This window comes from Colwellia echini, from assembly GCF_002843355.2.
Lineage (GTDB): Bacteria > Pseudomonadota > Gammaproteobacteria > Enterobacterales > Alteromonadaceae > Colwellia > Colwellia echini.
The window spans coordinates 1-230,686 of record NZ_PJAI02000003.1; the positions used below are offsets into that span (position 1 = coordinate 1).

Sequence of the window (230,686 nt, forward strand, 5' to 3'; positions counted from 1 at the left end):
CGAGTAGATAACTTAGTAAAACAAGCTCTTGATGATTCATTTTGCGTGAACCCCTTGGAACTGGAGCGCATTGTAGAGAGTTTTTGATAGAGCACAAGCACTAATTTAACTTATTCAACCAAGTGTTTTAATATTGACCAATATGGGTTTTATTCCTACAAAAAAAGGAGGCTTTTAAATTAAAGGTCTAATATAATGTGTTTAATTGCATAATTTTTGCTCTTGCTAGTTGCACATTATAAAAAGCTGCGTAACATAGAATTGCAATCTGCATTTATTTAAACAATTACTTTTACTTTATCAAAATAATAATTAGGTATCTTTATATATGAAGTCTCCAACCTCACAAACAGTCATTGTTGCTGTTGTTTTTGCTCTTATCGCTTACGCTATTACTTATATTGTCCCTGTTAGTGCTGTTCTTTTTGCTGGCCTGGTATTTATAGCTGCTTTTCTTGCCCCGTTAGTTGCATGTAAAACATCAACTAATTCTTGTTCTTCTGGATCATCTACTAATGAAGCTATTTCAGATGAAGATGTTAGAACACTTTATGTTGGTAATTTACCTTACAGAGCAAATGAAACAGCAGTACGTGAACTTTTTTCAACTCACGGTTCAGTTCATTCAGTTCGTTTAATGAAAGATAAGCATACAGGTAAACGTCGCGGTTTCGGTTTTGTTGAAATGGCATCAGATGATTTAGATGGAGCAATAGCTGCTTTAAATGATACTGAATTTCAACAACGTACATTAAAAGTTAGAGAAGCTAAAGAACGCCCTGATCGTAATGAAGATCATAACGAAGACTAACTCAGTACAATGTTATAAATTACTAGGCCGCTAACTTAAATTAGCGGCTTTTTTATATCTGCAGTTATCAAATTTGTATTATACCAATTCCAACAATCCAATAAACCATTTACCTAATTGAACAGGTAGAACTTACCATCATTCCTCGAGAACCAACATTTAACTTATGTATCTGGCTTTAAAGTTGCCACTGTGAATGAAACTTTATCTATTAATTTTACTCGTTTATTTAGTTACTAATTGGATTAAGGGGTAGACAAAAGTTAGGTGGGTAGTAAAATTCGCGCTGATATTATTATATCGCTTTCTTTACTCTAGCTTCTTACTTACAAGGCATTACTATGTTTAGTCACATTCATCCTGATAATTACGATACACAGTTATCAACAAAACAACAAAATATGGCTAAATTATTTAGTGATTTCAACCTTCCTCCTGCGGATTTATATCCATCGGTACCGTTAAATTTTCGTCAAAGAGCCGAATTTAGAGTTTGGCATGAAGGTGATGATCTTTATTACATTATGTTTGATAGTAAAACCAAACAAAAATTTAGAGTAGATGACTTTCCTGTTGCTAGTGAATTAATTAATAAAGCAATGAAAGCTTTGATAGCTGCAATTAAAGATCACCGTGAATTACGCTTTAAACTTTTCCAAGTTGATTTTTTATCAACCTTAAGTGGTGAATTATTAATTAGCATGCTTTATCACAAACAATTAGCAGAAAGCTGGCAAACTGAAGCTGTAAAATTAAAAGCGCAACTTTCGAGGATTGCCCCTGTAGATATTATTGGCAGAGCCAAGAAGCAAAAAATTATTCTTGATAAAGATTATGTTATGGAGTCTTTAAATGTTGGCGGCAAAAGATATGTCTATCAGCAAGTTGAAAATAGTTTTACGCAACCAAATGCCGGTGTAAACGAGCAAATGCTATTATGGGCACAACAAGCAACAAAGAATGCTGGTGGTGATTTAATTGAGCTTTATTGTGGTAATGGTAACTTTAGTATTGCCCTCGCCGAAAATTTTGATCGTGTATTAGGTACTGAAATATCTAAAACATCAGTTCGCTCTGCACAAATAAATATCAGCGAGAACAATATTAAGAATATCGACATTGTTCGTATGTCGAGTGAAGAGTTTAGCCAAGCGATGAATGGCGAGCGTAAGTTTAGACGTTTAGAAGACTTTGATTTAACCGCTTATAACTACGACACTGTATTGGTAGATCCACCGCGAGCAGGTTTAGATGTCGATAGCGTAGAGTTAGTACGTCGTTTTAATAAAATTATCTATATTTCTTGTAACCCTGAAACTCTAAAAGAAAATTTAGCGCTACTAGTTGATACACATAATATAGACAACTTTGCGTTATTCGATCAATTTCCTTACACCGATCATGTTGAAGCTGGTGTTATCTTAACGAGAAAGTAGACCGATTTAAAAAACAGTTATCGAGTTTTTCTAGCTCTTTTACGGCGATCACTCAGTTCAAGTGCACCACGAGCTATAAAACGTAACTGTTGTATCGTTTGCTGCGCTAAATGATTTCGATCTGCTTTATCTGCTATATCAAGTGCATCAGAGCCCGCACTGAAAACAATAGTAACCGCCGCATTAGCCTGCATATAAGCAACCTCAGCATCAAGTTGATTTGCTTTTTGCAGGTAGTCGCAAAGCTCCATGGTAAAATAACGAATTTCTCTGATTACCGCTGCTCTAAATGCCGCAGATGTACCTGAGCGCTCACGTAATAACAGTCTAAAAATATTACCATTGCTTTCTATCAGTTCCATAAATGTTTGCACTGATATTTGGATAACAGAACCACCCTTAGCGATACGTTGTCGAGCTTGACGCATTAATTGACGTAGAGTTAAACCCGCTTCATCAACTAAGGTTAATCCTAGCTCATCCATATCAGAAAAATGTCGATAAAATGAAGTAGGCGCTAGTCCTGCTTCTTTCGCAACTTCACGTAAACTTAAACTTGAAAAACTTCGTTCAGCACTCAGTTGATTGAGTGCAGCATTGATTATTTGGCGGCGGGTTTTTTCTTTTTGTTGTGCACGTACACCACTCATTTATTGAACTCTTTATGACTATAACTATCAGTTATTCTCATAATACTGAATTAACACAATATTGTCAGTTTTAGTTCTGTTAAAATGAGCTATTATATTCCCATTACATTATTTGAGGACTTACCGTGACTAAATCAAAAACAAGTAAAACTGAAGTTAAAGACTTTGATTACGATGTCATTATCATAGGCACAGGCCCTGGTGGTGAAGGCGCAGCAATGAAACTTGCTAAGCTGCAAAAGAAAGTCGCTGTAATTGAACGTTATCATCAAGTTGGCGGTGGCTGTACTCATTGGGGAACAATTCCATCAAAAGCATTACGCCAATCAGTAAGTCGCTTGATTGAATACAATTCAAATCCATTGTTTAGTCAAAATAAACAAGCAAAGCAACTTACTTTTCAAGACATATTAAGTCACGCTTCAGCTGTTATTCAAAAGCAAGTAAGCTTACGCAGTGGTTTTTATGATCGTAATCGCGTTGATAACATTCAAGGTGATGCCTCGTTTGTAGATGCAAATACGATAAAAATAGCGTATCCAGATGGTACCACTGAAAATAAAACAGCTAAACAAGTGGTTATCGCTACGGGCTCAAGACCTTACCAACCAGAAAATGTCGATTTTACTCATCCACGTGTTTATGATTCTGACAGCATTTTAAGCCTTAACCATGCTCCACAACACGTTATCATTTATGGTGCCGGGGTTATTGGTAGTGAGTATGCCTCAATATTCAGAGGACTTAGTGTTAAGGTTGACTTAATTAATACCCGTGATCGACTACTATCTTTCTTAGATACCGAAATGTCAGATTCATTAAGTTATCACCTTTGGAATAATGGTGTGGTTATTCGTCACGGTGAAGAATTCGAACGTGTTGAAGCTACTGACGATGCGGTTGTTGTGCATTTAAAATCTGGTAAAAAAATGCGTGCTGATTGTTTACTGTACGCTAACGGTAGAACAGGTAATACAGCCGATTTAAATTTAGCTGCTGCAGGTTTAAAAGCCGATGGCCGAGGTCAGTTAAAAGTAAATGAACATTATCAAACTGATGTTGAAAATATCTTTGCTGTGGGTGATGTTATTGGTTACCCAAGTTTGGCAAGTGCCGCTTTTGACCAAGGTAGGATTGCTGCATCTTCTATGGTAGATAAGACCTGCAAGAAAAAGTTAATTGTTGATATCCCAACAGGAATTTACACTATTCCTGAAATAAGCTCAGTAGGGAGAACAGAGTTAGAGCTTACCGAAGCTAAAATACCTTATGAAGTAGGTCGTGCACAATTCAAACATCTCGCTCGCGCACAAATATCTAATAATTTAGTGGGCTCTTTGAAAATTCTTTTTCATCGTGAAACTAAAGAAATTTTAGGTATTCATTGTTTTGGCGAGAATGCTGCAGAGATCATTCATATTGGACAAGCAATTATGCAGCAGAAAAATGGCGGCAATACTATTGAGTATTTTGTTGAAACAACATTCAACTACCCAACAATGGCAGAAGCATTTCGCGTTGCTGCTTTGAATGGTTTGAATAGATTGTTTTAATAAGTGATAAAATATGAGTAAGGTGATAGTTAACCCTCACCTTACTCATGCTCTTTACATATGCTCTTAACCCTGCATATAAAAACAGATCATTAAAAGCTATGACATGTAGTTTTAGCCGATTGACATAGCATCACCGAACCTACCTCCTGTTTGTACTAAATCCCTAATAACTATTCAATATAACCTTACTCACTGGCTTAAAATCATATAGCACCAAACAAATTAAATTATGCTTTTAAAATGCTAATCAGTTATGTTTAATCATTTTAAAACTCACTAACCCGAGTTAATAGCTACTAAATTTAGAATAAAAAAAATCCAGCACATGGCTGGATTTGATTAACAATTACACATCTAACTAAGAAGCTAAAAAAGTAGCTCTTATAAGAATGGGTTTACTTTAATAATTGTTTCAACACGATCTGGGCCTGTAGAGATAATATCTACTGGTACGCCGGTGATTTCTTCAATACGCTTGATATAAGCAATTGCATTCGCAGGTAAAGCATCTACTGATGTCGCACCAACGGTACATTCAGTCCAGCCTGGCATTTCTTCATATACAGGTGTGATTTTTTCATAACCTTCAGCAGCCGTAGGTGGCACAGTGATAATATCACCTGCTTCAGTTTTATAACCTGTACAGATTTTTAATGTTTTTAAGCCATCAAGTACATCAAGTTTAGTTAAACAGAAACCTGTTACACTATTTACTTGAATTGCACGATGCATTGCAACTGCATCAAACCAGCCACAACGACGTTCACGACCAGTAGTTGCACCAAATTCATGGCCAACAGTACCTAAATGGTTACCAATTTCATCTTTTAATTCTGTAGGGAAAGGACCCGAGCCAACACGTGTAGTGTAAGCTTTAGTAATACCTAAGATATAATCAAGATGACGAGGACCAAAACCACAGCCTGTAGCAACACCACCAGCAGTAGTATTAGACGAAGTTACGTATGGGTAAGTACCATGATCAATATCAAGTAAGGTACCTTGCGCGCCTTCAAACATAATTGAATCGCCAGCAATGCGCGCTTGATCTAAGATTTCTGAAATATCAGCAGTCATCTTTTTAATAGTATCAGCAATAGCTAATGCGTCAGCAAGTACTTCTTCATAGCTTACTGGCTCAACTTTATAGTAGTTAACTAATGAGAAGTTATGGTATTCCATAATTTCTTTTAATTTAGCTGCAAAAGTCTCTGCACAGAATAAATCACCAACACGTAAGCCACGTCGAGCAACTTTGTCTTCATATGCTGGACCAATACCACGACCTGTAGTACCAATTGGCTTACTACCACGTGCAGTTTCACGTGCAGCGTCTAACGCGTTATGGTATGGAAGAATTAAAGGACATGCATCACTAATTAGTAAACGTTCGCGAACTGGAACGCCCTTAGCTTCTAACATGGTAATTTCGGTCATTAACGCTTTAGGACATAAAACTACACCGTTACCAATTAAGCATTTTACGTTTTCACGTAATACGCCTGATGGAATAAGATGTAAAACGGTTTTTTCACCGTCGATCACTAAAGTGTGACCAGCATTGTGACCGCCTTGATATCGAACTACATATTTCGCTTTATCAGTTAGTAAGTCTACGATCTTACCTTTACCTTCGTCACCCCATTGAGTGCCGAGAACTACTACATTTTTGCCCATGTTTTTGACTATTTCATAAGAAAATTAGGCGGAGATTTTACCAAAAAAGGAATAGTAGTCCAAGTTAAAAAGTAATATTTTAGGTTAATGACTCAATTAAATAAAAAATAACCAATAAAGTTAGTCATTTAGCTCCAAAAATATTAGTAATTCCTTAAGGTTTTGATAGTTATCAAAACCTAGTATTTTGAATAGTTCACTAACTATAAAACAAATAGCTTCAATTTTTGTTCTTATTAACGGATCTATTAATTAGGTGTTCTACTTTATACGTAGGAAGAATGGCCAAATACAAGCTGTTGTTTATAACTAGTTGTTCTAATTATTAAATAAATAACGAAGTAGTTGGGTGATTTAACAGGTATAAATGATCACATGTTTAATGGGATTAGTATTAAAGGGAAGACAAATATAAGACATAAAAAAAGCCAGCAACAACGCTGGCTTAGGCAATAAATATAATAAGTAGCCCTAAATGAAAGGCTACCAACTAATTATTGTATTATTTGTCTTCACCGTCACCATTTAAGAAACGGAAGAATTCACCATCAGGTTTAACAACCATGATGTCGTTTTTACTGTTGAAGCTATTTTTATAAGCTTCAAGACTACGGTAAAAACTATAAAACTCTGCGTCTTTATTATAAGCATCAGAATAAACTTTTGCTGCTAAAGCATCACCTTCACCACGTACGGTAAAAGAATTCTTTTGTGCTTCAGCTAACATGATAGTCACTTTAGCATCAATAGTAGCGCGAATGATCTCGGCTTGCTCTTGACCCTGTGATCTATGCTCTTTAGCAACAGCAGTACGTTCAGCACGCATACGGTCATAAATAGACTGACTGATCTCATCAGGTAAATTAATCGCTTTAATACGTACATCAACTACTTCAATACCTAAATCTTCACGACTGCTTTTTGCACTTTCTAACGCTTTAGCCATAATGGTGTCACGATCACCTGAAACGATTTCTTTAATCGTTCGGTTACCAAACTCAGTACGTAAACCATTGTTAATTTTCTGCTTAAGTAACGCACGAGCATTATCAACTGATCCTGATGTACGTAAATAATATGTAGAGAAATCAACAATGCGCCATTTAGCAAAAGAATCAACAATTAAATCTTTTTTCTCAGACGTAACAAAACGGTCTGCTGGCTCATCTAAAGTTTGAATACGCGCATCTAATTTACGTACGGTTTCAATCAATGGAATTTTGAAATGTAATCCTGGTTCAAATACCATCATTTGATCGGTAGCACTATCACGTTTAATTTTTGAAAATTGAAATACTATACCGCGTTGGCCTTCGTAAATAACAAAAACTGACGAGACAGAGAGAATGACAATTAACGCGATTATCGCAATGAAAAAATTCTTCATTAGTTACTTCTCCCGTTACTAAATCTATCAGAACGATCTGATGATTGAGTAGGTGCCGAATTCACACTTTGTGTTTCAACTGGTGCGTAATTAGTTCTATTAGAATTATTACTACCGTTATTACTGTTGCCGCTATTGTGTTGTTGAATAATTTTGTCTAAAGGTAAGTACATCATATTATTACCACCATCAACATCAACCATCACTTTACTAGTATTGCTATATACTTGCTCCATTGTAGCTATGTATAAACGCTCACGAGTTACTTTTGGTGCTGCTTGATATTCTGGTAATATTTTCTCGAAACGAGCAACTTCACCTTGTGCATCTAACACAACTTGACTCTTGTAACCAATTGCTTCTTGTTCCATACGCTTAGCACGACCACGAGCACGGGGTTCAATACCGCGAGCATAAGCTTCAGCTTCACGTAAAAAACGTACTTCATCTTCTTGTGCAGAAATAGCATCATCAAAAGCATCTTTTACTTCATTCGGTGGGCGGGCATCTTTAAAGTTAACATCAACAATAAGTAAACCTAAGTCATAAGGTTTAATAATGTTATCTAGCTCTTCCCATACTGCTTGACGAATCTCTTCACGACCGCTTGTTAAAATAGCATCCATTTTCGAATGACCAACAACATAACGAATGGCACTATCAAGCGCTTGTTTTAAACTATCATCAGCGTTAGTAACGCTAAAGATATAATTACGAGGGTTAATAACACGGTATTGAATTTGCATCTCTACACGTACTACGTTTTCATCTTTAGTAAGCATGAAACCTTCTGCTGGCATAGCTCGAGTACTTTGCATATCAACAGGGATGATGCGATCAACAAACGTCCATTTCCAGTTAATACCTGGGTCAACCGTGCCGGCATATTCGCCAAATCTTAAAACAATACCCTGCTCAGCTTCTTTAATAGTGTAAAAACCACTAAAACCATAAACAAGAGAAGCGACAACAAGAAGAATAGATATGCCTATACTAGAAAAGCTTTTACCAGATCCTGAGCCACCTTTAGTTGTTTTACCACCAAAGATTCCAGTAACTTTTTTACCGAGATCATTAAGTAGTTCATCTAAATCTGGTGGACCTTGATTCTTGCCACCTTTGTTTTTCCAGGGGTCTTTATCATCATTCCCCGGTTCGTTCCAAGCCATGTTACTCTCCACTAAAATTGACGACAGTATAAGAATACCTATCGCCTATAAATTAAAATTTTTACACTAGGGTCTGTTGATCTTTCGAGATTACTTTTACAGCAACTTGTTTGAAAACGCAGTATAAATTTCAACCTGAAAGTTCAACAGCTCCTACTATTCGATATAATCAGCTAATTCACTATATTTAGTAGCAATTAACCGTTCCCACTCTCGCGACGGCAAGTTTACATCAAGATGACAATTACCTTCATCATCATAATTTTCATTAGTCACGCAATTTAATTTGTATAATTCCCCCCTTAATTTCCCTTCTTTTGCAGGTATATTAAGGCGATGATTAATCACTTGAATATCCAAGCGCTCAGCCAGAGCTTGAAATAACAGTTCGGTACCAATATTTGCTTGAGCTGAGAGCCAAACCCGAATTGGCATACCGTCAGCATCTCTATCTATACGCGGTTCAATGTCATCGAGATTATCGATTTTATTACAAATGATTAATTGTGGAACATCGTGCGCTTCTATCTCTCTAAGTACATATTCTACTTGTTCAATATTTTCACTACGTCTGTCATCTGATATATCAACCACGTGTAATAACAATTCTGCTTCACGGGTTTCAGTTAAGGTTGCTTTAAATGCAGCAACTAAATCATGGGGTAGATGACGAATAAAGCCAACGGTATCCGCCAAAATAACACGACCGACATCAGCTAAATCAATTTTTCTTAAGGTGGGGTCTAAAGTAGCAAAAAGTTGATCAGCAGCATACACTTCTGCTTGAGTTAAGGTATTAAACAGGGTTGATTTACCCGCATTGGTGTACCCAACTAACGAAAGTGTTGGTAACTCTGCACGCGTTCTTTGTCTTCGGCCTTGTTGTCTTTGTACTTCAACCTTTTCAAGACGTTTACGAATACTTACCATGCGCTCGCGCAGTAATCGCCTATCCGTTTCAAGTTGAGTTTCTCCAGGCCCTCGAAGGCCAATACCACCCTTTTGTCTTTCTAAATGAGTCCAACCGCGAATTAATCGGCTACTCATATGGCGTAATTGGGCTAACTCAACCTGTAATTTACCTTCGTGTGTTCTTGCACGTTGGGCAAAAATATCGAGAATCAAAGTTGTACGATCAACTACTCGACATTCACACAACGCTTCAATATTTTTTTCTTGTGATGGTGTTAAACTATGATTAAACAGAACTACATTAGCCCCGACTAAATTCACTGCATCACGTATTTCTTCTGCTTTACCTGAACCTACAAAAAACCGAGGATGAGGCGTATTACGCTTACCGGTAACAACCGTTAATGCGTCCACACCCGCAGAGGACACTAACATTTTAAATTCGTTAAGGTCTTCTTTACTGCTTTCATCAGGAAAGTCTAAATGAACAAGTACAGCTTGTTCACCTGCTTGATAACGTTCAAACAATAGCGCTAAATCCTAGTACCGTTATTTATAGTACTCAAAAAAAGATAAACAGCTTTACTCATCTGAAGAATTATCATCCAGGTTTGGTACTGGCGTTGTATTAACAGCACGAGATGGTACAACAGTAGAAATAGCGTGCTTATATACCATTTGGCTAACAGTATTTTTTAACAAAATAACAAATTGATCGAAAGATTCGACTTGTCCTTGTAATTTAATACCGTTAACTAAGTAAATTGCAACTGGAATGCGATCACGACGTAATGCATTTAAAAATGGGTCTTGTAAAGACTGGCCTTTTGCCATTAGATGGTCCCTTTTATTATTATAAAACATTACTGAAATATTTATAAATACAGTAATAAATTGTCTGAAAAATAACTATAAAACACAACAAAAGAGCGTTGTAAAAATAGCTAACGAATTAATTATACATCAATTTTAAACTATTGCTTTAAAATTGCTTACCCTTTACGCCTTTAACTCTAACAGTGATAAAACTTGTGCTAAATTGGTATTATCGTCGGTTGTTAACCAATGTAAATCAGGCCAATTTCTTAACCAGGTAAGCTGTCTTTTAGCTAATTGTCTGGTTGCACATATTCCACGAAAGATCATTTCGTCGTGGTCAAATTCACCCTCTAAATATTGCCACATTTGCCTGTAGCCTACACAGCGAATTGATGGTAAATTTTCATTTAAATCACCGCGCTCTTTTAGCTTAACAACTTCTTGTTCAAAACCTTGATCAATCATTTGCTGATAACGTAGAGCGATTCGATCATGAAGCGTACTGCGCTCTTTAGGTGTTATTGCTAATTGTAAAACATTGCCGTCGAGCTTAGCACCTTTAATTTGTGTTAATTGTGTCAAAGTGTTGCAGGTTAATCTATACACTTCTAGCGCTCGCGTAATACGTTGCGGATCATTGGGGTGAATACGCTCAGCTGATATAGGGTCAATTTCTGCAAGTTGGTCATGCATGGCTTGCCAACCTTGTGTTGATGCTTCTTTCTCAATAGCTTCACGTATTTCAGGGTCAGCGGTTGGTAGTGGCGAAATACCTTCAATTAAACTTTTAAAGTACATCATAGTACCGCCAACTAATAACGGAATACGATTATTACTTCTGATCTCAGCAATTTCTGCTAATGCATCACGACAAAAATCTGCTGCAGAATAACTTTCCGTTGGGTCACGTAGATCAATCAATCTGTGTGGATATAATGCCAATTCTTTTTTAGTTGGTTTAGCTGTACCAATATCCATTTCTCGATATATAAGTGCCGAGTCAACACTTACAATATCGCAAGGTAATGCTTCTTGTAGCGCCATTGCCAACGCAGTTTTACCTGATGCGGTTGGGCCCATCAAACAAATGACTGGCGGTTGATTCTGCTCTGTAATGGTTTGATGAACTGACACTAAGGCTTAACTCTTTATTTGGGTTAGTTCTCTATATGATAAAAGCTAACTAAAGTAACTGCTTAATATGTGATGTGAGGTCAAGGGGAATAGAATTCAAGAGCAATTGTTGACTAAGTTGCTCATTGAATATTTTTTGAGCCTGTTTTAATAAAATTCCAGCTTGAATTTCATCATATTCAGTCAAAACCATAGCAAGACCAATACTTCGTTGGCAATCTTTCTCAGTTAATTTTTCTGATTCATCATTATAAGTATTTTGTAGTACGTCGAGCAGATCATCAAGAATAATGATTAACGCATTACCAACATCTTGCTCACGTAATAGTGCAGGAAATTGTCTAATTTGTATTTTATTTTTACTGTGCTCAACAAAAATTATACCAGCTGTAGCAAATATATTTTGCATTGCTAAAGCAATGTTTAGTTGCTTATCAGAAAGACTCAACATTACAGGTAATAACAAAGGTTGACTGACTAAGCCTTGAGTTTTGTCATCATTATTTGTTTGCTGCCAACGTTGAGTAACAAGCTTATGATAAACATTATTCGCTAAAGTAAATAATGATAAAACCCTCATGCCACTTTGAGCTTTGTACAGCGCATAACCTGGCTTCTCTATGCTTAACAATATTTCTTGATTAACTTTATTAGTTGTATGCGATATAGCTTTAGCACTAACCCGCTCAGAGTTTATTAATGATAAATCTGAATGTTTATGGTGGGGTGTCATTAAGGCTTGATAGTTATTCGCTGCAGTAGAAACTGAGTTACCGCTATATGATGAGTTATTGCCATATGAATTATTGCTAGATTGTTGAGCCTGACTATTATAACTAGGCTTAGAGTGAGAATTACTGGCCTCACGAACATGTTGTAATGGTGTAATATAATCAGGACGAGAATAATCCGCACTAGGGGAGTCTACATGAGATTGTATTAACGAAGAATGGCTTCCTACAGCTGTACTCTTTTCAGTGTTAACTGAAGAGTTTTCTATAGAATATGATTGCTCAGGCTTAAGTGCCATTGCATGACTTTCTTCATTAAATAAATCTTCTCCAGCTAAAGCAGAGGTTAACGCTTTATGACAAACAGAATAAATAAAGTCATGTACATACCTACTTTGATGAAATCGAACTTCATGCTTAGCCGGGTGCACATTTACATCAACTTCACGATGGTCAAGCGTGAGAAAGAGCACAAACGCAGGGTATGTATCCGCAGGTAATAAGTCAGCATAGGCTTGACGAATAGCATGATTAATTAACTTATCACGCATCATTCTGCCGTTGACATAACTATAACTTAAATCATTTTGACTACGAGCAAAACTAGGTTTTGCTAACCAGCCTGACAGTGACATATTATCATGCGGACAATCAATCTCTAACGCATGTTCAATAAATTTAGGTCCTAATACCCCTGCCACTCGTTTAGTGCACTGTGCATGCGTGCTCGCTGTTCGATATTGGCGTACAATATTGCCGTTGTGCGTTAAAGTAAAACTTACCTCAAAATGTGCTAATGCAATACGGCGAACAACTTCGTCGATATGATTAAACTCTGTTTTTTCAGTGCGTAAAAACTTTCGTCTTGCGGGAGTATTAAAAAACAGATCGAGTACTTCAATACTTGTTCCATCGGGGTGCGCTGCTGGCTTTATTTCGACCTGCATATCTCGCCCCTCAGCAACCGCTTGCCATGCAGTAGCTTGATTTTGCGGCTTAGAGGTAAGTGTTAGACGGGCAACCGAGCTAATACTTGCTAGTGCTTCACCACGAAAACCTAAGCTGTTAATTGCTTCAAGGTCATTTAAGTCTTTAATTTTACTGGTGGCGTGACGACTTAACGCTAGGGTCAATTCATCTTTAATAATACCGTGGCCATTATCAGTAATTTTAATTTTTTTAATACCACCTTTATCCACATCTATATGAATAATGGTAGCGCCGGCATCTATACTATTTTCGATTAATTCTTTAATTACAGAGGCGGGACGTTCAACCACTTCACCTGCAGCAATTTGGTTTGCCAAGCGCGCAGGTAATATAGCAATAGTCATATCTGGTTATCCGGTACGGGGAATTTTTAACGTTTGACCAATTCTTAATGAATCAGTTTTCAAGTTATTAAGAGCTTTAAGCTCACTCATCGATATATTATAACGCTCGGCTAACACCGAAAGTGATTCTCCACTACGGACTTTATGTTTTTTATAGCCCACTGATGCGAAATAAGACCCGGTTAATGGGTGATCCATAAAATGACGTTTAATCCCCTGATGTATCGCATCGGCCAATCGTTGTTGATGGGTAGACCAAGTTAAGTTTTTTTCTTCAGCGTGATTAGATATAAAGCCCGTTTCAACTAGTATTGATGGAATATCAGAAGACTTTAATACGGCAAAGTTACCATTTTGTGGCGTCTTTTTATGCATTTTAGTGATTTTTCTTAATTCGCTAATAACATTGTTTGCCACGCCAAAACTAACACCAAGCGAATGCTCTTTACTCATATCAGCCAAGGTAAGGGCTAAATTACTATCTGCCGTGTTTTTGATAACACCACCACCACCGCCAAGTAACTCTGATTTTTCTTCTCTATTAACTAACCATTTTGCTAACTCAGATTCTGCACGACTCTTTTTAACGACCCAAACTGAAGCACCGCTTGGCTCTGGGGTATGAAAAGCATCTGCATGAATAGACACTAAAAAATCAACATTTTTTTCACGCGCCAAACTCGTACGTCGGTTTAAATTAACATAATAATCACCGGTACGGATCATTACCGCTTTCATACCCTTTTCATTATTAATTAATGTTTGTAATTTTTTTGCGATTGCCAAGGTAACATGCTTTTCATAAGTACCTTTATTACCTATTGAACCAGGATCTTCACCACCGTGCCCCGCGACAACACCAATAATAATGTCACCAACATTATTCTGTGGCGGTGGGGTTACTTTCTGGCTTCTTTCTTTATCGTAAAGATCGATAACTAATCTATTTCCATATTGGCCTGCAGGTGCAAGAGGAAATACCGTTAATTGATAAGATTGGGATAGCTCTAAGACTAAACGGGTTTTATCAGCACTTTCACTGGAGCGAAAACGCTTAACCCTAGGATCTCCATCAGCAAGACGTTGTAGAGACACAGTATTTTTCGTTTTTGTAAAATCAATAACCAAACGTTCAGGGTTACTCAAAGTAAAATATTTGTAATCTGCTTGGTTTTTGACATCAAAGACTATACGGGTATTTTCTGGTGCTGGCCACACACGAATACCGTCAATACTATTTGCAGCAAAGACGCTAACCGAAAATATACTCGATAATATAAAAATACAATGCAACATTATTAGCTGTATTTTTACGCTAGTTAAAAAGCCTCTTTGATACATTTATCTACCCCAAAAAATAATCAAACTTCTGGCAAGTCTATGAGACTTTACCTAAACCTTAGCTAAAATTTAACCACAATGTAGCTACAATTTACCTAAGGTTCAATAACCTATAACTTTATAATATCAGCAAGCGCTGTAATAACCTGTTGGCCACGTTCAGACTCGGCTTGCAAATTGATGACTCTTTGTTCATCTTGATAAGCTATAGTAATAACTAAATCGGCTTTAGCCAATAGCCCTTTGCCTTTTTCTGGCCATTCAATAAAGCAACAGCAATCATCGTTAAAATAATCCCTAATGCCCATATATTCTAATTCTTCAGGATCAGCAAGACGATATAAGTCAAAGTGAAATACTCGCCAGTTAGCTAATTCGTAGGGCTCAACAATAGTGTATGTTGGACTTTTTACATTTCCTGTATGTCCCATGCCACGAACAAAACCGCGAGTTAACGTAGTTTTACCGGCACCTAAATCACCATTAAGATAAACCACTAAAGCTTGCTGAACTACAGAGTTTTTGAGTACTGTTGCTAGGCCCGAGCCAATAGCAACAGTTGCATCTTCATCAGCTAAAAAATATTCTAATTGTTTCATTTTTCTTTTCTATGTTTATGATAGTTACTACTAGGGTCTGTTGTTCTTTCGAGACTACTTTTACAGCAAATTATTTAGCATTTAAACAAGGCAGAGCATGTGACGTGCAGCTGTCTGCACGAACAGGCGAAAACGCAGTAAAAATTTCAAACAAGTGCTGCCTTTAGGTTCATTTAAAACGAATTTACTCTTTGTTGCTCGATTTTTAAATAGAATGACTAGCGTTCAATAAAGATAAGCAAAGCTCGCGCCGCGATTAAATACGTTTTAAATTGAATAAATTTTAAGCCTGAAAGATCAACAGACCCTAGGCAAATAATTTAATATTTCACTCTTGTACAATTATTATCATGATAAGTTATTCACAGCGATTCTGCACTGATATTCTAACTGAGTATAATAACAGCTGAACAGCTCTGAATATATGCTCGCACTTAAAAAGCGCTAAGATCACTAATAACTTTTATGCTAAGCTTAGTCTAACACTACGCTTTAAACGTATTTACCGCATCAATAATTAAGCTAAAATCCATATTATCCGTATGACAATACCCCCTACTAATAACGAAGCAATAATCGAAAAGGTTAAAAGCCCTTCAGCAATAGTCAAATTTCAAGACCTAGCAAATAAAATTCAACGCTGGGCAAAAGAGCTTGGCTTCTCAGATATTGGTATCAGCGATATTGACTTATCTGCCCATGAACCGGTACTTGAACGATGGCTAGCTAACGGCTATCACGGTAATATGGATTACATGGCGCGTCATGGTTTAATGCGAGCAAGACCTGCGGAGCTAGTACCAGGGACTGTGAGAGTGATCAGTGTGCGTTTAGACTACCTACCTCATAATGCTAAATTTTCCAACATTCTTAAAGATAAACAAAAAGCTTATATTAGTCGTTATGCATTAGGTCGTGACTACCACAAATTAATGCGTAAACGATTACAGCAATTAGGTAAAAAAATAGCTGATCATTGCCCTGATTTTAATTGCCGACCTTTTGTTGACTCAGCCCCCGTAATGGAAAGACCTTTAGCCGAAAAAGCAGGACTAGGTTGGGCGGGTAAACATACTTTATTAATTAACAAAGAGGCGGGTTCATGGTTTTTTCTTGGTGAATTATTTGTTGATATTCCGCTACCAATTACCGTCAATGAATACAGTGATCGCGCCAACAAACTATCAGAAACTGTAGAGGTTACAGCATCTAAAATTAATGACTGTGGAAGCTGTGTTGCCTGTATTAAAATTTGCCCAACAAATGCCATTGTAGAGCCATATACGGTTGATGCTAGGCGTTGTATTTCTTATTTCACTATAGAATCAGCCGAGGCAATTCCTGAAGAGTTAAGGCCATTAATGGGAAACAGAATCTACGGCTGTGATGATTGCCAATTAATTTGTCCGTGGAATAAGTATGCAAAAATAGGTCTTGTTGATGATTTTCAAGCAAGAAATAATTTAGACGATGTAAGCTTATTAGAGTTATTCTCGTGGTCTGAAGAATACTTTCTAAATACACTTGAAGGCTCACCCATTAGGCGAATAGGCTTTCAAAGTTGGATGCGAAATATTGCCGTAGCGTTAGGTAATGCGCCATACAAAGAAGCTATAGTAACGGCACTGACAGATAAAATAACGTTAAGTAGTGAACTGGTACAAGAGCATATTCAATGGGCATTGAACCAACAAAACTTGAAAATGAATATGGTTGATAAAGCCGCTATCGAACTTGATAAAAACCATCGCTTAACACTTAGGTTAACGCGCTCTATTGAAAAAGGCCTGCCACGAGACGCCTAATATTGAGCTATTTTGCCGATAGCTGTTGAGATTTAGTCAATACTGCAATATCTGCATTGGCTTCATCAAGCTCATTTTGCAAACTTAATAACTTTTTAAGCGTGTCGTTTTTGTCTTTAATGGCGTCTTTTTCTCGCTCTTTTGCCTCAACTAACTGTTGTTTTGTTTTAGTTAACGCATCCATTAAATTTGCTATATCACTGTTCTTAGCAAACTTTTGATCTTCTCTTATATTTTCAAAAGTATCTTCCGCTGAATTTAACAACTCTCTTGAACGAAAACTAAAGTAGTTAAAAGCTAGGCGCCCTAAAAAAATGATACAAGTAAAAAACAGTACAAGTATAAATTGATTTTCGCCCATTTCCGAAAATGCAGTAGACATTCGCGTTAGAAAATCACCTTCTGCGCTAATAAAGTGACTAAATAATTGGTTATGCCAAGCACACCAAGTAAGAATATAGATGAGGATAAAGCTAGGAGCTTGATTTTGCTCCTCGGTAAAATCGAGAATAGATTTAAGTGTTTTCTTATCAATCACAAAGAGTCCTTCGTATTCAGATAAATATAACAGTAATGTTGAATTGCTATTTGGATGCGGTCAAATTTTACAAAATAACGGCTTAAATAACAATACGAGAAAATGAACACACGTTGAGTTTCGCGCGTTAACTTGACATGTTAAATTTCCGATTTTCTATCAGAACTTCGTTGCTGGCATTTTTTCATAATATTCTGTTTTTCTGCACTAGAGCAATCTCGCCACGCAAGTATTTCATCAAGGTGACGAAAACAGCCGAGACAAATATCTGCTTCATCTAAGCAACAGTTTCTGACACAAGGCGTATCACTTAACTTTATCTTGACGGGTTTACTCAAGGTACTCCTCATAATGCCTAACTCGCATTATTACGACAAAAAAATTATACTTCCAACATATATGCTAAATGCCAAATTTTACATATATAAGCTATCTATATAAATAGCAAGCTAAGTTACCATTATAAAACGCTGACAATATTATAAAAACTATACTTAAACCTATATTAAGCAATCGAAACGGCATGTTCACTAATAGCTTGTACTGCTGCTTTAGTGTTATTCAAAAGCATAATTTGCATTTCATCTAAGTTGTTCAAAGCTTGATTAGCTAACAACGTTTGCCATTGCTGACACAGTGATAATAAATAATCAGCGGCGAGTATCTTACTATTATCCAGTAGTGCTTGAATAATGCGCCCCGCTTTTTCAGTTTCATTATTGAGAAATACTTGGTGTAAATCCGTTATCAAATCACCGTTTTCCGTTGTGTATTCATCTAACATAAAAAGCGCTAATTCAGCAGAGCCTTGATGTTTTAAGTACCTATTAAAATCAAAACTAGCAATTTGTTTTAAAGGTGTTGGATTATCAAGTTTTATAAAACCCTGTGTTTGAGCTGACTCAAGTTCAGTTACTCTATTAGTTGTTGCACTCAATCTCTGTAGTGTTGTTATCCAAGGTTCCATTGTAGTTATTACCTCATCGATACTACTACCAACGCTAAGCTCCCCTGTGAACCAATGACTATAAGATGGATTTTGTGACTTATCTTCTAGCTTAATGCTTAAACGGTTTAAACTAAATACTCCTCGGCTTACATCAATACTTTTATTACTTTGTTCTTGCATCGGATCATCTATTAAAAATGTCGTAAATGGCTTACATGGTAATTCTGTTATTAGCACGGCAAAGCGACCGCTCTGCCAATATTTTTGTAACAGATATTCATTGTTAACAAAGCAAGTTTGTAGCCCTAAGCTTTGTAAACTGTATTGTAAAGCTTGATATTTTTCAGGTGACTTAACCGCTAATAATACCTCTATAGGCATAGTTAAGTATTTACAGCCGAATGTTGAAAACGTTTGGCTAATTTCAGGAAAACTAGCAGGAAACGATAAATCAAATTGACTATGAGTAAATTGTTCATCGGTTACAGCTAGAGGTAATGAGAAAGAAAATTGATAGAATTCATCTGTTGACGTAGCCATCGCAACATCACCGTGTTGATAACTTAATAAGGTAGAAAAATAACGCCCTAATTCTTGTATCTCAACCTTCAACTCTTGTTCATTTACTTCATTGCTTATTTCACTGCTAAAACTCTGAAGTGCTTTTGGTAATTGAGATTTGTTATTTCCATTTACTTGCAATTGACCAACAAATTCTATTTTTTGTTGGCCATTGTTTTTATCAACCAAGCTTAACCTTATCATTAAATGTTTATTGGTTTGTTCAGTTAATAATAAACAAATGAAAGCATTAAACAATTCTGCAAAAAATTCAACATCAAGAGTTACCCCAAGATTAATTTTGTTATCAAAATCAATCGATACAGTATTATTACTCGTCAATAAAGTGTTTTGTAAATTCAACAACACAACATTAATTTCAGCAATAATATTTACATTATTTAATGTTAATACTGCGCCGTCACTCAGTAAGTAATTATAATAAGCTGCACGCTTTAATTGTTTAGCTAAATCTCGACCTTGTATGTATGCCTCAAACAAATAATTATTCTGCGTTTGTATGTTTTTATTATTACTAAGATTTAAATTAGCTGATATTGAGCTTTCTCCCAACAACACAAGTTGTTTAATTGTAGCTGTATACAATGTGATAAATCGTTGATACTCAAATGAAGATGCCGTTTTAGCATCAATTAAACAATCCGACTCAAACACTGGTGTTTTGTCTGTTAGTTCATCTGCTTTTACATTAACTTTGGCAAGTTGCTCTGTCAGACGATTATTTTTTTCCGACAGTGCAAGGTACATAGATTCAGTATATTTACCGGTATTAACCTGCTCAATACTTTTAATTAATTCTTCTGTTTCAGCACAAAAATAAGGAGTGACTTCGTTTTGTATCAACGTGTTATTCCCTTTGGTTAATAACGATCTTTTTTCACTTTGAATAGCGCGTTCAATTAAATTGATGTTCACTTTATTAACTGTTTTTAATCGAGCGCGTACAACAAAAAGTAGTCCTATAATACAGCACAAGATAACAGTATAAAAAATCCAAATAGGTGGCGGAATTAATTGAACGGCTTCCTTGATTAACTTTATGTTAATTGCAAAATTAGCTTCATCATCACTCACTTTGGGTACAGACTTTCCCTCTAAGTTAGTCTTTACAATACTTGCAAGAATATGCTTAACTTGCTGTTCCTGTAAATGTAATTGCTTTTGATAATCAGCCATTAAGCTCAATTGAGCTTGCCATTTTAACAACAAACCATGTTTTAAAATAAGATCTTCAAAACGAATAAAATCTCTAACAATATCGCTCACACTTTGATTGTCTGTCTGTTGGTTTGCTAATTGTCTAGCGTAATCTTCGACAAACATTTCATCTATTTGATGACTTAATGATTCAATGACAGTAACTGGTGTTAGTAAACTTAAACTTTTAAGTGTGATAACTATATTTGAAAGTTGATTTTTTACTTTGTTTAGTAATTTTTCTTGATTGGCTGAAACCTGTTCGCCACCTAGCTCAATATTGATTGCATCAAGCAGAGTATCAAGCTGAATTAATGAATTATTTTTTAGTAACTCATGTCTCGAATAATTGTCTGCGATACCTATTACAAGGTTAACAGCCTTGTCATTGTTATTAAACCATTGTTGATAATCACTTTTATACTTTGATTTTAAAAGTGATAGTTTTTTACTTTGTAGAGTAAGTGCCTGTTGCAGTTTCACAATATCACTAGGATTATCGGTATGCAGCAGCTCTCTGAGTAGCTCATTTAAATTAATGAGATAGGTTTGTTGTAATAACTGTGATTTTAAAGCAGGTAATTGTTCTGTTGTTAACGTTTGCGTATGCTTTAATTGTTGAGTTAACAGCCATAAAGAAGAAGATAGCAACACAGCAACGACTAAAAATATACTAAATAATGGTAAGGTAAAAAATTGATGGAATAACTTTTTACTATAACTTGATTCAATTTGCTGTTCAGTTACTTGCTTATCAGAAGGTGCTTCAGGTAAATCATCTATTAATTGATTAGCGTTTTCTTCAGCTTTCCTTGCACTTTTTTTTACACTCATTTCAATCTACTTTTTTATTTTTCTTTTGGTCGATATTTTATACTATTTAGCCTAGCAAAACATTAGTCTTAAGCTTTTTACTTGCCGTATTATTAATGTTAATTTGCTTCTGAAATCTTGAACAAATACTACAGCTGTATAATCACATAAGCTTGTTTAAATTAAACAACTATTAAACAACCTGAGCACTTGATAAGCAATGTTACGCACTTATTTTTCAGTTAAGACCGTTTATTTATAGCTGTATAAAGTAGATTTAAACATTCAGTAGCTGCGCTATCTTGACCTTCAATCCAACAAGACTGACTGTAAAAATCAAAATTCAACACAAAATAGTTTTCGTTCCAATTAAAACGAATATCTTCTCTGTCAGCACCAAAATTTTGCTCTTTAATTATCACTGGTTCTACAGGTAAAAAAACCAACTTACTTAGCTCAGTAATATCTTCTTGATACCAATTTTGTGCAAACAATATGTTCAAGTGGTCTTGTTGATAGGTAATCGATTCAATACCTTGTTTAGGGGTTAGTTGCTGCATAATATGTTACTGTCATTTTTAAGAATTAGTTTGCAATTATACTGTTAAAGTTTATCGCTAATCAGTAATTTTGATAAAAAATCAACGACAAGTTAACTTATATTTCATATACTCAAACTACTATTTTATCTTTGTAGCTTAACTATATACATGAACTGCCATGTATTATAATGAGTTACAAATACTTAAATCTAAAGAGAGTGAAACTATGAATAAATTTCTACTTGCTGTTACAGCAGCAACAGTAATGATTATATCTCCTGTATTTGCAGCAGGTGATGCTGAAGCGGGTAAAGGAAAATCAGCAATGTGTGCCGCTTGTCATGGTGCCGCGGGTATTTCCGCTATTCCAATGTACCCTAACTTAGCAGGTCAAAAAGAAGCTTATCTTGTTAAGCAACTTAAAGACTTTAAATCAGGAACACGTAACGATCCAACTATGAAAGGTATGGTTATGGCTCTTTCTGAAACAGATATGAATGACTTAGCTGCTTACTTTGCTAATTTAAAATAAACTTTATTAAGTTAGCCTGAGTTCAGGTCAACTTAATAAAAAAACACCGTTTAAGTTTACTTAAACGGTGTTTTTTTATGTATAAATTTTATGCGTTAAAAATTTAGTTACTCAATACCTGAAGCTAAAAATGTTTAGATAACCTGAGTTCTGGATAAGAAAAATACTACAACAGCCTTATTTATCCGTATTTTATTATATTTAGCTGCGTTTAAGAGCTACCGATTAGCCATCATTGGCGTTACTATCTCGCCTTTAGCTTGAACTAAAACTAGAATATTTATTCTCTTTGAGTTTTGATCTATCTTTAATTTATTTGATATGGCAAATCCACAATTCTTTATAAGGTAGGCATCCTAAACTTAGCACTAAAGAAAGTTACAACTATGATATTTTAGGTATAAAAAAACCTCCCGAAGGAGGTTTTTTTGTAAACTTTAATGATTATTACATCAATTAAAGTTTAGTCATTAAGCAAATTATGCTTTACGACGTGCAGCAGCTAGACCTAAAAGACCTAAGCCAAAGATAGCTAAAGTAGTTGGAGCTGGAACTGAGTTAGATTTAAATTGACCACCACCATGATATTCATTAAGTGCAATATCGAAAGTATTATTAGCAGATATTAATGAAACATCAGCGTTATGTGCTTGTGAGTTAGTGTCAAAGTTTTTCCAAGCTGTACCAGCTATTTCATTTACATCAAAATATGAAGTAAATGACGATGAAGTTGCTGTAGAACTCTGGGTAGCAAAGATAGAAGTTAATGATAACCAAAGAGTATCAGCCGCAAGAGGATCAGCATGTTCAACCCAAAAATCTAAGGTTCCGCCCGTAACATTACCAGCTGTATCGATGTTAAAACCATCAAAAGTATAAGTAAGTGCACAACCGGCAACCACACAAAAAGTTGTTGGTGCTGTACCGTTTAAAACGCCTACTCTACCACTACCTGAAATTTCAGTAGCTGTTCTAGCTTCCACGAAAGAAGCATTAGCGATAAAGTCATTAAATGGGCTAAAGCCAAGATCATACTCTGAATCCCAAGTAATACCAGCTACTGAAAGTTGCTCAGCATTAACGCTGAAGCTTGAAACTGCAATCGCAGACACTACTGCTATAGTTTTTAAAAAGTTCATGTCATCTTCCTTATATGTTTACAAAGTTGTTTGTGATACCTACCTGTAATATGCAGAAGCTATGCCAACACATAAAAATATTTTTTTTACCATATAAAACATAATGATACATGAACATGTAATATTATAATAATTAACCTAAAAAACTATTGTAAAAATTACTGACACTCTTCTCACTTTAATAAACTAACCTATTCAGTTACATTATTATCCATAGAAACTAATTGCTTTAATTGTGCTATTCGTTGGTTAACTTCACTTTTATGCGCACTTAAATCCGTTAATAATATTTTGGCTTTTTCGAATTGTTCAGTTGCTATATATGCTTCTGCTAATGCAACTTTTGCCGTAACATCTACTGAGCCTTTATCTTGTATAGCGGTTAATACCTTTATAGCCTGAGGAAGCTGTTTATTAGCAACCAAAATAACGCCGTAGCTTTCTTGTAGCATTAAAGCATCAGGCTCAATGGCTATAGCTTGTTCAATATGTTGCTGCGCGTTAACAAGATCATTAGTTAGATATTCTTGCCACGCAAGGTTATTCAAGGCTATAACATTGTCTGGCTGAAAAAATATAGCCTCTTTATAGGTGTTAATAATTTTAGTTGACTTATCTCCATTACTATCGTTTTTCTGATACAACTCAGCAAGTAACATCCTTACTCGGTTATCGTCATTATTCTCTTTTAAATAATTTTCTATTACTTGTTCTGCTTGAACACCTTGATTAGAGAACTGCAATGCCCTTGATAAATTTATGATATTCAATGCAGTAGGAGATTTTTGATAAATACTATTATATAGGCTAATAGCTTGTTGATAGTCTTTATCTATCATCGCAACTTTAGCCGTTAGATCAACCGTTAAGTCGTTGCTAAACCCTTCTTTTTTAATAGCTGCCAACTGCTTTTTAGCTGCTTTTATATCGTTAGTAGCGAGCTCTAAATACGCTAGTATTGACATGAAGTTTTCATCTTGAGGGAAGTCTATATTGGCTTGTTTTACAGCTATTAAAGCTTCAGGGAGCTCATTGTTACGTGCCAATGCCGCGATATAAGCTGCTCGTAATATATAGCTATTAATATTAAGCCTGACACCCTCAGCCAAAGTAGCTGATGCCTTATCAAATTGCTTCGTTAATGCATAGGTATTTGCCAAAGTTGACCAGTAGCTAGTCGGTAAATTGTTCTCACCTTTTAAGCTTTCTAATAAAACAATAGCGTCAGTTAGCTGTTGGCTTCTGATTAAATTTAATGCAATACCTACGACTAGGTTTTTATGAATATAGCCATTAAGCTTATTTGCTTCATATAATGCATTTAAAAAAGAAATAGCAGAAGCTGTATCTCCCTGCATTGCTTGTAATGAGTTATATCGACTAATTGCTTCGTAGTGGTTGGGGTTTAACTCCAACACTTTTTCATAACCTAATATTGCCTCCGCGGTTTGCTTTTTATAGCCATATACCGAGGCTAAACCGTAAAGTGCAGTGACATTATTGCTTTCTAATGATAAAGCTCTATTAAAGTAAGCTTCCGCTTCTGACGCTTTTTCTTCTCGCAGAGAAATAAGACCTAACAACAGGTTTCCTGATACTTGGTATTGCTCACTAGCGAGCCACTTTTCAGCAATCGCTTGTGCTTTATTTATTTCATTATTTTGAATATATTGACTTCCTAAAGCAAATTCAGTCTCATGCAAAGTTGGGTCAAGTGTTAAGGCTTGTTCTAATGATTCAATGCCAGATAAGTCGCCTTGACTAAGTAACAAAGCCCCTTGTTGTCTTTTGATTTGTGCACTATTAGGTGCAATTTGTGCCGCTTTATTTATTAAAGTCTGGGCGTTAGCAAAGTCACCCGTATTCATTAACTCTAAACTAGTTACTTGTAATAAATCGGTATTACTTTCGCTATTTTGTAGCGCTTCAAGCCTAGCTACTGATGTTGCTAAATCATCGGTGTAGCCTAGTTTTATTTTTATTGATAATAAGATCACATTGATAGGGTGTTTTGCAGGTAACATATCTTCAAAGCCAATTAACGCATCATACGCTTGCTCTAACTCATTAAGTTTGTAGGAGCTAACACCTGCAATCATTTTTGCTGTAAACAAATTTTCATCATAACCAAGCGCTTGATTTGCAAATTCTTTTGCCTCAAGGTAATTCTCTTCTTGAAATTTTAATTGTGCTTTATATTGCAGTGGAATTGGTGATTTTTTAAATGTACTTAAAAGGGAGTTGGTAAGCTTATTCGCTTGTTCATACTTAGCCGCTTTGATTAAGGTATTGGCTTGCAAAAATTGAACATTATAATCCTGTGGGTAATTAGATATAAAACGGTCAAAAGACTCACTTGCCTGATCAAATTTTTCTAAAGCAAAGTACAAATAACCTTGTAACAATATCGCCTCTGAAAAATCATTATTCGTTACTAATAAGTTATTTATACTTTCAAGCGCCCCTGTAAAATTTTTATCACTATAGAGTAAGTAGGCGTTTGCCAGTTTACTAAAGTCAGCTTCTCTATTAATTAAGGCCGCTTGAGATAAGTAATCTTGTGCTTTTTGGGCTTGCCCATTAGCAAGCGCACTAATTCCTGCATAAGTTAAAATAACCACGTAGTCGGTATCGTTAAAATCATCACTTGCTTCAACTAATTTTTCGACGTCATCAAATTTGTTAAGTCTTGTTTTTACTTGTGCAAGTAACGGAGCTGATTGCGTAAAACTAGCACCAAGCTCAACCGCTCTTTCTAACTCTTTTTCAGCGCTAATATAGTCACCTTGATTAAGATAAGCGTTACCTAAACCTAAACGTGCATCAGCATTTTGAGGAGATAAACGAACTGCATTCTTATAATCAATAATTGCTGTAGCAAACTCACCTTTTTTAATATTCTCCTGTGCGCTGACCAGTAACTGCTCGGTATTTTGTGGTTCACTACAAGCTCCTACACTTAAAGCTAGGGCAATTGCTGAGCTTATTAATAATTTATTCATACTAATTCCTTGTTAAATATCAGCCTTATTAAGTGCTTATAAGTTGTAGCTGACACACAAATAATACAGTTAACTGTATCACTAGAGCTAAACCCAAATAAAATGATTACCCTGTAATAATTTTAAATCGACTCGATTTCATCACAGCTGCGTAATTAATTTTTCTTTCTTCTGTTTTTGTACATCTGTTGTGGTTGTTATTTGGCTTAATATATCTTTTGCTTCATTTGAGCGACTATTAGCGATCAAGGCTTCAGCATAATTAAGTTGAATATCAACATCTTGCCCCTTAGTTATTTCAACCGCTTGACTCGCATATTTCAGCGCTGCTCGGTTATCACCCGTAGCTAATAAGACTTGAGCATAAGTATCAACAACATTGGCTATTTGTGGCGCTAATTTAAAAGCTTGCTCTGCGTGCTGTAATGCTTGTTCTGTTTTGCCTTGCTCTAAATATAACCAAGCTAAGTTATTATGTGCAATAACATTTTTCGGTTGATTATTAACAACGTCCTCATAGACACCTATCGCTTTAGTGGTATCATCTTCAAGATAAATACCCGCTAACATGGTTTTAATACGACCTTCATTTGGATCAATAACTAGATAATTTTCTAATACTTCAACCGCTTTAGAATCTTGTTTATCTCCTAAATAAGCGCGCGCCAAATACATTGCATTTTGACTACTAGGATAAACCTCGTAAAGTGTTAAAAGCTTAGGAATAGCTTGTTCATAACTTTCTTCTAGTAATAAAATTTGACCAAGGAACCCTTGTTTTAATGCATCATTAAAATCCGCAGTCGCTAATGTTTCGTATAGTACTTTAGATTCAGCAATTTGCTTACTGTTCAGTAAAATTTGCATTTGTATTAGCTGCAGTACTAAATTATCTTTATGGTAATCTAGTCCGCGTTTTATAACGCTTAACGCGCGTGAATTATCACCAAGGCTCGCATGTAAGTCTGCCAATAAAATAACAGGTTCAATATGGTAAGGACTCGCTTTTGACCATTGCTCTAATGTTGATTGCACTTTCGCAACGTCATTTTGCTGTTTATAGCTGAACAACACTAATTGCCAATATCTTTTAGGTAGATTATCAGTTGTTGCAATACTTGATAATAATGTTTCTGCTTCTTTATATTTTTCTAAACTCATCATAGCTTCAGCAACTAATAGTGCTTTATCCGTTTCTACTTTATTTGCTTGGTAAGCTTGTTGTAGTTTTTCTAAAGCCATTTCATTTTGATAAACACCAAAGTATTGTCTTAATACTTTATTATTATTCGGTGCTAGGTTAATTAAGTAATCCGCTCGTTGTTTACTTAATGAGTCATTGTTTTGTTGACGAGCTGATCTAAGTTGCTCTAATAACCCGAAGATATTATCTGGTTCTAACGCTAAGCTCTGCTTTAAAGCGGCTTCCGCTTCGATATATTTTTGTTCTTTAATTGCAATACTTGCCATCAGATTATAACCACCTGATTTTTCAGGGTAGTCTTTCTGCCATTTAGTCGCAATTGATGTGGCTTTTTCAATATCATTGTTTTGCAATGCGGCGTAAGCTAATGCTAATTCAGCTTCAATAAACCCGGGGTCTAACGCGATAGCTTCTTCTAAATTTTGAATGCCTGAAGGGTCATTCATCATTAATTTTAAAATCCCCTGCCTGGCACTATCACCCGCGTTAGTCGTTGCTCGCTCATTTTGGGCGAGTAGCTTTTTAGCTTCGTCGGTTGCACCTAACTCTAATAATTTATAACTCATTGAAGATAAAAATTGTGCATCTGCCTCAGTTTCACCATTAAAATCGCCAATGGTTGCATTTATTTCATCAAGTAAGCCTAATTCAAGCTGCGTAACCGCTAACATTCGTCTCGCTTGATGGTCTTGAGGTAAATATTCAACGACTGTATTTAAATGATAATGGCTTCGCTCCCAATTTTTTAAATAAAAGGCACTCGCACCCGCAACTAGCTTTAAATTAAATTGATTAAAGTTTGACGATAACGCAAGCTCAGCGTGCTCACTAGCCTTATCAAATTCTTTACGGTTAAAGGCAACCATGGCTTTAATATAATGAGCGAAAGGTTGGTTCTCAACTTGAGCTAATATTTTATCTGCGTATTTCTCAGCTTCATCATCTTGTCCCGATTTAAGCAAAGCGTCAGCTAACAATAATTGCACAATGCCTGAGCGAGGTTGTAAGTTGAGGAATTCTTTAAAACTAATAGCCGCTTGTTGATAATCTTTAGTTGCCATTGATACTTGCCCTTGCAGCATGAGGGCATCAACTTGTTTAGCGTCTATAGATAATATTTTTGCAAGTAAGGCTGTTGTTTCATCATAATTTTCCTCTGAAAGCTGTAAATACGCCAAAGCAAGCATGCTGTATTTATTTTCCTCTCCCAACGACTGCGCTAAATCTACGCTTTCTTTAGCAACTTCTACTTGTTCGCTGCGCAATGCGGATAAGGTTTTATAAGCTAAATAGTGACTTTGTTCATCACTAGCCAGTACGGAAGCTGCTTCACTTAACGCTAAGACATCTGCATCACTTTCTGTTAATACATAAGCTCGGGCGAGTAACGGCAACACCTTGTTTGCCATATAATTATATTGTTGTGCGCGTTCAAGCTCTTTTAACGCCGCAGCACCGTCACCTAAATTTAAATATATTTGACCTAATAAAAAACGTGCTTCGGCATTTTTGTTATCTACTCGAATAGCATTTTTTAATTCAATAATACTTTCATTAGTTTTATTTTGGCTCAGGTAGCTTTTTGCACTTTTTAAATGGGATTCAACAGAGGCAGGTTCACTACAGGCTGTAATTGCCAGTGCGACACTTAAACATAGAGAGGCTTTTACAAATTTCATGCTGAATTTCCTTTAATGCATTATTATTTTAAATATATTTTTATACGAATACTTAGTATCAATACTTATACCAATATCACTCACTTTATACAAACTCAGATTTGAGTGAATAAAAAATAAAGCCCATTAACAACAAAGTTAACAGGCCTTATATTCTATAGGTTTTCAGTTTAGCAATAAGTTGCGAAACTTTAGTGACATTAAACAACCTAACTCGCTGAAATTTTTTCTTCTAACTCCGCTAGCTTAGCTTCAAGTTCAGTTATTTTTGCGCGAGTTTTGATCAGTACTTGAGTTTGTATATCAAACTCTTCACGGGTTACTACATCAAGCTGCGATAACTTACTCTGTAATACAGATTTTGCTTTGTCTTCAAAGTCATTCGCCATATTTTTTAAGCTAGGCGGAATAGAATCCGTTACTTGTTTCGCTATTTCTTCAATCTTTTTTGCATTGATCATAATTATTTCCTTCAATTGATGCTTGTTCGCATTGTAACTGTTTTGCCGAAGACTAAAAACAGGTAAAATCTCTACCACTAAAAATATTTACATAGAAAGTAATTTAAAGTCGATGAAACTCAATCCTGGACAAAATGAAGCGGTAAAATTTGTCAGTGGCCCATGCTTAGTATTAGCTGGTGCTGGCTCAGGTAAAACTGGTGTTATTTGTCAAAAGATAGCCTACCTCATTCAAAAGTGTGATTACAAAGCACGCAACATTGCAGCGGTAACATTTACCAATAAGGCTGCGCGTGAAATGAAAGAGCGTATTCAAAAAATGTTGGGACGTGAGCTTACTCGTGGATTAACCGTTTCTACCTTTCATTCTCTTGGTCTTGATATTGTTCGTCGTGAAATTAAAACGTTAGGTTACAAACCGGGCTTTACTTTGTTTGATGATCAAGATTCTTTAGCTTTACTTAAAGAGTTAACCATTGATGAACTTGATGGTGACAAAGATTTACTAAGTCAATTACAGAGCAAAATATCAAACTGGAAAAACGATTTATTCCTACCTGATGACGCATTAAAAGCAGCTAATGACGCACAAAGTAGCGAGTACGCTGAGTTTTATCAACGTTACCACATTCATATGAAAGCTTATAACGCTTTAGATTTTGATGATTTGATCCTTATACCAACACTGTTAATGAAAAACTACCCGGAAGTACGTGAACGCTGGCAAAACAAAATTCGCTACTTATTGGTAGATGAATACCAAGATACTAACGCCAGTCAATATGAGCTTGTAAAACATATTACTGGTGAGCGCGGCCGATTAACCGTAGTAGGTGATGACGATCAATCTATATATTCATGGCGCGGTGCTAAACCTGAAAACTTGATATTACTTGGTAAAGATTTTCCTTCACTAAAGTTGATTAAACTAGAGCAAAATTATCGTTCAAGTGGACGTATTTTAAAATGTGCCAACGTACTTATTGCCAATAACCCACATGTTTACGATAAAGCTTTGTTCAGTGAACTTGCTTATGGTGTTGAGTTACGAGTTATCCAAGCGAAGAATGAAGAAAATGAAATAGAACGTGTTATTGGTGAATTAATTGGTCATCGCTTTATGAATCGCAGCCAATACAAAGATTATGCCGTTCTTTACCGTGGTAACCATCAATCTCGCTTGCTTGAAAAAGCTCTAATGCAAAACCGTATTCCATACAAAATCAGTGGTGGTACATCATTCTTCTCGCGTTCTGAAATTAAAGATGTGATGGCTTATTTGCGTGTACTTGTAAATCCTGATGACGACAATGCTTTTTTACGCATTGTTAATGTGCCAAAACGTGAATTAGGTCCCGCAACCTTAGAAAAGCTTGGCACTTACGCCAACATGCGCCAAATAAGTATGTTTGCAGCAAGTTTCGAATTGGGGCTAGAGCAAACCTTAACTGGTCGCAGCTTAATGAAAATGCAAGCATTCACCCAATGGGTTGTTGATATTGCTGATGAAGCTGAGCGCGGCGACACTGCTGCGGTATTGCGTTCTATGATCCGTCAAATCAATTACGAAGATTATCTATACGATACTTCACCTAGTGCAAAAGCCGCCGAAATGCGTATGAAAAACGTAACAGAGTTATTTAGTTGGGTAACGCAAATGCTAGAAGGTAGTGAAGACGAAGAGCCGATGACCTTACCACAAATTGTTACGCGTTTAACCTTACGAGACATGATGGAACGCAACGAGGAAGAAGACAGTAACGATCAAGTACAGTTAATGACCTTACACGCTTCTAAAGGTTTAGAATTTCCTTACGTATTTTTAATTGGCATGGAAGAAGGTTTACTGCCACATCAAACCAGTATTGATGAAGGCAGTGTAGAAGAAGAGCGTCGCCTCGCATACGTTGGTATAACGCGCGCACAGCGTGAGTTAATATTTACTTACGCGAGAGAGCGTAGACAATTTGGTGAAGTTTCTCGCACCGAAGCTAGCCGTTTTCTACATGAATTACCGCAAGATGATTTAAATTGGGAACTTGGTGCAGCGCAAAAGAAAACTGCCGAACATGTTGAGCAATCAAATAAACAAGGTATAGCCGATATCAGAGCAAGGTTAGCCAAAGCCAAAGAAGCTAATAAATAAAAGAACAGAAGCGCTTTAGCTGTATTTGTTAAAGACTTGAACTACCTTGATAAAAAATGTGCCTTGAATTGATATCGCTTTGAAATATGCATTTTTATTAGTAGCAAGTATTCGGGTAATAAAATAGTAAAGTTATAAAGTAACGCTTTTACATTGTGATTTAAAACTAACAGCTCTTTTACAAATTTTTACCTATCTGTGATGCGCTATATAGCACACCACCGCCATTTTCGATAAGACGATTAACAGACATTTCAGCAACCGACAGGTTATTCAATTCTTGATCTGAATTATCACTTTGCTCGGGATTCTCGCCAGCAATAGTTAACACTAGATCTCCCTGTTCGGTAGATCTCACTAAACGCATTGGACTTTTTATTTTTGGATAATAATTAATAAGATCTAATCGACCATCGGTATATAATATTGATAACTCGTTATTTTCAGATAATAATAATACTGCGTCTTTATCCGCATACCAACTCATAGATAACACTTTGAAAGGTAACGGCCAACGGCTAATAACTTGTTGCTGTTCATCTAAAAAAAGTAAATATCCTCCGCTCTCGCCCAAATCAGAGCTTGAGCCAGAACCTACACTTAAAATCGCTGCTTTTTTATTATTAACAGCCACTAATTGTAAGTCTTCTTCTGTAATAGCTTCAATTGTATCTTCTGTTAAATATTGAGTAAGATTACTTAAATTTTGCTCCGCAATACCATAACCATATAATTCGTTTGGAAAGTTTTTACTTTCAGATCCCGTGAAGATTAGCGTACCTTCGTCCCACCAGGAAACACTACTAACATTACCTTGCCAATGACTGAGTAAGTTTTTTTCTATTATTTTTTCAGCTTTAAAATCTAGCGTATAAATATGAAAACTATAATAGTTGGCTTTATCTTGCTGCTCTGCTATTACATTATTTTTATGATGCGCATCAACCGCAACTAAGTTTCGACCACTAGGAGACCAAGCTAGGGCAATAAAATTTCCCCTTGCTGTCCCTATTTGCCACTGGGTACCTTTAGTACCTTGAATAAATAACTGGCTTTGCCTTTCTTTATTCTCATCGAGTTCTGCATCACGTACAAAAGCGACACGTTCACTATAAACATGGGGCTCAATCAAACGCTCTCGACCTGTATTCGATACAAAAGGCTTTACTTGGCTAAACACTGTCTGAGATATTTCCGTTTTTAAGATATCCATCGTTGCGGGAGAATAGAGCATATAAAAAGCCATACTCATCGCAAGTACTGATAGAACTAAAGCTACGCCTATAACAGTAAACTTGTTACCACTAGTAGTTACAACACTATTATTCACAGCACTATCGTTACTACTTCTGGAATTTTTATCTACAATGACGCTAGGCACAACTAATTGATAGCCTTGTTTTGAAAAGTAAACTATATATTCTTTATCACTATCGAGTTCAGCAAACGCAGAGCGCAAAGCATTCATAGATTTTTGTATAGAATTATAGGTTACAACACGACCTTGCCAGATTTGTTCCAGTAATTCTTCATTATTTATGACACGTGTTTGATGTTTCGCCAGGTAATCTAATACCGCCATTGCTTTGGGTTGCAAACGGCAAGTATGTTCACCCAGCGTCATTGTGTTGTGCTGTGGTGAAATAAGAATACTGCCCACCATAAAATCGTCGTTCGTTGCTTCCGTCATCAAGGTTATATTCCTAGCTTTTTATTATTTATACTTATTACTTTAGATTATATTAGGTGGATAATTCAACTTACCACTAAAAAAGACACCTCTGTAACCAATTGTTATAAAAGTATTTTTTAATGGTAAGGAAAAGGTAAGTCTATATTCATGGTTGGGTTAGTCTTAAAAAACAAAGTTAATATACAGTAATAACTGATTACAAAAACAACTTACAGCAAAACCACGACTAAAGAATGGAGTTACTTATGAACATATTATTATCACTTACAGTAATTAATCTTTGGGCAATAGCACTCATTACCCAAGCGAATGCATCAGAAGCTGATGTGTATATTAATCAAAATATAGGTTTTAACGTTGAAGGCTATAATTACAATCAACCTGCCCTACCATGTGATATTGATAAAAGTTTAGTAGAACTTATTATCAAAAAAAGTAAACAGCAAAATATTGAGATAGAAGCCGTTACCACTACTGAAAAAATTCATAATGGTAAAATACCGGTGGTGAGTATTGATATTGAACAATTAGTGCTAAGTAAAGATCATATTTACGGTAAAATAACCGACTTTAACTTACCTAAACTTCAAATAACCGCAGGTATTATCAAGGGTGAAGATATACAAACAGCGAAACATACTTGTGCAGTTGCGTCTACTTCAAGTGAACATATCAAGCCTACAGATGTAGTAAAATATAATCAGCCCGGTGTATCTATTTGTGGGGAAGCACAGAAGTGTTTAGAAGATTTAAGCAAAGATGTTGTGCAGTGGTTAAAACCTCAGCTTTAGTATTATTTATCCGCTGACAGTATTTATCCAGGGTAATATTTATCCTAAGATAGTATTTTTATACTGCTAAAGATAAAACATTAATGAATAGTCCTTTTTATAACTTTATAAAAGGGACTCTTTTATTCCGCTATTTTGTATTCAACTTTCTCTCCTGCATTACTACCCAACTCTATCTACCCGGAACTGTCTATCCCGCACTAGTCATTGTTAAAGTTTAAATAAGTTATTGATTTACGGGTAGACACCCTACTGCTCACTTAGTAAAGTAAGAAGGATTCAAATTATTTACAATCAAGGGATAAAGGATTTTATGATTAACATGTTTAAAAAGTTAGGAACCGCCATTGTATTAATGGTTACGATGATTATCGTTTCAGGTAATGTACAAGCTGCCGCCAAAAAAGATGTACTCGCTGAAATTATCAATAGCGGTATTTTAAAAGTTGCTATGTCTGGCGATCAACCACCTTACAATATGAAAGACCGTAAAAAAAGCTTAATGGGTTTTGATGTTGATTTAGCTCGCGCTTTCGCTAGTGCAATGCATGTAGAGCTTGAAATAGTAGAAGTGCCTTTTGGTGACCTATTACCAACGTTGAACAGCGGTAAAGCAGATATGATTATTTCTGGCATGGCCATTACAGCAAACCGTTCACAGCAAGCAACTTTTGTTGGTCCTTACAATGTTTCTGGTAAATCGATGCTAAGCACTCGTGAAGTAATGGAAAGAGTAACAAAAGACGGCTTCGATAATGCAAACACTCGTATCATTGCGTTAGAAAATTCAACTAGCCAAATATTTGTTAAAGAGAATATTCCACAAGCAACGTTATCAACCATTAGTAATTATGAAGACGGTGTTGAAATGTTATTAAAAGGCAAAGCAGATATATTAGTTGCAGATATGGCTATTTGTAAGCTGTCAGTTTTACGCAACCCAGGGAATGGGCTTGTAACGTCTAAACAACCATTATCTATTGAACCTATTGGCATTGCTTTGCCTACAAATAACCCTAAACTTGAAAACTTTGTACGTAACTACCTAAATACTTATGAAAACATGGGTATGATAGATGCATTACAAAAGAAATGGTTTGAAAACAGCAGCTGGATAGTTGCACTACCTTAAATTACAGGTTGAATTAAAAGCTAAGTTTCAATCCTAAATATTAAGTAAAAGATTAACGATAACTTAATTATCCGGAACTCTGGTTAATTAGAAAGAATTTTTAAAGCTCTGTTTATCAGAGCTTTTTTATTTCTATTTTTTAGTATTTTAAAAAATATAATTCAGCAACTTATACTTGTTTAAATGGTTAGTGGCTAATGGCTCAGCAGAATAGCAGCTGCAACAATAATGGCTGCAATTATAATGCTATAAATAACACGAGTGTTTTGTTTATTTTGCGCAAGTAGCATAGTTTGCATTAATTGCGTTTGTTGGCTTTGATTGGTACGACTTGTTTTTAAATAGTCGTAAATCAAATCAGGCATTTCAGGAAGTTTTTCATTCCAAAAAGGTAGGTTAGCTTTAATTTTACTAAAAACAGCTTTAACACCCATTTGCTCTTTTACCCAATTTTCTAAAAACGGTTTCGCCGTTTGCCATAAATCTAATTGTGGGTATAACTGACGACCTAAACCCTCAATATAAAGTAAGGTTTTTTGTAGTAAAACTAATTGGGGCTGCACTTCCATATTAAAACGACGAGCAGTATTAAATAGATTAACTAACACTTGCCCGAAAGATATTTCAGACAATGGTTTATTAAATATTGGTTCACAAACAGTTCGAATAGCAAATTCAAAGTCATCAACACTGGTGCCCGCTGGCACCCAACCAGAATCAACATGTAGCTGTGCAACTTTTTGATAATCACGATTAAAAAAGGCGACAAAATTTTCGGCTAAATAGCGCTTATCTTCTTGATTTAACGTACCAACAATACCGCAATCAATGGCTATCCAAGTAGGGTCAGCTGGGTTACTAGTATTAACAAATACATTTCCTGGGTGCATATCTGCGTGGAAAAAACTATCACGGAACACTTGGGTAAAAAATACCTCAACACCACGTTCAGCTAATAACTTCATATTCACGCCAAGCTGATTTAAGGTGTCTACTTCACCAACACCTATACCGTAAATACGCTCCATCACTAATACGTTTTTAAAGCTGTATTCACTATGTATTTCAGGTACGTAAAGGGCTTTATCAAATTCACTACCCTGTTCAAAATTACGCTTTAATTGGATAGCATTTGCAGCTTCTCGGTTTAAATCGAGTTCGTCTAAAATAGTTTTACGATATTCTTCTACTACTTCTTTAGGGCGTAAACGTTTTCCATCAGGCATCCATCGCGCAACAATCCCAGCAAATAAGGACATAACCTTAATATCGGCTAAAATCGTTTTACTAATATTCGGCCGTAAAACCTTGATAACAATATTTTGCTCAACATTGTCGTTGATTAGGGTAGCGGTATGTACTTGCGCAATTGAAGCAGAGGCAAGTGGAATTAAATCAAAACCTTTAAAGTGCTGCTCAAAAACCTCTTCTCCCATTGCAGCAATAATAATAGTTTTAGCTTGCTCTCCATCAAAAGGGGTAACTTGATCTTGTAATACAGCAAGCTCATCAGCTAGCTCTGGGGGTAACAAGTCACGCCTTGTTGACAACATTTGACCGAACTTAATAAACACTGGGCCTAACGATTCTATCGCTAAACGAAAACGCTGTTCAGGCGTTTTATCTTTGTGCTTATTTCCAAGCCAAAATAAACAAGCTCTACCAGCTTTGGCGTACCAAGGTAAATAACCTGCCGGTATCATTTTGTCTAAACCAAAATTTAAGAAAGTTTTAACTATTTGATAAAGACGTTGACTACTCACGACAGTATTTCCTATGCGTTAGTTGGAGGGGTGTTTTTAGTGTGAATAACATGATTTAAAGCAGTACGCTTGTCGATTTGTATTGCCAAGTTGTTAATGCGAGTAGACAAGTCATCAACTTGATTAGCAACATCTTTAGTTTGCTGATTAAAAGCTGTTATTTGACTGTTAGTAACAATTAGGCGTTTTTCGTGCACTAAGTATTCTCCCACATCGGCCTCAAACTGTTTACCTTTAGCACGAACTGATTGGCTGATTTTATTGCTAAATTGTAATAATTTATGGGTTGGCACATCACCAAGGTGTTTTGCTAACTCAGATTGCCAATCAACCTCTAACGATTGAGCAATACTAGCAAATTGCTGCGCGACTTTAATATCACCGATAACATCTAACTCGCCTTGTTTAATAAGCGTTGTTAATGATTCTTCTGCTTTGATTTTTTTAAGCGTTTGTAAACTGGTTTGAATAGTACAGTCACTTGCTTCAGCTTGTGACCTAACAATAATTTCAGTCGAGTTAGCTACATTTTTTACAGTAAAGCACAATGAAAAAGGTAATTCTGTTAACGTCAGCACTAATGTTTTTTGCGCTAATGCAGTAAATGAAATTGATTTATTATTTAAACTGAGTGCTTTATTGATAACAAACTCAATGGTTGCTGTTGCCATTTGTGGTAATAAAATGCTATTACTCACTTTATCGCTTAGCGTTAAAGGCTTCTCATCTGTCATCGACATGATTAGAATTTATAACCTTTATGTAAAGCCACAACCCCGCCTGTTAAGTTTTTGAAGGTGGTTTGTTCAAAGCCCGCATTTTCCATCATAGCCTTTAAGGTTTCTTGATCAGGGTGCATACGAATAGATTCAGCTAAATATTGGTAACTATCACCGTCTTTAGCAACTAATTCACCCATTTTAGGTAAGATGTTAAACGAATAAAAATCATAAGCTTTATTTAATAGTTCATGCTCAGGTTTTGAAAACTCTAATACTAGTAAACGACCGCCTGGTTTTAATACCGAATAAATAGAGCGCAGCGCTTTGTCTTTATCGGTTACGTTACGTAAACCAAAAGCTATGGTCACAATATCAAAGGTATTTTCTTCAAACGGTAAGTATTCTGCATTCGCCTGCACGTATTCAATATTTTGCACTAATCCTTTATCACGTAATTTGTCACGACCTACATTAAGCATTGAACTATTGATGTCTGCCAGAACAACCTGACCTTCACGACCAACAAGTTTCGAAAATTTAGCCGTTAAATCACCGGTACCACCAGCTAAGTCTAACACCTTATTGCCAGGACGTACGCCACTTGCATCAATAGTAAAACGTTTCCATAAACGATGAATACCAAATGACATTAAATCATTCATTACATCATATTGCTTAGCTACAGAATGAAAAACCCCCGCAACCATAGAAATTTTATCGTCTTTTTCTATCGTTTTATAACCAAAGTGTGTGGTATTGCTTTCTTCTGAATTACTCTCGGTTTTAACATTTGTGTCAGCTAAAACTTGCTGATTGATTGAAGAGTCATTTTCTTGAGAATTTTGTTCGGTAGCTGACATGATATTTTCACTTAAACAAGATTAAAACGATAATTACCGATAGTTTACTGTATGCGTGCTAAATCACCAAATACCCAGGTTAATTTTTATTAATTACAGCTTATATTGTACTAAAACAAAATTTTTAGAATAAAAGTACAATTTTTACTTGTCCGACTAGAGCATATACTCTATACTCAGTTTTGTTCCTCGTGCGAACACTTGTTGTAATTATTGTATATTCTAGCTTTCCTCATAAGCTAATCACCGATAGCCCCTGCTATCGGTTTTTTTTGTCTAAAATTTGACATTATACCTCTACACATTCTGTCTCTACATAAATCTGATATAAAGATTAACGCTTTAAATTATTGTTCAACTATAGCTATTAAATAACTTATTTTTCTATTGCATCAATCAAGCACCTTATTATCTACGCCCACCCCACTTAAAGATGATTGATTTATTCTTTCAATCGGTATTACACCGTTCAGCACTTAACATCGTGTTTAATGCTATCCAGGCAAACAATAACCTTGTGCCATTGTTTGCTGACTGTTAACGAGGTAAAATGTTGTTTCTCTATAGTTGATTTATATAGCTGATTTATCTAATCATTTAAAATTCCGATTAAAATAACCTTTTAATTCAACTAATCTACCTATACAACTTAACGCAGGTTTTTATGTCAATCAGCAGCGAACAACTCAATATCATTGAACAATATGATGAAGAAAAACGCTTAAACTATTTACTGCAACAAGTTATTAGTAATAAAGAAATATGGATCTTAGCTGACGAACACGGCTGTGTAATGCTAAATACCGATGATGAAGATTGCGTACCAGTTTGGCCAAATGAAGAGTTTGCTTTACGTTGGGCAACTGATGAATGGCAAGAGTGTAAAGCGCAAGCAATATCATTAAACAAGTGGTATAGCCGCTGGAGTAATGGACTAGCTGATGATGAATTAGCTTTAGTAACATTTCCTAATCAAGATAATGAAGGGTTAGTTTTGTTTCCTGAAGAATTTGAAGAAGCACTATTAAAAGAAACTAAAAAACAAAACCGCAAGTAAGCAACCTAGATAATGATGCCTCCATTCATAGCGTTCAATGATAATAAACTAATTAAATTAGCATAGAATTAAGTATCTCCCCTCCCTCCATATAACCAAATTGAATGGTTATTTCGATCTGCGGTTATTTAACCTTAATGATCAATAACCTCAGCTCAATCAATCATTGAACCTTAGTCATAGTTTGTCTATATTGTATTTAGTAATAAATACAATATGCACTGAAAAACAGTGCGCAAGGAAACAATGTCAGATCTTAGCCTTCAAAAAACTACTCAATTATTTGAACTTCAGCCAGGTAAAAACTTGGATCTGCAAATAAGTAATCCGTTATCCGTTCGTTTAAAGGTACCGTTAATTGGTTTTGAGTTAGGTAATTACATTATCTTAAAATACCCAAAAGTTGCTAATAAACTAGAATATAAAGATGTATTAGTAGAAGGTAACGTTGTTATTGTGCGTTATTTAATGGAAGGTAATAAAGGCGAATGTTTTGCTTTTCGCTCGACTATAAAAAACATTACGCAATACCCAGAAAAATTTATATTTCTTGAATACCCAAAAAACATTGAAAATAGACAGTTACGCCTACAGCAAAGAGCCAGCATTCATTTACCGGCTACAATCATGATGGAAGATAGTACAAGTAAAAAATCTACCCAAATCACTGGTGTTATTGGCGATATTTCAGCTAAAGGTTGTGGCTTTTCTTTTAAAACAGAGAGCCTTAACGCCAAAGTGAATAAACGTGATATTTTTGTTTGCTTACAAAGCCCTGCAGATGGCGAAGTGAAAATTCCGGCAAGGGTATGTAACAGTCGAAATGAAAATGGCACGGTAAGTGTTGGTATACAATTTATAGATGAAGGTACTATTGTACCTAAACTACTAACTCAACTGTTTATTGAAAATACCCTCAGCTAGTTAACGATAAATATTGAGCAACCTATTAGTATTAATTGATATAGCTATTAACTACTATTAATTACTATTAACTACTTAGCGATTTAGAAACTTCCAATGAAAGCGTAAATGCTCTTCAATAAAGCTACTTATAAAGTAATAACTATGGTCATAACCTTGATGAATAGTTAGTTCAAGCGGATAATTACTCTGCTCTGCCGCTAACATTAATGACTCAGGTTTTAATTGCTCGGTGATAAAATTATCGCCTCCACCTTGATCAACCTTTGCCGCGACAAAATCTATGCTAGTTGCCATTAATTTACTGGCGTCATATTCAGACCAGGTTGCTGTGTCGTTTCCTAAATAAGCAGTAAATGCTTTTTGTCCCCAAGGACAATTAATAGGATTACTAATAGGACTAAAAGCAGAAACTGAACAGTAAAATTCGGGATTCTTAAGAGCTATGATTAACGCACCATGCCCCCCCATTGAATGTCCTGAAATGGCTCTTTTATTATTTACTGGGAAAGTATTCTCGATCAGTTCTGGTAGTTCATCAACGATATAGTCGTACATTTGATAATGACTTTTCCATGGCGCTTGCGTTGCGTTTACATAAAAACCTGCACCTTGCCCTAAATCATAGCCTTCATCATCAGCAACGTCTTCTCCTCTTGGGCTAGTATCAGGTGCAACAATGGCAATACCTAACTCAGCGGCAACACGTTGTATGCCTGATTTTTGCATAACATTTTCATCACTACAAGTTAACCCAGACAACCAATAAAGTACCGGAACTTTGTGAGTATTAGATGCTTGTGGTGGCAGGTAAATAGCAAAACGCATAGTACAATTTAACGCGCGAGATTGATGGCTATATTGCTTATGCCAGCCACCAAAAAGTTTATTACTACTGATATTTTCAATTGTCATTTGTAGAACCTTTTCATACTTTTATATAGATAACAGCTTAAGGCTGTTATTGTCGTTCAAAATATCGACAACAACAGTCTATTTATAGCGTGAATTAATATAACTAACAGCTACTTATCAAAATGAATAACGGTGCGAATACTTTCACCTTTATGCATCAAATCGAACGCGTCATTAATACTTTCTAAGCTCATAGTATGGGTTATAAAATCGCTTAATTTGAACTCGCCTGCTAAATAACGCTCTACATATTCTGGTAACTCAGTGCGACCTTTAACCCCACCAAAAGCAGAGCCGCGCCATACTCGACCGGTTACTAATTGAAATGGGCGGGTTGAAATTTCTTGTCCGGCGCCAGCAACACCAATAATGACTGACTCCCCCCAACCTTTATGGCAACACTCTAATGCTGATCGCATCAAGTTAACGTTACCAACACATTCAAATGAGTAATCAACACCACCATCAGTTAATTCTACAATCACATCTTGAATGGGTTTATCGAAGTTTTTCGGATTAATACAGTCAGTTGCACCTAGTTTTTTAGCCAGTTCAAATTTGCTTTCGTTAATATCAATCGCGATAATGCGCGACGCTTTTGCCATAACAGCGCCAATAACCGCAGAAAGACCAATGCCACCAAGGCCGAAAATAGCAACCGTATCCCCCGCTTCTACTTTCGCTGTATTCATTACCGCGCCAATACCTGTGGTAACGCCACAACCTAATAAGCAAACTTCCTCTAAAGCTGCTTTTTTATTTACTTTAGCTAACGATATTTCAGGTAAAACTGTGTACTCAGAAAAAGTAGAGCAGCCCATATAATGAAAAATTGGCTGACCGTCTTTATAAAAACGCGTAGTGCCATCTGGCATTAACCCTTTACCTTGGGTTTCTCTAATTTTTTGACATAGGTTAGTTTTGCCCGATAAACAGAATTTACATTCACCACATTCAGGAGTGTAAAGTGGAATAACATGATCGCCCACTTGTACAGAGGTGACACCCTCACCAACTTGTTCAACAATACCGCCGCCTTCATGCCCCAAAATTACCGGAAAAATACCTTCTGGATCTTCACCTGACAAGGTAAAAGCATCGGTATGACATACGCCAGAAGCGATAACTCTAATTAATACTTCACCTTTTTTAGGCAACATAACATCCACTTCTTCAACTACCAGTGGTTGTTTCGGTCCCCAGGCAATTGCCGCTTTAGATTTAATAAATTTAGTTGGATCAAATGTTAGGTTACTTGCTGTAGTTTCAGACATAAAGGCTCTCGTAATGTGTAGATAAATTTGATTTCAAGTGTAGTTCGTTCAAACAGAATTTAACCAGAGTTTAGCAATAAAAGCCGTTTATCTTTTCACGACTTTTAATGATCACTTAACTCATTCCTATGATATGAAGTATAATTGTTTACATAAAAATGATAATAGTAAATTTATCAATTAACTTTTACACACGGGTAATAATAAATGCAGTGGCAAGGTATTAGTGAATTTGTTGGTGTTGCCGAGACTGAAAGCTTTACCCTAGCAGCAAAAAATCTTGCGCTTTCAACCGCCCAAGTCAGTCGGCAAATTACTGCATTAGAAAAGCGCTTACAGGTAAAGTTACTTTATCGTACTACCCGTAAAGTAACTTTAACCCAAGAGGGAAGTTTATTTTATCAACATTGCCGTGCAATACTCGATGGTCTAGCGCTCGCAGAAACAACAGTCACTAATTTACAATCAATTCCACAAGGCATAATAAAGCTGACAGCTTCAGTTACCTATGGTGAACAACAAATATTGCCATTGATTAATGACTTTCTTCTACAATACCCCGATATTCAAGTATCTGCGTATTTAACAAATCAAAAAATTGATTTAGTCGAAAGGGGGTATGACTTAGCTATTAGGCTAGGAAAGCTCCATGACTCAACTTTAATGGCAAAAAAATTAGCGCAAAGAACTAATTATGTTTGCGCCTCTCCTGCTTATATTAATAAGTATGGAACACCACATACCTTATCAGAATTAAGTAAACATGATTGTTTACTTGGCACTATGGACTATTGGCGTTTTTTAGAAAATAACAAAGAAAAAAATATACGGGTTAGCGGCAGCATGCGTGTTAATAGTGGCTATGGATTAATGGACGCTGCATTAAAAGGTGTTGGCATAGTACAGTTACCCGACTATTACGTTAAGCACTATATAGAAACCGGTCATTTAATTACTGTACTTGACCACTACCGTGAGCCTGATGAAGGTATTTGGGCGGTTTACCCTAATAATAGACAGCTTTCGACTAAAATAAGATTATTAGTTGACTACCTTACTAAGCATCTCAGTTAATACTTAATTTGAGCACTTAACTCTTTACGTAACTCTTCACATAACTCACTGTTATTTAGCTATATGTTTACACCATACAATAGCATTTCTTGTAATGCCTTTGTCATTTTAACTAAACAAAAAGTGAGTTAAGATATCCTTCCTTAAACTTGGTAAGTTTTTGGAAAATTCTTAGCAAGTTTTTAGTAAGTAAACACTTACCCGCTACACAACTAATCAATTGACAAAAAACGATAAAGGAACATCATGAATATAACAAAATGGCTTATAGTGATCATTATTTTAGCACTCACTATTTTTGGTTTGTATAGCTATAAATCGTCTCTACAACAAGCTGCCCATGAGCAAGCCGCAATGATGCCAGAGCCTGCAGCGACAGTAACCGCAATAAACGTTACTGACATGCTTTATCAAAAAATGATTAAAGTCAGCGGTGAAGTTCAAGCGTTTAAATTTTTAATTCTAAATAATGAACTTGCTGGTGAAATTACTCGTTTAAATGCTCCATCTGGCGCTACAGTTAAAAAAGGTCAGGTATTACTCACGCTTGATCACCGTGACGAAGATGCGCAACTATTAGCAGCTAAAGCAACCTTATTACTGCGCCAACAGACCCTAGACCGTAATATTGCTTTGCAAAAAAACCGTGGTATTAGTGAAGATAAAGTTGATGAAGCCCGTGCTGCGGTACAAATAGCCCAAGCAGACATTAGTATTATTGAAACAGCTATTGATAAAAAAACCTTAATCGCCCCCTTTAATGCCAATGTAGGTATTCATACTTTAGAAGTGGGTCAATATTTAGATAAAAACAGCCAAGTAATTGAGCTAGTTGGCGTTAATGATTTTACTTGGGTTGATTTTAACTTACCGCAAATTTATCAAGAATTAAGTTTAGGCTCGACTGTTAACATTAATCCTATTACAGCTAATGACCAAACTGAAAGCTTGTCAGCACAAATTATTGCTATCGATCCGAAGTTATCACGTAACTCACGCCATTTAAAATATCGAGCACAAATTGATTCATCTACGGTTAGCCTCAAACCAAATACTCTGGTCTCTGTTATTGTTCCTATCAGTAAACAAGCTCGTTTCACCGCAGTACCTGATTTGGCCATAAAACGTGATGCGTTAGGTAGTTATGTTTTTGTGTTAGAGCCTGCTGAACAAGGCAGTTATCGCGCAAAACAAGTTCCTGTGAAGTTAGGTGAGCGACAAGGTGATACCGTTATGATCCTTCAAGGTCTAGAACAAGGGCAATTAATTGCTAACAAAGGTGCGTTTAAGTTATTCCCAGGTATGAAAGTTTACCTTGCCCAAGAAACAAGCGAAACAGCAGCACCTGCTGATACCAGTGCGCAAAAATAAGGGATTATCATGCAAGAAAATAAATCATCGATAATGGACATTTTTGTTAAACGCCCTGTAGTTGCGATTGTCTTATCTGTCATCATTTGTATTGCAGGCATTTGGTCGGCAACTAAAATTCCCGTACTACAGTTTCCTAAAATTGATAGTGCTTCACTGGTTATTGAAACCTATTACATTGGCGCTTCAGCAGATGTAGTGCAAGGCTTTATCACCGAGCCTATTGAGCGTGTTGCTGCAACCGTGCCTGGTGTTGAATACGTTGATTCAACTAGTACTTCGGGCAGCTCTAAAGTTACCGCTTGGCTGCAATTAAATCAAAATCCAACGCTAGCGCTTGCTGAACTAACAGCTAGACTAAGCCAAATACGATTTGAATTACCACAAGGGGCGCAAGATCCTATGGTATCGGTTAGCCGTGCCGATAGACCATTCGCGGTATTTTATTTAAATGTTCAAGCTAACGGTAATGATTTATCACTCATTACCGATTACTTAACACGCCAAGTTAATCCAGTATTAAATGCAATTGAAGGTGTACAGCGTGTTGGTATTGAAGGCGCAAGAACGCCAGCTATGCGTATTTGGTTAAATGCACAAGCACTACAAGTATTTAATCTAGGTGCTAACGATGTTTATCAAGCGCTTGCCGCAAACAATACTATTGCCACCATGGGTTATGTCGAAAATAATCGCCAAAAAATAGATATTGTTGCCAATACCCAGCTAAGTAGTGTTAAAGAATTTGAACAATTGGTTATCACTGAAATAGACGGTGCAAGCATATATTTAAAGGATATTGCTGAAATAGAACTCGCCGCCGAAGACACTAACGTAACCGCAAGATTAAATGATGAAGATGCAGTATATATCTCAATTTGGCCCTTACCTGGCGCGAATGAAATAGCCATTGGCGATCGATTGTATGAAACGGTTGACGAGCTAAATAAAACCTTACCACATGGGCTTTCTATTAATTACGCCTACGATGGCACGCTTTATATGCGTGATGCTTTAAGTGAAATTTTCACCACCCTCATCGAAACTGTTATTTTAGTGGGCTTAGTAGTACTACTATTAATGGGGTCATTTAGAACAGCTATTGTACCATTAATTACTATTCCTATTTCTATACTCGGCGCTATTGCCGCTATGTCGATGATGGGTTTTTCATTAAATCTATTAACCGTGTTAGCTATTGTATTATCGGTCGGTTTAGTCGTTGATGATGCCATTGTTGTGGTAGAGAATGTGGCCCGCTTAATGCGCCAAGGTATGTCAAAATTTGATGCTGCGTTACTTAGCTCTCGACAATTGTTAGTACCTATTATTTCAATGACCTTAACTCTCGCCGCTGTGTATGCCCCTATTGGTTTCTTATCCGGATTAACAGGAGTATTATTTAAAGAGTTTGCTTTTACTCTTGCTATTGCTGTGATCATTTCAGGTATTGTCGCAGTAACGTTATCACCAATAATGAGCGCTTATGCCTCACCTAAAGGCGGCGAAGAAGGTTGGTTAACACGTAAAGTAAATCACCTTTTTGAAAAGGTACAACGTCGTTACACCAAACTCTTACAACAAACATTTAAGTGGCAAGGCCAGGTGTTTTTAATCGCCATTGTCGTCTCACTACTTACCCTACCATTTTATATGTATTCGAAAAAAGAGCTCGCCCCGATAGAAGACCAAGCAGCGGTAATGTTTGTTATTCAATCACCGCCTGACGCGTCATTAATCTATAGCGTTGAACAAATGAATCCTGTGGTTGAAAGCCTACAAGAAATTGAAGGTGGTAAAAAAATCTGGCAAATAATATTTGGTGGCGGCGGTTTTGGTGGTTTAGAGTTAGTCACTGCCGATCAACGTGATTACAGTGCACAATCATTAGTACCGCAAATTTATGGTAAATTGGCACAAATACCGGGGCTAAATATGTTCCCTATTTTGCCATCATCTTTACCGAGCTCAGGGCAATTTGAAATAGAAATGATTGTTAAATCTTCTGCGCCGTATAGCGAGATGAAACAATACGCTGATCAACTTGTTGGTGCAGCTTTTGGTAGCGGACAATTTCTGTACGCCGATACCGACCTAAAAATTGATTTACCTCAGGTAGAATTACAATTAAATCGCGATAACATTGCCGATTTAGGCATGAATGTAGGCCAAGTAAGTGAGCAATTAGGCATTTTATTATCAAGTAACTTTGTTAATCGTTTTGATGCTCACGGTAAAGCTTATCGTGTTATTCCTATTGTTAATGATGATGTACGCAGTAAAACTGAAGCTTTGCTTTCATTAAACATTAAATTACCAAACGGTGAACTTGTTCCTGTTTCAGCGGTTGCTGATTTACATTGGAAAACAGTACCAAGAGAATTAGGCACTTTTGCCCAACAAGCCTCGTTTAGAATTTATGGTGCTGTTGCCCCAGGTTCAAGTAAAGAGCAAGCATTATCAGCTATTGAGAATGTTGCCAAAGAAATACTACCTCCTGGTTACTCTATTGATTATGCCGGTGAATCAAGACAATTACGTAAGGAAGGTAATACACTTATAATGGTCTTAGCGGTATCACTAGTTATTGTATTTTTAGTACTAGCGATACAATTTAATAGCTTTAGAGATCCATTAGTAGTGTTACTTGGCTGTGTGCCATTGGCCTTATCAGGCGCGTTACTTATCCCTTACATTGAATTAACTACTATTAATATTTATTCGCAAATTGGTTTAATTACCTTAATTGGCTTAATTGCAAAAAATGGTATTTTAATTGTCGAATTTGCTAACCATGCGCAAGAGCTGGGTATGAATAAGCTGCAAGCTGTTACCGAAGCTGCAACAACCCGCTTACGCCCTATTTTAATGACAACTGCTGCCACTATTTTAGGGCACTTTCCGTTGGTATTAGTTACAGGCGCAGGCGCAGAGGCACGTAATAGTATAGGTATTATATTAGTGGCGGGTATGTTTATTGGTACAGTTTTTACTTTACTAATTTTACCGAGTTTTTATTTATTGTTAGCTGAAAAAAGACAAAAAATTACTAACGAGCCGGAAGTTGAGTTCGATGAGGAAATCATTGAAAAGTCACTTCACGTTTAAGAACTAAATTTACAAGACAATTTAGCAACTAAATAAGCCACCTACATCATTTATCTAGGTGGCTTTTTTGTTCTACAATTTAAGCTCAGATCACGATAGGCGATATAATTTATGCTTACCCTTTTTATCATTATCTTAGCCGTTGCTTTAAGCTACGTAACTTATCAACAGAGTAGCAAAAAAAAGAATACGAATATTCACCAAACGATTAGCCGCGGTGTAAAAAAGCAAAATCAAAATAAACAACAAATTCAGTACGAAAACATAAAAGCGCTCGATCATAACTTTGATGAACACAAAATGGTTCTTCGCGTTGAAAATGCTTTTTATCTAATAAAAAAAGCCTGGTCTGAGCATGATATGTCTTCGGTTAGAGGCTTTATTACTGATGGTATTTTTCAACGTTACAGCATTCAATTTGAAATTCAGAAAAACCATCAACGCCACCGTAAGCTAGTTGATGTCGCAATTCATCATTGTGAACTTGTTGGTATTGAAGCTGATAAATTTTTTGAAACCTTACACTTTAAAATATCTAGTCAAGCTCGCCATATTACACTTAACACCAACAAAACCAATTCAGACAAACAACCACATAAACTTCCCGCTTTTACTTATTCGGTCGAATATTGGACCTACATTCGCTTGCCCGGCGTAAAAACGCGATCTCAACCAGGTTTATTAGAAGGAGTCTGCCCTAATTGCGGATCTACTTTATTGTTAAATAAGTTTGAGCAATGCCAAGCATGTGACTCATTAGTTACCTCAGGTGAGTACGATTGGATTTTAGCTAAAATAACAAAAGAGGAAGAATGGCGCTTTCAAAATGCCAAAAGACAGGTTAAAGGTGTTGCCGCTTTTCAAGTAGTAGATCCTTCTTTTAATTTACCCTTAATTGAAGATAGAGTTAGCGTTATATTTTGGCGTTTACAAAAAGCATGGTTAACCCAAAGCTCTGCACCATTACGTTCAGTTTCTGCAACAAATTACATTAATCATTTTGAACACAACGAACTACATGGTTTTTACTTTGACAATATCGAACTAGGGCTTTGTGAAGTCAGCAGTGTTGAGTTTGGCGATATCCCACAAGTTAGCTCGTTAAGTAACACATTAGAATGCTCTAAAGAACATTTTGATAAGGTATTTATACTGGTCAAATGGAAAGCCTCTAAAGTTACAATTGATACAGGACAAACTAAGCCAACAGGCTATTATGCCCATCATTTAACCTTAAGTAGAAAGCCTGGTGCGCTCAGTAACACTAAAAAAGGATTACATTCTCTGCACTGTTATTGCTGTGGTGCGCCGCAGTCTGAAAAAACAATAGATTACTGTCAATACTGTCAAACTCCTTTTAATCAGGGTGAGCTTGATTGGGTGTTAACCGATTTTTCACCGCATATAAATCGTGTGTTAGATTTAAAAGGTAAATATTTTTCTGTTGAAATAGGACAAAATAAAATAACTGACAAAATATTTGATCCTATATCACTGTTATCTGGTTTAGTGTTGGTTTTACTTGCTGATGGACAAAAGCATCCGAAAGAGCAAGCCTTATTAAATGAGTTTGTTAAAAACCGTAGAATTCCGCAACAGGTGTTGGATGAGATAATAATTGCGGCTGAAAATGGTGAATTAAAAATGTTAACACCTGATGAATCGTTAGACGCTGCCGCTTGGCTAATAAAAATGATTGAAATGTGCTTGATAGATGGCGAAATATCAGCAAAAGAACATGAGTTATTAGTGCTATTTGGTAAAAAATTTAATATTTTAGCAATAGAAATTGATATACGCATTAAAGAAACACGTTCAAAATTATACCTTGATGCTAAGCTAGCTTTAGCCCAAGATAAAAACATTAATACCAATTTATAATAATGCAGATAACTAATTTTAATAGTTAACCTGAGTTCGGGATAATGAAATTGTAAAGTATAAAAATATCAACTACTTGTATTCACGTATCTACAATAGTTTTAATTATTCGTAGTACAAGGCGGGAAAGCGAAGCCAATAACGGGTTATTGGGAGCTATCAAAACGCAGTAATACGGATAATTAAGGCTGTTGTAGCATTTTGCTTATCCCGAATTCAGGTTAGTTACTTGAGTTCAAGTATTAACTGCAACGTGCCGATACCCTTTCTGATAAGTACTAGGAATAACAATGGATATAATTGATCGAGTCAAATACCAAGGCCCCAATGATGTATTTGCCTGGCGTTGGCCTCATGACGGTTTAGTATGGGGCACACAAGTTATTGTTAATCAGGCGCAACAGGCGGTATTTTACAAAAACGGTAAAGCGCTTGACGTATTAGAGCCAGGTCGTCACACCTTAAAAACGGCAAACATTCCGCTACTTGAACATATTGTTAATATTCCATTTGGAAATGAAACTCCGTTCGCTGCCGAAATTTACTTTGTTAATAAAGCAGTAAACTTAGCCATGAAATGGGGCACACAAGAACCTATCCCTATTTTAGATCCTGTCTATAAAGTATTTGTGCCTGTTAGAGCGTTTGGTCAGTTCGGTATGCAAATTAATGACGCTAAAAAGTTCGTTGCTGAGCTAGTTGGCACAGTTGACGAGTTTGATGCAGAGCAAGTATGTGATTATTTTCGTGGACACTTAATGAGTCGCATCAAAGATTTTATTGCCGCTAAGATTGTTAACGATGGTATATCGGTTTTAACCATTAGCACACAATTAAATGAAATGTCGGCTGCTCTAAAACAAGATATTAGTGCTGAATTTAATCGGTTTGGCATAGAAATAGTTAATTTTTACCTAAGTTCAATTAATGTCCCGCAAGACGATGACAGTGTTGTTAGTTTAAAAGGGATGCTTGCTAAAAAAGCAGAATTTGAACTTTACGGTGAACATTACAATACGGTAAAGACATTTGATGTGGCCGAGCAAGCAGCGTCCAATGAATCAGAAGGTAACGTTGCAGGTGCAGGTGTTGGCATGGGTGTTGGCATGGGCATAGGTAATCAAATGATGAACATGAGTGCCGATATGATGAACACAGGCGTAACAAATACTGATGCGCGACACAAACCAGAATTTAATCAATCGAGCCAAGGTAATAAAATAGATCAAGCAAGCACGAATACTTGTAGTAACTGTCAAAAGTCATTATCTGAAAATGCTAAGTTTTGCCCTGATTGCGGCGGAACAGCGACGCTAGAACAACACAATAAGTTTTGTATTGGTTGTGGCTGCGAAATATCGACTTCGGCAAATTTTTGCTCAAGTTGTGGCACAAAACAAAGATAATAAAAAGTATATATTAGTCAATTAAGTAGTTGGGTATTTTAACAAGTATAAATGTTCACTTATTTATTAATGTTGGTATTGCACCATTGATTTTATAGGTAAATATAGTTAGCGTTAGGTTAACTTTGCTATCAAAACATTAAGTATTTAACAAGTGTTAACAAGGAGTCAGCAATTGGAAATTTTTTATACTGCAGCGATGACGTTAAATCTACTTTGTGCATTAGTGATTATGGTCTCCGGAATTCAAAAACAAGAAAGTCATTTTCTCTCTTTAGCTTTACTTAACGTGCTTGTATTTCTTTTTAACCTATTTTCTTGGCAATTACACGCCTCCACCACGTTAGAAAGCATTATTCAAATAAGCCGGTACCAAACAATGGTTACGATTATCGGCTTACCTTTAATGACATTCACTTTTGGTAGCTGGAGTAAATATAAATATACCAAACAACTTACAATGGCATTAAGCATTGCAGTTATCCCTTTCTTAATTCTTAATTTTCTAGGTGACTCATCATTACGCTACAGTGGTGAAACTCAGCTGGTACAGTTTACCAGTGTTTTTGGTAATACCATTTCGTTATTAAGCGGAGAAACAAATCCTATTTTTGTCGGTATTCATATAATTTTTGTTATTAATAGCCTTATGCTTGCGTTTTTCTCTTACCGACTTTTCCGCCAAGAAAAAAATACGGTGGCAATAATATTAGCTTTTCTTTTATTAGCTCAAGTTTTCGCCAATTACATAGGTTATAAAATAGATAGCTTAGAGCTGCCATTTTTTTATGTGGGTGGACTCCCTTTAACCTTAATCTCAGTGGTCTGCTTAGTATTAATAAGCTCTCGTTATAAGACTAACATTGAAAAATTAAAAAAAGGCGAGCAACAAAAAGCAGATATAGATAAGGCAATCAGTGCATTGGCGATAGAAGTATCTAACACTGACGATTTTCAATTCTACAATAAAACTGCACTTAACATTCAACAATTATTTAAAACTAAATTTGTCAACATCGGGATTTATTGTGAAGGTGAAATTGAACGAAGAATAGAAACCTTATCAGTAATAAATAATGGTAAATTAATGGAAAACTTTAGTTATCCACTAAAGAATACCCCCTGCGATGAGGTGGTTGGCAAAGATATATGTATATATGAAAATAACGTCGATAAACAGTTCTCAGAAGATGAATGGTTAACAAATCAAGAAATTAAGGCTTATATAGGTATACCACTCTTTAATAAGCAAAAAGAACCCTTAGGTATTGTCACGTTAATGCACGATACAAAATATCAGTTAGATCTTAACTTACGGTCTTTACTCGATGTTTTTGCTAACAGAATTAGCGCCGAATTGGCCAGAGACAATTTAGCCAAAAAATTAAAAATGCTCGCTTATTATGACTATATAACTAAGTTACCTAATCGCGCCCATTTATTGGAGCAAATTAATTTAAGCTTTAAACGTAATGCTTACAATCAAACCAATGCATTATTGATACTCGTTGATTTAGATAACTTTAAAGAAATAAATAAGGTTTATGGGTATGACTTTGCAGACGATATTTTAAAAGAAATAGGTCATCGTCTTAAAATATACGCAGGTGAAAATATTTTTGTGGCGAGAAATGGTGGTGATGAATTTGCCATTATAATTGATCAACTTAGTGGCGATAAAACATCGCTCATTGAAGTGAATTGGCAAGCAATTTCTGCGGTTATTAAAGCGCCAATTCGCATTAATGATCAAGAAGTTATTGTTGAATGTAGTGCTGGTAATGTAATTTATCCACTACAAACTGATGACATGCACAGTGTTATTCGCTATGCAGAAAGTGCCCTTCAGCAAGCTAAATATAACGGCAGAAATCAATACGCGGTATTTGATAAAAATATACAAGCAGTGTTTGAACGCCAGCAAATAATTTTAACAGAAGTGCAAGCGGCTATGACCGACAACAACCAACTCCATATGGTTTACCAACCACAAACCGATGGCGATGGTAATTTAATGGGTGCAGAATCCCTAATTCGTTGGATAAGCCCTGAATACGGTTTTATTTCACCTGCTGAATTTATTCCAATAGTAGAGAAAACTGAACTAATACATCAACTTGGTTATTGGATCATTGAAAATGTATTCAAACAATTACAAAGTTGGAAGACTGCAGAATTAAAAACTCCTGCGCATATTTCAATTAATATTGCGGCAAAACAATTAATTCATACTGATTTTGTTCCTAAACTCGTATCACTGTGTAATGAATATCAAATAATACCGAGTGAAATAGTGTTAGAGTTAACAGAGTCTGGCATATTAGAAGATAAATCAATTGCTATAGCGAGTTTACTGTCATTAAAAGGTCATGGCTTTATGATTGCACTAGATGATTTTGGTACTGGCTATTCTTCATTGTCCCACTTAAAAGATTTACCAATTGATATTTTAAAAATAGATAAGTCTTTTATTGATGATGTATTCTCACCAGGTACCAAGCAAATTATTCAATCTATGTTCTCAACCAGTAAACATTTGGACTTAGATACTATTGCTGAAGGTATGGAAACAAAAGAACAAGTTGATGAATTACTACATTTAGGTTGTACTTGTTTTCAAGGTTATTATTTTAGTAAACCTTTGCCGGCAGAAGATTTCATTCAATGGCGTCATCTAAAATAATCTTGAGTTAACCTGAACTCAGGTTAACAACTCTGTCAAAATTCATAAAGGAAGCTTATGTCTGACCAACCAATCCCCCCTACCCCTCAAAGCGCCTCAGACAATAATTCTAAAACTATTTCTAAAATGATGAATGAAAAGAAAAATGTTTCAATCTTACTTGAACTTATTCAATTTATTGCCCCCTATAAAGGCCAAGTGATCGCCGCTTTTATTGCACTAATTTTTACTGCTGCGGTTATGCTATCTGTTGGCCAAGGGGTAAGAATGTTGATTGATGAAGGCTTCGCTCAACAATCTATGCAGCAATTGCAACAAGCAGTTCTATTTATTTTAGTGATTACTTTTTTAATTGCAGGCGGCACTTTTACACGGTTTTACTTAGTATCATGGCTAGGAGAGCGGGTTAGTGCCGACATTCGTTTAGCCGTGTTTAATCATGTAATTACCCTGCACCCGAGTTATTTTGAAACCAACGGTAGTGGCGATATTATGTCGCGCATCACCACTGACACGACCTTATTACAAAGTATTATTGGTTCGTCATTTTCTATGGCTATTCGTAGTGTATTAATGATGCTCGGCGGCCTTGTTATGTTATTCGCTACTAACATCAAATTAACCTTAATTGTATTAATTGCCGTGCCGTTTATTTTAGTGCCTATTCTATTTTATGGCCGCAAAGTTAGAAAGCTATCTCGTAAAAGCCAAGATTCAATGTCCGATGTTGGTAGTTACGCTGGCGAAGCCATTGAGCATATCAAAACCGTACAAAGTTACACTCATGAACAACAAGAAAGGCGTTCATTTTCACATGAAGTGGAGAAATCATTTGCTATTGGTCGCAGTAGAATAAAACAACGTGCCACTTTAATAGCCGGCGTTATTGTTATCGTATTTGGTGCGATTACCGGCATGTTATGGGTTGGCGGCAGTGATGTTATTCAAGGCAGAATGAGTGGTGGTGATTTAGCGGCTTTTGTTTTTTATGCCATTTTAGTTGCCTCTTCGTTAGCGACAATTTCAGAGGTGTTGGGCGAATTACAACGTGCTGCAGGCGCAACAGAAAGACTAATTGAAATTTTACAGGTAGAGAGTCATATCCTTCCACCAATAGAAAACACCATTCCCGCAAAACAACTTAGCGCCCAAATAGCGTTTAAAAATGTTAGTTTTAATTATCCATCACGCCCCGATCAAGCGGCAACAAAATCACTTAGTTTAGTTGCCGAAAAAGGAAAGGTACTCGCTTTAGTTGGTCCTTCTGGCGCAGGTAAGTCTACATTGTTTGAATTACTACAACGCTTTTACGATCCGCAATCTGGCTGTATTACTTTTGGCGATACCGATATTCGTCAATTAGATCCTAAAGATCTTCGTCAACAAATGGCTTTAGTGCCACAACAACCGGCACTGTTTAGCAGTGATGTATTTCATAATATTCGTTACGGTAAACCTGAGGCAACCGATGAAGAAGTGATCTCCGCCGCTAAAAAAGCCCATGCTCATGAGTTTATTGTTAATTTACCTGACGGATACAATAGCTTTCTCGGTGAACGCGGAGTAAGACTTTCTGGCGGACAAAGACAGCGTATTGCTATTGCTCGCGCCATATTAAAAGATCCGCAAATATTATTACTAGATGAAGCAACTAGTGCCCTAGACAGTGAAAGTGAACATCACGTACAACAAGCTTTAGAAGAATTAATGCGAGATAGAACCACTCTGATAATTGCTCATCGATTATCCACTATTCAACATGCCGATAAAATAGCGGTATTAGACAAAGGTGCCTTGGTTGAAATAGGTGATCATCAAGCTTTATTAAAGAATTGTTCGTTGTATCAAAGGCTGGTTGAATTACAGTTTAAAAAATTATAACTTTGCGAGAACCTAGTACCTAGGTTTTAGGTTCTAGGTTCTAGGTTCTAGGTTCTAGGTTTAAAAATTGTCACAAAAAAAGGGAAAACTATTTAAAGTTTCTCCCTTTTCTCGATCAATAACCTAAAAACAGGATAAATTGATGAAGTGCTTAATCAATAAATTCATCTGATTCGTCAACGTTTTCAAACTCATCTTCTTCTGGTAATTCATAATCTTGTGCTTCTTGCTCTAACCATTCACAAATAATAGCATCAGCTTGTTCTGACCCCGTATATTTAAGTGAAGAGAAAGCTTGAACTCGAATATCAGCATTTAATGAAGACAACTTCTTTTTCACTGCCAATACTTCAGCACTACGTTTACCTTGTGAAAGCTTGTCACACTTAGTCAATAACGCTAATACGGGTAACTCACTGTCGGCAGCCCACTGAATTAAATCCATGTCTAAATCTTTTAACGGATGACGTATATCCATCAATACCACTAAGCCTTTTAAACTTTTACGTTTTTCTAAATATTCACCAAGCGCTTTTTGCCACTTTTTCTTCATTTCAAGTGGTACTTTAGCAAAGCCATAACCTGGTAAATCGATAAGACGTCTGTTTTGGGCAACTTCAAATACGTTAATTAATTGAGTACGGCCAGGCGTTTTACTGATGCGAGCTAAGCCGCGTTGGTTAGTAAGGGTATTTAAAGCACTTGATTTACCCGCATTAGAGCGACCAGCAAACGCCACTTCAATACCAGAATCTTCTGGTAAACGGCGAATATCAGGCGCACTAATGGTAAATGCGGCTTTATTTAAATGTATCTTTGTAGAAGACAAGGGCTTCTCTCATGAAAAAATTTTCGCCATTATAGCGTTTTTTTAATTCATTTATTATCAAAAAAATGCATAAAACGTTAAATCACCTGTTTTTTTGATCTATTTTTTCTCCTCAACTCTTACAAGGTGCTAATATTCGTGTAAAATGCCGACATATCAATCGTACTTTTTATCATTTTTAATTAGATAGCGACTATAATATCAAACAAGCTAGCCAATTAATGACAAGCAGAGAGCAACTCAATGAAAAAAATTATCTTTTCGCTATTTGTAGCTTTAAGTTCAGTAACTACTGTACAAGCCGCGGATGCTAATGCAGGTAAAGAAAAAGCAGCCGTATGTAGTGCCTGTCACGGCCCTACGGGTGTTAGTGCAAGCGGAATGTTCCCTAACCTGGCGGGACAAAATGATGCTTATATTATTAAACAATTAACCGACTTTAAATCTGGTGCTCGTAACGATGCTATGATGGCACCTATGGCAGCTAACTTATCTGATGAAGATATGGCTGATTTGGCGGCTCACTTCTCAAGCTTACCTAATGTGAATGAGCAAGCAGCAGCGTCTTCAGGTCCAGCTGAAAGTACAGGTTCAACAGTAGCAGCTAGTCCTGCTGGAAATGTTGAAATTGTTTCTTCAACGCCAGCTGCTGCCATTTACCAAGGCGATGTAGCAGCAGGTAAAAGCAAGTCAGCGGCATGTGCAGCTTGTCATGGTGCAGACGGTAACAGCCTAGCGCCTATCTACCCAGTTTTAGCGGGACAAAGTGCTAACTACTTAGCCAAACAATTAGAAGATTTCAAATCAGGCGATCGTAAAGATCCTGTAATGGCTGGTATGGTTGCAGGTTTAAGTCCTGAAGATATGCATGACTTAGCTGCTTATTTTGCTGTACAAACCACTAAAGCGGGTACTGGCGAAACAAATGAAGCAGGCCATAAATTATATATTGGCGGTGACTCAACGCGTGAAATTGCAGCTTGTATCGCTTGTCATGGCGTTACCGGTAAAGGTGTTAAACAAGCTGGTTTTCCTGGTCTTACCGGACAAAGTCAAGAATACTTAACAAAACAATTAGTAAGTTTCCGCGATGGAACTCGTAATAATGACAATAACGGTATTATGCGTAATATCGCGATTAAATTATCTGACGCTAATATCGAAGCTGTAACACAATATATTACGTCATTAAAATAAAAATGGCGTTGTTGCTTTAATTAATAGTTAATAGCTAATAAGTTTTAAAAAAGCAGCGTTTATCGCTGCTTTTTTTTGCATGATTTAAAATTTAATAGGTAAACAACGCCCAATCAATGAACACACCTATCGATACTGAATTACTTGTCGCTTGTCAACAATGTGATGCGCTGTATGACAAACCACAATTAAAACAAGGACAAATAGCCAAATGTACCCGTTGTGGAAGCACCTTAATTGAACGTAAAGTTGATTCAATTAATCGTAGCTTTTATTGGTCTCTTGCTGGTTTGATCTTTATGCTGCCCGCCATATTGTTACCCATTATGGGTGTGACCTTAGCAGGACAATTTCATCAAGCGTCTTTATTAGATTGTATTATTGTATTGATCGAACGCGACTTCTTCATGATTGCCTGTTTAATGTTTCTTTTTGCTATTGCAGTGCCGATAGTCAGACTTTCTGGTGCACTGTATATTGCTTATTCTTTTAAATTTAACCGCTTAAAGCCCTCACTCCTAAACTTTTTCCGTGCGTATCACCATCTTGACCACTGGGCTATGCTCAACGTATTTATGCTGGGTATAGTTGTATCCATGTATAAATTAACTGATGACACAGAGCTATCGGTTAATCTTGGTTTATTAGCATTTATTTTTTGGTTAATTTGCTCCACTATGTCTGCAGTGGCGCTTGATCAAGATTATATTTGGGACAAGCTAGAAAAAGCATTTACTAATAAGGAGGTTAACCATGAAAACAGCTAAAGATACTAATCTCACCTTATGCCCTAAATGTCATAAACTTAATAATTTTATTGCTGAGCCACAACAATGTACTCGCTGTCACGGTCATTTTTACCAGCGCCAACATAACAGTTTACAATATACGCTCGCTTGGAACTTAGCAGCACTAATAGCCTTTATTCCTGCAAACCTTTACCCCATAATGATTGTTTATCGACTGGGTATACCGACTGACGCAACAATTTTATCGGGTATTGGAGAGTTTGTTGACCATGGTTTATACCCAATAGCCGTTATTATTTTTACCGCTAGTATCATAGTGCCTTTGTTTAAAATTGTAGGCTTATTTGTACTCGTATATAAAGCGTATACGGGCATTCGTTTGAAGCCCGGTAAAAATAGTAATTTTTATCGGGCTCTTGAACTACTAGGACCATGGTCAATGCTTGATGTATTCGTAGTTGCTTTAATGGTTACCGTAGTGGAACTTGGCTTTATTACATCGGTAGGGGCTGGTCCTGCCATAAACTACTTTACCATGACGGTTATTTTTACCATGTTGGCAGCCAACAACTTTGATCCTCGATTACTTTGGGACAAGCACATAGAAGATAAAAATTTACGTGCTACAAAATTAAGTGAATAATAATCAAAATATTACTTAACCATTTATTCAAAAAAACATCTGCGAAAAGGATATAAATGAACACTAAAAAGGATAGAACTGCCGCCGAGCAAAATAATCAAGGTAACAGTGCTGCTGATATTGTTCCTCGTCAAGGGATCTCTATTATTTGGTTTGTACCTTTTATCGCTTTAATTTTCGGTTTATGGCTAGCAGTAAAAACTATTTCTGAACAAGGTACCATTATCACCATAGAATTTGATAATGGCTCAGGCATTGTGCCTAATAAAACCGAAGTTCGTTATAAAGGTTTAGTGACAGGTTTAGTGAAGAAAGTTGTCCCGTCTGATGATTTAACACATGTTATTGCTGAAGTAGAGATTTCTAAAGACTTTACCGACTATCTAACCACCAACACTCTATTTTGGTTGGTTAGCGCGGATATATCACTACAAGGTATCTCGGGTTTAGACACACTTATTTCAGGTAGTTACATAACTATTTTACCCGACACAGATAAATCTTCTGAAAGTAAATTTCATTTTGTAGCCTTAACTGAGGTACCAACACTTGATATGTCTACACCAGGTTTACACCTCACCTTACAAACCGATGTATTAGGATCGATTAGTGAAAACTCCCCGATTAGCTTTAAACAGATCCCAATTGGTCATGTTACCGGTTATCACTATATTGAAAGCAGTAAAAAAATTGGTATCAATATTTTCATCAAACCTGAATTTGCTCACTTAATAAAAGAAAATTCTTTATTTTATAATACCAGCGGCATGCAAGTTACCGCCTCGCTTTCAGCGGGTATAAAAATTAATACCGAATCATTATCTTCAATTCTAGCGGGTGGAATTTCAGTTGATACTTTAAGTTATCAGGCCGACTTAGCCCCGGCAAAAAATGGTGATACTTTTCCGCTGCACCCTGACTTTCAAGCCGCTGAAATGGGGCATACGATTGAGCTAACCTTAGACTGGAATTCAGGTATAGATCATAATGCGGCTATCATGTACCAAGGCTTAACGATTGGTGTTATTGAGTCATTCAGCAAAATTGACCCCGTAAGTCGAAAGATTACAGCTATAGCGCAAGTTAACCCTCGTGTTGTGCCTTACTTAACAGATCAATCGCAATTTTATATTGTTTCACCGCAAATAAGTTTAACAGGATTAGCCAATGCTAAAACACTATTAACGGGAAGCTATATCAGTATCCGAGCTTCTTTAGCTGGTAAACCTAGCAATAAATTTAAGGTGTATAATGACATTCCGCCTTATACCTACAGCGAGCCGGGCCTACACTTAATGTTAACCAGTAATGACCGTAGCTCTTTACAGGTAGGGAGCAGTGTTTATTACAGACAACAAGTGGTAGGCAATATACAAGCGATTGAAACAAGTGCACCTGAACGTCATTTAGTACATATTCATGTATTGCCTGAATTTAGCCATTATGTAAATGCGGACAGTCGATTTTACAATAATTCAGGGTTAAAAATTTCTGCTAATTTATTAGGAGTTGATGTTCAAGCACAATCATTACAAACCATTCTAAATGGTGGTATTTCTTTTATTAATCAAGGTAACAACCAAGAATCAAAAGAAAAATCAGTAACCAATGGCGATAGTTTTTCATTATATGCCAATGAAAAACTTGCTGAACAACAAATTAGTTTTACCCTCAATGTTGCCGCCGATGAAATTATCAGTAAAAACACACGTGTTTTATATCGTGGTATTGAAATTGGGGCAATTCATAGTATTAAAAATCAAAATGCACAGCAGTACTTGCAGGTTGGTTTATTACCCGAATATCAACATATTTTAAAAGCAAATACTCAATTCTATTTAGTCAATCCGAGCTTAAGCCTCTCAGGTGCGAGTGATAAAGATGCTTTATTCGGCGGCGCTTATATCACTTTTAATATTGGTGAAGGCAAAGCAAGATCACAATTTCCATTATATACCACTCCTCCCGTTAAGCATGCTAGTTCACCTGGCTTACAATTAACTTTAATCACTGATCATGCAAGTGTCGCCACACCAGGTAGTGCGGTAAGTTATCGAGGTATCACTATTGGCCAAGTTGACAATGTTAGCCTCAATAAAGCCGATGATAATATTCACGTAAATATTACTATTGATGATAAGCATCGTAGTTTATTACAAAGTACTACGCGTTTTTATAATGCCAGCGGCATTACTATTTCAGGTGGGTTAAGTGACTTTGTTGTAAAAACTGAATCGCTAGACGCTATTTTACGCGGTGGTATTAGTTTTTATAACCCTGAATCACCTCAGGTTAATCCACATGATGATACACAGAAAACTAAAGATAATATTGCAGAGTTGGCGCAATTCACTTTATTCAAACACCAAGAAGAAGCTAGAAATGCAGGTAAAAATATTAGCATTCATTTTAATGATGTTAGCGGATTAAAAATTAATACCAAGGTTATTTATCAAGAGCAAACCTTAGGTACAGTGCAACGGTTAATCTTTAATAACGGCAAAGTTGGCGTTACCGCACTGGTATTATTAAATGATTTAGGCAACCAATATGCTCTTAAGGGCACAAAGTTTTGGAAAGTAGAGCCTGAAATTGGTTTAGTGGGATCTAAAAATGTTGCTTCCATACTTGATGGTGCTTTCATTGGCCTACTACCGTCTTATGATGCCTTATCAGGGCAAGAAGCAGAACCTAAAACCGAGTTTATCGCTCTTGAAATTGCGCCAACAGTTGAGCGACTAGCTTACGGGCTGAATATTAAGTTAACCACTTCTCGCCTCGGCTCTGTACGTGTTGGTAACCCCGTTCTTTATCGACAAATTAAAGTCGGTAAAGTTATCGGTATCGATTTATCGCCAACCGCTGACCAAGTAAATATATTTGTTAACATTGCTAAACCCTACGCAGCACTAGTTAATGGGCAAAGTAAGTTTTGGAATACTAGCGGTATAAGAATTGATGCGAGTGTTTTCTCTGGTGTTAAAATAGACTCTGAATCAATAGAAACTCTTATCGCTGGTGGAATTGCCTTTGCGACACCAAGTATTGATGATGAAGACAAGCCAGAATTAGCGCCAATACCGGCAAGTTTTATTTTACACCAAGATATTGATGAAGATTGGTTAGAGTGGCAGCCTAAAATACTAATAAACGCAACAGACGAGAGTACAATCGATACTGAAAATGATAATGACGATCGATAAGGGTTTTAATACAGCCGATGAATATGTCGGTTATATAAAAACTGAATAACGATTAGAACAAGGTATAACTAATAATTAACGTTATACCACACACAATGGTTGACAAATTAAGCTATTTGCCTGAACATATAGCCATCTAAACGTCCACAAAGTAAAGAGAAGTATTTTGACGATAACATCAGAGCTACAAGCCCGATACAATGATATTAATCGAGGTGTTTACTTTATTGGCACCACGCCACCAAAAAGCGATACGCCACTCGATACAGTGTCTGACATTGCCGAGAAATTACTCGATCGCGTTAGTGACATCGATTTTGATGGTTTGATTGTTTATGACATTCAAGACGAAGATTCACGCATTAGTAAGCCTCGACCTTTCCCGTTTAAATCAACCCTTGATGCTAGACTTTATTCTTCATTATTAAATAAAAAGTCTAAGCGCCCGGTAATCACATACAAAAGTGTTGTTCAATCTAATGGCGATGACTTTAACAACTGGGCAAATGAAGCCTGGGAAAAATACGGCGTTAAAGATGTTGTATTAGTTGGTAGTCCATCAAAGAATAATGAAATTTCATTACCCTTAGCTGACGCATACAAAGCCTTAGTTGAAAACCAACATGAATTTTTTATTGGTGGTGTTACCATTGCTGAGCGCCATGCTAGTAAGGGTGACGAGCATGAACGTTTAATTAGTAAACATAAACAAGGCTGTAGTTTCTTTATCTCGCAGGCCATTTACGATCCACAAGCGACTATCGACTTACTAACTCGTTATGCGCTTGAATGTAAAAAAGAAGGCTTAAAACCACAACGTTTAATATTAACCTTCTCACCGTGTGGTAGTAAGAAAACCTTAGAATTTATTGATTGGTTAGGGGTAAATGTTCCTGAAGCAACAAGCTTACGTATTCTTAATGCAGAAAACCCGTTATACGAGTCAATTCGTATCTGCGTTAACAGCTTACAACAAATTTTAGATGCTATTTCGCCGTACGATTTACCGTTAGGTTTAAACATAGAAAGTTTAACCAACCGTAAAGAAGAAATAGACGGTTCAATTTTGTTATACAAGTTACTACGCTCAAAAATGGATAACTTTTTAGCGAAAAAAGAGTTAGCCGCATTGAATAAAAAATGCGCGAAATAAAAAGCCTGTTGTAAGTTAACTTATCAACGATTTAATGACTAAGCAGTGTTTTTTAACACTGCTTTTTATTGGAGAAGGAAAAAGTATAAGCATAAATGACATCTACTTATTTGTAATAAACGAAGTGCTTTATAATTAATAAAGAAATTAATTAGTAAAGAAATTAATTATCTACTACACTATTTTTATGTGAAATGAATTACAAATAACCTGAGAACTGGATAAGAAAAATTACGGAAAAGCTACGCACCAAAGCTATTTCACTCGTTCTCATTGTTACTTTTATTATCCAGAATTTAGCTTACATAAGATAACTTTTGAAATATTTCCCCTCAACATTTTATTTATCAAGATTTGCTGAAAAAGAGTTTCAGATTCAGTTAAATAAAAGCTCGCAGCGCTTGGCAAATACCGTTCTCTATTTATGTATATTCTTTTTATTATCTTTTACTGTATTGTCATTGGAAAGTGAAAATTTCACCGACAACTTACTTATAAATAGTATAAGAATCGTAATAATTCTCCTATCTAGCATATTTATCTTTCTTAATAAGAGAAATAATACCGAAAAATTACACATACACTTTTTTGGTTATGCTATTTTATTTTGCTGCACAATTAGTTATTTATTTTGGTCATTCTCCTTAACTCATAATGAACTAAAGGAAGGTGGTCCAATGCTAGTAGTCGCAGTAATCACATCAATTCCTATGTTGCATTTAGGTCATAAGTCTTTGCTTTGGCTTATTATTTGTATTAATTTAATTGGAATTCATGTTTTTACGCCAGTCTCAATTTCGTGGACACTCTATTTCTTATTTACCATGATTATTGTTATGGGGTACATACAGTACCAACTTGATATCCTGCTTCGAACACAATACAAAGCAGAGTTAATAGCAGCAGAAAGAGCTAATACCGATAAATTAACAGGGTTATATAACAGGCATAGCTTTGAGACTAAGTGCAGCAACTTAATTGCACAACTTCACCCCTCTCAATATATTGCGCTAGCGATGATAGACATCGATTACTTTAAAAAATATAACGATAACTATGGGCACTTAGAAGGTGACAGAGTGCTTATTAAAGTGGCTGAAATATTAAATAGTTGTGAAGCCGATATAGTAATTAGATTTGGTGGGGAAGAGTTTATATTAGTAAAAATATTACAGATAGATCAATTAAACTGGCTTCATGACTTACCGAAAGCCTTTTCCAATAGTACCATTCCTCATCAATATTCATCATTTGGACGAATAACTGTTTCTACAGGAATAGCGATAGCTAAAACTAATGAAAAAATAGTAACAACAAAGGAATTACTAACAAGTGCAGACGAGGCCATGTACCAAGCAAAAAACACAGGAAGAAATAGGGTTGTAAGTCAAAGTGTAATCCCTCCCAAAAAATAGTAACACTCGAGACCTTATAACTTACAAATTATAAGGTCTCGATAAATTACACCGTATTTTCGCCTACTTTTATAAAACTAAAGTCATTTCTAGCCGCGCTTTTCAATAAACTTACGTAACACTGTTTGACCTTCATTTTGCATAAAATCATAAAACAACTTAGCGAGTATTGACTGTTTACGTCGCTTATTCTGGACTAAATACCAAGTACTTTTAATAGGAAAACCCTCTACATTAAGTTTAACTAATCCCGAGCCTGAACTATGTTCAAGTGTGTGTTGGCTTAAAATAGCCAAGCCTAAATCAGCTGCAACTGAGTGTTTAATGGCTTCACTACTTTCAATAGTCATTTTCTCTTTTAAACTAATTTTATGCTGGTGACAAAACTGATCAACCGAAAGGCGTGTACCAGATCCATGTTCACGCATAATAAATGGGTAATGTGTTAAGCGCGCTAAACTGATTGACGGCTGTAAGGTTAATTCATGTTTTGCTGGTGCAACCACAACTAATAAATTATCTAAAAAAGGATCCGCACTGATATTTGTATCGTCAAGACAATCACTTAGTACATAAAAATCATCTTTATTTTCTTTAAGGCTAGCTAAAACCTCAGCTCTATTACCAATATTTAACTCTACATCGACCAAGGGATATTTTTTACAAAAAGACCCTAGTAGCAAAGGTAAAAAATACTTGGCAGTGGAAACAACATTGAGTTTTAAGGTACCTGATTTAACACCTTTTAAATCGTCTAATTTTGAACTTAAACGATTCAAAGTAGAAAACATCTCGTTAGAGGCTTCTAACACAGCAAGCCCCGCATCAGTTAGCTTAACCGACTTGCCATGCACTCTATAAAGAGTAATATCAAACAGTTCACTGAGTTTTTTAAGCTGTATTGAAACGGACGGTTGAGAGATATATAGTTTTTCAGCCACTACCGATATTTTCTTATATTCAGCTAGCGCTTGTAATATTTGTAATTGCCGTAATGTAGGTGTCCTATTATTCACGATATAGCCTTTTATCTATGACAATAATACTTATTATATATTTTTAATTATTTTAAGTCTTCTTTATGATGTTTATATCGTTATTTTATATATACTGTTTATTCGTTAAATTATTTTAAACGCAGTTAATCATAATCAAGAGGATTTCTATGTTAGAACCTATTCAACAAAATGTACGCGACTTAGGTACTTTACTCGGTAAAACCATTGCCGCCGATCAAGGTGAAAAGTGGTTAGAAGAAATTGAAAGCGTTCGTTTAGAAGGTAGAGAAATAGCGGCAGGTAACACCAAAGCTATCGCGGCTCTGCAAGAAAAATTTGCTCATTGTGATGAAAAAGAGCTTCTGATTTACTCAAGAGCATTTAGCCAATTCTTAAACTTAGTAAATGTTGCAGAGCAACAATATACAACAAGTGAAGAAGGCTTAGATGAGTTAGATCATGCTCATCCACTTGAAGATCTTGAAGAGCATATTACCAATATAGATCCAGAAGTGATCACTGCGGCACTTAAAAAATTAAAAATTGAATTGGTATTAACGGCGCATCCTACTGAAGTAAACCGTAGAGCCTTTATTCATAAATATAAAAAAATCGGTCAAGCATTAGATACACCAAACAATGCTTTATCAGCACGTGTTGAAGAGTTAGTTGAACAAGCATGGCATACCGATGAAATTCGCCACAAACGCCCTACTCCGCTAGATGAATCACGCTGGGGTTTAAATAGTATAGCCGACAACTTTTGGTTTGCTATTCCGCAATTTATGCGTGAGCTAGATGACTTTTCAGTAAAAGTAACAGGTAAAAAATTAGCTGATGACTATACGCCAATTACTATGGCAAGTTGGATGGCAGGCGATCGTGATGGCAACCCATTTGTAACAGCAAGCTTAAGTGAAGAAGCGCTTATTAAAGCGCGTTTAATGGCGGCACACTTATATTTAAAAGATTTTGAAAGACTTTATTTAGAACTTTCAATGTCTAAAGCAACGCCTGAGTTAGTTGACGCTGATAAAAACTTACGTGGCCCTTACCGCCAACAATTAGCGCCGGTAATACTTTTATTAAAAGCGACTATTGAGCAATTAAAAGAAGGCAAAACCGAAGGCGTTCTTTCTAGCTCTGATCAATTACGTCAGCCTTTAAAAACTTGTCGTGATAGTTTATTAGCAATGGGCTTAACCAATGTTGCTAACTCATTAATTCTTGATTTAATTCGCAAGGTTAATAGCTTTGGTATCTCGTTAGTTAAACTTGATATTAGACAGCACAGTGAGCGCCACGATAGCGCAATAGCTGAAATAACTGAGTTATTAAACTTAGGTACTTATACCGATTGGGATGAAGCGAAAAGACAAGAATTTTTATTGGCTGAGTTAAAAAATCCTCGCCCATTATTACCTAGCAATAATTGGTCGGAAGATACTCAAGAAGTACTTGATACTTACGCGTTAATAGCAAGCCAACCAGCTGAGCTTTTCGGACTTTATATTATTTCAATGGCGAGTGAAGTAAGTGATGTTTTAGCGGTTAAATTATTACTTAAAGCTTCTGGCGTTAAGTGGAATATGCCAATTGCACCATTATTTGAAACACTCGATGATTTAAATAATGCACCACAAGTAATGTCTGAATTATTAAATATTGAAAGCTACCGTAACACTTGTGACGGACAACACAATGTAATGATTGGCTATAGTGACTCATCTAAAGATGCTGGCGTACTTGCCGCAACTTGGGGTCAATATGAATCTCAAGAGAAGCTTGTTGAAGTGTTTGTTGAACAAAATATTGAGTTAAAATTATTCCACGGCCGAGGCGGCACAATTGGTCGAGGCGGCGGTCCAGCACATGCAGCTATTGCATCACAACCTCCAGGTACATTAGACGGTGGTTTACGTGTAACAGAGCAAGGCGAAACTATTCGTCATAAGTTTGGTACACCAAGCTTAGCCAACCGTAGCTTACATTTGTATGCTTCAGCTATTTTAGAGTGTTTAATTAACCCACCACCTGTGCCTACACAAGCATGGCGTGACATTATGAAAACTATGTCTGAAGAAAGCTGTACAACTTATCGTAAATACGTTGAAGGCAATGACGATTTTGTTAAATATTTCCGTCAAGCAACACCAGAGCAAGAGCTTGCCTCACTACCATTAGGCTCACGCCCAAGTAAACGTAAGTCAGACGGTGGTATTGAATCGTTACGCGCTATTCCATGGATTTTTGCTTGGGCTCAAAACCGTTTAGTGGTTCCTGCTTGGCTTGGTTTGGGTAGTGCAATACAAAGCGCTTATCAAGAGAATGAAGCGCTTATTAAAGAAATGCTACAACAATGGCCTTATTTCCGTTCACGTATCTCATTAACAGAAATGGTGTACTTGAAAGCAGATAAAGAAATGTCAGCATTATACGATGAGTCTTTAGTTGAAGATTCTTTAAAAGTAATGGGTAAAGAGTTACGTGCACAACTTGTACAAGACAAAGCAACTATCTTAGGCATTTTGGGGCAGAAAGAAGCATTAGAGAATGATCCTTGGAACTTTAACTCTTTTGAACTTCGTCGCCCTTACTTAGCACCATTGCACTTATTGCAAATAGAAGCACTTAAACGTTTACGAGCGCAACCTGAACACCCTGAAAATGAGCAGGTGTTGATGGTAACCATGTCAGGTATTGCAACGGGTATGCGTAATACGGGGTAATAGTAAAGGTTCGAATAGTCCGTAAAGCTAGCTAGACATAAAAATTTAAAAAGGTGTAATCAGTATATTGATTACACCTTTTTTTATCGTTAAAAACTAATTTGCTAGTTATAAAATAAATAACCTGATCTAGGGATAATTTAAACCAAACAATGAGTAAAAATCGGATTAATGACCCCTATAATTTTGAGTGATATAATACTTTTTTGTCGATGCTCTGATTGATAATATCATCGGCAACTTAATCGTTAATTAAATCCAATATTCATTAAATTCTTCATCAGGAAACTTCATGACATTACAGCAAAAAAAAGTCTTACTTTTTGATCTCGACGGTACGTTAGTAGATAGCGCTCCAGATCTTGCTGCTGCTTTAAACAAAACGCTAGCAGACTTAGACAAGCCTGAATTTTCGCAAGACACTATTCGTAGTTGGGTTGGCAATGGCGCACAAACGTTGGTAGCTCGAGGTTTATCTGGCTCTGCCACTATTGATAGCCAATTAGACTCTGAATTAGCGCAGCAAGCAGTAACACTTTTCTTAAATCATTACCGTGAACAGATGTGTGTTGAAACGGTATTGTATGCTGACGTAAAAGAAGGTTTAGTTGCTTTAAAAGCGGCAGGGTTTCGTCTTGGTATCATAACCAATAAACCTGTTGAATTTATACAACCAATATTATCAGGTTTAGGAATTGATGCGTTATTCGAAATTATTATCGGTGCAGATACCTTATCAGAGAAAAAACCTCATCCTGCACAATTAATTTATGCTGTAGAGCAACTTAACGTTACCACTGAAAGTTGTTTAATGATTGGCGATTCTAAGAATGATATTCTTGCCGCCAAAGCCGCAAATATGGATAGCGTAGGACTAACTTATGGTTATAACTACGGTGAAGCAATAGCTAATTATGAGCCACAGTGGTGTTTTGATACGTTTGCAGAATTCAGCAAAGCAACACTAGGCTAGACCTATTAAATTGGTGAAGTTAGGGTTAAGTTTATAAATTCTTAGCTAACGCATCGGGGTAATCTCGCTGCTTAGCAAGTAGTATTGCACGCTCGGTCACTTCAATGTCTGAACATTGCTGACTCACAGGAAAGTAATGTTCAGTTAAGTAACCCTCTATTGCTGGATCAGTAATGAGTCCACATTCAGATAAGTTAGCTAAAATAGCATCTGCCGCAGCAAGCGCTGAAGAAGCTTTAACAATTTCTGCTCGTGCATAATGTTTACCATGAAATGAAACATCAGCAGCGCGTAATTCTGGATCATCGCCAGGTATTTGCTGCGCACCAAATAAGGGTTTTGCCGCAACAATGGCGGAACTAAATTGAGGAATAAACTGCGCCATATGCTCAATTGAACCGAGTGTTCTGTTGTGAATTAATTGCTCTGGCCACTTTTTATCAATTTTTTCAATGAAGCGTTGCGCTAATTTTGGTTGGGCACTTTGTAGTGAACTAGCGACAAGACCTTGATCAAAAAGAGTAATATCTTGTGTCATGCCGTGCAACTGAAAGTAACCATCAGGATAAGGCGTTAATTGCGCCATACCTTGCGGAGTGCCTCGCTCACCGTAAAACACAATCTCAGGCCATAAGCCTTGGCATTGCGGCCAATGTGCTACGTAAGCGGCTTTAAACTCAACCATACGCTGACGTTTAGCGCTGACCATGTCATCAATTTCACCACTTTTGAAACCACACGCATTAATCACATAATCAAACTGTTGCTGTTGAATATTGTCGTTACCTTGCAGCTTGGTAGAAACCTGCCAGCCCAAGTTATCTTCATCAGCGGTAATAGCCGTAACTTGGCTATGTGTTTGTAAGTGACAGCTAGGTAAGCGCTCAATAGCCAAACTGGCGATAGCTGCAAACCTAAAAGCTGATAAGCCATACTCTTGTACTAACAAAACTGGGAATTTAAGTTTATTTAAATCGGTAAAATTAGCAAAAGAAATCAGCCAATCACTAGCTTGTGTAGCCTTACTAGGAATAGATTTATTAACTAACGCATCTACTTCTGCACGACTATAAAACCTAAAATAATCTTCTGGCTCACCTAAGACTTTATTACTGATATCAGCAGAAACTAGTTCGCTATAACGCTTACGGAGTTTTTCTAAACGCGGCAATAAATCTTCTGGCTGTCCGTGATCGGTTTTAGGCAAGGCAATAACGGTTGGTCTTACATTAACGCTTTGCGGATAGACCTTTACCGTCTCGATTGACTGTTGAAGTAAGGTTAAACACTGTTCATCTGAAATTTCACGATATAAGTTGCCGCCAGCATGTAAGTGACAAATAGGCGGACCATTAACCAAACTAGGACCTTTTTCAATCAAGGTTGTATCTAAACCTAATTCGGCAAAGCGCAACGCAATAGTAGACCCCGCAACACCACCACCAATAATGGCAATTTTAGTTTGAGTATTTCGTAAAGGTTGAACGGTTACTGAGCTTTTATTCATAGCAGTGTTGAGCGGCTTGTTTCGTGATGAATATATTCATACAGGTATTTTACGTTGATACGTGCTATTTGCGTAGAGGGATCAGTAAAAAATATGCTTTAAGTTGTTAATAAACATGTTTGAGCATAACTCTTATTCGATATTTGAGATTATTTTGATTTGTTTTCACTCTATTGCTGAGCTTGACTCTGCTGTTTTATATTTTTATTTTTGAAATAAGCTTGAATACAGTTATTACATACGCAACTCTTCCCTTGTAAATCTGTAGGAATGGTCGCTAATAAAGCTTGCGGTACATTAGTATTCATACACCAACAACCGGCGCTAGCATTAACATCGCAACGATTACTTTGTTGGCATAAAGGACAAATACTGTCGTCTATTTTATTAGTTGTGGATGTTTCTTTCATGGGAAGTTAAGTAAATAGCTTATGTTACATCTAATGTATCATACCAAATGAATTAAAGAATGAATCAAAATTCAATAAGGATAAATAGTCAAGTTTAAGGCGCGTGATTGAGTAATAGCTGGCTATTGGGATTGAGCGCAACGCAGAAGTTGATTATTTAGACCATTTGAAGATGATTGATTTATTATTTCAATTGGTATCACTTAAATCATTGGTCATAAAGAAATCAGCGACTGTGTTGTTATTAACGTGATCTAGCCCCTAAAGAAACTGACATATAAAAGGGTAGTCTTTAAATGAAGCAAAAAAAACGACCTGATGGTCGTTTTTAGATAATTACATAATGAGTATTAAGGCTTATGCAGAAAAATTATCCGCCTTCTTGTTACGTCTATTTACCATAAAGCCTAAAGCTAATAACATTAATAACCAAGCTGCTGGCTCTGGTACATTAACTGAGCGAGTAACATTTGCTACACCACTGACTATGTCGTTTGCACAAGACATGCCCCAGCTAAACGCTAATTGAGATGCATTTTGAAAAGCATCAATTCCGTTAACATTGAAGCTAAAACTAATTAAGTCTGTATTACCTGTTCTTTTACCATAATTAGTAACAGACCAAGAGCCATCTTTTATATCCGTTCCGCTCGACATTACTTCGCCACTACCAACAGCGCTAGAATAATTATGATAGGTTTCTGATGTTATCGTAGAGTCGATTTTAGTTAAAGTACCATCATTATCCCAATCTTTTTCCTTCCAACTAGAGTTGTTTTTATAACTGTTACTTCTACCTTCCGATAATACAAAAGCATAATCGTAGTCTGAACTACCTGCTGTACTAATTAATAAGTCACCAAATACAATATTTTTCCCACCTGCAGAGGTTGATTTATTATAATTCACAAAATTAGTATAAATATCAACCGTCACTAAATCGCCTACAGAGCTAACATTCATACGGTCAATACCATACTTAGACTCAGCGCCATTAACATAATCGCCCGAGTCATCAATGGTGGTATTAACCAAAAAGTCTGCCGCGAATACATTCGCCGACGACAATAAAGTCGTAACTGCTAAAATTTTAAATATTCTTTTTATTAAAGTCATATAAGTAATCACTTTCAAAAGGAAAAAACTAAGAATGAGTTATTTACTCTGAACTCATCGCCGATAACAGTTAATAAGCAATTTTTATTCCAAAAAATCAATGTCGCCATTTAACAACACCTTAGGAATTATACCTTGCTAACCTAATAGCGTAAACTTACTTATTGTAAAAAAAGCTGACATAAAATAATCAGTTATACCTAACTAAAATAGTAACTCATAAAAAACTAAGTCATTATAAATGCTCTATTTTTTTAATATTTAATCACTGTGTTACGTGCTATCTATCTGCTTAAATATTAGCTATTATCATAGCAAAGAGGCAACTGTCGCCATATTAAAACAACCCATTAAAATCGGTGCAACATGAAAACAACAAAAATATTACATGCAGCCTTATTCTCATTATTTTTAATGAGCGCATCAGTTTTTGCTAATGATAATGTTGACGAAAGTTATGAAAAAGCCTTAATCGCTTTTCAAAATAACGCTTACCCTGCTGCCATCATCCATTTAAAGAATATTATTCAACAAAACCCAGCACATATGCCATCACGCGTATTAATGGCGCAAATTCTTATCAATCAAGGTAACGGTGCTGCAGCAGAAGTTGAACTTAACCGAGCAAAAGAGGGTAAGGTTGATAATGATCGGTTAATTACGCTTTATGGAAAAGCCTATATTTTACAAGGGAAATATGACGAAGCTTTAGATATAGCTGTTTTAGGTCAACGTAACCCGCAAATAGAGAGTGAATTGTTATTAATACGTGGCCAAGCTTATATTGGTAAAAAACAATACCAACTGGCAGATAGAGTATTTATTAGTTTATTAGGTTTACAGCCTAATAATCAATTCGCCTTACTCGGTAGAGCGCAAATAGCATTGCAGGAATCTCAAGTTGATGACGCCCTTAACTATATTGATTTATCACTCAATAACTCCCAACCTTTTATTAATGGTTGGATATTAAAGTCTAAAATATTACATCGTTTAGGTGACCGCAAAGGCGCTTTATTGGCCATAGACGAAGCCCTACTTATCGATGAAAAACATTTATCGGCACGTTTAACTAAGGCAATGTTACACTTAGAAGTGCAGGAATATCAGCAAGCTTTACCTCATGTAGATTATATTTTAAATGAGATTCCTAATGAGCCTAGAGCTGGATATTTAAAGGCGATAATTAATGCCAGTTTACCTCGTGAAGATGGTTCGTCACCAACCGACGATAAAAGTAAGTTAACTGAAGTTATTGCCACTTTAGCTGCGGTACCACCAGAGGTAATGAAAACAACACCTGATTATTATTTTTTAGCTGGGTTAACTAATTTTCAATTTGGTAATCTAAATGATGCTCACCGCTACCTGACTAATTATCTTAATTACGTTGAATTTGACATTGATACCGTGCGCATGATCGCCAGTATTGAGATTGAGCAAGGTCAATTAGACTCTGCTCGCTATCTACTACAAAAAACAAACCTAGCTCGACCAAATAATCCTGATATTTTAACCTTACTCGGTGTCACTTACTTGCAACTAGGTGAAAGTGAAAAAGCACAATTTTATTTTGAAAAAGTAGTAGATAGTTACCCTAACTCAACAGTAGGTGTAAGTAATTTAGCACGCAGTAAAATGCAATCAGGTGATTATATCGCCGCCATTGAAACCTTATCGGCAATTAAAGATAACGAGGTGAATGGTGTTCAAATAAAGCTTTTATTAATTGATGCTTATCAAAATACTAAAAATTATCCATTGGCAATTAATATTACTAAGAGCTTACTTGCTGAATTTCCTAATGATAGTTTTTTACAACAACGTATTGGTACATTATACGGATTAAACGGTCAGCTAACTGAAGCTAAATCAGCCTTTGAAAAGTCCGTAAAATTAGATCCAAACAATATTACCTCGATGGTGCATTTAGGCAGAATGGATAACATTGCTGGTAAAAGTGACAAGGCATTAGCTTATCTACAAAATAAATTAACACTTTTTCCTAAAAACACATTATTGATGACAGAGATCGCCGATACTTATTTATTTAAAAACGATATTGATAACGCTCTCACTTGGTTGCAAAAGGCATACGCCCAAGAGCCAAATAACTTTTATGTGATCAGTAAATTAAGCCGAATTTTAGTTAACCAAGGTAAGCTTGAAGAAGCTGTTGATCTACTTGATGTTTACATAGGCTCAAATCCTAAAGATCCTGAAGGTTTATTAACGCTTTCAGAACTATACCAACAACAAAATAAACACCAACAAGCGATATTAGTTTTGCGTGATTATGTTGAAAAGTCTCGTAATAAAGCACAAGCGCTTATTGTATTAGCAAAAGCACAATTACTTGCAAAAGACAGTGTCGCCGCAGAGAAATCTTATACCCAAGCAATGATTGCAGATGATACCTACTTGCCCGCTTATTTAGGTTTAGTAAATCTAACCATTAAAAATAAAAATGAAGATTTTTCATTAAGTCTTATTGCATCCATTGCCGAGCTTACCCAAAGCAGTAGCTTAACTGATGTATTAACAGGTGATTTATACCTGTCACTAAACGATACTAAAAAGTCGATCGATTATTATAAGAAATCCCTACAAAACTCCGATCAAAAACAGGCCGTGCTTGGTTTATATCGCAGTTACAAACAAAGTAATAATATACGAAAAGCAATAGAGCCATTAAAGAAATGGTTAGTAAAATATCCTGATGATATGCTGGTAGGTATAGCTTTAGCTGATAGCTATAAAGGCAGTACGTTACTAAAAAAATCTAGTGAATATTATGGTCTATTACTGGAAAAATATGGGCCGTTACCTATTTTATTAAATAATGCCGCCAGTGTTGAATTTGCTTTAGGTAATAAAGTTGAAGCTAAAGCCTATGCCGAACAAGCTTATGGATATCTACCTGAAAATGTAACAATCATAGACACCCTTGCTTGGATTAAAAGCCGAATGGGTGAGCGTGATCAAGCCATTGCCTTATTCAGGGTCGCACTTACCAAAGACTACGACAATGCAGAAATTAAATATCATATTGCGGCGACACTTTACGCATTAGACAGAAAAACGGAAGCAAAGAAATATTTAACAGAAGCGGTTGATAGCCAACAACAATATCCTGAAAAACCAGAAGCAATTGCATTGTTAACTTCTTGGTAGCAAGTAATAGGTAATAGTCGGCTTACGATTCAGCCTGAAAACCAATCGTTTTTTGTAGAACAAAGTTTTACTGATTTGCTGAAATTTATACGTCAGCAATCGGTCTATTAATTATAGATACTTCAGAGGTTAAATTAAATGAACACACAATTATCACTAAAAACATCGTTATATCACATACCAGTTAAAGCATTATGTAAAACAATAACAACATTCACTATGTTGCTATTGTTTATTCAAATGTTTACTTTTAGTGCTTTTGCCGAAGCCAATATTAATGTTGGACCTAAAAGTGGTATATCAGCTCCTAAAATCAGCGTACTTAACCTAAGAAATCAGCCTACTAATATTGAACAACTCAGCAGTGAAAAAGGCTTAGTTATTGTATTTTTTCGTTCTGCAGATTGGTGTCCATATTGTAAGAGACATTTATTAGAATTAAATGAACAAGCACAAAAATTTACAGATTTAGGTTACGGCTTAGCGGCTATTTCTTATGATAATACCGATATTTTACAAAAGTTTACTAAAGAGCAATCAATAAGCTATCCACTCTTATCGGATCAACAAGCACAAACAATGCAAGCCTATAATATTCTTAATAAAGATTATGCAGTTGGCGATGATAATTACGGTATTCCCTACCCTGGCGTAGTGGTTATTGATAAAGAAGGTAAAATTGTACACAAATATTTTTATGAAGGTTATAAAGATCGTGTTAAATTTTCAGATCTATACCTACAGTTAAGCAAAGGTAACTAACTTAACAAGTTTATAATCTAAACCAGACTAAAGCCTAAAGTCAGGCTAATATATAAAAACACAGTCGAATTAAAATTAGAGTTAGAATTAATTGATGAGTTTTCATAATGAGAACTCATCAATAACCTAATACCACATCGCTAAATTCTTAGCTTACGTATAAATCCAAATTAATTTTTATCCCCTTTTTTCTGTCTCAATTCATTAACAAAAATTACATATTAACGTCACTAATAGTTAATGATGTTTTCTTACTCTCTACCTGCTGATTAATCTTTTTTTAATGTATTGAATCTAAGGAGCAAGGTAATGAGAAAGTATTCACTTATCGCGTTAGGCGTGTGTATGTCATTTTCTGCAAGCGCAGAACTGTTTATTTCAGAATATGTAGAAGGTGGTAGCTACAATAAAGCCATTGAACTTTACAATCCTAGCAACACCAATGTTGATTTATCTAACTACAAAATAAAGCTTTATCAAAATGGTAATAGCTCAGCAAATTATGTAATTAACCTCTCTGGCAGTATTAATCAATACAGTACTTTTGTTATCGCCCACCAAGATATAGATAGCCGCGCTATTGTTGACTTAAGTACCACAAACTTATTACACAATGGCGATGATGCCATTGAACTAATTTATAACGATCAGGTAATTGATAGTTTTGGTCGTGTCGGCGAAGATCCTGGTAGCCAGTGGGGAAGCGGTGCTATTACTAGCAAAGATCATAGCTTAGTGCGTCTAGCAACTATTAGTACTGGCGACACAAACAGCAACGATGAATTTCAGCCAAGTAATGAATGGCAAGCCTTTGATAAAGACACCTTAACTAATTTAGGTAGCCATACTTTTACAGGTGATGATGGCGCTAATAACGGTGGCGAAGAAGGAGAAGGTGGTGAAGATGGAGAAAGCGGCTCAGGCAATAACAATGACTATACCGCAGCATGTAATACAGAATTTACACCAATTCATGCTATTCAAGGAACCACTAATACAAGCCCTATAGCAGGAGATACCGTTTGGACTGAAGGCGTTGTTACCGCCAACTTCCAACAAAGTGGTTACAACGGTTTTTTCATGCAAAGTGCTGATAACGAAACAGATTTACTAGCTGAAAGTGCTGAAGGTGTTTTTGTTTATCATAACAATACTATGGTTAATGTTGGCGATAGAATTCGAATTAACGCCACGGTAACTGAATACTATGAGCAAACTCAATTAGCTTCTGTTGAGCATCTTACTGTGTGTGAATCAGGGGTAAGCTTACCAACAGCTATCGAAGTTACTTTACCTACAACAACGCTTAATTTAACTGATGGTGTTGATGCGTTAGAACCGTTTGAAGGCATGTTAGTTAATTTCAAACAGCCACTATATGTTACCGACACTTATAATTACGGACGCTACGGTCAATTAGGTTTAGCCAGTGAGCGTTTATTTAACCCAACACAAGTGGTAACACCTGGCGCTGAAGCACAAGCACTTGCTGCGGCCAATAAACAAAAAATGATTATTTTAGATGACGGCGACACCAGCCAAAACCCTGAAATATTACCTTTCCCTGCACCAGAATTAACAGCGTTAAGCACTGTTCGCTCTGGTGATAGCGTAGAAAACCTAACAGCGGTATTAACATACAGCTTTGGGGCATACCAATTATTACCAACTTCAGCAGTACAGTTTACTGCCACTAACCCACGCACAGAAGCGCCAGCTAATAACCAACAAAGTAACTTACGCGTTGCAAGCTTCAATGTATTAAATTATTTCAATGGTGACGGTACTGGCGCAGGTTTCCCTACTGAACGTGGCGCATACACAGCTGAAGAATTTAGCCGTCAACGTGAGAAAATTATACAAGCAATTAGCCAAATTGATGCCGATGTTATTGGTTTAATGGAAATTGAAAATGATGGTTTTGATGAGCAATCTGCCATCACAGATTTGGTGATGGGCTTAAACGCGCTTTATGGTCAAAATGTTTATCAATTTATTAGCCCAACAACACCTACTATTGGTACAGACGCAATTACTGTTGGCATTATTTATCGTGCCGACAAAGTTGTACCACAAGGTGCGGCTAAAGTACTTGATAGTAGTAACTCAACTCTAGATGAACAAGGGAAAATATTGTTTTTAGACAGTAAAAACCGTCCTATGCTAACGCAACAATTTACCTTACTTGCCAATGAACAGTCATTAGTTATTGCAGTGAATCACTTAAAATCAAAAGGTAGTGATTGTAATTCATTAAATGACCCAGACCTAAACGATGGGCAAGGTAACTGTAACCTTACCCGTACTCGTGCGGCTACGGCAATGGGCGACTTTTTAAATACACATTACTCAGAACAAGCTAGCTTAATTATTGGTGATTTAAATGCTTATGCTAAAGAAGATCCAATCACCACCTTAACAACTCAAGGCTACCAAAATATTTTTGCAGCGCTGAATAAAACAGGTGCTTATAGCTATATTTTCAATGGCGAATTAGGGCAACTTGATCACGCCCTTGCCAATGAGCAGTTACTTAACCAAATAGTTGATATCCACTCTTGGTCAATTAATGCTGACGAACCTCGCACTCTTGATTACAGCACTCAATACCAAACAGTCGGTCAACAAGCTAAGTTTTATGCACCAGATGCTTATCGATCTTCAGATCATGATCCAGTGATTATTGATATTAAACTGCAAGGTACAGTTGTTACGCCTGTGTTTGGTGATTTTGATAACGACCAAGATGTTGATACAAACGATATCGCTGTTTTTTATCGTCAAATTGCTAGCCAAGAATTAAGCGACATGAATTTCGATTTTAATAGTGATGGTCAAATATCAAGATTAGATGTTAGAGGTTTAATGCAGCTTTGTAGCAGAAACCGCTGTATCACTGAATAGAAAGTTATAACGAAATAACACAAGAAATTACTCATAACTAACTCAATTATGCCTTTATTCTTCGACTTTGTAATAAAGAATAAAGGCAAAAAATACTAATTTAAAGGATTCAACACATGAAAAAATTAATGACTTTATTCACACTTAATACGGCTAAATCAATAGCGACAGGCGCATTATTATTTTTATCATTCGCTGTTAGTACAACAGCAAATGCAAGTTTAATTACTTTTACGCCAGACAAAGCAAATTATAACGCAGGTGAAAGCGTACTAGTTGATGTTATGGTTAATAACATTAACCCTGAAGCCGCAGAGTTTGGTTTCGACATTATCTTTGATAACAATGCATTGTCTTTTGATGAATTTACTTTCGACAATTCAGTATTAAGCTCAGCTATTTTTACTGATGCAAGTCAGTTTATGTCTGGTTCAATCACAATATTTAGTGCTTGGCTAGACGCAATTGACGTACCGAGTGCTAACTTCAATTTAGGTCAAATACGCTTTTCAGCATTAAGCTCTGAAGCGGTATCATTAACTGTTGCAGACTTGTACCTTGCCGATAATAATTTTAATAGTGTATCTGAGCATGCTACGGTAAACGTTTCGGCTCCAAATAGTGCGTTACTTTTGCTTGCTGGTTTTAGTTTATTTTCATTACGTAAAAAAATAATCAAGTAATTATTAATACCTAACCTCAGTTCGGGATAAAAAACTCTACAACAACCTTAATTATCCCGAGCTCAAATTAAATAGATTACAACCAAGCTCTTACCTTGTTTTTGTAATCAATAATCTCATCTTTAAATAAGATTGTAGCGCAGAAGTTTATAGGTACTCATATTCGATACCTATAATATTGTTATCATGGTAAGTAAATCGACTTTTTTTCACCACAACACAACAATTGATTGCACAAAGGTAACATTACTTAACATTATAACACTCCCCAATGCGTTATCTTTTAATAACTTAACAGCATCTCCGCAATCAATCAGGATTGACTCGATAGGATATATATGAAAAAAAGTATTGCCACATTAGCTATTGCATCCGCGCTTATCACTTTAGTTATAACAGTTAATGCGTACGCTAAAGAAAATTTTACGCCTGTTGATAATAAAGTAATCGAAATACAACGAGCTACGTTAGCCAATAACACACATAAAAATGGTTATGGACCGCAATCACCGCGGGATTTATCAGAGAAAGAAGGTGATAACCCTCGTATTTTTGGCTTAGCACCAGATTATACTGAGATGAATTTATGTAATATTCATATGCATAAGAATGCTGAACATAAAGGCGGAGAGTTTACTAAATACGCAGGTAACGGCGATGGCACTGGCTATCAAACCGGTTTTGCTTATACAGGTACCTTAACATCTAAAGAAATGCAACCAACAAGTAATGCTATTTGTCCTAGTCCTCACGGTGGCTTGAAGCCTGGCGACACTATTGAACTGCATTATGTGCACTCAACAGCACAAGTGCAGCCAGGTAGTACATTAGGCTCTTGTTTAGGTAAATCAACCGTCAATCCACAACTTAGAGTAGAATCTCAAGTGTTTGTGTTAGTTAATGATGACGATGCATTAGATTTTGAAGAGTTAACTGAACACAGCATAGAAGATGATAAATATCAGGCAATTAATCTACTTAACGATACGGGCACACCCATTAAATACACAGGTTCAACAACCGGACCAAGTTACAATGAACAAGGTTCACCATTTCAAGTAACCTGGTCAGTTCGCCCGAAGGTTGCTAAGGTTGATATAGAATCAGTCGGTGAGTGGTGTGAAGATAACGTATACGAAGAAGACCATGCGCACGGGGTAAGAAACTTAGTGGTTAATCCCGACTTGTTATCTGAAATAAAATAACCTAATAAAAGCTAGTCAGTTTAAAATCAATTAAAAATAAAAATGGGAATTATCGTAAGGTAATTCCCATTTTTTAAATTTTATTTCCGATCCTAGTATGTCGAAATATCACTATTACAACCAAGCTCTCACCTTGTTTTTGTAATCAATAAACTCTCCTTTAAATAATGCCGTTAATGCCCTTTCTTCTGGGATTATTTGAAAGCGTTGAATATAGATAATATATAGTCCGATGAACATTAAACTCCACACTGAACCTAAGTAACTCGCCCACGCCAATAAAAAAGCAACAAACCCCACATACATAGGATTGCGAGTATATTGATAAATACCCGAAGTCACCAAAGCACTCGCCTTATTAGGTTTAAGTGGATTAACGGTAGTTTTCGCTAAGCGAAAGGAAATAACGCCAGCTAAATCGAAAAAAATGCCAATACAGAAAAGTACACTAACTAAAGATAATTTTATTATTGAAGATAAAACTATTACTGGTGTAACTAAACTTAACCACCACATACCTGCGGCAATAATAATTCCAACTAATGGTGGTGGTATTTTGTTTTCTAAAAAGGCCATGACTATTATCCTTTAAATGCGATTATTTTCTTTAAAACTTATAGCTTATAGCTTATAGCTTATACCATTAATAATAAATATTAACCTGTCTACTGCCTGCTCAGAAGTTATTCCATAAGTACTTTCCGCTTCGGTAATGGCCGTCACAACCGCTATGCTTTCTACCCCAGTTGTCACCACTTTAGGTGCTCGTTCTAGATTAATTCCGCCAATAGCAACAACGGGGATGGGGGCTATTTTTTCCGATGCTTTAGGACGCAAAGCTAACACTTGTTTTAAGTTATCAAGGCCTTGAATTTGTCCGGTCATATCTTTAGTTTTAGTGGGAAATATTGCACCAATGGCTAAATAAGAGGGCTGTAACTGTTGCGCTAATAAAAACTCATAACAACCGTGAGTGCTAATACCTAAACGAGTCCCTGATGCTTGAATGGCAGCAAGATCGGCCGCTTGTAAATCTTCTTGACCAATATGCACGCCGTAAGCGCCATGTTTAATCGCTAACTCCCAATAATCATTAATGAATAATCGTGTTTTATATGGTTTTGCTAAGTTAACCGCGGTTTTTATAATGTTTTCAAGTTCATCATCACTAACATTTTTGACTCTCAGCTGAATAAGATTAAGCCCTAACGGTAATAAACGTTCTAGCCAATACAGTGAATCAATAACCGGATATAAACCTAATTTTTCGCCATTAAGATCTAGGCTGTTAAAAGCAGGTAAGGCTTTATATTGCTGGCTTAACTCATCAATCACTTGCGGAAAATACTGCGCTTGCGTTGGCCAAGCGGTTTGCTCAAACGCACCATAATATTGATGACCTCGATTTTGGCTAAGCGCCATGCTAGCTGAAAACCCTTGGCTAATATAAGCTTTAGCTAAGGTAAAGGCATCACGCATTAAATAACCTTGGGCTAAAAAAGCCCCTAACGCACTAGCAAAAGTACAACCTCCGCCATGACTAAAACTGCTTGCAAGGCGTTTAGCACTTAACTGATAACTAATAGGCTCTTGGATTTTATCTTGGTTATCTTGCTTGCCTGGCAACGCATTTAATTGATGTAAACAATAATCTATTGCCGAGTGTTTATCTTCGCCATGACCACCTTTAATTATCACTGAGTTAATAGCAAAACGCTGATGTAATGCTTTAGCTAATTGCGCTGCTGTTACTGCTTGGCAAGCCAATTTATCTGCAGAGTATTCATAGCCGTTCAGGCTATGCGCTTCAATAAAATTAGGGGTAATTATGTCGATTTGTTGTAATAATGGCGTTAACTGCGCTAAGGTCAGCGTATTAAAACATCCACCAACACTCGCTTGCCCAACAGTGTCGTAAATACAAAGTAACTCAGGTAATTGTTTTTTATAGTCTTGCAGTAAGGCCGTTAACCATTGCACTTGCTCAATATTAGCCAATAATCCAATTTTGATGACCGACGGAGGTTTGTCAGCCAATAATATTTGTGCTTGTTGCGACAAAACGTCAACGTCTACAGGGTTAATCCAAAGCAGTTGTTGAGAGCTTTGCACGGTATTAGCAGTGATTAACTGACAAACCTCTACACCCAGACTGTGCCCCGTTTTAATATCTGCGGCAATACCAGCACCACCTGAGCAATCACTACCCGAGATAGTCCAAATTATTGGTTTATTGTTTATCGTCTTTATCATTATCTGCGTTAACTTGTTACCGTTAAAAAGAGAAGAACCACCAAAATAAGTAAACTTTTTAATTTACATAATCTAGCGAATAAAGAATTAAATTTCTTGCAGCGATAATGTTAAATTACAAGGAACTTGCACGGAGTTGACGCTAGTCAATGAGTACATGTCACACAGTAATTTAGCTTTAGCGCAATAAGAAATCAATTCTGGTGCCAGAATGGTGTATCAAGTGTCGGCGTTGACGGATGTGCGGTTTGCCTTTGCTCCATAACACCAGCCACATAACCTTGCTCACCCGCTTGTAACGCCTGCGCAAAGGCTTTTGCCATTAAAACTGGGTTATCCGCCAATGCCACGGCACTATTTAATAAAACTCCGTCGTAGCCCATTTCCATCGCTAAACAAGCATCAGATGGTTTGCCAATGCCTGCATCTAAAATCAGCGTTGCATCAGGTAAACGTAAACGAATAGTTTCTAAGTTATATGGGTTCATCAAGCCTTTGCCTGTGCCAATAGGTGATGCCCACGGCATGATCACTTCACAACCTAAATCGTATAAACGGCGGCACAATACTAAATCGTCGGTACAATACGGTAGCACTTTAAAACCATCAGCAATGAGTTGTTCAGTAGCTTGCAGTAATTCAATAGGATCAGGTTGCAGATTATAATCATCACCAATAACTTCAAGCTTTATCCAGTCTGTTTGAAATATTTCTCGACTCATTTTTGCCAGCGTTACCGCTTCTTTCGCTGTTTTACAACCTGCAGTATTCGGCAATAAGAAACCATTAGTCTCTCTGATAATATCTTGAATATAATTCCAGATTTGTTGACCTGCTTGCTCATTCGGGTTTTGTCTTTTTAATGACAAGGTAACCACTTGTGAGCCACTTGCTAAAACTGCTTGTTTCATCACCTGTGGTGATGGATATAATGCGCTACCAATCAGTAAGCGATTGTTTAATTTTTGTCCGTAGATATTTAAAGACATTACCGTTATCCGCCTTGAATGGGTTGTAAAACGTCAAGACTATCGCCGTTTTTAACTAGAATATTGTCGTAATCTGCTTTACCAACAAAATCACCATTAAGTGCCACGGCAAAAGTACTTTGCTGTGGTTTATTAAAATGTAATGTTAAAGCCGAGGTAATATTAATACCTAAAGCTTGGCTTAAGGGATACGCCGTTCCGTTAATATAAATATTCATGCTCTGACTCTTGTTCATTTACTTTAACTGATTGCTCATTGGTATTATTATCGATCATAGTGACAGGTAATAAATTACTATAAGGCAATGATTTTTTGGTGTTATTTATATAGTTATCAATAACAGCAAGTGTTTGTTCAAGTACAACTGGCGCAATTAAAAAGCCATGGCGGAATAAACCATTCACTTGAATAAGCGATTTATCTTGGAAAATTTTCGGTTGGTTATCACTAAATGCAGGTCTACATTGACTAACATGTTGACGAATATTAGCTTCAGCAAAACCTGGATGCACACTATAAGCAGCACTCAGTAATTCCATCGCTGAACGTACCGTCATCGGTGACATATCATCACTTTCAATTTCAGTGGCGCCAACCACATAATAACCATTACCTTTTGGCGCTATATATAACTGATACCTTGGATGCATTAAGCGGATAGGTCTTGAAATATTAACGTCGGGGGCAAATAACTGAAACAACTCACCTCTTACTAAACGTAAGTCGGTTAGTGGCGCACAACCTTTGCTATTGTGTGCCTGACTATTTTTAACACTTGCGCCTGTACCACGACAATCTATAACCAAGTCAAAAACAGCACTATGCTCTATATTATTCTGTAAGTATTTAACCTTACTAAACCTAGAAGATATTTCGATGTCAATAACCCTAGATTCACTTAACCAATGGAGCGAATTTCCTGTTTTATTTGTATTTTTCTCAGCTTCACTTTGAGCTTCAAGCTCAAGCTGTTTGCGCAAAGAAATTAATAATCGACGGTTACCCAACTGCCCTTCTTCAGGCAAAAATAAACCTTGATTAAAACTACGCCCAATTTCAGGCTCAAACTCCATTAAACCCGCACGATTTAAAGTCTGTACAGGGTTATCGGGGTAATTGTTTTTTAAATGCCGAACAAAACGCTGATAGTCACCTTTGTCTTGCTCATGAGCCACCATAATGGCGCCAGTTTGTTGAAAAATAGTATGCTCTTGCAAACTGTCGAGAATATTTGGCCACAAAGCTAATGCTTTAAAACCCATTTCAACAATATTAGGTTCACAATGTAAAGACTCACCTAGCGGCGTTAACAAACCCGCAGCAGCATAAGCAGCACTGTTGTGTGCATCTTTAGTGTCTTTATCAAATAATGTGATGTTAAGTTGTGCCGAATTATCTTTACAACGTTGTTTATTACGCAGTAATGACAAGGCGAGTAAACGCCCGATCAAACCTGCGCCAACAATGGCAATGTTCATCAATTATTAACCTTAAATTAAATTGCATCATTAGTGATAAGTGCATGGGTTATCGCTGTCTAATTCAGTGCGTAACTCTTTAAGTCATACACTGCGTAAATCACAACGTAAATCGTTGATTAATTAGTTGCGTAAATCACAACGTAACTAGCTGAGTAATTACCTAAGTAACGAGTCAACCTGTATGCGTCATCCCCGAAATGTCTGATCGGGGATCCAGTGCACTAATTTTCTGAGTTAGCTCAATAATTTACTCAAAAGCTAACTCAAAAAAACTAATTCAAAAAATTACCTCACAGAATTAATCAGCTAGTTGGTATATTTCACTACCTGTTGCTTTAAATTCAGCTGACTTTTCCTGCATCGCTTTTTCAATAGCTTCATCAGAAGTTATTGTGATTTCTTCATCAAGCAATTGAATTTTAATTGCATTTTTATCAAGGTCTGCCGCGTAATCACGTACTTCTTGAGAAATTTTCATTGAACAGAATTTAGGGCCACACATTGAACAAAAATGCGCTACTTTGCCTGACTCTTGCGGAAGCGTTTCATCGTGATACGCTTTGGCTCTTTCAGGGTCTAAACCAATGTTAAATTGATCGTACCAACGGAACTCAAAACGCGCTTTTGACATGGCATTATCACGAATTTGTGCGCCTGGGTGACCTTTCGCCAAATCGCCCGCATGCGCAGCAATTTTGTAAGTCATTAAACCTTCTTTAACATCTTCTTTGTTTGGTAAACCTAAATGCTCTTTTGGCGTTACGTAACAAAGCATGGCACAACCGTACCAACCAATATTAGCGGCCCCGATACCTGAAGTGATGTGATCATAACCTGGTGCAATATCAGTAGTTAATGGACCTAAGGTGTAGAAAGGTGCTTCACCACAATGCTCAAGTTGTTCGTCCATGTTTTCTTTAATCATGTGCAGTGGTACGTGACCTGGGCCTTCAATAATGGTTTGAACATCATGTTTCCACGCAATTTTAGTTAACTCACCTAAGGTGTGTAACTCAGAAAACTGTGCTTCATCGTTCGCGTCAGCAACAGAGCCTGGACGTAAACCATCACCTAATGAGAATGACACATCGTATTGTTTTAAAATTTCACAAATGTCTTCAAAGTGAGTGTAAAGGAAGTTTTCTTTATGATGCGCTAAACACCATTTCGCCATTATAGAGCCACCGCGCGATACAATACCAGTTACCCGTTTTGCCGTCATAGGAACGTAGCGAAGTAAAACACCAGCATGAATAGTGAAGTAATCAACGCCTTGCTCAGCTTGTTCAATTAAGGTATCGCGGAAAATTTCCCACGTTAAATCTTCAGCAACACCGTTAACTTTTTCAAGCGCTTGGTAAATTGGCACAGTACCAATTGGTACAGGTGAATTACGCATGATCCACTCACGGGTTTCATGAATATTACGACCGGTAGATAAATCCATTACCGTATCTGCGCCCCACTTAGTTGACCAAACAAGTTTTTCAACTTCTTCTTCAATTGATGATGTTACAGCTGAGTTACCAATATTAGCGTTAACTTTGATTAAAAAGTTACGACCAATGATCATTGGCTCACACTCTGGATGATTGATATTTACTGGGATAATTGCGCGACCGCGGGCAACTTCATCACGTACAAACTCAGAAGTGATTTGCTCAGGGATACTCGCACCAAAAGACTGACCTTTATGCTGCTGTAGTAAAATTTCATCTTTTACTTCTTCACGTCTTAGGTTTTCACGAATGGCAATATATTCCATTTCTGGCGTGATGATACCTTGGCGTGCGTAATGCATTTGCGTAACGTTTTTGCCTTTTTTAGCAATGCGTTTTGTCGGTAAATGTTCGAAACGTATTTCATCAACGTTTTCATCATCAAGACGCTCTTGGGCAAATTTCGAATGGGTTGTAGTAAAGGTTTCTACATCACCACGCGCATCAATCCAAGTTTCACGTAAACGTGGAATGCCTTTATGTACATCAATGTCTACGTTTTCATCGGTATAAAAACCTGACGTGTCGTAAACACAAAGAGGTTCATTTTTCTCGTAAACGGGATTGTCTTTACTGCCACTAACTAAGGTGTCGGATAAAGTAATTTCACGCATACCTACTTTGATATCGTGAATTTTACCTTGAACATAGATTTTTTTAGAGTTTGGGAAAGATTGGTCTGAAACATTTTTTAAAAATGCTGCTGCCGCTTCACGCTTTTCACGTCTGGTTTGTGGTTTTTTCGCTGTTGGCTCTGCTATATTTTTTGCAGCGTTAACAATATTATCGTCTACTGGGTTAGTCATGGGTCGCACCTTGTTTTTGTTTTTCTTAGGCTTTTCTCAATATGAGATTTTTAAAGCCAAGAATAAAATAAAAATAGGCGGAGTTTTCTTTAACACGCACAAATGAATGTGTGATTAAAGAGAGGCAAAAAGAGTTTGTTGGAAATTAAGCGCATTGGCTTAGTCATTCTCTCTTGTTTCCTACGCAGATATTAATCTGATCAGGTTTTACGGATCCCGCTTTCGCGATCTCAGCCTTTGGCACTCCGACAAGTGTGTGATAATTACAGTTTTACAAAACAGTAACAAATCACGTATGGATTCTAACGCGGGAAATATATGGATAGCAAGTGTTAAATAATTTAACGCTTAATTTTACGAACTACTTAACTAATTATTTTTTTAGTTGATTAACACCCCAAAAACCATCATCTTTTGCAGTTACTATCCAACCTTTTTTAGCTAGTGACTGGCGGATAAAACGATTGAGAACACCATGAGCAAAAAGCACAATGTTACCGTGTTTTTCAGCCAACAAAATTAACTGATCTGTAGCTTTGTCTGCGCGAAACCTAGCCTCTTTAAAAGATTCAAATGGTCCTTTAACACCAAATAGCCACAGTATTCTTGAAAGGTAAACCCAGTTCCAAGCTTTTAATTTAAAAGGTAATTTATAACGAGGTATTTCCATTTCACGATAGAGCTTATCGGTAATGCTAGGTGATTTATCAAGGTAAATTTGCGCCGAATGCACTGCACGGTTAAGGTCACTCGCGACACAATAAAATGACTTATATTGCGCGTTAATGGATTTAGGCCGACTATTTTCAGCAACCATAGAAGCGTTATATCGCTTTATCCATTGAGTATAATCAGCGGCATTAAGGACAGGGTTAATAGCTGATTCTGGTTTACCATGTCTTATTAAAACAATTTCCATAAAATTATTAAGCAACTCCTACCGCTAATAAGTAATAAAGTACAAAGTTCTCGCTGCGATGAAATTCGTTCCAAATTCAATGAATTTTAACCCTGAAAGATCAACACTTCCCTAATCCAACCTTGTTTAATTTTTATTGTAGGTAACTCAAAATGGGCTAAGTTAATTTATGTTGCAACACATTATCCCAATTGTGTTTTTATTCATAGCTCAAACTTAAAGCTTGCCTTTACAATTCTCCTGTATATACTACCAGTACACTGTCTAAATTTACAGGCTAAAACATGATAGATCCTAACGCAGAATTACGCCCGCTGACCACTCGACAGCAACAAATTTATGATCTCATTAAAGAGAATATTCAAGAAACAGGCATGCCACCAACGCGTGCAGAAATTGCTAAATTTTTTGGTTTTAAATCAGCTAATGCGGCTGAAGAGCATTTAAAGGCTTTAGCTAAAAAAGGTTATATTGAAATGCTTGCGGGTACATCTCGCGGTATTCGTTTAATGGAAGAATTAGACGAAGAAGAGGCAGGTATACCACTTATTGGTAGAGTTGCTGCTGGTGAGCCTATTTTAGCGCAAGAGCATGTTGAAGAGCATTACAAGATGGACGGTAATTTATTCCATCCAGTTGCCAATTATTTATTACGTGTGCACGGCGAAAGTATGAAAGATATTGGTATTATGGATGGTGATTTACTAGCAGTACATCAAACAACCGATGTCCGTAATGGTCAAGTAGTTGTCGCTCGCGTTGAAGAAGACGTTACCGTTAAACGCTATAAACGTGAAGGTAATATTGTTTATTTACACGCTGAAAATGAAGCATTTGATCCTATTAAAGTCGATTTAGCTAATCAAGCTTTTAATATTGAAGGTATTGCGGTAGGAATTATTCGTAGTGGTCAATGGATGTAATTTATCGCCCGTACTCATCAATAACCAACCTGAGCTGAACTGAACTGAACTGATAATACATAGTTATAGCTCTTATTCTAAAGGTCATAAATGATTTTCTTCGTTTATGACCTTTTTGTATCTGTATTTTACCTTTCATCTATTTCTCATTACTTTAACCTGAGTTCGGGATAATGAAATTGTAAAGTATAACAATATCAACTATTTGTATTCACGTATCTACAATAGTTTTAATTATTCGTAGTACAAGGCGGGAAAACGAAGCCAATAACTGGTTATTGGGAGCTTTCGTAACGCAGTAATACGAATAATTAAGGCTGTTGTAGCATTTTGCTTATCCCGAACTCAGGTTACTTTAGTCTTTTAATTCCTTACCTTTAAAATTTACAAATCGTTAACAGATAAAGCTCTTATGTTATTTAGAGTTATTACTCCATTGAATTAATTGGCTTTTTCTTAATTCATTAGCTATAAAAACAATTGACCTCAGTCAAATTTTAGCGTAATTCTATTCATTGTTACGCATAAAAAACGAACAATAAAAGAATAAAAAGACGTCGATTCGTTAATCCGCCTCACTAACTATTAGTGCTATGACAGATTATATATTCTCGTCTGAGTTGAAATTAAAAATAATAAAAACGACAGATATTCAGTTCAGTGAGTTATGAAGTACATTGCTGCAGATCTGTTCTCATCATTAAGAAGAGGAGATGTCGTGTGGGGAAACATAAGCTAATACTGCTGATGTTGGTAAGCTTATTTACCAATATTTCTTGGGCTGATTCACAATTAAATTTAACTCAAGGTGTGACTGCAATCAGTAGAGATGTCTACGATTTACATATGTATGTGCTCTACATCTGTACAGTTATTGGTGTGATCGTTTTTGGTATCATGTTTTGGTCAATTATTTTCCATCGAAAGTCGAAAGGTGCAAAGCCTGCTGATTTTCATGAAAGCACTAAAGTTGAAGTGCTTTGGACAGCAATCCCTGTCGTTATTTTAATTGCCATGGCAATCCCCGCCACCCAAACCTTAATCGCAATGGAAGACAATAATAATTCCGATGTTACCATTCAAATAACCGGCTCCCAATGGAAGTGGCATTACAAATACTTTGATGAAGATATCGAATATTACTCTGTACTTTCAACCCCTCGCGATCAATACCAAAACCAGTTAGAAACTACAGCCGTGAAAAGTGCAAACTATTTACTTGAGGTAGATAAACCTTTAGTTATTCCTGCCAATAGAAAAGTCCGTTTTTTAATTACTTCTGATGATGTAATTCACGCCTGGTGGGTACCTGCTTTTGCGGTAAAACAAGATGCTAACCCTGGCTTTATTAATGAGGCTTGGACCAATGTAGACGAACCTGGTATTTATCGCGGTCAATGTGCTGAGTTATGCGGTAAAGATCATGGCTTTATGCCCATTGTTGTTGAAGTTAAATCCCCTGAAGATTACGCCATTTGGCTTAGTGAGCAACAATTACGTATTGCCCAAGCTGCTGAAGCCGAGAAAGCATCGTTAAATACTTCGATGTCAGAAGATGAATTAATGCAATTAGGCGAAACCACCTACACAGCTTATTGTTCAGCTTGTCACCAACCCACAGGGCAAGGATTACCACCTGCATTCCCTGCTTTAAAAGGCAGCCCTGTGACAACTGCCGGTGAAATAAAAGCACACGTTAATATTGTCTTTAACGGTAAAGCTGGCACTGGTATGCAAGGTTACGGTAAGCAATTAAGTTTAAACGAAATTGCGGCTGTAGTGACTTATGAACGTAATGCTTGGGGCAATAATACCGGTGATTTGGTGCAAGCCTCAGATGTTCAATCAGCAGTAGCAAACAATTCTACTACAGTTACGGCGGCAGAAGTTACTAGCGAAACAACTGTAACGGCAGTAATTGAAACTCCTGATTCAACGATTATTGAAACAAGCGTAAAGGCTGTCGATGTTGAAGATTTAGAAAAAAATTACAGTTTAGATGAATTAATGACCATGGGTGAGCAAGTATATATGAAAGCCTGCGTGGCTTGTCATCAACCAACAGGTGCGGGCATACCACCAGCATTTCCTGCATTAAAAGGCAGTGCAATTGCTACGGGTGATATCGCCGTTCATTTAGATATAGTGATCAACGGTAGTAAGAAAAATGCTGCCATGGCGGCATTTTCAAGCCAATTAACTAAAACCGAAATAGCCGCTGTTGTAACTTATGAGCGCAATGCTTGGGGTAATAATACCGGTGATTTAGTACAACCAGCAGCAGTTGACGCTGCTAGTGCGAAATAGGAGATATAGAATGTCTACAAATGTTATAGATCAAACATCGCACGAAGAGCATCAAGCTGAACACTCAAGTGACGACCATCATGAGCATAAGATGACGGGGATTAAACGCTGGTTATACACCACAAACCATAAAGATATTGGCACCTTATATTTATGGTTTTCTTTTATCATGTTATTAACTGGTGGCGCTTTAGCCATGGTGATACGTGCCGAGTTATTTCAGCCTGGTTTACAAATTGTTGAGCCTGATTTTTTTAATCAGCTAACCACAGTGCACGGTTTAATAATGGTTTTCGGTGCCATAATGCCCGCGTTTACAGGCTTTGCTAACTGGATGTTACCAATGATGGTTGGCGCGCCAGATATGGCGCTGCCTCGTATGAATAACTGGAGCTTTTGGATATTACCTTTTGCTTTTGGTATTTTGTTAAGCTCTTTCTTTATGGAAAGTGGTGCGCCAAATTTTGGTTGGACTTTTTACGCTCCACTATCAACTACTTATTCCAACGGTAGTACCGCTTTCTTCGTGTTCGCTGTACATATCATGGGCATATCTTCCATCATGGGTGCTATAAATATCGTGGTTACCATTATGAATATGCGTGCACCAGGTATGACCTACATGAAAATGCCACTATTTGTATGGACCTTCTTCATCACGGCTTATTTATTAATTGCCGTAATGCCTGTACTTGCAGGGGTAGTTACCATGGTGCTTACCGACACTTATTTTGGTACTAGCTTCTTTAATGCGGCAGGTGGCGGCGATCCAGTAATGTTCCAACATATTTTTTGGTTCTTTGGTCATCCTGAAGTTTACATTATGATTTTGCCAGCTTTTGGTATTGTCTCGACTATTATTCCTGCCTTTTCGCGTAAAAAACTATTTGGTTATAGTTCCATGGTTTACGCAACGTCCTCAATAGCCTTATTGTCTTTTATTGTTTGGGCGCATCACATGTTTACCACAGGTATGCCGCTATTTGGCGAGCTGTTTTTTATGTATTGCACCATGCTTATTGCCGTACCTACTGGCGTAAAAGTATTTAACTGGGTAGCAACCATGTGGCGTGGCTCATTGAGTTTTGAAACACCTATGTTGTTTTCAATCGCCTTTGTTATTTTATTCACCATTGGCGGCTTTTCAGGTTTGATGTTAGCCATGACACCGGTTGATTTTCAATATCATGATACTTACTTTGTAGTCGCGCATTTTCATTATGTATTAGTGACAGGCTCATTATTTTCCCTCTACGCAGGGGCTTATTATTGGCTACCAAAGTGGACAGGCAATATGTACAACGACGCGCTCAGTAAATGGCATTTTTGGTGTTCATTAATATCAGTTAATTTACTATTTTTCCCGATGCACTTTTTAGGGCTAGCAGGTATGCCGCGCAGAATTCCAGACTATGCTTTGCAATTTGCTGATTTTAATAAATGGGTCAGTATAGGTGGATTTGCCTTTGGTTTATCACAACTCATTTTCTTAGCCGTGGTTATTAAATGTATTCGTGGGGGTGAAAAAGCACCTGCTAAGCCTTGGGATGGTGCCATAGGTTTAGAGTGGACTGTAGCAAGCCCTGCTCCTTACCACACCTTTAGTACGCCACCGCCACAAAGTGATATTGATAATGCTGATCAGCACAGTCATTAATATCATTGCGAATAGAGCCGAGTATTCATTTATATGACGACTGAAGATAATAGTACTAATACAAACACTAACAACAATAAAACATTGAAAAAATTATTGTTGGTGGTACTTGCTATGTTTGGTTTTGGCTTTGCCCTAGTACCTTTATACGATGTGTTTTGTGATATTACCGGCTTAAATGGAAAAACAAATACCAGTGCTGCAATCTACGATGCTAACGGTGTTGATAAATCTCGTACAGTTAGAGTGCAGTTTATTACGCGTAATGCTCAAGGGGTTCCTTGGAAGTTTGAACCCATTGTCAATGAAGTAGATGTACATCCTGGTGAAATGCAATTTGTGTCTTTCTATGCAAAGAACAATGGGACCCATGACATTGTTGGCCAGGCAGTTCCTTCTGTGTCACCGGGTCAAGCGGCAAATTATTTTCACAAAATTGAATGTTTTTGTTTTACTCATCAACCACTTGGCGCAGGTATGGATGTTGAGATGAGCTTACAGTTTTATGTTGATTTAGAACTACCTGCAGATATAAAAACGTTAACGTTGTCTTATACCCTATATGACATTACAGAAAAGTCATCCTAGGGATCTACTAAATATTTAGGATATAAGGGATAGAAAATGACTAACAAAGAATATGAAAGTTATTATGTACCCAGCCAAAGTCATTGGCCGATTGTTGGCGCCGTAGCATTATTTATGATCGCTCTTGGTGCAGGTCATTACGTAACTGATTTGTCGAAACAGCAAAGCGGTTGGGGTGGATATTTACTCCTTGCTGGCATTGCATTAGTTATTTACATGTTGGTGGGTTGGTTTAGTGATGTGATAAATGAATCCCTTGCTGGTAAATACTCACACCAAATGAATAACTCATTTAAACAAGGTATGAGTTGGTTTATCTTTTCTGAAGTAATGTTTTTTGCCGCCTTTTTTGGTGCCTTACTCTACTTACGGGTTTTTTCTGTACCTTGGTTAGGTGGTGCCGGTAACAACTTTGAAACTGGCGCAGTACTTTGGCCTGACTTTATTGCGCAGTGGCCATTACTCACCACACCAGATGGCACAACAACTTCTGCTATGGGGTGGTACGGGCTACCACTTATTAATACTATTATTTTAATCACCTCTTCAGTTACCGCACATTTTGCCCATGTAGCACTCATTAAAAACAACCGTAAGCCACTTAAAATATGGCTTGGCCTAACCATTTTACTCGGTATCGCTTTTATTTCTTTACAAGTTTTAGAATATGCCCATGGTTACTCGGAAGAGATGCGGCTTTTTCTAGAAAGTGGTGTTTATGGCAATAGTTTTTATTTATTAACCGGCTTCCACGGTATGCATGTCACCTTAGGTTGCATCATGCTAATAGTTATGTGGTTCAGAATTATGAAGGGTCACTTCACCCCTAATAATCATTTCGCTTTTAAAGCGGCAAGTTGGTATTGGCATTTTGTTGATGTTGTTTGGGTGATGTTATTTGTTTTTGTTTATATTTTATAACTGCTGATTATTAAATTGATGGGTAAACGAAACAGCTTACGAGGTAATTTACTAAGCGAGCCATTAGCTAGCATGCTTTGGCTTGCGCTAACGCTTATCGTGTTAATAATTCTGATTAAGTTATCGCTTTGGCAATACGACCGAGGTTTTGAAAAAGAACAACGATCAATACGAATTGAACAACTCAACCAAAGTTCACCACTAACACTTAATGAAGTGGTTCAGCTTTCACAGGCTAAACAATTTATAGGTAAAGAAAGCGTTAATGATTTACCTGTCACCGTTGACGGTGATTTTTCTGGTGATTATCTATTTTTACTCGACAATCAAGTTGAAGAGCGCTCGTTAGGTTATCGGGTATTACAAGTTGTAGAAACCTCAACACATGCGGTTTTAGTTAATTTAGGGTGGATACCGGGCTCTATTAACAGAAATATATTACCCGAAGTTACGCCCTTACATGGGCAATACAAATTTACGGGTCACGTTCGCGTAGTTGAACAAGGAATAATGCTCATGGATCAAGATTTTTCACAACCTAGCTGGCCATTACGTGTGCAACAAATTGAATTAACAAAGTTTTCAGCATTAATTTCACCGTTAGTCGATAAACCATTATTACCTTTTGTAATCTATGTAGATAAAAATGAAAGTATTGGTTATAAAAAAAATTGGCATCCAATAGTAATGCCTGCCGCAAAACATTTTGGTTATAGTTTTCAATGGGCGGCATTAGCAATTGCTTGGCTAGTATTAATGGTTTCTTTACGTATTAAAACAAGAAGACAGCGAAACATTAATCCTCATAAATTATCCAGTATTTAAGTTAAATACCCATACTAATTATTAATAAAATATCAAAGGCGCTTATTATGACCCCAGCAAATGATTTTCCAGAGCACACTTCCCCCCATAAAAATCGTCGTAGCTTATTATTGTTGTTAGCTGTTTTTATATTACCGATAGTGTTAGCGAAACTAGCCTTAGATAATCAATGGTTAAGTTTAGGTGTTACCAACCAAGGTAAGTTAGTAACAGAGCCCTTAACTCTATCAGAGTTAGGTTTAGATCAAACCGCTCTTGATAAAAAGTGGTTGATTATTTACCGACTGCCTAATGATTGTCCTGAGCTGTGCTTACACAGTATTGAAACTGTGCACAATAGTTACGTTGCTCTAGGTAAAGACATGCCAAGAGTTTCCGCTGTATTACTCAAAGAAGATATTTTTTCCGCTCAACAAAATGCACAACTTGCCAAAAGCCAATGGCAAATACTACCTTTATCACCGCAACTAAATAGCTCAATACCCGAGGCGCAAGTACTTATTGCTGACCCTCTGGGTAATATTATCCTAACTCATCAATTACCCGCGCAAGATGAACTGCAAGCTACTTTTGGTAAAGCCATTGTCGCGGATATGAAAAAATTGCTGAAGTATTCCAAAGTAGGTTAAGCCATGACAAGTGAGTCTATTCAAGTAACAAACAATAACGCCCCCCCCAATAAAGGAGCTGTTCAGAACAATAAACAAAGCAGAGTACTGATCCGCTTAGTGCTCACTAGTTTGTTGTTAAGTATTGTCGTTATTGGGTTAGGCGCTTATACCCGCTTAACTCATGCGGGGTTAGGCTGTCCTGATTGGCCAACGTGTTATGGCTTATTGGATGTACCCAAAACCGCTGAACAGATAGTTATTGCTGAGCAAGCCTTTCCTGAGCGCCCTGTTGAAACAGCTAAAGCGTGGAATGAAATGATTCATCGCTATTTCGCTGGCAGTCTTGGTTTACTCATTGCCGTAATTGCTTTGTACTCAGTAAAATTACGTTTTAGTTATAACAAATTAATGGGTACTACCAATACAGACAAAAGTAGTGAAATGAGTACAAACTCAAGCACAAAAGCAACTGCCGAAAAATACGCAGCATTAAAATATCCACTCATTTTACCTTTATGTATTTTACTGGTAGTGGTATTTCAAGCGGCCCTGGGTATGTGGACGGTTACGTTGAAGTTAATGCCTGTTATCGTAATGGCACATTTACTCGGTGGGTTCACCACCTTGTGTTTATTATTTCTATTATATTTACGGCTTAATACTTCTCCTATCAAGCCGATCACTTCAGAAAGTAGCCAGAATATAAAACAAGATGAGAAAAAAATAGTCAATGTTAACAATCAAGTAAAGGCCTTCTCATGTAAAAAGTATGTTCGTTACGCAATACTTGGCATTGTTATATTAACGGCACAAATTGCCTTGGGCGGTTGGACATCTTCTAATTACGCAGCAATGAGCTGCGTAGAATTACCAATATGCCAAGGCGATTGGTTAGCAGAGTTAGATTACGAAAATTCATTTACCTTAATACCGCCCGCAAAAGATAGTTACGAGTTTGGGCATTTTAAACACAATGAACGAGTAACTATTCATGTAACTCATCGATTAGGCGCTATAGTTACTAGTATATTTTTGGTCTGGCTCGCTTGCCAAGTGATGTTCAAAACAAACACACCTGCTCTCAAACACTATTCGATAGCAGTATTGATGTTATTGGCTATTCAAGTCAGTTTAGGAATAAGTAATATTTGGTTTTCATTACCACTTAACGTAGCGGTCGCGCATAACCTAGTCGCCGCTTTGTTAATGTTAAGTTTGATCGCATTAACTTATAAGTTAAAACAACATGCTAAGGAAGTTCTGTATGAATAAGATCATCAGTAAATCAATGAATGGCACATTAAATAAAACGCTGCCCGTTATACAGCCAGAGCTTGATACTTCCCGTAATAAAACTTTATTCCTTCACATTTTTAGCCATTGGCGAGCCTACTACGACATTACCAAACCCAAAGTCGTCGCTTTACTCGTGCTCACTGCCCTAGTAGGTATGAGCTTATCTGTACCTGGTGGCTTACCATGGCAATTATTAATACCTGCAATGCTAGGTATTGGCTTATTGTCATCTGCTGCTGCAGCAATTAATCATATCGTTGACGAGAAAATAGATACCATTATGGGTCGAACTCACAACAGACCTTTACCCGAAGGGCGAATTACCGTAGAGAACGCTATAATATTTGCTATTAGTATTGCCGTACTTGGTTTTGTTATTTTATTTACCTTAGTGAATCCGTTAACCGCTATGTTAACCTTGGCCGGCTTAGTGGGTTATAGCTTTATTTATACTATGTATTTAAAAAGAGCCACACCACAAAATATTACTATTGGCGGTTTAGCAGGAGCTATTCCTCCACTACTTGGTTGGACAGCTATGACCAACGAAATTGCACCGAATGCTTTATTATTAGTATTAATTATTTTTACTTGGACACCCCCACACTTTTGGGCGTTAGCGATTCATCGCCGTGATGATTATGCTAAAGTGAATATTCCGATGTTGCCGGTAACGCATGGTATAAGCTTTACTAAAACACAAATACTGTTATATACCTTGCTGCTATTTGTAGTGTGTTTATTACCGTATTTAGTTGGCATGAGTAATTGGCTTTATTTGGTAGGCGCTTGTGTATTGAATTTAATATTTATTGGTTATGCTTGGCAGTTAAAGTTTCATGCTAAAAAAGAGACTGCCATGGCAACCTTTAAATTTTCGATTGTGCATTTAATGCTACTCTTTATTATTTTATTACTCGACCACTATTGGTTTCCCGTAAGCTAGTCCTAATAATAACCACAAAAAACTTAACTAGAGATTAAATAACTTAATGAATAAATACCTATTTGCTTTAATTGCAATTATGGCTGTCAGTGTTGGCGTTATTGGTTTTTACTTAGTAAATAAAAGCTTAGGTAAAGGAAGTAACGAATTACCAGCCGCTGAATATGCCTTGCATTATCAGCAGCCTAGAGCAGTTTCCGAGTTTACTTTTACCGATCAACAAGGGAAAACGTTCGCAAATGAGCAGCTTGTAGGTAAATGGTCGCTGATATTTTTTGGTTACACGTCATGTCCCGACGTATGCCCAATGACACTACAAAAATTGAATTTAATCTATGATGAGCTAATTACTATTACAGAAAATAGCCAAGTGATTTTAGTTTCAGTAGATCCACAACGAGATACTACCGAGAAGCTAGCGCAATATATAGCGTACTTTAATCCTAATTTCAAAGCACTGCGCGCCGATCATGACGTATTATTTCCTTTTGCACGTAGTGTCGGTCTAATGTACGCCATAACAGACAATACAGACAAGGATTCAACTAACAACGGCACAGATCACAGTTATTGGGTTGATCACAGCGCATCAATGGTATTAATTAATCCAGAAGGGAGAGTTGCCGCAATTTTTAAACCTGAGCAAGCGGTTGGTGAAGTACCACATATAGATAAAAATAAATTGTTAAGCGACTACCAAAAGATAGTCGCCCTTTATCAATAATTTTTGAAAGCGTTTTTAAAAAGTATTACGCAAAGTTCAACACCGATGCTTATAAATGATACCAACTACCATCAGCATTTAGAATAAACCACGGTTTTGAGTACCAATAATAACGACCAGGTTTACTGATACTTGCTGCGGTACAATTTGCACGAACTCGACCTACAGGTAAATTTTTAGAAAAAGTCAGACTAAAAGCTTCATCATCATGCCAGTCGATTTTTTGCTTACCTAATCCAGAAATATAACAATTAATACCTGATTTATAAAAATCTGCATTTTCAATATCAAAGGTAATACTTTTAGCCTCTCCATATTTAAATATAGTTTTAGCTTGCTCACCCGTTAAAGAAATATCAAAAGGCAATGAATTTAATTTATCACGTAAGCTTGAGATTTTATCGTAAGGCTGCGAAGCAGGAAAACGCGGAATACTGGTTAAGTCAGTGTGTAAACCAATAGCACCTGATTGCTGTGAAAATGCAACAAAGTCATTCGCCGTTACCCAGGCTTGCACTGCTAAATCATACTCACCGTAAGGGTAAGCAAAATATCGCCAACTTTGTCCGGTATGTTCTTTAATTTCTCGCTCTGCTTTAAGTAATGATGCGCTTTGTTGTTCTAACCATTGGGTTTGTGTTAAACCTTCAGGAATGCGCACCATAGAATCGTGCTCGTAACCATGGTTAGCAATAATTACCCCTTCATCAGCAAGCTCTTTAAGTTGCGCCCACGATAAGTAATGTGACGTTGATTTTTTATCGTTACGATTAATAATCCCTGGGTTAACATAAATAGTATATGGAAAAGCAAACTTATCTAAAATCGGTTTCGCGTTAGTTAAGTTATCAATATAAGCATCATCAAAAGTAATGGCGACACTCTTCTCTGGCAGGGGTTCTTGCTTTTTAATACTGTCAATTAATTTAGATAAAGGCACTACGTTAAAGTTATTATCTTTAAGATATTGTAGGTGCACTTCAAATTGTTTTGGCGAAATACTGGTACTGGTAGGCGTGCTATCGCTAACATGATGATATTGTAAGATAACTGCGGCATAACTACTAAACGTAAGACCCAAAAATAATGAAATAAAAGTGAATGCTTGCAATAAAAATCTCATGAATTTGCCTTTTATGAAGTAGGATAACTAAAATAACGTCTTTTGCTTTCAACCTCTAGCACTTTAAGGTACTTTTTTAAACTCGTTACAATTAAGCGCTGTTTTGATTCGCATCTTATCTTTCTTTACGTAAAGAGAAAACCTCAACTATTTTAGCCAGAATAATTCCACAGCCTAATCCACTAACATTTGCAGCCATATCAAGCCATTCACCCCAGCGATTAACATAAGGTTGGATCAACTCTATAACACCACTAAAGCAAGCAAATACGACAACTAACCATAACCAATATTTTGGTCTTGCTAGCGCAGCAGGAAACATTAATGCGCCGTAGGCAATAAAGTGGTGGGTTTTATCACTACCGGGAACTTGCGGTAAAGAAGCTACCGGCCATAATGACAAAGTAGCGATAGTTGCCATTAATGCAAGAGTAATGAATAACCAATAATTTTTAATTATATTAATCATCTAGCGAAGGATACCTAGGTTTGTTTACGTGAATTTTTTGAAATTTGTGTTCTATAAATAATATTCAACCAACGATTAGCAAATATACCTAAGTAGCCCCATGCTGCCAAAAAGCAAGCCAATGCCACAATAATAATGCCAATAACTTGCCAAAGGTGATGATGAAAGTAACCTAAAGCAACAAATAATATACCTATAACAAAAAGGCCAAGACCACGTAAAAACAGCGTTAAGCTGCGTTGTGGGTCTTGGCCTAATTTTTCTAATAACTTAATCATGTAAGTATTAATTAATATTTATTAAATAGCATCTGTTAAATAATAATTAAATTTTAATAATACGAATGATCGCCGCGCTCGTGATCTGTGGCATCTTTAACGCCTTTAATTTCACCATGCATTAAGTCAATCAATTGCTTTTCAATACCATCTTTTACGGTCACATCAATTTGCGCACAACCATTACAGCCACCACCAAATTGTAATACTGCATAACCATCATCAGTAATTTCAACCAGTGTACACTCACCACCATGACCGGCTAATTGAGGGTTAACTTCAGCTTGTAAAAAGTAATGTACACGTTCAAATAAAGGCGCATCGTCAGCTACTTTGCGTAGTTTTGCGTTCGGTGCTTTCAGTGTTAACTGTGAGCCCATTTGATCAGTGGTGAAATCAATTTCTGCATCTTCTAAAAAGCCTTTACTATCAGCATCAATCATCGCTGAAAAACCTTCAAAAGGAAGTTTGATGTCATCTGCTTCAACGGCATCAGGTGGACAATATGAAACGCCACATTCTGCTTTTGCTGTACCAGGATTTACAACAAAAACGCGAATATGCGTACCTTCCGCTTGCTGCGAAAGTAAATTAATAAAATGCTTTTGTGCACTTTCTGAAATAGTGATCATGTTTTTTAACTCTCTTTGCTCTTTGGCACTCAATCGAAGTTACTTAATATCTAATCGATTAAATTTTCTTACCGATGACTCGTTGTAACGATGAGTACCTGACTATTTTACTCAAGTATGTGTATTTTACGCGGCTATTTAGTTATGTCTAATGATTTCTCTGCTTTTGTGTAATACTTTATATCAGTTTCATTAAGATTTATTTTTAGGTAGTGTTAAACAAACAGCCACTACACTTATTGTCTCTACACCCACACTTTTTAAAAGTTTACTTATCTCACTTGCTGTTGTGCCCGTAGTCACTACATCATCAATAATTAATACATGTTTAATATGACTAGCTAACTCATGTTGCAACATAAAAGCGTTGGCGAGATTTTTACGTCGCTGACTACCCGTTTTCCCCATCTGACTCTGATTGTTTTTGACACGTATAAGTAAATTCTCATCATAAGGTAGCGCTTGTTGTTCAGCAAACTGCTTAGCAATAAGATGTGCTTGGTTGTAACCGCGAACTTGCCATTTTTTAATGTGTAAAGGCACAGACAAAACCAAATCTACCGACGGTTTTTTGTTATCTGCCATTTCGGTATTCCATTGCGCACTTAAAAGCGTACTGAATAAACTTGCTAATTCAAAGCGGCCCGAATATTTCATTTGTGCTAACCAATGAGTAAAAGGAAAAATATAAGGAGATACTGCAAATAGCGAGTCAAAATGAATGCGAGGTAAAGCCTGATAAATTGCTGGCCAATTAAGTAAGTTACCAGCCAAAAAGTTTTGCTTAAAATAAGGTAAATCATTTACGCAATGCTGACAAATTAATGTTTGAGTTAACTTTTGGTCATGTAAATAACTTTGCTTAATGATGCCACCACATAAATCGCAACAACTCAAATTACGTAATATGTCATTAAACATATTAGTGAATACAATAGTGCATTTTTGCATATTACTTACATTCAAATGGCTTAATTTTAACTTCCATGTCATTTCATTTTCCTTTTGTTGATCTCAAGTATATACCCGCTCTATTTCGATATAAGTATTTCAATAGATTTGAGCGACTTATAAACAAGACACTTTTTTTATCAAAAGTTATTCCTTTAAAAGCCATTCTCTACAATCAATATTTTGTCTAAACACACTCCTAATTCGAGCTGAAACCTGTATATTCAAGCCGAACGAGTATAAAATGAAGCCTTCATTACTTTCGATTTATATAGTGCAGTAGTAAGCATGGCAAAAAGTTTAGAATTTTCCATTTTTCCACCGAATCGTCCACTAGAAGAAAACGCGATACCTGTCGTTTTTCTACATGGCTGGGGGCTAAATTCGGCAGTTTGGCAGCCTTTATTAACGCTATTTGCCAATAATCAAACCAATTACCAATTCATCACAATTGATTTGCCTGGTTTTGGTAATAATAATGATATTGAATTAAAGCCTTATTCTCTCACTAATATTTGCCAGCAAATTAACCAAATTATTGAACAACCCGCTATCTACATTGGTTGGTCGTTAGGAGGTTTAGTGGCGACAGAAATGGCGCTTCAACACCCCAAACAGGTGTTAGCTCTAGCAACGGTTGCGAGTAGCCCTTATTTTGTCGACCAACCTATTAATCAATGGCCAGGGATCAAAGAACATATACTGAAGAATTTTCATCAACAATTAGCCACCGATGCAGCAAAAACAATCAATGGTTTTTTAAAAATTCAAGCTATGGGTAGCCCACATATTCGACAGGATTTAAAGCTGATCACTCAGTTAGTGATGGCATATCCGTTAGCAAGTCAACAAACCTTAGATGATTCACTATCATTATTAAGCGATTGTGATTTACGTTCGAATTTAGTTCAAATAAAACAGCCTTTTTTACGTTTATACGGACGTAACGACAGTTTAGTGCCTAAAGCTGTCATTGATAAAGTAAGTAATTTAGCGCCCAATAGTAGCCACCATATATTTGAACATGCTTCCCATGCACCTTTTATTTCTCATCTTGATGATTTTTATCAAGTGTTACTTTCTTGGTTGAAATCACAACATTAAAAATTTTATATAATACTAATTAATGACTTAGCAAAATACTTAAGCTTAATGCAGGATAAAGTTCACAAAGAAAGATAAATAAAGGCGTAGCGCTAATAACTGTATTAAAATTAACCTTTACTTTTAGCCTATAAAGGTCAATAATTAATCAATAACTTTATTCTCTACGGAGGAGAAATAATGGAAATATCATCAGCATTTAATTCAGGTTTACAAGGGTTACAAAATGCCCGTGCAACAGCTGATAAAGCTGCCGTAGATATTGCTGCAAGCTCAAACTTTAATACTGAGCAACTTAATACTGCGCAAAAAGCACAATCAGTTAATAACTCAGAAACAAATAATAGTGAAGTAAACACAGAAGTGGTGAACAGTGCAGCTAAAAGCGCTGATATACCTAATTTAAATCAATCGATTGTTGACTTAAAAGTTGCTGAATATCAAACAAAAGCATCAACTGAAGTCATTAAAAGTGCCGATGATGCATTAGGTACTTTGTTGGATGTAACCGCCTAAGTAAAACCACTAATAATCGAGGCAGCTACTTAAGTTAAAAAGAAATAACTCACTATTTAAAATATAACCAATAGATGATGACTATTTACTTATGAATATAACTTCGCATGCCGCAAGTATTCCCCTAGCAACCGTTGTTAATCAACCAACGGAAGTATTGCGTCGTGATAATCATCAGCGTGAAATTACCCCACAAGTTGCTGCAACGCATCCATCCGCTGCCGACAAAGGTGTCGCTTCTGAGAAAGAGCGTTCTCGTACACCTGCACAAACAAATGAAAACATTGATTTTGAGAACCTCAGAAAGCAAGCAGAACAAGCGGCTAGCTCGGTTTCTGCTAAAGGCTCTTCACAAGATGAAAGCCCACAAGGTGGTCAACAGTCTAACCAACAAGCCACTCAACAAGATATTGAAGATCCTGATAGCGACCATAATCATAATTCATCTAAAAATAGTACGGCTGAACATGATGAATCAGGACATAAAGAATCTACCGAAAATAACCAAGAAGCGGTAGCCAATGAAAAAATAATCAATCAATTACAATTAAGAGATAAAGAAGTAAAGGCTCACGAATTAGCACATGCTTCTACAGGAGGAGCTACTACAGGCTCACCTTCATATACTTTTGAAGTAGGACCTGACGGTAAAAAATATGCAGTTGCTGGGGAAGTATCTGTAGATTTAAGTAGCGTTCCTGGAGATCCGAAAGCAACAATAACTAAAATGCAAAAAGTATATGCTGCCGCGTTAGCTCCTGCCGATCCGTCAGTACAAGATATTCGAGTAGCCGCAAGCGCCACACAAAAAATTCTTAGCGCACAATCGGAGTTGTTAGCACTCAATAATGGTAACGCTGATGAGGCAAGCCGTGCTAATAAAGGCTCTGAATATACTAAGGCTAGCTTGAAAATAGATAATACAAATAATGAATTTGATGTTTTTATCAATAAAACATTAGCTGCTCAAGAGGCTATTACCTCTAATGCAGCCAATAATTCTCTTACGCCTGCAGTAAGTAATAACCTGCAGTCTAATGAAGTGATTCAGCGAGCACACCGTATTGAAAGCTTTTACTTCAATATTAGTCAGGGATATGAAAAACCTGACAGTTTCCAGTTTGAACTAACCGCTTAGTTCAAGTTCAAGTAAGAATTTTACTTAAGCTAAAATTTTACGCTATGCCTTCTATGTCCTGAAATCTTTGTTTGTATCCATCTCTCGCTTGATTTAATTCACTAATAGCATGTGCTTTTGTATACGGGCGTAAAATAACTAATATCTTCAATACACCTTGATAAAATACTGCATCATTAACTTCATTAGAAGTAGTTTGGGTTTGGTGAAAACTTACCCAAAAAGTATTAATTAAACGTAAAATGCTAACAATGTCAGCCAGCTCATCATCGTTAAAATCTATAAAATCAGCTGTTCTTAATGAAAGTAATAATTGGCTAACTCGCTCAGAGATAGACTGTTGTACCTCAACATACTTCTCACGCAAGCTTGGGCTTTTGTCTAACAGTACCGGTAGGTTACTATAAAAAAAGCGAAATTTCATTGTTGTTTGAAAAACCGAGTCCATATACAAAACTAACGAATCAAGCGGTTTCACGTCAGCGGATATTTTAGGTAAGGTTTCTAACAGAAGGCTACGTGCGTACTCTTCATATATAGATAAAATAATGTCTTCTTTATTACGGAAATGATAATACAGATTGCCTGGGCTAATAGCTAAGTGGGCAGCAATATGATTAGTAGTAACATTACGTTCACCTTGCTCATTAAATAGCTCAATACTCGCTTGGATTATTTTATCTCTGGTTTTCATACAACGACTTCTTATTATTATATTGATTAAATCTAAGGCAATAATACTATCAAGTTTCGGTAGATATAAAGCATTTTGAGTAAATACTTTAAGATTTATTCTATTTTTTTGATTAATTCTAGGTTTTTGTTAATATTTTGCACAGGATAATACTTGTGAGCGACTAAGTTAACACACTACAATAACAACTAACTATTGATTAAAAAGCACCATCACTCATGACAATAACAGCTATTTACCCTGGCACTTTTGATCCCGTAACTAACGGCCATACCGACCTCATCGCTCGCGCGAGTAAACTATTTAGTAAGGTAATTATAGGGGTAGCTTCCAGTCCGAGTAAACAACCTCGCTTTAATTTAAACCAACGAGTTGCCATGCTTGAGCAAGTGACAGAACACTTAACAAATGTCACTGTAGTTGGTTTTAGTGGCTTATTAGTTGACTTTGCTAAACAACATCAAGCAACTGTACTGATTCGTGGTTTACGTACAGTTTCTGATTTTGATTATGAATTTCAATTAGCTAACGTTAATCGACGTTTATACCCTGAACTCGAAAGTGTATTTTTAACGCCCGCAGAAGAAAACTCGTGTATTTCATCAACAGTCGTTAAAGAAGTGGCGCTACATCACGGTGATGTTAGCCCATTTGTACACCCTGCAGTTAAAGCCGAACTGGATAAAGTTTACGGCTAATCAATCACTTGTAAATAATATCGACTAATTTTTTTGGCATGTAGGGCAATAGACTGTTGCTCTGCCTGCTTGTTTAATTTCCTTCAATTTTTCTTGGCAGACAAAGCAAGCTTTACCTGCTCTGCCATAAACTTGTAATTTTTGTGCGAAATAACCTGGTTTACCATCGACTTGCGTAAAGTCTTTTAAGGTTGTTCCACCTTGATTAATTGCTTCACTCAATACGGTTTTGATGATTGCTGTTAAATTTTCAAATCGCTTACGACTCACTTTACCAGCCGCAACCGTTGGCATAATTTTCGCTTGAAATAAGGCTTCATTAGCATAAATATTACCAACGCCGACCACGACATGGTTATTCATTAAAAAGGTTTTAATCGCGACCGTTTTTTTACGTGATTTATCATATAAATGATCACCTGAAAAATCCTCTAATAACGGCTCAGGGCCAAGATTTTTAATTAACGGGTGTTCTTGAATATCTTCAGTTAGCCAGAGTACAGAGCCAAAACGACGTGGATCATTAAGCCTCAAGACTAAACCACTTGCTAGCACTAAATCAAAATGATCATGTTTGCTAACAGGTGTACTCTTATCTATCACTCTGATAGTGCCTGACATACCTAAATGCAGCATTAACGTACCTTTACTAGTCTCAAGTAATAGGTATTTAGCACGCCGGCTAACCGAAATAATCTTTTCACCACAAGCTTCGGTAATAGTAGGCGTAATAGGCCAACGCATATTAGCATTACGCACTATCACATCACTAATTATCTGGTTTAATATATGTGGTTCAATGCCACGACGGCACACCTCTACTTCAGGTAATTCAGGCATAATCTCTTCTTATATTTAACAATGTGGATGGGTGAATCAACCAAATACTTATAAGGTGGTGGGCAATAACTGCTGAGCTAAGGCTGCAGGTAATGCTAACCATCTATCCTCTTGTTGCTGATAAATTAATAGTTGATCATTGAGCGGATACAATAAGAAAGTACTTAATTGTGGCTGACCTGCTAAGCCAATGTTTACCGTTATACCTTGGCTCCCTTCTATGATCAGATCATCTGCCTGAACTAAGCCCATACTTTGTTGCCAAGCAAACATCACTTGTTCTATTTGTTGCTCACTTTTGTCTAGTATTAATCCTTCTGTGGTTACTTGCCAACTTCTTCCAATACGTTCTAACAATACATTTTGGCTTGGCGAATAATCTATAGCCAAAGTTAAGATGACAGCATGTTCAGGTAGAATTAATTGTTCCGCGCTGTTTACATTATCGGCATCTGGAAATAATTTATCATTGGTAGCGTTAATCAAAATTATTATAATCATTACTGAAAAAATAATTACGTTATTCCAACCTGTTTTAGAAAGTTTCATATATATGCCATATTATTAAAGCTGATAAGATTCATAATTTATTTACGTATCATACTGAATTTTTAATGTAATGGCGCGGTTATCAAAAGTTATCTTAAATTTATTATAACAGTTCAATTACATAGAGGGCGTACTTTATACCTAAGGAAAATGGTATTACTCCCCTCAAATTTTAAGCATAAAAAAACCCGGTATAAACCGGGTTTTTTAACAAAACAAAAATTAATTACTTAATTTTAGCTTCTTTGTAGATTACGTGCTTGCGAATGGTTGGATCAAATTTTTTGATTTCCATTTTCTCAGGCATAGTCTTTTTATTTTTATCTGTAGTATAAAAATGACCAGTACCAGCACTAGAAACTAAACGAATTTTATCGCGCATAGTATTTTCCTTTGAATAATAAAGTTATTAAACTTTTTCGCCACGGGCACGGATGTCAGTTAAAACTACATCAATACCTTTCTTATCGATAATACGCATTCCTTTCGGAGTTAAACGTAATTTAACGAAACGATTTTCGCTCTCAACCCAAAAACGGTGAGATTGAAGGTTAGGTAAAAAACGACGACGAGTCGCGTTTCTTGCGTGAGAACGGTTGTTCCCTACGACTGGTTTCTTGCCTGTTACTTGGCAAACTTTAGACATTTGAGTCACTCCAAAATTAATTTCAGCTCGAGCTATATTTCCCCAAGACCGTCGCCTTAGGATCCTAAAAAGGTGGCATATTATAGAGAAACTGAAGAATTAATACTAGCCTTAATGAAAAAATACTGAAAAAACAGTACTTTTTAATAGCTTTCAGTAAGTTAAAAAGATTTTATTTTGAAAAAGGTCACTGAATTTGTGAGTTTTAGTTTAATTATTGTTAATTTCAAGGGTAAAAAGCCAACAATGTTCATCAATGTAGTTAGCCTATTTTTGATTGTAGTAACTTTTGAATTTGCTCATTTTGTTCTTTATTACATAACTCATCAATCAAAATACGTAATATATGTGATTTAGCTAAATCAGTACCTTCTGATAAATCTTGTAGTTGACCGATCGCTTCCTCACTTAATGTAAACGTTGCTCGCCTAAACCGTTTTTCAACGCGTGATCTAACTCCAGCTTTTACCTCTACAGCTTGTTTGTGCTCTAACTCCGTCATTTCAACATAACGTTTAGCTTCACTAATGGCTTGTTTAAGGCTAAGTTTATGTTGTGCTTTATCATCATGAGTGAGCTCACTTACTATTTTAGGTGAACCTTTCGCATAGTTTTCAGCATCAGAAATAAATTCATCAATAGTGAAGTTCTTTTTGATGTTTTTATTGTTATTAGCTTTTTTTAAATCAATTAAACTCATGCGCATTATCCGGTTCCATTGCCATTAACTCCTCAGCAATAGTAATCATCTCTTGGGCTGCTTTTCCTTGAGGCTCGATTTCAAGGACAGAAGACCCCTGCTCTTCGCTGTCATCATAAATATTACGACTAAAAGTTACAGCGTTTAAAACATTAATGCCATAAGAAGTACAAACCTCTTTGGCTTCAAGTATTCTTTTCACTTGGTTTGGTAAAGACGGACACTGGGTTATCACAAACGAAGCTAACATTTTAGGATTTACCATTTTACAAGTACTAAGCATATCTTCCATATGAGGTACTGTTTTCAAATCACGTCTTTTCGGTCTTAAAGGGATTATCACATGATCAGCAACAGACATAGCCGCTCGTAAAGCAAGGTTATCTTGACCGCCGCAATCAACGATAACATAGTCATAATGCTGTACTAAGCTTAACAAATCATTACGAATTTTACCGTAGAGTTGAATACAGTTGATTGTTGGCAGTGACGGATCGCCATTTCGAGCTTGGATCCAATCAGAGGTTGTTCTTTGTGGATCACAGTCCACCATTAACACAATTGCTTTTTTATGTGAGGCAAAATAAACAGCTAAGTTTTGAGCTAAACAACTTTTACCACTCCCACCCTTTTCACCACCAACTAATATCATCATTACTTTATACCGTCCTTTTTCACTCTGTAATTAATACCTTAACTAACCACCTTAACGGGATAATTGTAGTTCACTTTTGAAAATTTGCTTTTAATCCTTCTATAAACTTATTTAGCGTCAGTATCTAAGATTAAAGCAATTTCAAACCAACCATTATCTTGCTTAACACTACGAAGTACTTTGCCATATAATTTTTGACTACTAGCATGAGCAGATTTAAACACTACAGTGACGGCGGCGTTAAGCGGTAAATTTTGATCGCAATCAAGTTTCAAACCACCTCGAGAAAAATCTAAACAGGCAATTTTTTTATTATGTTGTTGTCCGTGTTCGTCAGTCCAAATAATATCAACCAGTTCTTTTTCCATATCCAAACGAAACCATTTACGGCGTTCAGTTTCTTCGTTACTGCTATCAACCATTAGGAGATCCTTTTATATTTATTGTTAATACTTTCTTTTAAAAGTAATTGCTTTTCAGCTTTTTAGCAAATTATCTACTACGCCTATTTTTTAATGCTATTTCCCCACCCTAACTTGATGTTTTTTCTTAGTACAAGGCAAATTTAAGCTCTAATAGCGAGCCTGTTGCAATTAAATTTAACGCAGTATTAAGGAAAAATAGCAGCTAGAAAGCAAGTTGTTATCCCGAGTTCAGGTTAAATATTCTACAGAATTAGGACATCTCATTATGCTCTGCAAATGAGTAACACTGATGTCCCGCGACTATAATATGATCTAATACCCGAACATCGATTAATTGCAGTGCTTGCATTAACTTTTGGGTTATTTGTTTATCTGCCACGCTTGGCTTAGCCATACCTGACGGATGATTATGAGTTAATATAACGGCAGCAGCATGGTGCTTTAATGCTTGCTCTACAACAACTCTAGGATAAACAGCTGCAGCGTCAATAGTCCCGAAAAATAAGCGTTCAAACAGTAACACCCTATGTTGATTATCTAAGAAGAGTACTGCAAATATTTCTCGTGTTTCTAGTCGTAATTCACTTTGTAGAAAATCTCGTGTCGCTTGCGATGAGGTTAATGAACAATCAGTATTTTTAATTTTCTCAGCTAAATAGCGCTTACTCATTTCTAAGCAAGCCTGAAGCTGCACATACTTTGCTTTACCAAGACCATGTTTAGCGCAAAACTCTTGTTGTGTTGCTGAATAAATAGCGCCGAGACTGCCAAAACTTGCTAACAACTGCCTTGATAGGTCAACCACATTACAGCCTTTTACTCCCGTGCGTAAGAAAATAGCCAAGAGTTCTGCATCACTTAAACTTGCTGAGCCTAACTGTATTAACTTTTCACGAGGTCGTTCTGATTCTGGCCAATCTTTTAGAATATTTTGTTTTGAAAAATTTGACTTTAATGGCGCTTGATTTATCGCTGGCTCATTTATGATCAAACCATTTGCTGTTGATTTTGTCTTATTTAACCTTGATTCATTTAACATAAGTGCATCCTGCATAAAATTTTACATATCTTGCTTAAATATTTTTCTAAAATACCTATCAAGAATTCCATTTACTGTAACTACGGCGGTTATTTGGCATAGTCTCTTTCTAAATAAAGTGAATAAATGTTATCTTATCCGCCTTATTGGTTACTTTAAGATTAGCAGCTTATGCAAATTCTTCAGGACAAAAAAATATTATTGGGTATTTCTGGCGGTATTGCTGCCTACAAAACACCTGAATTAGTGCGTCGACTTAAAGATCACGGCGCTGATGTACGTGTAGTAATGACTGATGGCGCAAAAGCCTTCATTACCCCATTAACCTTGCAAGCGGTATCTGGCAATCACGTGTCAGACAACCTACTCGACAGCCAAGCTGAACTTGCTATGGGACATATTGAATTAGCAAAATGGGCTGATTTAATTATCATAGCACCGGCAACGGCTGATATTATTGCCCGTATCACTGCTGGCATGGCTAATGATTTGTTATCCACCTTGTGTTTAGCAACTGACGCACCTATTGCTATTGCGCCTGCGATGAACCAACAGATGTGGCATGCTAAAGCAACGCAAGCCAACATAAAAACATTACAAGCATGGGGTTATCATATTTGGGGGCCTGGTTCTGGTGAACAAGCCTGTGGTGATGTTGGTTTAGGCAGAATGTTAGAAGTTACTGAATTAGTTACCTTAAGTAGTGACTTTTTTGCTGACAAATATTTACAAAATCAACACTGGGTAATTACCGCAGGGCCGACCCGTGAAGCAATAGATCCAGTACGTTATATCTCTAACCACAGCTCAGGTAAAATGGGCTATGCCATTGCCCATGCTGCGTTACGTGCAGGTGCTAAAGTAACATTGATTTCAGGACCCGTAGATATTGCAGCGCCAACAGGCTGTGAATTAATTCAAGTAATTAGTGCTGAGCAAATGCATAAACAAGCTCTAACTTACGCGCCACAAGCAACAACGTTTGTCGCCTGCGCTGCGGTTGCAGATTATCGAGTGGCAGATATTGCCAGTGAAAAAATCAAAAAAGATAGTGACGTTATGCAAATTTCATTGATCAAAAATCATGATATTGTGGCTGATGTTGCTCAATTAGCGCAAAAACCTTTTATCGTTGGCTTTGCTGCAGAAACACAAAACGTTGAACAGTATGCGCGCGGTAAGTTAATGCGTAAAAACCTAGATCTGATTGCCGCCAACGATGTTGCCAAAGCAGGTCAAGGCTTTAACAGTAATGATAATGCGTTAACGGTTTTCAGTGCTATTGATAAAATTGAAATTCCATTAGCGAATAAGCATATTGTAGCCAAGCAGCTAGTATCATTAATTAATCAGCATTACTTACTAAAACATACTAGAAAATAAGCATAATAAAATTATACCAATAACATTTACCTACTAGAAAATTCATTTATTTCAAATGGTCGTGTTAATTGGTATAACTAAAGTACAGCATAATAGAGAATAATTTAAATGGTCGCCACACAAACTAAAACCCCAAAACCAAACCGTAAACATCAAATATTAGAATGCTTAGCATTAATGTTACAAAACAGTCCAGGGCAACGCATTACTACTGCCAAGCTTGCTGCAGAAGTCGGATTTTCAGAGGCTGCGTTATATCGACACTTTCCATCAAAAGCGCGTATGTTTGAAGGTTTAATAGACTTTATAGAAGAATCTATTTTTTCTCGAATTAACTTAATCTTAGCTGATCACAAAGAAACCTTAGTACGCTGTCATCATATACTACATGTATTATTAGTCTTTGCAGAGCGTAATCCAGGAATGTGCCGAATATTAGGTGGCGATGCATTAATGGGTGAAAATGAACGCTTACGTGACAGAGTTCATCAGTTTTTTGAAAAGTTAGAATCTCAATTTAAACAAGTATTACGCGAGCGTAAATTACGCGAAGGTAAAACCTTTAGCATTAGCGAAGCGGCTTTAGCAGGTCTACTAGTTTCGTTTGCAGAAGGTAAAATGAGTCAGTATGTACGCTCCGGATACAGTAAAAAACCGAGTACTGATTTTGCTGAGCAATGGCAATTTTTAATGGCTGATAAATAAGTTACTAAAAAGAAAAACGTCTTTAAGCATTAACCAAATAGGTAATAACACTCCACTCAGGTAAGTAAGAATATATATTGGTACTTACCTGACCTCGGAATAAATAACATGCTACAACATCCATATTCTCTTATCATGAGCTGCGATATGACACCTTACAAACTATTTTTTCGAGGTAACCATGAGTAATCTCTCACAACTAGAGCCCGCCAGTTTATGGCAACTATTCGAAAAAATTTGTAGCATTCCACGTTCATCAAAACATGAACAAGCGATCTCTTTATGGATCCAAAATTGGGCTAACCAATCAGGCTTAACAGTAAAAGAAGACAAGGTTGGTAATCTTTTTATTAAAAAGCCTGCTACGGCAGGAATGGAAAATCGTAAAGGGATTATTTTACAAGCACACATGGACATGGTGCCGCAAAAAAATAACGATGTTAAACATGACTTTCTAACCGATGCCATTAAACCTTATATTGTAGACGCATCAGGTAATCACACCAATAATCCTGACCTCTTTGCTTGGGTAACAGCTCAAGGCACTACTTTAGGTGCCGACAACGGTATTGGCTTAGCGTCCGCCTTAGCTATTTTAGCCAGTAATGATATTGTCCATGGGCCTATAGAAGTGCTCATAACCATTGATGAAGAATCAGGTATGACAGGTGCTTTTGGTTTAGAGGCTGGCTGGCTTGAAGGTGACATTTTAATTAATACCGACTCAGAGCAAGAAGGTGAAATATACATGGGCTGTGCTGGCGGCATTGACGGCAAAGCGACTTTTCCACTTACTTTTGAAACTGTACCCAATAATTATCAAGCATTTAACTTATCAATTTCAGGCTTAAATGGCGGTCATTCTGGTGTTGATATTGATAGTGGTCGGGCAAATGCAAATAAGTTACTGGTTCGCTTTTTATTAACTGCCAGTTTTGACTTTGACATTCGCTTAACTGAGCTTAATGGCGGTAGCCTGCGCAATGCCATTCCTCGCGATGCCGATGCAAGTTTTGTCGTGGCAACAGATAAAATTACCGCGTTAAAGCGCGCTTTATCCGACTATTTAGTAACCATTCAAGCCAACTTTACTGCAGTAGAAAGCGGTATTGAGCTATTATTAATTTCTCCTGAAGACTTTGACACCTGTTGGAGCAAAGTAACTCAAGTTGCGATTTTACGTGCGCTAAATGCCTGCCCTAATGGTGTATTAAGAATGAGTGACGATATTGCGGGCATTGTTGAAACATCATTAAATTTAGGTGTTATGCAAACACGTGGTAATAAATTTAACGCGCTAACTTTAATACGCAGTTTGCATGATGATGGTCGTACCGATACACAACAAATGGTGCAGTCGGTATTTGAACTTGCTGGTGCTGATGTTTCTTTTTCAGGAGCTTACCCAGGTTGGAAACCTAATCCCGACTCTGCCATCATGCAGCTTATTAAAGAAACTTACCAAAAAATATTTGATAAAGTACCAGATATTATGGTTATTCACGCTGGTTTAGAATGTGGACTATTCAAAAACGCTTACCCGCAATGGGATATGGTGTCTATTGGACCAACTATAAAATATCCACACTCCCCTGATGAAAAAGTTGAAATTGCTAGCGTTGCAAAATATTGGCAATTATTAGTTGCTGTATTAGCCAATGCCCCACGTAAATAATTAAATCAATAACCTAGAAAATCTTAACTGGATGTAACCACCTTGTTTCTACCGCTATTCTTTGCTTCATACAAAAGTGCATCTGCTAATTCATAAGCTTTCTCTACCGTTATATTTTGATTGGCATGAATATGTAATAGCCCTGCGGAGATTGTTATTTGCTGTTCTAATTCACAATATTTATCTAACCCTTCTACCGCTTGCCTAATATCTTCAATGACTTTCAGCGCTGAGGCTTCATTTTTAGTTTGATATAACAAAGCAAACTCTTCTCCGCCGATACGAAAAACACTATCGGTAATTCGCTTCATTTGAACATTAAATAAATTAGCTAGCGCAATTAATGCAACATCTCCTGCAGGATGGCCAAAAGTATCGTTATACGTTTTAAAATGATCGATATCAATAATCACCAAAGCTAATAACTCATTACTTCTATCTACACTACTCATTTGCACAGCTAGTACTTCATTAAAATTACGACGATTCAAAAGCCCGGTTAAAGCATCTGTTTTTGTTAAAGAAACTAACTGTTCTTTTGCCGCTATTAAGTCACCAAAGGTTCTTGAAATAAGTAACTCTGCCCAGTATGCAAAGAAGAGTGTAAAACAAGAAGCCATGCTAAAACGGAAGAATTCCATTACATTTATTGTTTCACCGGTAAATGAAAATAACAACGAAAGTAAGATAGTCATAAAGACAAGACAAATATATAAACCTATTTTGTGCCCGTAAAGAGACATCACCAAGAAAATATAAAGGAAACACCAAATAGGCGTATATTCTGTGCCTTGCTTAAAATATACCACCGCCAAAACACCTAATGCCATTAGGTGTAATATAAACTGAGGACTATATTTTCGATGGCGACCGACCAGAGAAAGCCATATAGAAAGAACCGTTAAAAAAGTAATATTTACATAAAAGATAACCATGTGACCAGAAACAAAGTTACCGAGCATTGCAGCAACAAGAATTATATAAGACAAAAATAAAATAAGTTTACCAGTAATATTTCTACGGTAAGAATTAGTGTCAATGTCCTTATCTAATTGTAAGTATGTTTCAAACCATTTTTTCATCAAGAATCTATTTCCATTTATAAGGACATATTAATATTATCATAGAAGAATAAAATAAATTGTGAATATTAATGCTAAATATACCATTTTAAAAAGCTATAACTACTATTGATAACTAAGCTTTGTTATTGAAAATTTTTCCGTTAGAATGAGACCTCATTTTTAAGGATATTTGTTATGATTCAGCCAGAAAAAATAATAATAGCTGACGATCACCCCCTATTTAGACAAGCATTGTTAGGGACATTACAAGCCAAACTAACTACTACTAACTGGTTTGAGGCTGAAACAATTGAAGCCCTTGAGCAGCAACTAGCACAACACAATAATAGTGACTTATTACTCTTAGACCTTAATATTCCTGGTGCTCATGGTTTCAATACTCTGATCCACGTACGCAATCATTACCCTCAAATTCCTGTAGTAATAGTTTCCGCGCACGAAGACCATAATACCATTAGTCAAGCAATGTCCTACGGTGCAGCCGGTTATGTACCAAAATCTACACCTGTCGACGATATTTATTCCGCAATCGTAGCGGTATTGTCTGGTTCTATTTGGTTGCCGCCTTCATTTGAGCAAAAGCATAATGAAAATGCCATTGGCGATATTGCACAACGTGTAGCGAGCTTAACGCAACAACAATATCGTATTTTGATGATGTTCGCACAAGGTAAATTGAATAAACAAATTGCTTATGACCTTAATGTATCTGAGGCAACGATTAAGGCACACGCAACAGCCATTTTTCGAAAGCTCGATGTTCGCAATAGAACACAGGCTGTTATTGCTATTGCCCAATTAGATTTAACCGAAGCTGGTTTTCAGCAAGCTTAGCGGTAAATTCTATATTTGGTCTAAAACAAAAAGCACATCAATGATGTGCTTTTATAATAGAATAAATTTAACTCTGAAAAATCAATAGCTGCTAAATATAAGCAAAAGCATCTGCATACATATGCTCTAATTGTGCGCCACGATTAACAAAATCGCTACGAATCGCGCCAACCATATCAAAACGCCCCGCCAAATAAATATCATAAGCTTCAAAGTTTTCAATATCATCCATTGCAACCTGATGCACCAAGCCGGTTTTACCTTGCCATGGCGTAGCTGAGTCTTTATCTATATTCTCAACAACCGGAATGAACTTAGCGTTAGCCAATTTTGTCAATGTCGCCGTGGTCTCTGCCAGTTCATAAACTGCACTTTCTTCTCGTAAGCCCCAATAAACAACAACTGAACGCTGTGAGCTTGTTTCAGCTAAATACTCAAACATTGATTTAATGTAAGAAAAACCTGTACCACCGGCAAGTAGCACTAACGGACGCTCACTTTCAGTACGTAATTGAGCATCACCTAATGGCATCTCAATAGTTATAGCCTCTTTACTTGCTAAACTTTCTTTAATACGTTCAATAACCTGCATTGGATAACTGTCAGCAACAAAAGCGCCTATTTGTAATTCAATTAAATCACTATTCGGTGAGCTAGCAATTGAAAATGGGCGTTTATCTTCTGCACTCATAACAAAATTCAAATATTGCCCAGCGATGAAGTTAATTTTTTCACTTGGTTTTAATAATACTTTATAAACATGTGATGTTAATGCTGTTAACGACTGTATTTGACAACTTACTGTCTTCATTCTTTAAACCCTATTCTTTACTTTATAATACTTTATTAGTGCTTTCTCGTAAGAAAACGACTGCTGTTTTATTAAATAACCTGACCAGAAACGTTAGATGATATCTAAATCATCCCAAAGTGTATCAACCTGATCTTTGATTTCTTTAGTCATTTCAATGGGCTCTCCCCATTCTCGATTTGTTTCACCTGGCCATTTATTAGTAGCATCAAGGCCCATTTTTGACCCTAAACCAGATACTGGTGAAGCAAAATCAAGGTAATCTATTGGTGTATTTTCTATTAAGACTGTATCACGACTTGGGTCCATTCTCGTAGTCATCGCCCAAATAACATCTTCCCAACTACGCGCATTAACATCATCATCACACACAATAACAAACTTGGTGTACATAAATTGTCGTAAGAATGACCAAACGCCCATCATTACACGCTTTGCATGGCCTGCATACTGCTTCTTAATGGTAACTATAGCCAGACGGTATGAACAACCTTCTGGCGGTAAATAAAAGTCTTGGATCTCTGGAAATTGTTTTTGCAAAATAGGTACAAATACTTCATTAAGCGCTACACCTAAAATAGCGGGTTCATCTGGCGGTCTGCCTGTATAGGTGCTGTGGTAAATAGCATCTTTACGCATAGTAATATGCGTTACTGTCATTACAGGAAAATTATCAACCTCATTATAATAACCAGTGTGATCGCCATAAGGACCTTCAGGTGCCATTTCTTCTGGGTCTAAATAGCCTTCTAAAATAATTTCTGCTGTTGCTGGTACTTCTAAATCATTACTGATTGATTTAGCCACTTCAGTTTTAGCACCACGTAATAGACCGGCAAAAGCATATTCAGATAAGGTATCTGGTACTGGGGTTACCGCCCCTAAAATAGTCGCGGGATCAGCACCTAAAGCGACTGAAACTGGATATTTTTCGCCAGGATTTTCTTTTTTAAATTCTTGAAAGTCAAGTGCACCACCGCGATGTGATAACCAACGCATAATGACTTTATTTTTACTTAATACTTGTTGACGATAAATACCTAGATTTTGACGGGCTTTATGCGGCCCTCTAGTTACTGTTAATCCCCAAGTAATAAGTGGTGCAACATCACCTGGCCAACACGTTTGAATAGGTAACTTGGTTAAATCAATCTCGTCACCAGAAAGTACAATTTGCTGACAAAGTGGTTTTTTAATCACTTTAACCGGCATATTCAACACTTGTTTGTACACAGGATATTTATCAAAAGCGTCGCGAAAGCCTGTAGGCGGCTCAGGCTCCTTTAACATCGCCAATAGTTTACCTACATCGCGTAAAGCACTAACATTTTCTTGTCCCATAGCTAAAGCAACTCTATCTGGCGTCCCAAATAAGTTTGTAAGTACTGGCATACCGTATGGTTCACCATTTTCATCAACCGCATTTTCAAACAATAATGCAGGACCTTTGGCGCGCAAAGTTCTGTCGCTAATTTCTGTCATGGTTAAATGCGTAGAAATAGGCTGCGTAATACGTTTAAGTTGGCCTATTTTTTCGAGTTGACTGATAAAGTCTCTTAAATCGTTATATTTCATAGTAACTACCTAAATAATTGATAAAGCAGAAGTTAAAATAAAAAAACCAGCCGTGTAGACTGGTTTTAACTATGTTTTAACAACTATGTTCAAGCAATAACGTGTCTACTGACGTTTCATTGAATCAAAAAATTCATCATTGGTTTTGGTCATTGCCAATTTATCAATAAGGAATTCAATTGCGCCTATTTCATCCATTTCATGAACAATTTTACGTAAAATCCACATTTTTTGTAATTCATCAGGCTTAGTAATAAGTTCTTCACGACGAGTACCACTGCGATTAATACTGATTGCAGGGAATACGCGTTTTTCAGAAATTTTACGAGACAGGTGTAACTCCATATTACCTGTACCTTTGAATTCTTCGTAGATAACTTCATCCATTTTAGAACCTGTTTCTACAAGTGCTGTCGCGATAATAGTTAAACTACCACCCTCTTCAATATTACGTGCCGCACCAAAAAAGCGTTTTGGACGATGTAAAGCGTTCGCATCAACACCACCCGTTAGGATTTTACCTGACGAAGGAATAACTGTGTTATATGCACGAGCTAAACGGGTAATTGAATCAAGTAAAATGATTACGTCTTTTTTGTGTTCAACTAAGCGTTTTGCTTTTTCAATAACCATTTCAGCCACTTGTACATGGCGACTTGCTGGTTCGTCAAACGTAGAAGCAATTACTTCACCTTTAACTAAGCGAGACATTTCTGTTACTTCTTCCGGACGTTCATCAATTAACAATACCATTAACTCTGCGTCGGGATGGTTATGCGCAATACTTTGCGCGATGTTTTGAAGTAAAAGTGTTTTACCCGCTTTTGGCGGAGCTACGATTAAACCGCGTTGCCCTTTACCAATTGGAGAGGCTAAATCTAAAATACGTGCCGTAATATCTTCAGTTGAGCCATTACCACGTTCCATTGATAAACGATCAGTAGGATGAATTGGCGTTAGGTTTTCAAATAAGATTTTATTACGGGCGTTTTCTGGGCGGTCAAAGTTAACTTCAGTAACTTTTAATAAGGCAAAGTATCGCTCGCCTTTTTTCGGTGAACGGATTTTACCTTGGATGGTGTCACCGGTTCGCATACTAAAACGACGAATTTGGCTTGGTGATACATAAATATCATCTGGGCCTGCTAAATATGACGAGTCTGCTGAGCGTAAAAAGCCAAAACCATCTTGTAGAATTTCTAAAACACCACCGCCGAAAATGTCATTATCGCCTTCAGCATGTGCCTTTAAAATGGCAAATATTATATCTTGTTTACGTGTTCTAGCTAGGTTTTCAAGCTTCATTGTTTCAGCAAGCTTAACCAATTCATTAATGGATTTTTCTTTCAGTTCGGTAAGGTTCATAGGGGTTTCTTAAACTATTTTAAGTGACAGTGTCTTTGGGAATTGCAGACACGAGTGTGTTTTCAATATTGTTTGTTTGTATTTTAAATAAATGAGAATAGAGATAAAGCGATGTTATTTTGTACTCAGGAGGTAAATTTAGCACTAATTCTTAGTCAGGTAAAGGTCGAATAAAAATGTAAGCAATTATTTTTTATTCGTTATCAATAAAAAAGCCTGAATTCGTTATCAGGCTTTTTATATTTAACTTATAAATTTTTGTCTAAAAACTCTTTTAATTGAGTTTTAGATAGTGCACCCACTTTCGTATCAGCGATTTCACCATCTTTAAATAATAATAAGGTTGGAATACCACGTACGCCATATTTAGGTGGTGTAGCTGAGTTATCGTCTATGTTTAATTTACCAACAGTAACCTTGCCATCGTATTCCGTGGCAATATCGTCAAGTACTGGGGCAATCATCTTACAAGGACCACACCATTCAGCCCAAAAATCAACTAATACTAAACCCGATGCTTTTAATACATCTGCTTCAAAACTATCATCAGTTAGCTGAACAATTTTATCGCTCATTCTATTCTCCGTTTGTTATGGCTAAAACGCCTTTCGGTAACATTATATCGTGATGTACCGTGATTTTCTACTTTTCCAATACCGTTTTATCTAAACATTAGTATTAATTAAGCAGCTTCGACTAATTATTTATTTATTAAGCAACCATTTTTCAAACAATAGTGTTAAGCTAGCGCCATGAAAAAAACACACTTAACAGAAACAAAATTCGCTGACCTAAATCTTGCTCCGCAAGTTGTCACTGGATTAGAAGCCATGGGCTTCAATTATTGTACGTCTATTCAGGCAAAGTCTTTACCAATTTTGTTGCAAGGCACTGATATCGCAGGCCAAGCTCAAACAGGTGAAGGTAAAACTATTGCTTTTTTAGCTGCTACTTTCCATCATCTGCTTCAAAAAGAAGCACCTACCCATAATCAGCCTAGAGCATTGATTATGGCGCCTACTCGTGAGCTAGCAATACAAATTGCCCGCGACGCAGAAGAAATGGCGAAAAGCACTGGCTTACGCCTTGGTGTAGTGTATGGGGGCGAAGGTTATGAAAGTCAACGCCTAGTACTTGAAAGCGGCGTTGATATTCTTATTGGTACATGTGGTCGATTAATCGATTACATGAAACAAGGTATATATAACCTTAGTAATATTGAAGTTATTGTACTTGATGAAGCCGATAGAATGTTCGATTTAGGCTTTATTAAAGATATTCGTTATATGTTTGATAAAATGCCTGCGCCAACTGAACGTCTTAGCATGTTATTTTCAGCAACATTATCATTTCGTGTTAAAGAGCTTGCCTTCGATCACATGAATGAACCAACAAGTGTTGAAATAGCACCTGAACAAAAAACAAACAACCGAATTAGTGAAGAATTATTTTATCCATCTAATGAAGATAAAATGACTTTACTACAAACGCTAATTGAAGAAGATTGGCCTGAAAAAGCAATTATATTTGCCAACACCAAACATGTATGTGAAAAAGTTTTCGATCATTTAGTAGCAGACCAACTTCGTGTCGGCTTGTTAACAGGTGATGTACCACAGAAAAAACGTGTAAAAATATTAGAAGAATTTACCGAAGGTAAAGTTGATATTTTAGTGGCAACTGATGTAGCGGCACGTGGTTTACATATTCCTAGTGTAACACATGTTTTTAATTATGATTTACCTGACGATTGTCAAGATTACGTACACCGTATTGGTCGTACTGGCCGTGCAGGTGAAACAGGTCATGCTATTAGTTTAGCCTGTGAGCAATATGTATTTAATTTACCAGAAATTGAAGCCTATATTGAACATGAGTTACCGGTAACTAAATATGATAACGATGCCTTATTAACCGATTTACCTAGACCAAAACCTCGTCAACGACGTCCTAGAGCCAATAGCTCAAGAACGGGAAATAGACAAGGTGGGCGCTCTAATTCTCGCCCACAAGGTAACCGTGGCGGGAACAGAAGTTAATAACTTAACTTTTATGGAAATTTAGTACATTGAGTGAACTACAAAGCCTAAACCAAGCCACACTTAATACAAGTAAAATGGCAATTCCACAGTATGATGAGTCTCATTATGCTGTGATTGATTTAGGCTCTAATAGCTTCCACCTTCTCATTACCCAATTAGTGACCACACCAACAGGTAAAACAATTCAAACAGTTAATAAGGTTAAGCAAAAAGTACGCTTGGCTGCAGGCTTAGATACTAATAACCAGCTAACTGATGAAGCCATAGAGCTGGGCCTTGATTGTCTTAGAAACTTCGCCTTATACCTTGGTAATATTCCAGTAAAAAATATTATTATTGTTGCTACGGCCGCATTGCGTATTGCCAAGAACAACCAAGTGTTTTTTGATGCTGCTAATCTGATCTTACCTAAACCGATAAAATTATTAAGTGGCGAACAAGAAGCCGAAACAATTTTTGCAGGTGTTGCCCATACAGTAAAGTGCGATATAGAAGCATCTGAAAACCAATTAGTAATAGATATTGGCGGCGCTAGTACAGAGATTATTATCGGTGTTGGCTGCCTAGCTAAAAAAGTAGTTAGTTTAAATATTGGTTGTGTTAGTTTTCTTAATCAGTTTTTTTATGACCAATCACTAACACAACAAAATTTTAAGCGTTGCATCGCATCAGCAGAATTAATCATTAACGAAGTTAAAGATAACTTTATCAAACTAGGTTGGCAGTCTGCAGTAAGTAGCTCTGGTACTATGCAGGCTTTGATTGAAATTTTAACCGAACGCCAAGATGATCCCATTATTACTTTGCCATTTTTGCGTGAAATAGAAACTTTATTAATACAATGTAAAACTATCGAAAACATTAATATTGCAGGACTTAGAGAAGATCGCGCGGCAGTACTTGCTAGCGGTTTAAGTATATTAATTGCTTTGTTTTCTTGTTTAAATATTGAAAAGTTATGTTTATCAAGTGGTGCTTTGCGTGAAGGCTTATTATTTGAATTAGTGCCCGACGCTAAAATTTGTTAAAAGTATCAAATAAAATTCAGCTTACGAAAATACGACTACCGTAATCAAGAACATAATCGAGAATAGTCGCATTTTTACTTTAAACATTCATCGTTAGGTTATTTATCTTCTTTCAACCAACGAGCAACTTGCTTAGCAAAATACGTTAAAATACCGTCTGCTCCTGCGCGTTTGAAAGCTAACAATCCTTCCAGCACACAAGGTTTTTCCGCTAACCAACCATTTTGAATGGCCGCCATATGCATCGCATATTCACCACTAACTTGGTAAGCATAGGTTGGAACTTGAAAGGTATCTTTAACACGACGAACAATATCTAAATATGGCATACCCGGCTTCACCATCACCATATCCGCACCTTCGGCAATATCTTGAGCGACTTCATGAAGTGCTTCATTACTGTTAGCAGGATCCATTTGATAGGTATGTTTATTACCGCCTTTAATATTGCCCGCTGAACCAACCGCATCACGAAATGGTCCATAATAATTTGAAGCATATTTAGCGGAGTACGCTAAGATTTTGGTATTTACAAAACCATTTTGTTCTAACCCTTCTCTAATTGCTCCTACACGACCATCCATCATATCTGATGGGGCAACAATATCGGCCCCAGCTTCCGCGTGAGACAACGCCTGCTTAACTAAAATATCTTTGGTCACATCATTAACAACATAACCTGTTTTACCCGCTTTATTGGTATCACTCTCACTTAAAATGCCATCTTGACCGTGAGTAGTGAACGGGTCTAAAGCAACATCGGTTATTACCGCAAGTTCAGGAAATTTCGCTTTTAGTGCACGCACTGTACGCTGAGCTAAACCGTCTGGGTTATAAGCTTCTTCAGCCATTAATGACTTTTTATCACTAGGCGTAACCGGAAAAATGGCGATAGCTGGAATACCTAAATCCACTAACTCTTGTGCTTCAATTAATAATAAATCAATACTCTTACGCTCAACACCTGGCATTGAAGCAATAGCTTCTCTTTGATTTTCTCCCTCTAATACAAATACAGGGTAAATAAGATCATTAACCGTTAATTGTGATTCAGCCATTAGGCGACGAGTGTGATCATCAACACGCATACGACGCATTCTTCGTGCAGGAAATTGGCCAAAAGCATGAGTATTGTTGTACATATAAAGTCCTAAAATTATTCAGTTTTGTTCGTATTATCTAAATTGGGGTTAGTTCAGCTTCACTCTGATAACTCAGCTAAGCACTACAAGCTAATTGCTAAGCATTAATTATTCAGCGAGCACATGTTGCTGCGTTTGATTTCGCCCGTGATGTTTAGCTTGGTATAGCGCTTTATCAGCTCCTGCAAATATCTCTTCTGGGCCGATATCTGTTTGTTGATGATAAGTTGCGATACCACAACTAATGGTTAAAGAAATTTCCGTTTCTTGAAATGTAAACACCTGCTCAGCCACCAAAGTTCGTAATTGCTCAGCCATAAGTAATGCACCTTGGGCATCGGTATTAGGTAAAATTAAACAAAACTCTTCACCACCATAACGGAACGCTTTATCGGTACTACGCTTTAAACTTTTATTAATGATTTTTGCTAACCAAACTAAACAATTATCTCCCGTAAGATGACCATAATTATCATTAACCGCTTTAAAATGATCAATATCAATAATCACTAAACTAAGTGGCGTTAAATTACGGCGACTACGGCGGTATTCGGCAACTATTTTTTGATCGTAAAAACGACGATTATGTAAACCAGTTAATTCATCAAGTATATTTTTACGTTCAAGCTCTTGGTTAGCGCTTTCTAATTCTTGTAAAGCAATATTTAGCTCTATAGTCCGCTCTTGCACTCTTTCTTCTAATAAGTCTTGGCTGTCTTGTTGTTCTATAGCTAAGGTTCTCATTGTTTGCTGAGCGACTCTGGTGCTTCTTTTTGCGGACTTAAGCTTTTGCAGCATTTTTTGATATTTATTACGATAGTGTCGATTTAAATATTGAAAGACAATAAAAGTAATAGCAACCCCTAACAATAACCCTAACGTAAAACATAGTGGCTCATAGCTATAGGTTGTACTTGCCATAGCCATCGGAATATAGCTCAGCATTAACACTGTAAAACCTATTATGTGAGACCAAGACAATAACTTCATTTAAAGGGATTCTTTTATGGCGGTTAAATTAAATATTTTTTGTGCATTAACTCGGGTTTGCCAAGCAATTTCTGCTTGGTCAATTCCGGTAAGACTAGCTATTTCTGCAACAATATAAGGCAAGTAACTAGACTCGTTTCGACTGCTCTTTGGCTTAGGTCTAATGGTTCTGGGCGTTAAATACGGCGCATCAGTTTCGATTAATAATCTATTTAATGGTATTAGATTAATAATGTCTCGTAAATCTTGACCTCGGCGTTCATCACACAACCAGCCCGTAATACCAATATACATATCGGCGGCTAAACATTGTTTTAATTCCGATTCATTACCTGTAAAACAATGAGAGACCATTGCCGGTATCTTGCCAACATAAGGTGATAAAGTTCTAAACCACGGGGCAAAAGCGTCACGTTGGTGTAAAAACAATGGCATCGCTAACTTTTCAGCTAAAGCGACTTGCTCACTAAATACTTTTTGTTGTTGCTCAGGCGCTGAATAATTGCGATTAAAATCTAAGCCACACTCACCTATCGCTTTAACTTTATCATTTTTTGCTAACGCTTGTAATTTCTCAATATAATCATCACTGACATTATCAGCGTCATGCGGATGAACGCCTGCGGTGCAATAAAGATAATCAGGAAAATTTTGCTGATATTGTTGACATAAAGCCAAAGCATTTTGACTTTCTTCAACACTGGTGCCGGTAATTAATAAGCCTGTTAAATTAGCTTTTTTCGCACGTTGAATTACTTCAATACGATCTTTATCAAAACGTTTGTTGGTTAAGTTAACTCCAATATCTATCAAACGACTACCTATCAAACCTTATATTAAAATGTTACTTATATTGTTGGTATAACCGTGGATAAATTTATGTAGATTACTTATCTATATATCTAAGTTATTAATATAGATAATAACTGCTAATTATTATTGTAGCCGTTTTACTTTAATACGTTTATTACTATTTTCTTTTTGTAAATACACAGCGCTTAATGCGCCTTTAGTTAACATTACGCGTTGGCCTACAGTTAAGGTTAGTTGGAAACTATCTTTTTGCTGCCATTTCTGACCATTTTCAAAAATAATAGTCCATTTACCGTAAGGATCTTTACTTAAAGCACTAATTGTCAGAACGATACTATTGACTTGTTTAGCTAGTTCATCACTAGTTTGCTTCAGTTGGTCTTTAGCGAAATCATCAATCGCTTGTTTTTCTGCTTCACTTGCCAGAATTTCATTTACACCAGTATCAGTGTTTTCGGCAGTAGTGTTTTTGAGATTAATAGTAGAGTTAGTTTCGATACTTAGTGTTTGAGTTAAGGCATCAAAGCAACTAAGCCTAGCTTGGTTATTAGCGATTTTACTACAAGTTAAAATATTATCATCTAACCCATCTTCACCCGCAATAGCTCCATGTGTAAATATGGATTGTGTAAGAAAAAGTAAAATAACACTACAATAATATCGCTTATTTTGCGACAGCATTACTAGTCGTTCGCCTTTTCATCAGCTAATTCATCATCACTATTTTTATGATTTAGTGAAGCGATAATAATGCCTATCTCAAATAAAATAAGCATAGGTACAGCGAGCATGGTTTGCGAAATAATATCTGGAGGTGTTAATAACATACCAATAACGAATGCACCAACCACAACATAAGGTCGTTTTTCTCGTAGACTTTCTGGAGTAGTAATACCTGTCCAACACATTAAGATAATAGCGATAGGTATTTCAAAAGCTGCCCCAAAGGCAAAAAACAACTTTAGAATAAAATCTAAATAACTGCTGATATCAGTAGCAATTACAACGCCCTCGGGTGCTACTGAAGTGAAAAAAGCAAACACCACAGGAAATACAATAAAATATGCGAATGCAATCCCACCATAAAATAATAAGGTAGAACCAAACATTAATGGTGCAATTAAACGCTTTTCATTGTTATATAAACCAGGTGCTACAAATGCCCACACCTGATATAAAACAAACGGCATAGCAATAAATAGTGATAATACTAAGGTTAATTTAAACGGGGCAAAAAATGGCGATGCAACATCTGTCGCTATCATTTGCGAACCTTCTGGCATTACCGCTAATAATGGCTGCGCTACATATTGATAAATGTCTTGAGCAAAATAAACTAAACAGCAAAAAACAACAAGTACCCCTAAAACAGAACGTAATAAGCTATTACGTAATTCTAAAAGGTGGTCAAAAAGACTAGCCGGTTGCGCAGAATAATTACTCATCGTTGAGGTATATCACTCGATTTATCTTTTAAATCATCTTCAGTCTGAGCCTTTTCAGCTAACTGTTCGATTGATTCGTTTATGTTTTGGCCAATATCAGCTTCTATTGAAGAAGCAGATGAAATAGCAGACTTTGATTCTACAGTTTGTGTATCAATCTTTTTAAACGGTGCTGTTACCGAATCAGCTGCTTCGCGTAATGTTTTTAATGACTCAGCAACTTCAGGACTAAGGTTTTGCAAGTTGCTTTCTTCGGCTTTTTTTAAATTAGTATGCAACTCATGAACGCGCAATTCTTCAGTTAACTCTGCTTTCACGGTATCACTAAACTTACGTGCACCCGAAATCCAACCACGAATGGTACGAATAGCTACAGGTAATCGCTCTGGACCTAAAATAACTAAACCCATAATTGCAATGAGAACTAACTCCCAAAAGCCGACATCAAACATAGATTAAGCCTGATCTTTTTCTTTAGTTTTATGTGCTGACGCTGTATTAATATCATCAGCTGATTTAGTAGTAGTATCTGCAATAGTATCCGTAGATTTTTCATCTTCAGCTTGCTTTTTTTCATCACCAATAGCGCTTTTAAAGCCTTTAACTGCTGAGCCTAAATCACCGCCTAAGTTACGTAATTTTTTAGTACCAAATAAAAGTACAATAATCACCGCAATGATCACTAATTGCCAAATTCCGATTCCACCCATAATAACTAACTCCTAATATTTGATGTTCGCATGCATAGCTATGACTAAACATGCTTTATGTGCTTGCATTATATACCCAAATTGACTCTGGAAACGAGCAAAAGCAGTAAATGAATTATTAACTTATGCGCTAAAACAATGTTTAATCAGTAACGCCAAATTATTCGTTTATATTGTAATAAATTTTAGATATAAAAAAACCGACATGATGTCGGTTTTTTCGTAACAAAATTATTTAAATGCTAATCAAAAACCATAGTATTTTTTAATTTAGATAATGCATTTTTTTCTAACTGTCTTACACGCTCTGCTGATATATCATATTTAGTAGCAAGCTCTTGTAATGTTGATTTATCTTCTGCTAACCAACGAGTTTTGATGATATCTTGACTACGTTCATCGAGTGTAACAAGTGCTGTTGATAAACGTTGGTTAGCATGGCTTTCCCAATTGTCATTTTCAACTTCAACGGCTAAATCTGATTGCTTATCTTCCAAATATTGAGCTGGAGAAAAGCTACCTGCACCAATATTGTCATCGTCATCTTTAGATAGCTCAAATGCTTGGTCATGGCTACTCATACGAGATTCCATTTCCATTACATCTTTAGTACTCACACCTAGCGTTTTAGCTACTGTGTTTACTTCATCGTTACTAAACCAACCTAGGCGTTTTTTGTTTTTGCGTAGGTTAAAAAATAATTTACGTTGTGCTTTTGTCGTCGCCACTTTAACTATGCGCCAGTTTTTAAGCACATACTCATGAATCTCTGCTTTTATCCAATGCACAGCAAATGATACTAAACGCACACCTACTTCCGGATTGAAACGTTTAACGGCTTTCATTAAGCCTACATTGCCTTCTTGTACTAAATCTGCATGTGGTAAACCATAGCCTGAATAGCCTTTAGCAACATGAATAACAAAACGTAAATGCGACATGATTAATTCTTGTGCCGCTTGTAAATCATTGTCTTCATACAGGCGAGTAGCTAGGTCATGTTCCTTTTCTGCCGTTAACATCGGAATGTTATATGCTGATTGCATATAAGCTTCGATACTACCGCTTTTAGCTAACGTAAGTTGCATTGTTGGATCCATAATGACGCTCCTTTAACCTTTTATTCTTTAATTTATTTTCTTTAAATCGCCCAAGATAATATGTAATAAGGTACATATAATGTCGATCTTTCGACAACGGGGACATGAACATTAGCCTAATAGACAGGGCGGTACAAGGCGATCTTTCATTTTTTTGATGAAATAAATGTGACTATTTGTAATCGCTTTGAATTATCAAGACTAAACAGTAGCTTATAGCAAATAAATTAAAAACTAGATAAAAATTATTTATACCATTTTAAGATGCTAGATTTATTATTTCAATGGCTATTATACTTTCTGCCGCGTAAAAGTAATTACCAATATATATCTAACATTGTGCGTATTTTAAAGCGTTGGCGTAAAAATTCGCGCTAAAATTTATCAATCAGCATTAGGTTCAATAGCTTTGATATGCTGGCTTACTGAAATATAACTGCCCACTAGGGCAAGAGTAATTGCAAAAGCGATTAGAGATAGTGCTTCACTTATGTCTAAGCCTTCAAGTGTAAAGTTACTTTGATACAACTGACTTAGATCTGTAATAGCATAACCTAAATACCAAGCCAATAACGTCACCGTAATACATGAAAGAATACCACCAAAAATACCATACCAAATGCCGGAATATAAAAAGGGTCGTTGAATAAAGCTATCCGTTGCACCCACTAACTTCATAATAGCAATCGCATCTTTCTCATTTAAAATAGCTAAACGAATTGTGTTACCTACAATCAATACAACCGATAGACACAGTAATAACGCGACGCCAATAACAATATCTTCAATTAAACGCGCCATGGCCTCTAACCGTGTTAACCATTCTAAATCAAGTTTACCTTGATCTACTTCACGTTCTTTACTGAGTTTAGCTAATAAACCATTCGCTGCTTCTGCCTGACTAGCTCTTTGTGTTGGCGTAACTAAAACCGTTGCTGGTAAAGGGTTTTTGTCTAAATATTCAAGCGACTGGCCAAAGCCAGATAATACTTTAAATTCTTTTAACGCTTGTGCTGAAGAAATATATTTAACTTCGGCAACATCATTATCAAGACTAATGCGTTTTACTAAATTTTGTGCACTTTTTTCGCTGGTAGATAGTTTCAAAAACAAAGTGATTTGTGAAGCACTATCCCATTGCTCACTTATTTTCTCTGCATTTTTTATAAAAAGATGCAAAGTCGCAGGTAATGCTAAGCTGATACCTAGAACAAAAATAGTCATTACAGTAGTAAACGGTGTGCGCCACAAACTACCTAAACTACCTACTGCTTGTTGGGCATGCCTAATAGGCAAGCTCATTAACCGAGCAATTAAGCTTGAGCGTTGTTGCAAACCACTGCTATGCAAATTACTCATCAGCTACTCCTCGAGCTTGCAAGCCATCAACTATACCATCGTTGATCATTGTGCCTTCTTTTAGGGTTAAGGTGCGGTATTTCATTCGTGCAATTAGCCCCAAATCATGGGTAGCAATTAATACAGTAACCCCTGCAGCATTAAACTCTTCAAATAAACGAATAATATCTAAAGACAATTTAGGATCTAAGTTACCCGTAGGCTCATCGGCAAGTAAAATTGGTGGCTTATTTACAATAGCGCGTGCAATACCAACTCGCTGTTGTTCACCGCCAGAGAGCATATGGGGAAAACACTTTAATTTAGAGGTTAGGTGAACTTTTTCTAACGCGGTTTCAACACGTTTTTTAATTTCTTTACTGCTAACACCTTCAATTATCAGTGGTAAAGCGACATTCTCAAAAACAGTACGGTCTTTCAGTAAATTATGACTTTGGAAAATCATACCAATGCCGCGGCGCACATAAGGCACTTGCTTGTATTGTATGTTGGATAATTCAGTATGATTAACTTGAATACTGCCTGAACTAGGCTTTTCCATTAGTGAAATTAATTTTAATAAAGTACTTTTACCTGCACCAGAATGCCCGGTTAAAAAGGCCATTTCACCACTTTGCAAACTAAAGCTTACTTGCTTTAATGCTAAGAAACCGCCTGGATAGGTTTTATTTACCTTATTGAAATCAATCATATTACTCTAGTATCTCTAATTACTAAAAATGGCATCAATGAAATCATCACCATTAAATGGTCTTAAATCATCTATACCTTCACCAACACCTAAATAGCGAATAGGAATATTGTGTTTATCGGCGATAGCAAAAACAACACCACCTTTAGCCGTTCCATCTAACTTGGTAATAGTTAACCCCGTTAAACCCACAGCGTCATCAAACAATTTTGTTTGGCTTAACGCATTTTGACCAGTACCAGCGTCTAAGGTTAACATTACTTCGTGTGGTGCATTCACGTCTAGTTTTTTCATAACGCGTACCACTTTTTTCAGTTCTTCCATCAAGTGCGCTTTGTTTTGTAAACGCCCTGCCGTATCGGCAATGATAACATCAACTTTACGCGCTTTAGCGGCACTGATTGCATCAAAAATAACTGAGGCGCTATCCGCCCCGGTATGCTGAGCAATAACAGGTATATTATTACGCTCCCCCCATACTTGTAATTGTTCAACCGCCGCTGCTCTAAAAGTATCACCCGCAGCAAGCATTACTGATTTACCCTGTGCTTGAAATTGTTTAGCAAGTTTACCAATAGTGGTGGTTTTACCAACACCGTTTACCCCAACCATCAACATGACAAATGGCCCTTCACCTTCAGGAATAACTAACGGCTGACTAACATTTTCAATAACTTTCTTTAATTCTATTTTTAATAAATCATACAAGGCCGAAGCATCTTTAAGCTGTTTACGGCTAGCACTTTGCGTTAAAGAATCGATAATTTTCATGGTGGTTTCAACACCAACATCAGCTAGCAATAAGTGTGTCTCTAACTCTTCAAATAAATCATCATCAATTTGTTTACCACGAAATAGATCAGCTAAACCGCCGCCTAAATTTTGTCGTGTTTTACTCAAGCCTTGTTTTAATCGAGCAAAAAATCCAAGTTTTTCTTCGGCTTCAACCTCAGTAACAGCCTCTTGGCTAATATCTTTTGCAGTATCAGCTAACTCAGGTTCAACATCATCGCAAACAGCATCATTTAATTCAGCTTCAGTTGAGGTTTGAGTTTGAGTTTGAGTAATGTCGACAGTAGCAGTTTCGATGATAACTTCAGTTATTGATTCAGTTATTGGTTCCACAATTGATGCATCAATAACTTCTTCTATTATCTCAACCTTATTCGCTGGGGTCACTTCTTGCGTTGTAGTTGGCTCAACTTGCTGCTCAGTGGTTAACTCCACAGCGTTATCGTTAGTCTCTAATTCAGTTGCTGATTCTTGCTCAGTGACAGATACAGACTCGTTATTGTTCTCTTCAGTGCTTGATTGCTTCTCTTTTTGACCAAAGCCTAACCAAGACAACATACCTTTTTTCTTCGACACTTTTGACTACCTAACTATATTTCAGCATGAATTGTTTGGTATCAGAGCCAAACAAGGATAAAATTGTCGTTATATTAGCACTTAAATAGCAAAATTGTCAGTGATATGAAGCACGCAAAGAAACAAGTCACCAAAAATAGTCTTTCTCGTTCCGGTCAAGGAACACCTGCCGGTAAAATTCGTATTATTTCAGGCAAATATCGCGGACGAAAATTACCGGTATTAATGGCAGAAGGCTTACGCCCAACAACGGATAGAGTGAAGGAAACTGTTTTTAATTGGTTAATGCCCTATTTAAATGATGCAAATTGTTTAGATTGTTTTGCCGGCTCTGGCGGATTAGGTTTTGAAGCCTTATCTCGCGGCGCAGCTCAGGTTACCTTGGTTGAATTAAATAGAGCAGCAGCAAATCAATTATCCGCCAACAAAACGTTACTCAGTGCAGATAATCTTAATGTGATACAAAGTGATGCGCTTTCATTCCTAAAAACTAAACAAAGCGAAACATCGTCAACAATAGATGCAAAACCGTATGATTTAGTTTTTCTTGATCCCCCATTTAGAAAACAATTAGTTGAGCAAACAGCACAGTTATTAAATCAAAATTGTTTAGCGGATCAAGCGCTTATTTATGTGGAAATGGAATCTGAAAGCACACAGATTATTCCGGTAAACTGGCAATTATTAAAAGAGAAAGTTGCCGGTCAGGTTATATATCAGCTTTATCAGTACCAAGCTTAAGTTCATTCTTTTCAGTATAGATAATTTCGGCATAGATAAAATAAAGAACAAAAGTTCGAGGCATAATATGTTTGTAGAATATATTGATACGCCGTTAGGTTTATTCGAAATAATGGCTACCGACAAGGGTATTTGCCAGGCTATTTTTTGTGGTGACAAAGTCTGTGTTTCAGACGCTAACGGTCAACAGCATCAGGGCAACGCCATTACCGCAGAATGTAAACAACAATTAATAGAGTATTTTTCCGGGCATAGACAAAACTTTACTGTGCCTTTAGATGCTAAAGGCACGCCATTTCAACAATCCGTTTGGGATTGTTTAGTAAACATACCTTTTGGTGATGTGAAGTCTTATGGCGAAATAGCTAAACAGATCAATAATCCGAAAGGATCTCAAGCTGTTGGTGGCGCAAATAGTAGAAATCCAATTTCGCTAATCGTTCCTTGTCACCGCGTGATTGGCGGTAATGGTTCATTAACTGGTTATGCTGGAGGAATTGAACGTAAATTATGGTTGTTAAACCATGAAGGCTTTGCTGTTAACAGCAGCACCGCGGATATTGCCAAAGGTGTTAAAAATATTATTAAAACACGACAAGCTAAAACGCAATTTTTACGATAGGAATGCGTTATAAATACGACTAAAAAATAGCTATAGTGGTATTTATAACTCAATAAAGATTACCCTATTTCGATACCCAAGCTAGAAAGCCCTTCAGATAAACTCATATTTTTTGCCAGAGAACAGCTTTTTTTATCTTCAGCGGCAAATTTCAAGAAATCAAATAATTCATTTTGCGTATCTTTTTCCCACTGTATTAACGGATGCTCATTCATTTGCGCTTCACTAATAATAATTTCTTCCGTGTCATCAACCGCTTTCGCTTCATAAAGCTCATCAAGTAACAGTAACTCAACATAATAACTAACACTGTTAAATGACAGACGGCTAATACTTTTTATATCGTCAATATCGATATCTGCAGGTTTACTTTTCTTCGGCGCTTTACTTTGCATTAATTGCCATAAAGCCGTTAACGCCATACATGCATCAAGCGCTGGAAATACACCAAATGAATCAAACGCTTCTGGATCAGGAGTTTGTGGCTCAAGCTTAAGTAATTGCGCATCTATATTAATTTTTACCGTATTACGATTAGCAAGCCACTGCCAAATAATATCGAGTTGATTACGAAGCACTTTAGCATCACCAAAGTCAGACGCTTCACTAAACATTTGATAATTAGGTAACATACGCTCAAGTAGCGCGGCGGAAAAAGCAATTTGCTGCCAATGACTTAACTTGGCAAAAGGAAGATGTAAAGACACTTAGGTATATACTCGGTTGCAATAATTGATGTGATTATAACCAAGCTTATTCAAAACATGAATAAGCTTGGTTTATCGTAATGGATAACTATTTAACCTGAAAACTCAATAAGAATTATTACACAACAACGCTATTTTATTCATTATCCAGAGTTCAGGTTAGTTAGCTAGTTGTTTTTGAGCATATTCAAACTTCAAACGATATTCGGTTAGCTTATGCTCTAACTCATTTAGTTGCGCGGTAAATTCAGTTTTTTGTTCAGCTGTTGCACTGATTAACTGATGATTTTCATCACGTAAGAATTTAATGGTATCTCGTACCTTATTATTCTCAATTTCTTGTTTATCGCGATTACTATTAAAGCGTTGCAAGATACTTTCTTGGCCGTCTTGAGCTACTTTTAATTGCTCATTAAGTACCATAACTTCTTGCTGATAAAGTTGAACGTCTTTCTGCTCAGCTTCAAGCTTTTTAGTTAACTCTATATTCTTTTTCTCTAACTCAATAATATTTTGTTGAGCTGAAGATTGTAATATTTTTGCTTCTTCAGTGGCTTTATTAATAGCTTTTATTTCTTCAAGCTGCTGCTGTTTTAGTTTTTCCTCGCCCTCTTTAAGCGCTTTAATTTGATCAAGTAATGGCTGCTTATCAAGATTCGCTTGCTCAGTAATTTTAACTATTTGAGCTTGGTAATCTTTATCACGCTGTTCAGCTTGTTTGTTTTTGTCTTGTTCAGTATCAATAGCTTTTTGTTGGGCAGATAATTGTTGCTGTAATTCAGCTTTACCGTTTTGTTCTTGCTGAACTTGCTCTGCCAGTTGCGCTATTTTTTGCTCCAATTCTTTAACTTTTACAGCAGCGTTTTTTTCTGCTTCAGCTTTAATACTGGTTCTTTCAGTGTCAAACTGTTTAATTTTTTCATTCAACACATCAATCTGTTGCTTCGCTGAAGCTTCAGCTTGTGCTTTAATTGCAGCGATTGTTTCATTTTTTTGTTTTTCATTTAACTCAGTACTTTGTTTAACATTCGCAAGTTGCTTAGCCAAACTTTGCTCTTGCTCTGTTAACACCATAATGCGGCCTTTTAAACCGTCAATTTCATGAGTTTTATCATTTAACTCTTGCTCAGCCTCGAGTAATTTTTCTTCTAAATTATTATCACTGCTTTGCTTTTCATTTTGTTGTTTACTGTTTTGCTTTAAATTGTTGATTTCTTTTTGTAAACCCTCAATAGTTTCAGTGTAATTGATGGTTTGTTGAGTTAATTCAACTTGAAAATCTTGCTTAGCCGTCGCTACGTCAGCAGTTTTTTCTGCCAATGTTTGCTTAAGAAGATCTATTTCTTTGCTTTGTAATTGCTGCTGTTCAGTAAAGCTTTTTTGCAATAACTGCTCTTTAGCAGATAAATCTTTGCTTTGTTGTACGGTATTTTTACTTAGCTCTGCTTTCACAGCCGTTGTTATCAAATGTGTTAATTTTTCTTCTACTTGGATATAAACATCACTTGCTAAACTTTGTATTTGCTCTTCTACATCCTTGGAAAGCTTATTATTATCGACCATATTATTCTCACTACTAATAAATCACTACTGCCTTTAAATTACCACAGGCGGTTCAACACAGGTATATTAAAATAACTTTATTTTAAATAAAGCACAAAAAAGGGGCAAAAGCCCCTTTTATTTACATTTTTTTAACGCTTTAATCGCGATTAATAAAGTTTAACTTAACTCGCTGTAGCTTCTGCTTCAGTTTTTTCTTCTTGCTTTAACGGAACAACTTGAATACCGGCAATTTTTCTTTCGCCTGTATCATTACGAAGTTGAACTAAACGATTAATTTGTGCAAGAGAACTTAACATTGAATAAATTGGCACGAAAATTCCGCGCTTGTGAAAATCTAATACTTTATCATCTGATAATGCTTTTAGTTTCTCTTCGTTAATAGTGAATATACCAGTAAGTTTTTTCTTTTCGCCAGAAGCAAAATTAATATTCAACTCAAGCTCTTGTAATAAGTCATTATCAACAATTTCTTTAATAAAGTTTTCTGTTCTTTTTTCGTTTTCGTATAAACGACCAAGTGACTTTTGTACATTGGTTAATAATTCAGTTTCTTTACCTTCTGCATCATACAAAGGTAAATCTTTATCTTCACCAACAAACTCACTATCTAAATCAATAAAAGAAGTTAAAGTGTTTTCTTGATCAGGATCTAAACCTAATGAAAATGGAGACATACCTGCAGACTGCGGTAATGTTAAACCAAGCCATTCATCTTTTTTAAAGAATAAATTTTCGCCAGCTTCCAAACCTAGCATAGCAACACTTTGATGACGTGGAGAGTCAGGACCTTTAACGAATACAATTGGGAAACTTGAAGAGCTTTGTGCATATTCACCAGCGGTAACTGACACTATGTGCTGTTTAGCAATATGTCCAAGGTTACGCTTGCTTGCAAGTTTAAGGTTTTGAAGTTGTTCTTTTCTAACAGGTACGAAGTTAGCCATAATTATTTCTCTTATCAATGCCTCTATTGGGCATACTTAATTAATGTTGTAATTTATTTACGATGAAATTACTGCGTTGTTATAAGTTATGGAGACACAATAATCACTTTCAATGCTAAACTAAATAATATTTTTGTAATTAGCTAAAATTAATTGATGGCAGTATGCGATGAAAAACAAATTAATTACCTTTTTAACGCTATTATTTTTAACCTTAATCATGGCAACAACCGCGTTAGCTATGCCTAAAACGAATATTCGCCATCAAAAAAATACCGCGGGCTTTGCTGAAGTTCAAGTACAAAATGAAACAGCAGAAAATTTAATATGTCATGTAGAACTTGATGGTCATAAATTCCGTTTTAAGCTAAAACCTTACGGATTATCAAAATGGTATACCAGTACAGATACCCGATTTAACCACACTCACTTTAGTATTTGGTGTGATTATTTACAGTTACATCCCCAATATCAGTAACATTAACAGTATTAATTTTAATTCGAGCTTTATTTTGAAAGAATACTATTTAACCTGAATTCGGGATATTTAATCTATCAAGATTTAAATAGCATTTTATTGTAAACTAGCGCCGTTTTTTAAATTATCACTACGGACGTTTCATTTTGCATTCTCTTTCACAACTTCGCTCTGGTGAACTCGCTGGCATTCGTCAATTAAAATTAGCTGAACAGCTAACGTCATTCCCTTTAGAAATTTTAAGTCTCTCAAGCAGTTTAGAAATTCTCGACTTATCGAATAACAATCTTTCTGAGTTACCCGATGAATTAGTGCAATTGACCAAGTTAAAAGTTATTTTCGTTTCACAGAATAAATTTGACCACTTACCTAAAGTCTTAGGAAAACTCCCTAATTTAGAAATGATTGGTTTTAAATCAAACCAAATAAAAACTGTAGCTGAAGAGTCGCTACCTGCTCAATTACGTTGGTTAATATTAACCGACAACATTATCGAAACATTACCCAACAGCCTAGGTGATCGCCCGAGGTTACAAAAACTAGCCCTTGCTGGAAACCAATTAACTGAGCTACCACAAACCTTAGCGCAAGCACATAATCTAGAATTAGTGCGGATTTCTGCCAACAGATTAACTGAATGTCCTGAACAATTATTAAATCTACCAAAATTGGCATGGTTTGCTTTTGCCGGGAACCCATTTAGTACTATTGATAATAAAACTGCAAATAGAGCATTAAACAGTGTGCCTGAAGTATCTTCCGCCTGTTACACCTTAGAAAATGTATTAGGTCAAGGTGCATCAGGGATTATTTCAAAGGCTCATTGGAATACACCACAATCGCAATTTCCAAGTGATATTGCCGTTAAAGTATTTAAAGGTGAAGTTACTAGCGATGGTTATCCACAGGATGAATTGCAAGCATGTTTACAAGTGGGTTTTCATGCCAATTTAGTGCAATCGATAGCGCAAGTTAATGAGACTGATACCTTAGCCTTAATTATGAATTTAATACCACCGCACTACAAAAACCTCGGTTTACCGCCTTGCTTTAAAAGCTGTACTCGAGATACTTTTCCTGAAGGTTTTAGCCTGCCAATAGTGCTTATAAATAAAATAGTTGAGCAAATGGAAAATGTGTTCACTCATTTGCATAATAACTACGTTTGTCATGGTGATTTATATGCTCATAACACTTTATTTGATCCAGAAAATGGCGATATTATATTTGGTGATTTTGGCGCTGCCACTAGCTACCAAATGCTAACGACGACTCAGCAGCAACATATTAAAAAAATAGAACACCGCGCGCTGAATCATTTTATTGATGATTTATTAAATATTTGCGCTGAAGAAGATAAAAATCACACGTTATTTCAACAACTAGAGCAACGCCTAGAACCTAATACCTAGGTACTAGGTATTAGGTTCTAGGTATTAGGTATTAGGATTATATTTACCATCAAGGATTTTACATGCGTTTAAAAGGAAAGTTAGTTAGCTGGAATGCCGATAAAGCCTTTGGTTTTATCGCCCCAAATGGCGGTGGTGCACAGGTCTTTATTCATAAAAGCGCGTTTTCAAATAGAAAACGAGCACCTCAATTAAATGATGTAATAACCTTTTCCGTCATCAAAGATAATCAAAATAGATACTGTGCCAATCAAGCAACATTTTCAGGTGAAAAACTACAAAAGAAACAAGCTAAAAAAGTGAATCGTTTTTCAGTTATTCTATCTACATTATTTATTACGTTATTAATTATTGCCTACTTACTAGATAATTTACCCCAAAAGTTATTATTACTTTATTTAGCAGCCAGTATTATTACTTTTGTGATATACGCATCGGATAAATCTAAAGCACAGCGTGGCGCATGGCGCACACCTGAAAGCACCTTACACTTATTCGCTTTAATTGGCGGTTGGCCAGGTGCAGCCTTTGCACAGCAACTTTTAAGGCATAAATCTAAAAAAGCTGAATTTAGAAACATATTCTGGCTAACGGTAATCGCTAATATTGCAGCCTTAGCTTGGTTAATGTCTACGCATGGCAAAGAAGGGTTAAGTTTATTTAGTTAACCTGAACTCTGGATAATGAATTTTATAAGTAAATGAAAAATTAATTCATAAACTTATTTTTCACACAATGATGATAGTTTGTTCGTTATCAAGGCACTCTTATGTACTCAATAGCGAGCTATTGATAGTAAAAGTAACGCTGAAAACGAGTAAAATAGCTTTGTTGTGTAATATTGCTTATCCAGTGTTCAGGTTAGTTAGCTAGAACGAAAAAAGTCGCTTATAAAAATAAGCGACTTTCGTTTTAATCCAACATACCTGAGCTCAAATTTGTTCGGATAAATTAACTCACTTCGATAACGATTTTACCACGAGTTCTACCAGATTGACTTTGTAAGTGTGCATCGGCAAGTTGCTCTAATGGAAAACGGTTTTCAATAAATGGTGTTAACTGGCCATTATCAACCAAAGTATTTAATTCATTCAAAATACGACGGCTTGGTTGAATAAAAACAAACGCACATTTAGCGTCATGAGCTTTCGCTGTTTCTTCATTAGGTTGATCTACAACCGACACTAACATACCACCTTTTTTCAACAGTGCCCAAGATTGCGCTTGTACTTCGCCGCCCATGGTATCAACCACCAAATCAACCGGCGCTATCTGTTCAAGCAAAGCAGCTTGACTATAATCAACCGCCTGATCAGCCCCTAATTCAACAAGTAATGTTTGGTTTTTAGTTGAAGCTGTTGCAATAACAATTGCACCTTTAGCTTTCGCAATTTGAATAGCTAAATGGCCAACCCCACCAGCACCTGCATGAATCAACACACGCTGCCCTGCTTGTACATTACCAACATCAACTAAACATTCCCACGCAGTAATACCTGCTAATGGCAGTGCTGCAGCTTGGGCAAAATCTAACTTGCTAGATTTAAAAGCGACTTCATCAGCTTTTACTGCAACATAATCAGCAAAAGTTCCGCTACGGGTAATATCAGGACGGCTAAACACTTCATCGCCAACCTTAAAGTCAGTAACTTCGGTACCAACAGCCGTAACAACCCCTGCCACATCCCAACCTAAAGTTAACGGTAATTCATAAGGAATAAAGTCTTTTAAATAACCTTGTCTTATTTTCCAATCTACAGGATTAATTGACGATGCTTTAACTGCAATTAACACATCATCTGCGTTAATTTCTGGCGTTACAATTTGATCTAATTGTAACGTTTCAGTGCCACCGTATTGATGAATTCGAACTGCGCGCATAGTGTATTCCTTGATGATTATTAACTAGATTCAGTGTATATACTTACTGGTATTGTGCTGATTTATTATAAAGCAACACCATTAACGGTTAACTTAACATCAATGTTGCCACGTGTAGCATTTGAATAAGGACATACTTGATGTGCTGTTTTCACAAGTTCTTCTGCCTCTGCTTGTGGTAAATCTAATTCCACTGACAAAGTTACCGCTAAAGCAAAACCACCACTTTCATTTGGACCAATACCTACAATTGCAGTTGTAGGTGCAGATTTAATAGCAATTTTCCCTGCGCTAGCTACATGTAAAATAGCATTAGAGAAACAAGCAGAATAACCCGCGGCAAATAATTGCTCTGGATTAGTACCTTCACCGCTACCACCCATTTCTTTAGGGTAACTTAACGCAAGATCTAATTTACTGTCATCTGTAGTCACTTGTCCGCTACGACCTGCCTGGGCTGTTGCTGAAGTAGTATATAAAATAGTCATATCTGTATCCTTTCTTTATAAGTAATGAATGTGTTGTAGCAATTAAAGTATTGAACGTCACTTTAATCAACAAATATAAATTGCCAGCAATTAAATTGCGTGCAATTGATTTGCAGTTAATATAATTGAGTTATTAGCAGAATGCAAGTATATTGTGCACAATTTAATTTTATAAGGTTAATACCATGACAAATAAGAACGAGTCATCAAACCTAGCGATAGACAAACAAGTCTGTTTTTCACTGTACAGTGCATCTAATGCGATGAGTAGAGCTTATCGCCCGCTATTAAAAAAGTTAGATCTCACCTACTTACAATACATAGTTATGATGGTGCTTTGGGAACATTCCACTATGAATGTAAAAGAGTTAGGCAGTAAAATTCATTTAGATTCTGGTACCTTAACACCTTTATTAAAACGTTTAGAGGCGAAGAGCTTAATTACCAGAATCCGCAGCACAGAAGATGAACGAATAATGGTTATTTCGTTATCTGAGCAAGGTCGTGCTTTAAAGCAGCAAGCTGAACAAGTGCCTAATAGCATGATGTGTAAATCAAAGATGTCGATGGAGGACTTAATTGCCCTTAAACAAGGTTGTGATCTTTTACTCGCCAATTTAAATGAATAAAAGAATTGAAGTGAGTGTCATTTATAATTTATTTTTAATGATGTTCATGTGTTAGCGGTTGAGAGCTGAACTGATGAAGGATTAAATCAGGTGTATCGAGATTGAAAAAAACAGAGCTCACAATCGGGTGATCGCCCACCATCCAATTTTCATGTTGATGGCTATTCAACGAAATAGCTATTTGGTTTACACCTTTTTTGAGCGCACTAGCCGGAATATGCATATCACTGCCATATAATCGTTGTAATTTATTACTGTTTATAAAAACGTGAGCATGACCTTCAAGCACCGCAGAATCTTCATTACCACTCGTATTATTTTGCAGAGCCTTAGTTTTAGAGGAAGTAGAAAAGTCAGGGGCATTGAGGATATAATTTTCCACTTCAATGTGCACATTGACACCATCAATAACATCTCTAAATAAAGTGACTGCTATTTTTGGCACAGGTGTATTGGGTGAAAGCTGCTTAGCGATGTGATTATGCACCTCTTTATTGGCAAAACACTTACCTGAAAGCAATAGAATGCATATAGTCAGCGTTATGGTACTTAAAAATCTCATTATTGATATCTCTGATTATCGTTACATGAAACAGGGGAAATATCCCTCTGCTATGCGTTGCTCATGATCCGTTGTTTTAGATGTACTATTAACGTGGTGTTCTTCCGCCGCCTAAACCTGAAGTGTTACCACTACTACAACTCGCTAACGCATTATCTTCTAGTTCCCCAGCAAAACGTGTTCCGATAATATAAGGGAATGCTGCAACTAACGAATCGTCAGACTTTTTACTTAAGGTTATATGATAATGATAACCACGTTTTGTATCAGTATGACCATTGTACTGATCTAAATAAACGCCCCCCTGAGCGGTTAGCGTACTGTCCCAATAGTAATCTTCGTAATAATACCCATTGGTGGTGACTAATGAGTTCCCTGATAACGTACTGACTGTTTCATCAAAATCAGGACCATTAGTGACGGTTTCAGTGCCTTGGGTAATGTCGTACTGATCAACTAAGGCGCAGCTACGCTTGCCGTCAGAACAACCTACCATATTATCGCTATAATCGCGTGTAACCCAAGTACTTACCGCTAACTCGCCTTTAGCTTGCCAAGGGCCATAAACAGGATAGCCATCAGCAGCAAAACCATATATAGGTGAATGTTCATCACCTTTATCACCAACCAACTCGGCTAAACAGCTCGAATAAAAATGGAAGTGATAATCACCATTAGCTGCATGTCCACCACAGACATCAACATCATAAAATTCAGCTACAGGTGCTAACGTTTGCCAACTGCCTTCTGAGTTATAGCTTTGACCATCACCCCAATTATAGATTGATGAACCATTAACCCACAAACCCACTTTTCCTAAACCATTTTCACACACTTCGGTTGTTGCGGTTGGTGTGACTGGAAAATATGACGTGCGGTTATCATCGGTTGGACAATCAGGGCCCGGTGGCCAGTAACCGTAGCCGTAATCTGTTGTACAATTTTTATTACTAGAGTAACCGATATCTTGACCAAATTTGATGACATCACCTAACTCAACTGTAGGTGCACCAGAGATAAAGTCTGAACCTACTTTTGGACGTGAATTCAGTGCATCTAACACGTCTTGTGTAACAGTAACATCGTATTTAGGGATGCCTTCTGATGTTACTACTGTGTAGGTTTTACCATCAAAGCTGACTTCTGTGACTGCTTGAATGTTTTCTAATACACCTAAGTTAGTGCTGGAGTCTAGTATGTGCGTAGATGTTGAGCCGGTGGTATTTATTACCCAAACATCAGAGTAATCTGTGTTGGTAGTTACATTAGTTTCGGTTTCAGTAGTCACTTCCGTTGTAGTGGTCGAATTGCTCATATCTTCGGTATCGCTACTTTCCCCACCACAACTGGTAACGATAAAGCACAGCAGTAATATTGTAAAAATATGATTTGTTGCTAGCCATAAGTCATTCATAATTAAGCCTACTGTAATAAAAGTAACTCAAGTATAAACTAGCACAGCATTTGAACTGTGTAAGAAATAAGGAAGTTGACACCAAATGCTATATATTTTCGAGTTTAATAAGTACTCACAACCTGGACAATCGTTATTTTATGTAATTATTTAAGGAGCCAACATTCACAAGTAAAATTGAAGTAGGTGCCACTTATAAACAGCGGTTACTATTTTACATCTTGAGTAAACCGTTTATTTGATTTTTGCTTTTTAAAAATTACTCGTAAATAATCTCTCAAGCGACAAAGTTGAGCATGATTTAAACGCGGCATAAAACCTAATTGACTGACTTACATGTTATTTTGCAATTACTACAAACTCACCGGCAAGTCAGTAATCAATTGTTGCGAAAATTTAGCCGCCGCAACAGGAAGTGTGCGTCCTTTTAATTGCGCTAAATACAATATACCCGCAGGTACATCTCGCTCATCTAACGGGATAGCTTTTAAATTCATAACCTCAAGGTGCTTAGGTAAGCCTATTTCAATTTGAAAGCTAATATACTCACCAAACCCGGTGCTATGACGTAAAAACTCAAAGCTATCAGACTCAATCATAGGTTCTAATTTCAATGCCAGACTGTCTGCTTTTTTATTCAAAATGCGACGTAGTCCATATTCGTCTGAGGGTAAGGCGAGCGGATACTGTAAACAGTCACTAAACTTAACTATCGATTTATTTGCTAACGGATGATCTTTTGAAACTAGCGCATAAGTTGGCTGTCTTGAAATGGATAATATTTGAAGATCAGCCAAAGATTGGGGTTCAAATACAATCGCTAAATCAGCACTTAAATTTCGTAATGATTCCTCCGCGAAACCACGATCACGCTTTTGTATTTTAAAGGTCACGTTAGGATGTAAATGACGATATTTTGCAACTTGTTCAGGAAGAAAAAAAGGTAATAATGCTTGGCTACAAGCAATATTCACCTGCCCTCTACGTTCACCATAAAGGTCTGATATTTGACTTTTTACACGTTCTATATCGGTTAATTGCTCTCTGACGTGAAGTAGAAAAACTTCCCCTGCTGATGACAGTCTAACGCCTTTAGGTAAGCGTTCAAAAAGCTCAACTCCCAGCTCTTCTTCTATTGATATTAAGCGCCTATTTAATGCGGTGGAAGTAATAGTTAATGAGTCAGCCGCTTTGCGAATAGAGCCTGCAGCTGCAATCGTATTAAAAAACAAATAGTCTTGTAAATGTCGCATATTTTACTAATTACCTTATTAAGCCTTTAAATATCAAGCCATATAGAGCGATGCATTTTTTGCATACCAACTGTGTAAAATGAACAGTATACATAAAACAATGTGCTTGGTTAAATGTCTTTATTCAAATAACTTGCTAAAAGTTTTTATCTACAAATTTATCAAAAGACCATTCTACAATGTCTTAATAGTAGCAGTTACCTGCTTTAACATGACAGAGTTACGGTGATTCTAAGTTCAATTAGCTAACATAAATTCGGGACGACCCGAACAGTCATTAACTTCATTTTACTGGCTGCTTTAACCTGGACGACCAGATTATTTTTATGATTAATAAAGGAGCCTTTTATGACCACACCGTCAAACAAACCACATAAAGCATTTACTGAACTACCTGTAGTCGATATTTCATTACTCTATTCTGAGGATGCTGAAGAGCGCGTTATTGCTGCAAAAAGCTTAGATAAAGCAGCACGAGAGGTTGGTTTTCTCTATCTTAAGGGTCATCAAATTCCTACTGATTTAATTAACAATTTAAAACGAGTCGTTAAAAACTATTTCTCGCAAGATGAAGATGAAAAGATGTCGAGTTACATTGGTTTATCAAAAAACCATTCTGGCTATGTACCTATTGGTGAGGAAGGCTTCTATAGCACTGAGAAAAAAAAACCAGACTTAAAAGAAGCTTTTGATATTGGCCCTGATACACCTAGTTTAATGAAAAGATTTGAACAAGACGCAAAAATACAATGGCCAAAAAACAAAGATTTTCAGATAAATGTTAAAGCGTACTATGACGCTATGCTCGAATTAAGCAGAGTATTGTTTAAAGGTTTTGCTCTTGCCTTGGGCTTAGCTGAAGACACCTTTACCAAGCATTTAACTACCCCGCCAAGTCAACTGCGTTTAATACATTATTTTGACAATCCTGACGCCAAAGAAACTGATTCAGGTATTGGTGCACATACCGATTATGAGTTTTTCACTATTTTATTACCTACCGCACCTGGTTTACAGGTATTAAATGGTGCTAATGAATGGATTAACGTCCCACTAGTTGATGATTGTTTTGTTATCAATATTGGTGACATGATGGAGCTAATATCAAATGGACAATACGTCGCTACCTCACACAGAGTAAGACAGGTAAAAGAGGAACGTTATTCATTTCCATTTTTCTCTAGTCTTGATTACGACACAGTTGTCGCGCCTATTGAAGAATTTGTTACTGACAATCAAGTCTCATCTTATGAGCCTTTAATATGTGGTGATCACTTGCTTGCACAAACCATTCAAACCTTCAGTTACTTACAAAAGAAAGCTGAGCGTGGTGAAGTTAATTTACCTGAAAACTCACGCTCGCTTCTATCATTTGGCCAATCCGCAAATAAGGAAGGTTAAGAACATGCATATTAAAGATTTACTTGAGCAACATATAAAAATAGCCGACAAAACAGTACCTGATTGGATGATTGGTTGCTTTAAACGTAGAAGTATTTCATTCGCTAATGGTCAAACGGACACGAAAACTCATGTTTTTTGGCTACAAGGTCGAAACCTAACCATTGATTTACGCCTCCCAATTGAAGCCGAAATGCTGACAAAATCATGGGATAAGTGTAATGAAAAAGAACTATATCAACTTGCAAATTATGAAGGTTGGTCAGCGGATAGTACCTGGCAAAAAGAGCAACTAAGTTGGTCTGGAGGTACATCATTTCAAGTACATAATCGTTGGCCAGAGCCCGCAATACTTTCTCGAGTTGGTGATTGTATGATAGAGGCATCACCTTATGAGTCTTATATTGAAGACTGGCGTATTACTTCACGTAAAGCAGGTGCCTTATTGAGCCTTGAACTCATTACTGAAGAAAACCTCACCACAGGTGAAATTCGTCACCAAGGCGGCGCATTAATTATTAATAGTGAATGGGCAGGTTTAGTGCTGGGACGAGCTTCGGAGCTTTCGTTAATTGAACAAAATAATATATTAAGAGAACACGTTAAAAACTCCGCAACCGACAAAGATTTTCTTGCGCAAGTTTTCAATTTTGAAACCTCGGTTGCAAAAGGCAATTTAATCACTGGTTTTGATGTTCAATTTTCTACTCAACCAGAGCGTATAGGCGAATCACTTTTCAGCCTAGAAGGCTTTGAATTTGATGATGAAAAAAATGAAATCATTCAATTATTTAATGAGGGCGACCAAACAATAAAACGTCGATTCTTAATAGACACCATAGAGCCTAGCTTTGCTTATTCAGGAAAAACTGCTTGGCATAACTCTGCGGAACAATGGTTTGATAATGAGCAAGAAACTATTGGTCGTTATTTAGAAAAACTAACTTAAGTATTTATTTTAAATAATCCACCTAAAATCGCATTTAAAAACAATTTAAAACAAGGCGTTAAAAGACACTCGAACCAGTGATGCATTTTTTGCATCGCGACTATGTAAAATTAACAGTATACATAGATCATGCTTATTGATTTAATGAACATACTGATATTAATCATTAACTATTTTAAAGAATACTTAGCGTAAACATTTAATTAACCTAAAGATATTTTATGTTTACGCTAATAAAAAGTAACTTATTTAGTACAAGTTGTTAATAATGAGAGCTTATCGACACTGCCGAACAGATATCTAGGGTTCCGGTTTATTCGACTCTTTCCGAGTTAAATAAATGTCTGGACCGAGAGTTATCAACCTGGTCACTGTATTGTTAAAATACAGTTTGCATTTGCAAAGGTTACACGGAGGGATAAAAGCCCGGGAGGTCACTATTAACCTCTTGTGCTATTTAAATTTTGTGTAAACTTTTGGAGATGTCCCATGAATAAATTAAAACTACTACTCGTTTTAGCCGCGCTATTTACTTCTCAACAATCATTTGCTGCAGAAACCAAAGACAAATTCTCTGTTTGTTGGTCTATCTACGTCGGTTGGATGCCGTGGGATTATGGTGACAGCTCTGGCATTATAAAAAAATGGGCTGATAAATACGATATCGAAATTGATGTTGTACAATTCAACGATTATATCGAATCAATCAACCAATACACTGCTGGCCAATTTGATGCATGTACCATGACTAATATGGACGCATTAACTATTCCAGCTGCTAACTTTGTAGACAGTACCGTTTTAATTGTTGGTGATTACTCAAATGGTAATGACGGTGTTGTTTTAAAAGATAAAAAAGAATTGAAAGACATTAAAGGCCAGCAAGTTAACCTTGTTGAGCTAAGTGTATCGCATTACTTTTTAGCTCGTGCTTTAGAAAGTGTTGGTTTGACAGAGCGTGATATTAAAGTAGTTAACACATCAGATGCAGACATTGTTGCTGCTTATTCGAGTAAGGATGTAAGTGCTGTTGTTACTTGGAACCCTGCCCTTTCAGAAATAACACCACAACCTAGTGCAACCGAAGTATATGACTCTTCAAAAATTCCAGGTGAAATTCTAGACCTTATGGTAGTAAATACCGAGACACTAAAAGCGAACCCTAAATTAGGTAAAGCATTAGTTGGTGCTTGGTACGAAATTATAGGAAAAATGACAACTGACAGCAAAATGCGTACTGAAATGGCGGTTGCGTCAGGTACTGATTTAGCAGGTTACGATGCTCAATTAGCTACCACTAAAATGTTCTACACCCCTAAAGAAGCAGTATCTTTCACTACAGATATGCAATTAGCAAAAACCATGGAAAATGTAGCTAAGTTCTCGTTTAAACACGGTTTACTTGGCGAAAGTGCTCCAGACTTTGGCTTCATTGGTATAGAAACCCCTGCCGGTATTGTTGGCGATAAAAGTAATGTACAGCTTCGCTTCGATCCATCATTTATGCAAATGGCTGCTGACGGCAAGCTATAACCCTGCCTATCCCGCTCTTAATAAAAGCATATTCCTTTTAGTAGAGAGCGGGTAATCAACCCTAAAGTAGGTCTTCGTATGAAACGTTTTATGAATATAGAACCATCGCCAGCGCTGCGAGCATTCTTAACACTTTTACCTTTTATTATTGCGCTATTTGCATACTCAATAGCCTCTGAAGCACGTTTAGCCGAAAACCCACACGACAAATTATTACCCAGTTTTACGCAAATTGCTGATGCGGTTGACCGTTATGCGTTTACTGAAAACAAACGCACTGGTGAATACTTATTTTGGCAAGACACAGGCGCGAGCTTATACCGCATTGGTTTAGGTATCACCATTAGCGCTTTAATTGGCTTGTTCATTGGTTTATGTAATGGCCTTTTACCTACGCTGCGTGCAGGACTATCACCCTTTATCACTATCATCTCACTAATTCCACCAATGGCAATATTACCTATTTTATTTATTACCTTTGGTTTAGATGAGTTAGCTAAAGTGATGCTAATTATTATTGGTACCGCGCCTGTCATCATTCGTGATATGCAGTCGCAAGTAATGCAATTACCACAAGAACAATTAATTAAGGCACAAACCTTAGGCGCATCAACCTGGCAAGTAGCCATTCGTGTCATATTGCCACAAATAATGCCGCGTTTATTAGCCTCAGTACGTTTAACGCTTGGTGCAGCTTGGTTGTTTTTAATTGCGGCTGAAGCCATTGCAGCACAAGAAGGCTTAGGTTACCGCATATTCTTAGTTCGTCGTTATATGTCGATGGACGTTATTTTTCCTTACGTAATTTGGATAACCACACTAGCATTCGCTATGGACTTCAGCTTACGAAAAATATCTGAGGTGTGTTTTCCTTGGTACCATCAAGGGGCAAAATAATGAGCTTTTTAGAAATAAAAAATGTATGGAAATCATACGGCGATGCGCAAATTCTAGAACGCCTTAACTTAACAGTTAAGCAAGGTGAATTTGTCTCTATGGTTGGCGCTTCAGGCTGTGGTAAATCAACCTTCTTAAATATGCTGTTAGGTAAAGAAAAGCAAACTAAAGGCGAAATTCTACTTGAAGGCAAACCTTTAGTACAAGAGCCTGACGAAGAGCGCGGTATTGTCTTTCAGCGTTATTCAGTTTTTCCGCATTTAACAGTTTTACAAAATGTGATGATCGCTGACGAGTTTTCAAACGCCAAATTATTAGGATTTGTTTTCGGTAAAAAGAAAGCTGAAATTAAAGCAAAAGCAACAGAGTTTATTGACGCCGTTGGCTTAACCCCTGCCCTGAATAAATATCCACATGAGTTATCAGGTGGTATGCAGCAACGTTTAGCTATCGCTCAAGCGTTAATGAAAAAGCCCAAGATACTATTACTTGATGAACCGTTTGGTGCGCTTGATCCCGGTATTCGTGCTGATATGCATGTGCTTATTCGTGATATTTGGCAAAAAAACAACCTCACCATTTTCATGGTAACGCACGATATTAAAGAAGGCTTTGAACTCGGCTCAAGAGTTTGGGTATTTGACAAATTACGTCACGACCCACAAGCACCTAATGCTTACGGTGCACAAGTAACTTATGATTTAGACATAAGTTCAGAAACGAATAAATCTGATTCAAAAATGAAAATTGATGAATTATCAACACCAAGCAGTAACCCAATCATGCAAGAGGAAAAAGCATAATGATTTTATACAAAGACACATTGCCCAGCGGTAAGCATTGGTCAATGCGCATGCGTCGCGGTACAACATTAAAGTTGGTTGACGTAACAGGCGGTGCTAATGTTGGCATGTTGTTCTACAACCCAGACAACTTACTAGAGCGCTACAACGCACCCGACACCCTAAAATGCCAACACACCTTTAAATTAACCAAAGGTCATTGTTTATATTCAGATATGGGACGCATTTTTTGCTCAATAGTTGACGACAGTTTTGGCTGGCACGACACCTTATGTGGCAATAGTCACGCTAAAACAATTACTAAGCAATTTGGCAAACGTGATTATCAAAATGATAGAAACGATTGGCATCAAAATGGTAATGATGCGCTATTAATTGAAGCAACTAAATACGGCTTAAATAAACAAGACTTAGCGGCAAACCTAAACTTATTTAGCAAAATTGTGCCTGATCACGAAGGTAAATTAAGCTACCCTGCTGAGCAATCAAAAGCTGGTGACTTTATCGAACTACGTTTTGAAATGGACACTTTAGTGTTATTTCATACTTGTCCGCATCCGTTAAACCCAACACCCGAATATCCGAACAACGAAGTTGAATATCAAATTCTTAAATCTGCTGAAGTAAGTGACGATGATTTTTGCAAAAACAGTTGTAATGAAAACCAACGTGGTTTTGAAAACAACCGCTTATATCATCTTGGCTTGTAAAAGCCGCTTATAAAACAGATTAAGAACAGGAGAAAATTCATGATAGTAGAAAGTAAATTTAACCCCGAACAAGCCATATCAAGCGTTACCGTAGACGCTGGCGATTATTATTTAAAAGTGATTAAAAAAGGTCAAACTGTTCGCATTTTAGATATTGAAGGTAACCAAGCGGCTGACACTTTATTTTATAGCGCAGAAGATCCAGCCGAACGCTACAGCGCAACTGACACAGTACGTGAACAAGGTGCCGTTTATTTAACAACGGGTAGCGTATTAATGTCGAATGACTGTAACCCGATGCTAAAAATTGTTGCCGATACTTGTGGCCGACACGATACCGTTGGCGGTGCTTGTGCTACCGAAAGTAATACAGTGCGTTATGCATTAGAGAAAAAATGTATGCATGCTTGTCGCGACAGTTGGTTATTGGCCATTGCTGAACACCCAGAGTTAGGCTTAACCAAACGTGACATTACCCATAACATTAACTTTTTTATGAATGTACCAGTAACAGCAGACGGCGGTTTAAGTTTTGCTGACGGTATTAGTGGCGCAGGAAAATATGTGGAATTAGAAGCGTTAATGGACACCATTATTTTAATCTCTAACTGCCCACAACTTAATAATCCATGTAACGCTTACAACCCAACACCTGTTGAAGTACTTATTTGGAACTAGCTGTAAAAAATTATCATAAGTACAAAACTAACTAGAAATATCATTGAGGACGACCTCAGTGCATAGAAATCGACCTAAGTGCTTAAGCAACATAAATGCACAAATAAACGATTTCATTGTTTGAACCGGGACGACCCATTTTAAACATTAAATAAACGAGTAAAATTATGCCGACTTCTACGATTACCACAACACAATTTGCACAAAAGATGTTTACCAAAGTATTAATTGCTAACCGTGGCGCTATTGCCTGTCGCATTATCCGTACCTTAAAGCGCTTAGGTATTGCCAGCGTTGCCGTTTATTCAGAAGCAGACAGAGAGTCGCTTCATGTATCGCAAGCCGATGAAGCCTATAGTTTAGGCGAAGGTGCTGCGAGCACTACTTATTTAAATCAAGACCAAATTATTGCCATAGCCAAAAAAACGGGTGCACAAGCAATTCACCCTGGCTACGGATTCTTAAGCGAAAATGCTGATTTTTCAGAAAAATTAACCCAAGCGGGTATTACTTTTATTGGCCCACGCCCTCATCAAATGATCGACTTTGGCTTAAAACATCAAGCCCGCGATTTAGCCGAAGCGGCTGGCGTACCAAACGTACCAGGTACTGGCTTATTAGCCAATTTAGACGAAGTGATTACAGCGGCCAACAATATCGGCTTTCCTATTATGCTTAAAAGTACTGCCGGTGGTGGTGGTATTGGTATGCAACGTTGTGACTCTCAACCAGAGCTTGAAAAAGCTTTTATTAACGTTAAGCATTTAGGCGCACAAAACTTCTCAAACGATGGTGTGTTTTTAGAAAAATTCGTTGAAAAAGCCCGCCATATTGAAGTACAAGTAATTGCCAACGGCGCAGGCGAAGTAGTCACTTTAGGCGAGCGAGATTGTTCAAGCCAACGCAGAAACCAAAAGGTTGTTGAAGAAACACCAGCACCAAACTTACCTGAAGCAACACGTCAAGCCATGTTAGCTACCGCTAAATCATTAATGGCGTCTATTAACTACTTAAACGCAGGTACTGTTGAATTTATTTACGACCACGACAGCGACAAATTTTACTTTTTAGAAGTGAACACTCGCTTACAAGTTGAGCATGGTGTAACTGAACTTTGTTATAACGTTGATTTAGTAGAATGGATGTTAAAAGTTGCGGCTAACTACGCTGAAAAAGATGGAGTGTTAAGTGGTTTAGACTTAAGTGAAATTGCCAATTTAACGCCAAAAGGTCACGCTATTCAAGCCCGTGTTTACGCAGAAAACCCAGTAAAAAACTTTCAACCGTCTGCGGGTTTATTAACACAAGTTGAATGGCCAACAGGTGACAATATTCGTATTGATCACTGGTTAGAGTCTGGTTTAACGGTTTCACCATTTTTCGACCCTATGCTTGCCAAAGTGATGGTACATTGTGATGACCGTGAAATTGCCATTAGCAAATTAGATAGCGTTTTAGCAGAATCAAGCTTGTATGGCATAACCACCAATATGGATTACGTGCGCCAGATATTACAATCTGACATTTTCCAACAAGGTAAAATGTTTACTCGCAGCTTAAACGACTTTGTTGCCCAGTATGTAGGCTTTGAAGTATTAAAAGCTGGCACCATGACCTCAGTGCAAGATTACCCTGCCCGTGGTGGTTACTGGAACATTGGTGTACCACCTTCAGGCCCATTCGACTCTTACTCATTTTGTATAGCAAATAGCTTACTAAAAAATAGCGCTGATGCCGCAGGGTTAGAGATCACCATTCAAGGCCCAAGCTTACAGTTTTACAGCGATACCCAAGTAGTGGTTACTGGTGCTGAAATTGATGTATGGCTTGATGACGAAGTACAAGCTAACAACCAAATTATCACCATTAAAGCCGGTCAAATATTAAAAACAGGCAACGTTAAAAAAGACGGTGCACGTGCTTATATCGCCTTTGCTGGTGGTATTCAATGCCCTGATTATTTAGGCAGTAAAAGTACCTTTACCCTAGGTCAATTCGGTGGTCATTGTGGTCGTGCTTTGCGTACCGGTGATTTTTTACAATTAACGGAGCAAACAGCTCAACCTATTCAAGCGCCAGCTAAAATACCAGAACAAGTAATAACACCAGTAACTGATACCTGGACGTTACGTGTAATGTACGGCCCGCATGGTGCGCCAGACTTTTTCACGCCAAGTGATATTGAAACTATTCAGTCACATCAATGGAAAATTCATTACAACTCAAGCCGTACAGGTATTCGCTTAATAGGCCCTAAACCTGATTGGGCACGTGAAACTGGTGGTGAAGCAGGTCTTCACCCATCCAACATTCATGACAATGCTTATGCGTTTGGTACCGTTGATTTTACTGGTGATATGCCGGTAATTTTAGGCCCCGACGGCCCAAGTTTAGGCGGTTTTGTTTGTCCGTTTACCGTGATCAGTGCTGATTTATGGAAACTAGGTCAATTAAAAGCAGGTGACACAGTACAGTTTGAAGTGGTTGATTTACCTAACGCCAACATTATTGAACAAGCACAGTTAAAACAAATTACTGAGCTTTCAGTGCAAACACCTGAATATAAAACAGCTGATGCTATCACCCCTATTATTGATCAGTTAATCACCAACGATGGTGAGCCTGACGTTATATTCCGCCAAGCAGGAGATAAGTTCTTATTAGTAGAATACGGCGAGTTAATTTTAGATTTAACCTTACGTGCTCGTGTACAAGCGTTATTTGAAGCGGTTGGTGACGCTAATATTCAAGGCGTATTAGAATTAACGCCAGGTATTCGTTCACTGCAAGTGCATTTTGATAGCTTAACCTTGCCTGTTGCTGATTTAATCGCACAGTTAAAAGCCATTGATATTGCCCTTGGTGATACTAGCCAATTAAGTTTCGAATCACGCGTTGTACATTTACCCTTAAGTTGGGACGATGAAGCGTGTCAAAAAGCCATTGAAAAATACATTCAATCGGTACGTAAAGACGCGCCTTGGTGCCCGTCAAACTTAGAGTTTATTCGCCGCATTAACGGTTTAGGTGATATTGAAGAAGTTAAAAAAATCGTTTTCGATGCCAACTATTTAGTACTTGGTTTAGGTGATGTTTACTTAGGCGCCCCCGTAGCAACGCCGCTTGATCAATGTCATCGTTTAGTTACTACTAAATACAACCCTGCACGTACATGGACTGCTGAAAACTCTGTAGGTATTGGTGGTGCGTACATGTGTATTTACGGCATGGAAGGTCCTGGTGGCTATCAGTTTGTTGGTCGTACCGTACAAATGTGGAACCGTTACCGTTCAAACGAGGTATTCACTCAACCGTGGTTATTACGTTTGTTCGATCAAATTAAATTCTACCCAGTAAGCAATGAAGAACTAGCGCAATTTCGCGAAGACTTCCCATTAGGTAACTGGCAGCCAAAAATTGAAAAAAGCGTGGTTTCAATGCCTGAGCTTAATGAACAATGGGCAAAACGTGAAGCCGACATTAAAGCCTTTAACGCCAAACGTGAAGCCGCATTTGCTAACGAAATGGCAGATTGGAAAGCTAACGGACAACTTAACTATACCTTTGAAGAACAAGATGCTGATAACAGTGAAGCCATTGAATTAGCGCCAAACCAATATTTAGTGGAATCAACCGCTGCAGGTAGCGTATGGCAAATCAATGTTAAAGAAGGTCAAATTGTTGATACCGGTGATTCGCTCGTGGTTTTAGAGTCTATGAAAATGGAGATTGATATCACTTCATTCGAAAAAGCTAAAGTTGCCAAAGTATTAGCGAAATCAGGTCAACAAGTTGATGCCGGACAAGCGCTTTTAGTCATCGAAGCCTTTTAGTCATCGAAATTAAAGTGTAGCAATATAAAAACACATAGAGCTTAGGTTCCTAGCATCTAGATCCTAGGCTCTAGGTACTAGGTTCTAGGCTCAAAGTATTAACAGATTAGAAAAGATTAAGGATTATTACCATGACTACAGATATTAACTTAAGCATTAACACACTACAAAAAGCTTATGCGTCAGGCGAAACAAGCCCTGAGCAATTAATCAAATCATTACTGGTTGAAGCAAAATCGTTAACGGCGGTATGGATTCATTTATTAACCGAAACAGAAATAGCGCCTTATTTAGCTAATTTGAAAAATATGTCACCTGAAACGCATCCGCTTTATGGCGTACCATTTGCGATAAAAGATAATATTGATTTAGCCGGTATTCCAACTACAGCAGCGTGCGCTGAATTTGCATATACACCTGAAAAATCTGCGTTTGTGGTTGAAGAGTTAATTGCCGCTGGTGCAATTCCGTTAGGTAAAACCAATTTAGACCAATTTGCTACAGGCTTAGTAGGCACTCGTTCACCTTATGGCGCAACGCCTAACAGCTTTAACCCTAAATATATATCAGGTGGTTCAAGCTCTGGTTCTGCAGTTGCAACCGCCAAAGGTATTGTAAGCTTTGCGTTAGGTACTGACACCGCAGGCTCTGGTCGCGTACCGGCTTGTTTTAATAACTTAGTTGGCTTAAAGCCGAGTAAAGGTTTGTTATCAACCTCCGGTGTTGTTCCTGCTTGTCGTAGTTTAGATTGCGTAAGCATTTTTGCCTTAACCGCAGATGATGCCAACACGGTATTTCAAGTTGCGGCTAAGTATGATGAAGACGACAGATACGCCCGCAAAAATATTGCTGAAAATATCAAACCTGTGGTTCTTAATAACAAATTTACTTTTGCTATTCCAAAAGCCGAGCAATTAGCCTTTTTTGGTTGTGACTCTTACGAACGCGCTTTTATTCAAGCGGTTACAGCACTTGAAAAATTGGGCGGCACCAAAGTTGAACTAGACTTTACGCCATTACTCGATGCCGCCAAGTTATTATACGAAGGACCTTGGGTAGCAGAGCGTTACATTGCCACACAAGATATTTTAGAAGAGCAACCTGAAGTAATGATGGATGTAACTCGCACTATTATCAGTCAGGGTGACAAACACAGCGCAGTAGATACTTTTTACGCCCTATACCGATTACAGTCGTTAAAGAAACTTGCAGACAAACTTATTGGGCAAGTTGATGTGCTAGTAACACCAACCGCAGGTCGTCATTTCACCTTAGATGAAATTGCACAAGAGCCAATGTTGTATAACTCACAACTAGGATATTACACTAATTTCATGAACTTACTTGATTATACTGCCATCGCAGTGCCAACAAAATTCACCTCTAAAGGCTTACCTTTTGGTGTAACCTTATTTAGTGATGCTTTTACTGACCAAAAATTATTAACCTACGCTAAACGCATTCAAGATGATGCGCAATTATCGTTAGGAGCAACAGGTTGGACGCTACCAAAAACAACATTATCTACCGAGAGTGACGCGTTTATCGATGTGGTTGTGTGTGGTGCACATTTATCAGGTATGGCGTTAAACTGGCAATTAACCGATCGTAAAGCAGTGCTAATTGAACAAACCCAATCTGCAGCCAAATACCAAATGTATTCAATAGCAGGTGAGATAGAACGCCCTGCAATGATTCGTAATGGTGTATTTGATCAACAAAAAGGTACTAGCTTCGAAGTAGAAGTATGGCGCTTACCTATTGAGGCTTTCGGCTCTTTTGTTGCTGGTATTGCTCAACCATTAGGTATAGGTAAAGTAGAGTTGGCCGATGGTCGTTGGTTAACAGGTTTTATTGCCGAAGGTCATGCTGCAGCGGGTAACAATATATCCAGCTTTGGCAGTTGGCGCGCTTATAAAGCACAAACGGCGTAAACAGTGAATAACCTTAATTACCGTTTTACTTTCGTATGCGACAGGCCTTAGCCTGAGATGAGTTAGATAAAATAACAACATTTTAAAAACCAGCTAAATTTATATAAGCTGGTTTTTTATTGCTAATTTATTAAAATAAAGCCGTTATCAAATTTAGCGCTTTAAATTACTGACCTTTCGGTTAATAATAGTATTCACCAATAATAATTACTATTAAAAAATGTCTGAGCCAATAAAGAAAAATAAAAAAGAAGCCACTCGCGAAAAAAACCAGCAATTAATCTTAACTGCTGCAGAAAAGCTATTTTCCCAACTCGGTTATGATGGCGCCAGCATGAGCATGATCGCCCAAGAGGCTGAAGTACCTAAAGCCAATGTTCTTTACTACTTTAAAAATAAGGATAATTTATATGAGGCAGTATTTGATCGCATTATCGTCACTTGGAATTTAGGTCTTAAAGATATCTCCGTAGATGATGATCCTGCTGAAGTGCTTTATAACTACATTAAGAGCAAAGTCACTTTAGCCATTAGTCAATCAATGCAATCACGTTTATTTGCCACTGAAATTATTCGTGGCGCACCATATCTACAAGGTTACATGCGTAAAAATACGCGTCCATGGATGCGTGAAAAATGTCAAATATTACAAGCATGGATGGATGCTGGAAAAATGGATCAAATTGACCCGAGTCATCTTTTATTTTCCATCTGGGCTAACAGCCAGTATTACGCTGATTTCCAAGCAGAAGTGCTACTACTGCTGAATAAACTTGAATATGAAGATTCTGACATTGAAGGTATAACCCACTCTATTGCACAAATAACACTCAAGGGTGTAGGGCTTTCTATTCCTGACAACCCTAACGAAAATAGCGACTAACCATAATGAACGATTTTACTACCCCTGATTTATTTGATGAGTATAGAGACCAAGTACAGGTGGCCGAAAGTGGCTTGCAATTATTTGGTAAAAAACTGAAATTTTTTGGTCAAGCAGTTACCGTTACCTGCCCTGAAGACAACAGCTTTGCTGTTAACGCGTTAAAGCAACCTGGGCAAGGTAAAGTCTTAGTTATTGATGGATTCGCTAGTAATAAATATGCTTTTATCGGCGATATTATGGCTGAAAATGCTATTAAAAATGGTTGGGCTGGCGTTATTGTTAATGGTTGCTGTCGTGACATTGAGATATTAGCTGAAATGGATATTGCCGTTATGTCACTAGGGGTTACCCCTAGAAGCACCTTAAAACGTGGTTTTGGTGATAGCAATCAACCAGTAACACTGTTATCCGCAAAAATTAATCCAAACGATTGGCTATACGCCGATATTAATGGCCTGGTAATCAGTAAAAAACCATTATTATAAACCTATTATTAAAAACTTAGCTAAATGATGTCGTCATAACTAAATTGGTGCAATAGAAGCACCAATTTAGGGATTACCACAAGATCCTTCTGTGTACTTTTTTCTAGATTTAACATTCAAACCCAACTACCTGACCGATCGGACAGCTTTATTTGTTTTGGCATTACTCTTGCTTAGTTATTAGCAAAGAAAAGTCGCTATTAAATGTTTTACTTGAATACCAAGACTCATGTATTCAGTTAAATCACAGACTTCATTCGCTTATTAAATAGCGTACAAAGTAGAGTATTAAATGAATAACAATATTAATCAATATCCAGCAATATTTTGTGCTCATGGCCCCAAAAATTGGCAAACCACAAAACAAGGGGCATTGGCTGGTTTACGCCTCGGGGTAAAAGATTTATTTGCTGTTGCTGGAGAAAAAAATAGTGCAGGTAATCCTGACTGGTTTGCCCAAGCAGCTAAAGCAACGACCACAGCAAGCGCCATTGATAAGTTAATGGCTCAAGGTTGCCAATTCGTTGGTTTTACCCATACGGACGAAATAGCTTACAGCCTTGAAGGTAATAATATTCATTATGGCGTTGCAGAAAACCCTAAAGTAAAAGGTCATGCTTGTGGTGGTTCTTCCATGGGCTCTGCCGCAGCTGTTGCTGCAAACCTCGTTGATATAGGCTTGGGTACAGATACTGGTGGATCGGTTCGAATTCCTGCCAGTTATTGTGGTTTATTTGGTATTAGACCCAGTCATGGTGTTATTGCTAAAGATGGCTTAATTCCGCTGGCAAAAGACTTTGACACCATAGGTTGGTTAACAAATAGCGCCTCATTGCTACAAGAAGTCGGTGATGTGTTATTGCCAGCGCAAACCGTCAACCAGGTTAATACCTTGCTGGTTTGCGAACCGTTATTTGATTTAGTGGCTACTGAGTTACAACCCCTGCTTGAACAATCATTAACACAAGCTAAACAACACTTTAGCCATTGTCGCAGCTTTAACTTAGCCAATACCGAGATTATTTCAGAATTAGCGGATGCCTTTAGAATTCTCCAAGGACGCAATATTGCTCAACAACATGGACAATGGATCAGCGCTCAAAATCCGATATTTTCAGCTGCGGTAGCAGGACGTTTTACCATGGCTATGTCATTAACTGAACAAGAAGAGCGTGAAGCCTTAAAGGTTCAAAAAGCCTGGCAAAAAATTATGGCAGATAATTTAAATACTTCTACTTGTTTATTTTTGCCAACAACACCAACTACGGCCCCTAAAATCGGAGCCGATACCAGTACCTTACGCATGCAAATATTAACCTTATCAGCTATTGCAGGGTTAAGTCGCTCTGCGCAGGTACATTTACCTTTTAGCCAATCAGCACAAGGTCACCCTTATGGCTTTTCATTATTAATGAGCCAAGGTAATGACAAAAGTTTGCTTGAAACATGTCAAAATCTAGCGGCTAGTGCCGACACTACAATTTAGGTGGAAAGCTAATGACTCAAGCAAATATTGCTTTTACCGCGCCGCATGCTGATGCCACTGAAGCTGGTATTAATATTTTAAAAGAAGGTGGCACAGCCACAGAAGCTATGGTTGCCGCTGCCGCGATGATAACCGTCGTTTACCCGCACATGAATTCAATTGGCGGTGATGGCTTTTGGTTAATTGATAACCCAGAACAAAAGCAACCGTTCGCTATTGACGCTTGCGGACGTTCTGCCGCTAATATTAGTGATTACAACTCCCTGCAAACTATTCCAGCGCGAGGCGGATTAAGCGCATTAACCCAAGCAGGCACTATCAGAGGTTGGGAAGAAGCACTACGTTTAGACAAAAATAGCAAACTGCCATTATCAAGAATATTGGCGCCAGCTATTGATACTGCCAAACGTGGCTTCACTGTGTCAGCTAGCTTACAAGCTGCAAGTGAAAAGTTGGCAACTGTTGAACAACGTAATTCAGCTTTTAACGCGCTTTATCAGCCAAATGGCAGCACTTTAAAACAAGGTGATAACTTTAAAAGTTCAGCGTTAGCGAATACGTTTGAGCACTTAACTCGTCACGGTTTGTCATCATTTTACCAAGGTGAGTTAGCGCAATCGTTTGTAAAAGACTTATCGCAAGCAGGTAGCCCACTTACCGAGCAAGACTTACTAAATACAAAAGCCATTCAAGTAACGCCACTGACGGTGAATATTAGTGGTATTGACTGCTTCAATCTTCCTGCGCCAACGCAAGGTGTTAATTCATTACAAATTTTAGCGGTAATTGACCAGCTAAAACAGCAAGCAACATCAGAAGCTGACTGGGTTCATTTAATTGTTGAAGCTACTAAACAAAGCTTTACCAAACGCCCTGATTTATGGGCTGATCCGGTAATGTTAACCGACGCTTACCAACAAGCATTAAGTGCGCAAGTTATTGAAGCAATGGCTAACGATATTAGCATGAATAAAGCCAAACCTTGGCCGCTAGATGTTACACCGGGCGACACCGTTTGGATGGCTTCGCGCGATAAATACGGGCAATTAGTGAGTTTTATTCAAAGTATTTATTGGGAATTTGGTAGTGGCGTTGCCATGTCTGAAGGCGGCTTTGTTTGGAATAACCGTGGCGTGAGTTTCACCTTGGCGACTGACGCCATTAACACCTTATCTTCAGAGAAAAAGCCTGCGCACACTTTAAACCCAGCGTTAGCGAAGTTTTCAGATGGTAGACGCCTTGCTTACGGCACTATGGGCGGTGAAGGACAGCCACAAACTCAAGCCGCTATTTTTACCGGTTATGTTTGGCGTAATAAAACAATACAACAAGCAGTAGCTGACCCGCGTTGGTTATTAGGGCGTACGTGGGGCGATAGTAGTAATAACTTAAAAATAGAACAAAGCTTGGCTAACAGCATAGGCGGTAACTTAACTGCTCGAAGCCATGATTGGGTAAGCGTACCTGATAATAACGAAATGATGGGCCATGCTGGCGCCATACTCGATTCAACCGATACTTTAGAGGCTGCAACTGATCCTCGCTCTGACGGCCACGCTATTGTGGCAAAAGTAACTTAGGAAAATTAATGACTGAAATAATAAACCAGTGGCCTATTGTGGTCGCTTTAATTGTAACCGGTATCTTTGCAGGTCTTCTCGCGGGACTTTTTGGTGTAGGTGGCGGTATTGTTATTGTCCCTGTGCTGTATTTTTTATTACAAGGCTTTGGCGTAAGTCCTGAATCAGCAATGATGATTGCGACAGCAACATCGTTGGCAACCATAGTACCAACATCAGTATCGTCAATTCGATCACATTATCTTAAAGGCAATGTCGATGTCAGCTTACTGAAATACTGGGCACCATTTATTTTAATAATGGCTATTATCGGTAGCTTATTAGCTCACTATGTACGGGGTAATGCACTCACACTTATGTTTGCCATTATCGCCATTTCCGTCAGTTGCAACATGTTGTTTCGTGCGGGTGCACCTGCCCTTATGCAAAAACTTCCTGGCAAGTTCGGTCAAGGTATCATGGCATCAACTGTGGGTGGTTTATCGGTGATGATAGGGATTGGCGGCGGAACTATTGGTGTGCCTTTATTAACGGCTTTTAATGTTCGCGCTCATGTTGCTGTTGGTACTGCCGCTGTTTTTGGTTTACTCATTGCTTTACCTGGAGTACTTACCTTACTAGCTGTTGGTACAACGCCTACAGACGCGCCAATAGGAACACTTGGCTTAGTTAATATTCCAGCCTTTTTACTCATCATTCCACTGACCATTTTATTTGCCCCTATCGGCGTAAAAATAGGCAGTAAACTCGATCAAAAACAATTGAAACGTGCCTTTGCCGTAGTACTGATGCTGACGGGTATTCGTATGTTAATGCAAGCCACAGGAATATAATATCATGACCATAACAACAGACTTTCAAGTATTAAATCCGCCACAACGACTGTTAATGGGCCCTGGACCGATTAATGCCGACCCTAGGGTATTACGCGCTATGTCGGCGCAATTAATTGGTCAATATGATCCAGCAATGACAGGTTTTATGAATGAAACTATGGCACGTTACCGCGAAGTGTTTAAAACAAAAAATCAATGGACTATGTTGATTGACGGTACTTCGCGTGCAGGTATAGAAGCCATGTTGGTATCAATGCTTCGTCCGGGCGATAAAGTGCTAGTTCCTATTATGGGGCGATTTGGCCATCTACTGGCTGAAATTGCTGAACGCGCTAAAGCAGAAGTTCACACCATTGAAGTACCTTGGGGTGAAGTATTTAAACCCGAACAAATTGAAACTGCAATTAAAAAGATAAAACCACGTGTTTTAGCCATGGTGCAAGGTGATACATCAACAACCATGAACCAACCTTTGGAACATATTGGCGATATATGTGAAGCCAATGATGTGTTGTTTTATTGTGACGCGACCGCCTCTGTAGTCGGTAATCACTTACCGGTCGACAAATGGAAAATCGACGCCGTCTCTATTGGTTTACAAAAATGTTTAGGCGGCCCTTCTGGTTCAGCACCTATCACCCTCAGTGATAAATGTGCTGACTGGATCAAGCAGCGTAAAAAAGTAGAAGCAGGTATTCGCACCGTAGATCATGTCCAAGGCATTGAACCTTTTGTCCGTTCAAACTACTTTGATTTAGGCATGATCATGGATTATTGGGGCGAAGAGCGACTTAATCACCACACCGAAGCGACAAGCATGCTTTATTGCGCGTCAGAATGTGCGCGTATCGTTATTGAAGAAGGTGTTGACCAAGCCGTGGCCCGTCATCAATTACATGGCGGCGCCATGTTAGCGGGTGTACAAGCCTTGGGTTTAAAAGTGTTTGGTGACATTAGCAATAAAATGAATAATGTTGTCGCTGTTTACATACCTGATGAGGTAGACGGCGATACCGTGCGCAACCAAATGTTACTTGATTTTGGCATTGAAATTGGCACATCTTTTGGCCCCTTGCATGGTCAAGTATGGCGTATAGGCACTATGGGCTATAACGCGCGTAAAGATGCGGTATTACAAACCTTATCCTGTTTAGATATGTGCTTGCATGCCAATGGCTACAAAGGCCCGAAAGGCGAAGCCGCCCTTGCTGCATTAGCGTATTATAAATAGGATAAATGATGCCGATATTAGATCACGCCACAGCCAAAGCACATGCCCAACGTTCGTTAAATCGTTGTACAACCTTAAGTAAAATCAGTGCAATGCACGATGGCATCTTACGCCAATACTTAAGCATTGAGCATAAAGAATGTAATCGCGTTGTCAGTGAGTGGATGACAGCTGCTGGTATGAAAACCTGGCAAGACAGTGTCGGCAATCAATGGGGCCGTATAGAATCGACAACGCCTAACGCAAAACGGTTAATTATCGGCTCACACCTCGACACTGTGCCTAATGCTGGCGCTTACGATGGTATTTTAGGGGTAATGCTAGCCATTGAATTAGCGGATTTAGTCACTAAAAAGCAACTCGACTTACCATTTCATCTTGACGTTGTCGGTTTTTGTGATGAAGAAGGCACTCGTTTTGCCACCACCTTAATTGGCTCAAAAGCATTAGCCGGACAATTCGACGCTAATTGGCTATCAATCAAAGATGTTGACGGCATTTCAATGCGTGAAGCCATGATTGCTTTTGGTTTAGATACTGAAAAGTATGCTGAATCAGCGCTCAACCCTGATGAAATACTTGCCTATTGGGAAACCCATATTGAGCAAGGCCCGGTATTAGAGCATCAACAACAAGCACTGGGTATTGTTACCGCGATTGCCGGAGCCAAACGGGCAATGATTTCTTATACCGGTTGTAGTGGCCATGCCGGCACTACGCCGCTGCCTTTGCGTCAAGACTCCTTAGCTGGCGCTGCTGAATTAATAGTTGCCATAGAACAATTAGCCAAATCCGCTAATAACGGCGAAGTAGCAACTGTTGGCCAAATTGAAGCAAAACCAGGTGCTACCAATGTCATTCCGGGATTTACGCTCTTTAGTTTAGATGCCCGCGCCCAAGACGATAACGACCTTGAGGTATTATTAACTCAGATAAAACAGCGCGCTGAAACTATCGCTACCAAGCGCAAGCTCACCTTAGATTGGCAATGGACACATCAAGCCGCTGCCGTTGATTGCGATAGTGACATTAAAAATCTGTTGCAAGCAGCGTGTCAACTCAATAACGAAAATTCACCTTTATTACCTTCCGGTGCAGGCCATGACGCTATGGCTGTTGCGCCAATTTGCCCTATGGGTATGTTATTTATTCGCAGTCCCGGTGGTATCAGCCATCACCCAAAAGAAGCAGTTATCGATGATGACATTGTTAAAGCCATAGCGGTACTGTATAGCGCGATTGTTATGCAAAAAGAAAAAATGCTAAACTAGTTAGACTCGCTTAGTACCCCATAAGGCTAAGCAAGCACCAAACTAACTCGACAGATTAACACGCAAGTCACTGTCATAACTCTATTTTAAAATACGAGCTATGGCAGAGATCTATTCTCTTTTTATTGTCCATGCTCCTTAACACAGGCAGGATTATGAAACAGCAGCACCTTTGGATTAAATCACCCCTAACGGTTTATACCGCAAATAACAACAATGCAGATAACGGCATTGTCATCGATACCCATAGCGGCATTATTATTGAATTAGTCGCAGCAGGCTGTCAGCCATCATCAACAATTGACGAAACCTTTGATGCATCAAAACTGGTACTATTACCAGGCTTGATCAATACCCATCATCATCTGTATCAAACACTAACCCGGGCGTTACCCTCAGCCATTAATAAGTCATTATTTCCTTGGTTAAAAAGCCTTTATCCAATTTGGGCTAAGTTAATGCCAGACATGGTATGTACCTCAACCCAACTTGGCTTAGCAGAGCTTCTTCTTTCGGGTTGTACCACAGTTGCCGATCACCATTATTTATTCCCCCAAGCTATTGAAGATGCTATCGATATACAAGTTGCCGCGGCACAAGAGATCGGTTGTCGAGTTACCCTTACGCGCGGTTCTATGAGCTTAGGCGAAAAAGACGGTGGTTTACCACCGCAACAAACCGTGCAAACCGATGAAGCCATCCTTGAAGACTCTGCCCGACTGATTAAACGCTACCACGACCCTAAAGCCGGTAGTATGATCAATATTGCTTTAGCACCGTGTTCGCCCTTTTCAGTCAGTACTGAACTGATGAAAGAAACCGCTAAGCTTGCGCGTCAACACCAGGTGATGCTGCATACCCACCTCGCTGAAACCGAAGACGAAAACAACTTCTGTTTAAACATGTTTGGCTTACGCCCGCTTGATTATTTAGAGTCGGTTAACTGGTTAGCCAGCGATGTCTGGTTAGCGCATGGCATCCACTTTAACGATGAAGAAATTAACCGTTTAGGCAAAGCTAAGATAGGTGTAGCTCATTGTCCGTCGTCAAACATGATATTAGCCTCAGGCATTTGTCGCACCAAGGAGCTAGCGGCTGCAGGTGTAAAAGTCGGCCTAGGTGTTGATGGTTCCGCTTCAAACGATGGTTCAAATATGATGCAAGAAATCAGACAAGCGTTATTGATTAACCGTTTACGTTATTCTGCCGATGAGGTCACGCATTTAGATGCGCTTTACTGGGCAACTAAAGGCTCTGCTGAGGTATTAGGTCGTGATGATATTGGTGAACTTGCTGTCGGCAAACAAGCCGATATCGCCTTATTTAACACCGATGAGTTACGATTTTCAGGGGCTCATGATCCCTTAGCTGCCTTAGTTTTATGTGGTGCGCACAGTGCACAAGCAGTTATGTGTCAAGGCAAGTGGTTGGTCGAAGGTGGCATATTAACATCGCAGGATACAGACGCTATTCGTCATCGTCATCATGCCCTTGCTAAGCAACTTGTTAGCTAAAGTTCTAGGTTAACACCATGCACTGACGTCACCAGTTAACGGTAGCAATACACTACCAATTGAACTACCAATGAATACACTGAAACAATGACAAAAAAAGCATAAGCCAGGGTGATAATTCACCCTGGCTTATGCTGAGTCGCTATAAGTATTAGTAGCGGCTATATACCGTATTCTTCAAACAGCTTTTTCAACGATGGTTTATTTTCAACAATTTCATCATGGGTTAAGCCATCAAATTCATGTGGAAAAACAATCCACTCTTCCGTTTTATGTAAAAAGTAATGTGGCACTAAACTCGTTTGGTTATTCGACGGTTTATACCAAGGCGTTGCAATACGAATATCTTCAGGGGTATTACGACGACACTTTTGTTTTAAAACATCAAGAAAGGCTTTAATACTTAACCCAGTATCAAAGACATCATCCACAACCAATAAGTTGTCAGTACAATTAATATTCTTGTATATATAGTCCATACCATGAACGCGCACTTTTCTATCTTGTTTACCAATACCAGTATAAGACGAAGTACGAATACTAATGTGATCGGTATGAATACCACAAACATGTAAGATTTCTTGTACCGCAATACCTACAGGTGTGCCGCCACGCCATAGCGCGACAATAAAGTCAGGTTTAAAGTCACTTTTATAAACCTCTAACCCTAATTTAAAAGAATCATTGAGTAACTCTTCTGCACCAATGTAGTATTTTTTAGTCATTTATTGTTCCTCAGATTATGCTCAATACTTTATGTTGGCCATTACTCGCCAACATAAAGTCAGGTAATCGTAATAACATCATCGCCATGACTACGTACTTACCTGCAATATAACTTTATGATTTTGCGTGATTTAGGACTTTGCTATTCTATGATAGCCTTCGTATAAGCAAAATAGTATGTACTTATTATGAATAAACGCCATCCATTATATTAATTAAGCTATATTAATTAAGCTTGCCTTCAACCCCATCAACCAAGTAATTCATTTTTAATAGCTCGCTGTCTTGTGGTATTTCGCCTGCAGGTACCATAATTTCGCCCGCTTGGTTTTTCAGTGGTCCCGCAAAAGGATGTAACTCACCCGACGCTATTTTTGTCGTTAAGACTTCCACGTCGGCAATAACATTCTCAGGGATCACTTCATTAAATTCTCCTAATCTTGTCATGCCAGTATTTAAACCGCCCCAAACATTTTCAGACTGCCAAGTACCATCTAATACTTCTTGTACACGCTGCTCATAAAATTCATTAAAGTTATGAATAACCGCTGTTAAATGGGCATTTTTACCGTATTCACTCATGTCAGAGTGACTACCTATAGCATAGATACCCGCAGCTTCAGCCGCTTGTACTGGTGCTGGTGAATCAGTATGTTGGGTAATAACGTCAGCGCCCTGGTCAATTAAACTGTCAGATGCTTCACGCTCTTTACCTGGATCAAACCAACTATTTACCCAAACAACTTTCACTTTAGCGTCAGGTTTCACCGATTTAAAACCTAATGTAAAGGCGTTAATACTGCGAAGTACTTCTGGAATAGGAAATGAAGCGACAAATCCGGCAATATTTGATTTAGACATATGCGCAGCAATAACTCCTGACAAGTACCTACTTTCATACATACGATCAAAATAAACACCAACATTTTTTGCTTGTTTGTAACCTGTGGCATGCTCAAATTTAATATTCGGGTAGCGCTTAGCCACTTTAATGGTTGGGTTCATATAACCAAAAGAGGTGGTAAAAATTAAGTCATGGCCTTTTTTTGCCAATTGTCTAATAACACGTTCTGAATCAGCACCTTCAGCAACACTTTCAACATAAGTTGTTGATACTTTATCACCAAACTTTTTTTCAACATGCTTACGCGCTTCATCGTGAGTATAGGTCCAGCCTGCTTCACCTGTTGGGCTAACATAGACAAAACCAACTTTTATGGTGTCTTTGGCAATAGCGCCAAGCGACGTTGTTAATGCCAAACTCATGGCAAGGGTTTTAACTAGGTGTTTCATAATATTCCTTAATATTTTCTCAAAGTATGATATTCATTAATTGATTGCTAAAAAGCATTTGGCATTAATTATTTCTATGCCAAGGCTTGGCTAAAGACATAGGTTCAAATAGCTTTAAACGCTCTTTATCTTTACTTAACATTACCAGCACAACTAAGGTTGCCACATAAGGCAGCATTGCTAATAAGTTTGAATCAATCGATAACCCTAAGCCTTGCGCAACTAAGTGCATAATGCTCGCAAAGCCAAATAAATAAGCGCCTAGCATGACACGTTCAATACGCCAGCTAGCAAAAACCACTAACGCCAGTGCTATCCAACCACGCCCTGCTGTCATGTTCTCGGTCCATAATGGTGTATATGCCATCGATAAATAACCACCGGCTAAGCCGGCACAAGCACCACCAAACATTACCGCTAAATAACGAATACGCATTACCGGCAAGCCTAAACTACTACCAACCTCAGGGTTTTCACCTGCCGCACGAATCGCCAATCCGCCACGGTGGTGTTTGAAAAATAAGTAAACAACTACCACTAACACCCAGCTAAAATAAACAATGGCATCTTGAGCAAAGAGTGGTTTACCAATTAGAGGAATATCTTTCAACGCACCTAAAGCAAGTTCAGGTAATGCCTCAACTGTTTTACCTTCATAATCAGCACCTAAAAAGGCAGATAAACCCGTACCAAAAATAGTTAAGGCTAAGCCTGTTGCTACTTGGCTGGCATTTAAGTTCAAAGCGATAAAGCCAAAGAGCAGTGAAATAAGCACCCCGGTTAACGCCGCAACCGCAAAGCCAATAAACAGACTGTCGCAATGATACATAGCGATAAACCCCGCAACAGCACCTAATAACATCATGCCTTCTTGTCCTAGGTTTAACACACCGCTTTTTTCACAAACCATTTCACCCAAAGCCACCAATAACAATGGTGTGCCGGTACGAATAGTGGCGTATAAAATATTAGTAATAAGATCTAAATCCACAGCAACTTACTCCTGAATTTGAGCAGAGATTTTGCTCGGTGTTAGAAATTTGGGACGATATAAACGCACGCGATAACGAATGATCACATCGCACGATAATAAGTAAAACAACATTAAACCTTGGAATATACCGGTAATAGAATTAGGTAAACCCGCTTCTATTTGCGCCATTTCGCCGCCCATATAAATAAGTCCCATCAATAAACCAGCTAAGGTAATACCTACCGGATGAAGTCGCCCTAAAAAAGCAACAATAATCGCGGCATAACCAAAACCTGGCGATATTTGTGGTACCAATTGGCCAATAGGTCCGGCAACTTCACTGGCTCCTGCTAGACCCGCTAAAGCGCCTGATACTAATAACACCATGGCAATCAATTTATGTTGTTTATAGCCAGCCATTTTCGCTGCTGAAGGATCTAATCCTAATACTTGAATTTGAAAACCAGCAAAAGTTTTACTCATAAAAGTCCACGTCGCCGCAAAGGCAAGTAGTACAAACAACAAACCTAAATGCAGGCGTGTATCCTCAACCAAAATGGGTAATAACGTGCTTTCACCAAACAAGGCACTTTCGGGAAAGTTGTAGCCGTTTGGGTCTTTTAAAGGCCCGTGCACAGACCACAATAAAACATTAAGGGCAATATAGTTCATCATTATCGTGACAAGGGTTTCATTGGTATTAAGACGCAGTTTCATAAACGCTGTAATACCAGCCCACGCCATACCACCAATCATGCCAGCGACAATCGTTAGCGGCATCGCCAAAAAACTGCTTGAGTCGACAAATTGCACTGCCACCGCTGTGGCACAAATACCACCAATGAGTAATTGCCCTTCTGCGCCAATATTCCAAATAGAGGCACGAAAACATAATGCTAAGCCATAAGCACACAGTAAAATAGGAATAGTTTTTACAATAAGCTCGGTTAAACCATACCAATCAGAAATGGGCTCAATAAAAAAGATATACAAGGTCTCAACAGGCGGCTGCCCTAACGCGGCAAATAAGAAAAAACCCGTAATCACGGTAAGAATAACCGCTAAAACCGGGGAAAAATAAGTCCAAAACGGTGAGTTTTGCACTCGCGCTTCTAATCGCATCATGAGTGTGTTGCTCCTTTAGGTGAAGGGGTTACGCCTTGTGTATCATCGTCAGCAAAATCACCTGCCATCCACTGCCCTAACTGCGGTAAAGGTAACTCATCAGTGGGTAAAAATGGCGAAAGCTTGCCATCACAAATAGCACCTAAGCGATCACTCACTTTGTATAATTCATCAAGGTCTTCAGAAATTATCAAAATAGCGCAGCCTTGGTCTCGTAAATTTAATATCGCTTTATGTATTGCAACCTGCGCGCCAATATCAACACCCCAAGTAGGATGTGACATTAATAAAAATTTCGGCTGCTGTTCCACCTCACGACCAATAATAAATTTTTGTAAATTACCCCCAGACAAACTGGCGGCATGCGCATGGTTACCAGCGGTTTTTACTTTGTACTTCGCAATAATTTTATCGGCGAGTGCGACTATTTTATTTTTATTTAAAAAACCACGGTTTACTAAGCCATGATCAAAACTAGTCAGTAAAGTGTTCTCACATAAATCCATGGTAGGTACAGCACCTCGACCTAGTCTATCTTCAGGGACTAAAGCCATACCAAGACGACGACGTTTTAGCGGTGACATGCCATCAACCACTTGCTGAGCAAATTTAATTGAATTGCCATGTTTTTGTGTTTCTTCACCAGAAAGAGCTTTTAGCAACTCTTCTTGACCATTACCCGCAACACCTGCAATACCAACAATTTCGCCCTTTTTAACTGTTAAGTTGATATTTTTAAGCGGTATATCAAACATAGCTTCTGCTTTAATTGATAAATTATCGACAGAAAGAAATACCCCAGAGCCTTCAGCTCTCCGAGTTTCATTACTAATAGGCGTGTCATCACCAACCATCATGCGCGCAATAGACGCGGGAGTTTCTTCTTTAGGAATACAATGACCACTGACTTTACCGGCACGTAAAATAGTGGCGCTGTCACATATATCAGTAACTTCATGTAATTTATGACTAATGAAGAGCACCGAACAACCCTCTTTCTTTAACGTACGTAAGGTTTTAAACAACTGGTCAACTTCTTGAGGTGTCAGTACCGAGGTAGGCTCATCGAGTATTAACAACTGAATATCTAGTAATAAGCAACGGACAATCTCTACACGTTGGCGTTCACCGGTTGATAAGCTTGATACTCGTCGCTCGGGTGATAACGGCATACCGTATCGCTCAGACGTTTCTTTAATACGTCTTGCTAAGGTATTAGGGTGCCCTGCTTGTTCTCCTAGTGCCAACGCGATATTTTCAGTGATTGTTAATGTTTCAAATAACGAAAAATGCTGAAAAACCATACCTATACCTAACGCGCGCGCAGCCGCTGGATCTTTAATATCAACAAGTCGACCATTCCAAAAAATTTCACCTTGGTCAGGTTTTACAACACCGTAGAGTGTTTTAATTAAAGTACTCTTGCCAGCACCATTTTCACCAAGCAATGCATGGATCTCTTTATGCTTTATATTGAGATTAATACCGTCATTCGCTTTACATCCGGGGTACTGCTTAGTCATCCCCTTCATCATGACTCTATTTTCTTTATTCATTTAATAGCACCTACACACTGCTTTATTTATTACGTAAAGTAGTTATTATCTATTTTATTGACCGAGTGGTCAGGTTTGGTATAAAGAATGCAATAACTTGACCAGTATTTAAATTTTGTTTTGAAAAACGACCAAAACAAAAGCAAATAAACATCATTAATAGCTTGATATATATAGCTTTACTAATAAACAGAGGTAACAAGTGATTCAATTTTTATTTAATGGGATGCCAATAAAAGTAGAAAAGTGCTCACCAAATCGCACCACTTTAGACTGGCTCCGCACTAAAAAAGGGAAAACAGGCACCAAAGAGGGGTGTGCAACAGGCGACTGTGGTGCCTGTACTATTTTAGTGGGTGAGGAAGTTGAACACAGCGGCGGTAAATCGGTGTGGCAATACAAAACCATGAACAGTTGCCTGATGTTATTAGGTAATGTGCACGGTAAACATATTTTAACCATTGAAGCCGTAACTACCAATATTCATGCTGGCTTGGCAGATTTACACCCGGTTCAGCAAGCTATGGTGGAATGCCATGGCTCACAATGTGGTTTTTGTACACCCGGCATTATTATGAGTTTACTTGGTCTTTATATAAACCATAAAAGCTACCCAGGTAAAAAAACAGTCATTGAGGCACTCGGGGGTAACTTATGTCGTTGTACTGGTTATCAGCCTATTTTAAAAGCGGCAGAAAAAGCCTTTGAATATGAACGAATAGCAGAGCCATGGTCGGCAATGGCCTGTCGCTTTTCACAGCAATTGATTGATGAAACCAATAAAGGCAAGATTCCGCATTTACAAGACGGCGAGCGCGCATTCTACATACCCCAATCTGCTGCTGATGTTGTCGCACTTAAAGCCAAGCATACAACGGCTACTTTCGTTGCTGGCGCGACTGATTTCGCGATAGAGCTGAATCAACAATTACGACAACCGCAAACAATTATTTCGGTTAGCCAAGTAGCCGAGTTTATAAGCTTTACCGAAACGGCTAGCGAATTTCAAATTGGTGCGGCTGTCCCTTATAAAGAGTTTACTGAGTCACTTTGTCAACATTACCCAGAAGCAACAGAGTTGTTTGAACGCTTAGGCTCTATGCAGGTACGTAATGCTGGAACTTTAGGCGGTAGTTTAGGTAATGCCTCGCCTATTGGTGACCCAGCTCCATTATTAATTGCCTTAAATGCGCAAATGAATCTGCAGTCAAGCCAAGGGACACGTGTCATTGATGTTGAAGACTTTTTTATTGGCTACCGCAAAACCTCGCTAAAAGAAAATGAAGTAATAAGTAAAATTATTATTCCTAAACGCAGTGAAAGTTTGAAATTAGCTTGCCATAAAATATCAAAACGTTTTGAAGATGACATTTCAACGGTTTGTCTTATTTTAGCCGTAGATCATCGCAATAATGTTATTACCTCTGCCCGTTGCGCCTTTGGTGGAATGGCCGCCACCCCAGCACGTGCTCATAAAATAGAGCAACAATTACTCGGGGGGAAAATCAATGCCACCACCTTTATTAAAGCGGGTGAAGTTGTCGAACGAGACTTCTCACCACTAACCGACGTGCGTGCCACCGCCGATTATCGTCTCGCTGTCAGTAAAAACTTATTAAAACGTATTGGTATTGAATTTAGCCAAGCTAGTATTGCGCGTTTTTCTCTGGCAACCACTACAGTACCCGAAGCCCCTTCACCTATTAGCACAAGGATCCGCCATGCGTCACTTTGAAACCGATAAAAAACCCACTTCAGGCGGCGCTTTAGGTAAATCTCACTATCATGACAGTGCTATTAAGCAAGTGTGTGGTTCGGCCAATTACATTGACGACAACCCAGAGCCTGCTGGTTGTTTACATGGCTATCCTGTTTTAGCACCGATTACTGCCGGGGTCATTACCGCTATAGATACCTCAGCAGCAGACGCCCTTGAAGGCGTTGTGCGCATTTTTTCTGCCGCCGATATTCCCGGAAAAATAGATATTGGTCCGGTATTTCCAGGGGATGTGTTATTAACAGACAAAGAAATTCAATACCATCATCAACCGGTGCTTTTTGTTGTTGCTGAGTCTCACGACATAGCACGTCAAGCAGCGGACTTAATTGTTATTCATTGTGACGAAAGTAAAGCGGTATTAGATATACACCAAGCGATTGCAGAAAAACGATGGGTTAGACCACCACACTCCTTACAGCGCGGTGAAGCAGAACGCGCTATTAGCGAAGCGAAACATCAATTAAAAGGTGAGTTAACCGTTGGCGGACAAGAGCACTTTTATTTAGAAGGGCAAATATCTCTTGCCCAACCCAACCAAGATGGCGGTTTATTTGTGCAGTGTTCTACACAGCACCCTACTGAAGTTCAACACTTAATTGCTAAAGTATTAAAACAACCCTTTCATTACGTCACAGTAGAAATGCGCCGAATGGGCGGCGCTTTTGGCGGTAAAGAAACCCAAGGCGCACCTTGGGGTTGTTTAGCGGCATTAGGTGCTTATCACTTAGGCTGCGCGGTTAAAGTACGCTTAGCTCGCACTGACGATTTTAGATTAACCGGTAAACGTCACCCTTTCTATAATAAATACCACGTTGGCTTTGACGACGATGGTTTAATTGACGGGGTCGATATTGAAGTCAACGGTTACTGTGGTTACTCCCCTGATTTATCAGACGCGATTGTCGATCGCGCTATGTTTCATGCCGACAATGCCTACTACTACCCTAACGCCAAAATCACCGGTAATCGCTGTAAAGTCAATACCGTCAGTCATACCGCCTTTCGTGGCTTTGGTGGTCCACAAGGCATGATTATGGCTGAACAGATCATGGACGATGTTGCAGCCGCATTAGGTAAAGACCCGCTCGAAATACGTAAGACAAACTTATATCGCATAGGTAGAGATATCACGCCTTATCATCAAAAGGTTGAACAGCATGTCTTGTTAGATATGATTGAGCGCTTAGAGCAAGACGCTGATTACTGGCAACGCAAAGCAAAGATAAAAGACTTTAATCAACACTCGCCGATCATTAAAAAAGGTTTGGCGATGACACCGGTTAAATTCGGTATTTCCTTTACCGTCCAACATTTAAACCAAGCAGGCGCATTAGTGCATGTTTACTCTGATGGCTCTATTCATTTAAACCACGGTGGTACAGAAATGGGGCAAGGATTAAACACCAAGGTTGCGCAAATTGTCGCGCAAGGTTTTGGTGTTGATCTTGATGTTGTTGGCATTACCGCCACTCGTACCGATAAAGTGCCTAACACCTCACCAACCGCGGCATCAAGCGGTACAGACTTAAATGGCATGGCAGCTCTTAACGCGGTCAATATCATTAAAGATCGTCTTACCGCGTTTGTTATTGAACACTTTGACGTGAGTGACAAGGTGGTATTTGCCGATAATCACATTAGCCACGACAAAGGCTCGCTAAGTTTTAGTGACTTAGCCGAGCTTGCTTATATGAATCGTATTTCCTTATCTTCTACCGGTTATTACGCCACGCCGAAAATACATTACGATCGTGAAAAAGCCCAAGGTAATCCTTTTTTCTATTACTCTCACGGTGTCGCGTTAAGTGAAGTGGAAATAGACATATTAACCGGTGAAAACACCGTAACCCGCGTTGATATATACCATGACGTCGGCAACTCCATTAACCCCAGTTTAGATGTTGGTCAAATTGAAGGCGCCTTTATTCAAGGCATGGGTTGGTTAACGACAGAAGACTTGCAATGGAAACCCAACGGAGAACTGGCCAGTGCCGGCCCTGCCACTTATAAAATACCTGCTATTGGTGATACCCCCGCAGAATTTAACGTGACTTTATATGAATCAGCCAACCCAGAAGCGACGGTATTTCGTTCAAAAGCGGTTGGCGAACCACCATTTATGTTGAGCTTTAGTGTTTGGAGTGCAATTCGAAATGCTATTCATAGTGTCTCTGATTACCGTTATGCGCCGCCACTTGATACTCCGGCCACGCCTGAACGCATTTTGCAGGCGGTAACTGCTGCCGAGCAATGGTTGCTTGATAACGAGCAGGAGAATGATAATGACTAATTCAAATAAGCCAGACGGTACAAGTAAATCGAGTCAATTGAATCAATCGTTTCAAGGCTTTCATCAACAAACATGGTCGCAAGCTATCTATCAATTAGAAGGGGCTGGCGATGATTATGTTATTGCTACTGTACTAGGTACGCATGGCTCTAGCCCAAGAGCTACTGGCACAAAAATGGTGATCAGCGCTGACAATATTTACGACACTTTAGGTGGCGGTCATCTTGAGTTTAAAGCTATTGAAAAAGCACGCGAGCTGTTAAGGAATGGCGAATCAATACAAATGGTTGAATCATTCAACTTAGGTGCAACGCTAGGGCAATGTTGTGGCGGTTCGGTTGTGGTGATGTTTGAAGCATTGGTAAGCAGCAAAATGCGCTTAGACATTTATGGCGCAGGTCATGTTGCCCAAGCTTTAGTGCCTATTTTGGCGCAGTTACCTTTAAGCATTCGTTGGATAGACAGCCGTGCAGATATTTTTCCGCAATATATTCCAAACAACGTTAACAAAATTGTAGACGAAGAGCCTACTGAGCAAGCAAAAACTGCGAAAGCTAACAGCGCCTTTTTAATTCTTACTCATAACCACCAGCTCGATTTCGATTTAACCGAAACCATTTTAAAACGTGATGATGCGCTATGGCTTGGCGTTATTGGTTCAGACACCAAAGCTAAGCGTTTTCGTCATCGTTTAACGCACCGTGAATTTGCTGACAGCCAAGTGGCAAAAATGACTTGTCCTGTGGGGTTAAGCAATGTTGTTGGTAAATTACCAATGGAAGTTGCCGTATCTATTGCTGGGCAAATCATCTCGCTTTATCAGTCTAATTGGCAAGCGAATGGCGCAACAGCACAAGCACCTAATACAGCAAAAAGTACAGCAAAAAGTAATAAGGGCTTGCAGTGGCAACAGCTTAAAAATGTACTTATGCCTGTGAAAAACGACACCGACCTAGCAAGCAATAAAACCACAAATGATGAACTTAATCAGCTAACAGCAAAAAATACGGAGAGCGTTAACTCATGAAGCTATCTGAATTAAATGCACTGTGCGATAAGCAAGCTTATCAAGAGTTTGAACATTGCTGTGTTGCTCCTAATTGGGTTGAAGGCATGATAAAAGCGCGCCCGTTTATCTCTGTTAATGCCGTTTATAGTACTGCTGAGTTGCTATGGAGCATTCTTAAAGAAGACGATTATTTAGCAGCATTTCAAGGGCATCCAGAAATAGGAGATGTTTCCACCTTACGAGCAAAGTTTGCCGCAACCGCAAGTAAAGCAAGCCATGAACAATCAGGCATGAGCCAAGCAAGCGACACCGTATTACACCAAATGATGGCGCTAAACCAAGCCTATAAAGAAAAGTTTGGTTTCATTTTTATCGTCTGCGCTACCGGAAAAAGCGCCGAACAAATGTTAGCGATGATAGAGCAACGAATAGAAAACGATCGCGACACAGAATTAGCCATTGCAGCAAACGAGCAAGCCAAAATCACCCGCATTCGACTGGAGAACTTACTATGAGCAAAAGTGCAATCACCACTCATATTTTAGATACAGCCACAGGTAAACCAGTGAGCAACTTACCGGTAAAACTATTCAAGCTAATTGATGGCAACTGGGAATTAATCAGCCAAGCAAGTACCGACGCTGATGGTCGCATCACTGATTGGCTATCGCCTGAAACGGCTATTGAATTTGCTACCTATAAATTAAGTTTTGACTTAGACAGCTACTTTACCGACCAAGCAGATCCAGCTTTTTATCCATTAGCTGAAATATGTTTTCGTTTACAAGATAAACGTCATCATCATATTCCATTGTTGTTATCGCCATTTGGCTACTCAACTTATCGAGGCAGTTAATATGAGCAATATTCAAGAGCACAAAACCACCGTAATTTGCGCCAACATTTTAGACTTTGTAGACGACCCAGCCATTGCTGGCGAACAAGCACATCGCTACTTTGAGCAAGGTGCACTAGTTATCGAACAAGGCAAAGTTGTTGCGCTAGGTTATGAAAAAGACATTTTAGCGTCACTGGCTGACAATAATACTAATCATGATAACGTTGAAATAAAGCGTTACGACAATCGTCTCATCATACCCGGTATGATTGATACCCATATTCACTTACCTCAAACCGAAATTATTGGCGCTTATGGCGAGCAGCTTTTAACTTGGTTAACCGAATATGCATTCCCGGCAGAAAAGAAGTTTTCAGACCAAGAATACGCCGTTGCTATTTCAAAAATATTTTTAGACGAACTAATGCGTAACGGCACCACCACCGCCCTTGTATTTGGCACAGTTCACCCAGAATCAGTTGAAGCGTTTTTCACCGAAGCACAAGCGCGTAACTTACGCATGATTGCCGGTAAAGTCATGATGAACACCAACTGCCCTGACGATTTGTCAGACACTGCTGAGTCAGGTTATCAAGAATCAAAAGCATTAATTGAAAAATGGCACAATGTTGACCGTTTAAGTTACGCAGTAACACCGCGCTTTGCCCCTACATCAACTGTTGAACAGTTAAACAAATGTGGTCAGCTGTTAAAAGAATATCCAGACACGTATTTACACACCCATTTATCTGAAAATCCGGGTGAATGCAGTTGGGTAAAACAATTATTTCCTGAAGCAAAAGACTACCTTGATGTGTATGACCGCGCTGGCTTAGTGCGAAAGCGTGCTGTATTTGCCCACGGTATTTATTTAAATGAACGTGAACTGTGCTGCCTAGCAGACAAAGACGCGGCTATTTCACATTGCCCTACATCAAACTTATTTTTAGGATCAGGACTCTTTGACCTTAGCGCCTGTGAAAAACATAACATTAATGTCGGCATAGGCACGGATGTTGGCGGTGGCACCAGTTTTTCAATGCTACAAACTTGCAGTGAAGCCTACAAGGTTCAGCAAATGAAAGGCAACAAGTTATCTGCATTCAAAGCCTTATATTTAGCGACCCTAGGTGGCGCTAGAGCCCTAGATCTCGAAGGCACAATAGGTAATTTTACTACCGGCTGTGAAGCCGACTTTATTGTTTTAGATTACCAAGCGACACCATTAATGGACTTTCGTCTCAAGCACGCTAACAGCCTGCACGACAAGTTATTTGCTTTGATGATGTTAGGTGACGACCGCTGTATTGAAGAAACCTTTATTTTAGGTAAAAGCGTACACCAAAGAGATAAAGCGCCTGCTTCAAGTGAAGTTTCAAGCACACGCTCTAGCTCACACGCCTGTGCACATGAAAGCTCTAATAACAGCTCTAATAAAAGTTCACACCAAAGTCACGCTCACCTAGTAGAGGTTGATTAGTTATGGAAAGTTACTTTTTCGATTTAGCACACTTAGTTCTTCGATATTTTCATGTTATTGCTGGCGTAGCTTGGATAGGTGCATCTTTTTATTTTGCATGGCTAGACAACAACTTAGAAACCCCGCCGCAATGGAAACAAGACAAAGGCATAAAAGGCGATTTATGGGCAATACATGGTGGTGGCTTTTATGAAGTAGCCAAATACCAAAATGGCCCAGAACAAATGCCAACTACTTTGCATTGGTTTAAGTGGGAAGCTTATACCACGTGGATCACAGGTTTCTTATTATTTAGCTTACTTTATTACGTGGGTGCTGACGCATACTTGCTTGATAGCACCAAAGCACCGTTAGATAAGTTATCAGCAATTAGCTTGTCGTTAGTCTTTATTATTTCGGGTTACTTAATTTACCGCGCTTTATGTAACAGCCCATTAGTGAATAAAGGCATACCTTTTAGTATCACCGTTATTGGCTTATTAGCCTTATGGACATGGGGCGTTGATGCGCTATTCACCGACCGCGCTGTTTATATTCACGTAGGCGCATTAATTGGTACTTGTATGGCGGGTAATGTTTACCACGTTATTATGCCGGGTCAACGTTACATGGTTGCTGAAGTAGAAGCGGGTCGCATTCCAGACTCAACACCGGGCATCAAAGCAAAACTATGTTCAATTCATAATAACTACGCGACCTTACCTATTATTTTCATCATGTTGAGTAACCATTTTTCATATACCTACACGCATGAATTTGGTTGGTTAATTCTTATCGCCTTGTTTGTTATTGGTATGTGGATACGTCATTACTTTAACTTGAAAAACCTAGGCGTGAATCGCCCAAGTGTATTAGTTAGCGGAATAGCAGCCTTTTTTGTTCTTATGTTGGCAATTGCACCTTGGCACTTAATGTCGTCATCAAGCAATAGCGCAGCAGCCGAAACGGTGACTGATGCGCAAGCATGGGAAATTATCGACAAACACTGTACTGAATGTCATAGCCAAACGCCTAGATCGGCACTTTTTAAAACAGCACCTTTAGGCTTAATGATTGACTCAATTGACGACGCTAAAAAAGTGAATCAACTAATTCATAGTCGAGCAATTGTTAGTAAAGACATGCCGCTTGGAAATATGACCAACATGACAACTGACGAGCGTAACCACCTAAGTGCATGGTTAAAAAGTGTTAAAAACAGTATGAATATGAATAAAGGAGAATAGCTATGAGTGAATCAACTAACAGCCATGACAGTAGCAACAGTTATGACGATTACCCTCGTGACTTACTCGGTTATGGCGCAAAGCCACCGCACGCTAATTGGCCAAATAAGGCACGTATAGCGGTTCAAGTAGTGATGAACTATGAAGAAGGCGGCGAAAACTGTGTACTTCATGGTGATGATGCCGCAGAGACTTTTTTATCTGAAATAGTCAGTGCCCCACATGTTGAAGACCGTCATATCAGTATGGAGTCTATCTATGAATATGGTAGCCGAGTAGGCGTATGGCGCTTACTGCGCTTATTTGAAAAATATAACCTGCCTGTCACTGTGTTTGCCGTTGCCATGGCATTAAAACGTAACCCAGCAGTAGCTAAAGCCTTAGTAGCAGCTGGCCATGAAATATGTAGTCACGGGCTACGCTGGATTAACTACCAAAACATCGACATAGATACCGAGCGCCAGCATATGCAAGAAGCCATGGCGATTATTGAAGAAGTCAGTGGCGTAAAACCACAAGGTTGGTACACAGGTAGAACAAGCCCAAATACAGCAAGCTTGGTGGCCGAAAACGGTAGCTTTTTATATGACGCTGATGACTATAGTGATGACCTACCTTTTTGGCGACAAGTAGGCGAAAAGCAACAATTAATAGTGCCTTACACCTTAGACGTAAACGACATGCGCTTTGCTGCAGTACAAGGCTTTAACGCCGGCGACCAATTCTTCAATTACTTAAAAGACAGTTTTGATGCCCTCTATGAAGAAGGGGATCCTCAAGGTGAAAATCGGCCAAAAATGATGTCGATAGGTTTGCATTGCCGCTTAGTCGGACGACCAGGAAGAATAAAAGCCCTCGAACGATTTTTTCAATATGTTCAATCGTTTGAAGGTGTTTGGTTTGCACGTCGAATAGACATAGCCAAACATTGGCAACAAGAACACCCTCAAAAGTAATCGTTATTTTTGAGCAAGTAAAAGTAGTAGAACACAGCTTAGATAATTTTAAACATTAATATTAAGAGGTTATTAAAATGAAAAAATATTTACATTCACTATTGGTCGGCATGGCCGTTAGTATCACCACGCCTGCTGCATTAGCCGCTAGCGAAAACGTCATAAAAAAACCTATGCCAATCAAAGCAGTGGTTTTAGCGATGTTTGAGCATGGTGAAGTAACAGGCGATAGACCTGGCGAGTTACAGTTATGGTTAGAGCGTGGCGGGCTAGATAACAAAATTGATTTTCCCTTGGGCGAACACGACATTTATACCAATAATGAAGGGGTACTTGTTATATGTACCGGTGGTGGCGTACCTAATGCTACGGCTTCAGTTATGGCATTAGGTATGGATCAACGTTTCGATTTTTCTGATACTTATTGGTTAGTTGCCGGTATTGGTGGTGGCGATCCTAGCGATGTCTCTTTAGGCACAGGCGTGTGGGCAAAGCATGTAGTTGATGGTGATTTATTGTATGAAATTGATGCCCGTGAAATACCTAAAGAATGGGAATATGGTTTAATTCCATTAGGAGCATACAAGCCAAATCAAGAGTCAACCGGTTGGACAGTAGACACTATTCATTTTGCTTTAAATGAACCCTTAGTTGATTGGGCTTATAACTTAACTAAAGACTATTCAGTTGCCGATACGCCTGCCATTAAAGAATTTAGAGAGCAATACGTTAACTTCCCTAATGCACGTAAAAAACCCTTTGTAACTATGGGTGACACCATAGGGTCAAGTAAGTATTGGCATGGTGAATTACTGAACAACTGGGCAAACGACTGGATGCATTTATACGCAGGCCCAGACAGTGAGTTTATGACCACCAATATGGAAGACAACGGTACCTTTACTGCGTTCGGTCGCTTAGCTCGTACCGGCTTAGTGGATAAAGAACGTGTCTTAGTGTTACGTACTGTCAGTAATTACACCCATCCACCTAAAGATAAAACCGCAGCTTGGAGTACTACAGCACCCTACCCTGATGGTGGTTTACCTGCCATTGTAGCCGCTTTTGAAATGGGCACTATCGTCATAGATAACTTAGTTCAAAATTGGGATATCTACCAAGATGCTATCCCAGGTAGTGCTGAAGCTGCAGCTTTGGCTAAAAAAAAATAGTAAAAAGTAATCAGCTGTTAATGACTACACCTAGTGAAAGCCAATTAACAGCTGAACAACTTGTTAAAGCGTTAAATTTAGAAGGGCATGTTGAAGGCGGTTTTTATCGTCGCACATTTAGTGCTGATCATCGCGCGACTATACCTACTGACAACGGCGAGCGTGTCACAATGAGCAGTATTTATTATTTACTCAGTGCGCAATCGCCAATCGGACATTTTCATATGAATCAATCCGATATCATGCACTTTTTCCATAAAGGCGACCCGATAACTTACTATATGTTAAACCCCGATGGCAGCTTACAAACAACCATACTAGGGCCAGATCCAACAAAGGGCCATCAAATGCAAATGATGGTGAAAGGCGGTACCTGGAAAGCCTCAAAAATCCCAAGTAATGGTCAATATGGCTATGGCTTAATTGGTGAAGCGGTTTCACCAGGCTTTGATTATTCTGATATGCAACTCGGTTCGAAAGAGAAATTATTAACGCTATTTCCTCAGCATACAACGCTAATTAATGAATTGAGCCGCTAAAATGCATAACTCAATATTAATCATTCATTTTTAGTGAGCAAAACGATTATCAAAGCTATTAGCCAAATTAATACACAAGTTAACGCAAAAATTAACACAAAAGTACAAATTACCGACTTAAAAAAGGAAGATTCATGAAGATTTTTACCACACTCACCGCCAGCATTGCAGCCAGTGCTGCCGCTTGTGTTTTTTCACTTGGCTTACAGGCTAAACCAGTTATTTTTGATAACGATATGGCCATTGACGACTGGGCGGCATTATTATTTTTAGTGCAACATCCCAAATTAGATGTCACCGCAATTACTATTTCAGCTAGTGGCGAATCCCATTGTCAGCCCGGCCTTACCAATACCACCGCCTTATTAGAACTATCGCCGTATAGCGGTAAAAATATTCCCGTGGCTTGTGGTGATGCTGAGCCGTTAGACGGTTATGCAGTATTTCCTGAAGCATGGCGCACCGACTCAGACACCTTATCTGGCGTACCAGTTAAAGCAAGTGAGCGTCCAACAAGTAACAAACACGCAGTAGAGGTTATTCACCAAGCTATCGTCGAATCAAACGAGCCGGTTACCATTTTAGCCACAGGGCCATTAACCAATATCGCCCAATGGTTAGAAAAATACCCGCAAGACCAAAAGTCTGTTGAACGTTTAGTGATTATGGGAGGTAACGTTAACGTGAAAGGCAACATTATTGTGCCGCTTTTTACCAAAGGCCACCCAAATAAAACCGCTGAATGGAATATTTTTATCGACCCGGTGTCTGCAGACAAGGTATTAGCTTCAGATCTTAACATCGAATTGGTAGGGCTAGACGTAACTAACTCGGTTCGGGTTACGAGCGAGTTAGCGGCTGAATTTAGTCAAAATGCTAAAACACCTGCGGCGCTCTTTTGGAAAAAAGTGTTAGCCAAAAATGATTGGTTTATTGACTCAGGTGAATACTATTTTTGGGATACTTTAGCGGCGCTTATTGTCGCGGAGCCTGAACTTTGTCAGGGTAGCATGGCAGGCTTTAACGTTGAAAAAAGCACCACTACAACCCCTTGGTTACCAACATCAGACATGAGTATGTCAGTCACACGCTGGGACGGCAAACCAAGACAACATCTTGATAGTGAACGTGCCGGTACTTTTATAGCTGATGATACTCGCCCTGAAATTAAAGTGTGTGAAAAAACTAAACCCAGTTATATTTTCAATGACTTTAGTGTGATTATGAACAGATCTTAATTCGACATTATTGAAATTATTTGCCCTTAAGCTGCAATATAAAATTCAAGATCTCGGAAAATAAAACAACAATTTAACTAAGGCATACGTTAACGCGTATGCCTTTTTTGTTACTGTAACAAGGCTTTTTTATGCTCTCATTTTTAATCTAATGACGCTTATAAATGTTGTTTCAGCCAGGTATAAAAATAACAGCGATGGCAGCACCTCTTTATTAACCAAGCGCTAATCAAGTGCGAACCAAGTGCTAAAGCCATAGCTAAAGCCATAGCAAAAGCACGCGACCACAGTTAACGTTGCACCGACATTTTGGTGCTTTCGCACCATAAACGCACACAACCTGACTGATTGGTCAGGAATATTAAAACAACAAGTCATATTCAATAGTGTCTGGCCTTATATAGGCTCTTTGGTATCGGAATTGCACTCACTAAAGTAATGATTTTAATTTTCTTTGAGCATGCATTCTTTTTGCTCATTACTACTTTGGAGTTTACATGAGTAAAAAAAACAAATTTACCACGCTTACTGCGTTGGCAATTTCCGCACAACTGATAGTGGGATCATGTTATGCCGCGAGTGCTGATTGGTTTGAAAAATTTAAACAAACCGCAAGCGATAAAGAGCTATACACTTTATTGTACGCCATGCCTAAAGGCGGTGATTTACATCATCATATTACCGGCTCAGCACTGTCTGAGTGGTGGTATGACTTAGCGCTAGAGCAAAGTGCTCATGGGTATGAATTTTACACTAAAGTTAAAGTTAACAATTGTCGCGACTATGGCGGTAATGAATTTGGATTTAGCCCATATTACTTATTGTTTACTAATTTATTAGCGTCAAGTTATGACAAATTACCTGCCTGTGAAAAAGCAGAATACAAACCGCTAAAAGATCTAAATGCCACCGAAAAAGCAGCCTGGTTAAACAGTATTCGCTTAGACAAAGACCACGAAGGCCGTGACGAGTTTTTTCAAACACATTGGCAACGCATGAACGAGCTAAGTAGCAGTCCCTATTTAATTGCCGAATTACTGGTTAAAAACATGCAAGCCTTTGGTGACGAAGGCTTGATATATATGGAACCCATGATGGGCGCTTTTGGCTATACCAAGCCAGACGGTACCGTTATTCCTGCAGAAGTTACCGCTGATATTTTTAGAGATCGTTTACAACAAGCCGATGCGAAAGCCACTGGCATCACAGTACGTATGCAAGAAAGTATTTTACGCTTTAGCCCAAGAGCCGAAGATTCATTACGTAAATACTATGACTTCATTTCCAAAAATAATGATTTATACGTTGCCGTCAACATGGTTGGTCGTGAAGATAATGATAAAGGCCATCCCGCCCGTTTCTTACCGGTATTACGTGAGTTACGACATAAATACAACAATGTGAAATTGTCGATTCACGCCGGTGAGGTTGATGAGCCTAATTATCATATACGCGATACCCTATTACTTGGCGCAGACCGTATTGGTCATGGCGTTAACCTAATTACTGATGACGACATGATGCGACAAATGCGCAATGGCCCGTATTTAGTTGAAATCAATCTTATTTCAAACTTGTTACTAGAATATATTGATGACTATTCACAGCACCCTTTCCCTGAATATTTAAGAATTGGTATTCCGGTTGCGTTGTCTACTGATGATCGCGGCATGTGGGACTCAAACTTAACAGATGAGTTTTTTGTCGCCGTTAAAGAATTTAACTTAAGCTGGGCTGAACTCAATACTTTAGGGGAAAATTCAATTAAATACAGCTTCTTAGATCAACAAACTAAAAATACTTTACTCAATGAATACCAAGAAAAAATGGCTAAATTTGAACAACAAGTCAGCACATCGGGTATTAAAAACATTACAACTACTCCAGTGTCATATAGCTTTATTTGCGATAAGTACCAACTTTGTTTAGAGGAAAGCTAAAGCACTGCAGTTAATGAGTTGCTCTTATAATGATCAATAAGAGCATACCTTTTTTGCTTGTTAATAAAAAATTAACAAGCAAAAAGCATCAACCAAAAGTTAACAAGCAAAAGTTAACAACCAAAAAAATAAAAACCAAGAACACAGCCCCCTCCCTCTTGGTTTTTAATTCCCTTAAAACAATTTCAGTAAATTGGTATGCATGCCAAGGTCGCTCATATCCGCCCAGCCCCAAAATAGAGTAATAGCCCTAATCTCGTGCACTTTTATGTACATTTGTAACAAAACAGTGCGCCCTTAACTAGCAACCTAATATTTTACAACAACATATAATTACAAAATAAAACCATAAACCATTGAATAAAAAGAGAAAACAATAAAACATGACCGATCGGACAGGAATTGGCACAACGCTTGCTCTCTACTCATTAGTAATTAAAAAAATATAAAACATAAAACATAACTTAAAAAGCCAGGAGAATTGTATGTTCCAATCGTTTAAGAGAAATAAACTCGCTTTGTTAATAACCATCAATATCGCTGCAGTTTCACAACTAGCCATTGCTGAAGAAACAAAAGAAAGCACCCCTAATGAAGACATAGTCGAATTAGAAACTTATACATCAGAGGGGCAAATTGCCGACACAATGGGCTTAATGCCAACCGAAGCCGTTGAGTCTGTTTTTGGTTTCGGTAAAACAGTATTGGAAACACCACGTGGTGTGACAACAGTAACGTCCGACATGATGGAAAATTACAATATAACTAATATTGATGATTTAGTTTTGGTATCTCCTGGTGCCTTTACCCAATCATTTTTCGGTGTTGCTGGTTCATTAGATGTTCGTGGTACACCCGGTGAAGTTTATTTTCGTGGTATCCGCCGAATAAACAACCCAGGAAACTACCCTACTCCAATTGGGGCTTCTTCACGTATTGATATTGTTCGTGGTCCAGCATCACCTATTTATGGTCCATCTAAAATAGGTGGGTATTTAAACTTTGAGCCTAAATCAGCCCGCGCTGACACAGGTCAATATTTAGAAGAGCCTACCGGAAAAATATCATTAACTCGCGGCAGCTGGGAAAAAAATATTTTAACTGCTGAAGTAGGTGGACCAGGTAAAATTGGCGATAAAGATCTAGGCTACTATTTCTACGCTGAAACTGAAAACTCTGGCAGCTACTATGAGAATTCAGCAACTGACCAAAACATCATACAAGCTTCTTTTAACGTCGATCTTTCACCTGATACCCGTATTGAGTTTGGTGGTATGTACCATGAGTTTGATGGTAACCAAGTTGCAGGTTGGAACCGTTTAACACAAGAACTTATCGATAACGGCACATACGTGACCGGCTCACCTACTTCAGTTGATTTAAACCATGACGGTTTAAACTCTGCAGACGAATACAGTATTTGGCAAGGCACTTTTAATCCAAATAGTAATAACTTCTTTGTGCCGCCATCATCGGCAACAGATGCTTCCTTAGACCCTGAGTGGGCATTAAACAATGTTGGTACCGCTAAACTTGAACATAACCAAGTACTCGTTGCCGATTCTGATTACCTAACCAATACCGTTTCAACGCTATATTTTGATGTTATGCATCAAATAGCTGACGGCTTCACTTTAACTAATAAAATGTTTTATGAAGATTTAGATAACGCGAATGCTAACGCTTATGGTTTTTCTCAATTTGCTGATACTTATGCGTTTGAAGATCAGTTAGTACTTGCCTACGCTGCCACTCATACTGATTGGTTAAGTGCAAATTACCAAGTATCACCAAGTATTCGTTATACCAACTTTAAACATGGTGATGATTATGATTTTGAATACTTTGACCGTCGTGACTTAACAGGCCCTTCTACAGCCCTTGATAGAAAGTTATTATCAATTGAATCTGATGAAGATTATTCAAGTTACACCACAGGTAATTTTACCGATTACGGTTTAGCGTTTTTAGCTGACTTTAATATGTTTACCGACTTAAATATTTTATTAGGTGTTCGTTACGATTATTTAGATATGACGAGTATTGAACACAACAACAAATTATTTGGCGCAACAGGTAACGAAGCGCCCACTGAAGCGTCTGATAGCGATTCGGCGATTTCGTGGACAGCCAGTGCGTCTTATAACTTACCGGGTAACATAGTGCCGTATATTACCGCCTCTAAACAAACCACTATTATCATGGGTCAAGGCTCAGAAATTCCGGTTGACTTAGTGCAATCAGGTAATGCCCTTGCTGACTCAACCTTAGCGGAAGTAGGTGTAAAAGCGAGCTTAGTGGATAACACTTTATTCTTAACGCTTGATTACTTCGACCAAGAACGAACTAATTATTCTGCACAAGATCAAGTAAGTAATAACACCACCCGCAGTAAAGGTTGGGAATTTGAAATGCGTTACCTAGTAACGGAACAATTAACCCTAACAGGTAACTACACCAACCTAAAAGTTACTAACCTAACGGCATTAGAAACTGGCACTCAATTTGGTTTTATGGGAGCTGAAGATTTAACTGGCATTACCGATCCATCATTATTTTACGCTTATGTAATGCAAGGATTAACTTTAGTTAATGATGAAGCTGAAGCCACTAAAGCCGGTATTCCTGAAAACATGTTTAGTTTAACAGGAGCTTATGACTTCCAAAACGGTTTAAGCGCAATGGTCAGTGTTATCCATGCTGATTCTACTTTCTCTAGTTTTTCTCAAGGGGTAGAACTCCCTGCTTACACAGTACTTAATGCTGGTATTACTTACGCCACCGGCGACTGGGTACTTCGTGTGCAAGGTAAAAACTTAACCAATGAGAAATACTACAGAGCAAACTTCCCAGATTTATTTGGTAGCACGGTTGTATTACCTGAGCTTCCTGCAAACTGGGTAGCCAGCGCTTCCTACCAATTTTAACGGGTAAGAACATTATCAAAAGAGGGGCATAATTTGCCCCTCATCACTACAAAAGTTTAAAGAGGTTTACATGGTTATTCGTAACTCCATAGGCGTAGCGCTTCTGTCGAGCGCTATATTAATACTCCCGAGTCATGCTGTTGAAAATAGCCTTGAGCAACAAGAAAGTATTAATAAAAGTGCTGCCGCTAGCCAAAATAAAATTGACACCTTAGCAGAAACAACACTGAGTGACTTTCAAAAATATCGCCTTGCCGAGCAACGACTTGAAAGTTTAACAATATATAACCAACAAATGGCAAAACTGGTGCAATCGCAAGAATCTGAAATTACCAGTATTAACAAACAAATTAACGAAATTGACGGCATTGAAACAGGTGCCCTGCCGTTAATGTTACAAATGACCAACACATTAAGCGAATTACTTAACGCCGACATTCCCTTTTTAAAAGAAGAACGTAAAGAGCGTATTGAAACATTAGTTGAATTGATTGACCGAGCAGACGTTTCTGCTGGTGAAAAATACCGTCGTATTATGGAAGCTTATCAGGTGGAAATGGAATACGGCCGAACAATAGAAGCTTATCGAGGCATTATTGTTGTTGATAACGCGCCCCGTACCGTCGATTTTTTAAGGTTTGGACGAGTAGGACTTTACTACCAAACACTTGATGGTAATGAAAGTGGCAAATGGGATAGCAGCACTAAGAGTTGGAAAGTAGTAAATGATGACTACCGTACTAGCATTCGTGACGGTTTACGCATTGCTCGTAAGCAAATGCCACCTGAACTTTTAACGTTACCAGTTAACTCTCCGGCATCTTAAGGAATTTAATATGAGTTTTATGAATAATATTTTTAGAGGCCACTTAGCTAAAAAAAGCTTAATGATAGTAGCCTTCGGTAGTGCCTTAGGTGTTACCGCAATTAATGCGCAAGCCAGTGATAGCTTACAAGCCCTTTACCAACAAGTAAAAAATGACGTAAGCACTGAAGCGGCACATAACAGTGAAAGAGAACAACGCTTCATGGCTGCTGCCGGCGAACAAAAAGCAATGTTAGCTGAAGTTGAAGCCGCAGTTGCTGCCCAAGAAGCAATGCGTGATGAAATGAAAGTCAGTTTTGATGACAACGAGGCTGTATTAGAAAAAGTTAGCACCCAACTTGACCGCAGAACCGGTAATTTAGGCGAGTTATTTGGTGTATTCCGCCAAATGGCCGGCGACACTCAGCAAATGCTTTATAGTTCAATTATTACTAGCGAGTTCCCTGAGCGTACTGCTGAGATTGAAGTGTTATCGCAAACCAAAGAAGTGCCAACTATTGCTGAAATGCAAAAGTTATGGGCATTAATGCTGCAAGAAATATCTGAATCTGGCCAAGTAAGTCGTTTTAATACTGAAGTAACTAAGCCTAGTGGCGAAAGCTATAACGCAGAAGTAACTCGTGTTGGTACCTTCAATGCCATAACTGCAGATAAATACTTAAATTATGATGCAGACGGCGGTCAACTCGTTGAGTTATCGCGACAACCTGCAAGCAATATTACCAATTCAGCCGCAGAGTTAAGTGCGAGTTCAGGTAATAAAGAAACCAGTTTCGCGGTTGACCCTTCACGCGGCGTATTACTAGGTTTACTTGTTCAATCACCGAGTTTAATTGAACGTGTTCAACAGGGTAAAGGCGTAGGTTATGCCATCTTAGCGTTAGGTGTAATCGGCTTACTTATCGTGCTTGAGCGCATGACTAAATTGTCAATTATTTCAAAACGTATGAATAAGCAACTGAAAAATATGAATCAAGCGTCTGACGATAACCCGCTAGGTCGTATGATGTTAGCTTATTACGAAAACAAACATTTGAATGATCTCGATGTTATTAGCAAAAAACTACAAGAAGTTATTTTCAAAGACTTAGCTGAAATACGCAAAGGGCTTGCCACCATTAAAGTGCTTGCAGCAATAGCGCCATTAATGGGACTACTAGGAACCGTAACGGGCATGATTGGTACATTCCAAGCAATAACCTTATTTGGTACCGGTGACCCTAAATTAATGGCTGGTGGTATTTCTCAAGCCTTAATTACCACGGTTGAAGGTTTAATTGTCGCTATACCATTACTACTTTGTAGCAATATGCTCAGCAGTAGAACCCAACAACTTAGTAAAGTTATTGGTGAGCAAGCATCAGGTATGGTCGCTCAAAAAGCTGTTGAAATAGCCAGCGCTAAAGCCTAATTAGGGGAGTCGTAAACTATGGACATTAACACCTTTATTGTCGATTTTCTTAACACAGGTGGCAACGTTCTTTGGGCAATTCTTGGGGTAGCCGTTTGGTTGTGGTATTTAATTTTTGAACGTTATTGGTTTTTCTTCGGCTCATTTAAGAAGCAACGCCAAAAAAATACTGACCGCTGGCAAGCCATGGATGACAAATCAAGCTGGGCATCCTTGCATATCCGTACGCAATTAATATCGGAAATAGACTGCTTAATGTTACGTAATTTAAAACAAATTACCGCGTTAATCGCCTTATTACCAATGTTAGGTTTATTAGGTACGGTAACCGGCATGATCCAAGTGTTTGAAGTAATGGCTTATTTAGGATCTGGTAATCCTCGAGCTATGGCTAACGGTGTTAGTGCCGCCACGATACCTACTATGGCTGGTATGGTTATTGCGCTCTTAGCTATTCCTTTTGCAACGGAATTGGACCGTCGATACCGTCGAGAAAAACGCGAGACCGGTAACATTATGAAAACCGACGATTAATTCTACCTAACGTTAACGTGTACTGCATAACCAAAATTGCATAATCAATGTCAATGAGTACACGTAGTTAAGAGACAGCTAAATAAAAGAGAGTATGACATGAACGACAATGACTTTTTGATGAACGAAGAAGATGAAAATCAAATTGATTTAACACCGATGCTAGATGTTGTATTCATCATGCTAATTTTCTTCATCGTAACATCAACCTTTGTAAAAGAATCAGGGGTTGATGTAACCCGCCCGCAAGCTGAAACCTCGGTTGTGAGTGAGTCAAACAGCGTACACATAGGCATTACTGCCACTAACGAAGTGTTTATGGACAAACGCCAAGTAGACAAACGCGCCATACGCGCCAATGTTGAAAAGTCGTTAGCTGAAAATCCTGGGGCTGCAGTTATTATTGTTGCTGACCAAGATTCGAATACCAATACGCTTATTCAAGTAATGGATCAAGCGAGACTGGCCGGTGCAACCTCTGTATCTGTGGCGTCGGAGGGTAAATAATCATGCTGAAGCATATAGGCATTCTTTGTGCTGCAGCCATCTTTGCTTTGATGGTGTTTGCAGGCATGCAATTAATGATTGCAAATGATGGCGTATTTACCAAAAAAGATAAGAACCAAGCGAACTTAAATTTTGTTCGCGTTGACTCTAATAAAGCTGAGGTAACGACAAAAGATCGCCGTATGCCTGAACCGCCACCGCCGCCAGAGTCTAAACCTGACGTACCAAGTTCTAGTGCTCAAATTAGTGATAATTCGAGTCCTAGCATGGCCATGAGTATGCCTAAAATAGGCATGTCCATGAACACGGGTTCAGGACCATTTTTGGGAACATTACAACAAGGTGGAGGTATGGCTGGGTTTGATACCGATGTTATCCCTATTGTGCGAGTACCAGCAGCATATCCACAGCGTGCTAGACAAGCTAAATTGTCTGGTTATGTCACCATGGAAGTGTTGATTCGACCTGACGGTACAGTATCCGACGTAAAAGTTGTTGATGCCAAACCACCTCGTTTGTTTGATAGCGCTGCAATTAATGCCATGAAACGCTGGAAGTTTAGGCCAAAAACAGTTGACGGCAAACCGCAAAGTCAACGCGCTCAACAAACCATTGAATTTAGTTTAGCTAAATAATCTCAACATTTGATAAGGGTATAGTGAGCAAGTTACTCACTAAACGCCCTAATTTATATCACTAGGACAACCACGATGACTAAAGACAATAAAATTATCAATAACAGTGATCTAATGCCATCAGCAAAATATAACCAAGGCAATAATCGCATCGGTTTGCTTATATCGACTGTAGCTGTTGTTGTTATGTTATCACTAAGCTCACCTGCAAAAGCGGCTGCTGATTCGGTAAGTAGCTCCACCTATAAATCGCTAACTGAAATTCAAGAGCAAATTGGTAACAACCAACTTGAAGAAGCTTATATCGAATTAAAAGCCCTTCATCAAGAGGTTGATATTGAAACCATTGATGAAGCTTTAGTGCTACAAATGCTTGGTTATACCGAGATGTCACGCAACAATTATGATGAAGCGATTATTTACTTAAAACGTAGCTTATCTCTTGGTTTATTACCTGAGTCAGTTAAATACAATGTTGGCTACATGGTTGCTCAGTTGTACGCCGCACAAGAAAAATTTACCGAAGCCTTAGTTTTCGCTAAAGAATGGTTTACGACAATAAAAGAGCCTACCGCCGCTCAATATATTTTCATGGCAAACATTTTTGCACAAACGCAGAACTATAAAGACGCTATTCCTTACACTGAAAAAGCGATTGCCATGACGCCAGAGCCAAAAGAAAACTGGTATCAATTACTTATCGCCAGCAACTTTGAAGTTAAACAATACTCTGCTGCAGCTGCAGCCTTATCAAGTGCAATTTCATACTGGCCAGAAAATAGCAACTATTGGGAGCAGTTAGCGAGTGTTTACATGATCTTAGAAGAAAACACTAAAGGTCTCGCAACGTTACAGCTTGCTTGGAAAAGTGGGGTGCTAGATAAAGAAACGTCAGTAAAATCTATGGTGCAACTGGCTATAACACAAGGCATACCCGAGCATGCCGCGCGATTAATTGTTATGGCCATGGAGCAAAATATATTACCTGAAGACGCTGATTACCTAGCTACATTAGCCAATGCTTGGGTTGCAGCAAAAGAGTATACCCCTGCAATAACAGCTTTTGAAAAACTCGCCGAGGTAACAGAAGAAAGCGAGCCTTATTTAAACATTGCTAATTTATATGTAGAAAAAGCCCAATGGCAGCCAGCAGAGCTTGCATTGAATAAAGCCCTTAGCGGTGAACTAGAAGAACCGGGTAAAGCCTGGTTAGTGATGGGAATAACCATGACCGAGCAAAAGAAATTTGGTGAGGGTTTGGCCGCTTTTCGTAAAGCTCGTGCGTTTTCATACAGCGAAGGACAAGCAAATAACTGGCTAGAATATGCCGCAGATTTGCAACGCCAGCATAACTGGATAACGCGTAATAAAGCAGCCAATGACACCGCGACCCAGTAAAGATTATAACGACACAAATATCACACCTACTTAACGGTGACTGATTAACGACGAATTGATTAAAGGCGCATTGATTAAACACGACTGAGTTAACAACTTAATTATTCTTACACCATGAGAGACAAATTTATGATTCCACATTTTAAAAAGTTTATCGGCGTAATAGCCTTAACCACAGCACTAATAGGCTGTAGCTCCAATAACAGCAAGGTAAGCAGCGAAACCACCCCCAAACCTATTCCAATTAAGTTTGTTATCGTTACCATGTTTGAAATTGGCGATGACACCGACGATACCGCAGGCGAATTTCAGCTATGGAAACAACGCCAAGAGTTAACAACAAGAATACCGTTCCCGCAATCTCATCATGATCTTTACCTTAATGAAGAAACTGGTGTACTAGGTATGGTTACTGGTATTGGTACCTCGCATTCAGCAGGTGCTGCAATGGCATTAGGTATGGACCCTCGTTTTGACTTATCACAAGCCTATTGGTTAATTGCCGGTATTGCCGGTATTGACCCTGAAGATGCTTCAATCGGTTCAGCTGCATGGGCAGAATACTTAGTTGATGGCGATTTAATGCATGCTATTGACCCACGTGAAATGCCTGTTGAATGGGAAACAGGTTATTTTGCCCGTGGAACTCACGGACCGCATGACAAAACAAGACCTGAACCTAAAGGTGAAGTGTTTCAAGTGAATGCTGGGTTAACTAATTGGGCATTCGAGCTAACTAAAGACATTGAATTACCTGACTTTGAAAGTTTAGAAAAAACACGTTCTCTTTACGTTAACCACCCTAATGCACAAAGAAAACCATTTGTATTAAAAGGCGACCAACTTGCTGCTATGAAATTTTGGCACGGTCAGTATTTAAATGACTGGGCAAACAATTGGGTTGATTTTTGGACAGATGGTCAAGGCGAATTTGTTACCTCTGCTATGGAAGACACAGGGACTTTCATGTCGTTAAGCTTCCTAGATAACATAGGTAAAGTAGATAAAAATCGTGTAATGGTATTAAGAACAGGTAGTAACTATTCTATTCCACCGCCAGGCGTTACCGCAGCAGAAAACTTATTAGCTGAAAATGAAGGCTATGCAGGTTTAGACGCTGCGTTAGAGTCTGCTTATGTTGTTGGCGTTGTCGTATTAGAAGAAATTATTAATAACTGGGACAAGTACAGCACAACGATACCAAGTGCTAAATAGGTGATATAAACAAACCTAATTAACGCTTGAACCTAAAGGAGTTGACGACAGTAAACCATTTGTCGTCAACTCCCTTATTAGCCCTGTTATCACTGTTAGCATTGCTAGTTTCATTCAGTAAAACTCCACTTCCCACTACGGCTAACTATATATCGAGCCAACCTTTTTGCATGTTCAACCATTCAATAATTTTTCATGCTTTTTGAATTAGCCTAATTGAGCCAAATTATGAACCGTAAATACCCACATCATAAAAAATTAATTACCGCATTATGCTTATGTATCAGTGTGTTTTTCACTCACGCAAGCCAAGCAACAGACACGGTTAAATTACGAATTTTAGAAACCACCGACATTCATATGTACCTTGCAGATTACGATTATTACCGCGATCAGCAAAGCGACTCGGTCGGTTTATCGCGGGTAGTTTCCTTAATTCATAATGCTCGTTCAGAAGTAAACAATTCATTATTAATTGATAATGGCGACTTGTTACAAGGCTCACCACTTGGCGAGTATATCGCGCAGCAAACAAGTTTATCGGCACAAAATATTCACCCTGCTTACAAAATAATGAACCCATTAAGTTACAACGTGGGTAACTTAGGTAATCATGAATTCAACTTCGGTATACCTTTTTTAAAACAAGCCATTAGCGGAGCGAACTTTCCTTATATTTCAGCCAATGTTTATATTGATGATGCTGATAATGACCCAACAAACGATGTGCACTTTATTAAACCTTACCTCATTGAACCATTAACCTTAATAGATGACAGCGGAAAAAAACACAGTATTAACGTAGGTTATATCGGCTTTACCCCACCACAAATTATGCTTTGGGATATGGGACACCTTAAAGGGAAAGTTATTGCCAAAGACATAGTAGAAACCGCCGAAAAACTCGTTCCTGAAATGAAGAAATTAGGGGCCGATATCATTATTGCCATTCCACACAGTGGCTTATACAACTTACCACGCAAAGGCATGGACGAGAATGCCACCTATCATTTAGCAAAAGTGCAAGGTATTGATGCTATTTTATTTGGTCATTCACATCGGGTATTTCCTGGCGATAAAACCATTGCTAGCTACGAGGGCGTAAATACTGAAAAAGGCACTGTATTTGGTATACCTGCTGTTATGCCCGGTTTTTGGGGGAGTCATTTAGGCTTAATTGACTTAACACTACAAAAGAGCAATAACCAATGGTCTGTTATAGATAGCCAAGCCAGCGTTAGAGCCGTAGCAAAACGCGATAAAGGTAAATTAACCTCATTGGTGAAAACGGATGAAGCATCAAACAAGGTAATTATGAAAGAGCATAAAGCCACCTTAGAATACATGCGACAAAAAGTAGGTGAAACAACGTCTCGTATTCATAGCTACTTCGCGCTAGTGCTAGACGACCCATCAGTACAATTAGTTAATAACGCGCAAAAGCAATATGTTGAACGTATAATTCGCGGCACTGAATTAGCCGATTTACCGGTATTATCAGCCGCAGCGCCTTTTAAATCAGGTGGTCGTATTGGGCCAGACTACTACACTGATATTCCTGCAGGTAAAATATCACTTATTCACCTACAAGATTTATACGTGTTCCCAAATGATTTAAAAGTTGTTCAATTAAATGGTCTACAAGTTATTGAATGGTTAGAGTTTTCAGCAGGACAGTTTAATCAAATCGACCCGACAAGTAACGCCAAACAAGCGATAATAAACCCCGCATTTGCATCATTTAATTTTGATATTATTGACGGTATTCAATACCAGATAGATGTTACTCAACCAGCCCGCTATGACCTAGAAGGCAAGCTGATTAATCCAAAAGCGGCACGTATCACCAAGGCGACATACCAAGGAAAACCGTTAAGCAAAGCACAAACCTACTTAGTGGCAACCAATAATTATCGCGCTGGCGGCGGCGGTAACTTCCCAAATTTAGATGGCAGCAATATTGTTATTCATGCTCCAGACAAAAATAGATCTGTTGTTGCGGCCTATATTCAAAGCGTTGATCAAATTAATCCCGCGGCTGATGGTAACTGGCACTTCGCTGATACCTTTGGTAAAGCCAAAGTTATTTTTACCAGCTCAACTAAAGCAAAAGATATTGCCCCTAAAAACATCATAGCTTTGCCTGAAAACGCACAAAAGCAAGTCACTACAACATTTGAAATACGCCATTAAAGTCGACAATTTCAAATGTAGTTTGCTAACAAAGCCAATAATTTACATAATTTTTTGCTGAAAATCCTTAGACTAAACACAAGATATTGTTGTTAATATCTGTCCATCATTGTGATTATTATTTATAGTGCTAGGCTATAATAAAAATCACAATGAGGCTCGTTATGCCGTTTCTATGCAACACTCGAGTACTGAAAACCGTAAAATTACCTATGTTGTTATTAAATCTTACCCTAGCGGTTATTGCGCTAAACATAGTAATACTTAATGTAGCCATGGCAAAATCGACATCGACAGCCAAGCCTACAAACTTTATTCAGTATGACGCAACAAGTATCGCTAACGTAAAATTGTCCTTAAAAAATAACACTGCAGCACCCTATACCCAAAAAGCCTATAAAGCGCTTATCAAAAAAGCTGACTCAACACTTAAAATGACCAACCCAAGTGTTATGGATAAAGATTTTTTTCCGCCGAGTAAAGATAAGCATGATTATTTAAGTTTAAGTCGTTACTGGTGGCCAGATCCTAAATCACCTGATGGTTTACCTTGGATAAGAAAAGACGGCATTACCAATCCAGATACCCAAACTGACCATGTAGATCGCGGTAGATTAGGCGAAACTATGCGCGCTATTCGCATTTTATCTCTCGCTTATTACTTTTCAAACGATGAAAAATACGCCCAAAAAGGTGTTAGTTTAATCAATACTTGGTTTTTAGACGAAAATACCAAAATGAATCCGCATTTAGAATACGGGCAAAGCGTGCCAGGTAACCCTAAAAGTAGACGTTCTGGCATGTTAGACGGACGAGTTATTCCTGAAAATGTACTTGATGCCATCACCATTTTTTCCAATTCACCTGCCTGGACAGCAACACAAGATACACAAATGACCGCTTGGTTAACACAATACCTTACCTGGTTAACAACCAGTGAATTAGGTAAATCTGGCGCCAGCCAAAAGAACAATCATGGCTCTTGGTATCACTTTCAAGTTGCTGCTTTAGCATGGTATTTGGCCGATGACGCGTTATTAAAACAAAGCATTATCGCAGCACAACAAAGTTTTCCTGAACAGTTTGACGCACAAGGCGCGCAGCAACATGAATTAGCTCGAACCCGTGCATTCTTCTACAGTTGTTTTAATTTACAAGCACTGGCGCTTATCGCCAATATTGCCGAAAAAAGTAACCTAGCAACAGCTAATTTATCATTATGGCAATACCAATCACCAACAGGACAAAGCTTACAATTAGCCACTGATTATTTAATGCCTGTAACCCGTGAAGAAAAATGGCCTCACGCTAGCAAAAATCTTGATCAGAGTCAGTTATCTCCAATTCTAAGCAGTTTAGTTATGTACGCTAACAAACCAGAATACCAAGCAACGCTGAGTAAAATAATAAAAGACTTAACTAAGAATAAAAAATTAACATCTAATCAAAAACGTACATACTACGAGTTTGTTTTACTAACACCACAACTATTAACACCCTAATAATTAACATCGCAACAATTGTAAGCTGAGCCACTAATTACCTATTTGAATAACTAGGTTGTTACCTACTAAAATATAAGGAGATTTAACTATTAAATTAAATAAATAAATATTAATTAATTAATACTAATAGTTAACAAGGTTACATGGATAAAACTAAAAACTCGCCTTCATTCGCGAAGAACACTCGAAAAACGTTTGTTGCACTACTCATCCCTCTATCTACAATTTTACTATCGGCTTGTTCCGATCCAGGCTTTCACATCACTGATTCAGACCAAAACTATTGTGCTGCTATAAATAATAAAGCACCTGCAGAGCTATCTAAATACCTAGCGCCATATAAAGATAATATGGAAAAAAGTACCGGTGTTTACATACTAGAGCAAGGAACCGAAGCCATACTAACCAGAGCTTGGTTAAGTGAACAAGCCCAACAAACTATTGATGTACAATATTTTATTTTTTCATCTGACAACATTGGTTTAATTGCTGTTGATTACCTCGTAAAAGCTGCCGAGCGAGGCATAAAGGTAAGAATGCTAGTTGATGATCTAATGGTTGATGCCAAAGAAAGCCAGCTATTAAAATTAGCGGCACACGAAAATATATCGATAAAAATCTATAACCCGATGCTCAATATTGGTAAAAACTTTGTCGCTAAAGTTGTAAATTTAACCACTAATTTTCATGGTATAAATCAACGCATGCACAATAAAACCTTTACCGTAGATGGTAAGGTAGTTATTACTGGTGGTCGAAATTTAGCTGATGAATACTTCGGCTATGATCACGAATATAACTTCAGAGATCGTGATGTACTGCTATTAGGTGGTGTCACTAACGATATTCAAATGTCATTTAACCAGTATTGGGATAATGACTTAAGCGTTCCGATTGAAGATTTAATTTCGAGTAACGCTGAAATGAATACCAATTTTGACGCGTTACATCAATATGCTTGTAATCCCCTTAACTTTCTCCCCGAAGTTAGACAGCAAATAAAAAACCTTCCTGATGTATTTCAAGAGCTTGAGCAAACAAATCAACTACATTGGTTAAACGGTGTTGAATACGTTTCAGATTTACCGGGTAAAAATGATGGTAATACATTTTTAGGTGGAAGCGGATTGTCTACTGAGCGACTTATTTTACTGTTACAACACGCTAAAAAATCAGTCACCATTCAAAGCCCTTATTTAGTAACCACTGACTTGAGTAGAAACCTATTCAAGAGCCTTGTTGACCGTGGTGTTGAAATAAAAATCCTCACTAATAGCTTAGCGTCAAACGACAACTTTGAAGCTTTTAATGGTTATCAACGAGATAGAAAAAAATTACTAGAAACTGGCGTTGAAATTTACGAATTTAAACCCGATGCCCAAATTAGAAAGAAAATTATGTCTAAAGAAATGCAGGGCAAATTACCCGAAATGCCAATCTTTAGCTTACATGCAAAGTCGATGGTTATTGACGATAATATTACTGTTATCGGTACATTTAATGTAGATCCACGCAGCGCTAACTTAAATACCGAAAGCATAACGATTATTCCTTCTAAAGAAATATCAACAGCAGTTAAAGCGGGTATGTTAGAAGAAATGCAACCTGAAAATGCTTGGCAGACCACGCTTGACTGGAATCCTGATGGCGAAGAAACACTAGTGAAACAACTTAAAGTTAAACTAAGACGCGTAGTGCCAAAGAGCATTCTTTAACGCACTTTTATTTAACGTTAGCTTGATATTAAAGCCACTAAGTTTAAGTTTAAGTTTAAGTTTAAGTTTACAGATAATAATAAAAATAAGCAGAATCACATGACAAAAATAGCATTCGCCTCGTGTTGCCGTTACGAAGCTTTTCCACATATACCGCATAATTTAAAGCAAGCTGAATGGAAGGTGGTTGAAGACTCGAACCCTGATTACTTGTTCTTATTAGGCGATCAAATTTACATGGATTACGGTCTACGTTTTTTTAGCCAAGAACCAATAGGCTCACCAGAAAAGTTAAGTTTGGTTGATTTCGAAGCCAAAATGTCAGCGAAATATGCGCAACAATTCTCAGTACCGCATTTTAATAGCTTAGTAACCAAAATGCGTGACCAGAATGCCCTCTTCGCTACTTGGGATGATCATGATTTTGCTTGGGATAATGCGAGCGGTATTTGCGTTCCTGAAGACAAAAAACAAGTATCTACACGGTTATTTAAAACCTGGGTTTTAGGTGAATCAAAACCCGATAATTCGCCCATTTATCGTTATGTGGATTTACCCATAGATAAACCTGTCGCTCGATTTATTATTTTAGATAATCGCAGCTTTGCAAGCCCCATTAAAAAGCATTCTGATAAACAGTGTAAATGTAGAACAGAGCCAAAAACACCAAGCATGCTAGGAGAAACACAATTAAGTTTCCTATTAGATAAGATGCAACACAATCTTCCGCACACCTTTATTTGTGCTGGGGTAACGTTAACGCAAGGTAGTGAAAATTGGTCTAAGTTCAAAACAGAATACCGCTTATTCTGCCAAGCGGTGCAAGCGTCAAAGAGTAACGTTTTCTTTGTTGGCGGCGATATTCATAAAAACAAATTGCTCAAACCAGATAGAAAACGCCCCTGCTACGAAATTATTTCATCTGGCATATCAATTAATTATTTGGGTATGCCATTTAATTTTGATGACCGACACAATTGGGGCAGCATTGAATTTGATGAAAACAAGGTTACCGTTGAATTAAATACTGTAAAAGTGGATAACCTTGGTGGTGCTAAAGCGATGGAACCTATTATTCGTAACTTACTTTAGCTATAGCTGTTAGGAGCTTTCGTTGAGCTTTAAGCCTTTTGTATTGAGAAAAGACTTAAAGCTCAACGACTAATCAAAGAGACCAACAGAGCCTGTTTTAATATCCCCAACAGTTATATTTTCTGTACTAGCAAGTTAATCCACAGCACCATAACACACAGAAATGACGCCCAAAATGTCAGCATACGATGCAAAATATGATTGTAAGTTAAATGAATAAACGCATGTGCCACGCGAAATACAATAAACAACCAAGCAAAAATTAACGCAACAAAACTGTTGATACCGAAACAAATATATAAAGTACAAACCACATAAAATAACGTAGGAATTTCAAATTGGTTATTAAAATTACGGGTAGTTTTTGTTACTAAATCTGGAACGCTCTGCCCATCCATTAAACGAAAATATTTAGGACTTATCTCCCCTGTTTTAACACCCGCGAATCTAGCCTTTACCGCCACACAAGCAATAATAAAAGTTAACAATACCATGGCAAACATGGGGTATAACAATAAAGTATGCATTTACATAAACTCCTAAGAAAAATTTAGCATCTAGTACTTCTCGCTTACAAGGTTCCCATCACGTTAATCACAACGTTGACCACAGCTGCTTTAACCCAATAAGGTGAATAACACCAAAACTTAAACAAATTAATGAACTCCATACCCAAAACTCAGGAGATCGCCCCATTGGATAATTCACTAAAAATAACCCAAGAACACCACGCGTTAAATAAATAGCTGTAATTAAGGTTAGCGCTAAACGAATTAATGGTAAGCGAACAATAACACCCGCAGCAGAAAAAGCATAAAGCGACCAAATAGATAACACCAAAACAATGCCGCTAGTAATTATTGTAGGCTGAATACTACCACGCTCGGCAAGTACTGCCATTTCCTCTCCAGCACCAAAAAACCGATACCAGGACGCGCCAAAATAAATACAGCCAACATGCAAAATAGCGACAATGGCACTTAAAGTGCCGCCAATAATTAGAAATATGTTCATATAGCAATAAAACTCCCTGTAATACCAGTTCCATAAATTATGGGTTTGATAATATTTTATGATGATTTATAAATTAGCACTCCACCTTTATTTTAAGGGTTGCGGTTAATCTGGTTGTGCACTTAAGCTATTCAATTTATTGACAAGAAATGATAAGTAGTAGAATGTAGCGTAAGTATAATTAAATGCAATAAAATATCGATACGAAGGGATACGTAATTGTCACCAAAATTCTATAATAAAAATGCCGAAGCATTAGCTCAGCAGTACCTTTCAAAATCATTTGAAGAGGTACATAAAAGTTGGTCGCATTTGTTACCTGAAATTATAGAAAACCCCAACGCCCGTATTCTTGATTTAGGTGCTGGTGCAGGACGTGATGCTAAACATCTTGCTGAATTAGCTGAAGTAAAACATAGCAACAAAAATAACATTCAAATTTACGCGGTAGAACCCGCCTTAGACCTTGCTGAAATTGGTAAACAAACCACGAAAAACCTCAAGATTAAGTGGTTAGAAGACTCACTTCCCGCTTTAAATATCATTACTCAACAAGAAGTTAGTTTTGATCTTATTCTATTAAGCGCAGTTTGGATGCACATTCCACCAAGCGAACGTGCTCGTTCACTTCGTAAATTGGCCAATTTACTTAAACCTGGTGGCAAAATCGTTATATCACTACGTCATGGTCAAACCGAAGACGATTACAAAACTCGTAAAATGTTTGATGTGTGCGCCGATGAATTAAAACAATTAGCCACAGACGTTGGCTTATTCACCAAGCTTGAAACCACAAAACAAACAGATGAACTTGGCCGTAACCATATTCACTGGCAAACCGTAGTTTTACAATTACCTGATGATGGCTCTGGCGCATTCCCGTTTATAAGACACGTTGCCATTAACGACGGAAAATCAGCAACCCATAAATTAGCATTATTAAGAATATTACTGCGTATTGCCGATGGACATGCAGGCGCAGTATTAAGACGAGAGTCTTGCCCTGTAAGTGGCGAGCGAGTAATACTGCCAATGGGATTAGTTGCGCTTTACTGGGCGCATCAATACAAAGACTTAATTGATACCCACCATTTATTTCAAACGCCAAATAAAAGCCCAAATATGGGCTTTATGAAAGATAGCGGTTGGCACAAACTAACACACCGCACGGCTTCTGATTACCGTATTGGTAATTTGTTTTTTGGCGAAGATGCCAAAGCTATACACAGCATGCTTTCTGCCTGTGCAAGCAACATAAAAAATATGCCCTGCAAATACATTACCTTTCCTAATCAAGAGCCGAATAGTAATAACCCAGTATTCGAAGTAAACAGTAAAACCGTAAAAGCCAAAGACAGCATTTTTCTTGATTTACAAACACTAGAGCAATGGGGCGAATTTTCAGTTCCTGAATCGATATGGTTGGCGTTTAATCGTTACGCGTGTTGGATTGAGCCTGTACTAGTCAGCGAATGGGTAAAAACCATGGCGGGCTATAAAGGCAACGAACAATATTCAGCACCTGAAAATCAATATTATTTACAGCAAGCATTAAACTGGCTAGAGCCAAAACGCACCACAACCGAAGTGCGCCAGCGCTTTGAACAAATTAAACAACAATCACCAGAAATAGCACAATGTGTTTGGTCGGCTAAAACACTTACCAATAAATACGCTATTGATCACAGCATGCCATTTTCCCGCTGGCCGAATAACGACTTATGGAACTTATTACCAGCCGATAGCGATATTAACGGCCAAAAAAGCGACCGTTTACCAACAGAACATAAATTACTGGCATCAAAAGAACGAATTCAACACTGGTGGCGCGAAGCTTGGCTAAACCCAGTGCAAAGTAACGATAGCAACACAGCTTTTACTTCGCCAAATGCTGAACCAGCTTCAACACATAAAAATGAAGTGAATGATATGACGGCAGGTTACGCCATCAGTAATAAATTATTCACCGCGCCGTTGCCAACAACTACAACGAACCAAATAGAAAACAGCCAACAAGAACGCTTTTTCGCCGAAGCGAATATCGCCCTTCCGGGGTTAAATTCAGATAACGATTCAATAGATGATTTGTTTGAAGCTTTGGTGATGCAACGTGGGCGATTGAAAGAAATGCAGCAGTTGAGAGAGTGGTGAAAGGATTTTATTTACATGACTTTAATAAATGAGTATTAAAAGATAATGGCTATTGAGTTTAATGAAATTAACGATCCCAAGTCGTGGGAGGCATATTTTAAATCTTTATTAAAATATCGCCACAGTCAAGAGAATGTATTTGATATCCCAGATCAAAATGAAGGTGATTGGGGGGTTGAGTGCTATACGGCTTGTGGGAAAGTCTTTCAATGCTACTTTCCAGATAAAAACCATTCCGTCTCAAAGTTATATGATAACCAAAGAAATAAAATTAATACTGATCTTAAAAAGCTTACAGTGACGAATGCTGGAGTATGGAAAGAAATATTTGATAATCAAGGGATTAAAATAAAATCATGGGTGTTGGCAACCCCACTTTATAACAATAAACTATTAGCTAAATATATAGCAAAGAAAACGAAAGAAATTAGAGATCTTGGATTAGATTTTATTGATGATGACTTCAGAGTTTCTGTACAAACGGATGATGATTATCCGATTGAGCAGCAAAACTTAGCAAACTGTTTTACTCAACTAAAAATAGATATTGATGAAATATCTGATGAGGATTTAGCCGAGTGGATAGGTGAAAAAGTTGGCTTTTTAGCAGATTTACATCCTAAATTGGTAATACTTGCTGATGGTGATAAAAAAGAAATCGATAACCAAAAGTTGGCTATTTCTAATTTTTACTTAACTTACCAAAATATGCTTGATGTATTAGAGCGAGATTTCCCCCAAATTCATTTGACAGTCATTGATTGCGTCAATACACGTAAACAAAAATTAAAACAACGTATCTCACTTTTCGGTAAAGGTAAGGCTCCTTCAACTATCTTGGACGAGAATATACAGCAGCTAGAAAATGATTTAGCACAGGTAATGCCTAACTTTTTTGGTGGCACACGCTCTGATATGTGTGCGGGTGTTATAGCTGGCTGGTTAATTGAATGCCCACTGAGGTTTTAAATGGATCTAAAGCAACTTGTTACTAAAAAATCGTTTTATATTAGCGAAAGAAAAGAATTCATTTCTTGTGATTTAAGACCTACTTGGCGTATTTATCTTTTAGTCTTAATTCTGCGTTTAGTCGGCAGAGGCAATAAGGCAACAAGAAATAAAGTCCATATTGCTAATTGGGCACTAAAAAATAGTGAACATATTGACAGTTATCTAGAGTACACCGAGCAGAAGAAAGGCAAACGTCCGTTTATAAATTTAGATCCAGCTATGGATAAGGCGATTGATTATGCCCTTTACTCAAAACTAGTTACAGTTGATAACAATAGGATTCAATTAACACCTGAAGGCATTAAGGCTACTAATAGCTTAATTAAACTGGAGGTTTTTGAGGTTGAGAAATTAATTCTTTTACAATTAAAGCCTGCATTGTCTGAAGAGAAAGTTACCAAAGCACTTGAAGGGAAGTAAAAATGTCATTGAGTTTAAAACGACTAATTGTAAAAATTAAAACAATGGGGGGGGGCCCATTTGGGTTGGACATTACATTTGACCAAGGATTAGTGGTTATCCGCTTAGATAACACACATGGTAAGTCAACTTGTTTAAATTCAATTGCATATGCACTAGGCATGGAGAAAGGTATTGGCGCTACAAGTCGCTTCCCATTTACCCCTGTAATGAATAAAACATTAGTTTTTGAAGATGTCAGCTATACAGTTGTAAGTTCAGAAGTCTTTTTACAAATATCAAACGGCACAGATGAATTTAGCTTACAAAGAGATGTTTTTGATGTTCACGGTGACACTAATATAATTAGGGTTCAAAAAGGAAGTCTTGATGATTTTACACCTGAACTTAGTGATAAGTATTATATAAATAAGCAAAATGATACTAGTAGCGAGCGCGGATTCTATGCATGGTTATGTAAATTTATAGGATGGAATTTACCTACAGTACCTAAAACAGATGGCGGTGAAAGTTTACTATACCCGGCAACGATTTTTCCTTTATTGTTTGTTGAACAAAAAAGGGGGTGGACGGGAATACAATCCACATTACCCTATTATTTTAAAATCAAAGATGTAAGAAAACGTGCAATTGAATTTATTATGAATTTAGGTGTTCATGAGCTTTTAGTAAAAAAACAGAAGCTAAAAATCAAGCACAGCAACTTGCTAATCTTTTGGCAGCAATGGCATATGCAGCTAAGTAATAAGGCTAAATTGGTGCGCGGTGAAGTTGTGGGTCTTAAAAAACAACCTCATAAAGAGTTCTCGCAATATTCCATTGAAGTTGAGATTACACATGAAAAGCGGCAAGTGTTGCTAGACGACTTACTTTTTGCAAAAAGAAATAGTCTCAAAAAAACTAAAGAACAAAGGGTACAAGAAAGTAATACTGATTTTGATATTCAGCGTGTCAAAACATTGATAATTGAAAAGGAGCTCTCACAACAAGTGACTCAAGATAACTTTGGAGAAGCAAGCCAAAAGCTACAATTGTTAGCGAGTAACCTTGCCTCCGTTAATATGCGTTTAAAGTCACTCAATGAAAACAAGAGAAAATATGAAGATCTTAAAAAAGTTAACGAATTAGGTTTGTTAGACGGACTTGGTGTTGAAGAAGGTAGCTGCCCAGCGTGTGAGCAACCTGTTGCAGATGCACTTCTCCCAAATATTATAGAACATGACGTAATGTCAGCTGAAGAAAGTTTAAGTTATTTAAAGAACCAAATTAAAACGTTTTCATTTATCCTTGAGAATTCTAGACAAGAATTTGAACATCAACAGCAATTAGTTAACGCGACTAGAGATGATTTATTTGAGGTTAAAGCTGAAATACGACGACTAAATGACAGTATTACAGATGTTAGTAAAACTAATTTGGAAGAATTTATACGAGAAGAAGTTAAGCTGGAAGAATCTATTAAGCTGCTAGAAGAAGTTCGTGTTTTTAAGGAACGAGTGAAGGATGAAGTGAGTAAACTGTATCGTGAAATTATGCTCACTGAAACGACCATTAATAAAATTCCCAAAGATGGTTTAACTAAATCAGACAAGAGTAAGTTATATAAATTAAAGAGAATTTTGATTGAGCATGAGAGCGAATATGGATTCAGTAGTTTTTCACCTAATGATTTAAATATATCCTTTGACTCTTATCTACCCACACTTGAAAACTATGATTTAGGTTTTGATACCTCTGCTAGTGATGGTATTCGAATTATTTGGGGGTATTTATTGGGGATGTTAGAGCTTTCTCGTGATTTTGAAATGAATCACCCTGGCTTGTTGATTTTCGATGAACCTCGTCAACAAGATGCCGATCCTGTTAGTTTCAGTTCTTTACTCAAAAAAGCGGCTGGTTCTAAGAAATATAACCAGCAGGTGATTCTAGCTACTTCTGAAAAAACAGCTTCATTAAATGTGGCAACACAAGGTTTAGACTTTAAGCTTATTGATTTAACTGAAAGTGGTGAAAAAATAATGAGACCATTAAAACAATCAACAAGGACACTCAGCGATAATTGCTAGTATTAGACCTGTAATAATTAGCGTGAGTATCACTGTTAATATATTAACCAACAACGATGTAATGAGACCTGCACAGTTAGCACAACCACCATTTTCAGATATTCATTTTGAAGGTGTATTTGGTTTGTTTGATGATAGTGCGGTGATGGATTTGAGAAATAGAATTAAAGATGTCGTTGCTAAGACTGTAGGTGAATAATGAGTAATGAGTAATGAGTAATCAAGTAGCAGTAAAACCGAAATATAGTGGTAAACAAGTTATCAAAGCTGGTGAAATACTTATCGCTGATGACATATCTGAAGATATGCCTAAGTTTTCAGAAATGATGGATATTCTATCTTATTGGCGGTTTTCTCATGAAGAGCCGCTCGAAAAAGCTCTTGAAATTATTCAAGAAAATTCTAAGAAATTTGATAAAAAAACGATCTGTGCAAAACGGTTGAAGCGACATTTTTCAATAGTTAATAAACTTAGGCGTTTTGACTATATGAAATTAAAAAATATGCAAGATATCGCAGGGTGTCGAGCTATTGTTTCAAGTTTAAAAAAACTTAGGAAAATTGAACGCGAGTTAAAAAAGAAGAAAGAGTTTCGAATTAAAGAAGGTCTTCCAAAATTTAAAGATTATATAGCTAACCCTAAACATGATGGTTATCGCGGTTTGCATTTAATTGGTAAGTTTCCTGATATTTACGGGACAAGTAAACTAGTTGAAGTACAGGTAAGAACAATAACTCAACATTATTGGGCTACAGCGTTGGAGATTGTAGACTTATTTACTAAGCAATCTTTAAAAACGAATCAAGGTGAGAATGTTTGGAAAGATTTTTTTAAGGATATGGGGACTATATTTGAAGTAATAGATAGTATTCATAGGTTTAATGATATCTCTCATCAAGCGCAGTTTGATCGCCTTTTTGAAGAAATAGTTTTGACTAGTAATGTACAAAGAAAAAAAGAGTTAACAGTTTGTTGTAAAAGAATTGTTCAATCATGTAAGAACCTGAAAGTTAATGAAAAACTGGTTGCTTACACAGGCTCTTTGAAAATTGTTGATGATAGGTTGGAAAACGAAAAGGTTGAAGGCTATGTCTTGTTGAAAATTGAACTGAATAAATTCAGAGTTCAATCAATTCTACATGCGGATAATGAAAGTGCGGCAAGGGAATATATATTACTTGAAAAACAAGCGGCTCGAAATGACGATTTGGTTGTTGCTATGGTATATAGCGATGCTGTAGGTGGGATTAAAGATGCTTACCCTAATTATTTTGCAGATTCTACTGTTTTCCTTAGGTATTTAGGGTTTGTTCGTCGTATTTATCAATTATCTAATGATGAAAAAAGTGTTAGCACTGGCTTTCTTAAGAGAATATTTAGGATTAATTAAAATGAATAGTCGTCCACAAATGATAATTGAAACCCTTTAGAGTAATAAGGGTGTAAAGTTTACCGCGTGAGAGTAAGATAATATCTTTATTGAACGGTATCCAGATGAGTTAGCCGAAAAAAAGTTTGGAACAGTCATCAATTGCTAAAATTATTTTGTTTTAACCAATCGCCAACTTAGCCGTCTCATGCCACAAGTACGCTGGCATGGGATGCTTTAATTTCCACGTTATATTCATTGGCTGGCTACCTTCATATTTTACAAAATCTACAGGGCCAAAGTTAACAAATCCCATAGTTTTTCCGTTTTCATCTTTTGCCTGTTCACGTACAAATAAAATGAAGGTTTTGTTGTTTTTCTTTTGCTCGATATAACCTAAACCACGGCCTGAAGTTGGCTTAGCACTGTTTTGTGTTTGCCAATGAAACAGCGTGGGGCTGATGGCGTAGTCGTGGTACATGGTGGTAGCAGAAAACTGTTTTTCACATTTATCTAATGTCACAAACAATAACTCTGTATTCGCGTTAGTTATTGTTAATACACCTTCTCGGCTTGAGGATTTTTTAGTAAATTTACTATCACCAAACGCCACTAAAATATGCTCTTTTGGATAGCGCACATGCATACTTAACGGTGAATTATCGACTACAGTATTATCCGCTTTCGGCATAGCAAACTCATTCACATCAAGTCTTTCAATTAATAGTGTTAAAACCTCTTTTAGCTCTGCTAATAATGGAGTGTTTTTTAACGCCAGTAAACTTTGTTCAAGATTATCAAAACCAAGCTTATCGCCAGCTTTATCCCAAAAGTCGTAATGCATCATTAAAGCAAATAACTCGATATGATCAGCTGGATAGATAGTTTTAAGGCTAGATTTTGCTTTAGCTAAAGAAAAATCAGCTTCTACTAACTTTTGTATAAAGCGTAAATATGAAATAGACGTACAGCTTAAAAAGCGATTGTTAATTGCGCGGTAATAAGCGGCATAAATATCTTTTTCAGTTTCAACAATCTCAGCGTTTTTGGCTTCATTAAGTAAGCGAGCCCAGCCACTAAATTTACTTTTATAAATATCTTCTAGCGTGACTTGCGGGTAAATATTTAAAAAATTAGCTAGAGATAGTGGAAGTGTTGTAACGTGCGGAAAGTTAGTTATTAAGCTGATTAATTTGTTTTTATTTAATGTCGCTTTTTTAATGTTTTTTAAGATCATTGCTTGAGTTTTTTCTTGTAACTCAATACGACAACCTACTGGTAAATGCGGAAAGCCTTGTTTAATTTCTTTATCTATTGATTGGTTAGTTTTACCTGTTAATGATCTAAACTTGCTCGAAAAATCATATTCTGGTCGCGAATTGCCGACAAAATCTAAAATAGTACAGCATTCTTTGTTATCGGTTAAACGTAAACCACGACCAAGCTGCTGTAAAAATATCGTTAAACTTTCAGTAGGACGTAAAAACAACAAGGTATCTAACTCAGGAATATCGACACCTTCATTAAATATATCAACAACAAACAATATGTTTATTTGTTTTGATTTTAATTGTTGTTGTAATACTTCACGATCTTTACTGTTACCGCTGGTCAATACACCACAAGCAATACCTTTTAGCATGAATTTTTTCATCATAAAGTTTGCATGATCTTTACTGACACAAAACGCCAAAGCTCGCATTTGAGAAATATCAGTTACGATTTCATTTAGGCTTTGTAAAATGCGTAAAACGCGCTGATCGTTAAAAGTATAAAGATTGCTAAGTTCAGCAATATCATAGCGCCCCTTAGACCATTTTATGTTAGTTAAATCGGTATTATCATCTATAGCGAAATACTGGAATGGCGAAAGATGTCGTTGATTAATTGCTTCTGGTAATCGAATTTCAGCGGCAATAACATTACAAAAATCACTAAGAATATCTGTGCCGTCATGACGTTCTGGTGTTGCTGTTAAACCCAGTAATATTTTAGGTGTGAAATGCTTTAATACAGCGCGGTAACTACTCGCGGCAATATGATGTACTTCATCAATGACAATGTAATCAAAATAATCCTCACTTAAATTAAGCGTATTAAGTTGATTGTTTAAGCTCTGAATAGACGCGAACAAGTGTTTATAGCTATTGGGCTTATTATTGCCCACCCACAATTCACCAAAGGTATTATTTTTTAATACTCCGCGATAAGCGCCTTGTGCTTGTTTAAGTATTTCTTCTCGGTGAGCAACAAATAAAAACTTAGCTTCTGGGTTTTCTTTGTAAAAACTAGCAAAATCAAAAGCTGAAATAATTGTTTTACCTGTGCCTGTAGCGGCAACAACTAAATTGCGGTATCGGTTATGTAATTCACGCTCAACTTTTAGTTTTTCTAATATGGTTTGCTGGTGCGAATGCGGTTTAATGTCGAAATAAAAATTAGCCGTTGAGTTATTAAAACTGCCTTTTGCTTCTTGTAGTGCGCTGGTTAACTTTTCTCTACTGGCAACTTCACCATCAAAATGTTCAAAATCTGGCGACTCCCAATAGGTTTCAAAAGTGCTGAGTGATTTTTCAATAATATGTGGTATTTCTTTAGAGGTGATTTTTAAATTCCACTCTAAACCACTGGTTAATGCTGAGTGCGATAAATTAGACGAACCAATGTAACCCGTATGAAACCCAGTATTTCGCATAAAGAGATATGACTTAGCATGCAGCCTTTCGCGATTGGTGTTGTAACTTAGCTTAACTTCGGTGTGAGGTAATGATGCTAAAAACTCTACCGCTTTGGCATCCGTTGCGCCCATATACGAGGTAGTAATTATTTTTAACTGCTTACCGCTACGGGTAAATTCTTCTAGCTCATTTTTAAATATGCGAATGCCCGCCCATTTAATAAATGATACTAACCAATAGATTTGATCTGATGATTGGATCTCTCTTTTAATTTCTGTTTCTAACGATATGCCTACATTGCTACCGCAAAATAATTCACTTTGCGTTAGCCCGGTAATTGGCATAATTGACTCTACGTATTTAGGTAAATCCGCAGCGATTGGATTCTCTTTATCAAACAGTGCGGTTAGTATTTTACCTTGGCTATCTAGCAGGTTTTCGTTAATTAACTCTGCATCTTTAATATGTGTGCTAAGCCATTTTACTATGGTATTGGCTAAGTTAATTTGATCATGAATTCGAGTATCACCACTAGGTACTGAGTCCATCGCGATTTCAATTAAGCGCGTTAAAAAGCGAGATAACCATGTGGCCGCCTCGCCAGCTTCTAACTTGCGTTCACCAACATAGAAAGAGTCACGATCTAAGTTCTGTTCAACCAATTGCGTGATTAACTGCTCGTAAATACCAGTTTGATTCATGAAAATCCTTATCTATTTAATACTGCTGTATCTGTTAGGAAATAAGCACATTTGCACTTGTACAGTCAGTACAACTCAACGTATAAGTGGTGTTTTTCTTTGATACTTTGGTACTTTTGCTATTGCAGCTTAAACATGGAATCTTCATTGAGGTATTGGTATCGCACTTATTACATTTGATGAAATAACCATATTTTCCATATTGTGGTGAATAATCAGATTTTTCACCACAAGCTTTACATTCAAGCAAACTATCGGTTTTGATTTCGCTTATATTCTGGGTAGCTGGGGAAGTTATATTCTCAGTTTTATCACTTTCTAATATTTCTGGTTTTAACTGCGCCATTAAAAATGAAGTAACTGATTCTAATTCTTCATTATTAAAATAAGCCCTAGTATCAAATAAGTTAACTTTTTTAATCATATCCAGAGATAAGCGCATAATTTTATGTAGTTTTTCAACTAAAAATTCTGTTTTTACAAGTTGCCTTGAAACACCTTTAGGTATTGTTTCTCGGTGAATTATAGCGTTACTAGACACAGCGCAGAGGTTATCCCAACTTCGCCCACCAAAACCTGTTTGTATACCAAAAACTTTGCCTAAAATATCTGCTTTATTTTCTAACAGCATTTCTCTTAATAATTTTTGCTGAAGTTCAACCTGCTTAATTGGTGACGACATACCAGACCATTTATTGCCTAAACTACGACTCCACTCCCCAACTTCATTAACTTTAACCTCTCCAGTAATACTTTTGGATTCCACCAATATAAAGCCGTACGTATAAATAATTAAATGATCAATTTGTGCCGTTTCGTTGTTATGAGTGAACTTAAAATCATTAATAACAAAAACATTAGGATGATCTTTGAACGCACGTCTCAGAAAAAAGGCAACGTCTTGTTCTTGTTTTTGGCCGGCTTTCGCCATTGGAGAGGTAACTTTTTGTAGTGTTTTATCTTTCAGGATCATGAACTATAACTTCCGTATTACATATAGAGCTTATTATTCCATATCTTATATTAAGCTACTCATAACGTTAAGACTTACCTACTAATTAAATAACTCACTTAACAAGTTAACAGTAAATAAGGTTAAACCTTTATCCATAAAAAAATCCGATATCAAGGCTGATATCGGATTTTAATTATTTGCTAGGTTGGCGCAACAGTTAATCTGTTTTGTGCCAACTGTAGTCGGTAAATTGTTTTAAGCGTAGCTTCGTTTATATCCTACAGGTTCACTCTTGTTATCAATGTGCTTAAGTAGTTCCTCAAGTACGCTGCGGCGCTGCACTAATCCAACTACCTTACCTTGTTCAACAACGGGCAGTACTCGACGGTTATTGCGCAAAAATTTATCCGCAATATCTACCAAATTACAATTTACGTTAATTGACTCTACTTCAGTTGTCATTCTATCGCGTACTAATTCACCTACGCTTGAGAAGTAGCCACCCATTAATGCACCACGCATGCAGTCAGCTTCAGACAAAAATCCCACCAGGTTTTTATCTCCATCAACTACCGGAGCACCAGACAAACCAGCACTTAGTAATTGTCGTAGGGCGACAATTACACCAATATTAGGGAGAAATGATAACGGTGAAGTATCCATGATATTTTGGGCTGTGATGGCTTGCATATTGTGCTCCTGGGGCGGTGGCTCGCTTATTTTAATGTTATTAATTTTGTGTGTTGCCAAGTATTAATGAGCAACAGCCGTGCCACCTGCTTGCACTTATTAATTAACACTTTTATTACAATGAGTTAGTTATTAAATACAACAACAAGCGTAAATTATTCTGAATGCTTTATAGGGAATATTGAGTTAATTTGTACAGATTTGCACCAAAATAGAGCGATTGAGTGAGGCTTTTTGAATAATGAGTGAGTTATTAGATGAGTCTAATTCAAGTGCTATGAACAAACTTTATTATCATTATAAAATCATCTGATAGTGCGCTAACAATACAAATATATTTATTAGTCACGCCTTTACGTGTATTGCTTTCGTTTTAATGGGTTATTCAGTTTTTGGACCATTGTCTGCTACGTATGCTCCCCTTTCTCCTTGTGGCTTTTCGTCACCAGTAGTGGTGTCTTCAATGGTTTGTAATTCTGTTGCTGCATTTATTTCAGCACCAAGCAATATTGTGTAGGCAGTAACATAAAACCACATTAGTAATATTACAACCCCGCCCATAGAACCATATGTTTCGTTGTAACTAGCATACTCGCTAATATATAAGTTGAAAAAATATGAGCCCAACAGCCAAAACAATGTTGCCAGCACAGCACCAGGTGTTACCCAACGCCATTTAGCGGATTCGCGATGAGGTGCGTACTTGTATAAACTCGCCAGGGAGAAGTTGAAAACGATAAGTAAAGTTGGCCACGTAAACCACCCTACAAGAGTTTGGCTACTTTCACTCACAACACTAAGCACCAGTGGAATTCCCACAATTAGCAATAACATGACAATAATGATTAATATTGTTGCTAAGGTTAGTAATACGCGAACTACTATTATTTTGAAAAAAGATCGACTTTTATCTTCCTGATAAGTGATGTTGCAGGCAGTAATTAAAGCGACAGATCCTTTACCTCCACTCCATAATGTTATTAGAAAGCTAAAGATGAAGCCTATACTTAACACACTGTTATCAGTAGACAATAGGCTTTCAATCTGAGCTTCTAGTATTTGTCTGCTTTGTTCGGGAATAACCCCAACCAGCAAACTAATATGTTGGCTAAGTGTTTCTTGATCAACAAAAAGTCCATACATTGATATTAAAGCTGCCAATAATGGAAAAATAGCTAAAAGAAAATAAAACGCTACCCCTGCCGCAATAAGCGACATGTTGTCTTGTTGAATTTTTTCCACCACGCGCTTGGTTATTTGCCACCAGTTAGCTAACGAAAACTCTTGGGGATGGTTTACATTATTTTCTGAACTCATGTCACTTAACCCTTTTTATGGCTATTACTGTTTTTAAAATTAGCGACCTCATATTTAAAGATATAAATTCACGAATTTTTTCATGTAACAAGCAACAACTTCTCAGCGTTAATTTTGCATTATTTTGAAATGACTTAGCTTTTCTTGATGTATAAAATCAGGTATTGCCATAAGATGTAATTAGCATATTGCTGTGATTTTCTGCTATCAGATTCGTCCTTGCTATCTATCTTACTGTTGTTAGTATTTTCATAAACTTGATAAGCTTTTCCAAGGTTGATAATCAAAAAAGACGCCAGTAAATCTGACGCCATAGAACGATTATTTTTCTAAACCTAAACTATTTTTAAACCTAGATTTGGCTATTATTGAATTCTTGTTCGGCTTCTTCTTTACCCATGCCATATTTTTCTTGCATCTTTCCTTGAAACTTTTCTAGGTTACCATCTATTTCTTGCAAATCATCATCCGTTAATTTGCCCCATTTAGCTTTAATAGAACCTGTTATTTGTTTCCACTTACCTTTAGCTATATCTGAATTCATGCTTGTGCACTCCTTTTTCTGATTAAACATAATTTGGGGCTTAAACGACCCAATCGATAATTTCACCTTATATCAATCAAGTATCAATCAAGACCTATGCCAACCAAACAAGTAACTGATTTTATTATGTAAAATAAAATCACATGAAATATTGTCTCTAAAAAATATGTAAATTTTACAAAGATTATGAATTTTTGTCTGAGGCATAGGTATTGTGAATACTTGTTTCTCAGTACCTGATTAAAAATATCAAACTAAAAATCTATTTATATCATCATGTTAAAAATCCTTTAAGACTGAAGCGCTCAGTGGTATGAGGTTTGCTACATTCAATTTGTGAACAAGAAAACAGGACGACTAACTCAACTCCACTTATTTTTTTATTAAGGACTTACTAATGGATTTTCTTCGAATCATCATAGCTATTTTGTTGCCTCCCCTTGGTGTGTTTATGCAAGTAGGACTTTCAGGGGCTTTTTTCCTTAACATACTGTTGACCTTACTTGGCTACTTACCAGGAATTATTCATGCCGTTTGGATTATCGCTAAACGATAGAGCTTGGCCAAAAAACAGGGGAAAAGGTAGTTAGATATGGGCATCAACAAATTTGGAAAACGCACGGCTGGGAGTTTACTTACCATACTTGTGATACTCATTGCCCTAAGATTAGCCGCTCCGTCTATTATCACTTGGTATACTAACCGAGTTATTGAGCAAACACCGGCTATAGTAGGCTCTGTGGATGATGTTGATTTAGCATTGATAGCTGGGGCTTACAGTATTAAGGGTGTTAATATTCGCCAAGCTGGAGATAAAGAAAGGTTTCCGCTTTTCATCGCTGACAGGGTCGATTTATCGGTACTTTGGAGTGCATTGTTACAGGGAAAGTTAGTCACTGAAATATCTCTAATTAATCCAACCATTGGCCTTTATGACAGGCCAGAAGATAAAGTAATTGAAGATGCTGCGGTAACCGACGAAAAAACTTGGATTGGTTTAGCCCGCGACCTCACGCCTTTTTCTATTGATAGATTAACGGTTGAAAATGGCACTTTTATTATGGATGCACAGGCGCAACTCAAACGCTCAGAGTTTAGTGTGCAAAACATTCAACTAGTTGTAACCAATATTGCTAATTCAAAAGGCGCTGACACTGTTGCTTTAGCTGATATGACCGGCGACATTCAAAATCAAGCTAAAGTAAAATTAACTGCGAGTTTTGACCCAAATACCACTAAACCTACTTTTGATTTTGATCTTGAGATGGAAAAGTTACCTGTTTCTTATATCGACTCGTTATTAAAATTCTACGCTCCTTTTGACTTTGAAGCTGGTCAGGTTGACTTAGCCAGTGAGTTAAAGTCTGTAGATGGTAAGTTAACGGGTTACGTGCAGGCTGGGGTTTACAAGTTGGAGGTGTTTTCTTGGCATGAAGATGTGGTTGAAGATGATGATAATCCAATTCAAATATTTTTTGACATGATTGGTGGCGCTCTGGCAAGTCTATTTGAGAATGACGATAAAAACTTAGTTGCTACGAGAGTACCGATTGAAGGTGTTTTAGATGATCCTGACTTGTCTACTTTCGACGCACTTTTCGGAATTCTCAAAAACGCGTTTATTGAAGCCTATAACCTGAAAGTTGAAAACTCTGTCAGTGGCTTGTCTGTCAATGGTTTGAAAGATCCAGCTACAGCAAAGAAGGATGTTAATTAGGGCTGAATATCTTGCTATGTAAATCAGCTCACACAACAAAGAAAGTGTTCTAAATCAATAGGTGGCAGTATTTTGATATTAGCTAACATGGCGTGATCACTAATACGATTTGCGGCATTAAATTTGTAAAGTGCTCAAGTTGTAGAAGTGCTTAAAATAAATGAATACCCTTTAAAAAATTAGAAGGTCAATAATATGCAAACTCAAGTAGTTCTCAATGATCTAGTTCAATTTTATCAACTTGTTTTGGAAAAGTTACCTTCTATATTTTTAGGAGTACTAATTTTCGGCATTTTTTTCTGGCTGTCAAAGCCAATAGCTAACTTTCTGACCAAACCATTAACCAAAACAACTACCAGTAAATTAATTCAAATAGTCACCCGCAGAATAATGAGCATGGTGGTTGTATTAATAGGCTTGTACATTTTATTGCGCTTATTAGGTCTTACACAATTTGCTGTGGCGCTACTAAGTGGTACAGGTGTGCTTGGTTTAATCATAGGCTTCGCTTTTAAAGACATTGCAGAGAATTTTTTATCCAGTCTGTTGTTAAGTGTTCAGCGACCTTTTAAATTGGGAGATATTATCGAGGTTGATGGCTATTTAGGTGTGGTTAATAAGATGACGTCCAGAGCCACTACTTTGGTAGATTTTAATGGTGATCATGTACAACTTCCTAATGCCACCATATATAAAAACGCAATTCGTAATTTGACGGCAAACCCACTTATGCGAAGCACTATTGATATTGGTGTTGGTTATGATGCCGACTTTAACTATGCGCAATCTTTAGCGGCGGAAATTATGCACGCACACCCTGCTGTGCTTAAAGAGCCAGAGCCACAAGTTTTAGTCGATTCCTTAGGTGCATCAACCTGTAACTTACGTCTTTATTTTTGGGTGAATAGCGAAACCAGTAGCCGGTTAAAAGTTTCCTCGGTATTGATGAAAGAAATAGTTGAGACCTTTTTGGCAGAAAACATTGCTATGCCAGATGATGCACGTGAAAGAATTATTTTGAACCCAGAAGATTTAGCCATGACTACTGATCATCAGGTTACACATAGCGCACCTAATGCTGATAATACTGATAGTACTGATAAAAATCCCAAGAAAAAAACTAACGAATTTAAAACTGATGATACTAGTAGCGATCATGATGAAATAAGAGAGCAGGCAGCTCAAGCTAGAGATCCGGAAGAAGGTGAAAATATTTTATAAATAACCGTATTACTGCGTGATGAAAACGCATATTCTAGCTAACACTAGTTCTAGCTAGTCAGAAGTAAAATTATCCATTGGGTTTTAAAAATAAGGTAGAACGATAAGTGACATCAATCCCACAAGAAAAAAAGCCGATAAATAAAAGCTTAGTTTGTCATGTTACGCTAACCATTTTAGCCGTTGTTTATACCGCATATTTTGCACAGGAGTTAATTCTTCTCCTCGTTGCTTCAGCGTTAATATCATTATTATTAAGTTCAGGGGTTAATACGTTAGAGCGGTTATATGTTCCAAGAGTGTTGGGTGCTGTTTTTCTATTATGCTGCTTAATTATTCCTACAAGTGCATTAGTCGTTCAATTAGAAGAGCCGATAACCAAATGGACAAAGATGCTTCCCCAAGTGTCGACTCATATTTCAAAAGAGCTAGATAAGTATCAAGATATTATCGACATTAACAGCTCGGAGACTGTAGATAAAACAGCAGAAGAAAGTGATAAATGGTTCTCATGGTTTGAAGAAAAACCCAAAGTAGAGACGAGTTCAGAAAATAAATCTATGATTCAAAATCAGTTAAAAGAATCACTATTTTCTTTTGCTGGTGAGTTTATGGTTTTGGCCCCTTTCGCACTTATGCAGCTTCTTACCGCAGTTATTTTGATTTTATTTACCTTGGTATATTCACCTAAACTTTTTAGGCATTACGTACAACTTTTTGTTGAAGAAAGTGAGCAAAATAACGCCTTTAAGTTTGTTCGAAATGTGCAACAACAACTCTCTCGATATATATTAACCGTTAGCTTAATTAATGTATTGCTTGCCTTATTAGCTATGATTTTATTTACGTGTATGGGCTTGGAAGACGCTTTACTGTGGGGGTTAATTGTCGGCTTTGTTAACTTTATTCCATTCGTTGGGCCTGCCTTTGCTTTAAGTGCCATTGCGCTTGCAAGTTCTGTTCAATGGGGAATGGATGTTAACGTATTGATTGTAGTGGGTGGCGTACTGTTACTTAATATACTTGAGTCGCAATTAATAACACCTTTGGTATTATCTAAAAATATGCGTATTAACCCTTTTATTATTATTGTTTGGTTATTAATAATAGGTTGGTTATGGGGTTTAATTGGGTTGTTGATTGCCGTACCTTTACTCGTATGTATAAAGCTAATACTGACATTGTTTGAGCAAACACAACCATGGGTTAAGTTTTTAGAAACATAAGCTGTTCACTATTGGGTGTTTTAAAAACTAATGCCTATGGTTATTTTGTATTGCTGATTGTGTTGAAGGTGTGTTGATGCTTGTGTGGGAAGGTTAGGTTGATGTTATTGCTAGCCTAATTATCGCATTGCCCTAGTTCTCTAAACCAAAGTACAGTGTTACCAACAACCGCTATTGAACCCGAAACTATTGCACTAACAGGCAAGGTAATAAATCCTAATATATTTTCACCTATAAAGTCGTCTTTGCATTCTTGTTTGTTAGCGCATTCCATTTCACTTGGTTCCCAATCGCCTTTAAGGGAGAGCACTATCTTTTTTTCGCGGGTTTTGCATGTTTCATTATATTTAGATTCAACCTTGGGAACGACTACGCATGAGCAGAGTAAGGTGAGTAAAAGTGAAATAAGTAGTGTTTTTTGTAAGTTCATACCCGTCCATGAATATTAAGTTGTATTGCGTATTATACCTAATAAATTGAAAGAGTTGAAAATTTAATGAGGGTAACTGTTTGAAAGCAAGGTATTAAACCTAGGTCTTAATAGTTATGGGTTAAGATCTAGGGTTAAGATTTAGAGATTAAGACTTACGGGTTGAGGTTTAGAAATTAAGACTTAGGTGAAAAATGCTCAATGATTAATTTATAAAGTGACTAATTTATAAAAAATACTATCCAACTACTCTGTAGTTTTAGTTTCGAGCAAATCTTCTATATACAACATCTTAACTAAAACCATAACCGTTACAACAAGCGGTGCGGCCAGTAAAACCCCTGCCATACCAACCATGCTGGCCAATAGAACCTGAGCGAAAAGAGTAAGAGCCGGCGGAAGATTCGCTATTTTAGCCTGTAGTACAGGCGTCAATATATAACTCTCAACTACTTGAATTCCAACATACAAAATAGTGACATAAATTAATGTATCTACACCTGTTATCACGCTAACTAATGCCGCAGGTATGTAGCCAATGATAGGACCAATATTTGGAATAAATGAAAGTAACGCCGCTATAATTCCCAGGATCAAAGCAAGATCGGTTCCTAGCGCCCACAAGCCAAGGGTAGTTAGTATGCCAACCATTAACATTGAAGCTATTTTTGCAACAAGCCAACCTGACAAAGCGCTTCCACAAGCTTCGAAAGCTTCTTTTACTCTTTCTCGATGTAAAGGAGGTACAAGCGATACTGCTCCTTTGATATACAACTTAGGATTTACAGAAAGAAACAACGCTAGAAAAAGAGCAAAAACAATACTGCCTAGCCCATTCATTGTTGACGAGAAAAAACTTGTCATGACATTAACTATCGTACTTACTTCGGGATCATACGAACTAAGCTCTTTTACATTATCGACAATTTTATCTGGCCATTGAAGTCCTGATATCTGCTCCTGAATATAGCTAATAGCTTGTGGTAAGCGATCTTTTAATTCACTAGCCTGCTCGGCAAGTTTAGGGGCGGTGTACAATAAAAAAAGCCCGAATAACAATAAGGGCACAATGATAGTAACTGGAAGCCAAATTTTTCTTGATAGGTTAGTTTTATTACTTAACCACTCTGCAGAGCCACAAAATAGCACAGCGATTAATACGCCCCCAAAGCCAGTAAGTATAATTTTACTGCTATCTACAAACATCCATGCGAGAAGTACAACCAATATAGTGGTACTGGCCTGAATGAATGTGCGTTTTGCCAGTAATTTGGTTTTCATAAATTTCCTATAACTGAATATGTAATACTAATTCAGAGCAAATTTCACACCAAAATAAATACCAAAGAAAATACTAGAGGTAATGCCATTAAAAATGCCCCGCCATAAGCGCTACACTTGAGCATTAACTTTTTTAGATTAAAAAATACAGAATGGAATATGCCCGTAGGCATGAAGAATGTGCAATAAATATTGTAATATATTCCTAGCGGGTAAAGTCACTTAACTTTAATTGTTACTAAGCAAACGTTATTGTCACTACACAACTAAACCGCCTGACCGCAGGCAAAACCACTCGCCCAGCAAAATTGAAAATTGTAGCCTCCGAGCCAACCGGTTACGTCGATTACTTCACCAATAAAAAACAAGTTTTTCTGCCTTTTACTTTCAAAGGTTTTGCTAGAAAGCTCATCGGTGTTTACGCCTCCCAAGGTAACCTCGGCCGTTCTGTAGCCCTCAGTTCCATTGGGTTTTATCTGCCATGCGTGGATATATTCACTTAACGCGGCTATTTCAGGGTGATTGAGTTGCTTTACGGGTTTGTCGGCAATTACGCCTTCTTTTACTAACACTTCAACAAAACGTTTTGGTAGTACAGTTGCTAATAAATTTTTAACCGATTTATCGCCTTGCTCACTTTGCCATTGGCTTAATGTTTGACTCAGGTTGTGTTCTGGCAATAAGTTGATGGTTACCACCTGCCCTGCGCGCCAAAATGATGATATTTGTAATATTGCAGGGCCTGATAAACCGCGGTGGGTAAACAAAATGTTTTCTTTGAATTTAGTGCCGTCTTCACTGCTAACTTCGGTAAATAAGCTAATGCCAGATAAACCATCAAAACGTTGTTTGTCGTGTTCGTGCAAGGTAAACGGCACTAACGCTGCTAAGGTTTCTAGTACGTTTAAGTCAAACTGTTCGGCAATTTTATAACCTATGGGTGTGGCGCCAAGTTTTGGCATGGTTAGTCCACCTGAAGCAACTACTAACGACTTACATTGGTATGTTTGTTCTGTGGTTTTAATCAAATAATTATATGTTTCTTCTGCAGTTTCAGCGGCATTAAGTTTTTCTACTGAAAGTACTTCGCTACGCAGCTTTACTTGCACACCAGCCCACTCACATTCGGTCATCAAAATATCTACTAAGTCTTGTGCGCTGTTATCACAAAATAATTGCCCTAAGGTTTTGTGATGATATTGCAAACCGTGGCGGTCAACTAAATCAATAAAGTCTTGTGAACTGTAGCGACTTAATGCCGATTTAACAAAGTGTGGGTTTTGGCAAAGGTAATTTTCGGGGGTAGCATTTTCATTGGTGAAGTTACTACGCCCGCCACCACTAATTAATATTTTTCGTGCCGGTTTTTTACCCATATCAACCACAACAACACTTTTACCGCGATATCCTGCTTGTGCTGCACACATTAAACCTGCTGCGCCTGCGCCAATTATTAATACGTCTGTTGTGATCACGGTTACACCTTAAAGATAAATGTCTTTGATAAATAGAAATAAGCTTGAAATAGCGGCTTAATTATAAACTTTATGCAAATAGGCCGTATATAAAAAGCTTGAATAAAGCGTTTATTCGCGGCAAATGTCGTAAATAACCTGAATTAGGGATAAGCAAAATGCTACAACAGCCTTAATTATCCGTATTACTGCGTTTTGATAGCTCCCAATAACCCGTTATTGGCTTCGCTTTCCCGCCTTGTACTACGAATAATTAAAACTATTGTAGATACGTGAATACAAGTAGTTGATATTTTTATACTTTACAATTTCATTATCCCGAACTCAGGTTAAATACCAACAAAATTAGCGCTGAAAATAAAGAAGCGTAAAGAACTGTGTGGTTTCTGTAAATGTTAAGTAAAGCTATGAACTCTTTGCTTATGCGCTTATCTATTGCGGTGCACAGTAAATCACATTTGTTTGCACTTTGTTTGCACTTTTGTTTTTTAAAATAACCTATAAATTTTATTTATGTACTTATTTTACGTACTTCATTTACGGAATAGCGATGAAAAAATTAACGCCTAAAACTAACACCTTAAAAACTTGTTTAGCATCAAGTTTATTACTTTTTACCTTATTCGGTTGTGATGACAGCGAAAGCACTAGCGGCGAAGGGTATGTAAAACTTTATAACCTGTCGGACGATGCGCCTGCTATTTATTTAACTATTGATGAAGATCTTAGCATTGAGAGTGATGACGATAACGACCATTATGAATCGACTTATACGGGTATTGCTAACGGTAGTGCACACAGTAACATTACCCTAACGAGCCAAGCCTACGAATTTCAATTAGCATGGCAAGATGATGACAGTACAGATGTGGCTGATTTAGCGGTAATTTATGAAAGTACGCTGACCATTGCCGAAGATACTATTCAGATGGTTGTATTAAGCGGTAGTATTTTATCGCCACAGGTAATGGTTTATAGCATTCCTGAAATTGATGAAGATGATGATGACACTTACGATCTTTTCAACATGAGAGTATTAAATATGCACTCAGGTGGAGAGGCGATTGATTTTTATATCTCTACTGAAAATGAAACATTTAACGAAGCCATGTTATTTGGTCAGTTTGCTTACCAAGAGTTGTCTGATAACCAAAAACTAGATCAAGATGACTATATTTTTTACATCACTGCTGCCGGTAGTGACGAAGTATTATTTACATCAGCTAGTATTCCTTTTTCTTACAGTTCACAAAACATTATGGTGATAAAAGACAATAAAGGTGCCGGCTCTTCGCCTTATTCTTTAGATAAAATGTCTGATTCTGCAGTAATTGAATATTCAGATACTGAAGCTGAAGCACAATTTCGCGCCTATAACTCAGTTGCTAACCAAGAAGAGTTGCCTAACTACAATGAAGTGCTTTCGTTGCACCTTAACGGAGTAAGTGATGAGCCTATTATTGCCGATCTTGCTTATGGCGAAGTAAGTGCTGATTTAGTGTTAACAAGTGGCGATTACAGCTTAGACATCACCACAGGCGATGAAAATTTACCTTTGTTAACTAACCACTTATTGTCAATTACTGAAAACACTAATAAAACAGTATTTATTTATTCAGAACAAACCTATGTTGATGACGATAATGATGGTGATATTGATGAAAACAATGACGGTATAATTGATGAAATTGAAGTAGACCTATACACCTTAACCGTGAGTAATAGCCTACTAACAACTATTTATACGCATGAAGTTGAAATAGTTAATTTAATTCAGTCTGACGATTTTTCACAAGCAGTTGTTTACTTTGTTAGACAAAATGAAACTATTGAAACAGCTTTGTATAACAAAGAAGTTAATTATAAAAACAACAGCTCTATTTACTTAAAAAACAATACCTATCAAGTTTTTGTAGTAGCTAAAAAGAATGGCAGTTCAATT

General features: G+C 37.5%; 197 protein-coding genes and 2 riboswitches (1 of these 199 cut by a window edge). Of the genes, 108 read left to right on the top strand and 89 right to left on the bottom strand.

The annotated features are described in order from the left end of the window. The first annotated feature begins 328 nt into the window (after positions 1-328). Together CWS31_RS03970 and trmA are read left to right on the top strand one after the other, a co-directional pair. On the top strand, positions 329-811 hold the full coding sequence (locus CWS31_RS03970) for an RNA recognition motif domain-containing protein (RefSeq protein ID WP_101344586.1): 483 nt from the start codon (positions 329-331) through the stop codon (positions 809-811). Positions 812-1,152: 341 nt separating this feature from the next. Beyond that, entirely contained in the window at positions 1,153-2,247 is a 1,095-nt protein-coding gene (gene trmA / locus CWS31_RS03975) for a tRNA (uridine(54)-C5)-methyltransferase TrmA (protein ID WP_101344587.1), read from the top strand. 17 nt (positions 2,248-2,264) lie between these two features. Here the strand turns inward: trmA and fabR are convergent, their stop codons facing one another. Then, a complete protein-coding gene (gene fabR / locus CWS31_RS03980; RefSeq protein ID WP_101344588.1) occupies positions 2,265-2,897 on the bottom strand; it encodes an HTH-type transcriptional repressor FabR in 633 nt (210 codons plus the stop codon). A 125-nt stretch (positions 2,898-3,022) separates the two neighbouring features. Here fabR and sthA point away from each other — a divergent pair, with 125 nt between their 5' ends. After that, a complete protein-coding gene (gene sthA, locus CWS31_RS03985; RefSeq protein WP_101344589.1) occupies positions 3,023-4,450 on the top strand; it encodes a Si-specific NAD(P)(+) transhydrogenase in 1,428 nt (475 codons plus the stop codon). Positions 4,451-4,834: 384 nt separating this feature from the next. On the opposite strand, the gene CWS31_RS03990 is transcribed toward sthA, so the two are convergent. The 9 genes from CWS31_RS03990 to tsaE all read right to left on the bottom strand — a co-directional run bounded on the left by CWS31_RS03990 (position 4,835) and on the right by tsaE (position 15,556). After that, on the bottom strand, positions 4,835-6,130 hold the full coding sequence (locus CWS31_RS03990) for an adenylosuccinate synthase (protein ID WP_101344590.1): 1,296 nt from the start codon (positions 6,128-6,130) through the stop codon (positions 4,835-4,837). Between the two features lie 502 nt (positions 6,131-6,632). After that, positions 6,633-7,517: a protease modulator HflC gene (hflC, locus tag CWS31_RS03995; protein ID WP_101344591.1), complete on the bottom strand. Its 885-nt coding sequence runs from the start codon at positions 7,515-7,517 to the stop codon at positions 6,633-6,635. After that, complete coding sequence (gene hflK / locus CWS31_RS04000) at positions 7,517-8,686, bottom strand: FtsH protease activity modulator HflK (RefSeq protein ID WP_101344592.1); 1,170 nt, start codon at positions 8,684-8,686, stop codon at positions 7,517-7,519. Before hflK ends, hflC begins: the two co-directional genes overlap by 1 nt. 156 nt (positions 8,687-8,842) lie before the next feature. Beyond that, positions 8,843-10,126 (bottom strand): ribosome rescue GTPase HflX, encoded by a 1,284-nt coding sequence (gene hflX, locus CWS31_RS04005; protein WP_101344593.1) that lies wholly within the window; start codon positions 10,124-10,126, stop codon positions 8,843-8,845. A gap of 54 nt (positions 10,127-10,180) precedes the next feature. Then, on the bottom strand, positions 10,181-10,432 hold the full coding sequence (hfq, locus tag CWS31_RS04010; protein ID WP_101344594.1) for an RNA chaperone Hfq: 252 nt from the start codon (positions 10,430-10,432) through the stop codon (positions 10,181-10,183). 165 nt (positions 10,433-10,597) lie between these two features. Next, entirely contained in the window at positions 10,598-11,533 is a 936-nt protein-coding gene (gene miaA / locus CWS31_RS04015) for a tRNA (adenosine(37)-N6)-dimethylallyltransferase MiaA (RefSeq protein WP_170252765.1), read from the bottom strand. Between the two features lie 67 nt (positions 11,534-11,600). Then, a complete protein-coding gene (gene mutL / locus CWS31_RS04020) occupies positions 11,601-13,616 on the bottom strand; it encodes a DNA mismatch repair endonuclease MutL (protein WP_101344596.1) in 2,016 nt (671 codons plus the stop codon). Between the two features lie 6 nt (positions 13,617-13,622). Next, positions 13,623-14,957, bottom strand: a complete 1,335-nt coding sequence (locus CWS31_RS04025) for an N-acetylmuramoyl-L-alanine amidase (RefSeq protein ID WP_101344597.1) — start codon at positions 14,955-14,957, stop codon at positions 13,623-13,625. 110 nt (positions 14,958-15,067) lie between these two features. Continuing rightward, entirely contained in the window at positions 15,068-15,556 is a 489-nt protein-coding gene (gene tsaE / locus CWS31_RS04030; protein ID WP_101344598.1) for a tRNA (adenosine(37)-N6)-threonylcarbamoyltransferase complex ATPase subunit type 1 TsaE, read from the bottom strand. A 542-nt stretch (positions 15,557-16,098) separates the two neighbouring features. Between tsaE and queG the strand changes: the two genes are divergently transcribed. Next, the gene (queG, locus tag CWS31_RS04035) at positions 16,099-17,361 is read left to right on the top strand and encodes a tRNA epoxyqueuosine(34) reductase QueG (protein ID WP_101344599.1); all 1,263 of its coding nucleotides are present in this window, start codon (positions 16,099-16,101) and stop codon (positions 17,359-17,361) included. Between the two features lie 7 nt (positions 17,362-17,368). On the opposite strand, the gene CWS31_RS04040 is transcribed toward queG, so the two are convergent. The 4 genes from CWS31_RS04040 to CWS31_RS04055 all read right to left on the bottom strand — a co-directional run bounded on the left by CWS31_RS04040 (position 17,369) and on the right by CWS31_RS04055 (position 22,000). Further along, positions 17,369-17,899, bottom strand: a complete 531-nt coding sequence (locus tag CWS31_RS04040) for a hypothetical protein (RefSeq protein ID WP_246143344.1) — start codon at positions 17,897-17,899, stop codon at positions 17,369-17,371. Positions 17,900-18,039: 140 nt separating this feature from the next. Beyond that, positions 18,040-18,249, bottom strand: a complete 210-nt coding sequence (locus CWS31_RS04045) for a DUF1289 domain-containing protein (RefSeq protein WP_101344600.1) — start codon at positions 18,247-18,249, stop codon at positions 18,040-18,042. A 155-nt stretch (positions 18,250-18,404) separates the two neighbouring features. Continuing rightward, on the bottom strand, positions 18,405-21,461 hold the full coding sequence (locus CWS31_RS04050) for a hypothetical protein (protein WP_101344601.1): 3,057 nt from the start codon (positions 21,459-21,461) through the stop codon (positions 18,405-18,407). Between the two features lie 221 nt (positions 21,462-21,682). Further along, complete coding sequence (locus CWS31_RS04055) at positions 21,683-22,000, bottom strand: DUF3630 family protein (RefSeq protein WP_101344602.1); 318 nt, start codon at positions 21,998-22,000, stop codon at positions 21,683-21,685. A 208-nt stretch (positions 22,001-22,208) separates the two neighbouring features. Between CWS31_RS04055 and CWS31_RS04060 the strand changes: the two genes are divergently transcribed. Then, entirely contained in the window at positions 22,209-22,514 is a 306-nt protein-coding gene (locus CWS31_RS04060) for a c-type cytochrome (RefSeq protein ID WP_101344603.1), read from the top strand. 479 nt (positions 22,515-22,993) lie between these two features. Here CWS31_RS04060 and CWS31_RS04065 read toward each other — a convergent pair whose 3' ends face one another. From CWS31_RS04065 to ubiK, 4 genes are all read right to left on the bottom strand, one after another. Further along, a complete protein-coding gene (locus CWS31_RS04065; protein WP_101344604.1) occupies positions 22,994-23,653 on the bottom strand; it encodes a PEP-CTERM sorting domain-containing protein in 660 nt (219 codons plus the stop codon). A 191-nt stretch (positions 23,654-23,844) separates the two neighbouring features. Continuing rightward, positions 23,845-26,655 carry an XrtA/PEP-CTERM system TPR-repeat protein PrsT gene (gene prsT, locus CWS31_RS04070; protein WP_101344605.1) on the bottom strand — a complete coding sequence of 937 codons (2,811 nt, stop codon included), beginning with the start codon at positions 26,653-26,655 and terminating at the stop codon, positions 23,845-23,847. Positions 26,656-26,796: 141 nt separating this feature from the next. Beyond that, complete coding sequence (prsT, locus tag CWS31_RS04075) at positions 26,797-29,538, bottom strand: XrtA/PEP-CTERM system TPR-repeat protein PrsT (protein ID WP_101344606.1); 2,742 nt, start codon at positions 29,536-29,538, stop codon at positions 26,797-26,799. 209 nt (positions 29,539-29,747) lie between these two features. Beyond that, positions 29,748-29,999: a ubiquinone biosynthesis accessory factor UbiK gene (gene ubiK / locus CWS31_RS04080; RefSeq protein WP_101344607.1), complete on the bottom strand. Its 252-nt coding sequence runs from the start codon at positions 29,997-29,999 to the stop codon at positions 29,748-29,750. A gap of 112 nt (positions 30,000-30,111) precedes the next feature. On the opposite strand from ubiK, the gene rep reads away from it, so the two are divergent. Next, on the top strand, positions 30,112-32,145 hold the full coding sequence (gene rep, locus CWS31_RS04085) for a DNA helicase Rep (protein WP_101344608.1): 2,034 nt from the start codon (positions 30,112-30,114) through the stop codon (positions 32,143-32,145). A gap of 178 nt (positions 32,146-32,323) precedes the next feature. On the opposite strand, the gene CWS31_RS04090 is transcribed toward rep, so the two are convergent. Beyond that, complete coding sequence (locus tag CWS31_RS04090) at positions 32,324-33,835, bottom strand: winged helix-turn-helix domain-containing protein (RefSeq protein WP_101344609.1); 1,512 nt, start codon at positions 33,833-33,835, stop codon at positions 32,324-32,326. A 248-nt stretch (positions 33,836-34,083) separates the two neighbouring features. On the opposite strand from CWS31_RS04090, the gene CWS31_RS04095 reads away from it, so the two are divergent. Further along, positions 34,084-34,629, top strand: coding sequence for a hypothetical protein (locus tag CWS31_RS04095; protein ID WP_101344610.1), 546 nt, complete (start codon positions 34,084-34,086; stop codon positions 34,627-34,629). 322 nt (positions 34,630-34,951) lie between these two features. Continuing rightward, complete coding sequence (locus tag CWS31_RS04100) at positions 34,952-35,761, top strand: transporter substrate-binding domain-containing protein (RefSeq protein WP_170252758.1); 810 nt, start codon at positions 34,952-34,954, stop codon at positions 35,759-35,761. 194 nt (positions 35,762-35,955) lie between these two features. Here the strand turns inward: CWS31_RS04100 and ubiB are convergent, their stop codons facing one another. Genes ubiB through ubiE form a run of 3 tightly spaced genes read right to left on the bottom strand, consistent with a single transcriptional unit; the run spans position 35,956 to position 39,106 of the window. Continuing rightward, positions 35,956-37,524: a ubiquinone biosynthesis regulatory protein kinase UbiB gene (gene ubiB / locus CWS31_RS04105; RefSeq protein WP_101344612.1), complete on the bottom strand. Its 1,569-nt coding sequence runs from the start codon at positions 37,522-37,524 to the stop codon at positions 35,956-35,958. Between the two features lie 11 nt (positions 37,525-37,535). Beyond that, a complete protein-coding gene (locus CWS31_RS04110; protein ID WP_101344613.1) occupies positions 37,536-38,264 on the bottom strand; it encodes a ubiquinone biosynthesis accessory factor UbiJ in 729 nt (242 codons plus the stop codon). Positions 38,265-38,266: 2 nt separating this feature from the next. Then, the gene (ubiE, locus tag CWS31_RS04115) at positions 38,267-39,106 is read right to left on the bottom strand and encodes a bifunctional demethylmenaquinone methyltransferase/2-methoxy-6-polyprenyl-1,4-benzoquinol methylase UbiE (protein WP_246143348.1); all 840 of its coding nucleotides are present in this window, start codon (positions 39,104-39,106) and stop codon (positions 38,267-38,269) included. Positions 39,107-39,770: 664 nt separating this feature from the next. On the opposite strand from ubiE, the gene CWS31_RS04120 reads away from it, so the two are divergent. Further along, entirely contained in the window at positions 39,771-40,163 is a 393-nt protein-coding gene (locus CWS31_RS04120) for a DUF2750 domain-containing protein (protein ID WP_101344614.1), read from the top strand. Between the two features lie 246 nt (positions 40,164-40,409). Beyond that, positions 40,410-41,087: a flagellar brake domain-containing protein gene (locus CWS31_RS04125; RefSeq protein WP_101344615.1), complete on the top strand. Its 678-nt coding sequence runs from the start codon at positions 40,410-40,412 to the stop codon at positions 41,085-41,087. Positions 41,088-41,162: 75 nt separating this feature from the next. Here the strand turns inward: CWS31_RS04125 and fghA are convergent, their stop codons facing one another. Beyond that, on the bottom strand, positions 41,163-42,002 hold the full coding sequence (fghA, locus tag CWS31_RS04130; RefSeq protein ID WP_101344616.1) for an S-formylglutathione hydrolase: 840 nt from the start codon (positions 42,000-42,002) through the stop codon (positions 41,163-41,165). Positions 42,003-42,112: 110 nt separating this feature from the next. After that, positions 42,113-43,276: an S-(hydroxymethyl)glutathione dehydrogenase/class III alcohol dehydrogenase gene (locus CWS31_RS04135; RefSeq protein ID WP_101344617.1), complete on the bottom strand. Its 1,164-nt coding sequence runs from the start codon at positions 43,274-43,276 to the stop codon at positions 42,113-42,115. A 207-nt stretch (positions 43,277-43,483) separates the two neighbouring features. On the opposite strand from CWS31_RS04135, the gene CWS31_RS04140 reads away from it, so the two are divergent. From CWS31_RS04140 to CWS31_RS04170, 7 genes are all read left to right on the top strand, one after another. Then, on the top strand, positions 43,484-44,350 hold the full coding sequence (locus tag CWS31_RS04140) for a LysR family transcriptional regulator (RefSeq protein ID WP_101344618.1): 867 nt from the start codon (positions 43,484-43,486) through the stop codon (positions 44,348-44,350). A 246-nt stretch (positions 44,351-44,596) separates the two neighbouring features. Further along, positions 44,597-45,721 carry an efflux RND transporter periplasmic adaptor subunit gene (locus tag CWS31_RS04145; protein WP_101344619.1) on the top strand — a complete coding sequence of 375 codons (1,125 nt, stop codon included), beginning with the start codon at positions 44,597-44,599 and terminating at the stop codon, positions 45,719-45,721. A gap of 9 nt (positions 45,722-45,730) precedes the next feature. Next, complete coding sequence (locus CWS31_RS04150; protein WP_101344620.1) at positions 45,731-48,829, top strand: efflux RND transporter permease subunit; 3,099 nt, start codon at positions 45,731-45,733, stop codon at positions 48,827-48,829. Between the two features lie 111 nt (positions 48,830-48,940). Next, entirely contained in the window at positions 48,941-50,710 is a 1,770-nt protein-coding gene (locus CWS31_RS04155; RefSeq protein WP_101344621.1) for a TIM44-like domain-containing protein, read from the top strand. Between the two features lie 290 nt (positions 50,711-51,000). Then, on the top strand, positions 51,001-52,116 hold the full coding sequence (locus CWS31_RS04160; protein ID WP_101344622.1) for an SPFH domain-containing protein: 1,116 nt from the start codon (positions 51,001-51,003) through the stop codon (positions 52,114-52,116). Positions 52,117-52,291: 175 nt separating this feature from the next. Continuing rightward, on the top strand, positions 52,292-54,799 hold the full coding sequence (locus CWS31_RS04165; protein ID WP_101344623.1) for a bifunctional diguanylate cyclase/phosphodiesterase: 2,508 nt from the start codon (positions 52,292-52,294) through the stop codon (positions 54,797-54,799). A gap of 126 nt (positions 54,800-54,925) precedes the next feature. Next, positions 54,926-56,680: an ABC transporter ATP-binding protein/permease gene (locus CWS31_RS04170; protein WP_211355797.1), complete on the top strand. Its 1,755-nt coding sequence runs from the start codon at positions 54,926-54,928 to the stop codon at positions 56,678-56,680. 151 nt (positions 56,681-56,831) lie between these two features. On the opposite strand, the gene yihA is transcribed toward CWS31_RS04170, so the two are convergent. Continuing rightward, positions 56,832-57,509, bottom strand: coding sequence for a ribosome biogenesis GTP-binding protein YihA/YsxC (yihA, locus tag CWS31_RS04175; RefSeq protein ID WP_101344625.1), 678 nt, complete (start codon positions 57,507-57,509; stop codon positions 56,832-56,834). A 243-nt stretch (positions 57,510-57,752) separates the two neighbouring features. On the opposite strand from yihA, the gene CWS31_RS04180 reads away from it, so the two are divergent. From CWS31_RS04180 to CWS31_RS04205, 6 genes are all read left to right on the top strand, one after another. Beyond that, entirely contained in the window at positions 57,753-58,706 is a 954-nt protein-coding gene (locus CWS31_RS04180; protein WP_101344626.1) for a c-type cytochrome, read from the top strand. Between the two features lie 116 nt (positions 58,707-58,822). Next, positions 58,823-59,473 carry a paraquat-inducible protein A gene (locus CWS31_RS04185; protein ID WP_101344627.1) on the top strand — a complete coding sequence of 217 codons (651 nt, stop codon included), beginning with the start codon at positions 58,823-58,825 and terminating at the stop codon, positions 59,471-59,473. Beyond that, positions 59,460-60,098, top strand: a complete 639-nt coding sequence (locus CWS31_RS04190; RefSeq protein ID WP_101344628.1) for a paraquat-inducible protein A — start codon at positions 59,460-59,462, stop codon at positions 60,096-60,098. The genes CWS31_RS04185 and CWS31_RS04190 overlap by 14 nt, the downstream gene beginning before the upstream one ends. Before the next feature lie 56 nt (positions 60,099-60,154). Continuing rightward, the gene (locus tag CWS31_RS04195; protein ID WP_101344629.1) at positions 60,155-63,301 is read left to right on the top strand and encodes a PqiB family protein; all 3,147 of its coding nucleotides are present in this window, start codon (positions 60,155-60,157) and stop codon (positions 63,299-63,301) included. 166 nt (positions 63,302-63,467) lie between these two features. Next, positions 63,468-64,454: a methylenetetrahydrofolate reductase gene (locus CWS31_RS04200; protein ID WP_101344630.1), complete on the top strand. Its 987-nt coding sequence runs from the start codon at positions 63,468-63,470 to the stop codon at positions 64,452-64,454. A 317-nt stretch (positions 64,455-64,771) separates the two neighbouring features. Beyond that, positions 64,772-65,869: a GGDEF domain-containing protein gene (locus CWS31_RS04205; RefSeq protein WP_101344631.1), complete on the top strand. Its 1,098-nt coding sequence runs from the start codon at positions 64,772-64,774 to the stop codon at positions 65,867-65,869. An 89-nt stretch (positions 65,870-65,958) separates the two neighbouring features. Here CWS31_RS04205 and CWS31_RS04210 read toward each other — a convergent pair whose 3' ends face one another. Further along, positions 65,959-66,885, bottom strand: a complete 927-nt coding sequence (locus CWS31_RS04210) for a LysR family transcriptional regulator (protein WP_101344632.1) — start codon at positions 66,883-66,885, stop codon at positions 65,959-65,961. A 149-nt stretch (positions 66,886-67,034) separates the two neighbouring features. On the opposite strand from CWS31_RS04210, the gene ppc reads away from it, so the two are divergent. Continuing rightward, a complete protein-coding gene (gene ppc / locus CWS31_RS04215; protein WP_101344633.1) occupies positions 67,035-69,596 on the top strand; it encodes a phosphoenolpyruvate carboxylase in 2,562 nt (853 codons plus the stop codon). 292 nt (positions 69,597-69,888) lie between these two features. Then, positions 69,889-70,569, top strand: coding sequence for a phosphoglycolate phosphatase (locus CWS31_RS04220; protein WP_101344634.1), 681 nt, complete (start codon positions 69,889-69,891; stop codon positions 70,567-70,569). Positions 70,570-70,600: 31 nt separating this feature from the next. On the opposite strand, the gene CWS31_RS04225 is transcribed toward CWS31_RS04220, so the two are convergent. The 3 genes from CWS31_RS04225 to CWS31_RS04235 all read right to left on the bottom strand — a co-directional run bounded on the left by CWS31_RS04225 (position 70,601) and on the right by CWS31_RS04235 (position 73,602). Further along, a complete protein-coding gene (locus tag CWS31_RS04225) occupies positions 70,601-72,076 on the bottom strand; it encodes an FAD-dependent oxidoreductase (protein WP_101344635.1) in 1,476 nt (491 codons plus the stop codon). 170 nt (positions 72,077-72,246) lie between these two features. Then, positions 72,247-72,486: a cysteine-rich CWC family protein gene (locus CWS31_RS04230; RefSeq protein ID WP_101344636.1), complete on the bottom strand. Its 240-nt coding sequence runs from the start codon at positions 72,484-72,486 to the stop codon at positions 72,247-72,249. A 357-nt stretch (positions 72,487-72,843) separates the two neighbouring features. Next, complete coding sequence (locus CWS31_RS04235) at positions 72,844-73,602, bottom strand: PEP-CTERM sorting domain-containing protein (RefSeq protein ID WP_101344637.1); 759 nt, start codon at positions 73,600-73,602, stop codon at positions 72,844-72,846. 366 nt (positions 73,603-73,968) lie between these two features. On the opposite strand from CWS31_RS04235, the gene prsT (CWS31_RS04240) reads away from it, so the two are divergent. From prsT (CWS31_RS04240) to CWS31_RS04260, 5 genes are all read left to right on the top strand, one after another. Beyond that, a complete protein-coding gene (prsT, locus tag CWS31_RS04240; RefSeq protein WP_101344638.1) occupies positions 73,969-76,776 on the top strand; it encodes an XrtA/PEP-CTERM system TPR-repeat protein PrsT in 2,808 nt (935 codons plus the stop codon). A gap of 138 nt (positions 76,777-76,914) precedes the next feature. Then, positions 76,915-77,538 (top strand): peroxiredoxin family protein, encoded by a 624-nt coding sequence (locus CWS31_RS04245; protein ID WP_246143350.1) that lies wholly within the window; start codon positions 76,915-76,917, stop codon positions 77,536-77,538. Between the two features lie 309 nt (positions 77,539-77,847). Next, positions 77,848-80,442, top strand: coding sequence for an ExeM/NucH family extracellular endonuclease (locus CWS31_RS04250; protein ID WP_101344639.1), 2,595 nt, complete (start codon positions 77,848-77,850; stop codon positions 80,440-80,442). A gap of 116 nt (positions 80,443-80,558) precedes the next feature. Then, positions 80,559-81,125, top strand: coding sequence for a cohesin domain-containing protein (locus tag CWS31_RS04255; protein WP_101344640.1), 567 nt, complete (start codon positions 80,559-80,561; stop codon positions 81,123-81,125). Positions 81,126-81,463: 338 nt separating this feature from the next. Next, the gene (locus tag CWS31_RS04260) at positions 81,464-82,330 is read left to right on the top strand and encodes a delta-class carbonic anhydrase (protein WP_101344641.1); all 867 of its coding nucleotides are present in this window, start codon (positions 81,464-81,466) and stop codon (positions 82,328-82,330) included. A gap of 114 nt (positions 82,331-82,444) precedes the next feature. Here the strand turns inward: CWS31_RS04260 and CWS31_RS04265 are convergent, their stop codons facing one another. From CWS31_RS04265 to CWS31_RS04295, 7 genes are all read right to left on the bottom strand, one after another. Beyond that, complete coding sequence (locus tag CWS31_RS04265) at positions 82,445-82,906, bottom strand: methyltransferase family protein (RefSeq protein WP_101344642.1); 462 nt, start codon at positions 82,904-82,906, stop codon at positions 82,445-82,447. A 45-nt stretch (positions 82,907-82,951) separates the two neighbouring features. Then, positions 82,952-84,583, bottom strand: coding sequence for a thiamine phosphate synthase (thiE, locus tag CWS31_RS04270; RefSeq protein ID WP_101344643.1), 1,632 nt, complete (start codon positions 84,581-84,583; stop codon positions 82,952-82,954). Between the two features lie 194 nt (positions 84,584-84,777). Continuing rightward, positions 84,778-85,572, bottom strand: coding sequence for a thiazole synthase (locus CWS31_RS04275; RefSeq protein WP_101344644.1), 795 nt, complete (start codon positions 85,570-85,572; stop codon positions 84,778-84,780). A 5-nt stretch (positions 85,573-85,577) separates the two neighbouring features. Further along, complete coding sequence (thiS, locus tag CWS31_RS04280) at positions 85,578-85,790, bottom strand: sulfur carrier protein ThiS (protein WP_101344645.1); 213 nt, start codon at positions 85,788-85,790, stop codon at positions 85,578-85,580. Next, positions 85,774-87,051 carry an FAD-dependent oxidoreductase gene (locus CWS31_RS04285; RefSeq protein WP_101344646.1) on the bottom strand — a complete coding sequence of 426 codons (1,278 nt, stop codon included), beginning with the start codon at positions 87,049-87,051 and terminating at the stop codon, positions 85,774-85,776. Before CWS31_RS04285 ends, thiS begins: the two co-directional genes overlap by 17 nt. Before the next feature lie 301 nt (positions 87,052-87,352). Next, a complete protein-coding gene (thiC, locus tag CWS31_RS04290; RefSeq protein WP_101344647.1) occupies positions 87,353-89,359 on the bottom strand; it encodes a phosphomethylpyrimidine synthase ThiC in 2,007 nt (668 codons plus the stop codon). 160 nt (positions 89,360-89,519) lie between these two features. Continuing rightward, positions 89,520-89,617, bottom strand: a riboswitch (TPP riboswitch). A gap of 115 nt (positions 89,618-89,732) precedes the next feature. Next, on the bottom strand, positions 89,733-90,278 hold the full coding sequence (locus tag CWS31_RS04295) for a histidine phosphatase family protein (RefSeq protein ID WP_101344648.1): 546 nt from the start codon (positions 90,276-90,278) through the stop codon (positions 89,733-89,735). 284 nt (positions 90,279-90,562) lie between these two features. On the opposite strand from CWS31_RS04295, the gene lexA reads away from it, so the two are divergent. The 10 genes from lexA (at position 90,563) to CWS31_RS04345 (ending at position 101,076) form a co-directional block, all read left to right on the top strand. Continuing rightward, a complete protein-coding gene (gene lexA, locus CWS31_RS04300) occupies positions 90,563-91,201 on the top strand; it encodes a transcriptional repressor LexA (protein ID WP_101344649.1) in 639 nt (212 codons plus the stop codon). A gap of 747 nt (positions 91,202-91,948) precedes the next feature. Further along, positions 91,949-93,508 carry a cytochrome c oxidase subunit II gene (gene coxB / locus CWS31_RS04305; protein ID WP_101344650.1) on the top strand — a complete coding sequence of 520 codons (1,560 nt, stop codon included), beginning with the start codon at positions 91,949-91,951 and terminating at the stop codon, positions 93,506-93,508. Between the two features lie 10 nt (positions 93,509-93,518). After that, positions 93,519-95,165 carry a cytochrome c oxidase subunit I gene (gene ctaD / locus CWS31_RS04310; protein ID WP_101344651.1) on the top strand — a complete coding sequence of 549 codons (1,647 nt, stop codon included), beginning with the start codon at positions 93,519-93,521 and terminating at the stop codon, positions 95,163-95,165. 33 nt (positions 95,166-95,198) lie between these two features. Then, positions 95,199-95,753, top strand: coding sequence for a cytochrome c oxidase assembly protein (locus tag CWS31_RS04315; RefSeq protein ID WP_101344652.1), 555 nt, complete (start codon positions 95,199-95,201; stop codon positions 95,751-95,753). A gap of 36 nt (positions 95,754-95,789) precedes the next feature. Further along, positions 95,790-96,674: a cytochrome c oxidase subunit 3 gene (locus CWS31_RS04320; protein ID WP_101344653.1), complete on the top strand. Its 885-nt coding sequence runs from the start codon at positions 95,790-95,792 to the stop codon at positions 96,672-96,674. A gap of 18 nt (positions 96,675-96,692) precedes the next feature. Then, positions 96,693-97,499: an SURF1 family protein gene (locus CWS31_RS04325; RefSeq protein WP_101344654.1), complete on the top strand. Its 807-nt coding sequence runs from the start codon at positions 96,693-96,695 to the stop codon at positions 97,497-97,499. Positions 97,500-97,546: 47 nt separating this feature from the next. After that, positions 97,547-98,128, top strand: coding sequence for a hypothetical protein (locus CWS31_RS04330; protein ID WP_246143352.1), 582 nt, complete (start codon positions 97,547-97,549; stop codon positions 98,126-98,128). A 3-nt stretch (positions 98,129-98,131) separates the two neighbouring features. Beyond that, positions 98,132-99,382, top strand: coding sequence for a COX15/CtaA family protein (locus CWS31_RS04335; protein ID WP_170252759.1), 1,251 nt, complete (start codon positions 98,132-98,134; stop codon positions 99,380-99,382). After that, positions 99,375-100,352 carry a heme o synthase gene (cyoE, locus tag CWS31_RS04340; RefSeq protein WP_246143353.1) on the top strand — a complete coding sequence of 326 codons (978 nt, stop codon included), beginning with the start codon at positions 99,375-99,377 and terminating at the stop codon, positions 100,350-100,352. Before CWS31_RS04335 ends, cyoE begins: the two co-directional genes overlap by 8 nt. A gap of 46 nt (positions 100,353-100,398) precedes the next feature. Continuing rightward, complete coding sequence (locus CWS31_RS04345; protein WP_101344655.1) at positions 100,399-101,076, top strand: SCO family protein; 678 nt, start codon at positions 100,399-100,401, stop codon at positions 101,074-101,076. Positions 101,077-101,125: 49 nt separating this feature from the next. Here CWS31_RS04345 and CWS31_RS04350 read toward each other — a convergent pair whose 3' ends face one another. The 5 genes from CWS31_RS04350 to CWS31_RS04370 all read right to left on the bottom strand — a co-directional run bounded on the left by CWS31_RS04350 (position 101,126) and on the right by CWS31_RS04370 (position 104,571). Continuing rightward, entirely contained in the window at positions 101,126-102,199 is a 1,074-nt protein-coding gene (locus tag CWS31_RS04350) for a polysaccharide deacetylase family protein (RefSeq protein ID WP_101344656.1), read from the bottom strand. 115 nt (positions 102,200-102,314) lie between these two features. Beyond that, on the bottom strand, positions 102,315-102,668 hold the full coding sequence (locus CWS31_RS04355) for a VanZ family protein (protein ID WP_101344657.1): 354 nt from the start codon (positions 102,666-102,668) through the stop codon (positions 102,315-102,317). A gap of 14 nt (positions 102,669-102,682) precedes the next feature. Beyond that, positions 102,683-102,946, bottom strand: a complete 264-nt coding sequence (locus CWS31_RS04360; protein ID WP_101344658.1) for a hypothetical protein — start codon at positions 102,944-102,946, stop codon at positions 102,683-102,685. Positions 102,947-102,999: 53 nt separating this feature from the next. Continuing rightward, positions 103,000-103,578: a Fe-S biogenesis protein NfuA gene (gene nfuA, locus CWS31_RS04365; protein WP_101344809.1), complete on the bottom strand. Its 579-nt coding sequence runs from the start codon at positions 103,576-103,578 to the stop codon at positions 103,000-103,002. Positions 103,579-103,770: 192 nt separating this feature from the next. Beyond that, positions 103,771-104,571, bottom strand: coding sequence for a ComF family protein (locus CWS31_RS04370; RefSeq protein ID WP_246143355.1), 801 nt, complete (start codon positions 104,569-104,571; stop codon positions 103,771-103,773). Positions 104,572-104,817: 246 nt separating this feature from the next. Here CWS31_RS04370 and bioH point away from each other — a divergent pair, with 246 nt between their 5' ends. The 3 genes from bioH to CWS31_RS04385 all read left to right on the top strand — a co-directional run bounded on the left by bioH (position 104,818) and on the right by CWS31_RS04385 (position 107,287). Then, positions 104,818-105,633, top strand: coding sequence for a pimeloyl-ACP methyl ester esterase BioH (gene bioH, locus CWS31_RS04375; RefSeq protein ID WP_101344659.1), 816 nt, complete (start codon positions 104,818-104,820; stop codon positions 105,631-105,633). Between the two features lie 180 nt (positions 105,634-105,813). Continuing rightward, positions 105,814-106,149: a hypothetical protein gene (locus tag CWS31_RS04380; RefSeq protein WP_101344660.1), complete on the top strand. Its 336-nt coding sequence runs from the start codon at positions 105,814-105,816 to the stop codon at positions 106,147-106,149. 91 nt (positions 106,150-106,240) lie between these two features. Then, entirely contained in the window at positions 106,241-107,287 is a 1,047-nt protein-coding gene (locus CWS31_RS04385) for a putative metalloprotease CJM1_0395 family protein (RefSeq protein ID WP_101344661.1), read from the top strand. A 37-nt stretch (positions 107,288-107,324) separates the two neighbouring features. Here the strand turns inward: CWS31_RS04385 and CWS31_RS04390 are convergent, their stop codons facing one another. After that, positions 107,325-107,981 carry a TetR/AcrR family transcriptional regulator gene (locus CWS31_RS04390; RefSeq protein ID WP_101344662.1) on the bottom strand — a complete coding sequence of 219 codons (657 nt, stop codon included), beginning with the start codon at positions 107,979-107,981 and terminating at the stop codon, positions 107,325-107,327. A gap of 218 nt (positions 107,982-108,199) precedes the next feature. On the opposite strand from CWS31_RS04390, the gene coaD reads away from it, so the two are divergent. Next, the gene (gene coaD, locus CWS31_RS04395) at positions 108,200-108,679 is read left to right on the top strand and encodes a pantetheine-phosphate adenylyltransferase (RefSeq protein WP_101344663.1); all 480 of its coding nucleotides are present in this window, start codon (positions 108,200-108,202) and stop codon (positions 108,677-108,679) included. A 24-nt stretch (positions 108,680-108,703) separates the two neighbouring features. Here coaD and mutM read toward each other — a convergent pair whose 3' ends face one another. The 8 genes from mutM to radC form a co-directional block, all read right to left on the bottom strand. Then, entirely contained in the window at positions 108,704-109,519 is an 816-nt protein-coding gene (gene mutM / locus CWS31_RS04400; RefSeq protein ID WP_101344664.1) for a bifunctional DNA-formamidopyrimidine glycosylase/DNA-(apurinic or apyrimidinic site) lyase, read from the bottom strand. Between the two features lie 48 nt (positions 109,520-109,567). After that, positions 109,568-110,068, bottom strand: coding sequence for a hypothetical protein (locus CWS31_RS04405; protein ID WP_101344665.1), 501 nt, complete (start codon positions 110,066-110,068; stop codon positions 109,568-109,570). Between the two features lie 226 nt (positions 110,069-110,294). Next, positions 110,295-110,450 carry a 50S ribosomal protein L33 gene (gene rpmG, locus CWS31_RS04410; protein ID WP_011041084.1) on the bottom strand — a complete coding sequence of 52 codons (156 nt, stop codon included), beginning with the start codon at positions 110,448-110,450 and terminating at the stop codon, positions 110,295-110,297. A 27-nt stretch (positions 110,451-110,477) separates the two neighbouring features. Then, positions 110,478-110,714: a 50S ribosomal protein L28 gene (gene rpmB / locus CWS31_RS04415; RefSeq protein ID WP_101344666.1), complete on the bottom strand. Its 237-nt coding sequence runs from the start codon at positions 110,712-110,714 to the stop codon at positions 110,478-110,480. A gap of 262 nt (positions 110,715-110,976) precedes the next feature. Then, a complete protein-coding gene (locus CWS31_RS04420) occupies positions 110,977-111,420 on the bottom strand; it encodes a hypothetical protein (RefSeq protein WP_246143357.1) in 444 nt (147 codons plus the stop codon). Then, positions 111,401-112,069, bottom strand: coding sequence for an AAA family ATPase (locus CWS31_RS04425; RefSeq protein ID WP_101344668.1), 669 nt, complete (start codon positions 112,067-112,069; stop codon positions 111,401-111,403). The genes CWS31_RS04420 and CWS31_RS04425 overlap by 20 nt, the downstream gene beginning before the upstream one ends. 107 nt (positions 112,070-112,176) lie before the next feature. Continuing rightward, positions 112,177-112,491 (bottom strand): PilZ domain-containing protein, encoded by a 315-nt coding sequence (locus CWS31_RS04430; RefSeq protein WP_101344669.1) that lies wholly within the window; start codon positions 112,489-112,491, stop codon positions 112,177-112,179. Between the two features lie 253 nt (positions 112,492-112,744). After that, the gene (gene radC / locus CWS31_RS04435) at positions 112,745-113,533 is read right to left on the bottom strand and encodes a RadC family protein (protein WP_101344670.1); all 789 of its coding nucleotides are present in this window, start codon (positions 113,531-113,533) and stop codon (positions 112,745-112,747) included. A 171-nt stretch (positions 113,534-113,704) separates the two neighbouring features. Here radC and coaBC point away from each other — a divergent pair, with 171 nt between their 5' ends. The 3 genes from coaBC to CWS31_RS04450 all read left to right on the top strand — a co-directional run bounded on the left by coaBC (position 113,705) and on the right by CWS31_RS04450 (position 117,296). Then, positions 113,705-114,916: a bifunctional phosphopantothenoylcysteine decarboxylase/phosphopantothenate--cysteine ligase CoaBC gene (coaBC, locus tag CWS31_RS04440; protein WP_101344671.1), complete on the top strand. Its 1,212-nt coding sequence runs from the start codon at positions 113,705-113,707 to the stop codon at positions 114,914-114,916. A gap of 108 nt (positions 114,917-115,024) precedes the next feature. Continuing rightward, entirely contained in the window at positions 115,025-115,621 is a 597-nt protein-coding gene (slmA, locus tag CWS31_RS04445) for a nucleoid occlusion factor SlmA (RefSeq protein WP_101344672.1), read from the top strand. A 181-nt stretch (positions 115,622-115,802) separates the two neighbouring features. After that, the gene (locus tag CWS31_RS04450) at positions 115,803-117,296 is read left to right on the top strand and encodes an aminoacyl-histidine dipeptidase (protein ID WP_101344673.1); all 1,494 of its coding nucleotides are present in this window, start codon (positions 115,803-115,805) and stop codon (positions 117,294-117,296) included. 23 nt (positions 117,297-117,319) lie between these two features. On the opposite strand, the gene CWS31_RS04455 is transcribed toward CWS31_RS04450, so the two are convergent. After that, complete coding sequence (locus tag CWS31_RS04455) at positions 117,320-118,378, bottom strand: GGDEF domain-containing protein (protein WP_101344674.1); 1,059 nt, start codon at positions 118,376-118,378, stop codon at positions 117,320-117,322. A 177-nt stretch (positions 118,379-118,555) separates the two neighbouring features. Here CWS31_RS04455 and CWS31_RS04460 point away from each other — a divergent pair, with 177 nt between their 5' ends. Continuing rightward, entirely contained in the window at positions 118,556-119,215 is a 660-nt protein-coding gene (locus CWS31_RS04460; RefSeq protein ID WP_101344675.1) for a response regulator transcription factor, read from the top strand. Positions 119,216-119,306: 91 nt separating this feature from the next. On the opposite strand, the gene fre is transcribed toward CWS31_RS04460, so the two are convergent. The 4 genes from fre to trxA all read right to left on the bottom strand — a co-directional run bounded on the left by fre (position 119,307) and on the right by trxA (position 123,541). Beyond that, the gene (fre, locus tag CWS31_RS04465; protein ID WP_101344676.1) at positions 119,307-120,026 is read right to left on the bottom strand and encodes an NAD(P)H-flavin reductase; all 720 of its coding nucleotides are present in this window, start codon (positions 120,024-120,026) and stop codon (positions 119,307-119,309) included. Positions 120,027-120,119: 93 nt separating this feature from the next. Beyond that, the gene (gene ubiD / locus CWS31_RS04470; RefSeq protein WP_101344677.1) at positions 120,120-121,601 is read right to left on the bottom strand and encodes a 4-hydroxy-3-polyprenylbenzoate decarboxylase; all 1,482 of its coding nucleotides are present in this window, start codon (positions 121,599-121,601) and stop codon (positions 120,120-120,122) included. A 105-nt stretch (positions 121,602-121,706) separates the two neighbouring features. Then, positions 121,707-122,966, bottom strand: a complete 1,260-nt coding sequence (gene rho, locus CWS31_RS04475; RefSeq protein ID WP_101344678.1) for a transcription termination factor Rho — start codon at positions 122,964-122,966, stop codon at positions 121,707-121,709. A gap of 248 nt (positions 122,967-123,214) precedes the next feature. Continuing rightward, on the bottom strand, positions 123,215-123,541 hold the full coding sequence (gene trxA, locus CWS31_RS04480) for a thioredoxin TrxA (protein ID WP_101344679.1): 327 nt from the start codon (positions 123,539-123,541) through the stop codon (positions 123,215-123,217). Positions 123,542-123,718: 177 nt separating this feature from the next. Here trxA and rhlB point away from each other — a divergent pair, with 177 nt between their 5' ends. Both rhlB and CWS31_RS04490 read left to right on the top strand, forming a co-directional pair. Further along, a complete protein-coding gene (gene rhlB, locus CWS31_RS04485; RefSeq protein WP_101344680.1) occupies positions 123,719-125,005 on the top strand; it encodes an ATP-dependent RNA helicase RhlB in 1,287 nt (428 codons plus the stop codon). 29 nt (positions 125,006-125,034) lie between these two features. Further along, entirely contained in the window at positions 125,035-126,036 is a 1,002-nt protein-coding gene (locus CWS31_RS04490) for a Ppx/GppA phosphatase family protein (RefSeq protein WP_101344681.1), read from the top strand. Positions 126,037-126,134: 98 nt separating this feature from the next. On the opposite strand, the gene hemB is transcribed toward CWS31_RS04490, so the two are convergent. The 11 genes from hemB to ftsY form a co-directional block, all read right to left on the bottom strand. Continuing rightward, positions 126,135-127,178, bottom strand: a complete 1,044-nt coding sequence (hemB, locus tag CWS31_RS04495) for a porphobilinogen synthase (RefSeq protein ID WP_101344682.1) — start codon at positions 127,176-127,178, stop codon at positions 126,135-126,137. A 108-nt stretch (positions 127,179-127,286) separates the two neighbouring features. Beyond that, on the bottom strand, positions 127,287-128,168 hold the full coding sequence (locus CWS31_RS04500) for a GGDEF domain-containing protein (protein WP_246143360.1): 882 nt from the start codon (positions 128,166-128,168) through the stop codon (positions 127,287-127,289). After that, a complete protein-coding gene (locus CWS31_RS04505) occupies positions 128,169-128,981 on the bottom strand; it encodes a TatD family hydrolase (RefSeq protein WP_211355790.1) in 813 nt (270 codons plus the stop codon). A gap of 123 nt (positions 128,982-129,104) precedes the next feature. Next, positions 129,105-129,662 carry a hypothetical protein gene (locus tag CWS31_RS04510; protein WP_101344683.1) on the bottom strand — a complete coding sequence of 186 codons (558 nt, stop codon included), beginning with the start codon at positions 129,660-129,662 and terminating at the stop codon, positions 129,105-129,107. A gap of 2 nt (positions 129,663-129,664) precedes the next feature. Continuing rightward, entirely contained in the window at positions 129,665-130,426 is a 762-nt protein-coding gene (tatC, locus tag CWS31_RS04515; RefSeq protein ID WP_101344684.1) for a twin-arginine translocase subunit TatC, read from the bottom strand. After that, positions 130,423-130,878 carry a Sec-independent protein translocase protein TatB gene (gene tatB / locus CWS31_RS04520; RefSeq protein WP_101344685.1) on the bottom strand — a complete coding sequence of 152 codons (456 nt, stop codon included), beginning with the start codon at positions 130,876-130,878 and terminating at the stop codon, positions 130,423-130,425. The genes tatC and tatB overlap by 4 nt, the downstream gene beginning before the upstream one ends. A 3-nt stretch (positions 130,879-130,881) precedes the next feature. Beyond that, positions 130,882-131,136, bottom strand: coding sequence for a twin-arginine translocase TatA/TatE family subunit (gene tatA, locus CWS31_RS04525; RefSeq protein WP_101344686.1), 255 nt, complete (start codon positions 131,134-131,136; stop codon positions 130,882-130,884). 242 nt (positions 131,137-131,378) lie between these two features. Beyond that, positions 131,379-132,236, bottom strand: coding sequence for an RNA polymerase sigma factor RpoH (gene rpoH / locus CWS31_RS04530; RefSeq protein ID WP_101344687.1), 858 nt, complete (start codon positions 132,234-132,236; stop codon positions 131,379-131,381). A 384-nt stretch (positions 132,237-132,620) separates the two neighbouring features. Continuing rightward, positions 132,621-133,595 (bottom strand): permease-like cell division protein FtsX, encoded by a 975-nt coding sequence (gene ftsX / locus CWS31_RS04535; protein WP_101344688.1) that lies wholly within the window; start codon positions 133,593-133,595, stop codon positions 132,621-132,623. After that, positions 133,588-134,286, bottom strand: a complete 699-nt coding sequence (ftsE, locus tag CWS31_RS04540) for a cell division ATP-binding protein FtsE (protein ID WP_101344689.1) — start codon at positions 134,284-134,286, stop codon at positions 133,588-133,590. The genes ftsX and ftsE overlap by 8 nt, the downstream gene beginning before the upstream one ends. 15 nt (positions 134,287-134,301) lie before the next feature. Next, positions 134,302-135,654, bottom strand: a complete 1,353-nt coding sequence (gene ftsY, locus CWS31_RS04545; protein WP_246143361.1) for a signal recognition particle-docking protein FtsY — start codon at positions 135,652-135,654, stop codon at positions 134,302-134,304. A 105-nt stretch (positions 135,655-135,759) separates the two neighbouring features. Between ftsY and rsmD the strand changes: the two genes are divergently transcribed. Next, positions 135,760-136,395, top strand: coding sequence for a 16S rRNA (guanine(966)-N(2))-methyltransferase RsmD (gene rsmD / locus CWS31_RS04550; RefSeq protein ID WP_101344691.1), 636 nt, complete (start codon positions 135,760-135,762; stop codon positions 136,393-136,395). Between the two features lie 67 nt (positions 136,396-136,462). Further along, positions 136,463-137,017, top strand: a complete 555-nt coding sequence (locus CWS31_RS04555; protein WP_101344692.1) for a methylated-DNA--[protein]-cysteine S-methyltransferase — start codon at positions 136,463-136,465, stop codon at positions 137,015-137,017. Between the two features lie 59 nt (positions 137,018-137,076). Here the strand turns inward: CWS31_RS04555 and CWS31_RS04560 are convergent, their stop codons facing one another. From CWS31_RS04560 to CWS31_RS04570, 3 genes are all read right to left on the bottom strand, one after another. Beyond that, on the bottom strand, positions 137,077-137,724 hold the full coding sequence (locus CWS31_RS04560) for a YjaG family protein (RefSeq protein WP_101344693.1): 648 nt from the start codon (positions 137,722-137,724) through the stop codon (positions 137,077-137,079). 159 nt (positions 137,725-137,883) lie between these two features. Continuing rightward, positions 137,884-139,287 carry a coiled-coil domain-containing protein gene (locus CWS31_RS04565; protein WP_101344694.1) on the bottom strand — a complete coding sequence of 468 codons (1,404 nt, stop codon included), beginning with the start codon at positions 139,285-139,287 and terminating at the stop codon, positions 137,884-137,886. Positions 139,288-139,451: 164 nt separating this feature from the next. After that, positions 139,452-140,234: a SapC family protein gene (locus CWS31_RS04570; RefSeq protein ID WP_101344695.1), complete on the bottom strand. Its 783-nt coding sequence runs from the start codon at positions 140,232-140,234 to the stop codon at positions 139,452-139,454. 169 nt (positions 140,235-140,403) lie between these two features. Between CWS31_RS04570 and CWS31_RS04575 the strand changes: the two genes are divergently transcribed. The 3 genes from CWS31_RS04575 to CWS31_RS04585 all read left to right on the top strand — a co-directional run bounded on the left by CWS31_RS04575 (position 140,404) and on the right by CWS31_RS04585 (position 142,792). Then, entirely contained in the window at positions 140,404-140,712 is a 309-nt protein-coding gene (locus CWS31_RS04575) for a hypothetical protein (RefSeq protein ID WP_101344696.1), read from the top strand. A gap of 146 nt (positions 140,713-140,858) precedes the next feature. Beyond that, complete coding sequence (locus CWS31_RS04580) at positions 140,859-142,124, top strand: leucine-rich repeat-containing protein kinase family protein (RefSeq protein WP_101344697.1); 1,266 nt, start codon at positions 140,859-140,861, stop codon at positions 142,122-142,124. Positions 142,125-142,186: 62 nt separating this feature from the next. After that, positions 142,187-142,792 carry a cold shock and DUF1294 domain-containing protein gene (locus CWS31_RS04585; RefSeq protein ID WP_101344698.1) on the top strand — a complete coding sequence of 202 codons (606 nt, stop codon included), beginning with the start codon at positions 142,187-142,189 and terminating at the stop codon, positions 142,790-142,792. A 283-nt stretch (positions 142,793-143,075) separates the two neighbouring features. Here the strand turns inward: CWS31_RS04585 and CWS31_RS04590 are convergent, their stop codons facing one another. Both CWS31_RS04590 and ohr read right to left on the bottom strand, forming a co-directional pair. Then, positions 143,076-144,005 (bottom strand): NADP-dependent oxidoreductase, encoded by a 930-nt coding sequence (locus CWS31_RS04590; RefSeq protein ID WP_101344699.1) that lies wholly within the window; start codon positions 144,003-144,005, stop codon positions 143,076-143,078. Positions 144,006-144,070: 65 nt separating this feature from the next. Continuing rightward, entirely contained in the window at positions 144,071-144,493 is a 423-nt protein-coding gene (ohr, locus tag CWS31_RS04595) for an organic hydroperoxide reductase Ohr (protein WP_101344700.1), read from the bottom strand. Positions 144,494-144,678: 185 nt separating this feature from the next. Here ohr and ohrR point away from each other — a divergent pair, with 185 nt between their 5' ends. Further along, complete coding sequence (gene ohrR, locus CWS31_RS04600; RefSeq protein ID WP_101344701.1) at positions 144,679-145,122, top strand: transcriptional regulator OhrR; 444 nt, start codon at positions 144,679-144,681, stop codon at positions 145,120-145,122. Between the two features lie 34 nt (positions 145,123-145,156). Here ohrR and CWS31_RS04605 read toward each other — a convergent pair whose 3' ends face one another. The 3 genes from CWS31_RS04605 to CWS31_RS04615 form a co-directional block, all read right to left on the bottom strand. Further along, complete coding sequence (locus CWS31_RS04605) at positions 145,157-145,642, bottom strand: hypothetical protein (RefSeq protein ID WP_246143363.1); 486 nt, start codon at positions 145,640-145,642, stop codon at positions 145,157-145,159. A gap of 130 nt (positions 145,643-145,772) precedes the next feature. After that, the gene (locus tag CWS31_RS04610; RefSeq protein ID WP_101344702.1) at positions 145,773-147,098 is read right to left on the bottom strand and encodes a YHYH protein; all 1,326 of its coding nucleotides are present in this window, start codon (positions 147,096-147,098) and stop codon (positions 145,773-145,775) included. 353 nt (positions 147,099-147,451) lie between these two features. Further along, on the bottom strand, positions 147,452-148,351 hold the full coding sequence (locus tag CWS31_RS04615) for a LysR family transcriptional regulator (protein ID WP_101344703.1): 900 nt from the start codon (positions 148,349-148,351) through the stop codon (positions 147,452-147,454). Between the two features lie 348 nt (positions 148,352-148,699). Here CWS31_RS04615 and CWS31_RS04620 point away from each other — a divergent pair, with 348 nt between their 5' ends. The 17 genes from CWS31_RS04620 (at position 148,700) to CWS31_RS04700 (ending at position 170,378) form a co-directional block, all read left to right on the top strand. Continuing rightward, positions 148,700-149,752, top strand: a complete 1,053-nt coding sequence (locus CWS31_RS04620; RefSeq protein ID WP_101344704.1) for an isopenicillin N synthase family dioxygenase — start codon at positions 148,700-148,702, stop codon at positions 149,750-149,752. Between the two features lie 4 nt (positions 149,753-149,756). Then, positions 149,757-150,701: a hypothetical protein gene (locus CWS31_RS04625; RefSeq protein WP_101344705.1), complete on the top strand. Its 945-nt coding sequence runs from the start codon at positions 149,757-149,759 to the stop codon at positions 150,699-150,701. A 289-nt stretch (positions 150,702-150,990) separates the two neighbouring features. Further along, positions 150,991-151,136: riboswitch (guanidine-I (ykkC/yxkD leader) on the top strand. Positions 151,137-151,190: 54 nt separating this feature from the next. Further along, entirely contained in the window at positions 151,191-152,234 is a 1,044-nt protein-coding gene (locus CWS31_RS04630; protein WP_101344706.1) for a putative urea ABC transporter substrate-binding protein, read from the top strand. Positions 152,235-152,312: 78 nt separating this feature from the next. Beyond that, complete coding sequence (locus CWS31_RS04635) at positions 152,313-153,131, top strand: ABC transporter permease (RefSeq protein ID WP_101344707.1); 819 nt, start codon at positions 152,313-152,315, stop codon at positions 153,129-153,131. Further along, on the top strand, positions 153,131-153,934 hold the full coding sequence (locus tag CWS31_RS04640) for an ABC transporter ATP-binding protein (protein WP_101344708.1): 804 nt from the start codon (positions 153,131-153,133) through the stop codon (positions 153,932-153,934). Before CWS31_RS04635 ends, CWS31_RS04640 begins: the two co-directional genes overlap by 1 nt. Next, positions 153,934-154,644 (top strand): urea amidolyase associated protein UAAP1, encoded by a 711-nt coding sequence (locus CWS31_RS04645; protein WP_101344709.1) that lies wholly within the window; start codon positions 153,934-153,936, stop codon positions 154,642-154,644. Before CWS31_RS04640 ends, CWS31_RS04645 begins: the two co-directional genes overlap by 1 nt. Positions 154,645-154,683: 39 nt before the next feature. Then, positions 154,684-155,322, top strand: coding sequence for an urea amidolyase associated protein UAAP2 (locus CWS31_RS04650; protein WP_101344710.1), 639 nt, complete (start codon positions 154,684-154,686; stop codon positions 155,320-155,322). A 167-nt stretch (positions 155,323-155,489) separates the two neighbouring features. Further along, positions 155,490-159,155 (top strand): urea carboxylase, encoded by a 3,666-nt coding sequence (uca, locus tag CWS31_RS04655; RefSeq protein ID WP_246143366.1) that lies wholly within the window; start codon positions 155,490-155,492, stop codon positions 159,153-159,155. A 131-nt stretch (positions 159,156-159,286) separates the two neighbouring features. After that, positions 159,287-161,089: an allophanate hydrolase gene (gene atzF / locus CWS31_RS04660; protein ID WP_101344711.1), complete on the top strand. Its 1,803-nt coding sequence runs from the start codon at positions 159,287-159,289 to the stop codon at positions 161,087-161,089. A 220-nt stretch (positions 161,090-161,309) separates the two neighbouring features. Next, complete coding sequence (locus CWS31_RS04665) at positions 161,310-161,972, top strand: TetR/AcrR family transcriptional regulator (RefSeq protein ID WP_101344712.1); 663 nt, start codon at positions 161,310-161,312, stop codon at positions 161,970-161,972. 5 nt (positions 161,973-161,977) lie between these two features. Continuing rightward, positions 161,978-162,460 carry a putative 4-hydroxy-4-methyl-2-oxoglutarate aldolase gene (locus tag CWS31_RS04670; RefSeq protein WP_101344713.1) on the top strand — a complete coding sequence of 161 codons (483 nt, stop codon included), beginning with the start codon at positions 161,978-161,980 and terminating at the stop codon, positions 162,458-162,460. A gap of 292 nt (positions 162,461-162,752) precedes the next feature. Then, positions 162,753-163,946, top strand: coding sequence for an amidase (locus CWS31_RS04675; RefSeq protein WP_101344714.1), 1,194 nt, complete (start codon positions 162,753-162,755; stop codon positions 163,944-163,946). Between the two features lie 11 nt (positions 163,947-163,957). After that, on the top strand, positions 163,958-165,526 hold the full coding sequence (locus tag CWS31_RS04680) for a gamma-glutamyltransferase family protein (protein WP_101344715.1): 1,569 nt from the start codon (positions 163,958-163,960) through the stop codon (positions 165,524-165,526). An 8-nt stretch (positions 165,527-165,534) separates the two neighbouring features. Next, a complete protein-coding gene (locus tag CWS31_RS04685; protein ID WP_101344716.1) occupies positions 165,535-166,359 on the top strand; it encodes a sulfite exporter TauE/SafE family protein in 825 nt (274 codons plus the stop codon). A 4-nt stretch (positions 166,360-166,363) separates the two neighbouring features. Further along, on the top strand, positions 166,364-167,593 hold the full coding sequence (locus CWS31_RS04690; RefSeq protein ID WP_101344717.1) for a pyridoxal-phosphate-dependent aminotransferase family protein: 1,230 nt from the start codon (positions 166,364-166,366) through the stop codon (positions 167,591-167,593). 5 nt (positions 167,594-167,598) lie between these two features. Further along, positions 167,599-168,864, top strand: a complete 1,266-nt coding sequence (locus CWS31_RS04695; RefSeq protein WP_101344718.1) for an allantoate amidohydrolase — start codon at positions 167,599-167,601, stop codon at positions 168,862-168,864. A gap of 155 nt (positions 168,865-169,019) precedes the next feature. Continuing rightward, entirely contained in the window at positions 169,020-170,378 is a 1,359-nt protein-coding gene (locus CWS31_RS04700) for an 8-oxoguanine deaminase (RefSeq protein ID WP_101344719.1), read from the top strand. A gap of 161 nt (positions 170,379-170,539) precedes the next feature. On the opposite strand, the gene CWS31_RS04705 is transcribed toward CWS31_RS04700, so the two are convergent. The 5 genes from CWS31_RS04705 to CWS31_RS04725 form a co-directional block, all read right to left on the bottom strand. Beyond that, complete coding sequence (locus CWS31_RS04705) at positions 170,540-171,103, bottom strand: phosphoribosyltransferase (RefSeq protein WP_101344720.1); 564 nt, start codon at positions 171,101-171,103, stop codon at positions 170,540-170,542. Positions 171,104-171,329: 226 nt separating this feature from the next. After that, complete coding sequence (locus CWS31_RS04710; RefSeq protein WP_101344721.1) at positions 171,330-172,397, bottom strand: BMP family ABC transporter substrate-binding protein; 1,068 nt, start codon at positions 172,395-172,397, stop codon at positions 171,330-171,332. A 64-nt stretch (positions 172,398-172,461) separates the two neighbouring features. Continuing rightward, complete coding sequence (locus tag CWS31_RS04715; protein ID WP_101344722.1) at positions 172,462-173,388, bottom strand: ABC transporter permease; 927 nt, start codon at positions 173,386-173,388, stop codon at positions 172,462-172,464. A gap of 6 nt (positions 173,389-173,394) precedes the next feature. After that, a complete protein-coding gene (locus CWS31_RS04720) occupies positions 173,395-174,495 on the bottom strand; it encodes an ABC transporter permease (protein ID WP_101344723.1) in 1,101 nt (366 codons plus the stop codon). Further along, positions 174,492-176,051, bottom strand: coding sequence for an ABC transporter ATP-binding protein (locus CWS31_RS04725; RefSeq protein WP_101344724.1), 1,560 nt, complete (start codon positions 176,049-176,051; stop codon positions 174,492-174,494). Before CWS31_RS04725 ends, CWS31_RS04720 begins: the two co-directional genes overlap by 4 nt. Positions 176,052-176,253: 202 nt before the next feature. Between CWS31_RS04725 and xdhA the strand changes: the two genes are divergently transcribed. The 24 genes from xdhA to CWS31_RS04845 all read left to right on the top strand — a co-directional run bounded on the left by xdhA (position 176,254) and on the right by CWS31_RS04845 (position 206,477). Further along, the gene (gene xdhA, locus CWS31_RS04730; protein WP_101344725.1) at positions 176,254-177,786 is read left to right on the top strand and encodes a xanthine dehydrogenase small subunit; all 1,533 of its coding nucleotides are present in this window, start codon (positions 176,254-176,256) and stop codon (positions 177,784-177,786) included. Continuing rightward, positions 177,773-180,121: a xanthine dehydrogenase molybdopterin binding subunit gene (xdhB, locus tag CWS31_RS04735; RefSeq protein ID WP_101344726.1), complete on the top strand. Its 2,349-nt coding sequence runs from the start codon at positions 177,773-177,775 to the stop codon at positions 180,119-180,121. The genes xdhA and xdhB overlap by 14 nt, the downstream gene beginning before the upstream one ends. Further along, positions 180,114-181,148 carry a xanthine dehydrogenase accessory protein XdhC gene (xdhC, locus tag CWS31_RS04740; protein ID WP_101344727.1) on the top strand — a complete coding sequence of 345 codons (1,035 nt, stop codon included), beginning with the start codon at positions 180,114-180,116 and terminating at the stop codon, positions 181,146-181,148. The genes xdhB and xdhC overlap by 8 nt, the downstream gene beginning before the upstream one ends. Then, complete coding sequence (gene uraD / locus CWS31_RS04745) at positions 181,145-181,645, top strand: 2-oxo-4-hydroxy-4-carboxy-5-ureidoimidazoline decarboxylase (protein ID WP_101344728.1); 501 nt, start codon at positions 181,145-181,147, stop codon at positions 181,643-181,645. The genes xdhC and uraD overlap by 4 nt, the downstream gene beginning before the upstream one ends. Next, positions 181,642-181,986: a hydroxyisourate hydrolase gene (gene uraH, locus CWS31_RS04750; protein ID WP_101344729.1), complete on the top strand. Its 345-nt coding sequence runs from the start codon at positions 181,642-181,644 to the stop codon at positions 181,984-181,986. Before uraD ends, uraH begins: the two co-directional genes overlap by 4 nt. Position 181,987: 1 nt before the next feature. Next, positions 181,988-183,448, top strand: coding sequence for a guanine deaminase (gene guaD, locus CWS31_RS04755; RefSeq protein ID WP_101344730.1), 1,461 nt, complete (start codon positions 181,988-181,990; stop codon positions 183,446-183,448). A 2-nt stretch (positions 183,449-183,450) separates the two neighbouring features. Continuing rightward, positions 183,451-184,674, top strand: coding sequence for a urate hydroxylase PuuD (locus CWS31_RS04760; protein WP_101344731.1), 1,224 nt, complete (start codon positions 183,451-183,453; stop codon positions 184,672-184,674). 2 nt (positions 184,675-184,676) lie between these two features. Continuing rightward, a complete protein-coding gene (gene puuE, locus CWS31_RS04765; protein ID WP_101344732.1) occupies positions 184,677-185,630 on the top strand; it encodes an allantoinase PuuE in 954 nt (317 codons plus the stop codon). A 77-nt stretch (positions 185,631-185,707) separates the two neighbouring features. Further along, positions 185,708-186,802 carry a purine-nucleoside phosphorylase gene (locus CWS31_RS04770; RefSeq protein WP_211355791.1) on the top strand — a complete coding sequence of 365 codons (1,095 nt, stop codon included), beginning with the start codon at positions 185,708-185,710 and terminating at the stop codon, positions 186,800-186,802. Between the two features lie 20 nt (positions 186,803-186,822). After that, a complete protein-coding gene (locus CWS31_RS04775; protein ID WP_101344733.1) occupies positions 186,823-187,341 on the top strand; it encodes a cupin domain-containing protein in 519 nt (172 codons plus the stop codon). Positions 187,342-187,475: 134 nt separating this feature from the next. Further along, complete coding sequence (locus CWS31_RS04780; protein WP_101344734.1) at positions 187,476-188,579, top strand: nucleoside hydrolase; 1,104 nt, start codon at positions 187,476-187,478, stop codon at positions 188,577-188,579. A 497-nt stretch (positions 188,580-189,076) separates the two neighbouring features. Continuing rightward, positions 189,077-190,519: an adenosine deaminase family protein gene (locus CWS31_RS04785; RefSeq protein WP_101344735.1), complete on the top strand. Its 1,443-nt coding sequence runs from the start codon at positions 189,077-189,079 to the stop codon at positions 190,517-190,519. Positions 190,520-191,004: 485 nt separating this feature from the next. Beyond that, on the top strand, positions 191,005-193,446 hold the full coding sequence (locus tag CWS31_RS04790; protein ID WP_101344736.1) for a TonB-dependent siderophore receptor: 2,442 nt from the start codon (positions 191,005-191,007) through the stop codon (positions 193,444-193,446). 70 nt (positions 193,447-193,516) lie between these two features. Further along, entirely contained in the window at positions 193,517-194,272 is a 756-nt protein-coding gene (locus CWS31_RS04795; protein WP_101344737.1) for a DUF3450 domain-containing protein, read from the top strand. A gap of 10 nt (positions 194,273-194,282) precedes the next feature. Next, positions 194,283-195,683: a MotA/TolQ/ExbB proton channel family protein gene (locus CWS31_RS04800; protein ID WP_211355792.1), complete on the top strand. Its 1,401-nt coding sequence runs from the start codon at positions 194,283-194,285 to the stop codon at positions 195,681-195,683. Positions 195,684-195,701: 18 nt separating this feature from the next. Then, positions 195,702-196,217 carry a MotA/TolQ/ExbB proton channel family protein gene (locus CWS31_RS04805; protein ID WP_101344738.1) on the top strand — a complete coding sequence of 172 codons (516 nt, stop codon included), beginning with the start codon at positions 195,702-195,704 and terminating at the stop codon, positions 196,215-196,217. A gap of 99 nt (positions 196,218-196,316) precedes the next feature. Next, the gene (locus CWS31_RS04810) at positions 196,317-196,724 is read left to right on the top strand and encodes an ExbD/TolR family protein (RefSeq protein WP_101344739.1); all 408 of its coding nucleotides are present in this window, start codon (positions 196,317-196,319) and stop codon (positions 196,722-196,724) included. 2 nt (positions 196,725-196,726) lie between these two features. Further along, on the top strand, positions 196,727-197,359 hold the full coding sequence (locus CWS31_RS04815; protein ID WP_211355793.1) for an energy transducer TonB: 633 nt from the start codon (positions 196,727-196,729) through the stop codon (positions 197,357-197,359). A gap of 75 nt (positions 197,360-197,434) precedes the next feature. Then, complete coding sequence (locus tag CWS31_RS04820) at positions 197,435-198,757, top strand: tetratricopeptide repeat protein (RefSeq protein ID WP_211355794.1); 1,323 nt, start codon at positions 197,435-197,437, stop codon at positions 198,755-198,757. 129 nt (positions 198,758-198,886) lie between these two features. After that, positions 198,887-199,972, top strand: coding sequence for a purine nucleoside permease (locus tag CWS31_RS04825; RefSeq protein ID WP_101344741.1), 1,086 nt, complete (start codon positions 198,887-198,889; stop codon positions 199,970-199,972). A gap of 228 nt (positions 199,973-200,200) precedes the next feature. Then, entirely contained in the window at positions 200,201-202,165 is a 1,965-nt protein-coding gene (locus tag CWS31_RS04830; protein ID WP_101344742.1) for a bifunctional 2',3'-cyclic-nucleotide 2'-phosphodiesterase/3'-nucleotidase, read from the top strand. Between the two features lie 164 nt (positions 202,166-202,329). Further along, complete coding sequence (locus tag CWS31_RS04835) at positions 202,330-203,667, top strand: alginate lyase family protein (protein ID WP_170252763.1); 1,338 nt, start codon at positions 202,330-202,332, stop codon at positions 203,665-203,667. Between the two features lie 146 nt (positions 203,668-203,813). Beyond that, the gene (locus CWS31_RS04840; RefSeq protein WP_101344744.1) at positions 203,814-205,385 is read left to right on the top strand and encodes a phospholipase D family protein; all 1,572 of its coding nucleotides are present in this window, start codon (positions 203,814-203,816) and stop codon (positions 205,383-205,385) included. A 99-nt stretch (positions 205,386-205,484) separates the two neighbouring features. Beyond that, positions 205,485-206,477 (top strand): alkaline phosphatase D family protein, encoded by a 993-nt coding sequence (locus CWS31_RS04845; RefSeq protein WP_101344745.1) that lies wholly within the window; start codon positions 205,485-205,487, stop codon positions 206,475-206,477. 113 nt (positions 206,478-206,590) lie between these two features. On the opposite strand, the gene CWS31_RS04850 is transcribed toward CWS31_RS04845, so the two are convergent. Both CWS31_RS04850 and CWS31_RS04855 read right to left on the bottom strand, forming a co-directional pair. Continuing rightward, complete coding sequence (locus tag CWS31_RS04850; protein ID WP_246143367.1) at positions 206,591-207,004, bottom strand: MAPEG family protein; 414 nt, start codon at positions 207,002-207,004, stop codon at positions 206,591-206,593. 67 nt (positions 207,005-207,071) lie between these two features. Beyond that, positions 207,072-207,491, bottom strand: a complete 420-nt coding sequence (locus CWS31_RS04855; RefSeq protein ID WP_101344746.1) for a hypothetical protein — start codon at positions 207,489-207,491, stop codon at positions 207,072-207,074. 219 nt (positions 207,492-207,710) lie between these two features. On the opposite strand from CWS31_RS04855, the gene CWS31_RS04860 reads away from it, so the two are divergent. The 6 genes from CWS31_RS04860 to CWS31_RS04880 are packed head-to-tail and all read left to right on the top strand — an operon-like array spanning position 207,711 to position 214,530. After that, the gene (locus CWS31_RS04860; RefSeq protein ID WP_101344747.1) at positions 207,711-209,642 is read left to right on the top strand and encodes a class I SAM-dependent methyltransferase; all 1,932 of its coding nucleotides are present in this window, start codon (positions 207,711-207,713) and stop codon (positions 209,640-209,642) included. 45 nt (positions 209,643-209,687) lie between these two features. After that, on the top strand, positions 209,688-210,611 hold the full coding sequence (locus CWS31_RS04865; protein WP_101344748.1) for a hypothetical protein: 924 nt from the start codon (positions 209,688-209,690) through the stop codon (positions 210,609-210,611). Beyond that, positions 210,612-211,073 carry a hypothetical protein gene (locus CWS31_RS04870; RefSeq protein WP_101344749.1) on the top strand — a complete coding sequence of 154 codons (462 nt, stop codon included), beginning with the start codon at positions 210,612-210,614 and terminating at the stop codon, positions 211,071-211,073. A 2-nt stretch (positions 211,074-211,075) separates the two neighbouring features. Further along, positions 211,076-213,139, top strand: a complete 2,064-nt coding sequence (locus CWS31_RS04875) for a hypothetical protein (RefSeq protein ID WP_101344750.1) — start codon at positions 211,076-211,078, stop codon at positions 213,137-213,139. Positions 213,140-213,161: 22 nt separating this feature from the next. Continuing rightward, a complete protein-coding gene (locus CWS31_RS17535) occupies positions 213,162-213,338 on the top strand; it encodes a hypothetical protein (protein ID WP_170252764.1) in 177 nt (58 codons plus the stop codon). 13 nt (positions 213,339-213,351) lie between these two features. Further along, positions 213,352-214,530: a RelA/SpoT domain-containing protein gene (locus tag CWS31_RS04880; protein ID WP_101344751.1), complete on the top strand. Its 1,179-nt coding sequence runs from the start codon at positions 213,352-213,354 to the stop codon at positions 214,528-214,530. 160 nt (positions 214,531-214,690) lie between these two features. Here CWS31_RS04880 and CWS31_RS04885 read toward each other — a convergent pair whose 3' ends face one another. The 5 genes from CWS31_RS04885 to CWS31_RS04905 form a co-directional block, all read right to left on the bottom strand. Beyond that, positions 214,691-217,888, bottom strand: a complete 3,198-nt coding sequence (locus CWS31_RS04885; protein WP_101344752.1) for a DUF3427 domain-containing protein — start codon at positions 217,886-217,888, stop codon at positions 214,691-214,693. A gap of 34 nt (positions 217,889-217,922) precedes the next feature. After that, positions 217,923-218,861 carry a nuclease-related domain-containing protein gene (locus tag CWS31_RS04890; protein WP_101344753.1) on the bottom strand — a complete coding sequence of 313 codons (939 nt, stop codon included), beginning with the start codon at positions 218,859-218,861 and terminating at the stop codon, positions 217,923-217,925. Between the two features lie 237 nt (positions 218,862-219,098). Continuing rightward, complete coding sequence (locus tag CWS31_RS04895) at positions 219,099-219,533, bottom strand: CBS domain-containing protein (protein ID WP_101344754.1); 435 nt, start codon at positions 219,531-219,533, stop codon at positions 219,099-219,101. A gap of 381 nt (positions 219,534-219,914) precedes the next feature. Further along, entirely contained in the window at positions 219,915-220,850 is a 936-nt protein-coding gene (locus CWS31_RS04900) for a YihY/virulence factor BrkB family protein (RefSeq protein ID WP_101344755.1), read from the bottom strand. Between the two features lie 352 nt (positions 220,851-221,202). Then, positions 221,203-221,394 carry a CsbD family protein gene (locus CWS31_RS04905; protein WP_101344756.1) on the bottom strand — a complete coding sequence of 64 codons (192 nt, stop codon included), beginning with the start codon at positions 221,392-221,394 and terminating at the stop codon, positions 221,203-221,205. 397 nt (positions 221,395-221,791) lie between these two features. Here CWS31_RS04905 and CWS31_RS04910 point away from each other — a divergent pair, with 397 nt between their 5' ends. From CWS31_RS04910 to CWS31_RS04925, 4 genes are all read left to right on the top strand, one after another. Beyond that, on the top strand, positions 221,792-221,950 hold the full coding sequence (locus CWS31_RS04910; RefSeq protein WP_101344757.1) for a YqaE/Pmp3 family membrane protein: 159 nt from the start codon (positions 221,792-221,794) through the stop codon (positions 221,948-221,950). A 36-nt stretch (positions 221,951-221,986) separates the two neighbouring features. Continuing rightward, positions 221,987-223,111 (top strand): DUF748 domain-containing protein, encoded by a 1,125-nt coding sequence (locus CWS31_RS04915; protein WP_101344758.1) that lies wholly within the window; start codon positions 221,987-221,989, stop codon positions 223,109-223,111. A 195-nt stretch (positions 223,112-223,306) separates the two neighbouring features. After that, entirely contained in the window at positions 223,307-224,332 is a 1,026-nt protein-coding gene (locus CWS31_RS04920) for a mechanosensitive ion channel family protein (protein ID WP_101344759.1), read from the top strand. Positions 224,333-224,439: 107 nt separating this feature from the next. Further along, positions 224,440-225,558, top strand: coding sequence for an AI-2E family transporter (locus tag CWS31_RS04925; RefSeq protein WP_101344760.1), 1,119 nt, complete (start codon positions 224,440-224,442; stop codon positions 225,556-225,558). 115 nt (positions 225,559-225,673) lie between these two features. On the opposite strand, the gene CWS31_RS04930 is transcribed toward CWS31_RS04925, so the two are convergent. From CWS31_RS04930 to CWS31_RS04940, 3 genes are all read right to left on the bottom strand, one after another. Then, positions 225,674-225,988 carry a hypothetical protein gene (locus CWS31_RS04930; RefSeq protein ID WP_101344761.1) on the bottom strand — a complete coding sequence of 105 codons (315 nt, stop codon included), beginning with the start codon at positions 225,986-225,988 and terminating at the stop codon, positions 225,674-225,676. Positions 225,989-226,234: 246 nt separating this feature from the next. Beyond that, entirely contained in the window at positions 226,235-227,269 is a 1,035-nt protein-coding gene (locus CWS31_RS04935; RefSeq protein ID WP_101344762.1) for an AI-2E family transporter, read from the bottom strand. Between the two features lie 266 nt (positions 227,270-227,535). Continuing rightward, positions 227,536-228,744 (bottom strand): BaiN/RdsA family NAD(P)/FAD-dependent oxidoreductase, encoded by a 1,209-nt coding sequence (locus CWS31_RS04940; protein WP_101344763.1) that lies wholly within the window; start codon positions 228,742-228,744, stop codon positions 227,536-227,538. Positions 228,745-229,294: 550 nt separating this feature from the next. On the opposite strand from CWS31_RS04940, the gene CWS31_RS04945 reads away from it, so the two are divergent. Next, positions 229,295-230,686, top strand: the 5' portion of a protein-coding gene (locus tag CWS31_RS04945) for a DUF4397 domain-containing protein (RefSeq protein WP_101344764.1). It continues 135 nt past the right edge of the window; the window shows 1,392 of its 1,527 coding nt (coding positions 1-1,392); it begins with the start codon at positions 229,295-229,297; the stop codon falls past the right edge of the window.

Excerpts from the sequence above, each read along its gene's own strand:
- CWS31_RS04700 (WP_101344719.1), top strand. The coding sequence starts at position 169,020 with ATGAAACAGCAGCACCTTTGGATTAAATCACCCCTAACGGTTTATACC.
- CWS31_RS04625 (WP_101344705.1), top strand. The coding sequence starts at position 149,757 with ATGCATATTAAAGATTTACTTGAGCAACATATAAAAATAGCCGACAAA.
- CWS31_RS04810 (WP_101344739.1), top strand. The coding sequence starts at position 196,317 with ATGAACGACAATGACTTTTTGATGAACGAAGAAGATGAAAATCAAATT.
- CWS31_RS04590 (WP_101344699.1), bottom strand. The coding sequence starts at position 144,005 with ATGCGCGCAGTTCGAATTCATCAATACGGTGGCACTGAAACGTTACAA.
- CWS31_RS04790 (WP_101344736.1), top strand. The coding sequence starts at position 191,005 with ATGTTCCAATCGTTTAAGAGAAATAAACTCGCTTTGTTAATAACCATC.
- rho (WP_101344678.1), bottom strand. The coding sequence starts at position 122,966 with ATGAACCTTACCGAACTGAAAGAAAAATCCATTAATGAATTGGTTAAG.
- puuE (WP_101344732.1), top strand. The coding sequence starts at position 184,677 with ATGAGTGAATCAACTAACAGCCATGACAGTAGCAACAGTTATGACGAT.
- CWS31_RS04705 (WP_101344720.1), bottom strand. The coding sequence starts at position 171,103 with ATGACTAAAAAATACTACATTGGTGCAGAAGAGTTACTCAATGATTCT.
- CWS31_RS04140 (WP_101344618.1), top strand. The coding sequence starts at position 43,484 with ATGCAGTGGCAAGGTATTAGTGAATTTGTTGGTGTTGCCGAGACTGAA.
- CWS31_RS04680 (WP_101344715.1), top strand. The coding sequence starts at position 163,958 with ATGACTCAAGCAAATATTGCTTTTACCGCGCCGCATGCTGATGCCACT.
- coaBC (WP_101344671.1), top strand. The coding sequence starts at position 113,705 with ATGCAAATTCTTCAGGACAAAAAAATATTATTGGGTATTTCTGGCGGT.
- CWS31_RS04720 (WP_101344723.1), bottom strand. The coding sequence starts at position 174,495 with ATGATGCGATTAGAAGCGCGAGTGCAAAACTCACCGTTTTGGACTTAT.
- CWS31_RS04675 (WP_101344714.1), top strand. The coding sequence starts at position 162,753 with ATGAATAACAATATTAATCAATATCCAGCAATATTTTGTGCTCATGGC.
- CWS31_RS04190 (WP_101344628.1), top strand. The coding sequence starts at position 59,460 with ATGAAAACAGCTAAAGATACTAATCTCACCTTATGCCCTAAATGTCAT.
- CWS31_RS04510 (WP_101344683.1), bottom strand. The coding sequence starts at position 129,662 with ATGCTGTCGCAAAATAAGCGATATTATTGTAGTGTTATTTTACTTTTT.
- mutM (WP_101344664.1), bottom strand. The coding sequence starts at position 109,519 with ATGCCTGAATTACCTGAAGTAGAGGTGTGCCGTCGTGGCATTGAACCA.
- CWS31_RS04640 (WP_101344708.1), top strand. The coding sequence starts at position 153,131 with ATGAGCTTTTTAGAAATAAAAAATGTATGGAAATCATACGGCGATGCG.
- CWS31_RS04025 (WP_101344597.1), bottom strand. The coding sequence starts at position 14,957 with ATGTATCAAAGAGGCTTTTTAACTAGCGTAAAAATACAGCTAATAATG.
- CWS31_RS04120 (WP_101344614.1), top strand. The coding sequence starts at position 39,771 with ATGTCAATCAGCAGCGAACAACTCAATATCATTGAACAATATGATGAA.
- CWS31_RS04320 (WP_101344653.1), top strand. The coding sequence starts at position 95,790 with ATGACTAACAAAGAATATGAAAGTTATTATGTACCCAGCCAAAGTCAT.
- CWS31_RS04775 (WP_101344733.1), top strand. The coding sequence starts at position 186,823 with ATGACTACACCTAGTGAAAGCCAATTAACAGCTGAACAACTTGTTAAA.
- hflK (WP_101344592.1), bottom strand. The coding sequence starts at position 8,686 with ATGGCTTGGAACGAACCGGGGAATGATGATAAAGACCCCTGGAAAAAC.
- CWS31_RS04145 (WP_101344619.1), top strand. The coding sequence starts at position 44,597 with ATGAATATAACAAAATGGCTTATAGTGATCATTATTTTAGCACTCACT.
- ohrR (WP_101344701.1), top strand. The coding sequence starts at position 144,679 with ATGACAAATAAGAACGAGTCATCAAACCTAGCGATAGACAAACAAGTC.
- CWS31_RS04285 (WP_101344646.1), bottom strand. The coding sequence starts at position 87,051 with ATGAACATTGCCATTGTTGGCGCAGGTTTGATCGGGCGTTTACTCGCC.
- CWS31_RS04385 (WP_101344661.1), top strand. The coding sequence starts at position 106,241 with ATGAATATAACTTCGCATGCCGCAAGTATTCCCCTAGCAACCGTTGTT.
- hflC (WP_101344591.1), bottom strand. The coding sequence starts at position 7,517 with ATGAAGAATTTTTTCATTGCGATAATCGCGTTAATTGTCATTCTCTCT.
- CWS31_RS04235 (WP_101344637.1), bottom strand. The coding sequence starts at position 73,602 with ATGACTTTAATAAAAAGAATATTTAAAATTTTAGCAGTTACGACTTTA.
- CWS31_RS04430 (WP_101344669.1), bottom strand. The coding sequence starts at position 112,491 with ATGGTTGATAGCAGTAACGAAGAAACTGAACGCCGTAAATGGTTTCGT.
- slmA (WP_101344672.1), top strand. The coding sequence starts at position 115,025 with ATGGTCGCCACACAAACTAAAACCCCAAAACCAAACCGTAAACATCAA.
- CWS31_RS04710 (WP_101344721.1), bottom strand. The coding sequence starts at position 172,397 with ATGAAACACCTAGTTAAAACCCTTGCCATGAGTTTGGCATTAACAACG.
- CWS31_RS04255 (WP_101344640.1), top strand. The coding sequence starts at position 80,559 with ATGAAAAAATTAATGACTTTATTCACACTTAATACGGCTAAATCAATA.
- coaD (WP_101344663.1), top strand. The coding sequence starts at position 108,200 with ATGACAATAACAGCTATTTACCCTGGCACTTTTGATCCCGTAACTAAC.
- CWS31_RS04260 (WP_101344641.1), top strand. The coding sequence starts at position 81,464 with ATGAAAAAAAGTATTGCCACATTAGCTATTGCATCCGCGCTTATCACT.
- CWS31_RS04450 (WP_101344673.1), top strand. The coding sequence starts at position 115,803 with ATGAGTAATCTCTCACAACTAGAGCCCGCCAGTTTATGGCAACTATTC.
- CWS31_RS04630 (WP_101344706.1), top strand. The coding sequence starts at position 151,191 with ATGAATAAATTAAAACTACTACTCGTTTTAGCCGCGCTATTTACTTCT.
- CWS31_RS04930 (WP_101344761.1), bottom strand. The coding sequence starts at position 225,988 with ATGAACTTACAAAAAACACTACTTATTTCACTTTTACTCACCTTACTC.
- tsaE (WP_101344598.1), bottom strand. The coding sequence starts at position 15,556 with ATGAAACAATTAGAATATTTTTTAGCTGATGAAGATGCAACTGTTGCT.
- ppc (WP_101344633.1), top strand. The coding sequence starts at position 67,035 with ATGTTAGAACCTATTCAACAAAATGTACGCGACTTAGGTACTTTACTC.
- bioH (WP_101344659.1), top strand. The coding sequence starts at position 104,818 with ATGGCAAAAAGTTTAGAATTTTCCATTTTTCCACCGAATCGTCCACTA.
- ohr (WP_101344700.1), bottom strand. The coding sequence starts at position 144,493 with ATGACTATTTTATATACTACTTCAGCAACAGCCCAGGCAGGTCGTAGC.
- fre (WP_101344676.1), bottom strand. The coding sequence starts at position 120,026 with ATGAAGACAGTAAGTTGTCAAATACAGTCGTTAACAGCATTAACATCA.
- CWS31_RS04665 (WP_101344712.1), top strand. The coding sequence starts at position 161,310 with ATGTCTGAGCCAATAAAGAAAAATAAAAAAGAAGCCACTCGCGAAAAA.
- CWS31_RS04855 (WP_101344746.1), bottom strand. The coding sequence starts at position 207,491 with ATGAACATATTTCTAATTATTGGCGGCACTTTAAGTGCCATTGTCGCT.
- CWS31_RS04380 (WP_101344660.1), top strand. The coding sequence starts at position 105,814 with ATGGAAATATCATCAGCATTTAATTCAGGTTTACAAGGGTTACAAAAT.
- CWS31_RS04835 (WP_170252763.1), top strand. The coding sequence starts at position 202,330 with ATGCCGTTTCTATGCAACACTCGAGTACTGAAAACCGTAAAATTACCT.
- CWS31_RS04265 (WP_101344642.1), bottom strand. The coding sequence starts at position 82,906 with ATGGCCTTTTTAGAAAACAAAATACCACCACCATTAGTTGGAATTATT.
- rsmD (WP_101344691.1), top strand. The coding sequence starts at position 135,760 with ATGAAGCACGCAAAGAAACAAGTCACCAAAAATAGTCTTTCTCGTTCC.
- rhlB (WP_101344680.1), top strand. The coding sequence starts at position 123,719 with ATGAAAAAAACACACTTAACAGAAACAAAATTCGCTGACCTAAATCTT.
- CWS31_RS04225 (WP_101344635.1), bottom strand. The coding sequence starts at position 72,076 with ATGAATAAAAGCTCAGTAACCGTTCAACCTTTACGAAATACTCAAACT.
- CWS31_RS04880 (WP_101344751.1), top strand. The coding sequence starts at position 213,352 with ATGAGTAATCAAGTAGCAGTAAAACCGAAATATAGTGGTAAACAAGTT.
- CWS31_RS04460 (WP_101344675.1), top strand. The coding sequence starts at position 118,556 with ATGATTCAGCCAGAAAAAATAATAATAGCTGACGATCACCCCCTATTT.
- CWS31_RS04815 (WP_211355793.1), top strand. The coding sequence starts at position 196,727 with ATGCTGAAGCATATAGGCATTCTTTGTGCTGCAGCCATCTTTGCTTTG.
- CWS31_RS04825 (WP_101344741.1), top strand. The coding sequence starts at position 198,887 with ATGATTCCACATTTTAAAAAGTTTATCGGCGTAATAGCCTTAACCACA.
- CWS31_RS04155 (WP_101344621.1), top strand. The coding sequence starts at position 48,941 with ATGCTTACCCTTTTTATCATTATCTTAGCCGTTGCTTTAAGCTACGTA.
- CWS31_RS03990 (WP_101344590.1), bottom strand. The coding sequence starts at position 6,130 with ATGGGCAAAAATGTAGTAGTTCTCGGCACTCAATGGGGTGACGAAGGT.
- CWS31_RS04055 (WP_101344602.1), bottom strand. The coding sequence starts at position 22,000 with ATGCAGCAACTAACCCCTAAACAAGGTATTGAATCGATTACCTATCAA.
- hfq (WP_101344594.1), bottom strand. The coding sequence starts at position 10,432 with ATGGCAAAAGGCCAGTCTTTACAAGACCCATTTTTAAATGCATTACGT.
- CWS31_RS04230 (WP_101344636.1), bottom strand. The coding sequence starts at position 72,486 with ATGAAAGAAACATCCACAACTAATAAAATAGACGACAGTATTTGTCCT.
- prsT (WP_101344605.1), bottom strand. The coding sequence starts at position 26,655 with ATGAATAAATTATTAATAAGCTCAGCAATTGCCCTAGCTTTAAGTGTA.
- CWS31_RS04245 (WP_246143350.1), top strand. The coding sequence starts at position 76,915 with ATGAACACACAATTATCACTAAAAACATCGTTATATCACATACCAGTT.
- CWS31_RS04575 (WP_101344696.1), top strand. The coding sequence starts at position 140,404 with ATGAAAAACAAATTAATTACCTTTTTAACGCTATTATTTTTAACCTTA.
- CWS31_RS04615 (WP_101344703.1), bottom strand. The coding sequence starts at position 148,351 with ATGCGACATTTACAAGACTATTTGTTTTTTAATACGATTGCAGCTGCA.
- xdhC (WP_101344727.1), top strand. The coding sequence starts at position 180,114 with ATGACTAATTCAAATAAGCCAGACGGTACAAGTAAATCGAGTCAATTG.
- ubiD (WP_101344677.1), bottom strand. The coding sequence starts at position 121,601 with ATGAAATATAACGATTTAAGAGACTTTATCAGTCAACTCGAAAAAATA.
- CWS31_RS04180 (WP_101344626.1), top strand. The coding sequence starts at position 57,753 with ATGAAAAAAATTATCTTTTCGCTATTTGTAGCTTTAAGTTCAGTAACT.
- CWS31_RS04315 (WP_101344652.1), top strand. The coding sequence starts at position 95,199 with ATGACGACTGAAGATAATAGTACTAATACAAACACTAACAACAATAAA.
- CWS31_RS04795 (WP_101344737.1), top strand. The coding sequence starts at position 193,517 with ATGGTTATTCGTAACTCCATAGGCGTAGCGCTTCTGTCGAGCGCTATA.
- CWS31_RS04220 (WP_101344634.1), top strand. The coding sequence starts at position 69,889 with ATGACATTACAGCAAAAAAAAGTCTTACTTTTTGATCTCGACGGTACG.
- CWS31_RS04785 (WP_101344735.1), top strand. The coding sequence starts at position 189,077 with ATGAGTAAAAAAAACAAATTTACCACGCTTACTGCGTTGGCAATTTCC.
- CWS31_RS04875 (WP_101344750.1), top strand. The coding sequence starts at position 211,076 with ATGTCATTGAGTTTAAAACGACTAATTGTAAAAATTAAAACAATGGGG.
- CWS31_RS04555 (WP_101344692.1), top strand. The coding sequence starts at position 136,463 with ATGTTTGTAGAATATATTGATACGCCGTTAGGTTTATTCGAAATAATG.
- CWS31_RS04725 (WP_101344724.1), bottom strand. The coding sequence starts at position 176,051 with ATGAATAAAGAAAATAGAGTCATGATGAAGGGGATGACTAAGCAGTAC.
- CWS31_RS04455 (WP_101344674.1), bottom strand. The coding sequence starts at position 118,378 with ATGAAAAAATGGTTTGAAACATACTTACAATTAGATAAGGACATTGAC.
- radC (WP_101344670.1), bottom strand. The coding sequence starts at position 113,533 with ATGTTAAATGAATCAAGGTTAAATAAGACAAAATCAACAGCAAATGGT.
- ubiE (WP_246143348.1), bottom strand. The coding sequence starts at position 39,106 with ATGTCAGCTACCGAACAAAATTCTCAAGAAAATGACTCTTCAATCAAT.
- atzF (WP_101344711.1), top strand. The coding sequence starts at position 159,287 with ATGACTACAGATATTAACTTAAGCATTAACACACTACAAAAAGCTTAT.
- CWS31_RS04870 (WP_101344749.1), top strand. The coding sequence starts at position 210,612 with ATGGATCTAAAGCAACTTGTTACTAAAAAATCGTTTTATATTAGCGAA.
- CWS31_RS04110 (WP_101344613.1), bottom strand. The coding sequence starts at position 38,264 with ATGTCGATGACAGATGAGAAGCCTTTAACGCTAAGCGATAAAGTGAGT.
- trmA (WP_101344587.1), top strand. The coding sequence starts at position 1,153 with ATGTTTAGTCACATTCATCCTGATAATTACGATACACAGTTATCAACA.
- CWS31_RS04295 (WP_101344648.1), bottom strand. The coding sequence starts at position 90,278 with ATGGAAATTGTTTTAATAAGACATGGTAAACCAGAATCAGCTATTAAC.
- CWS31_RS04370 (WP_246143355.1), bottom strand. The coding sequence starts at position 104,571 with ATGACATGGAAGTTAAAATTAAGCCATTTGAATGTAAGTAATATGCAA.
- CWS31_RS04585 (WP_101344698.1), top strand. The coding sequence starts at position 142,187 with ATGCGTTTAAAAGGAAAGTTAGTTAGCTGGAATGCCGATAAAGCCTTT.
- ubiK (WP_101344607.1), bottom strand. The coding sequence starts at position 29,999 with ATGATCAATGCAAAAAAGATTGAAGAAATAGCGAAACAAGTAACGGAT.
- mutL (WP_101344596.1), bottom strand. The coding sequence starts at position 13,616 with ATGACTATTGCTATATTACCTGCGCGCTTGGCAAACCAAATTGCTGCA.
- xdhB (WP_101344726.1), top strand. The coding sequence starts at position 177,773 with ATGCGTCACTTTGAAACCGATAAAAAACCCACTTCAGGCGGCGCTTTA.
- uca (WP_246143366.1), top strand. The coding sequence starts at position 155,490 with ATGCCGACTTCTACGATTACCACAACACAATTTGCACAAAAGATGTTT.
- CWS31_RS04935 (WP_101344762.1), bottom strand. The coding sequence starts at position 227,269 with ATGAAAACCAAATTACTGGCAAAACGCACATTCATTCAGGCCAGTACC.
- CWS31_RS04800 (WP_211355792.1), top strand. The coding sequence starts at position 194,283 with ATGAGTTTTATGAATAATATTTTTAGAGGCCACTTAGCTAAAAAAAGC.
- fghA (WP_101344616.1), bottom strand. The coding sequence starts at position 42,002 with ATGACAATTGAAAATATCAGTAGTAATAAACTTTTTGGTGGCTGGCAT.
- CWS31_RS04250 (WP_101344639.1), top strand. The coding sequence starts at position 77,848 with ATGAGAAAGTATTCACTTATCGCGTTAGGCGTGTGTATGTCATTTTCT.
- CWS31_RS04610 (WP_101344702.1), bottom strand. The coding sequence starts at position 147,098 with ATGAATGACTTATGGCTAGCAACAAATCATATTTTTACAATATTACTG.
- CWS31_RS04905 (WP_101344756.1), bottom strand. The coding sequence starts at position 221,394 with ATGAATTCAGATATAGCTAAAGGTAAGTGGAAACAAATAACAGGTTCT.
- uraD (WP_101344728.1), top strand. The coding sequence starts at position 181,145 with ATGAAGCTATCTGAATTAAATGCACTGTGCGATAAGCAAGCTTATCAA.
- guaD (WP_101344730.1), top strand. The coding sequence starts at position 181,988 with ATGAGCAATATTCAAGAGCACAAAACCACCGTAATTTGCGCCAACATT.
- CWS31_RS04350 (WP_101344656.1), bottom strand. The coding sequence starts at position 102,199 with ATGAGATTTTTATTGCAAGCATTCACTTTTATTTCATTATTTTTGGGT.
- CWS31_RS04135 (WP_101344617.1), bottom strand. The coding sequence starts at position 43,276 with ATGTCTGAAACTACAGCAAGTAACCTAACATTTGATCCAACTAAATTT.
- CWS31_RS04160 (WP_101344622.1), top strand. The coding sequence starts at position 51,001 with ATGGATATAATTGATCGAGTCAAATACCAAGGCCCCAATGATGTATTT.
- CWS31_RS04620 (WP_101344704.1), top strand. The coding sequence starts at position 148,700 with ATGACCACACCGTCAAACAAACCACATAAAGCATTTACTGAACTACCT.
- CWS31_RS04330 (WP_246143352.1), top strand. The coding sequence starts at position 97,547 with ATGACCCCAGCAAATGATTTTCCAGAGCACACTTCCCCCCATAAAAAT.
- rpmG (WP_011041084.1), bottom strand. The coding sequence starts at position 110,450 with ATGCGCGATAAAATTCGTTTAGTTTCTAGTGCTGGTACTGGTCATTTT.
- CWS31_RS04195 (WP_101344629.1), top strand. The coding sequence starts at position 60,155 with ATGAACACTAAAAAGGATAGAACTGCCGCCGAGCAAAATAATCAAGGT.
- CWS31_RS04060 (WP_101344603.1), top strand. The coding sequence starts at position 22,209 with ATGAATAAATTTCTACTTGCTGTTACAGCAGCAACAGTAATGATTATA.
- CWS31_RS04065 (WP_101344604.1), bottom strand. The coding sequence starts at position 23,653 with ATGAACTTTTTAAAAACTATAGCAGTAGTGTCTGCGATTGCAGTTTCA.
- cyoE (WP_246143353.1), top strand. The coding sequence starts at position 99,375 with ATGAATAAGATCATCAGTAAATCAATGAATGGCACATTAAATAAAACG.
- ftsE (WP_101344689.1), bottom strand. The coding sequence starts at position 134,286 with ATGATTGATTTCAATAAGGTAAATAAAACCTATCCAGGCGGTTTCTTA.
- CWS31_RS04570 (WP_101344695.1), bottom strand. The coding sequence starts at position 140,234 with ATGGCTAACTTCGTACCTGTTAGAAAAGAACAACTTCAAAACCTTAAA.
- CWS31_RS04830 (WP_101344742.1), top strand. The coding sequence starts at position 200,201 with ATGAACCGTAAATACCCACATCATAAAAAATTAATTACCGCATTATGC.
- CWS31_RS04360 (WP_101344658.1), bottom strand. The coding sequence starts at position 102,946 with ATGATTAAGTTATTAGAAAAATTAGGCCAAGACCCACAACGCAGCTTA.
- thiE (WP_101344643.1), bottom strand. The coding sequence starts at position 84,583 with ATGATAAAGACGATAAACAATAAACCAATAATTTGGACTATCTCGGGT.
- thiC (WP_101344647.1), bottom strand. The coding sequence starts at position 89,359 with ATGACTAACCCAGTAGACGATAATATTGTTAACGCTGCAAAAAATATA.
- prsT (WP_101344606.1), bottom strand. The coding sequence starts at position 29,538 with ATGAAATTTGTAAAAGCCTCTCTATGTTTAAGTGTCGCACTGGCAATT.
- CWS31_RS04425 (WP_101344668.1), bottom strand. The coding sequence starts at position 112,069 with ATGATGATATTAGTTGGTGGTGAAAAGGGTGGGAGTGGTAAAAGTTGT.
- CWS31_RS04805 (WP_101344738.1), top strand. The coding sequence starts at position 195,702 with ATGGACATTAACACCTTTATTGTCGATTTTCTTAACACAGGTGGCAAC.
- CWS31_RS04920 (WP_101344759.1), top strand. The coding sequence starts at position 223,307 with ATGCAAACTCAAGTAGTTCTCAATGATCTAGTTCAATTTTATCAACTT.
- CWS31_RS03970 (WP_101344586.1), top strand. The coding sequence starts at position 329 with ATGAAGTCTCCAACCTCACAAACAGTCATTGTTGCTGTTGTTTTTGCT.
- CWS31_RS04185 (WP_101344627.1), top strand. The coding sequence starts at position 58,823 with ATGAACACACCTATCGATACTGAATTACTTGTCGCTTGTCAACAATGT.
- CWS31_RS04780 (WP_101344734.1), top strand. The coding sequence starts at position 187,476 with ATGAAGATTTTTACCACACTCACCGCCAGCATTGCAGCCAGTGCTGCC.
- CWS31_RS04895 (WP_101344754.1), bottom strand. The coding sequence starts at position 219,533 with ATGCAAGCCATCACAGCCCAAAATATCATGGATACTTCACCGTTATCA.
- CWS31_RS04150 (WP_101344620.1), top strand. The coding sequence starts at position 45,731 with ATGCAAGAAAATAAATCATCGATAATGGACATTTTTGTTAAACGCCCT.
- CWS31_RS04845 (WP_101344745.1), top strand. The coding sequence starts at position 205,485 with ATGACAAAAATAGCATTCGCCTCGTGTTGCCGTTACGAAGCTTTTCCA.
- rpoH (WP_101344687.1), bottom strand. The coding sequence starts at position 132,236 with ATGGATCCAACAATGCAACTTACGTTAGCTAAAAGCGGTAGTATCGAA.
- CWS31_RS04635 (WP_101344707.1), top strand. The coding sequence starts at position 152,313 with ATGAAACGTTTTATGAATATAGAACCATCGCCAGCGCTGCGAGCATTC.
- CWS31_RS04650 (WP_101344710.1), top strand. The coding sequence starts at position 154,684 with ATGATAGTAGAAAGTAAATTTAACCCCGAACAAGCCATATCAAGCGTT.
- ftsX (WP_101344688.1), bottom strand. The coding sequence starts at position 133,595 with ATGAGTAATTTGCATAGCAGTGGTTTGCAACAACGCTCAAGCTTAATT.
- CWS31_RS04045 (WP_101344600.1), bottom strand. The coding sequence starts at position 18,249 with ATGAGGAGTACCTTGAGTAAACCCGTCAAGATAAAGTTAAGTGATACG.
- fabR (WP_101344588.1), bottom strand. The coding sequence starts at position 2,897 with ATGAGTGGTGTACGTGCACAACAAAAAGAAAAAACCCGCCGCCAAATA.
- CWS31_RS04125 (WP_101344615.1), top strand. The coding sequence starts at position 40,410 with ATGTCAGATCTTAGCCTTCAAAAAACTACTCAATTATTTGAACTTCAG.
- CWS31_RS04565 (WP_101344694.1), bottom strand. The coding sequence starts at position 139,287 with ATGGTCGATAATAATAAGCTTTCCAAGGATGTAGAAGAGCAAATACAA.
- CWS31_RS04865 (WP_101344748.1), top strand. The coding sequence starts at position 209,688 with ATGGCTATTGAGTTTAATGAAATTAACGATCCCAAGTCGTGGGAGGCA.
- trxA (WP_101344679.1), bottom strand. The coding sequence starts at position 123,541 with ATGAGCGATAAAATTGTTCAGCTAACTGATGATAGTTTTGAAGCAGAT.
- CWS31_RS04420 (WP_246143357.1), bottom strand. The coding sequence starts at position 111,420 with ATGCGCATGAGTTTAATTGATTTAAAAAAAGCTAATAACAATAAAAAC.
- CWS31_RS04050 (WP_101344601.1), bottom strand. The coding sequence starts at position 21,461 with ATGAGTGTAAAAAAAAGTGCAAGGAAAGCTGAAGAAAACGCTAATCAA.
- CWS31_RS04695 (WP_101344718.1), top strand. The coding sequence starts at position 167,599 with ATGATGCCGATATTAGATCACGCCACAGCCAAAGCACATGCCCAACGT.
- CWS31_RS04900 (WP_101344755.1), bottom strand. The coding sequence starts at position 220,850 with ATGAGTTCAGAAAATAATGTAAACCATCCCCAAGAGTTTTCGTTAGCT.
- rpmB (WP_101344666.1), bottom strand. The coding sequence starts at position 110,714 with ATGTCTAAAGTTTGCCAAGTAACAGGCAAGAAACCAGTCGTAGGGAAC.
- uraH (WP_101344729.1), top strand. The coding sequence starts at position 181,642 with ATGAGCAAAAGTGCAATCACCACTCATATTTTAGATACAGCCACAGGT.
- CWS31_RS04100 (WP_170252758.1), top strand. The coding sequence starts at position 34,952 with ATGTTTAAAAAGTTAGGAACCGCCATTGTATTAATGGTTACGATGATT.
- CWS31_RS04910 (WP_101344757.1), top strand. The coding sequence starts at position 221,792 with ATGGATTTTCTTCGAATCATCATAGCTATTTTGTTGCCTCCCCTTGGT.
- CWS31_RS04390 (WP_101344662.1), bottom strand. The coding sequence starts at position 107,981 with ATGAAAACCAGAGATAAAATAATCCAAGCGAGTATTGAGCTATTTAAT.
- CWS31_RS04335 (WP_170252759.1), top strand. The coding sequence starts at position 98,132 with ATGACAAGTGAGTCTATTCAAGTAACAAACAATAACGCCCCCCCCAAT.
- CWS31_RS04890 (WP_101344753.1), bottom strand. The coding sequence starts at position 218,861 with ATGATCCTGAAAGATAAAACACTACAAAAAGTTACCTCTCCAATGGCG.
- CWS31_RS04645 (WP_101344709.1), top strand. The coding sequence starts at position 153,934 with ATGATTTTATACAAAGACACATTGCCCAGCGGTAAGCATTGGTCAATG.
- coxB (WP_101344650.1), top strand. The coding sequence starts at position 91,949 with ATGTTGGTAAGCTTATTTACCAATATTTCTTGGGCTGATTCACAATTA.
- CWS31_RS04325 (WP_101344654.1), top strand. The coding sequence starts at position 96,693 with ATGGGTAAACGAAACAGCTTACGAGGTAATTTACTAAGCGAGCCATTA.
- CWS31_RS04090 (WP_101344609.1), bottom strand. The coding sequence starts at position 33,835 with ATGACGGAAGCAACGAACGACGATTTTATGGTGGGCAGTATTCTTATT.
- CWS31_RS04820 (WP_211355794.1), top strand. The coding sequence starts at position 197,435 with ATGACTAAAGACAATAAAATTATCAATAACAGTGATCTAATGCCATCA.
- queG (WP_101344599.1), top strand. The coding sequence starts at position 16,099 with ATGACAATACCCCCTACTAATAACGAAGCAATAATCGAAAAGGTTAAA.
- CWS31_RS04885 (WP_101344752.1), bottom strand. The coding sequence starts at position 217,888 with ATGAATCAAACTGGTATTTACGAGCAGTTAATCACGCAATTGGTTGAA.
- prsT (WP_101344638.1), top strand. The coding sequence starts at position 73,969 with ATGAAAACAACAAAAATATTACATGCAGCCTTATTCTCATTATTTTTA.
- CWS31_RS04405 (WP_101344665.1), bottom strand. The coding sequence starts at position 110,068 with ATGAAACTTTCTAAAACAGGTTGGAATAACGTAATTATTTTTTCAGTA.
- tatC (WP_101344684.1), bottom strand. The coding sequence starts at position 130,426 with ATGAGTAATTATTCTGCGCAACCGGCTAGTCTTTTTGACCACCTTTTA.
- CWS31_RS04355 (WP_101344657.1), bottom strand. The coding sequence starts at position 102,668 with ATGATTAATATAATTAAAAATTATTGGTTATTCATTACTCTTGCATTA.
- CWS31_RS04760 (WP_101344731.1), top strand. The coding sequence starts at position 183,451 with ATGGAAAGTTACTTTTTCGATTTAGCACACTTAGTTCTTCGATATTTT.
- hemB (WP_101344682.1), bottom strand. The coding sequence starts at position 127,178 with ATGTACAACAATACTCATGCTTTTGGCCAATTTCCTGCACGAAGAATG.
- lexA (WP_101344649.1), top strand. The coding sequence starts at position 90,563 with ATGATAGATCCTAACGCAGAATTACGCCCGCTGACCACTCGACAGCAA.
- tatB (WP_101344685.1), bottom strand. The coding sequence starts at position 130,878 with ATGTTTGATGTCGGCTTTTGGGAGTTAGTTCTCATTGCAATTATGGGT.
- CWS31_RS04850 (WP_246143367.1), bottom strand. The coding sequence starts at position 207,004 with ATGCATACTTTATTGTTATACCCCATGTTTGCCATGGTATTGTTAACT.
- CWS31_RS04500 (WP_246143360.1), bottom strand. The coding sequence starts at position 128,168 with ATGAAGTTATTGTCTTGGTCTCACATAATAGGTTTTACAGTGTTAATG.
- CWS31_RS04095 (WP_101344610.1), top strand. The coding sequence starts at position 34,084 with ATGAACATATTATTATCACTTACAGTAATTAATCTTTGGGCAATAGCA.
- CWS31_RS04770 (WP_211355791.1), top strand. The coding sequence starts at position 185,708 with ATGAAAAAATATTTACATTCACTATTGGTCGGCATGGCCGTTAGTATC.
- CWS31_RS04670 (WP_101344713.1), top strand. The coding sequence starts at position 161,978 with ATGAACGATTTTACTACCCCTGATTTATTTGATGAGTATAGAGACCAA.
- CWS31_RS04840 (WP_101344744.1), top strand. The coding sequence starts at position 203,814 with ATGGATAAAACTAAAAACTCGCCTTCATTCGCGAAGAACACTCGAAAA.
- CWS31_RS04275 (WP_101344644.1), bottom strand. The coding sequence starts at position 85,572 with ATGTCTTTAAATATCTACGGACAAAAATTAAACAATCGCTTACTGATT.
- tatA (WP_101344686.1), bottom strand. The coding sequence starts at position 131,136 with ATGGGTGGAATCGGAATTTGGCAATTAGTGATCATTGCGGTGATTATT.
- CWS31_RS04345 (WP_101344655.1), top strand. The coding sequence starts at position 100,399 with ATGAATAAATACCTATTTGCTTTAATTGCAATTATGGCTGTCAGTGTT.
- rep (WP_101344608.1), top strand. The coding sequence starts at position 30,112 with ATGAAACTCAATCCTGGACAAAATGAAGCGGTAAAATTTGTCAGTGGC.
- nfuA (WP_101344809.1), bottom strand. The coding sequence starts at position 103,578 with ATGATCACTATTTCAGAAAGTGCACAAAAGCATTTTATTAATTTACTT.
- CWS31_RS04915 (WP_101344758.1), top strand. The coding sequence starts at position 221,987 with ATGGGCATCAACAAATTTGGAAAACGCACGGCTGGGAGTTTACTTACC.
- CWS31_RS04690 (WP_101344717.1), top strand. The coding sequence starts at position 166,364 with ATGACCATAACAACAGACTTTCAAGTATTAAATCCGCCACAACGACTG.
- CWS31_RS04170 (WP_211355797.1), top strand. The coding sequence starts at position 54,926 with ATGATGAATGAAAAGAAAAATGTTTCAATCTTACTTGAACTTATTCAA.
- CWS31_RS04685 (WP_101344716.1), top strand. The coding sequence starts at position 165,535 with ATGACTGAAATAATAAACCAGTGGCCTATTGTGGTCGCTTTAATTGTA.
- ctaD (WP_101344651.1), top strand. The coding sequence starts at position 93,519 with ATGTCTACAAATGTTATAGATCAAACATCGCACGAAGAGCATCAAGCT.
- thiS (WP_101344645.1), bottom strand. The coding sequence starts at position 85,790 with ATGAATATTTATATTAACGGAACGGCGTATCCCTTAAGCCAAGCTTTA.